The sequence below is a fragment of the Comamonas aquatica genome, from assembly GCF_018064205.1.
In the GTDB taxonomy this organism is placed as follows: Bacteria; Pseudomonadota; Gammaproteobacteria; order Burkholderiales; family Burkholderiaceae_C; genus Comamonas; species Comamonas aquatica.
Genome location: NZ_CP072916.1, coordinates 1301886 through 1530101, shown reverse-complemented (window position 1 = coordinate 1530101; position 228216 = coordinate 1301886). Strand labels below are relative to the sequence as shown.

At 62.1% G+C, this 228216-nt stretch carries 210 protein-coding genes, 5 tRNA genes and 3 pseudogenes (2 of these 218 running past the window's edge); 83 read left to right on the top strand and 135 right to left on the bottom strand.

Features of this window, described 5'->3' with window-relative positions:
- The 3 genes in view from KAQ61_RS07215 to KAQ61_RS07205 are tightly spaced (each overlapping or abutting the next) and all read right to left on the bottom strand, a layout consistent with a single transcriptional unit that may run on beyond the window.
- Positions 1-645 carry the 5' portion of a replication initiation factor domain-containing protein gene (locus KAQ61_RS07215; RefSeq protein ID WP_210931038.1) on the bottom strand. The gene continues 618 nt to the left of window position 1, outside the view, so 645 of the gene's 1263 nt are visible here — the first part of the coding sequence; the start codon lies at positions 643-645; its stop codon lies off the left edge, out of view.
- On the bottom strand, positions 642-947 hold the full coding sequence (locus KAQ61_RS07210; RefSeq protein WP_210931036.1) for a hypothetical protein: 306 nt from the start codon (positions 945-947) through the stop codon (positions 642-644). The genes KAQ61_RS07215 and KAQ61_RS07210 overlap by 4 nt, the downstream gene beginning before the upstream one ends.
- Entirely contained in the window at positions 944-1282 is a 339-nt protein-coding gene (locus KAQ61_RS07205; protein WP_210931034.1) for a hypothetical protein, read from the bottom strand. Before KAQ61_RS07205 ends, KAQ61_RS07210 begins: the two co-directional genes overlap by 4 nt.
- A gap of 118 nt (positions 1283-1400) precedes the next feature.
- Between KAQ61_RS07205 and KAQ61_RS07200 the strand changes: the two genes are divergently transcribed.
- Positions 1401-1826, top strand: a complete 426-nt coding sequence (locus KAQ61_RS07200) for a hypothetical protein (protein WP_210931058.1) — start codon at positions 1401-1403, stop codon at positions 1824-1826.
- Between the two features lie 17 nt (positions 1827-1843).
- Positions 1844-2197, top strand: coding sequence for a hypothetical protein (locus KAQ61_RS07195; RefSeq protein ID WP_210931056.1), 354 nt, complete (start codon positions 1844-1846; stop codon positions 2195-2197).
- Positions 2198-2685: 488 nt separating this feature from the next.
- On the opposite strand, the gene KAQ61_RS07190 is transcribed toward KAQ61_RS07195, so the two are convergent.
- The 12 genes from KAQ61_RS07190 to KAQ61_RS07140 all read right to left on the bottom strand — a co-directional run bounded on the left by KAQ61_RS07190 (position 2686) and on the right by KAQ61_RS07140 (position 8903).
- Positions 2686-2889: a hypothetical protein gene (locus KAQ61_RS07190; RefSeq protein ID WP_210931054.1), complete on the bottom strand. Its 204-nt coding sequence runs from the start codon at positions 2887-2889 to the stop codon at positions 2686-2688.
- 11 nt (positions 2890-2900) lie between these two features.
- Positions 2901-3767: a zonular occludens toxin domain-containing protein gene (locus tag KAQ61_RS07185; protein WP_210931052.1), complete on the bottom strand. Its 867-nt coding sequence runs from the start codon at positions 3765-3767 to the stop codon at positions 2901-2903.
- Entirely contained in the window at positions 3767-4087 is a 321-nt protein-coding gene (locus KAQ61_RS07180) for a hypothetical protein (RefSeq protein ID WP_210931050.1), read from the bottom strand. Before KAQ61_RS07180 ends, KAQ61_RS07185 begins: the two co-directional genes overlap by 1 nt.
- Positions 4088-5542, bottom strand: a complete 1455-nt coding sequence (locus KAQ61_RS07175; protein ID WP_210931048.1) for a hypothetical protein — start codon at positions 5540-5542, stop codon at positions 4088-4090.
- 51 nt (positions 5543-5593) lie between these two features.
- A complete protein-coding gene (locus KAQ61_RS07170; RefSeq protein ID WP_210931046.1) occupies positions 5594-5893 on the bottom strand; it encodes a hypothetical protein in 300 nt (99 codons plus the stop codon).
- A complete protein-coding gene (locus tag KAQ61_RS18935; protein ID WP_276514458.1) occupies positions 5883-6008 on the bottom strand; it encodes a hypothetical protein in 126 nt (41 codons plus the stop codon). The genes KAQ61_RS07170 and KAQ61_RS18935 overlap by 11 nt, the downstream gene beginning before the upstream one ends.
- A 206-nt stretch (positions 6009-6214) precedes the next feature.
- Entirely contained in the window at positions 6215-6472 is a 258-nt protein-coding gene (locus tag KAQ61_RS07165) for a hypothetical protein (protein WP_210931044.1), read from the bottom strand.
- Between the two features lie 3 nt (positions 6473-6475).
- Positions 6476-6667, bottom strand: a complete 192-nt coding sequence (locus KAQ61_RS07160; RefSeq protein WP_210931042.1) for a hypothetical protein — start codon at positions 6665-6667, stop codon at positions 6476-6478.
- 3 nt (positions 6668-6670) lie between these two features.
- Positions 6671-6982 carry a hypothetical protein gene (locus KAQ61_RS07155; RefSeq protein ID WP_210931040.1) on the bottom strand — a complete coding sequence of 104 codons (312 nt, stop codon included), beginning with the start codon at positions 6980-6982 and terminating at the stop codon, positions 6671-6673.
- 21 nt (positions 6983-7003) lie between these two features.
- The gene (locus KAQ61_RS07150; protein ID WP_210931038.1) at positions 7004-8266 is read right to left on the bottom strand and encodes a replication initiation factor domain-containing protein; all 1263 of its coding nucleotides are present in this window, start codon (positions 8264-8266) and stop codon (positions 7004-7006) included.
- A complete protein-coding gene (locus KAQ61_RS07145) occupies positions 8263-8568 on the bottom strand; it encodes a hypothetical protein (protein ID WP_210931036.1) in 306 nt (101 codons plus the stop codon). Before KAQ61_RS07145 ends, KAQ61_RS07150 begins: the two co-directional genes overlap by 4 nt.
- Positions 8565-8903 (bottom strand): hypothetical protein, encoded by a 339-nt coding sequence (locus KAQ61_RS07140; RefSeq protein ID WP_210931034.1) that lies wholly within the window; start codon positions 8901-8903, stop codon positions 8565-8567. Before KAQ61_RS07140 ends, KAQ61_RS07145 begins: the two co-directional genes overlap by 4 nt.
- A gap of 118 nt (positions 8904-9021) precedes the next feature.
- Here KAQ61_RS07140 and KAQ61_RS07135 point away from each other — a divergent pair, with 118 nt between their 5' ends.
- On the top strand, positions 9022-9369 hold the full coding sequence (locus tag KAQ61_RS07135; protein ID WP_210931032.1) for a hypothetical protein: 348 nt from the start codon (positions 9022-9024) through the stop codon (positions 9367-9369).
- A 483-nt stretch (positions 9370-9852) separates the two neighbouring features.
- On the opposite strand, the pseudogene KAQ61_RS07130 reads toward KAQ61_RS07135, so the two are convergent.
- Positions 9853-10812 (bottom strand): annotated as a pseudogene (locus KAQ61_RS07130) (IS481 family transposase); the annotation flags it as partial.
- 845 nt (positions 10813-11657) lie between these two features.
- Between KAQ61_RS07130 and KAQ61_RS07125 the strand changes: the two are divergent.
- Complete coding sequence (locus KAQ61_RS07125; protein ID WP_210931030.1) at positions 11658-11984, top strand: hypothetical protein; 327 nt, start codon at positions 11658-11660, stop codon at positions 11982-11984.
- A 1-nt stretch (position 11985) separates the two neighbouring features.
- Here KAQ61_RS07125 and KAQ61_RS07120 read toward each other — a convergent pair whose 3' ends face one another.
- From KAQ61_RS07120 to KAQ61_RS07045, 16 genes are all read right to left on the bottom strand, one after another.
- The gene (locus KAQ61_RS07120) at positions 11986-12852 is read right to left on the bottom strand and encodes a zonular occludens toxin domain-containing protein (RefSeq protein WP_210931028.1); all 867 of its coding nucleotides are present in this window, start codon (positions 12850-12852) and stop codon (positions 11986-11988) included.
- A 284-nt stretch (positions 12853-13136) separates the two neighbouring features.
- Positions 13137-13394, bottom strand: coding sequence for a hypothetical protein (locus KAQ61_RS07115; protein WP_156147739.1), 258 nt, complete (start codon positions 13392-13394; stop codon positions 13137-13139).
- Between the two features lie 3 nt (positions 13395-13397).
- Positions 13398-13589: a hypothetical protein gene (locus KAQ61_RS07110; protein WP_210931026.1), complete on the bottom strand. Its 192-nt coding sequence runs from the start codon at positions 13587-13589 to the stop codon at positions 13398-13400.
- Between the two features lie 3 nt (positions 13590-13592).
- Complete coding sequence (locus KAQ61_RS07105; protein WP_210931024.1) at positions 13593-13796, bottom strand: hypothetical protein; 204 nt, start codon at positions 13794-13796, stop codon at positions 13593-13595.
- A 285-nt stretch (positions 13797-14081) separates the two neighbouring features.
- Positions 14082-16697, bottom strand: a complete 2616-nt coding sequence (locus KAQ61_RS07100; protein WP_210931022.1) for a sensor domain-containing protein — start codon at positions 16695-16697, stop codon at positions 14082-14084.
- Between the two features lie 94 nt (positions 16698-16791).
- Positions 16792-18498, bottom strand: a complete 1707-nt coding sequence (locus KAQ61_RS07095; RefSeq protein ID WP_210931020.1) for a methyl-accepting chemotaxis protein — start codon at positions 18496-18498, stop codon at positions 16792-16794.
- A 494-nt stretch (positions 18499-18992) separates the two neighbouring features.
- On the bottom strand, positions 18993-20156 hold the full coding sequence (locus tag KAQ61_RS07090) for a GGDEF domain-containing protein (protein WP_210931018.1): 1164 nt from the start codon (positions 20154-20156) through the stop codon (positions 18993-18995).
- 176 nt (positions 20157-20332) lie between these two features.
- Positions 20333-21025 carry a glutathione S-transferase gene (locus tag KAQ61_RS07085; protein ID WP_210931016.1) on the bottom strand — a complete coding sequence of 231 codons (693 nt, stop codon included), beginning with the start codon at positions 21023-21025 and terminating at the stop codon, positions 20333-20335.
- A 17-nt stretch (positions 21026-21042) separates the two neighbouring features.
- Positions 21043-21552, bottom strand: a complete 510-nt coding sequence (locus KAQ61_RS07080; RefSeq protein ID WP_210931014.1) for a nuclear transport factor 2 family protein — start codon at positions 21550-21552, stop codon at positions 21043-21045.
- A 4-nt stretch (positions 21553-21556) separates the two neighbouring features.
- Complete coding sequence (locus KAQ61_RS07075; RefSeq protein WP_210931012.1) at positions 21557-22339, bottom strand: SDR family NAD(P)-dependent oxidoreductase; 783 nt, start codon at positions 22337-22339, stop codon at positions 21557-21559.
- 11 nt (positions 22340-22350) lie between these two features.
- Entirely contained in the window at positions 22351-22887 is a 537-nt protein-coding gene (locus KAQ61_RS07070) for a DUF3833 domain-containing protein (RefSeq protein WP_043378106.1), read from the bottom strand.
- On the bottom strand, positions 22884-24176 hold the full coding sequence (locus tag KAQ61_RS07065; RefSeq protein ID WP_210931010.1) for an MFS transporter: 1293 nt from the start codon (positions 24174-24176) through the stop codon (positions 22884-22886). The genes KAQ61_RS07070 and KAQ61_RS07065 overlap by 4 nt, the downstream gene beginning before the upstream one ends.
- Positions 24173-24739: a chalcone isomerase family protein gene (locus tag KAQ61_RS07060; protein WP_210931008.1), complete on the bottom strand. Its 567-nt coding sequence runs from the start codon at positions 24737-24739 to the stop codon at positions 24173-24175. The genes KAQ61_RS07065 and KAQ61_RS07060 overlap by 4 nt, the downstream gene beginning before the upstream one ends.
- Before the next feature lie 57 nt (positions 24740-24796).
- On the bottom strand, positions 24797-26020 hold the full coding sequence (locus KAQ61_RS07055) for an SAM-dependent methyltransferase (protein ID WP_210931006.1): 1224 nt from the start codon (positions 26018-26020) through the stop codon (positions 24797-24799).
- Between the two features lie 5 nt (positions 26021-26025).
- Complete coding sequence (locus KAQ61_RS07050) at positions 26026-26841, bottom strand: DUF1365 domain-containing protein (protein WP_210931004.1); 816 nt, start codon at positions 26839-26841, stop codon at positions 26026-26028.
- The gene (locus KAQ61_RS07045; RefSeq protein ID WP_210931002.1) at positions 26838-28145 is read right to left on the bottom strand and encodes an NAD(P)/FAD-dependent oxidoreductase; all 1308 of its coding nucleotides are present in this window, start codon (positions 28143-28145) and stop codon (positions 26838-26840) included. The genes KAQ61_RS07050 and KAQ61_RS07045 overlap by 4 nt, the downstream gene beginning before the upstream one ends.
- A gap of 228 nt (positions 28146-28373) precedes the next feature.
- Here KAQ61_RS07045 and KAQ61_RS07040 point away from each other — a divergent pair, with 228 nt between their 5' ends.
- Entirely contained in the window at positions 28374-29348 is a 975-nt protein-coding gene (locus tag KAQ61_RS07040; protein WP_210931000.1) for a MerR family transcriptional regulator, read from the top strand.
- Here the strand turns inward: KAQ61_RS07040 and KAQ61_RS07035 are convergent.
- The 3 genes from KAQ61_RS07035 to KAQ61_RS07025 form a co-directional block, all read right to left on the bottom strand.
- Positions 29340-32045: a PAS domain S-box protein gene (locus KAQ61_RS07035; protein ID WP_210930998.1), complete on the bottom strand. Its 2706-nt coding sequence runs from the start codon at positions 32043-32045 to the stop codon at positions 29340-29342. The genes KAQ61_RS07040 and KAQ61_RS07035 overlap by 9 nt on opposite strands.
- Complete coding sequence (locus KAQ61_RS07030) at positions 32042-33238, bottom strand: EAL domain-containing response regulator (RefSeq protein WP_210930996.1); 1197 nt, start codon at positions 33236-33238, stop codon at positions 32042-32044. Before KAQ61_RS07030 ends, KAQ61_RS07035 begins: the two co-directional genes overlap by 4 nt.
- A gap of 137 nt (positions 33239-33375) precedes the next feature.
- Entirely contained in the window at positions 33376-34365 is a 990-nt protein-coding gene (locus KAQ61_RS07025) for an IS481 family transposase (protein ID WP_210930994.1), read from the bottom strand.
- A gap of 172 nt (positions 34366-34537) precedes the next feature.
- Between KAQ61_RS07025 and KAQ61_RS07020 the strand changes: the two are divergent.
- Together KAQ61_RS07020 and gloA are read left to right on the top strand one after the other, a co-directional pair.
- Positions 34538-35528, top strand: a pseudogene (locus tag KAQ61_RS07020) (IS481 family transposase).
- A 44-nt stretch (positions 35529-35572) separates the two neighbouring features.
- Positions 35573-36025 (top strand): lactoylglutathione lyase, encoded by a 453-nt coding sequence (gloA, locus tag KAQ61_RS07015; RefSeq protein ID WP_045266784.1) that lies wholly within the window; start codon positions 35573-35575, stop codon positions 36023-36025.
- A gap of 162 nt (positions 36026-36187) precedes the next feature.
- On the opposite strand, the gene KAQ61_RS07010 is transcribed toward gloA, so the two are convergent.
- Together KAQ61_RS07010 and KAQ61_RS07005 are read right to left on the bottom strand one after the other, a co-directional pair.
- Positions 36188-37786 carry a phosphoethanolamine transferase gene (locus KAQ61_RS07010; protein ID WP_210930992.1) on the bottom strand — a complete coding sequence of 533 codons (1599 nt, stop codon included), beginning with the start codon at positions 37784-37786 and terminating at the stop codon, positions 36188-36190.
- Between the two features lie 418 nt (positions 37787-38204).
- Positions 38205-38720 carry an OmpA family protein gene (locus KAQ61_RS07005; RefSeq protein WP_051519271.1) on the bottom strand — a complete coding sequence of 172 codons (516 nt, stop codon included), beginning with the start codon at positions 38718-38720 and terminating at the stop codon, positions 38205-38207.
- A gap of 151 nt (positions 38721-38871) precedes the next feature.
- Between KAQ61_RS07005 and pdxH the strand changes: the two genes are divergently transcribed.
- Positions 38872-39519 carry a pyridoxamine 5'-phosphate oxidase gene (pdxH, locus tag KAQ61_RS07000; RefSeq protein WP_154162846.1) on the top strand — a complete coding sequence of 216 codons (648 nt, stop codon included), beginning with the start codon at positions 38872-38874 and terminating at the stop codon, positions 39517-39519.
- 216 nt (positions 39520-39735) lie between these two features.
- On the opposite strand, the gene KAQ61_RS06995 is transcribed toward pdxH, so the two are convergent.
- The 6 genes from KAQ61_RS06995 to msrA all read right to left on the bottom strand — a co-directional run bounded on the left by KAQ61_RS06995 (position 39736) and on the right by msrA (position 45034).
- A complete protein-coding gene (locus tag KAQ61_RS06995) occupies positions 39736-40680 on the bottom strand; it encodes an AEC family transporter (protein WP_045267890.1) in 945 nt (314 codons plus the stop codon).
- A gap of 161 nt (positions 40681-40841) precedes the next feature.
- The gene (locus KAQ61_RS06990; protein WP_210930990.1) at positions 40842-42920 is read right to left on the bottom strand and encodes a TonB-dependent receptor; all 2079 of its coding nucleotides are present in this window, start codon (positions 42918-42920) and stop codon (positions 40842-40844) included.
- A gap of 301 nt (positions 42921-43221) precedes the next feature.
- Positions 43222-43587, bottom strand: coding sequence for a hypothetical protein (locus tag KAQ61_RS06985; RefSeq protein ID WP_052662704.1), 366 nt, complete (start codon positions 43585-43587; stop codon positions 43222-43224).
- 36 nt (positions 43588-43623) lie between these two features.
- On the bottom strand, positions 43624-43929 hold the full coding sequence (locus KAQ61_RS06980) for a hypothetical protein (RefSeq protein WP_210930988.1): 306 nt from the start codon (positions 43927-43929) through the stop codon (positions 43624-43626).
- The gene (locus tag KAQ61_RS06975) at positions 43926-44426 is read right to left on the bottom strand and encodes a transcriptional repressor (RefSeq protein ID WP_244983015.1); all 501 of its coding nucleotides are present in this window, start codon (positions 44424-44426) and stop codon (positions 43926-43928) included. Before KAQ61_RS06975 ends, KAQ61_RS06980 begins: the two co-directional genes overlap by 4 nt.
- Positions 44427-44500: 74 nt before the next feature.
- Positions 44501-45034, bottom strand: coding sequence for a peptide-methionine (S)-S-oxide reductase MsrA (msrA, locus tag KAQ61_RS06970; RefSeq protein ID WP_042419740.1), 534 nt, complete (start codon positions 45032-45034; stop codon positions 44501-44503).
- Positions 45035-45188: 154 nt separating this feature from the next.
- On the opposite strand from msrA, the gene KAQ61_RS06965 reads away from it, so the two are divergent.
- The 6 genes from KAQ61_RS06965 (at position 45189) to KAQ61_RS06940 (ending at position 52903) form a co-directional block, all read left to right on the top strand.
- A complete protein-coding gene (locus KAQ61_RS06965; protein ID WP_210930986.1) occupies positions 45189-45854 on the top strand; it encodes a TetR/AcrR family transcriptional regulator in 666 nt (221 codons plus the stop codon).
- Complete coding sequence (locus tag KAQ61_RS06960; RefSeq protein ID WP_210930984.1) at positions 45847-47064, top strand: efflux RND transporter periplasmic adaptor subunit; 1218 nt, start codon at positions 45847-45849, stop codon at positions 47062-47064. The genes KAQ61_RS06965 and KAQ61_RS06960 overlap by 8 nt, the downstream gene beginning before the upstream one ends.
- Before the next feature lie 24 nt (positions 47065-47088).
- On the top strand, positions 47089-50289 hold the full coding sequence (locus KAQ61_RS06955) for an efflux RND transporter permease subunit (RefSeq protein ID WP_210930982.1): 3201 nt from the start codon (positions 47089-47091) through the stop codon (positions 50287-50289).
- 48 nt (positions 50290-50337) lie between these two features.
- Positions 50338-51045, top strand: coding sequence for a protein-L-isoaspartate O-methyltransferase family protein (locus KAQ61_RS06950; protein WP_210930980.1), 708 nt, complete (start codon positions 50338-50340; stop codon positions 51043-51045).
- A 34-nt stretch (positions 51046-51079) separates the two neighbouring features.
- Complete coding sequence (locus KAQ61_RS06945; protein WP_210930978.1) at positions 51080-51427, top strand: rhodanese-like domain-containing protein; 348 nt, start codon at positions 51080-51082, stop codon at positions 51425-51427.
- Positions 51428-51496: 69 nt separating this feature from the next.
- On the top strand, positions 51497-52903 hold the full coding sequence (locus tag KAQ61_RS06940; RefSeq protein ID WP_210930975.1) for a TolC family outer membrane protein: 1407 nt from the start codon (positions 51497-51499) through the stop codon (positions 52901-52903).
- 335 nt (positions 52904-53238) lie between these two features.
- Here the strand turns inward: KAQ61_RS06940 and KAQ61_RS06935 are convergent, their stop codons facing one another.
- Positions 53239-53847, bottom strand: coding sequence for an isochorismatase family protein (locus KAQ61_RS06935; protein ID WP_210930973.1), 609 nt, complete (start codon positions 53845-53847; stop codon positions 53239-53241).
- Between the two features lie 196 nt (positions 53848-54043).
- Between KAQ61_RS06935 and KAQ61_RS06930 the strand changes: the two genes are divergently transcribed.
- Positions 54044-54619: a C40 family peptidase gene (locus tag KAQ61_RS06930; protein WP_081889008.1), complete on the top strand. Its 576-nt coding sequence runs from the start codon at positions 54044-54046 to the stop codon at positions 54617-54619.
- Between the two features lie 72 nt (positions 54620-54691).
- Entirely contained in the window at positions 54692-54961 is a 270-nt protein-coding gene (locus tag KAQ61_RS06925; protein ID WP_210930965.1) for a hypothetical protein, read from the top strand.
- 540 nt (positions 54962-55501) lie between these two features.
- Here KAQ61_RS06925 and KAQ61_RS06920 read toward each other — a convergent pair.
- Complete coding sequence (locus KAQ61_RS06920; RefSeq protein ID WP_244983014.1) at positions 55502-55807, bottom strand: Bug family tripartite tricarboxylate transporter substrate binding protein; 306 nt, start codon at positions 55805-55807, stop codon at positions 55502-55504.
- A 60-nt stretch (positions 55808-55867) separates the two neighbouring features.
- On the opposite strand from KAQ61_RS06920, the gene KAQ61_RS06915 reads away from it, so the two are divergent.
- The gene (locus tag KAQ61_RS06915) at positions 55868-56185 is read left to right on the top strand and encodes a DUF1153 domain-containing protein (RefSeq protein ID WP_003074457.1); all 318 of its coding nucleotides are present in this window, start codon (positions 55868-55870) and stop codon (positions 56183-56185) included.
- Positions 56182-57003: an IS3 family transposase gene (locus tag KAQ61_RS06910; RefSeq protein WP_210929272.1), complete on the top strand. Its 822-nt coding sequence runs from the start codon at positions 56182-56184 to the stop codon at positions 57001-57003. Before KAQ61_RS06915 ends, KAQ61_RS06910 begins: the two co-directional genes overlap by 4 nt.
- Here the strand turns inward: KAQ61_RS06910 and KAQ61_RS06905 are convergent.
- Positions 56992-57771, bottom strand: coding sequence for a Bug family tripartite tricarboxylate transporter substrate binding protein (locus KAQ61_RS06905; protein WP_210930963.1), 780 nt, complete (start codon positions 57769-57771; stop codon positions 56992-56994). The two genes, KAQ61_RS06910 and KAQ61_RS06905, sit on opposite strands and share 12 nt — an antisense overlap.
- A gap of 32 nt (positions 57772-57803) precedes the next feature.
- Positions 57804-58328, bottom strand: coding sequence for a carboxymuconolactone decarboxylase family protein (locus KAQ61_RS06900; protein WP_210930961.1), 525 nt, complete (start codon positions 58326-58328; stop codon positions 57804-57806).
- A gap of 142 nt (positions 58329-58470) precedes the next feature.
- Between KAQ61_RS06900 and KAQ61_RS06895 the strand changes: the two genes are divergently transcribed.
- A complete protein-coding gene (locus KAQ61_RS06895; protein ID WP_210930959.1) occupies positions 58471-59421 on the top strand; it encodes a LysR family transcriptional regulator in 951 nt (316 codons plus the stop codon).
- Positions 59422-59500: 79 nt separating this feature from the next.
- Here the strand turns inward: KAQ61_RS06895 and KAQ61_RS06890 are convergent, their stop codons facing one another.
- The 11 genes from KAQ61_RS06890 to KAQ61_RS06840 form a co-directional block, all read right to left on the bottom strand.
- Positions 59501-60010: a hypothetical protein gene (locus KAQ61_RS06890; protein ID WP_210930957.1), complete on the bottom strand. Its 510-nt coding sequence runs from the start codon at positions 60008-60010 to the stop codon at positions 59501-59503.
- A complete protein-coding gene (locus KAQ61_RS06885) occupies positions 60007-60477 on the bottom strand; it encodes a lysozyme (RefSeq protein ID WP_210930955.1) in 471 nt (156 codons plus the stop codon). Before KAQ61_RS06885 ends, KAQ61_RS06890 begins: the two co-directional genes overlap by 4 nt.
- The gene (locus KAQ61_RS06880; protein WP_210930953.1) at positions 60470-60736 is read right to left on the bottom strand and encodes a holin; all 267 of its coding nucleotides are present in this window, start codon (positions 60734-60736) and stop codon (positions 60470-60472) included. The genes KAQ61_RS06885 and KAQ61_RS06880 overlap by 8 nt, the downstream gene beginning before the upstream one ends.
- A 115-nt stretch (positions 60737-60851) precedes the next feature.
- Positions 60852-62693, bottom strand: a complete 1842-nt coding sequence (locus KAQ61_RS06875; protein ID WP_244983013.1) for a hypothetical protein — start codon at positions 62691-62693, stop codon at positions 60852-60854.
- Positions 62694-62695: 2 nt separating this feature from the next.
- On the bottom strand, positions 62696-63115 hold the full coding sequence (locus KAQ61_RS06870) for a hypothetical protein (RefSeq protein WP_244983012.1): 420 nt from the start codon (positions 63113-63115) through the stop codon (positions 62696-62698).
- 21 nt (positions 63116-63136) lie between these two features.
- A complete protein-coding gene (locus tag KAQ61_RS06865) occupies positions 63137-63331 on the bottom strand; it encodes a hypothetical protein (RefSeq protein ID WP_210930949.1) in 195 nt (64 codons plus the stop codon).
- A gap of 148 nt (positions 63332-63479) precedes the next feature.
- On the bottom strand, positions 63480-64325 hold the full coding sequence (locus KAQ61_RS06860) for a hypothetical protein (protein WP_210930947.1): 846 nt from the start codon (positions 64323-64325) through the stop codon (positions 63480-63482).
- On the bottom strand, positions 64325-65500 hold the full coding sequence (locus KAQ61_RS06855; RefSeq protein WP_210930945.1) for a hypothetical protein: 1176 nt from the start codon (positions 65498-65500) through the stop codon (positions 64325-64327). Before KAQ61_RS06855 ends, KAQ61_RS06860 begins: the two co-directional genes overlap by 1 nt.
- Positions 65494-66294 (bottom strand): hypothetical protein, encoded by an 801-nt coding sequence (locus KAQ61_RS06850; RefSeq protein ID WP_210930943.1) that lies wholly within the window; start codon positions 66292-66294, stop codon positions 65494-65496. Before KAQ61_RS06850 ends, KAQ61_RS06855 begins: the two co-directional genes overlap by 7 nt.
- Before the next feature lie 67 nt (positions 66295-66361).
- Positions 66362-67534: a PQQ-binding-like beta-propeller repeat protein gene (locus KAQ61_RS06845; protein WP_210930941.1), complete on the bottom strand. Its 1173-nt coding sequence runs from the start codon at positions 67532-67534 to the stop codon at positions 66362-66364.
- Between the two features lie 12 nt (positions 67535-67546).
- The gene (locus tag KAQ61_RS06840; RefSeq protein WP_210930939.1) at positions 67547-67948 is read right to left on the bottom strand and encodes a hypothetical protein; all 402 of its coding nucleotides are present in this window, start codon (positions 67946-67948) and stop codon (positions 67547-67549) included.
- 371 nt (positions 67949-68319) lie between these two features.
- Here KAQ61_RS06840 and KAQ61_RS06835 point away from each other — a divergent pair, with 371 nt between their 5' ends.
- A complete protein-coding gene (locus KAQ61_RS06835) occupies positions 68320-68991 on the top strand; it encodes a DUF6946 family protein (RefSeq protein ID WP_210930937.1) in 672 nt (223 codons plus the stop codon).
- A gap of 373 nt (positions 68992-69364) precedes the next feature.
- Here KAQ61_RS06835 and KAQ61_RS06830 read toward each other — a convergent pair whose 3' ends face one another.
- Positions 69365-70366 carry an integron integrase gene (locus tag KAQ61_RS06830; RefSeq protein ID WP_210930935.1) on the bottom strand — a complete coding sequence of 334 codons (1002 nt, stop codon included), beginning with the start codon at positions 70364-70366 and terminating at the stop codon, positions 69365-69367.
- Positions 70367-70786: 420 nt separating this feature from the next.
- Between KAQ61_RS06830 and KAQ61_RS06825 the strand changes: the two genes are divergently transcribed.
- From KAQ61_RS06825 to KAQ61_RS06800, 6 genes are all read left to right on the top strand, one after another.
- Complete coding sequence (locus KAQ61_RS06825) at positions 70787-71215, top strand: hypothetical protein (RefSeq protein ID WP_210930932.1); 429 nt, start codon at positions 70787-70789, stop codon at positions 71213-71215.
- Positions 71216-71233: 18 nt separating this feature from the next.
- Complete coding sequence (locus tag KAQ61_RS06820; RefSeq protein ID WP_210930930.1) at positions 71234-71593, top strand: nucleotidyltransferase family protein; 360 nt, start codon at positions 71234-71236, stop codon at positions 71591-71593.
- Positions 71594-71603: 10 nt separating this feature from the next.
- The gene (locus KAQ61_RS06815) at positions 71604-72569 is read left to right on the top strand and encodes an IS5 family transposase (RefSeq protein WP_210930928.1); all 966 of its coding nucleotides are present in this window, start codon (positions 71604-71606) and stop codon (positions 72567-72569) included.
- A gap of 259 nt (positions 72570-72828) precedes the next feature.
- On the top strand, positions 72829-73308 hold the full coding sequence (locus KAQ61_RS06810; protein ID WP_210930926.1) for a hypothetical protein: 480 nt from the start codon (positions 72829-72831) through the stop codon (positions 73306-73308).
- 173 nt (positions 73309-73481) lie between these two features.
- The gene (locus KAQ61_RS06805; protein ID WP_210930924.1) at positions 73482-73862 is read left to right on the top strand and encodes a hypothetical protein; all 381 of its coding nucleotides are present in this window, start codon (positions 73482-73484) and stop codon (positions 73860-73862) included.
- Between the two features lie 201 nt (positions 73863-74063).
- Complete coding sequence (locus KAQ61_RS06800; protein WP_210930922.1) at positions 74064-74363, top strand: hypothetical protein; 300 nt, start codon at positions 74064-74066, stop codon at positions 74361-74363.
- Here the strand turns inward: KAQ61_RS06800 and KAQ61_RS06795 are convergent.
- Entirely contained in the window at positions 74356-76530 is a 2175-nt protein-coding gene (locus KAQ61_RS06795) for an LPD38 domain-containing protein (RefSeq protein ID WP_244983011.1), read from the bottom strand. The two genes, KAQ61_RS06800 and KAQ61_RS06795, sit on opposite strands and share 8 nt — an antisense overlap.
- Here KAQ61_RS06795 and KAQ61_RS06790 point away from each other — a divergent pair.
- The 3 genes from KAQ61_RS06790 (at position 76519) to KAQ61_RS06780 (ending at position 78382) form a co-directional block, all read left to right on the top strand.
- Positions 76519-76725, top strand: coding sequence for a hypothetical protein (locus tag KAQ61_RS06790; protein ID WP_210930918.1), 207 nt, complete (start codon positions 76519-76521; stop codon positions 76723-76725). The two genes, KAQ61_RS06795 and KAQ61_RS06790, sit on opposite strands and share 12 nt — an antisense overlap.
- A 101-nt stretch (positions 76726-76826) precedes the next feature.
- A complete protein-coding gene (locus KAQ61_RS06785) occupies positions 76827-77081 on the top strand; it encodes a pyocin activator PrtN family protein (protein WP_210930916.1) in 255 nt (84 codons plus the stop codon).
- Between the two features lie 74 nt (positions 77082-77155).
- Positions 77156-78382: an IS256 family transposase gene (locus tag KAQ61_RS06780; RefSeq protein ID WP_210929736.1), complete on the top strand. Its 1227-nt coding sequence runs from the start codon at positions 77156-77158 to the stop codon at positions 78380-78382.
- 35 nt (positions 78383-78417) lie between these two features.
- Here the strand turns inward: KAQ61_RS06780 and KAQ61_RS06775 are convergent, their stop codons facing one another.
- The gene (locus tag KAQ61_RS06775) at positions 78418-79467 is read right to left on the bottom strand and encodes a site-specific integrase (RefSeq protein WP_210930914.1); all 1050 of its coding nucleotides are present in this window, start codon (positions 79465-79467) and stop codon (positions 78418-78420) included.
- Positions 79468-79587: 120 nt separating this feature from the next.
- Here KAQ61_RS06775 and dusA point away from each other — a divergent pair, with 120 nt between their 5' ends.
- The 3 genes from dusA (at position 79588) to KAQ61_RS06760 (ending at position 83308) form a co-directional block, all read left to right on the top strand.
- Entirely contained in the window at positions 79588-80604 is a 1017-nt protein-coding gene (gene dusA / locus KAQ61_RS06770; RefSeq protein WP_210930912.1) for a tRNA dihydrouridine(20/20a) synthase DusA, read from the top strand.
- A gap of 635 nt (positions 80605-81239) precedes the next feature.
- Positions 81240-82655: a polyhydroxyalkanoate depolymerase gene (locus KAQ61_RS06765; RefSeq protein WP_210931764.1), complete on the top strand. Its 1416-nt coding sequence runs from the start codon at positions 81240-81242 to the stop codon at positions 82653-82655.
- 5 nt (positions 82656-82660) lie between these two features.
- Positions 82661-83308, top strand: a complete 648-nt coding sequence (locus tag KAQ61_RS06760) for an RnfABCDGE type electron transport complex subunit B (RefSeq protein ID WP_210930910.1) — start codon at positions 82661-82663, stop codon at positions 83306-83308.
- 205 nt (positions 83309-83513) lie between these two features.
- On the opposite strand, the gene KAQ61_RS06755 is transcribed toward KAQ61_RS06760, so the two are convergent.
- Positions 83514-85010: a methyl-accepting chemotaxis protein gene (locus KAQ61_RS06755; RefSeq protein WP_210930908.1), complete on the bottom strand. Its 1497-nt coding sequence runs from the start codon at positions 85008-85010 to the stop codon at positions 83514-83516.
- 202 nt (positions 85011-85212) lie between these two features.
- On the opposite strand from KAQ61_RS06755, the gene dapC reads away from it, so the two are divergent.
- From dapC to KAQ61_RS06725, 6 genes are all read left to right on the top strand, one after another.
- Positions 85213-86418, top strand: coding sequence for a succinyldiaminopimelate transaminase (gene dapC, locus KAQ61_RS06750; RefSeq protein ID WP_210930906.1), 1206 nt, complete (start codon positions 85213-85215; stop codon positions 86416-86418).
- A gap of 9 nt (positions 86419-86427) precedes the next feature.
- Positions 86428-87261, top strand: a complete 834-nt coding sequence (gene dapD / locus KAQ61_RS06745) for a 2,3,4,5-tetrahydropyridine-2,6-dicarboxylate N-succinyltransferase (protein ID WP_210930904.1) — start codon at positions 86428-86430, stop codon at positions 87259-87261.
- Positions 87262-87365: 104 nt separating this feature from the next.
- Positions 87366-88541: a PilT/PilU family type 4a pilus ATPase gene (locus KAQ61_RS06740; protein WP_210930902.1), complete on the top strand. Its 1176-nt coding sequence runs from the start codon at positions 87366-87368 to the stop codon at positions 88539-88541.
- Positions 88542-88602: 61 nt separating this feature from the next.
- Complete coding sequence (gene dapE / locus KAQ61_RS06735; protein WP_042418178.1) at positions 88603-89790, top strand: succinyl-diaminopimelate desuccinylase; 1188 nt, start codon at positions 88603-88605, stop codon at positions 89788-89790.
- Positions 89787-90716 (top strand): 50S ribosomal protein L3 N(5)-glutamine methyltransferase, encoded by a 930-nt coding sequence (gene prmB, locus KAQ61_RS06730; RefSeq protein WP_210930900.1) that lies wholly within the window; start codon positions 89787-89789, stop codon positions 90714-90716. Before dapE ends, prmB begins: the two co-directional genes overlap by 4 nt.
- Before the next feature lie 136 nt (positions 90717-90852).
- Positions 90853-92841, top strand: coding sequence for an ABC-F family ATP-binding cassette domain-containing protein (locus tag KAQ61_RS06725; RefSeq protein ID WP_210930898.1), 1989 nt, complete (start codon positions 90853-90855; stop codon positions 92839-92841).
- A gap of 205 nt (positions 92842-93046) precedes the next feature.
- Here KAQ61_RS06725 and KAQ61_RS06720 read toward each other — a convergent pair whose 3' ends face one another.
- From KAQ61_RS06720 to KAQ61_RS06705, 4 genes are all read right to left on the bottom strand, one after another.
- The gene (locus KAQ61_RS06720) at positions 93047-93703 is read right to left on the bottom strand and encodes a LysE family translocator (protein WP_210930897.1); all 657 of its coding nucleotides are present in this window, start codon (positions 93701-93703) and stop codon (positions 93047-93049) included.
- Between the two features lie 820 nt (positions 93704-94523).
- On the bottom strand, positions 94524-95261 hold the full coding sequence (gene phbB / locus KAQ61_RS06715) for an acetoacetyl-CoA reductase (RefSeq protein ID WP_042418188.1): 738 nt from the start codon (positions 95259-95261) through the stop codon (positions 94524-94526).
- 140 nt (positions 95262-95401) lie between these two features.
- Positions 95402-96580, bottom strand: a complete 1179-nt coding sequence (locus tag KAQ61_RS06710) for an acetyl-CoA C-acetyltransferase (protein WP_210930895.1) — start codon at positions 96578-96580, stop codon at positions 95402-95404.
- Between the two features lie 111 nt (positions 96581-96691).
- On the bottom strand, positions 96692-98386 hold the full coding sequence (locus tag KAQ61_RS06705; RefSeq protein ID WP_210930893.1) for a PHA/PHB synthase family protein: 1695 nt from the start codon (positions 98384-98386) through the stop codon (positions 96692-96694).
- Positions 98387-98564: 178 nt separating this feature from the next.
- Between KAQ61_RS06705 and KAQ61_RS06700 the strand changes: the two genes are divergently transcribed.
- Entirely contained in the window at positions 98565-98882 is a 318-nt protein-coding gene (locus KAQ61_RS06700; RefSeq protein WP_210931762.1) for a hypothetical protein, read from the top strand.
- On the opposite strand, the gene pgeF is transcribed toward KAQ61_RS06700, so the two are convergent.
- The gene (gene pgeF, locus KAQ61_RS06695; RefSeq protein WP_244983009.1) at positions 98799-99638 is read right to left on the bottom strand and encodes a peptidoglycan editing factor PgeF; all 840 of its coding nucleotides are present in this window, start codon (positions 99636-99638) and stop codon (positions 98799-98801) included. The genes KAQ61_RS06700 and pgeF overlap by 84 nt on opposite strands.
- Positions 99639-99715: 77 nt before the next feature.
- Between pgeF and KAQ61_RS06690 the strand changes: the two genes are divergently transcribed.
- The 3 genes from KAQ61_RS06690 to KAQ61_RS06680 all read left to right on the top strand — a co-directional run bounded on the left by KAQ61_RS06690 (position 99716) and on the right by KAQ61_RS06680 (position 103853).
- Positions 99716-100414 carry a fumarylacetoacetate hydrolase family protein gene (locus KAQ61_RS06690; RefSeq protein WP_210930889.1) on the top strand — a complete coding sequence of 233 codons (699 nt, stop codon included), beginning with the start codon at positions 99716-99718 and terminating at the stop codon, positions 100412-100414.
- Between the two features lie 8 nt (positions 100415-100422).
- Entirely contained in the window at positions 100423-100974 is a 552-nt protein-coding gene (locus tag KAQ61_RS06685) for an NUDIX hydrolase (RefSeq protein ID WP_045266760.1), read from the top strand.
- Between the two features lie 305 nt (positions 100975-101279).
- A complete protein-coding gene (locus tag KAQ61_RS06680; protein WP_210930887.1) occupies positions 101280-103853 on the top strand; it encodes a chemotaxis protein CheW in 2574 nt (857 codons plus the stop codon).
- A 6-nt stretch (positions 103854-103859) separates the two neighbouring features.
- Here the strand turns inward: KAQ61_RS06680 and KAQ61_RS06675 are convergent, their stop codons facing one another.
- Positions 103860-105290: an MFS transporter gene (locus KAQ61_RS06675; RefSeq protein WP_244983008.1), complete on the bottom strand. Its 1431-nt coding sequence runs from the start codon at positions 105288-105290 to the stop codon at positions 103860-103862.
- 102 nt (positions 105291-105392) lie between these two features.
- Entirely contained in the window at positions 105393-106652 is a 1260-nt protein-coding gene (gene icd, locus KAQ61_RS06670; protein ID WP_210930885.1) for an NADP-dependent isocitrate dehydrogenase, read from the bottom strand.
- Positions 106653-106763: 111 nt separating this feature from the next.
- Here icd and KAQ61_RS06665 point away from each other — a divergent pair, with 111 nt between their 5' ends.
- Positions 106764-107255 carry a DUF192 domain-containing protein gene (locus KAQ61_RS06665; RefSeq protein WP_081889011.1) on the top strand — a complete coding sequence of 164 codons (492 nt, stop codon included), beginning with the start codon at positions 106764-106766 and terminating at the stop codon, positions 107253-107255.
- Positions 107256-107363: 108 nt separating this feature from the next.
- Here KAQ61_RS06665 and KAQ61_RS06660 read toward each other — a convergent pair whose 3' ends face one another.
- From KAQ61_RS06660 to xseA, 3 genes are all read right to left on the bottom strand, one after another.
- Positions 107364-109598: an NADP-dependent isocitrate dehydrogenase gene (locus KAQ61_RS06660; RefSeq protein ID WP_210930883.1), complete on the bottom strand. Its 2235-nt coding sequence runs from the start codon at positions 109596-109598 to the stop codon at positions 107364-107366.
- Positions 109599-109941: 343 nt separating this feature from the next.
- Positions 109942-110526 carry a superoxide dismutase gene (locus tag KAQ61_RS06655; protein ID WP_210930881.1) on the bottom strand — a complete coding sequence of 195 codons (585 nt, stop codon included), beginning with the start codon at positions 110524-110526 and terminating at the stop codon, positions 109942-109944.
- A 261-nt stretch (positions 110527-110787) separates the two neighbouring features.
- Positions 110788-112107, bottom strand: coding sequence for an exodeoxyribonuclease VII large subunit (gene xseA / locus KAQ61_RS06650; protein WP_210930879.1), 1320 nt, complete (start codon positions 112105-112107; stop codon positions 110788-110790).
- A 170-nt stretch (positions 112108-112277) separates the two neighbouring features.
- On the opposite strand from xseA, the gene KAQ61_RS06645 reads away from it, so the two are divergent.
- The 6 genes from KAQ61_RS06645 to adk all read left to right on the top strand — a co-directional run bounded on the left by KAQ61_RS06645 (position 112278) and on the right by adk (position 116422).
- Complete coding sequence (locus KAQ61_RS06645) at positions 112278-112910, top strand: MotA/TolQ/ExbB proton channel family protein (protein WP_183301562.1); 633 nt, start codon at positions 112278-112280, stop codon at positions 112908-112910.
- Between the two features lie 19 nt (positions 112911-112929).
- Positions 112930-113352 carry an ExbD/TolR family protein gene (locus KAQ61_RS06640; RefSeq protein WP_043378141.1) on the top strand — a complete coding sequence of 141 codons (423 nt, stop codon included), beginning with the start codon at positions 112930-112932 and terminating at the stop codon, positions 113350-113352.
- A 14-nt stretch (positions 113353-113366) separates the two neighbouring features.
- Positions 113367-114404 carry a tetraacyldisaccharide 4'-kinase gene (gene lpxK / locus KAQ61_RS06635; RefSeq protein WP_210930877.1) on the top strand — a complete coding sequence of 346 codons (1038 nt, stop codon included), beginning with the start codon at positions 113367-113369 and terminating at the stop codon, positions 114402-114404.
- Positions 114405-114411: 7 nt separating this feature from the next.
- Entirely contained in the window at positions 114412-114594 is a 183-nt protein-coding gene (locus KAQ61_RS06630) for a Trm112 family protein (protein WP_042418233.1), read from the top strand.
- Positions 114595-114599: 5 nt separating this feature from the next.
- A complete protein-coding gene (gene kdsB, locus KAQ61_RS06625; RefSeq protein ID WP_210930875.1) occupies positions 114600-115361 on the top strand; it encodes a 3-deoxy-manno-octulosonate cytidylyltransferase in 762 nt (253 codons plus the stop codon).
- A gap of 404 nt (positions 115362-115765) precedes the next feature.
- Positions 115766-116422 carry an adenylate kinase gene (gene adk / locus KAQ61_RS06620; protein WP_042418237.1) on the top strand — a complete coding sequence of 219 codons (657 nt, stop codon included), beginning with the start codon at positions 115766-115768 and terminating at the stop codon, positions 116420-116422.
- A 153-nt stretch (positions 116423-116575) separates the two neighbouring features.
- On the opposite strand, the gene KAQ61_RS06615 is transcribed toward adk, so the two are convergent.
- Positions 116576-117532, bottom strand: a complete 957-nt coding sequence (locus KAQ61_RS06615; RefSeq protein WP_210930873.1) for an asparaginase — start codon at positions 117530-117532, stop codon at positions 116576-116578.
- 72 nt (positions 117533-117604) lie between these two features.
- Between KAQ61_RS06615 and lexA the strand changes: the two genes are divergently transcribed.
- The 4 genes and pseudogenes from lexA to KAQ61_RS06595 form a co-directional block, all read left to right on the top strand.
- Positions 117605-118276, top strand: a complete 672-nt coding sequence (gene lexA, locus KAQ61_RS06610) for a transcriptional repressor LexA (protein WP_043377811.1) — start codon at positions 117605-117607, stop codon at positions 118274-118276.
- A gap of 105 nt (positions 118277-118381) precedes the next feature.
- Positions 118382-118645, top strand: a complete 264-nt coding sequence (locus tag KAQ61_RS06605; protein WP_154162810.1) for a hypothetical protein — start codon at positions 118382-118384, stop codon at positions 118643-118645.
- A 155-nt stretch (positions 118646-118800) separates the two neighbouring features.
- The gene (locus KAQ61_RS06600) at positions 118801-118980 is read left to right on the top strand and encodes a hypothetical protein (RefSeq protein ID WP_210930871.1); all 180 of its coding nucleotides are present in this window, start codon (positions 118801-118803) and stop codon (positions 118978-118980) included.
- 365 nt (positions 118981-119345) lie between these two features.
- Positions 119346-119783 (top strand): annotated as a pseudogene (locus KAQ61_RS06595) (universal stress protein); the annotation flags it as partial.
- A gap of 516 nt (positions 119784-120299) precedes the next feature.
- On the opposite strand, the gene KAQ61_RS06590 reads toward KAQ61_RS06595, so the two are convergent.
- The gene (locus KAQ61_RS06590; protein WP_244983007.1) at positions 120300-121892 is read right to left on the bottom strand and encodes a sensor domain-containing diguanylate cyclase; all 1593 of its coding nucleotides are present in this window, start codon (positions 121890-121892) and stop codon (positions 120300-120302) included.
- Between the two features lie 975 nt (positions 121893-122867).
- Between KAQ61_RS06590 and KAQ61_RS06585 the strand changes: the two genes are divergently transcribed.
- Entirely contained in the window at positions 122868-123872 is a 1005-nt protein-coding gene (locus KAQ61_RS06585; RefSeq protein WP_210931758.1) for a D-2-hydroxyacid dehydrogenase family protein, read from the top strand.
- Positions 123873-123899: 27 nt separating this feature from the next.
- On the opposite strand, the gene KAQ61_RS06580 is transcribed toward KAQ61_RS06585, so the two are convergent.
- The 3 genes from KAQ61_RS06580 to KAQ61_RS06570 form a co-directional block, all read right to left on the bottom strand.
- The gene (locus KAQ61_RS06580; protein WP_244983006.1) at positions 123900-124268 is read right to left on the bottom strand and encodes a hypothetical protein; all 369 of its coding nucleotides are present in this window, start codon (positions 124266-124268) and stop codon (positions 123900-123902) included.
- A gap of 65 nt (positions 124269-124333) precedes the next feature.
- Positions 124334-124780 (bottom strand): DNA polymerase III subunit chi, encoded by a 447-nt coding sequence (locus KAQ61_RS06575; protein WP_210930863.1) that lies wholly within the window; start codon positions 124778-124780, stop codon positions 124334-124336.
- 2 nt (positions 124781-124782) lie between these two features.
- On the bottom strand, positions 124783-126303 hold the full coding sequence (locus tag KAQ61_RS06570) for a leucyl aminopeptidase (protein ID WP_210930861.1): 1521 nt from the start codon (positions 126301-126303) through the stop codon (positions 124783-124785).
- A gap of 24 nt (positions 126304-126327) precedes the next feature.
- Here KAQ61_RS06570 and lptF point away from each other — a divergent pair, with 24 nt between their 5' ends.
- From lptF to KAQ61_RS06540, 6 genes are all read left to right on the top strand, one after another.
- Entirely contained in the window at positions 126328-127422 is a 1095-nt protein-coding gene (lptF, locus tag KAQ61_RS06565; RefSeq protein WP_210930859.1) for an LPS export ABC transporter permease LptF, read from the top strand.
- Positions 127419-128546, top strand: coding sequence for an LPS export ABC transporter permease LptG (lptG, locus tag KAQ61_RS06560; RefSeq protein ID WP_210930857.1), 1128 nt, complete (start codon positions 127419-127421; stop codon positions 128544-128546). Before lptF ends, lptG begins: the two co-directional genes overlap by 4 nt.
- Positions 128543-128926 carry a sirohydrochlorin chelatase gene (locus KAQ61_RS06555; RefSeq protein WP_244983005.1) on the top strand — a complete coding sequence of 128 codons (384 nt, stop codon included), beginning with the start codon at positions 128543-128545 and terminating at the stop codon, positions 128924-128926. The genes lptG and KAQ61_RS06555 overlap by 4 nt, the downstream gene beginning before the upstream one ends.
- 61 nt (positions 128927-128987) lie before the next feature.
- Positions 128988-129929, top strand: coding sequence for a CysB family HTH-type transcriptional regulator (locus tag KAQ61_RS06550; RefSeq protein WP_042417853.1), 942 nt, complete (start codon positions 128988-128990; stop codon positions 129927-129929).
- Between the two features lie 45 nt (positions 129930-129974).
- Positions 129975-131144, top strand: a complete 1170-nt coding sequence (locus KAQ61_RS06545; RefSeq protein ID WP_210930853.1) for a pyridoxal phosphate-dependent aminotransferase — start codon at positions 129975-129977, stop codon at positions 131142-131144.
- A 49-nt stretch (positions 131145-131193) separates the two neighbouring features.
- Entirely contained in the window at positions 131194-132339 is a 1146-nt protein-coding gene (locus KAQ61_RS06540; RefSeq protein ID WP_210930850.1) for a glycerate kinase, read from the top strand.
- Between the two features lie 529 nt (positions 132340-132868).
- On the opposite strand, the gene KAQ61_RS06535 is transcribed toward KAQ61_RS06540, so the two are convergent.
- Positions 132869-134446 carry a methyl-accepting chemotaxis protein gene (locus tag KAQ61_RS06535; protein ID WP_210930849.1) on the bottom strand — a complete coding sequence of 526 codons (1578 nt, stop codon included), beginning with the start codon at positions 134444-134446 and terminating at the stop codon, positions 132869-132871.
- 1136 nt (positions 134447-135582) lie between these two features.
- Between KAQ61_RS06535 and KAQ61_RS06530 the strand changes: the two genes are divergently transcribed.
- The 7 genes from KAQ61_RS06530 to KAQ61_RS06500 are packed head-to-tail and all read left to right on the top strand — an operon-like array spanning position 135583 to position 141968.
- The gene (locus KAQ61_RS06530; RefSeq protein ID WP_210930848.1) at positions 135583-136197 is read left to right on the top strand and encodes a lipocalin family protein; all 615 of its coding nucleotides are present in this window, start codon (positions 135583-135585) and stop codon (positions 136195-136197) included.
- Entirely contained in the window at positions 136194-137258 is a 1065-nt protein-coding gene (locus KAQ61_RS06525) for an NAD(P)/FAD-dependent oxidoreductase (protein WP_210930847.1), read from the top strand. The genes KAQ61_RS06530 and KAQ61_RS06525 overlap by 4 nt, the downstream gene beginning before the upstream one ends.
- Before the next feature lie 17 nt (positions 137259-137275).
- A complete protein-coding gene (locus KAQ61_RS19065; protein ID WP_210930846.1) occupies positions 137276-137437 on the top strand; it encodes a DUF2256 domain-containing protein in 162 nt (53 codons plus the stop codon).
- Positions 137434-138741 carry a DASH family cryptochrome gene (locus KAQ61_RS06515; protein WP_210930845.1) on the top strand — a complete coding sequence of 436 codons (1308 nt, stop codon included), beginning with the start codon at positions 137434-137436 and terminating at the stop codon, positions 138739-138741. Before KAQ61_RS19065 ends, KAQ61_RS06515 begins: the two co-directional genes overlap by 4 nt.
- The gene (locus KAQ61_RS06510) at positions 138738-140309 is read left to right on the top strand and encodes a cryptochrome/photolyase family protein (protein WP_210930844.1); all 1572 of its coding nucleotides are present in this window, start codon (positions 138738-138740) and stop codon (positions 140307-140309) included. The genes KAQ61_RS06515 and KAQ61_RS06510 overlap by 4 nt, the downstream gene beginning before the upstream one ends.
- 21 nt (positions 140310-140330) lie before the next feature.
- Positions 140331-141029: an SDR family NAD(P)-dependent oxidoreductase gene (locus tag KAQ61_RS06505; protein WP_210930843.1), complete on the top strand. Its 699-nt coding sequence runs from the start codon at positions 140331-140333 to the stop codon at positions 141027-141029.
- A gap of 33 nt (positions 141030-141062) precedes the next feature.
- Positions 141063-141968: a TIGR01777 family oxidoreductase gene (locus tag KAQ61_RS06500; protein ID WP_210930842.1), complete on the top strand. Its 906-nt coding sequence runs from the start codon at positions 141063-141065 to the stop codon at positions 141966-141968.
- A 205-nt stretch (positions 141969-142173) separates the two neighbouring features.
- Here KAQ61_RS06500 and KAQ61_RS06495 read toward each other — a convergent pair whose 3' ends face one another.
- From KAQ61_RS06495 to KAQ61_RS06380, 24 genes are all read right to left on the bottom strand, one after another.
- Positions 142174-142812, bottom strand: coding sequence for a DsbA family protein (locus KAQ61_RS06495; RefSeq protein ID WP_210930841.1), 639 nt, complete (start codon positions 142810-142812; stop codon positions 142174-142176).
- 228 nt (positions 142813-143040) lie between these two features.
- A complete protein-coding gene (locus KAQ61_RS06490) occupies positions 143041-144324 on the bottom strand; it encodes a hypothetical protein (RefSeq protein ID WP_244983003.1) in 1284 nt (427 codons plus the stop codon).
- A gap of 119 nt (positions 144325-144443) precedes the next feature.
- Positions 144444-145067 carry a hypothetical protein gene (locus tag KAQ61_RS06485; RefSeq protein ID WP_210930840.1) on the bottom strand — a complete coding sequence of 208 codons (624 nt, stop codon included), beginning with the start codon at positions 145065-145067 and terminating at the stop codon, positions 144444-144446.
- Positions 145067-145414: a type I restriction endonuclease subunit M gene (locus KAQ61_RS06480; RefSeq protein ID WP_210930839.1), complete on the bottom strand. Its 348-nt coding sequence runs from the start codon at positions 145412-145414 to the stop codon at positions 145067-145069. The genes KAQ61_RS06485 and KAQ61_RS06480 overlap by 1 nt, the downstream gene beginning before the upstream one ends.
- Positions 145415-145943: 529 nt before the next feature.
- A complete protein-coding gene (locus tag KAQ61_RS06475) occupies positions 145944-146237 on the bottom strand; it encodes an H-NS histone family protein (protein WP_276514457.1) in 294 nt (97 codons plus the stop codon).
- 135 nt (positions 146238-146372) lie between these two features.
- The gene (locus tag KAQ61_RS06470; protein ID WP_210930838.1) at positions 146373-147578 is read right to left on the bottom strand and encodes a capsule biosynthesis protein; all 1206 of its coding nucleotides are present in this window, start codon (positions 147576-147578) and stop codon (positions 146373-146375) included.
- Positions 147579-147586: 8 nt separating this feature from the next.
- A complete protein-coding gene (locus tag KAQ61_RS06465; protein WP_148748408.1) occupies positions 147587-148639 on the bottom strand; it encodes an NAD-dependent epimerase/dehydratase family protein in 1053 nt (350 codons plus the stop codon).
- On the bottom strand, positions 148639-149784 hold the full coding sequence (locus KAQ61_RS06460) for a GNAT family N-acetyltransferase (RefSeq protein WP_210930837.1): 1146 nt from the start codon (positions 149782-149784) through the stop codon (positions 148639-148641). The genes KAQ61_RS06465 and KAQ61_RS06460 overlap by 1 nt, the downstream gene beginning before the upstream one ends.
- Positions 149781-150830, bottom strand: a complete 1050-nt coding sequence (locus tag KAQ61_RS06455) for a capsular polysaccharide export protein, LipB/KpsS family (RefSeq protein ID WP_244983002.1) — start codon at positions 150828-150830, stop codon at positions 149781-149783. Before KAQ61_RS06455 ends, KAQ61_RS06460 begins: the two co-directional genes overlap by 4 nt.
- Positions 150827-151984, bottom strand: coding sequence for a glycosyltransferase family 4 protein (locus KAQ61_RS06450; RefSeq protein ID WP_420839390.1), 1158 nt, complete (start codon positions 151982-151984; stop codon positions 150827-150829). Before KAQ61_RS06450 ends, KAQ61_RS06455 begins: the two co-directional genes overlap by 4 nt.
- 28 nt (positions 151985-152012) lie before the next feature.
- A complete protein-coding gene (locus KAQ61_RS06445) occupies positions 152013-153179 on the bottom strand; it encodes a polysaccharide biosynthesis/export family protein (RefSeq protein WP_210931748.1) in 1167 nt (388 codons plus the stop codon).
- Between the two features lie 128 nt (positions 153180-153307).
- Complete coding sequence (locus tag KAQ61_RS06440) at positions 153308-154438, bottom strand: glycosyltransferase family 4 protein (RefSeq protein ID WP_338026760.1); 1131 nt, start codon at positions 154436-154438, stop codon at positions 153308-153310.
- On the bottom strand, positions 154435-155337 hold the full coding sequence (locus KAQ61_RS06435; RefSeq protein ID WP_210930836.1) for a GDP-mannose 4,6-dehydratase: 903 nt from the start codon (positions 155335-155337) through the stop codon (positions 154435-154437). Before KAQ61_RS06435 ends, KAQ61_RS06440 begins: the two co-directional genes overlap by 4 nt.
- A gap of 58 nt (positions 155338-155395) precedes the next feature.
- Positions 155396-156904 (bottom strand): phosphomannomutase, encoded by a 1509-nt coding sequence (locus KAQ61_RS06430; protein WP_244983001.1) that lies wholly within the window; start codon positions 156902-156904, stop codon positions 155396-155398.
- 20 nt (positions 156905-156924) lie between these two features.
- Positions 156925-157974, bottom strand: coding sequence for a GDP-mannose 4,6-dehydratase (gmd, locus tag KAQ61_RS06425; RefSeq protein ID WP_244983000.1), 1050 nt, complete (start codon positions 157972-157974; stop codon positions 156925-156927).
- Positions 157975-158003: 29 nt separating this feature from the next.
- Positions 158004-161354: a glycosyltransferase family 4 protein gene (locus tag KAQ61_RS06420; RefSeq protein ID WP_210930835.1), complete on the bottom strand. Its 3351-nt coding sequence runs from the start codon at positions 161352-161354 to the stop codon at positions 158004-158006.
- Positions 161354-164083 (bottom strand): FkbM family methyltransferase, encoded by a 2730-nt coding sequence (locus tag KAQ61_RS06415; RefSeq protein ID WP_210930834.1) that lies wholly within the window; start codon positions 164081-164083, stop codon positions 161354-161356. The genes KAQ61_RS06420 and KAQ61_RS06415 overlap by 1 nt, the downstream gene beginning before the upstream one ends.
- Complete coding sequence (locus KAQ61_RS06410; RefSeq protein ID WP_210930833.1) at positions 164080-165348, bottom strand: glycosyltransferase family 4 protein; 1269 nt, start codon at positions 165346-165348, stop codon at positions 164080-164082. The genes KAQ61_RS06415 and KAQ61_RS06410 overlap by 4 nt, the downstream gene beginning before the upstream one ends.
- 113 nt (positions 165349-165461) lie before the next feature.
- Complete coding sequence (locus KAQ61_RS06405) at positions 165462-166118, bottom strand: ABC transporter ATP-binding protein (RefSeq protein ID WP_210930832.1); 657 nt, start codon at positions 166116-166118, stop codon at positions 165462-165464.
- Positions 166115-166921 carry an ABC transporter permease gene (locus KAQ61_RS06400; RefSeq protein ID WP_276514456.1) on the bottom strand — a complete coding sequence of 269 codons (807 nt, stop codon included), beginning with the start codon at positions 166919-166921 and terminating at the stop codon, positions 166115-166117. The genes KAQ61_RS06405 and KAQ61_RS06400 overlap by 4 nt, the downstream gene beginning before the upstream one ends.
- Positions 166922-166932: 11 nt before the next feature.
- Positions 166933-168081, bottom strand: a complete 1149-nt coding sequence (locus KAQ61_RS06395; protein ID WP_420839408.1) for a KpsE/RkpR family capsule polysaccharide export protein — start codon at positions 168079-168081, stop codon at positions 166933-166935.
- A gap of 141 nt (positions 168082-168222) precedes the next feature.
- Positions 168223-169647: a mannose-1-phosphate guanylyltransferase/mannose-6-phosphate isomerase gene (locus KAQ61_RS06390; protein ID WP_210930830.1), complete on the bottom strand. Its 1425-nt coding sequence runs from the start codon at positions 169645-169647 to the stop codon at positions 168223-168225.
- Entirely contained in the window at positions 169644-170966 is a 1323-nt protein-coding gene (locus KAQ61_RS06385) for an aminotransferase class I/II-fold pyridoxal phosphate-dependent enzyme (protein WP_210930829.1), read from the bottom strand. Before KAQ61_RS06385 ends, KAQ61_RS06390 begins: the two co-directional genes overlap by 4 nt.
- Positions 170963-178534 (bottom strand): type I polyketide synthase, encoded by a 7572-nt coding sequence (locus KAQ61_RS06380; protein WP_244982999.1) that lies wholly within the window; start codon positions 178532-178534, stop codon positions 170963-170965. Before KAQ61_RS06380 ends, KAQ61_RS06385 begins: the two co-directional genes overlap by 4 nt.
- Before the next feature lie 202 nt (positions 178535-178736).
- Here KAQ61_RS06380 and KAQ61_RS06375 point away from each other — a divergent pair.
- Positions 178737-179884, top strand: a protein-coding gene (locus KAQ61_RS06375) for an IS3 family transposase (protein WP_210929257.1) whose coding sequence is annotated in 2 segments (ribosomal slippage) — positions 178737-178998 and positions 178998-179884 — 1149 coding nt in all. Because the reading frame shifts where the segments join, the coding sequence is not laid out codon by codon here.
- On the opposite strand, the gene KAQ61_RS06370 is transcribed toward KAQ61_RS06375, so the two are convergent.
- The 8 genes from KAQ61_RS06370 to KAQ61_RS06335 form a co-directional block, all read right to left on the bottom strand.
- Positions 179780-180406, bottom strand: a complete 627-nt coding sequence (locus tag KAQ61_RS06370) for an Arm DNA-binding domain-containing protein (protein ID WP_210930828.1) — start codon at positions 180404-180406, stop codon at positions 179780-179782. The two genes, KAQ61_RS06375 and KAQ61_RS06370, sit on opposite strands and share 105 nt — an antisense overlap.
- Positions 180407-180570: 164 nt before the next feature.
- Entirely contained in the window at positions 180571-182058 is a 1488-nt protein-coding gene (gene rng, locus KAQ61_RS06365; protein WP_210930827.1) for a ribonuclease G, read from the bottom strand.
- Positions 182059-182168: 110 nt separating this feature from the next.
- Positions 182169-182783: a Maf family protein gene (locus tag KAQ61_RS06360; protein ID WP_210930826.1), complete on the bottom strand. Its 615-nt coding sequence runs from the start codon at positions 182781-182783 to the stop codon at positions 182169-182171.
- 198 nt (positions 182784-182981) lie between these two features.
- Positions 182982-183449 (bottom strand): 23S rRNA (pseudouridine(1915)-N(3))-methyltransferase RlmH, encoded by a 468-nt coding sequence (rlmH, locus tag KAQ61_RS06355; protein WP_154162790.1) that lies wholly within the window; start codon positions 183447-183449, stop codon positions 182982-182984.
- Positions 183446-184123, bottom strand: coding sequence for a ribosome silencing factor (gene rsfS, locus KAQ61_RS06350; protein ID WP_210930825.1), 678 nt, complete (start codon positions 184121-184123; stop codon positions 183446-183448). The genes rlmH and rsfS overlap by 4 nt, the downstream gene beginning before the upstream one ends.
- Positions 184124-184313: 190 nt before the next feature.
- On the bottom strand, positions 184314-185255 hold the full coding sequence (gene hemF, locus KAQ61_RS06345) for an oxygen-dependent coproporphyrinogen oxidase (protein ID WP_210930824.1): 942 nt from the start codon (positions 185253-185255) through the stop codon (positions 184314-184316).
- Between the two features lie 10 nt (positions 185256-185265).
- A complete protein-coding gene (gene purD, locus KAQ61_RS06340) occupies positions 185266-186552 on the bottom strand; it encodes a phosphoribosylamine--glycine ligase (protein WP_210930823.1) in 1287 nt (428 codons plus the stop codon).
- Positions 186549-187268: a YebC/PmpR family DNA-binding transcriptional regulator gene (locus KAQ61_RS06335; RefSeq protein WP_210930822.1), complete on the bottom strand. Its 720-nt coding sequence runs from the start codon at positions 187266-187268 to the stop codon at positions 186549-186551. Before KAQ61_RS06335 ends, purD begins: the two co-directional genes overlap by 4 nt.
- A gap of 81 nt (positions 187269-187349) precedes the next feature.
- Here KAQ61_RS06335 and KAQ61_RS06330 point away from each other — a divergent pair, with 81 nt between their 5' ends.
- The 5 genes from KAQ61_RS06330 (at position 187350) to KAQ61_RS06310 (ending at position 192570) form a co-directional block, all read left to right on the top strand.
- Positions 187350-188870: a helicase HerA-like C-terminal domain-containing protein gene (locus KAQ61_RS06330; RefSeq protein ID WP_210930821.1), complete on the top strand. Its 1521-nt coding sequence runs from the start codon at positions 187350-187352 to the stop codon at positions 188868-188870.
- Between the two features lie 67 nt (positions 188871-188937).
- On the top strand, positions 188938-189858 hold the full coding sequence (locus KAQ61_RS06325) for an enoyl-CoA hydratase-related protein (protein ID WP_210930820.1): 921 nt from the start codon (positions 188938-188940) through the stop codon (positions 189856-189858).
- A gap of 213 nt (positions 189859-190071) precedes the next feature.
- Positions 190072-190704, top strand: a complete 633-nt coding sequence (upp, locus tag KAQ61_RS06320; protein WP_042417802.1) for a uracil phosphoribosyltransferase — start codon at positions 190072-190074, stop codon at positions 190702-190704.
- A gap of 240 nt (positions 190705-190944) precedes the next feature.
- Entirely contained in the window at positions 190945-192042 is a 1098-nt protein-coding gene (locus KAQ61_RS06315; RefSeq protein ID WP_154162785.1) for a glycerol dehydrogenase, read from the top strand.
- 363 nt (positions 192043-192405) lie between these two features.
- On the top strand, positions 192406-192570 hold the full coding sequence (locus tag KAQ61_RS06310; protein ID WP_210930819.1) for a hypothetical protein: 165 nt from the start codon (positions 192406-192408) through the stop codon (positions 192568-192570).
- Between the two features lie 198 nt (positions 192571-192768).
- On the opposite strand, the gene KAQ61_RS06305 is transcribed toward KAQ61_RS06310, so the two are convergent.
- Positions 192769-193473, bottom strand: a complete 705-nt coding sequence (locus KAQ61_RS06305; protein ID WP_210930818.1) for a YebC/PmpR family DNA-binding transcriptional regulator — start codon at positions 193471-193473, stop codon at positions 192769-192771.
- 175 nt (positions 193474-193648) lie between these two features.
- Here KAQ61_RS06305 and KAQ61_RS06300 point away from each other — a divergent pair, with 175 nt between their 5' ends.
- Positions 193649-194737: a PQQ-dependent sugar dehydrogenase gene (locus KAQ61_RS06300; RefSeq protein ID WP_210930817.1), complete on the top strand. Its 1089-nt coding sequence runs from the start codon at positions 193649-193651 to the stop codon at positions 194735-194737.
- 12 nt (positions 194738-194749) lie between these two features.
- Here KAQ61_RS06300 and KAQ61_RS06295 read toward each other — a convergent pair whose 3' ends face one another.
- The 4 genes from KAQ61_RS06295 to rpiA all read right to left on the bottom strand — a co-directional run bounded on the left by KAQ61_RS06295 (position 194750) and on the right by rpiA (position 199974).
- Positions 194750-195583 carry a phosphate/phosphite/phosphonate ABC transporter substrate-binding protein gene (locus tag KAQ61_RS06295; protein WP_210930816.1) on the bottom strand — a complete coding sequence of 278 codons (834 nt, stop codon included), beginning with the start codon at positions 195581-195583 and terminating at the stop codon, positions 194750-194752.
- Positions 195580-197946, bottom strand: coding sequence for a putative bifunctional diguanylate cyclase/phosphodiesterase (locus tag KAQ61_RS06290; protein WP_244982998.1), 2367 nt, complete (start codon positions 197944-197946; stop codon positions 195580-195582). Before KAQ61_RS06290 ends, KAQ61_RS06295 begins: the two co-directional genes overlap by 4 nt.
- Positions 197947-198030: 84 nt before the next feature.
- The gene (locus KAQ61_RS06285; protein WP_210930815.1) at positions 198031-199260 is read right to left on the bottom strand and encodes a nucleoside recognition domain-containing protein; all 1230 of its coding nucleotides are present in this window, start codon (positions 199258-199260) and stop codon (positions 198031-198033) included.
- A 21-nt stretch (positions 199261-199281) separates the two neighbouring features.
- Complete coding sequence (gene rpiA, locus KAQ61_RS06280) at positions 199282-199974, bottom strand: ribose-5-phosphate isomerase RpiA (protein WP_210930814.1); 693 nt, start codon at positions 199972-199974, stop codon at positions 199282-199284.
- Positions 199975-200010: 36 nt separating this feature from the next.
- On the opposite strand from rpiA, the gene KAQ61_RS06275 reads away from it, so the two are divergent.
- Positions 200011-201057 (top strand): quinone-dependent dihydroorotate dehydrogenase, encoded by a 1047-nt coding sequence (locus tag KAQ61_RS06275; RefSeq protein ID WP_210930813.1) that lies wholly within the window; start codon positions 200011-200013, stop codon positions 201055-201057.
- Between the two features lie 152 nt (positions 201058-201209).
- On the opposite strand, the gene KAQ61_RS06270 is transcribed toward KAQ61_RS06275, so the two are convergent.
- The 4 genes from KAQ61_RS06270 to KAQ61_RS06255 all read right to left on the bottom strand — a co-directional run bounded on the left by KAQ61_RS06270 (position 201210) and on the right by KAQ61_RS06255 (position 203620).
- On the bottom strand, positions 201210-201587 hold the full coding sequence (locus KAQ61_RS06270) for a hypothetical protein (RefSeq protein ID WP_231499093.1): 378 nt from the start codon (positions 201585-201587) through the stop codon (positions 201210-201212).
- Complete coding sequence (locus tag KAQ61_RS06265) at positions 201584-201979, bottom strand: phage holin family protein (RefSeq protein ID WP_042417775.1); 396 nt, start codon at positions 201977-201979, stop codon at positions 201584-201586. Before KAQ61_RS06265 ends, KAQ61_RS06270 begins: the two co-directional genes overlap by 4 nt.
- 56 nt (positions 201980-202035) lie before the next feature.
- Positions 202036-202347 carry an ElaB/YgaM/YqjD family protein gene (locus KAQ61_RS06260; RefSeq protein WP_042417772.1) on the bottom strand — a complete coding sequence of 104 codons (312 nt, stop codon included), beginning with the start codon at positions 202345-202347 and terminating at the stop codon, positions 202036-202038.
- 163 nt (positions 202348-202510) lie between these two features.
- Positions 202511-203620, bottom strand: coding sequence for an NAD(P)/FAD-dependent oxidoreductase (locus tag KAQ61_RS06255; protein ID WP_154162779.1), 1110 nt, complete (start codon positions 203618-203620; stop codon positions 202511-202513).
- A gap of 355 nt (positions 203621-203975) precedes the next feature.
- Here KAQ61_RS06255 and dsrO point away from each other — a divergent pair, with 355 nt between their 5' ends.
- The 3 genes from dsrO (at position 203976) to KAQ61_RS06240 (ending at position 209115) form a co-directional block, all read left to right on the top strand.
- Complete coding sequence (gene dsrO / locus KAQ61_RS06250; protein WP_210930812.1) at positions 203976-204758, top strand: sulfate reduction electron transfer complex DsrMKJOP subunit DsrO; 783 nt, start codon at positions 203976-203978, stop codon at positions 204756-204758.
- Positions 204759-204769: 11 nt separating this feature from the next.
- Positions 204770-205804: an NrfD/PsrC family molybdoenzyme membrane anchor subunit gene (gene nrfD / locus KAQ61_RS06245; protein WP_210930811.1), complete on the top strand. Its 1035-nt coding sequence runs from the start codon at positions 204770-204772 to the stop codon at positions 205802-205804.
- Between the two features lie 122 nt (positions 205805-205926).
- The gene (locus KAQ61_RS06240; protein ID WP_210930810.1) at positions 205927-209115 is read left to right on the top strand and encodes a tetrathionate reductase subunit A; all 3189 of its coding nucleotides are present in this window, start codon (positions 205927-205929) and stop codon (positions 209113-209115) included.
- A 96-nt stretch (positions 209116-209211) separates the two neighbouring features.
- Here the strand turns inward: KAQ61_RS06240 and KAQ61_RS06235 are convergent, their stop codons facing one another.
- A complete protein-coding gene (locus tag KAQ61_RS06235) occupies positions 209212-211776 on the bottom strand; it encodes an EAL domain-containing protein (protein ID WP_210930809.1) in 2565 nt (854 codons plus the stop codon).
- Between the two features lie 404 nt (positions 211777-212180).
- The gene (locus KAQ61_RS06230; protein ID WP_045266715.1) at positions 212181-212573 is read right to left on the bottom strand and encodes a VOC family protein; all 393 of its coding nucleotides are present in this window, start codon (positions 212571-212573) and stop codon (positions 212181-212183) included.
- 280 nt (positions 212574-212853) lie between these two features.
- On the opposite strand from KAQ61_RS06230, the gene KAQ61_RS06225 reads away from it, so the two are divergent.
- Positions 212854-213531: a response regulator gene (locus tag KAQ61_RS06225; protein ID WP_210930808.1), complete on the top strand. Its 678-nt coding sequence runs from the start codon at positions 212854-212856 to the stop codon at positions 213529-213531.
- Complete coding sequence (locus KAQ61_RS06220) at positions 213528-215069, top strand: ATP-binding protein (RefSeq protein ID WP_244982997.1); 1542 nt, start codon at positions 213528-213530, stop codon at positions 215067-215069. The genes KAQ61_RS06225 and KAQ61_RS06220 overlap by 4 nt, the downstream gene beginning before the upstream one ends.
- A gap of 83 nt (positions 215070-215152) precedes the next feature.
- Here KAQ61_RS06220 and KAQ61_RS06215 read toward each other — a convergent pair.
- The 14 genes from KAQ61_RS06215 to uvrB form a co-directional block, all read right to left on the bottom strand.
- Positions 215153-215227: transfer RNA gene (locus KAQ61_RS06215), tRNA-Val, on the bottom strand.
- A 30-nt stretch (positions 215228-215257) separates the two neighbouring features.
- Positions 215258-215332: transfer RNA gene (locus KAQ61_RS06210), tRNA-Val, on the bottom strand.
- 30 nt (positions 215333-215362) lie between these two features.
- Positions 215363-215437 (bottom strand) — tRNA-Val (locus KAQ61_RS06205).
- A gap of 30 nt (positions 215438-215467) precedes the next feature.
- Positions 215468-215542, bottom strand: a tRNA-Val gene (locus tag KAQ61_RS06200).
- A gap of 29 nt (positions 215543-215571) precedes the next feature.
- Positions 215572-215646 (bottom strand) — tRNA-Val (locus tag KAQ61_RS06195).
- 28 nt (positions 215647-215674) lie between these two features.
- Positions 215675-216412, bottom strand: coding sequence for a DNA polymerase III subunit epsilon (gene dnaQ, locus KAQ61_RS06190; RefSeq protein WP_210930807.1), 738 nt, complete (start codon positions 216410-216412; stop codon positions 215675-215677).
- A gap of 3 nt (positions 216413-216415) precedes the next feature.
- Positions 216416-216754, bottom strand: a complete 339-nt coding sequence (fdx, locus tag KAQ61_RS06185; protein WP_042412781.1) for an ISC system 2Fe-2S type ferredoxin — start codon at positions 216752-216754, stop codon at positions 216416-216418.
- A gap of 11 nt (positions 216755-216765) precedes the next feature.
- Entirely contained in the window at positions 216766-218637 is a 1872-nt protein-coding gene (hscA, locus tag KAQ61_RS06180) for a Fe-S protein assembly chaperone HscA (protein ID WP_210930806.1), read from the bottom strand.
- An 88-nt stretch (positions 218638-218725) separates the two neighbouring features.
- Complete coding sequence (gene hscB / locus KAQ61_RS06175) at positions 218726-219244, bottom strand: Fe-S protein assembly co-chaperone HscB (protein ID WP_043377904.1); 519 nt, start codon at positions 219242-219244, stop codon at positions 218726-218728.
- Positions 219245-219318: 74 nt separating this feature from the next.
- On the bottom strand, positions 219319-219642 hold the full coding sequence (iscA, locus tag KAQ61_RS06170; RefSeq protein WP_042412779.1) for an iron-sulfur cluster assembly protein IscA: 324 nt from the start codon (positions 219640-219642) through the stop codon (positions 219319-219321).
- A gap of 2 nt (positions 219643-219644) precedes the next feature.
- Positions 219645-220046 (bottom strand): Fe-S cluster assembly scaffold IscU, encoded by a 402-nt coding sequence (iscU, locus tag KAQ61_RS06165; protein ID WP_043377907.1) that lies wholly within the window; start codon positions 220044-220046, stop codon positions 219645-219647.
- A 36-nt stretch (positions 220047-220082) separates the two neighbouring features.
- Entirely contained in the window at positions 220083-221303 is a 1221-nt protein-coding gene (locus KAQ61_RS06160; protein WP_210930805.1) for an IscS subfamily cysteine desulfurase, read from the bottom strand.
- A 95-nt stretch (positions 221304-221398) separates the two neighbouring features.
- Positions 221399-221935 (bottom strand): Fe-S cluster assembly transcriptional regulator IscR, encoded by a 537-nt coding sequence (gene iscR / locus KAQ61_RS06155; protein WP_042412774.1) that lies wholly within the window; start codon positions 221933-221935, stop codon positions 221399-221401.
- Between the two features lie 245 nt (positions 221936-222180).
- Positions 222181-224241: an excinuclease ABC subunit UvrB gene (gene uvrB / locus KAQ61_RS06150; RefSeq protein WP_210930804.1), complete on the bottom strand. Its 2061-nt coding sequence runs from the start codon at positions 224239-224241 to the stop codon at positions 222181-222183.
- A gap of 114 nt (positions 224242-224355) precedes the next feature.
- On the opposite strand from uvrB, the gene KAQ61_RS06145 reads away from it, so the two are divergent.
- The 3 genes from KAQ61_RS06145 to KAQ61_RS06135 form a co-directional block, all read left to right on the top strand.
- Positions 224356-225552: an amino acid aminotransferase gene (locus KAQ61_RS06145; protein WP_210930803.1), complete on the top strand. Its 1197-nt coding sequence runs from the start codon at positions 224356-224358 to the stop codon at positions 225550-225552.
- Between the two features lie 211 nt (positions 225553-225763).
- Complete coding sequence (locus tag KAQ61_RS06140) at positions 225764-226675, top strand: CoA transferase (protein ID WP_210930802.1); 912 nt, start codon at positions 225764-225766, stop codon at positions 226673-226675.
- A 275-nt stretch (positions 226676-226950) separates the two neighbouring features.
- Positions 226951-228216 carry the 5' portion of a putative bifunctional diguanylate cyclase/phosphodiesterase gene (locus tag KAQ61_RS06135; RefSeq protein WP_210930801.1) on the top strand. The gene runs 1167 nt beyond the window's last position, so the window shows 1266 of its 2433 coding nt (coding positions 1-1266); the start codon lies at positions 226951-226953; its stop codon lies beyond the right edge, outside the window.

Here is a 228216-nt window from a genome sequence, read left to right as displayed (position 1 = left end):
GCCCCCCGCGATACCGTCGAAGAAGTCAACGGCGAGGTCGATGCGGGTCAGCAATCCACGGTGCTGGTCGATGTAGTCGGCCAGAGTGTCGCGCCATCCGGTTTGGGCGAAGGTGCAGGCCATGCCCTCCAGGTTGACGTGCAGGGTTTGGGACTGGGCATCACCTCTAGAGCCAGCGGAGGTACTCAGGAATCCGACCCAGCCAACGGGGTGACCTTTGCGCAGAATGTCCAGGCGGTGGCGGTAAAAGTCTTTGCCCTTGCGAACTTCTGGATCAACCGTGAAATCGGCACCGAGGATGCTTGCCACATCCTTAGCCATCTCGAACGCCTGGGCTCCAGCCATCTGGTCGGAATCGGACATTTCACGCAGGGCATTTGCCAGCCGGACTTCGTGACGGCGCCCGGGCTTGCCATCGTCCATGCACATGCTCAGGCGGGCATGGTCGCTGACGTGGTAATGGCTGGAGGTGAACTCAGGCCGGGGGAAAAGCAGCTCTTCCGATGGCAAGGGTGCATTGCGACGATGGACCGTGAAGCGGACCCAATCGGTGTGCACATAGCCGCGATGCTTGATCTGCTCAGCATGGATGCGGGCCTTGACCTCATTGCCTTCCAAGACCAAGTCATTACGGTGCTTTGTCATACGCCCTGCCCCGTAGAAGTTGTCCCCGTGTTACCTACGGGGACAGAAGGTGTGCAAGCCTGCGCTATGGAACCAAAATTGATAGCAACGCCATGCATGGAAGCAATGACGGCAAGCGCCGAACGAACCGGCGCATTCAGCACGCCACCGCGTGCAAAGCGGTTGACCAGAGCGCACCTTTCTTTGTAGTCACGGGCAGCCATGACGCCACCGGAAGTGACGCAGGCAGGAGGCTTTGCAGACAGCAATGCCATGGCCACTGCGCGCAGTTCGCGCTGCTGCTGGAGAGGCATGGAGGTCATGCGCCCATCTCCCGCTTGTCTTCCCAATACACCTTGAGAGTAGTCACAAGGCAGAAGATGAGCCAAAGAAACCAGCCGTAAATGGCACCCGAGTAGTCAGAAAAGCGAGCGTCAATAAAAGCAACCAATGCACTGCCGATGACAAATACAGAGCTAAGCAGAACAGGCGCAAGAAACCCAAACACAAGAAAAATCACTAGGCATTGACGACGAAGCTTTTGAAGATCGAGAGAGGTGCCCCCCACCTGCCCCACCTCAGCGGGAGCCGCAATGCTTTCGCTGGGGCTTGTCGGGGCAGGTGGCGGACTAAAACTGGCGGGGGGGCGGTTGGACATGCTTGCGGCTCCTATTCATCACATGGCGTGATAAGGCGCAACACTACAACATGTGATAAGCCGATGACATATGATTCATCACACAACGTAGTTTCACTACAACATGTGAGGAACAGCTATGCAAACAACCCTTGAACTGCTAGACGCGGCCCTAGAAAAGAAGAACGCACGCGAATGGGCAGAGAAATTGAAGCTCAGTCCAAACGCACTGCGCACTGCGAAACACCGTGGAAATCTGAGCCCAGCAATCGCGGGTGCATTGGCTGAAGAACTGGGCGAGCCGGTGGAGAAATGGATCGTGATTGCAGCGCTAGAAAGCGAGCGTGAAAGCGCCTGCAAATCGCGCATGGTGCGCAAATTTCTGACGGGAGCAGCTATCGCAGGAACCCTGATGGGCGCTGCCGGGACCGCTACTGCTGCTGTAGCAAGTACAGCTGCCAAGGCGGCAGTCTGTATATTATGTTTAATCGCAAAAACAGGCGTTTGCACGCGCCGTAGCAGCGACAGCAACACCCCTGTTTTCGACCCACTGCGCACGGCCTGATGTGACCAGCTTTGCGCATGTTCCGAGCACCTAGACCCGCGCAACTTCCGCACCTTCATTCGCTGCTGGACAACATCGGGCGCAACGATGCAGATCTAGCCAAATTCCTCGACATTTCGCCCCGAACTTTGGGCAGCTACCGCAGCAAAGGCCAAGCGCCGCGTGTGGTTATGCTGGCCCTGTTTTGGGAGTCCACATGGGGCCAATCGGCGGCAAACTGCGATGCCGTGAACTGGGGAAGGCTCCAGTTTCAGGAAAACGCCATGCTCAAACGCCAGGTTGCCAAGCTGCAGCGCCAGATTCTTGAGCTCGAAAAAGCGCTGGCCGAGGTGGACAAGGCAGCCAACAGCCCCATTTTTGACGTTCGCTAGTCCCAATCAAACCCGCAGCGCCTGCGGCGCGAACAGCCTTGTTTATCAGCGACGAGCTGGCGGCATGCCTGGGCAGGCAACACGCCACGCGTACCCGGCCAGCCCTTATGCGAGCGCCACGACGCGACAGCTTTGATGCAAGCACCTCAGGAAGCGATTGGCAGGCGCGCCAGCCTGCTTTGTGAGCACATCACGAGGTAGGCGCGCGAGATAAGGCGAACTGCTGGCCGCAAGCCCCAAACGAGGCATGCGCGCACATGATCCTGTGATTTCTGCGGCCGCAGATTGCGCTTGCAGGTTTCTTGCAAAAAATTGCGTCGATCGTGAAATATTCCTGCGGGCACATTTTCGTGCCAAGAACACGGACAGGGTGCCTCCCGTTCACCCAGCTTCCCGCAGGTGCTATACAGCACCTGCAGAAAGACTAGGTTCTCTCCCGGCTGCGTGAAGGCAATCTCCAGGAGATTGCCTCGCCCTAGACGAAAGTCTCAGCTTTGCATCCAGCGCTTGACGAGGCCCAGGACGATGACCAGCAGGACAAGCAGACCAACCTTGCGGAAGTTGGACGCCCAGGCGCTGCGGTACTTTTTGCGCTTGTGTTCTGCTACGCCAATGCGGAAATCGGCGTTCTCTGTATAGCCATCACGCTTGTTAAAGCGCTTTTTCCAATAGTCACGGGTATCTAGTGCCATGGGCACCGATGCTAGCGCACTTGCATCTGGAGGTATCTGCGCGCCAGTCGGAGCTTTTCGTCTGGCGTGACATTGAGCGACGCAATCAGATCAAGAGCCCTACTGCGCGGCTTCGGCGCCGGCCTGGCTGGTGCACCAGGTAGCAATCGCGACCTGATGGCCTGAATGCGCTCACGAAACACATCACCGGGGAGCTTTTCAGGCTCCCAATCCCAGGGCGGCAGAACGCTGTGCGCGCCATGCGGATAGTCAGACTTGAAGACCTGGCGCGTGTCGTAGAAATCGTGCAGCTCAGTGCCGCGATACATCCATTTCTCAGCAATGATGGCGTTTTGGCCGTAGCCGGTGCGCGCCGTGACGGTGTGCATCTTCGGCAGGTAGCCCCATGATTTTTTGATGAGGCCCAGGATGTTGCCCACGAATGGGAGCTTCACCTTGGACAGATTCATGCAGCGGCACTGGTATTCAATCAGGGCTTCGCGCACTTGCTTGTCGATCATGCCCTCATCCTGCACGATGAGGTACACGTCCCAGCCGAGCTTGCGGGCGTGGATCATCCAGTCGATCACAGCCGCCCTACCCTTGTCCTGAAAACTGCGGGTGTTCAGCCAGGTGCCCAGCTCATCAAGAATCAAGACGCCGTTTTTGTCTTCGTCGTAGCTATCGGGGTTACCGTGGCCAATCGCATCCAGATCGAAAGCGGTAGGCTTGTCCGGCAGGCGCACGTAATGCCGACGCCGGTACTTGTTCATCAACCAGGGCTTGAGATCGACATTGGAGGCCACGCGGCGGCCCTCTAGCAGCGCATTGCGGGCCTGATAGACCGCAAACTTTGTCTTGCCAGTGCCGAGCTTGCCCACAACTCCGTAAACAGCCATTACTTGCCCATCGCCGCCTTTGTCAGGCTGGATACGTAGTGCACGCCGTAGACGCACACCCAGTAGGAAGACAACGAGGCAATGACAGTCCCTGAAATTGGCGGAAACAAAAGACCCAGCACCGAGCCATAAGCGGTATTAAAAATGCCTTGAAGCCAAGGGACGATCATCGTAGAAAAGTAGCTGACACAAGCAATGTAGATGCTAGCCAGCGCCAAAACGGCAGCAACACGGGCGGCATGCTGTGCACCCACCAAATAGACAATAAATCGGTAGAGGACTTGACCAATGCTTCCGAGAAATAGTGCTGCTAATGGCATTTAGGCCGCCTTTGAAAATGTAGAACGCCAGAATGTGGAAATAGCACCAAACAAGCCACCAAGCACCCAAACAACACTCATGATGTCGTGAAAAATGGGCTGAAACTGGCAAATGTCGATTTCTTGAAGCCACGGCGCGAAAGCAGGAATTGCAATCGCGGCGCAACCAGTTGGCAAAGCGAAATCCCAACGAATTTGCGGAAAGGTAGGCCAAAAGGTCTCAGGATTTACAGAAAGCCTTTTCAAATCAACCAAGGCATCATCAACGTCTTTTTTGTGCGTATCCTGCTGAGCTTCTGGCGTGCCATCTTCGTTAATTTTGCAGGCTGGAGTATTTGGCAGACCACAGGTTTCTATATCTTGCTGATCATTGGTTTTGCCGTCCTCAATTTTTGTAAGATCGGGCACTTCCTGACCGTCGATTTTTACAGTAGTAGTTGTAATTGGTTTTACCCTAACCGAACCATCCTCATTAACATTAACCTGATAGCTAGTTTGTTTAGTTGTTTCCTTTAATGAGGTAGTGCCATCTGCATTTATTATTTTTTCAGTAGTTACTGTTTTTTGAGCATTTGACGGAGTGACTACAGGGTCAGAGGATAAAGTTGTCTTTGTAACCTGAACACCAGTTGAATACGCTGGCGCACCATAGCCGGATTCATTGCCAGCTTTGTATTGAGCTTGGAGCAATGGAATTAAAACATCATTCGGAATTGGCTGAGCAGCAAGCCTATCAGCATAGGATTGCGAAAAACTTCCATAAACAAGCTGATCAGGCGTTCTAGCAGGCCCTTGCAAGACAACATCACTACCACGAATATTGTATTGGCACCGCCAACCGATAAATTCTTGAGTTATGCTTTTAAGGTAATCGCCAGATATTGATATACCAGCCAAACAAGCAGATCGCACAGAAGGATAATATTTATTGGTGGTGCTAGACAAATAAGAATAGCAACTTGAAAAACAAAGCTCAGGATTTGATAAATCAGCGACAATATTATTAGAACTTGTCGGCGAAGGATTTAGAGAGATTCCATTATTATTAAGCCACTGACCTAATGCAGCACTACCCGCTGTCATAGCTGTAGCGCACAAAAAATTCCCCATGCAACGCTGCAAACTAGCAATGACAGAAGCACCACTAATTAAGCTTGAAACATTAACAGGAATTTTCGTATTAGGACCAACTGGCAACTGAGCGCGCCCGCGAACCTCAAGCCCCTGCGGGTGTGTTGCAACTGACATTTGACCAGCATTAACCCAGCCACCACCAGGCGTAAGATTAGAAATGCGCTCAGCAGCTATCGGAGTACCGTTTGATGCCATGGAGATGGTATGCAAACCACCGCCAAGGGATTTGTGCATGAATCGGTCAAAAGACGATCTGTCAACGTCCTGCGCATGTACAAGTGACGACAGCGCAAACGCTGCCAGAATAAATATTTTTTTCATAGCAGCCCCTTGCCAAAGGCCCGCACGCGGGCCAATGGGAAGGAGCCGCGATTAGGAAGCGCGGGGAATCTTCTTCACGTACTTGATGGCAACCCAGAAGGCCACAGAAGCCGCAGCGACACCGACAAGGGCAGCGCCATAGGATGCGACCTTGGTGCCGACGTCAGCAACAGCCGTATCAAATGGGTCCGTGGACTGCGCGCGCGCGGCCAGGGCCACAGGCAGGGTACCGACCACCACGACAGCGCGAGCCGCGTTATTCAGCGCCATTTGGCGCAGAGCTTGGAGCTTTTCTTTCATATCGAACTTTCGAGAAATAACCGGAAAAACGTCCGGCACGTCAAACAACATCGCGCAGCTTTCGCACCCATGCGACCGACTGCCCGATGCCGTAACCAAGGACCCACACAGTCATGCATGAGCCGATGACTTTGGCGATGGTTGGAGCATCAATCGTTGCAATCACAGCTTGTTCCCTGAGTTGAAGCCATGCAAAAAGATGAGCATCAAACCGATGACCATCAGTACTTGCAAGATGTGGTTGGTGTTAGACCAGTCCATGTACCCACGCCTTTTGGAATTCATGCGCAGCCCGCCCTGCTTCGCGGCGCTCGACAGCGTATGAACACGCTGCGAGCAGTGCGAGGACTGCAAAGGAGAAAGCCAGAGCCTTCACGACCTGCCCCGCAACGCTTCGCCCGCCGCGCCCCGCTCACCGCGTGACGCGGCGCTCTGCGCATTGCGTGGCTGGTGGCTAGAGGCCGGCAAAAAACCGAGGACGTTCAGCTCATCCGATGCGCGATCAACGGCGGCAGCTTCACGGCCAGGAGTGCCGCGCACGAATCGCCAAAAGCTGATGGCGCTTGAGATGAACCAAATCAAGCTGCACACGAACAAGGCGAAGGAAAGGGCCAAGAGCAAGTCAAGCATTTGTCAAAGCTCCGACAAGTCAACGATCTGCGCTTTGTGGAAAGGATCGATGTGGTCTTCAATCATTTCCACTGCGGTTTCGTAATCAGGGACTGCATGCGCCTCTCGCAGCAACATGACCCAGCGCGGCTGACCGTCTTCAGGGTCAGGAGCCAGGAAAGCCCCGGTGTAAGCCGACTGGATCACGTAGGCCATGGCTTAGGCCGCCGCTTTAGGACGGATATCGACCAAGGTCAGCTTGGAACTGTTGTCAGCACCAGCAGCCACATCGAACACGGCATCGACTGCGATACCGCCAGCAGGCCACTTGCCCTTCATGTTTTTCCACTTGGCGAACTCGGTGGAGGTGCCCAGCTTGAAAGGACGGGTCACGGTGCCGATGGTTTCGCCCGTGGACTTTTCGCCGAGATCGACAGCCAGGTGGAAGGTGGTGGAATCAAAGGTGCGACCTTCGTATTCGCCCTTGGAAGACTGGATGCCAGTCAGAACAGCTTCAGCGGTAAAGCGCATGGTTTTTCCTTGGTTCGGGCATTAAGCGAATGCGGGTTCAGCACGCCCTTTACTGCTGATCCGCTTGAAAACGTGGAGGTATGCAGCCTTGACTTCGGCCATAGAGAACTTGCGAAGACGGCCAGGAATGCGGCTTTCGTCATCAACCAGGGTGAACATGGTTTTTTCGTCGAGGTACTTGATGGCCAAGCAGGCCGAGGCCCCCGCCGTGCGGAGGAACCAACGTGCATTGCGTTCAACTTCCGCTTCGATGGTCTGGATGGGCAGACGGGCCTCGCATGGCACGGGCTCAGGCAATGCCTGGGCTCCGTGTTCGCGCAGGATTGCCGTATGCCAGTCGCTGGCCCCGGCGAAGAAGTCGGCAGGACGGCGCAGCATGTCAGTGGGCAGCAGGCGCTTTTGATTGCCGTAGCGCAGCTCAAACCGGGTCCACTGGCTGGTGGATTCGGGACCGTAGAGCTGGAGCCCTTTTTCGTAGATGTTGGTCAGCTTGCCGGAGGCACGGTTGCCCAGATAGAAGCTGCGACCCTTGTTAATCGCAACGTCATCGCAGTCCCATGTTCCATCCAGGCGGTGACCAGGGCGCTGGCCCAGGTGATCCATCAGGCCGGACTTGTACTCATCACGAAAGCGTTCCATGCCCCCCGCGATACCGTCGAAGAAGTCAACGGCGAGGTCGATGCGGGTCAGCAATCCACGGTGCTGGTCGATGTAGTCGGCCAGAGTGTCGCGCCATCCGGTTTGGGCGAAGGTGCAGGCCATGCCCTCCAGGTTGACGTGCAGGGTTTGGGACTGGGCATCACCTCTAGAGCCAGCGGAGGTACTCAGGAATCCGACCCAGCCAACGGGGTGACCTTTGCGCAGAATGTCCAGGCGGTGGCGGTAAAAGTCTTTGCCCTTGCGAACTTCTGGATCAACCGTGAAATCGGCACCGAGGATGCTTGCCACATCCTTAGCCATCTCGAACGCCTGGGCTCCAGCCATCTGGTCGGAATCGGACATTTCACGCAGGGCATTTGCCAGCCGGACTTCGTGACGGCGCCCGGGCTTGCCATCGTCCATGCACATGCTCAGGCGGGCATGGTCGCTGACGTGGTAATGGCTGGAGGTGAACTCAGGCCGGGGGAAAAGCAGCTCTTCCGATGGCAAGGGTGCATTGCGACGATGGACCGTGAAGCGGACCCAATCGGTGTGCACATAGCCGCGATGCTTGATCTGCTCAGCATGGATGCGGGCCTTGACCTCATTGCCTTCCAAGACCAAGTCATTACGGTGCTTTGTCATACGCCCTGCCCCGTAGAAGTTGTCCCCGTGTTACCTACGGGGACAGAAGGTGTGCAAGCCTGCGCTATGGAACCAAAATTGATAGCAACGCCATGCATGGAAGCAATGACGGCAAGCGCCGAACGAACCGGCGCATTCAGCACGCCACCGCGTGCAAAGCGGTTGACCAGAGCGCACCTTTCTTTGTAGTCACGGGCAGCCATGACGCCACCGGAAGTGACGCAGGCAGGAGGCTTTGCAGACAGCAATGCCATGGCCACTGCGCGCAGTTCGCGCTGCTGCTGGAGAGGCATGGAGGTCATGCGCCCATCTCCCGCTTGTCTTCCCAATACACCTTGAGAGTAGTCACAAGGCAGAAGATGAGCCAAAGAAACCAGCCGTAAATGGCACCCGAGTAGTCAGAAAAGCGAGCGTCAATAAAAGCAACCAATGCACTGCCGATGACAAATACAGAGCTAAGCAGAACAGGCGCAAGAAACCCAAACACAAGAAAAATCACTAGGCATTGACGACGAAGCTTTTGAAGATCGAGAGAGGTGCCCCCCACCTGCCCCACCTCAGCGGGAGCCGCAATGCTTTCGCTGGGGCTTGTCGGGGCAGGTGGCGGACTAAAACTGGCGGGGGGGCGGTTGGACATGCTTGCGGCTCCTATTCATCACATGGCGTGATAAGGCGCAACACTACAACATGTGATAAGCCGATGACATATGATTCATCACACAACGTAGTTTCACTACAACATGTGAGGAACAGCTATGCAAACAACCCTTGAACTGCTAGACGCGGCCCTAGAAAAGAAGAACGCACGCGAATGGGCAGAGAAATTGAAGCTCAGTCCAAACGCACTGCGCACTGCGAAACACCGTGGAAATCTGAGCCCAGCAATCGCGGGTGCATTGGCTGAAGAACTGGGCGAGCCGGTGGAGAAATGGATCGTGATTGCAGCGCTAGAAAGCGAGCGTGAAAGCGCCTGCAAATCGCGCATGGTGCGCAAATTTCTGACGGGAGCAGCTATCGCAGGAACCCTGATGGGCGCTGCCGGGACCGCTACTGCTGCTGTAGCAAGTACAGCTGCCAAGGCGGCAGTCTGTATATTATGTTAAATCGCTTTTGCGTGCGTTTAAGCGTCGCTGCAGCGGTTGCTTCGGACCTCTCTTTAGCCCACTGCGCATGGCCTGATCTGACCAGCTTTGCGCATGTTCCGAGCACCTAGACCCGCGCACCTTCCGCACCTTCATTCGCTGCTGGACAACATCGGGCGCAACGATGCAGATCTGGCTAAATTCCTCGACATTTCGCCCCGAACTTTGGGCAGCTACTGCAGCAAAGGCCAAGCGCCGCGTGTGGTTATGTTGGCCCTGTTTTGGGAGTCCACATGGGGCCAATCGGCTGCAAACTGCGATGCCGTGAACTGGGGAAGGCTCCAGTTTCAGGAAAACGCGATGCTCAAACGCCAGATTGCCAAGCTGCAGCGCCAGATTCTTGAGCTCGAAAAGGCACTGGCAGAGGTGGACAAGGCAGCCAACAGCCCTATCTTTGAAATCCGCTAAAACAAGGTGCTCGCAACTTTGTAGACAAAGAAACCTGTCAGGTCCCGGATGATTACGCACGTTCTTGACGAATAAATCAGGTGCTTTCATCTTCCATTTTTTGAGTGCTTGGACTGGGGCTTCATGCCCCAGTGCCTTTTGTGGCAAGTGGTGGTTGTACAGCCAGACAAACCTGTGCAGTGTCTTCTCCAAATCCTCTGCGCTGTTGAAGTGATGCGAGCGCAGCACCTGGCTCAGGCGGCCATTGAAGCGCTCAACCATGCCGTTGGTTTGTGGCGTCTTTGGCTTGGTCAGCCGATGCTCTATCCCCAATGCTTGGCATAACTGGTCGAATTCGTGCTCGCCTGAGGGCTGACGTGTGCGGCTTCCAAACAATCGGTCTGTGAACTCTTTGCCGTTGTCGGTGAGGATGGTGTGGATCTTGAACGCTGCAGCTTTGCGTACGGCAGCCAAGAAGGCTTTGGCGGATGCTGCCGTCTTGTGCTGCTTGATATCAATGAACACCCAGCGTGTAGCTCGATCGATGGCAACAAAAACATAGCGGCGCTTGTCCTCATCGTGCATCTGGGGCAGGTACTTCACATCTACATGTACATAGCCAGGCTCATACGCCTTGAAGGGTTTGTGCTCGCCCTCAGGCTTGGGCTGTACGGGCAATCTGGAGTGGCCTCGTCTGCGCAGCAAGCGATCCAGCGCCGAGCGGCTCATGGCAGGCTCAATGAACTCTCGCACCACCGCCAATAAGTCATCCAGAGGTAGCCGCAGCTGGCTGCGCAGATAAATAACCAGCTCTTCCTGCCCTGCATTGAGAGTCGTTTGCAGGCGGTGGGCCGTGTGGCTGGCGTCATGCACCGTGGTTCTGCCCCGCCACTTACGCACGGTCCCTATGCCAATGCCGTATTGCTGCGCCAACTCTCGATCAGTACCACTGGCTTGCTGCAATGCCAAACGGGTGGCAGGTGTGGTCGTAGCGTTCTTATGAAGGCTGATCAGCATGGCAACTCCTTGGCACGGGATTGCCATGTTGCCAGAACTGCTTGCAGTACCTCTCGGCCATGCAGCATCAGCATGGCAACTCCTTGGCACGGGATTGCCATGTTGCCAGAACTGCTTGCAGTACCTCTCGGCCATGCAGCAACGGACGCTTGTTTTTAAGCAGCCAATCGTCCGGGACCCGACAAGTAAGCAGGACAAATGCTATCAAGTAGCCATCTGGAGGCCGATCAGGCGATTGCTGATACTTTTGGCTCACGGCCCTTTGCAAAGCTTCATCGGACATATCAGCAGCAGATTTCGGCCTGGTTGGCGGCACCGAACCACGGCCAGGGAAGGGCTTGATATACCCCCCTTCACCCTCTCTTCTACGCTTCCAGTCTTGCCAATAGTCACGGTCCTGAATACCCATAGTCGCCCTCCTATACGCCGTGATCATAGGGAAAGGGTGCACAAACACCAAAACCGGAAGTCAACCAACTTGAGCTGCTGCGCAGCTGGGGGCGCTCGCCGCGCGGCATCCGTCCGCCTTCGACCCTCTCGCCCTAGCACCTGCCGTGATTTCCTTCACCTACCGGAACGCTAAATCAGGGACGCGCTACGCGCTTTCAAACACTGCACCCGGTATTCATAAAGCTGCGCTTTACAAAGCTTCCGGGTTCCGTGTTTGAACCCTGATACCGCTAATCCTCACGGCTCAGGAACTCACGGCGGACGGTGCAAGGTAAGGACAGGTTCAAGGCGTACAGATCCAAATTGAACCGGCTAAGAATCTACGGCCCCGGTGCATTTCAGAAAGGCGGTGTGACATGGCGATAGCAGCAAACTTCCTCAAGTTCCCCCAGGCAATGGCATTGCAGCTGCCCCTGCGCCTGGGCAAGCCTGTATGGAACACCAAGCGCCCCACTACGCGCCGAGGCCGTGCGTTTCGCGCCCACATCGCAGCCGTGGTGAAGGCCGTGGGCCTGCGCGTCGAACCGGTAGCCAAGTCGATTCCCCAGTGGTGGAAAGACGCCCAAAGCCGGGCACGCGCCTTTCGCCAAGCCGTGCGCGCCGATCTGATCGAACTGGACTTTGCAAAGCAACTGCCAACTGAAAAGAAAGAAGGCATGAACGCATATCGCCGCATGGTCTGGCAAAACCGCGTTAACCGAGGCGAAGCGGCCTGGGCTTGATCTAACGAACTTGCATTTGAAGGTATCTGCGCGCCAGTCGGAGCTTTTCGTCTGGCGTGACCTTGAGAGAGGCAATCAGCTCAAGGGCCCTACTGCGCGGCTTCGGCGCCGGCCTGGCTGGTGCACCAGGTAGCAATCGCGACCTGATGGCCTGAATGCGCTCACGAAACACATCACCCGGGAGCTTTTCAGGCTCCCAATCCCAGGGCGGCAGAACGCTGTGCGCGCCATGCGGATAGTCGGACTTGAAGATCTGGCGCGTGTCGTAGAAATCGTGCAGCTCAGTGCCGCGATACAGCCACTTTTCCGCAATGATGGCGTTTTGACCGTAGCCGGTGCGCGCCGTGACGGTGTGCATCTTCGGCAGGTAGCCCCATGATTTTTTGATGAGGCCCAGGATGTTGCCCACGAATGGCAGCTTCACCTTTGACAAATTCATGCAGCGGCACTGGTATTCGATCAGGGCTTCGCGCACTTGCTTGTCGATCATGCCCTCATCCTGCACGATGAGGTACACATCCCAGCCGAGCTTGCGGGCGTGAATCATCCAGTCGATCACAGCCGCCCTGCCCTTGTCTTGAAAACTGCGCGTGTTCAGCCAGGTGCCCAGCTCATCAAGAATCAGGATGCCGTTTTTGTCTTCGTCGTAGCTGTCAGGGTTACCGTGGCCAATCGCATCCAGATCGAAGGCGGTGGGCTTGTCCGGCAGGCGCACGTAATGCCTGCGCCGATACTTGTTCATCAACCAGGGCTTGAGATCGACATTGGAGGCCACGCGACGGCCCTCTAGCAGCGCGTTGCGTGCCTGATAGACCGCAAACTTTGTCTTGCCAGTGCCAAGCTTGCCGACAACGCCGTAAACCGCCATTACTTATCCAAGGACCCACACAGTCATGCATGAGCCGATGACTTTGGCGATGGTTGGAGCATCAATCGTTGCAATCACAGCTTGTTCCCCGAGTTAAAGCCATGCAAAAAGATGAGCATCAAACCGATGACCATCAGTACTTGCAAGATGTGGTTGGTGTTAGACCAGTCCATGTACCCACGCCTTTTGGAATTCATGCGCAGCCCGCCCTGCTTCGCGGCGCTCGACAGCGTATGAACACGCTGCGAGCAGTGCGAGGACTGCAAAGGAGAAAGCCAGAGCCTTCACGACCTGCCCCGCAACGCTTCGCCCGCCGCGCCCCGCTCACCGCGTGACGCGGCGTTCTGCGCATTGCGTGGCTGGTGGCTTGAGGCCGGCAAAAAACCGAGGACGTTCAGCTCAGCCGATGCGAGGTCAACGGCGGCAGCTTCACGGCCAGGAGTGCCGCGCACGAATCGCCAAAAGCTGACGGCGCTTGAGATGAACCAAATCAAGCTGCACACGAACAAGGCGAAGGAAAGGGTCAAGAGCAGGTCAGGCATTTGTCAAAGCTCCGACAGGTCAACGATTTGCGCCTTGTGGAAGGGATCGATGTGGTCTTGGATCATTTCCACTGCGGTTTCGTAATCAGGGACTGCATGCGCCTCTCGCAGCAACATGACCCAGCGCGGCTGACCGTCTTCAGGGTCAGGAGCCAGGAAAGCCCCGGTGTAAGCCGACTGGATCACGTAGGCCATGGCTTAGGCCGCCGCTTTGGGACGGATATCGACCAAGGTCAGCTTGGAACTGTTGTCAGCAACCGTGAAATCGGCACCGAGGATGCTTGCCACATCCTTGGCCATCTCGAACGCCTGGGCTCCTGCCATCTGGTCGGAATCGGACATTTCGCGCAGGGCATTTGCCAGCCGGACTTCGTGACGGCGCTCAGGCTTGCCATCGTCCATGCACATGCTCAGGCGGGCACCTTAGTGGTGACTTCAGCAGCAGCAGCATCAAAAGGGTCCGTAGCCTGCGCACGCGCAGCCATCCACCGCGCGTGCAAACCCATCGTGATCGCCACCCGCCGCTCTCTTAGGCAGGTGCTGGCGGCTGGTGCCTCAATCGCGGATTCCTTCCCCGTCGGGGCAATCGCAAACCTGCGTACAGAAGTATCGCGCAGGACAGCCATAGCGATCGAAGTCCTCCAAGGCAGGACGTACTGCAGCCAAACCGTCCACTAGGCGCAGACGTCAAAGCTTGGAACTGCGGCCCACTTTCTCGACTTCGGTGGTCGTTTGGCCCTGCTGCAACAACCACTCCGTCAATTCTGAAGGCGCTAGAGGGTGAGCGAAAAGAAACCCCTGGGCGACTGGATAGCCCTGCATGCTTAGCATCGAACGCTGGGCCAGCGTTTCCACCCCTTCGGCAACCACGGTCAGGTGCAGACTTTGGCCAATCCCCAGGATGGCGTTGCTGAGCGCACGTGCGGATTCGTTGTGTTCCAGATCGGCCACGAAACTGCGATCCAGCTTGAGTTCGCTGACGGGCAGGCGGCGAAGGTAGCTGAGGCTCGAGTAGCCTGTCCCAAAATCATCCATGGACAGGCGCACGCCATGGGCATGCACCGCTTCAATGGTCTTCATCGTGCTGGGGTTGGTGTCCAGCAAAATGCTCTCGGTCAACTCCAGGGTCAGATCTTGGGGCAGCAGCGCATTGCGTTGCAACGTTTGCGCCACCATGTCCGGCAAGTCCAGGTCATGGAAGCTCGACGGGGAAAGATTGACCGACACCGACGGCACCCGCAAACCTTGGGCGCGCCACTGCGCCAGTTGGCGGCAAGCTTCGCCGAGTGCCCAGCGCCCGATGTCGGCAATCAATCCGCACTCCTCGGCCAAGGGGATGAAGCGCGCGGGCGAGATGAAACCCAGCGCGGGATGTGTCCACCGCGCCAAGGCCTCTACACCATACAGTTGGCCACTGGCCAGTTCAATCTGGGGCTGGTAGTGAAGGTGCAGCTCCTGGCTCTTCAGTGCATCGCGCAGCGCCGTCTCCAGGGTCCGTCGCTCTTGCGCTAACCGGTTCATTTCATCACTGAAGAAGCTAAACAGCCCTCGCCCAGCGTTCTTGGCCTGGTACATCGCCATGTCAGCACGCTGCAAGAGGGTGTCCATGTCCCGTCCATCTTCGGGAAACATGGCAATCCCGATGCTTGCAGACACTGCCAGGGGTTTGCCGGCGACCACCAGCGAGTTCGCGAACTGTTCCTGCAGCCGCTCTATGGTGCTGGTCGCTTGTTCCACATCGGTCTGCGACAGCACCATAACGAACTCGTCACCCGACAAGCGCCCTGCCATGTCGCTGGGTCCCAGCGCCTGCAGCAAGCACGCAGCAACATTGCACAGCAATTCGTCCCCTGCGGGGTGACCCATTGAGTCGTTCACCGGTTTGAACCGATCCAGATCAATGAACAAAACCGCCAAAGGTTGCTTGTCACGTACAGCAAGGGTGATGGCCTGGTTTGCCTGGGCTTGCAACAGGCTGCGGTTGGGCAGGCCGGTCAGTCCATCATAAAAAGCCAGTTGTCGAATGCGGCTGCGCGCATGTTCGCGCTCCAGCGCCAGTGCGCACAAATGTACGCACACATCGGCCAGTTGCTGGTGAAACTCGGTCCAGGCTTTCGAGCAGGTTTGGCGGTAATAAAAGGCCACCGTGCCTATCGCGCGGCCCTCACTGCTTTGAATGGGGGTTGACCAGCAGGCACGAAAGCCCAAGGGCAGCGCCAGGTGCTTGTAATCGGTCCACAGGGGGTCATTCGCAATATCCTCTACGAAGACAGCTTGGTTGCGCCAGGCTGCGGTGCCGCAGGAACCCGCCTGGGGGCCGATGGACAAGCCATCCAGCAATTGCGAATAAGACGCCGGCAGAGACGCACCTGCCAGCGGATGCAGCATCCCGAACGCATCGACTTCCAGGATAGAGGCCGTGATTTCAGGGGCAATCCGCTCCACCTCTTTGCAAATGGTCTCCAGCACATCGCTCAGAGGGCGTTCACGCGCCATGGCCTCCAGCCCTCGGTATTGCAATGCCTCATGCATTTTCGCGCGGGTGATGTCGGTGAGCATGGAAACCGTGAACAGCAGCTGTCCAGCATCATCCAGGATGGGGTTGCTGACAACTTTGACCCAGTAACGGCGCCCGGTCTTGGTCACCACAATTTCCTCGCGCTCGACGGGAAGGCCCCCGCGCAGTTGAGAGCGGTAAGTTTGCACAAAACCATCGTGCAGCTTGGGCGACAGCAGCGCGATGGGGTCCTGTCCCAGGATCTCTTCCGCATGCCAGCCAAACAAGCGGCTGAATCCGCCATTCACATGAACGATCCGCGAGCTGGCATCACTCATGATGACGGCCGTGTCGGTCGCATCGGCAATCAAGGAAAGGCGCTGCAGATGCGCCTTCTGTGCCTGCTCTTGCGTGCGTCGTGCGGTGATGTCGGTGGCAATCTTGAGGATTTCCACCACCTGGCCTTGCGCATCCAACACGGGGGAATAGGTGGCCTCCATCCAGCAACTGCGGCCGTCACTGCGCACACGTTCCACCACACCCGAATATGCGGTGCCTGCACAGAGTTGCGCCCAAATGTCATGGTATCTGCTCGTCGCCAGCAGCGCCGGTGTGCAGAGACTGCTGTGCAAACGTCCTTGGGCCTCTTCATATGTCATGCCCATCATGCGCAGGTAATTGGCATTCGCGTGGCACAAGGCTCCATCCACTCGGAATGACGCAATCGCCATGACCCGGTCCAGCGCATCAAAGTAGGACAATCGCTCCGTCCTTGGTGGCTGGTTATGGCGACTTCCCTCATTCATGCTGTTTCCTTTGGGACTGCCATGGTGGACATCCCTGGTATGTGTGCCGGCCCCACGCTTCCATGTGATCGACAGCCGTATCGCAGCTGCTGACTTAGAAAGACACCCAATCTTTTTGGGCGTCATCGCTGGAAGCAGCGAGGCTTTGTGACGGACTGGCACCGGGCGACTTCTGGTCTGCAGGTTTTTTGGCTGTCAAGGCGGCGGTACGTTGGGGCGCAACCAATGGCGCGTTATCAGGCTCTGGTGTGGGCTTTTCGTGGTCTGCAATCTTGAAGACCGCCACGGCAGCCACCAACGACTGGGCCTGGTTGCGCAAGCTGCTTGCCGCGGCGGACATTTCTTCGACCAGTGCGGCATTTTGCTGCGTTGTCTGGTCCATCTGCGTCACGGCCTCCCCAATTTGTGCCATCCCTGTGCTTTGCTCCTGGTTGGCGGCACTGATTTCGCCCACGATGTCTGTGACCCGGCCAATCGCAGCGACCACCTCGGACATGGTCTGCCCCGCACGGTCAGCCAGTACCGAGCCCTGTTCCACCCGTGCCACACTGGTGGTGATCAGCTGTTTGATTTCCTTGGCCGCCTCGGCGCTGCGCTGTGCCAGTGCCCGGACTTCAGCCGCTACCACGGCAAAGCCGCGTCCCTGCTCCCCTGCCCGCGCAGCTTCAACGGCGGCATTCAGAGCGAGGATGTTGGTTTGAAATGCGATGCCATCGATCACACTGATGATGTCGGAAATCCGGTGGCTGCTTTCATCGATGCTCTTCATGGTTTGGACCACTTCGGAGACAACGCTGCCTCCTTGAACCGCAACGGTCGACGCATTGATCGCCATTTGGTTGGCCTGGCGCGCGTTGTCGGCGTTCTGTTTTACGGTCGCTGCCAGTTGTTCCATGGATGCGGCGGTTTCCTCCAACGCACTGGCCTGCTCTTCGGTGCGTCCGGACAGATCACCGTTGCCCATGGCAATTTGCGCACTGGCCGCAGCTACGCCATGGGCATTGGACCTGACTGCCGAAACGGTGCTGACCAAGCTGTGCTGCATGCGCTCTAACGCGCGCAACAGCTGCCCCATCTCGTCGTGAGATTGCACCAGAATCTTCGCGCTCAGGTCGCCGCCAGCCACGCGTTCTGCCACCGTGACCGCCTGTGCAATGGGTCGTGTGATGGAACGGATGCTGCCAACCGCCAAGAAGATGGCCAGCACTACCGCCACGGCCACAGAAACGGAGACATTGCGTATCAAATCCCGGGCTGCCGTTTCTGCTTGCTCGCTGGCCGTAGCAACGCGTTGGTTTTGGTAGGCCAGCAATTCACGCACCGATGCTTGGTATTCGCGCTGCGCAGGACGCAGCTGATTTTCCAGTGCGGCCATGGCTTCATCACGCCGGTTGTCATTCATCAGGCCCAAGTACTGGTCGCCCAGCGCCAAGTATTTGGAACGTTGTTGCATTACTTGGGCCAGCATGGTCTTGGCCTGCTCGGTTTGAATCAGTCCTGGCAAACGGTCCAGGGCTGTGGCTATGTCGGCACGGGCTGTCTTAATTCTTTCGCGCGCGGATGCTTGAATGGTTTCCGAATTGAAGAGCCCGATGTTGCGAAACTGAATCGCCTGTTCGTTGGTGCCATCCAGAACGATACCCAAGGCCTGATTGATGGGCATCTGCCTTTGCGTCACCTGATTGAGGGCCTCGCTTTGTGTCGAAGACCCCAGCAGAGCCACCCCACCCAGTACAGCCATCAGCAAAACCAGCAAGGCAAATGAAACAGCAAGCCGAGTGGAAATCTTGAAGTGATTCATTGCTTCATCCCTTTACGACGTGTCATTGAATGGGCTGGCTCAAATGACCTTTGGAGTATCAACTTTTAGTAACAAATGACCGTTTTTTATATCCGTAGATACCTGAGGCCACTGCGGCAATATCTGTCAAGGCAGTGTATGGGGCGGCAGTTTGTATCTTGGTGCAGTGAAGTGCGGTGGCGTTTTTTCACAACGCAGCGCCCTGTACAGGATTTCGCATAGAAAAACCGTGCAGCATGGCCGGGGTTGACCATGATTCGCCCAGATACGGTCATGAGACGGTCTGGCAGTTCGTCGGCATTGTGGGTGATTGCAGAACTAAGCAGTTTGTAGGGCACTACTGCCCGGTTTGAATGCCGAATTGCATGATGACTGCGCGTGGCCCCCATCAGGAAGGGGTCCGCTTGTTGCTCCGCAAATCAGATCAGCTGCCCAGCCGGGCATCGCGCATTTGCCGGCAGCTTCTGGAATACCCAAGGACCGCACATCCCGTATCACGCCATCATGGCGCGATTGCGCCCGGAGGCCTTCGCCGCATACAAGGCCCGATCCGCGCGGGCCAGTAAATCCTCCAGGGAGGCGTCCCCAGGCCGCCACTCCGAGACACCAATGCTCACCGTCGTGCTCGGCAACTGGGCGTCGGCTGCAGCCTGGATATTCACGAGGCTGTTCGCAATCTGGGTGGCTTGTTCGGCGTTTTTATCAGGCATCAGCACCACGAACTCTTCCCCTCCGAGGCGTCCCAGAACGTCTTCTCGGCGCAGGCTGGTTTCGATACGGCGACAGAAAGCCTGCAGTACCTGATCCCCGATCTGATGACCAAATTGGTCATTGAGCGATTTGAAATGATCCAAATCGAGCATCATCAAGGCAAACGAGCGTGCATGCCGCTGGCTGCGCTGAAAGCAGGCATGGGCCGCGCTGACAACGGCCCGTCGGCTGTGAACGCCTGTCAGGGCATCCGTCATCGCCAGCTTTTCGAATTCACCGCGAATGCTTTCCGCAGCCAACAACTGGAAGCCGATGTTCATCATCACGATGCCAAACACATAGCTGCTGATGTACAGCATTTGCAGCAAGGTGGTATCCAGCATGCCCTGCCCGGTTTGCGGCAACGCAACCGCATGCAGCCAACGGACGCCAAAGATCAGCGTCGAGAAAGCCACCCAAAAACCGGTGAAGTAAATGCCGAGCGCGCGCGATTCACGCTGGACATGCCGGCGGCGGATTTCACGCACAAACACCTGCGTGTGCATCAGCCCGGTGGCAAACACAAATCCGGCCACGCTGATGTAGCGGCCGCGCAAGCTATCGAGCCCGTAGGTGTAGTACAGCTGCACACACCAGGCCACAACAAATAAAGCCAGCCACGGTTTGAGATGGCAGGTTTGCCCCCAGTGCTTGGCACTGCCCAGCATGAAAAAGCTGAACGCCAGCATCACCGCGGTATTTTCGACCGTGAATGTGAGCCAAACGGGCGCAATATCCCGCAGGAGAATCAGCACCCCGGCCATCGCGGCCATCAGCGAGCCTGCTGCCCAATACTGGATACCCGGGATGCGCCGGCTCGTCGCGGGCATCAACAAAAGCACACAGCCCATCAAGCCCGTCAATAAACTGGCGATCAACAGGAAAGTCTTGGGATTGTAAATGGGCATCGCGGACTGGAAACGCGGCTACGGCAGCGGAATTGCGGATTGTATAGACGGCAGTCTGTTCAACACGCACCGCAATGTGCAGGTCGATGCAATCCTGCTTGAGGCTGAGAGTGACCCCCGTTGCCTGGTTATCTCTTGCGCGCCACCAATCGTCGTGGTTAGCGGATTTCCACCCTTCAGGCGGACATCACCACGGGCCCACCTTTGTGCAAGGCCCGCTGGTAGGCAGGTCGTGCCTGCATGCGCTGGCGGTAGGCCAGCAGATGCGGCCAGGCTTGCGCATCCCCTCCCCGTGCCAGCGCGGCCTCGACCGCAAAGCTCATCTGGAAATCCGCCATTGTCATGTGCTCGCCAGCAAACCAGTGGTGCTGGGCCAAGTGACTGTCCATGAAAGCCAACGCGGTCTGCACATTCGGCATGACCAGCTTGTGCTGCACCTTGCCACACAGGGCCCGTGCAATCGATCGCACAAAAAAGGGCATGGGCTGGCGTGGAATGGTGTCGAAGACCAGCTTCATCACCAACCAGTTCATCAGAGAGCCCTCGGCGTAGTGCATCCAGAAGCGGCACTGCCGGTGTTCTGGAGTGCCACGCGCTGGCTCCAAATGCTGCAGATCACCATGGGCCTGCGCGCCATAGGTTTCGACCAGGTATTCGATGATCGCGCCGGATTCCGCGACCACGGTGTCCCCGTCGGTGATCACCGGCGATTTGCCCAGGGGGTGTACCTGCTTGAGCTCGGCCGGCGCCAGGCGCGTTACGGAGTCGCGCTGGTACAAACGCAGGTCATAAGGCAGCTCAAGCTCTTCCAGCAACCACAAAATGCGCTGCGAACGCGAAGTCTCCAGGTGGTGCAACGTCAATCCCATGTATGTCTCCCTCAGGCTTAGGCTTGTGCCTGCGGGGCCGCACCCGCGCGGCGCAGGCCCCGCATCAGCACGCCCAGCACAGGCAGTTTTTCGTACAGTTCCTCGGCAGTATCCCAGTAATCGCGGTGCTCCTGCACCAGCCCCTGCGCGTCGAAGCGCAGCAAGCTGCCGCCACGGATGCACTGCGGTTGGCCTGCGCGCCAGCGGCGCAGGCGAAAGTGGAACTCCCACGCCAGAAAGGCCTGCCGGCCCTGCACCAGTTGCTCGGTCACGGCAAAGCGTGGCGCCTCCAGCGTGGCGAACATGTGGGCAAACACCTGGCGAATGCTGTCGATCCCATGCACATCGTTGAACGGGTCTTTGAAATGCGCCTGGGCGGCGTAGCACAGGTGCAGGCTGTCCAGGTGCTGCGGCGTCAGTTGTTCGTACAGCTGCACCAAGCGCGCCACGGCAGCCAGCGTTTCTGCTGAAGCACCAGCCGCGCCAACGGAAGGCGAAGACAACGGGGGGGAAATATCAGATGTCATCCGTTCACAGTCCTGTCAGGCGGTGCACCAGGGCAAAGTACCAGCGATACGGCAGCAGCCGCAGCAGCTGCAGCCAGACCGTGAAACGCCGCGGGAAATGGGTGGCGAACGCGCCGCGCGCCCAACCGCGCAGCATGGCATCGGCCGCCTGCTGCGGGGTCAACAGGGCCGGCATTCGGAATTCATTTTGTGCGGTCAACGGGGTGTCCACAAAGCCCGGGTTGATCACACTGACGCCCACGCCCTGGGGGCGCAGATCCAAAAACAGCGTCTCCGCCAGATTGATCAAGGCCGCCTTGGTCGGGCCATAGGCCAGGCTCTGTGGTAGTCCGCGCAGGCCCGCCACACTGGCCACCAGGCTCAGATGGGGGGAGCGGCCCTCATGGGCCGCGCGCAGCAAGGCCGGCACCACGGCCGCCAGCACGTGCAGGGCACCGGTCAGATTGACCTGCTGGTGGCGCAGCAGCTCGTCCAGGTCCAGCGCGTCGGCACGCATCGGCTGGTAGTGTCCGGCGCAGTAGCACACAAAGTCCAGCGGCCCGGCGGCCAGCACCTCACGGGCCGCAGCAGCCACTGCCTGGCGTTCGGTCACATCCAGTGCCAGGGCTTGACTGCCCGGGTGCTGCTGCGCAAACGCCTGCAAAGCCGCCTGCTGGCGGGCGGAGACGATCACGCGAGCACCACGCGCATGCAAGGCCTCGGCCACTGCGCGGCCAATGCCGGATGAGGCGCCGATGATCCAGACCCGCCGGCCTTGCCAGTCGGTGATGGGCAGATTGAGTGGCATGGCCCCGCTCCTCAGGGTTTGCTGAAGGACAGCAGCACTTCGCCCAGGCGGACGCCGAACTTGCTCATGGTGGCGCGATTGAGCATGACGCGGTCGTCCATCAGAAACATCCAGTCGTCGAACTGCACCTCGTACACGCTGCCATCCACGGGCAGGCGCAGGGTATAGTTCCAGCGGAAAGCGTTGCCCGCGGTCTGCCCCGTGGCTTCGCCCACCACGTCGTCGGCGCGGCCGGTGTAGCGCCCATCGGCGTGCTTGACCAGGCGCCAGACACGCCGCTGGGTGCTGCCGTCCGAGTAGGTGAAATGCTCGTCAAGCACCCCCTGATTGCCCTCCCAGTGGCAATCCATGACCACCGTAAAGCGCCGGGCGACCTGCCCATCGCGCTTCTGGAAGATGCCATGTGCCAATACCCGGCCGTTGAAATAGCGGTCCAGCTCCAGCACCGGTTGTTCCCGGGCATAGTCCTGGGGCTGGGGGCCGGCACAGCCGGCCAGCCAGGCGGCACCACCCAGTGCCGCCAGCAACATGGTGCGACGTCGGTTCATGACAAACTCCTTGGGGTCCATGCCGGATGGGGGTCCCGGCGAATCAGCAGCACATACAGCAGCAGTGCGGCCAGCAGCTTGAGGGCACACGGCACCAGGGCATAGGCCCACGCCAGATGCTGCAAGGCCTGGGCGTCCTGGCTGCCGGGGGCGTAACCCAGCCATTGCAACAGCGGCAGCGCGGCGCCTGCCGCCAGCGCCAGGTTCAGTTTCGTGGCCAGGTTCCACCAGCCCAGATAGGCGCCGTCACGCTGTCCCTGGGCGCCCAGGCCGGCAATCAGGCGCGCCAGCAAGGCCCCGGGCAGTGCCAGGTCGGCCCCCAAGGCCACCCCCGTCAGCGCGCAGATGACGGCAAAGGCCTGGACCTGGCCACTGCCCAGGCCGGCGGTCCAGGCAAAACAGACCACGGCCAGCAGCATGCCCAGCCACCAGCTCCGGGCCAACCCCCAGCGCTGCACGGCACGCAGCCACAGTGGCATGGAAGCTGCCCCGCAGATGAAATACAGCACCAGGAACGCGGCCGTGGCGGTTTCGCTGGCCTGCAACCGGTCCTGGGCAAAGAACAGCATCAGCGCGGCCGGAATGGCGCTGGCAATGCCGTTGCACATGAACACCGCCAGCAGCCGCCGGAATGCGGGCTGGGCCAGCGGCTCCCACAAAGGCAGAGCGGCCGTCGGTGGCTGGTGCACCGGCCGGGGCGCGCGCCACCAGGTCAGCCAGCCTAGCAACAAGGCCCCGCCCAGCACCGCCAGCATGGCGGTCGGCCCCCATACCACCGACAAGGCCGAGGCCGCAATCACCCCGGCCAGCCCCAGGCCTTCGCGCCAGGCGACGATGCGCCCGCGCAGCAAGTCATCCCCCCCCAGGCGCACTCCCCAGGCCTGGTGCGCAATCACCAGCAGGCTGTGGGCCATGCAGGTGACCAGCAAACCACCCACCAGCCAGGCCCCCAGGGCCCCCTGTCCGTCGACGGCAGGGAAAAACAGTCCTGCCATGCCCAGCCATTGCACCGTGGCCGCCACCGCCCCCGCCAGCAAGACGGCGCGGGCGCTGCGAGCGAACAAGGCATCGCTTGCGCGGCCCAGCCAGGGCTCAACCACCGCGTCCACCAGACGCACCGCCATCAGCAAGACACCCACCGTGGCTAGCGGCAAGCCAAAGCTGCGCGCGTAATGGTGGGGCAGCACCACATACAGCGGCAGTGCCGCAAAGGCCAGCGGCAACCCCAACAGGCCATAGGAGAGCCCGGCCCGCCAGGGCAGCGCGTGGACGGTGGGCAAGCTGGTCATGGGGCGCTTTCTGCCACTGCAGCCAGCAAGGCGCTGCGCAGCCGGGGCTCCGACGTCTGTGGCGACAGCCAGATGCCAAAGAAATGCTGCGCCAAATCGGCATCGCTGAGCTGGCCCAACAGCTGCCCGCCCCGCCACAAGCGCATGCCCTGGCCCGGCAGGTACAGCCCCGTCAGGCGGTCACCCGGCTGCACATCGGGCAGCCATTGCGCCAGTGCAGCCGTCCAGCGCGCCGCCTGTTGTGTGTCCAATGTGCGCTGGCGCCCTATTTCCTGGACCGAGCGCTCGGCAATCGCCTGGGCGCTGAACGCCCGGTGGTAGGTGAGTTCCAGCGCCAACGGGAAAGCCCCAAAGGTCTGGGCGTCAAAGCCCGGGCCCACCCACAGCCGCGCGCCATAGATGCGCAGGCCCAGAAAGCGCATCTGCCCCTGGCCTGCAAGCCGGGGCTGGCCCACGGCCTGGGCCACGGGATCGGGCAGCTCGGCATGGGCCGGCGCCCCGCCCAGTGCGCCCAGCAACCCCGCGCAGGCCACGAGGTGACGCAGGATCTTCAGGTTGGTCATTTTGAATAAAAAGTGACGTTGAAGCATATGGCACCTGCGCTGTCAGCTATGAATTTTTCAATCCTTGACCAGGGTGAACTGCACCACATCGATGTTGCGCACGCTGAAGGCCGCCTCGCAATAGGCCAGGTAGAACTCCCAGGTGTGCAGGAAGCGCGTGTCAAAGCCCTGCATCAGCACCTGGCCACGCTGCTGCACAAACTGGTGGTGCCAGCGGCGCAGGGTCTCGGCGTAGTCCTGGCCGAACGCGAATTCCTGCTCCACACGCAGCCCGGCGCGCTGGGCTTCGGCGCGCACGCGCTCGGTGCTGGGCAGGCAGCCCCCGGGAAAGATGTACTGCTGGATGAAATCCGTGCCCTGGACATAACGGTCAAACAGGGCGTCATCAATGACGATGGCCTGGATACAGGCCTTGCCACCCGGCTTGAGCAGGCGCTGCACATGCGCAAAGTAGGTCGGCCAGTATTCGCGCCCCACGGCTTCCAGCATTTCGATGGAGCAAATGGCGTCGTAAGGGCCGTCCTGGATGTCGCGGTAGTCCTGCAGGCGCAGGTCCACCTGCCCCGCCACCCCGGCGGTCGCCATGCGCTGTTGGCCATAGGCCAGTTGCTCGGTCGACAGGGTGACGCCTACCACCTGGGCGCCATGGTCGACCGCGGCCATTTCGGCCAGCGCGCCCCAGCCACAACCGATCTCCAGCACGCGCTGGCCAGGCTGTACCCCGGCGCTGTCCAGCGCCCGGCGGACCTTGGCGTGCTGCGCCTGGGTCAGGTCGCCCTGTCGGTCCCCCTGGAACCAGGCCGAGGAGTAATTCATGCTGGGGTCCAGCCACAACTGGTAGAAGCTGTTGCCCAGGTCGTAGTGGGCATGGATGTTCTTGCGGCTGTTGGCCTTGGTGTTGCGGCGCAGCAGGTGGCGCAGCCGGTAGGCCAGGCGCCCCCACCAAGAGCCGTAGACCAGCGAGGCCAGCGCTTCGCGGTTGGCCAGCAGCAGCCGGAACAGGTCGGCCAGGTGCGGCGTGCTCCAGTCTTCGGCGATGTAGCTTTCCGCCAGGCCGATGTCGCCGGAGCGCAGCACGGCGGCAAACACGTTCCAGTTGCGCAGCCGGATGCTGGCCGCGGGCAGGCCGCCAGGGCCACAGTGCAGTTGGCGGCCATCGGGCAACTCCAGCAACAGGCTGCCATGGCGCATGCGTTGCAGCAGATGCAAGCCGGTGCGTGCCACGGCGGGCATGTCGGTGGGCAGGGACACGGCGGTGGAAGTGGGGGCAGTGGGATGCATGGTGTTTAACGGTGCAAGGTGGAACGGGTGACCGGCTGCAACGGAGGCGGCGGCTTGCGGTAGAACGGCACGCGCTTGAGCCACAGGCGCAGCGCGTGCCAATGGATGCGGGCCGTGACGGCCAGCGTCATGCAGGGATAGCGCCACAGGGCGTGGCGGCGGGCGGCGGCGGTCAGCGGCTGCAGGCGCCCGCCCACGCCGGTCAGCACCAGGGGGCCCTGGGCATCGTCGTAGTCCACACGCACGGACACCGCGTCCAGGCCCTCGACCCCGCGGCGCTGGAATTCGAAGCGGTAGCCGCCCTCCACCGGACAGAAGGGCGAGACGTGGAACACCTTGCTGGCCTGCAGCTCGCAGCCATAGGCGGGGTGGTCCAGCACATAGGCGTGGCGCTCTCCAAAGGTGTTGTTGACCTCGGCCACGATGGCGCGCAGGCTGCCATCACAGCGGTGGCAATACCAGAAGCTCACGGGCTTGAAGCTGTAGCCCAGCACACGCGGATAGCACTGCAGCCAGATCTCGCCATCGGCATCGCCCACCCCCTCGGCCTGCAGCACCGTCTCCAGCCACGCCAGCGCACCGCCCTGCGCGGGACTGCGCCCATCGCCATGGTCACTGTCCCTGAAGCCCAGCAGACCTGGCCGGTTCCAGGCCAGCACGCCGGCGGCATCGGGCTGGCGCTGCAGCGTGCGTATGGGTAGCATCAGGAAGAAGGTGGGGTAGACAAAACGGTGGCGGCGCGGCCGCAGCCGGGTATGCCGCACATGGCCAAAGCCGATCAGGGGCACCGCCCCCGTGGCAGGCGCTGGGGCGGGGCTCATGCGGCCTCCGCAGGTTGGCGCAGGCTGGCCAGCACGCCGGCAGCGGCCGCGTAGCCGGACCGCAGGCCATCCTCGTGGAAGCCATAGCCCGTCCAGGCGCCGCAAAACCAGGTGAGCTGCTGCCCTTGCAGCGCTGGCACCTGCGCCTGGGCACGGAGGGCGGCCAGATCGAACACCGGGTGGGCATAGTCGATCTCTGCCAGCACCTGGTCGGGGGCAATGCTGCGCACCGGGTTCAGCGACACCAGCACGGGCTGTGCAAAAGGCAGCGGCTGCAGCCGGTTGAGCCAGTAGTGCAAACACACCCGGGCCGATTCCTGCGTGGCCGAGGGCGCGCGTTCATAGTTCCAGGCCGCCCAGGCCGCGCGGCGCTGGGGCATCATCGACACATCGGTGTGCAGCACGGCCCGGTTCGACTGGTAGCCAATCGCCCCCAGCACGGCCTGCTCCTGCGCCGAAGGCTGGGCCAGCAGGCGCAGGGCCTGGTCGCTGTGCACAGCCAGCACCACGGCATCGAAACGCTGCACCTGCCCGTGCGTGTACACGCGCACCCCGGCCGCATCACGCTCGATGCGCTGCACCGGCGTCTGCAAACGGGCGTCCGGCAATTGCTGCACGATGCGCTGCACATACTCGCGCGAGCCACCCGCCACAGTCCACCACTGCGGGCGGTCGTTCACCTGGATCAGGCCGTGGTTGTGGCAAAAACGGATCATGGTGGCCACCGGGAAACGCAGCATCTGGTCGGTGGGGCAGCTCCAGATACAGCCCAGCATGGGCAGGAAGTACCAGTCGCGAAAGCTCGCATCAAAGCCGTGCTGCTGCAGGAAGTCGGACAACGGCTGGGCCAGCGCGCCCTCCTCGTTCGCCTGCGCAATCGCCGTGCACAAACGGTTGAAACGCAGCACCTCGCGCAGCATGCGCCAGAATTTTGGGCGCAGCAGGTTGCTGCGTTGGACAAACACGGTCGCCAGGTTGGCGCCATTCCACTCCAGCCCCTGCCCGCCCAAGCCAGCCCCAGGCACCTGCACGGAAAACGACATGTCCGAGCGTGCAGCAGGCACCCCCAACTCGTGCAGCAAGGCAATCAGACCAGGGTAGGTCCGCTCGTTGAAGACCAGAAAACCGGTGTCGACCCCGTGCCTGACCAGCTGCCCCTGTGCATTTGGCAATTCAACATCCAGCGTGTTCGAATGCCCGCCAAAATACGGGCCGGCCTCGTACAAGGTCACCTGGGCCTGTGCACGCAGGCGGTGTGCCGCGGCCAAGCCTGAAATTCCTGAACCGATGACTGCAACCTTCATGGCAAAAGCTCCGGGCACAGCCCTCGGGGGACGTTTGTGCGGTGGGGTGACGGAGGCCGGATGCGGTGGAAAGGAAGACCGCACATCCGGGAATAGTTTGATTAGACAAAATTCTATTTGTCTTAGACAATTAATGAAAATTCTCACTTTGTCCACCATGGTTTTGTCCATGTGCTTGACTGCTCACCTTTTGTCTGCTGCAGCGGCGCTGAACCTGCGGGAGCCCTCATGAATGCCTTTGCTTCGGACAGCCCGTCCACACCCGGATTGCCGATTGCGGCGGTTGAACGCGAGACGGGACTGTCCAAAGACACGCTGCGTGTCTGGGAAAAACGCTATGGTTTCCCACAACCACTGCGCGACAGTGCTGGAGATCGCCTCTACCCCTCTGACCAGGTTGAGCAACTGGTACTGATCAGTCGACTGCTGGCGTCCGGAATGCGTCCCAGCAAGGTCGTGGGCCTGGACCTCTCAGCGCTGCAAGCGCTGCTGGTCCCTGGAACGCCTGCGATGCCAGCCACGGTCATGCCGGCGCGGCCACCCCAAGGCGCAGAGACCACGGTGCCGCTGGAAGACTGGCTGGTCGCGATTGCCGCACATGACCAGGTCAGCCTGCGCCATCAACTGGCACAGGCCCAGTTGCGCATGGGACTGGCAGCGTTCGTCACGGACTTGGTGGTGCCTCTGACGATTGCCGTGGGCGAGTCTTGGGCCCAAGGACGCTTTCAAGTATTTGAAGAGCACCTGTACACGGAAACCATCTCCGTCGTGCTGCGGCAGGCGATCGCCACCCTTCCACCACCGCCACGGTCGCATGGCCCGAAGGTGCTGCTGACCACCTTGCCGCAGGAGATGCACAGCCTGGGTTTGCTGATGGTCGAGGCGATGCTGGTCCTGGAGGGCTGCCACTGCGTGTCACTGGGCACACAGACACCCTTGACGGACGTGGTACAAGCCGCCCTGGCGCATCGCGTCGATGTCGTGGGCTTGAGCTTTACCAACAACCAGCCAGGGGCAGTGGTCAAAGCCTCGCTGCGCGAGCTGCGCCAAAGATTGCCCCGCGACACGGCACTGTGGGTCGGGGGCAATAGCGCGGCACTGTACCAGTCCCCAATGGACGGGATTGTGGCCATGCCATCACTGCATGGCTTGCGGGATGCGCTGCAGAACTGGAGAAACGGCTCGCGGCCTCACTCAGGGTAAGCTGCTGTCCAAGTCAATGGTTGCTGCCGACTTGAACGCCTGCACCAGTTTATCTGCCAGCTGCGAGCGCAAATAAGGCTTGGGCAGCAGCAGGGCCCCTGCCCCCAGACCACCATGGTGGACCATGGCATGGCCGGTGTAGCCTGAAGCAAAAAGCACCGGCAAATCGGGCCGCAAAGTGCGCGCTTGATGCGCCAATTCGCTGCCGCTCATGCCACCGGGCATGACCACATCGGTGAACAGCAGCGCAATATCGGGCTCGCAAACCAATTGGTGCAAGGCTTGCTGGCTGTTTTCTGCCTCAATCACGGCATAACCCAGTGTTTCCAGCTGGCGCCGGCTGATTTGTCGCACCTGTGCGTCATCTTCAACCAAGAGCACCAGGCGCCCCTGTCCATCGTGGCGCACTTCATGCACGGCCGAAGCTGGCGTATAGCGGTCATTTTCCAGGCAACGCGGCAGATAAATTTTCACCGTGGTCCCTTGGTTGATTTCGCTGTAAATCGCGACATGACCGCGTGACTGCTTGACAAAGCCATACACCGTCGGAAGCCCCAGACCTGTGCCTTTACCCTGCTCCTTGGTTGTGAAAAAAGGCTCAAACACACGCGCCAGGTTTTCTTTTGAAATACCCTGCCCGGTATCGGAGACCGCCAGCATCACATACGGTCCGGCCTGCAAATCCATGTGCTGTGCAGCATAGTCTTCATCCAGGACAGTGTTGCTGGTCTCAATCAGCAAACGCCCTCCATTCGGCATGGCATCCCGGGCATTGATGGCCAGATTCAGCAAAGCCATTTCCAGCTGCCCTGGATCCACCAACGTGGGCCACAGCCCGTCACAGTAAATGGTTTCGACCCAGATTTGCTGACCCAGCGAACGACGCAGCAAAGGGCTCATGTCCTTGACCAGGGTATTGAGCTCCAGCACCTGGGGCTCCAGGGATTGTTTGCTCGCGAACGTCAGCAAGCGCTGGGTCATCTCAGCCCCGCGCTGTGCGGCAGCGGAAATCATCTGGGTCAGCGCCTGCTCTTGTGTCGAGGGCGCGAATTGCTCTGCCAAGATTTCCGCGTTGCCCAATATCACGGTCAAAAGATTGTTGAAATCGTGTGCAACGCCGCCGGTCAACTTCCCGAGCGCGTCGATGCGCTGGGCTTGCTGCAATTGTTCGGCCAAACGTTTTTGCGTTGTCACATCCCGAAAATAGACAATCACCCCCCCTTGATGCGGATATGCACTGACTTCGAAATGCTTTTTCAGTAGCGCATATTCCGCATCAAAGCGAACAGTGGCATGCTCTTTCACGCATCGCTCATATTCCAGTTGAAATTTGGAATCCCTGGCTTGCGGAAACTCATCCCAGATGCAACGCGACAGCAATTCTTCACGCTTACGTTCCAGAACCGTCTCGCATTGGCGGTTCATGTAAGTGAAAATCCAGTCGTGGTCCAGCACAAAGATGGCATCTGCCACGCTTTCCATGGTTTCGACCAAGCGGCTGGCAAGTTGTGAACCCGTTTCCTGGGCTTCCTTGAAGTCCTGGATGTCCATGGCGGTTCCATACCACTGTGCGCCTTGGGATGCATCCACCCGCACGGCACGCGCCAAATGCCAGCGCCATGTGCCATCGTGGCGCAGCACCCGGAATTCGGCGAGAAACGGTTGCACCGTCATCAGCGCATTTTTCCAGATTGCTTTGGCGTTGGGCTTGTCGTCAGGATGCACGTATTGCCACCAGCCTTCTTGGATCAATTGCCTGGCATTGCTTCCCATGTATCCGGCAGCAAACTGGTTCACGTAACTCATGCGTCCCAGAGAGTTCGTCGTCCAGACGATCATGGGCACCGACTCTGCAAGCAACTGCCACTCTTCGCGACTGCTTTCTATTTCTCTTTGTACAGCCTTGTGTTTGTCAATATCTTGTACAGCACCTTGCGCAGCTTCAATCTCCCCTTGATCGTTCCAAACAGCCTCTCCGACCAAACGCACCCAATGGGGCGTACCATCTGGATGAATCACCTGTATCTCAGTATCGAACGGGTGGCCATCGAAAACACATTTTTTAAATTTATCGCGAACATCGGCCTGATATTTTTCAGCGTACCACCCGATGATGGTGTCTATATCGGGAACCGTACCATGCGGGCGGCCCAATATTTTGAAAACCTCTGCGGACCAATACGATTCCATCTCTGGAAGCTTCACACGCCAGCCACCCAATCCACCAACAGTGCTCGCCACCTGTAACAAAGAGGCAGTATCTTCCAAGGCCACTTGGGAGACACGACGTTGACGTCGCAACCGCAAAAGAATCATGGCTGCCACAGCCGATGCAATAATAGTACCCCAACCTAATAATCGGTTGAGAAGAATATATTCATAGCCGACGTTGGGCAAAGTTCCGTTGCTATAAAAAATTCCCAATCCTGTCCCTAGCATCCCCAACGAACCGATCAACCAAATCGAAATCACTCTGTTCGCGAATAAGCCAAAAAAGGTTGCGGGCGCGTATAAAATTCCATGCGCAAACCCGAGGGGGGTCAGCATATCCCCACAAAAAACCAGCAACTGTGTCAGAGCACCGACCGCAGTCCAAAAAATAAAAATATGTTTATTGTCTAATTTTTTTTGATTATTGCTGCTCGGAAAAAATTTCGTATTAATCGATGCACCAAAATTTTCAAATGTTTTTATCATGATTCAGCATTTATTTTGAATGCCGCACGATACTCTTTCAGCCAAATATCAAATTGAGCCGCTGGCAGTGGACGTGAAATAAAATAGCCTTGCGCCAACGAGCAGCCCAGCGACTTCAAGGTATTCAGCACTTCTTCATTTTCAACGCCCTCTGCAACGCTGGTCAGACCCATGCCTTTGGCCATGCGGATGGTGGCATCGACAATCTTCAATGCATCCGCAGATGATTGCAGTTTCATGACAAAAGACTTGTCAATCTTGATTTCAGAAAGAGGCATACGCGCCAGCTGTGCCAAAGAAGAGTAGCCAGTTCCAAAATCATCCACACTGAGCCTGAAGCCTTTCAAGCGCAGTCTTGTCAGCGTGTCAAAACAATCGGCCGTTCGATCCATGGCGGTGGATTCTGTGACTTCCAATATCAGTTTTTGTGGCGCCACATCGAGGTTGAGACAGGCCGCCTCGATGCGGTCGGCCAAGTGGACATCCACCAGACAGCTGGTCGACAGGTTGATGGCAAAACTGCCATATGCAAAAAGCGGGCTGCTAACGAACCACTGCAGGGCTTGATCCAGTACGCAGGCGGTCAATGCCTGCATCAGACTATGCGACTCGGCCAGCGGGATAAATGTATCCGGGGGGATAATGCCCAACTCAGGATCATTCCAGCGCGACAACACTTCGGCGCAGACGATCCGCTGGCTGTGAATGTCCATTTTCGGTTGCAGCACGATCGATAGCTTCTTTTGTTCTATCGCAGTGGCCAGCAAGGCAACGGTTGGAGCTGTGGAAAAATGAACGGCGGGACGTTGCTTGGTTTGGTGCTGTGTGAGCAGTTCGCGCAGCGCCTGGGGCCTGAACGGTTTGGGCAGGACACCCACAATATTCAGTCCACGCTCAAACGCAGTAGCTTGGGCCGACTCCAGCACCTTCTGCCCCATGCCGCTGGTAAGAATCAAGCTGGCATTGCAGCCTGTCTGCGCCAATCGTCTCAGCACCTCAATCCCATCCATGCGGGGCATGATGAGATCCAGAGCAACGTGCGAAGGTTGCAGCATCAACAAAGCCTCGAAAAAAGGCTCTGGATCTTCAAAATGATGTACCGAAAAATCAAGACCTTTGGCAATAAAGCCAATCGTCTGAGCAACAGCCGCATCATCATCTAGGATTAATAGAGTGTTTTCAGCTTGGCTCATGGGGTGCACCAGTCTAGGCGCAAGTCAACTAGGGTGACACGGATGTACATAGTTTAAAAAGCTGCAGCCTACCGCAGGCGGTACCGCAGCCTATTGCTTACCCTTAGACAGATGTCAGGTCCCGGATAATTGGCTGCTTACAACCAAGCGCACGTTGCTCCATAGCTGTCAGGTCCCGGATGATTACGCACGTTCTTGACGAATAAATCAGGTGCTTTCATCTTCCATTTTTTGAGTGCTTGGACTGGGGCTTCATGCCCCAGTGCCTTTTGTGGCAAGTGGTGGTTGTACAGCCAGACAAACCTGTGCAGTGTCTTCTCCAAATCCTCTGCGCTGTTGAAGTGATGCGAGCGCAGCACCTGGCTCAGGCGGCCATTGAAGCGCTCAACCATGCCGTTGGTTTGTGGCGTCTTTGGCTTGGTCAGCCGATGCTCTATCCCCAATGCTTGGCATAACTGGTCGAATTCGTGCTCGCCTGAGGGCTGACGTGTGCGGCTTCCAAACAATCGGTCTGTGAACTCTTTGCCGTTGTCGGTGAGGATGGTGTGGATCTTGAACGCTGCAGCTTTGCGTACGGCAGCCAAGAAGGCTTTGGCGGATGCTGCCGTCTTGTGCTGCTTGATATCAATGAACACCCAGCGTGTAGCTCGATCGATGGCAACAAAAACATAGCGGCGCTTGTCCTCATCGTGCATCTGGGGCAGGTACTTCACATCTACATGTACATAGCCAGGCTCATACGCCTTGAAGGGTTTGTGCTCGCCCTCAGGCTTGGGCTGTACGGGCAATCTGGAGTGGCCTCGTCTGCGCAGCAAGCGATCCAGCGCCGAGCGGCTCATGGCAGGCTCAATGAACTCTCGCACCACCGCCAATAAGTCATCCAGAGGTAGCCGCAGCTGGCTGCGCAGATAAATAACCAGCTCTTCCTGCCCTGCATTGAGAGTCGTTTGCAGGCGGTGGGCCGTGTGGCTGGCGTCATGCACCGTGGTTCTGCCCCGCCACTTACGCACGGTCCCTATGCCAATGCCGTATTGCTGCGCCAACTCTCGATCAGTACCACTGGCTTGCTGCAATGCCAAACGGGTGGCAGGTGTGGTCGTAGCGTTCTTATGAAGGCTGATCAGCATGGCAACTCCTTGGCACGGGATTGCCATGTTGCCAGAACTGCTTGCAGTACCTCTCGGCCATGCAGCAACGGACGCTTGTTTTTAAGCAGCCAATCGTCCGGGACCCGACACATAGCAGACAAGTGCTGCAGGCTGTTGTGGCAACATGGCAATCGTCTTCCAAGGAGCCGCTATGTTGATTGCTCTACACAAGAACGCAACGACCACGCCTGCTACACGACGTGCATTGCAGCAAGCCAGTAGCACTGACCGGGAGTTGGCCCAGCAATACGGCATTGGCCTGGACACGGTGCGCAAGTGGCGTCATCGCACTACGGTGCACGATGCCAGTCATACGCCGCACCGATTGCAGACCACGCTCAATGCGGCACAGGAAGAATTGGTGGTCTATCTGCGCACCCAACTGCTGCTGCCGCTCGATGATTTGCTGGCAGTGGTGCGGGAGTTTATTGAGCCTGCCATGAGCCGTTCTGCGCTGGATCGCTTGCTGCGCAGACGAGGCCACTCCAGATTGCCCATACAGCCCAAGCCTGAGGGCGAGCACAAACCCTTCAAGGCGTATGAGCCTGGCTATGTACATGTAGATGTGAAGTACCTGCCCCAGATGCACGCTTGAGGACAAGCGCCGCTATGTTTTTGTTGCCATCGATCGAGCTACACGCTGGGTGTTCATTGATATCAAGCAGCACAAGACGGCAGCATCCGCCAAAGCCTTCTTGGCTGCCGTACGCAAAGCTGCAGCGTTCAAGATCCACACCATCCTCACCGACAACGGCAAAGAGTTCACAGACCGATTGTTTGGAAGCCGCACACGTCAGCCCTCAGGCGAGCACGAATTCGACCAGTTATGCCAAGCATTGGGGATAGAGCATCGGCTGACCAAGCCAAAGACGCCGCAAACCAACGGCATGGTTGAGCGCTTCAATGGCCGCCTGAGCCAGGTGCTGCGCTCGCATCACTTCAACAGCGCAGAGGATTTGGAGAAGACACTGCACAGGTTTGTCTGGCTGTACAACCACCACTTGCCACAAAAGGCACTGGGGCATGAAGCCCCAGTCCAAGCACTCAAAAAATGGAAGATGAAAGCACCTGATTTATTCGTCAAGAACGTGCGCAATCATCCGGGACCTGACAGACAGACATGGCCCTTTGGGGTTTTCTAAGGCATGCGCCGGATCGCTACGGTGCTTTATGCACAATAGGCAACATGAGAATCCTTCACACCATGCTGCGCGTTGGCAACCTCCAACGCTCGATTGACTTCTACACCAAGGTGCTGGGCATGCAATTGCTGCGCACGTCTGAGAACCCGGAGTACAAATACTCGCTGGCTTTCCTGGGCTACGAAGGTGGCAACCCTGGCCAGGCCGAGATTGAGCTGACGTACAACTGGGGCACGGACAGCTACGACATGGGCACGGCCTATGGCCATATTGCGCTTGGGGTGGCCGACGCCTACGCGGCCTGCGACAAGATCCGCGCCGCAGGTGGCAACATCACGCGCGAAGCCGGTCCCGTCAAAGGTGGCTCGACCGTGATTGCCTTCGTGACCGATCCAGACGGCTACAAGATCGAATTGATCCAAATGAACTCGCGGGCGCACGCGAAGGAGCACCAGCAAGACGCCGGCGCCACCTTCGACCCGCTGCGCAACGCCTGAGCAGTTGCGCGGCCCTAAGACGCCGTCAATGCATAGCAGCCCCCTCTGGCCTCAGGCCGGAGGGGGCTTTTATTTACAGCTGCCGTGCATCCGGCATCGGACTTTGAATGCCTGGCGTGCCGCAGCCGAAGCTCCATGCCAACAGGGCATGCAATGCAGGCGTCAACGTTCAAAGGAGTCGACCACGATGGGCAACTGGGGCTTGCTCCATACGTATGCCTCACTCAGCACATCGTTGGAGATGGTTTGACCGGGCCATGTCAAGCGCATCACGTTCGCCAAAGTCCAGGCGGCCCAGTCCGCGCGAAAAGGCCGGTTGCCAATGCCCTGGTCCTTTTGCCACGAAGGCTGGGTGCTCCATAGCAGCATGGGGATGCGATAGCCTGAAGCGCTGAGTGGACTGTGGCCTGCATGATTGCGGCCGTGGCCCACCTCCTGCCCATGGTCTGACATATAGACCCAGGCGGCATAGCCGTCCGCAGAGCGGATATTCCGTGTCAGCGCCAACGTCTCTGACACGACGAAGTCGTGATACAGCAATGCCGCGTCGTAATCATGGCGGAACTGTCGCACCCAGCTCGGCCGCCCCTGGGTCTGCAGTTGCTGATCCACAGCATCGCTTTCATCGTCAAACGGGTTCTGCCCCGCAGGAAAGCGCAAGCGGTAGTGCGGATGAGCCCCCAAAAGATGGACCACGATCAACTTTTGGGGCGTCGCATCGGCCAGTGCGCGTTGCAGGTTATCCAGCAGCTCGCCGTCCAAGGAGCTGCTGGTACGCCCCGGCTGTCGATTCGCGAAATCCTGAATATCGGCAACACGTGCATGCTGCTGCTCTATGCCCAGGTCATCGTGGTTGCTAATCCACCAGACCTTGTAGCCTGCCGCGCGGGCCACCGCCAGCAAGTGCTGCGCATCCTGCGCATCGGGCTGCCCAAAACCAAAGATGTTGCCCAACGCCGGCAGCGTGCTGGCATCCACCGACCACGCATTGCGCAGCATGAGCATTTCTCCGTCCAGCCCACGCAGTTGACTGGCCAGATGCGGGGTGGTCGCGCGCTTGTAGCCATAGATGGACATGTTGTCGCGGTTGATGCTGTCCGCAATCACCAGCACGACGGTGGAATGGCCGGCCACTTGCACTGTGGGCGCCAGTGCATGGGCACGTGCCAGCGCAGCCTCTCGCCTCGCTTGCTGATTGGCCAGGCCCTGTTGCAGCTGCTGGATGGAAAACATCCACTGCGTCCAGAAAGCGATCGGGTGGTGGCGTCGCCATGGCTTGCTGGCGTAGCCAACGCTGACCAGCAGCAGCGCCACGCACAAAGCCATCACCGCCGGTTTTGGCCATCTTGCGCCGCTGGCCAGTCCTGCCCACCGGACCAGCCACCACGCGGCAGCACCACTGCCGATGACGGCCAACGCCCAGACCAGCACACTGCGCCAGACGGCATGCAGGTATTCGCCCGACTCGCGTGGGTTGCTGTTGGCAATGGCGCCCAGCACCAGTGAACTGTCGGGCGCGGCACCGTACAGATCCGCCAACAGCCCTCGCACGGCCCCATCCACCAGGAAGATGAGGGTCCAAACCCAGGCCAGCGCTTGGCGCAGTCGACGCCATAGCGTGCTCCGTACAGGCCATAGCAAGCCCAGAACAGCCGGCGCAAACAGCAGCAGCACCTGCCCTATGCGTCGTCCCTCATAGCCGTGCACGGTAAAGACAGCCACCAGCGCGACAAGGCCGGCAGCACCCAAGATTTGGTGCATACGCTCATCCGTCCAACCTGAGCATGTATGCCCATCAATTTTTTGGATTCTATGTGTGCAAAAGTAAGCCCTTCTGCGCGCAAGGGTGAGACCTCAGGATCGGGCTATGGGGCTCCGTACAGGCCGAATGCTGGACCACGCATCGCCGCGGGTGCATCCAGCTCCGCGCGCCGCGACGAACAGGCCCGCCATGGCTGGCGGCGTCCAAGCACGTCCAGTGGCGGCAGCTTGGGCAGCGGCAAAAGGATGTTTTGGTGCTGTGCTGTTCAAGCCTGCTGGGATGCGGTGCACGATACGGCCCAGCGCACAGCACGATCCCTGCAACCCCCTTCAGGTCAACGCTCTGGCTGTCCACCATGCAAAAAGCCCCAGACACATGGCCTGGGGCTTTTTGCATGGTGGCAGCGCTCAGGCGGCCTCATTCGATCAAGGTCACTTCTACCCGGCGTGCCTCGGCATAGCTGCCGAGGATGACGGTGACAGCAGGCTTTTGCAGCAGGATGCTGGCGGCGGGCACGCCCAGTTCAAGCAGCTTCTTTTGGACCGCCAGGGCACGCTGCTTGGCCAGCTCGGCGTTCGAGGGCGCATCTCCCGTGGCATCGTGAAAACCTGAAATCTGCACGCGCCGGCCGGTCTGCACGGCTGCCACGATGTCTTGCAGGGCCTGGTCGGCCCCTTGCACCAGCTGGGACTTGCCCGATGCGAAGAAGAACTTCACCACGCCCTGGTCCACCCGGTAGGCCGCCACCTTGTTGAGCACCACCGCCGAAGCGGCCAGCGTGGGGGGCTCGTACGGCGCCTTGCCCGGGCCCTGCTCCACGCTGGCGGCGTCGGAAGAGCTGGCTTCAACGGCGTAGGACACGGTCAATGCCATCACGGCCGCCGAGAACACCAGGGTCAGCAGGGGGGGATGGGTGTGCGGCACGGGCGGCATGGAGGCTCCTCAACGTTGTTGTTCTCAGGGGTCAAGCAGCTGTTTTTAACATTTTCTAACGTTGACAGCATCTATTTACGCTGCGCGAAATCAAAAAAACGGGCATCGCACAGCATCGGCGGTGACAAACGGTGGGTGCACAATCGGGCCCATGAGCCAAATTTCCGCCCACATTGCCGATCTGCGCAAAAGTTACGAGCGCGCCGAACTCAACGAGGACGCGTCGCACGCGGCCCCGCTGCAGCAGTTTGACCAATGGCTGCAAGAAGCCGTGAATGCCCAGGTGAACGAGCCCAACGCCATGACCGTGGCCACGGTGGGCAGCGACCTGCGCCCCAGCACGCGCGTGGTGCTGATCAAGGGGTATGACGAGCGCGGCATCGTCTGGTACACCAACTACGGCAGCCGCAAGGGCCAGGAGCTGGGGGGCAACCCGTTTGCGGCGCTGCAGTTCCACTGGGTGGAGCTGGAGCGCGTGGTGCGCATCGAGGGCCGTGTCGAACGCGTCAGCGCCGAGGAAAGCGATGCCTACTTCCACAGCCGTCCGCTCGACTCGCGCATCGGCGCCTGGGCCAGCCCGCAAAGCCAGGTCATCAGCGGCCGCAGCGTGCTGGTAGCGAACGCCGCCAAATACGGCGCGCAATTCCTGCTGAACCCGCCCCGCCCGCCGCACTGGGGCGGCTTCCGCCTGGTGCCTGACCGCTGGGAATTCTGGCAAGGCCGCAAGAGCCGCCTGCACGATCGCTTGCGCTATGCGCTGCACGACGGCCAGTGGCTGCGCGAGCGGCTGGCGCCCTGAGCGCGCGGTCGCTTCATCCAAAACAAGAGCGGCTTGCGCAGGCCAATATTGCTTTTGAAGGATAAAACCTTCCAATAGTCACTGCTGGCGGGTGCCAGCAGCTCACTTTTATACGACCACTGCCCCATCGACACGGGGACGCAGGCCCTGAAGCGCTCGGGCTCTGCGTGCCTTGGTCACGCCCGCCGCTTGGCCGCACGGCGGGCGGTCATGCCTTCAGCGCAGCCGCTCCAGCACCAGCAGCACCACGGGCAGGGTGAAGAGCGACAAGCCGGTCGACAGCGCAATGCAGGCCGTCACCTCTTCCTGGGCCACGCCATAGCGCTGGCTGAAGATGTAGACATTGGCGCCCACCGGCAGGCCGGCCGCCAGGGCCATGGCGGCCATGGGAATGCCGCGCAGGCCCAGCAACCACGCCACGCCCAGGAACAGGATGGGGTGGACCACGGTCTTGACCACGGCAATCCGCATCGCCGGGCGGATCATGCTGCCCAGCTTGCTGTAGGCCAGGGTGATGCCCACCAGCAGCAAAGCCATCGGCCCCAGGGCGCTGCCCAGCAGCTGCAGCGGTTTGTCGACCACGCCGGGAATGCCCCAGCCGGTCTGCGCGTACAGCAGGCCGGCAATGATGGGCAGGGGAATCGGGTGGATCACGCTGTTCTTGATCGCCTGCCCCAGGGTGCGGGCCAGGCCCTGGGGCCGGCCTTCGCTGCTGAACTGCCGGGCCTGGGCCAGCTCGAACACCACGGTGCCACTGCCCAGCAGCACCAGGGCGTGCACGGAGATCAGCGTCAGCAGCGTGACCAGGCCTTCCTGGCCGTAGACCAGGCCGACCAGCGGGATGCCGATCATCACGTTGTTGCTGAAGGTGTGCGCCAGGGCGCGTGCGGCGGCCAGGGTGTTGAAGCCGAAGACCAGCATGGTGCCGACAAACACCAGGCCGACCGCCAGGAAGTAGACCAGGATGGGGCTGAAATCCAGCTCGCCCAGCTTCACGCTCGCCATGGTGCGAAACAGCAGCGCGGGCGTGAGGATGTAGAACACCAGGTTGGTCAGGTCCTTGACCGCGGCGGGCCGCACCCAGTCCAGCTTGGCGGTGATGAACCCCAGAACAATCAACAAGACCACCGGCAGCAAGGCCGTCAACGCAGGCGTATCCACAATCAATACCAATCTCGAGAAAGCGGCAGCCCGACCACGGCCCCCTGCCCGTCGCGGCTTGCAGGCACGGCGCACCCAGCTTGTGGCCGGTGCGCCGTGCGGTGCCAGGGATCATATGCGCTGCCGCGGGGCTGGCAGCGCACACCGGGGACGCCTGCGCGTCAGAACGCCATGCGCAGCCCCACGCTCAGGTTGCGCCCCTTGAGCGGCGCCGCCTGCTTGATGGCCGAGGTGTGGGCGTAGCCCAGGCGGTCGGTCAGGTTCTCGGCCTTCAGCGTCAGCTCCAGCGGGCTGCCGTTGAAGCGGTAGCTGGCCATCAGGTTCAGCATGCCGTAGCCGCCAGTCGCCGTTTCATAGGCCGTGGTGCGGTCCTGGCGGGCCACCTGCACCCACTCGGCCAGGCCTTCCCAGCCGCGCCAGCTGGCGTCCACGCGCACGCCCAGTCGGGCGGCCGGGATGCGCGGCAGAGGGCCGCCTTCGGCCAGGCGCGCGCGCACCAGGTCACCGAACACGCCCACGCCGACAAAGCGGTTGATGCGCTGGCGCACCTGGCCTTCCACGCCGGTGAAGCGGGCGTCGGCCTGGGTGTAGTGCTGCAGCTGGAAGCCGTCGTGCGCATCCACGGTGCGGCCATAGATGTAGCCCTGCACCCGGTGGTGGAAGGCGTTCGCACTCCACGTGGTGTCCCCACGGGTTTTACGCAGGCCAAAATCCCAGGCCTGGCTGGTTTCGCGGCCCAGCTGGGCGTTGCCGACTTCCCAGCTGTTGGTGGCCAGGTGCGGGCCGTTGGCAAACAGCTCTTCGGCCGTGGGCATGCGCTGCGCACGGCTGAACGAGGCGCTGGCCTGCCAGCCCGTGGCAAAGCGCCAGACCGTGCCCAGCGAGGCCGACAGGCCCTGGTGCGAGCGCTCCACCGCATCGTCCTGGGCCCGCACCGTCTGGCGGTCGTGGCGCAGCGCGGCCTGCCAGCTCCAGGCGCCGATCTGGTATTCCTCCAGCAGGAACAGGCCCAGCTTGTGCGTGCGCGTGGGCTGCACATAGGCCTCCTCGCCGTCGGCGCTGAAGCTGCGCTGGCCGTTGCTCAGCCCCACCACGCCGCGCCAGCCGGCAATCGGCGCGTGCTGCACCTCCAGCCGCAGGTCGTGGGCGCGGTTGCGGAACTGGGTGGCGGCCACGCCGTCTTCCAGCTCGTCGTGGGCATAGCGCGTGTGGCTGCCCTTGAGGCGCACGGCCTCCACCCCCGGCGCCAGGTTGCGCCATTCGCCACGCAGGTCCCAGCGGTAGCTGTGCAGGTCGACCACCGGCACCTCCTCGTGCTCATCGTGGGCATGGCCGTGTCCATGGCCGCCGCAGTGCAGGTGGTCGCCATGCGGGTGGCAATCGCTGTGCACATGGCCCGGCAGACCGTACTGCGCCGCCTGCTTGGTGTAGGCCGCGCCCAGGTAGGCATCGGTGCCCACCCAGGACAGGCCGACGGTGCCGGTGCTGCTCTGGCTGTCGCTGCCGGTCACGCGGCGCCCGCCCTCCTCATTGCGCCAGCCGTGGCCGGCGCGGTAGTCGCCGGCGTCGCGGGTGGCGGCCTCCACGCGCAGCACCAGCGGGCCGGTGCCAGCACTCAGGCCCACGGCGCCACTTTTTTCGCGCGCACTGCTGCCCCACTGCACTTCGGCACTGCCTTCCAGGCCGTTGGCCGGCAAGGCAGTGGGCACCTTGCTGTCCACCACGTTGACCACCCCGCCCACGGCACCGCCGTGCACCAGGGCAGCCGGGCCGCGCAGGATTTCCACGCGCTCGGCCAGCAGGGTTTCGGTGACCACGGCGTGGTCCGGGCTGATGGTGGAGGCATCGTGCAGCTCCATGCCATTGGCCAGCACCCCCACGCGCGGGCCATCCATGCCGCGGATGATGGGGCGGCTGGCCCCGGCGCCAAAGTGCGTGGCGTGGATGCCGGGCTCCCCCGTCAGGCTGTCGCCCAGCGTGGCGGTGCGGCGCAGTTGCCAGGCCTGGCCTTCGAGCACGCTGATGGGCGCCGCCATGTCCTGGGCGCTCAGGCCCAGGCCGGTGGCGGTCACGGTGATGCCGGGCAGCTGCGCCTCGGGCGCATCGGGGGTCTGGGCCTGGGCCAGCGACAGCGGGCCGGCGGACAGGGTGATGGCCAGGGCCACCGGGTGGTGGCGCAGGAACTGGCGGGGGGCACGCAGCGCCGAGCGGGCGGCGGGCAAAGGATTCAGAGGTTTCATGGTCGGTCACAGGCACAGACGCAGGCAGGCGCTGCCGCCCGGTCCCTCATCGGCCACCCGGCAGCACGCAGCACCCGGCCCACGGACAAGCCGCAGCTGTGCTTTTAAATAAATGGGAGTCAAATCAGCTGTCTACGCTGATGCAATCAGCGCTGGCAGCTCTGTTTTTTGAATCGACTGACGCCGTCGGACGTGCCAAGCCTGCGCGATGGGCAGCTGCCAAGCAGCGCGCGTGCGCAGCGGCGGGCACACCGGCGGTGGTCCAGGCGATTCGGTCGAAACGAAGAGAGCGGTGGCCGTGTCAGGCCAGGGGGCCGGCCGGCGGAGCGCGGGCCAGGAAGACGGTGCGCGGCGCGGGCAGCAGGTGGGCCGTGCTGGTCCAGGCCGGAGGGTGGGCGGGCAGGCTTTGGCTGGCCAGCACCAGGGGCGCGGGACTGGCGGCGCCATGTCCCAGTTGGTCCAGCACCAGACATTCGGCCTGGGTATGTTCCCCAAACCAGGCCGCCACCCCGTGGGCGTGCTGGTGGGCGTGCGGGACAGCCTGCGGCGCGTGGCGCTCAGGCAGAAGCGGTGCGTGCAGCACCTCGTGCATGCGTCCCAGGGCCGGTGCCAGCACCACGGCCAGGGCCAGCCACCACGCCATCCAGGGCGCGAGCAGGCGTTGCATGCGAAATTTCACCAACATTCGTGCGGTCGTTCGGGCTTAGTGGGCGTGGCGCATGCCGCAGTTCTTGCCCAGGGCCAGGCCCTTGCAGGCGGTCTGCAGCTGCTTTTGGCAGTCGTCGTACTTGCTGCCGCTGGCCAGGCACTGGGCGGCCTGCTCGTGCGCACGGGCCATGCCGCGGTGGCGTTCGATGTCCTCCTGGGTGTGGGCGTCCAGTTGGGGTGCTGGCGCCGTATGGCTGTGGGCCGGCGCAGGCTGGGCCTTGCCCGCAGGCGCGTGTTCGTGCGCCCAGACGGGGCTGGCCAGCAGGCAGGCTGCGGCCACGGTGGCAATCAAAGTTTTCATGGAGAGTTCCCTGAGGGTGGTGAAGAAACCGGGGGGCTGGTCTCGGCGGCGCACTGGGCGCATTCGCCCTGCACGGCCACATCCAGCGTGGGGTTGCGCACACCGCTGTGCGCCAGGGCCTGGCGCAGCGCCTGCAGCGCGGCCTGGACGGCGGCACTGCCCTCGCCCAGCTGGAACGGCTGGTGGCAGCCACTGCATTCCATGTGCGGGGCGGCATGGTCGTGCGCCACAGGGGCTGCCAGCCAATAGCGCGTGACACGCTGGCCATCGACGCTGCGCTGCAACAGGCCGGCCGCGCAAAAACGGTCCAGCGCGCGGTAGACCGTCACGCGGTTCACGGCCACGCCCTGCTGGTGCAGGGCGGCCTCCACAGCCCCTTCCGTCCAGCCCTGTGTCGGCTGGTCAGGCAGCAGCGACAGCAAAGCCTGCACGGCGCGCGTGGCGCGCAGGCCGGCCGGCAGGGTCAAGGGTGCAAGGGCGGGATGGGAAGTGGGCATGCCAGACAGTTAACGCAACTCGGTTGCATTATGCCTGCAATCCACCTCTTCAAAAACAATAGCTTTCAGCGCAATCAGCGCTTGGCGTACTGGGCAAAAGTCTGCAGAAACTTCTGTACCTTGGGGCCGACCACATAGGCGCAATAGCCCTGGTGCGGGTTGCGCGCAAAGTAATCCTGGTGGTAGGCCTCGGCCGGCCAGTAGTTGTCCAGCGGCTGCACCTCGGTGACCACGGGCACGCCGAACAGCAGGCGCTGGTTCAGCATGTCCACAAAATCGCGCGCCACCTGCAGCTGGGCCTCACTGGTGGTGTAGATGGCGCTGCGGTACTGCGTGCCCACATCGTTGCCCTGGCGATTGGGCGTGGTCGGGTCGTGCGTGCCGAAGAAAATCTCCAACAGCAGGTCCAGCCCGATCTGGGCGGGGTCAAACACCAGCTTCAGCACTTCGGCATGGCCCGTCGTGCCTTCGCACACCTGTTCGTAGCTAGGATGGGGCACATGGCCGTTGGCGTAGCCGCTTTCAACGTCCAGCACGCCGTGAACACGGTCGAACACCGCCTCCGTGCACCAGAAGCACCCGCCGCCGAAATAAATGGTTTCTTGCATGCTGCATTTTTACACCCAGTGGCCGGTCGCAGAAAACCCGGGGCCCGGTTCAGGCCTGTAGGACAGTGCAGGTCTTCACCGGGCTTGACGCTGGTGGCACGGCTTTCTATAGTCTGCTACTGACCCATGGGTCATTGACCACGAAAGTCCAACCGTGACCGACCACCCCTCCTCCAGCGCCCATTCCGCGCGCGGCCGCAGCCGCCGCAAAGAGGCACGCCCGGCCGAGCTGCTGGAGGCCGCCACGCGCCTGTTTGTCGAGAAAGGCTATGCCGCCACCAAGGTGGAGGAAGTCGCCGCGCTGGCCCAGGTGTCCAAGGGCACCCTCTTTCTGTACTACCCCAGCAAGCAGGCTCTGCTCAAGGCCGTGGTGCGCGAGAACATCGCCGGACGATTTGCCGAATGGCAGGCCGAGCTGGAGGCCTTTGCCGGGACCACCCCCGAGCTGGTGCGCTACGCCTTCCAGGTCTGGCAGGAGCGCATCGGCGACACCTATGCCGGGGGCATCTGCAAGCTGATGGCCAGCGAGTGCTGCAATTTCCCGGAGCTGGCCAGTTTCTACCTCGAAGAGGTGGTGGAACCCGGCAACGCCCTGGTGCGCCGCATCCTCGAGCGTGGCGTGGCGCGCGGCGAGCTGCGCCCCCTCGACCTGGATGCCGCTATCCACCTGATCACCACCCCCATGTTCGCTTACATCCACTGGCGCCATTCGATCGGCATGCTCTACCCGCAGTCACTGGGCGTGAGTGCCCCGCTGTATTTCCAGACACATGTCGACAACCTGCTGCGTGGCCTGTCCGCCACGGCGCCCGATGTCTGAGCCGCACACCACCGCAGCCTTCACGCGCCGCGCCCGGTGGTGGTGGCTGCTGGCCCTGTGCGCGGTGCTGGCCACCGTCTGGGGCATGTGGCGTGCCCTGGAACAACGTCAGGCGCGGCAGGCCGCTCTGCAGGCCAGCACCCGGCAAGCGCCGGCCACCCTGGCCATCCCGGCCCAGGAATGGCTGCAGGTCCAGACCCGCACGCTGACCGTGGGGGTGCCCATCACCGGCAGCCTGGCCGCCGTGGACCGCGCCGTGGTCAAGGCGCGTGTGCCGGGGGAACTGCGCGAATTGCACGTGCGCGAGGGTGATGCGGTCGTGCAAGGCCAGGTCATCGCCCGCGTGGACGCGACCGAGTCGGAGGCCCGCTTTCGCCAGGCCAAGCTGCAGGCCGATGCCGCCCAGGCCCAGGTGGCGATTGCACAGCGCCATTACGACAACAACCGCGCCCTGGTCGCGCGCGGCTTCATCTCCGATACGGCGCTGACCACCTCCCTGGCCAACCTACAGGCCGCGCAGGCCAGCCATGCGGCCGCCCGCGCCGCCCAGGACGGCGCCCGCAAGAACCTGGACGACACCGTGCTGCGCAGCCCGATCGCCGGTCAGATCGCGCAGCGCATGGCGCAGAACGGCGAGCGCGTGAATGTCGAGGCCGCCGTGGTCGAAGTGGTCAACTTGGTGGCGCTGGAGTTGCAGGCCCAGGTGGCCGCGAACGACACGGCCCAGGTGCAGGTCGGCCAGAAAGCCCGGCTGCAGCTGAGTGGCCATTCGGCGGCCATGCCCCAGCCACTGCAGGCCCAGGTGGTGCGCATCAACCCCAGTGCCGCGGCCGGCAGCCGCACGGTGCCGGTGTACCTGCGCTTGCAGCCGCGCAGCGACCTGAACCTGCGGCCCGGTATGTATGTGGAAGGTTTCATCCAGACCGGCCAGCACCAGGCCCTGGCCGTGCCCCTGGATGCCGTCCGCACCGACCAGCCCCGGCCCTATGTGCACACCGTGGCGCAGGGCCAGGTGCAGCACACGCCCGTCGTCCTGGGCGTGCAGAGTGTGGACAGCGCCCAGCCCTGGGTGGCAGTGGAAGGCCTGCCCGAGGGCACCATCGTGCTCGGCGGACGTGTGGGCGGCATCCCTGCAGGAACATCCGTGCAGTTGGAGGCCCAGCAGCCCGTGCCGCATCCCCCCACTGCCGCGGCCGCCGCCGCGCACTGACCCTCCCCAGGAAGATCCCGCACCATGTGGTTCACCAAGGTCAGTCTGCGCAACCCTGTCATGGCCACCATGGTCATGCTGGCGTTCGTGGTGCTGGGGCTGTTTTCCTACCAGCGGTTGGCCATCGACCAGTTCCCGAATGTCGATTTCCCCGTGGTGGTGGTGTCCGTGGCCTACCCCGGCGCCTCGCCCGAGGTGGTCGAGAGCGAAGTCACCAAGCCACTGGAAGAGGCCATCAATTCGATTGCTGGCATCAATGCCCTGACCTCGCGCAGCTACGAGGGCAAGGCGCTGATCATCATCGAATTCCAGTTGCACATCGATGGCCGCAAGGCCGCCGACGACGTGCGTGAGAAGGTGGCCACCGTGCGCCCGCTGCTGCGCGACGAGGTGGAGGAGCCCTGGGTGCTGCGCTTTGACCCGGCCAATGCCCCCATCTGGTCCGTCGCGGTGCTGCCACGCCCGGCCGATGGCGCCCAGCCCCTGTCGCCCATCCAGCTGACCACCTGGGCCGACCAGGTGCTGAAAAAGCGCCTGGAAAACGTGCGCGGCGTGGGCGCGGTGAACCTGGTGGGCGGCACCCCGCGTGAAGTCAACATCTACCTGGATCCTGCGGCCCTGCAGGCCTACGGCATCAGCCCAGCCCAGGTGGTGCAGGCGGTGCGCAGCGAAAACCAGGACCTGCCGGTGGGCAGCATCCGTTCGCTGCAGCAGGAACGGGTGGTACAGATCCAGGCCCGCATTGCGCGCCCCGCACAGTTTGCCGACATCGTCGTGGCACAGCGCGCCGGCGCGCCCGTGCGCCTGGGCCAACTGGCGCGCATCCAGGACGGCGCCCCCGAAGTGGAGAACCTGGCCCTGTACAACGGACAGCGCACGCTGCTGCTGTCCGTGCAGAAAGCCCAGGACGAAAACACGATCGACGTGGTCCGCGGGCTGAACCAGGCCATCCAGAGCCTGGGCGCCGAGCTGCCGACCGGCATTGCCCTGGAGCCGATTGCCGATGCCGCCCGTCCGATCCAGGTGGCCGTGGACAACGTGCGCCAGACCCTGGTCGAGGGTGCCGTACTGACCGTGCTGATCGTCTTTCTGTTCCTGAACTCCTGGCGCTCCACCATCATCACCGGCCTGACGCTGCCAATTGCGCTGATCGGCACCTTCTGGTTCATGTACATGTTCGGCTTCTCGATCAACATGGTGACCTTGATGGCGCTGTCCCTGTGCGTGGGGCTGCTGATCGACGATGCCATCGTGGTGCGCGAGAACATCGTGCGCCATGTGCAGATGGGCAAGCGTCCGTACGACGCAGCCATGGACGGCACGCAGGAAATCGGCATGGCGGTGCTGGCCACCACCTTGTCCATCGTCGCGGTGTTCCTGCCCATTGGCTTCATGGGCGGCATCATCGGCAAGTTCTTCCACGAATTCGGCATCACCATCGTGGCGGCGGTGCTGATTTCCATGTTCGTCAGCTTCACGCTGGACCCCATGCTCTCCAGCGTGTGGCACGACCCCAGCATCCATGCCCCTGGGCAACCCGCCAGCACCCGACGGCCCCTCTACGATCGCACGCTGGGACGGGTCACCCAGGCCTTCGACCACGCCAGCGCCGACATCTCGGCCCTGTACCAGCGCCTGCTGGGCTGGGCCCTGCTGCACAAGCCGGCCACCGTGCTGACCGCCGTGGGCATTTTTGTGGCCAGCGTGCTGATGCTGCCGCTGCTGGGCTCCGAATTTGTGCCCAGCGCCGACTTTTCCGAGACCCAGGTCAAGTTCAAGACCCCGCAGGGCTCGTCCATCGAGACCACGGAAGCCAAGGCCCGGCAGGTCGAAGCCCTGCTGCGCGCCATGCCCGAGGTGGACTACACCCTGACCACCATCAACACCGGCAATGCCGAAGGCAAGCACTCCGCCAGCATCTTCGTGCGCCTGGTGGACCGCAAGCACCGCACGCGCAGCCTGGAAGAGATGTCGCTGGTGCTGCGCAACGCCCTGCGCAGCGTGCCGGGCATCACCGTCACCCACGTGGGGCTGCTGGAGCCGGTCGGCGGGCAAAAACAGATCGAGTTTTCCATCATGGGTCCGGATCTGGGAGAGCTGGGCCGCCTGAACCAGCAGGTGCAGGCCCAGTTGCTGCGCATTCCGGGGCTGGTGGACCTGGACACCAGCCTGCAGGCCCCCAAGCCCGTGGTCAATGTAGAGGTGCGCCGCGACGCGGCGGCCGACCTGGGCCTGTCCGTGGCCAGTGTGGCCAGCAGCCTGCGCACCCTGGTGGCCGGTGACAAGGTGGGCAACTGGCGGGCCAGCGATGACCAGACCTACGACGTCAAGGTGCGCCTGGCGCCGGAAGCCCGCACCCAGCCGGCCGACCTGCTGCACCTGCCGTTCAGCGTGACGGGGCCGGACGGCAACCCTCGCGTAGTCCAGCTCAACCAGGTGGCCCAGGTGGTGGAAGCGCACAGTCCCAGCCAGATCAACCGCCGGGCCCTGACGCGCGAGGTCCAGTTCACGGCCAATGTGGCGCTGCGCTCGGTGGGGGAGGTCTCGGCCGACATCACCCGGGTGCTGCAACAGATGCAGCTGCCGCCTGGCTACCGCTGGGAGTTTGGCGGCTCCACCAAGAACATGAATGAATCATTCGCCTATGCCGTGTCGGCCCTGGCCCTGGCCATCATCTTCATCTACATGATCCTGGCCAGCCAGTTCAAGAGCTTCATCCAGCCGCTGGCACTGATGACCGCGCTGCCCCTGACCCTGATCGGCGTGGTGCTGGCGCTCATGATGTTCAACTCCGCCATCAGCATGTTCTCCATCATCGGCATCGTGATGCTGATGGGCCTGGTCACGAAGAACGCCATCTTGCTGGTGGACTTTGCCATCCGCGCCCAGGGCGAACACACGGACGAACACGGCCAGTTGCACCCCGGCCTGCCGCGCGAGCAGGCCCTGCTGATGGCGGCCAAGGTGCGCCTGCGCCCCATCCTGATGACCACACTGGCGATGGTGTTTGGCATGGTGCCGCTGGCCTTTGCCGTCACCGAAGGATCGGAGCAGCGCGCCCCCATGGGCCAAGCCGTGATTGGCGGCGTCATCACCTCCTCCCTGCTGACGCTGGTGGTGGTGCCGGTCGTGTACTGCTATCTGGATGATTTTCAGCAATGGCTGCGCAAGCTTTGGAAGGGGCGTGAGCCCGATCACGCTGCCAAAGCATCCCCACCCTCGTAGAATCGTGAGTTTGTTTCAGACAAGCCATCCCCAGCGGAGGAGACCACAATGAATTTGCCCCTGAACAGCCTGCTAGATCGCAACGACGCCACCGAAAACGCCCGTTACAACATGGTGCAGCAACAAGTGCGCCCCTGGAATGTGAGCGGCGAGCGCCTGCTGGAAGCGCTCTACACCGTGCGCCGTGAAGATTTCACGCCCCCCGCACACTACAGCCTGGCCTTCATGGACGTGGAAGTACCCCTGACCGACGATGCCGATGCCATCGCCCAGGGCCGGTGCATGTTCCAGCCCCGCGTGGAAGCGCGCATGATCAACGACCTGGACATCCAACCCCATGAGCGCGTGCTGGAAATCGGTACCGGCTCGGGCTACAGCGCGGCCCTGCTGTCGCGCCTGGCCAAGGACGTGCTGACCCTGGAAATCCACCCCGAGCTGGCGGAAATGGCCCGCGAGAACCTGACCGACGCTGGCTGCACCAACGTCAGCGTGCGCGTGGCCGACGGCTCCAAGGACACCCTGCCCGAAGGGCCGTTCGATGTGATCTTGCTCAGCGGCTCGGTCGAGGTCCTGCCCGCCAACCTGCTGCCCCACCTCAAGGACGGCGGCCGCCTGGGCGCCATCGTCGGCACCCAGCCCGTGATGCAATTCACCGTGGTGACCAAGCAGGGCAGCCAGACCATGACGAAGTCGCCCTGGGACATCGTGGCACCGCGCCTGCAAGGTTTTGCCACCGCCCCCCGCTTCTCGTTCTAAGCCGCATCGCGCGAGCACCGCCGGAGACTGCTGCATGTTTTACCAAGTGCGCCCCGCCCTGCTGGATGCATGGCTGGGCCAATTCAACGGCGATGCCACCAAGCCCGTGGTCCTGGATGTGCGTGAAAAGTGGGAGTGCCAGGTGGCCAGCGTGGCCCCCAGCGACCAGTTCGAGCTGCTGTGCATCCCCATGGGCGAAATCACATCACGCCTGAACGAGCTGGACCCGGACCGCCCCGTCGCCTGCCTGTGCCACCACGGCGCACGCAGCATGAGCGTGGCGGCCTATCTGGCCCGCGAAGGCTTTGAATCGGTGGCCAACATCACCGGCGGCATTGCCGCCTGGGCGGTGGAACGCGACCCCAGCGTGCCTCAGTACTGAGGCGCAATCCAGCGATTGGTGCATGGCCGGCATGTCTGCGCTGCCGGTGCGGTCTTGAAAAGGGTATCCATGGTGTCTTCCTCCGGGCTGTCTGTCGTCTCCTTTCGCCCTGCCCTGCGCTGCGTGGCCGCAGCCGTTCTGGCCAGTGGATGGCTGTCGCTGGCCCAGGCCCAAAGCCTGGTGCAACTGACCGAACAGGCCCAGACCTACGACGCGGCCTGGCAAAGCGCCCGCGCCCAGCTCGACGCCACCATCAGCAAGGGCGCGCAGGCCAAGGCCGGCCTGCTGCCCCGCATTGGCATCCAGGCCGGCAGCCAGTACAGCGAAACCCGGGTGCGCAGCGACTTCCCCGCCGCACGCCTGGATGCCCGCCAGGACTCGGCCAGCCTGCAGGCGCAACAACCGCTGTACAACCCGGCCAACCTGGTCACGTACCGTCAGGGCCAGCGCAGTGTCGATCTGGCGTATGCCCAGGTCGATGCCGCGGCACAGAACCTGCTGGTGCGGGCCGCCCAGGCCTATTTCCAGGTGCTCACCGCGCAGGACACCTTGCAGCTGGTGCAGGCCCAGAAGCGGGCCGTGTCCGAGCAACTGGCCTTTGCCCAGCGCAATTTCGAAATCGGCACGGCCACGGTGACCGATTCCCGCGAAGCCCAGGCCCGCTTCGATCTGGTCCGCGCCCAGGAAATCGCCGCCGACAACCAGCTGCGCGTCAGCCAGGCGGCCCTCGAACAATTGGTCGGCTTAGCAGGCGCCAGCCCCTGGCCCTTGGCGCAACCTGTGCGCCTGCCCACCCTGGCACCGGCCGATCTGGCCAGCTGGCTGGCACTGGCGGCTGACCACAGCCCCTTGGTGCGCCAGGCGCAGATCGCGCTGGATGTGGCTCAGCTGGAAACCGACAAGGCCCAGGCCGGTCACAAACCCACGGTGGACTTGCAGGCCAGCTATGGCACACAACGCAACCCCGACGGCACCGCGGCCATGCCCTATCGCAACAACGCCACCGTCGGCACGGTGGGCGTGGTGATGAACATTCCCCTGTTCGCCGGGTTTGCGGTGCAGAACCGGGTCAAGGAAACCCTGTCACTGGAAGAGAAAGCACGTGCCGACCTAGAAGATGCCCGCCGCCAGGTGGCCCAGGCCGTGCGCACCGCCTACTTTGGCGTGCAATCGGCCACCGGCCAGGTCCAGGCCCTGGAGGCGGCCGTGGCCTCCAGCCAGAGCGCCCTGGAAGCCAATAGGCTGGGCTACGAGGTGGGGGTGCGCATCAACATCGACGTGTTGAATGCGCAAAGCCAGCTGTATCAATCCCAAAAGGATCTGGCGCAGGCCCGCTACAACCTGCTGGTGGGACACCTGCAGCTGCGCCAGGCCGCCGGCAACTTGGACATGCAGGACGTGCACGCCATCAACCAGCTGTTGAGCCCTGCCCTGCAGACGGCCGATGCGATGCCAACATCGTCCCACGCTCGCTGAGCATTCACTGCAGCGTGTGGACTGTAGGTGTTGCGACGGCAGGGTCATCTGCGGATCATGGCCACGCACCAAGATCCTAGGCTTCATTGGAAAAGTGAGCAGGCTGCCATTGTTGTGCAAGGACTTCCATACTCCTTAGCTCGGAGGTTATGGTTCTTGCTGCGATAGCAGCTCACTTTTTAAAGTCAATTCAGCGATGGTTGAAATAATCGCAATGCTCAACCAACGTCCCAAGTATGTGAATAGACAACTTCGCATCTCAATGTAAGCTGTATTCAATAACGAAATAAAAAAGCGCTGACCTCACGATCAGCGCAGACTCGAATCTCCCTGGCTTACTTGACCAGCTCCAGCATCTGCTTGAAGGCAGGGTGCTCGCAGCTGCGGATCCATTCGAAAGCCACCATCTCGGTCGTGACCAGCTCGGCCCCAGCACCAGCCAGACGGTCGAATGCCGCATCGCGGTTGCGCTCGCTGCGCGAACTGCAGGCATCCGTCACCACCCACACTTCCATCTCCTCCTCCAGCAGTTGCAAGGCGGTCTGCAGCAGGCAGACATGGGCCTCACAGCCGGCAATGATGATGGAAGGACGCTCGGGCTCTGCCGGTGCCGCCGGCTTTTGCAGGTGCTTGGGCAGGCTGCGCGCATTGCCGCCCTGCTGCTTGCGCACGGGCGGGCGCAGCAGATCGATCAGGCCATCCTCGGCCGCGCTGAAGCTCATCTTGGGCAAGGTCTGGTCGCACAGTGCGCGCAACTCGGCCGCGTTCGGGCCCAGGCGGGAAGGGTTTTGCTCCGTGCCCCACACCGGCACCTGCATCAGGTTCGCCAACTTGGCCAGTTTGACCGCATTGCCCAGAACCTGCGGTCCTTCAAAAATCGCGGGCATCAGCTTTTCTTGGTAGTCGATCAACACCAGTTGCGAGTCATCGGCGTCCAGCAGCATGTAATTCTTCCTTCAGAGGTTCTTCAAAGCCACATTGTCGCAGTGAAGCCTGCAAGCGGGCACACAAAATGCATGTCCTGAAACTCTGTCATATATCAATTACGGCATAACCAACCCGTACAAATCGGCAATTAGATGCACTTTGTGCGCCAATTTCAGCCCACAACGTCAGACAAGCGTGATAACCTCCGTGCCCATGACTTGCAAATGGCTATTGTTTATCGCCCTCGGCTGTGGAAGCGTGCAAGCCGCTCCCACCAACAGCGAACCGTTGACCCAGGAACGTCTGGCAGACATCGTGCATGAGCGCGGCCTCGGCGCGAACCTGCAGAGCATGGGCCATTCCGTGGCCAGCAACACGTCCAGCCTGATCAACACGGCCATGGGCATGATCGGCATCCCCTACCGTTTTGGCGGTACCAGCGCTGAAACCGGCTTTGATTGCAGCGGTTTCGTGCGTGCCATCTACCAAGATACCGTCGGCCATCTGCTGCCACGCCGTGCCGACGAGCAGGCCAAGGCCACCCAGAAGATCGACAAGAAAGAACTGCGTCCCGGCGACCTGGTGTTCTTCAACACCATGCGCCGCACCTTCAGCCATGTGGGCATCTACGTGGGCGAAGGCAAGTTCATCCACTCCCCCCGCAAAGGCAAGAGCGTGCGCGTGGAAAGCATGAACGACAGCTACTGGGCCAAGCGCTTCAATGGCGCCCGCCGCGTGGATGTGGCGGATGCACAGCCCGCGTTGCTGGAAGCCTCCACCGCTCCTTGACACTGATCAACTCCCGACAAGGCCTGCTTTCATGCAGGCCTTGTCTTTTGTCACTCACCCATTGGTTTTGCCATGACCGACCAAGCCACTCCCAAACCCAAACTGGTTCGCTGGATCATCGGCCTGCCGGTGGCGATGTTTGCCATCCTCATGCTGATCAGCCAGTTGTTGTTCAACGCCTCGCCCGACAAGGAAACGCAATGGGTGGAGCGCGAAATCATCCGCCTGTGCTGGAAGGAACGCGAAAAGGGCCCGAAGGAAGGCACACCGGCGCAGTTCACCGAAGGACAGTGCGAGCAGCTGGAATTCGACTTCAAGACCCGCTGGGGCATGAACCCCTGAGCCAGCGGCGCAAAGCCTTGCGCCTGAAGCGATTGCACAGGCTGGGCACAATAGCGCCCCGGATTGGCCTGCACGCTGGCAGGCACCGTGCCTGCATTGTTTGAATGAATACTTCGCCCCCTACCTCGCCTGCCACGTTCAGCCCCTGGCGCATGTCCGTGGCCCCAATACTCGATGGGTTCGGTAAAAACTCAAGGTGTTGATCTAAAAGGAGAAAGCGGTGTCCGTTTTTTCGCTTGTAGCACTCGCGTAGCATCGAGACACGGAATCCAGTGCCGCAACTGATCAGACCAGCACCCGATCAGTAGACTGCCATGCCGTTAATAAGCGCATCACACGCCGAACTTGGTCACTTTTGGCGATGATGAATGGATGCTGAGCATTAAATTCGCAGAGAGGTTGAGCAGATAGCAGCCTTATCTCTTTGACCTTAGATCGCCTCGATACTAAGGGAAGATCTCCAATGCTTTACTTCCTGTAAAGCAAGTTGAAGCCGGTGCATCAGGAAAACCTGAATGTGCACCGGGAACGTACTCCAAATTAATCAAGTTGGATATTCAGGGCTTTTATCAAAGTCCCCATCTTTTGGGCCTCGCTGCGAATGAAGCTATCGAACTGTTCAGGCGTGCCCGACACTACTTCCGACCCCATTTCCTGCCATTTCGCCTTGAATTCAGCATCATTAAAGATGCCACGCAGCTCGGTATTCAGGCGTGCCACGACTGCTTTAGGGGTGCCGGCAGTAGTCGAAACCCCATGCCATGCGTAGTATTCAAAATCTGGGTATCCGAGCTCGCTGATTGCAGGCACATCAGGCAATAGCTCTGAACGATTTTTCGTCGTCACAGCCAGCGTGTATTGACCCAGTGAATTCCTGCTCAGGTGTTAACGTTGAAGGAAACGACGATGAGCACCCTGATGGAAGACGACATCAAGCGCTGGACAGCCAAGCGTAAGACAGCCCTTGTCCTGGACATCATCCAGGGCAAGACCACGATCTCGGAGGCCAGCCGTGCCTTCGACCTCAACCCCTCGGAGGTTGAGCAATGGGTCGATGAAGGCAAACGTGGCATGGAGAACGCCCTGCGCACCAAGCCCTTGGAAGTCAAAGAGCAGTACGAGAAGCAACTGCGCGAACTTCAGCAGGCCTATGGCGAAGCCATGTTGGAGCTGCGTGCCAGAAAAAAGCTGGCGTCCCTGCTGGGCAACGAGGACGAGAAATGATCCTCAGCCTTCAGCAGGGACTGGCCCAAGACGGATTCAAAGTCAGCCTGGTCAAGCTGTGCCATTGGTTCGAGATGCCCCGGCGCACGGTGTACTACCGCAGCACCAAGGCACCACCGAAGGTTCAGGAACACTTCGTCAAACCCATCAAGGCCATGATCGAAGAGAACCCGTCGTTCGGCTATCGCACCGTGGCGCACCTGCTTGGCTTCAACAAGAACACCGTGCAGCGGGTCTTCCAGCTCAAGGGCTGGCAGGTGCGCAAGCGCCCGGTGGGCTTCAGGCCTCGCATCCAGGCATTGCCTTCTGTGGCCAAGGCGCCAGATGAGCGCTGGGCCACCGATCTGTGCCGCGTGTGGACAGGGCGTGATGGCTGGGCTTCGCTGGCCCTGGTGATCGACTGCTACAGCCGCGAGCTGCTGGGCTGGCACCTCAGCCGAAGTGGCCGATCCAAGACCGCTGAAGCGGCGCTGGAGCAGGCGTTGATTGCCAGGTACGGCTGTCTGGGCAAGGTCCGGCACCCGTTCCTGTTGAGGTCAGACAACGGTCTGGTGTTCACCAGCCGCAGCTACACGGCCTTGGTCAAAAGCTATGGCCTGCAGCAGGAGTTCATCACCCCGTACAGCCCGGAGCAAAACGGCATGGTCGAGCGCGTGATCAGAACGCTCAAAGACCAATGCGTACACCGCCACCGTTTCGAGACACTGCAGCACGCCTGTCGTGTGATCGCAGATTGGATCGGCTTTTATAACCACCGGCGCCCTCATCAGGCGCTGGGCATGAAGACCCCCGCTGAGGCTTATGCTTTAGCAGCCTGACCTGTGCAGAAACCGCTGGGTCAATACAAGCGGACGCAGCTTGCCAGACTTGATGTGCGGCATCGAGCTACCGAGGATATCGAACATGCTCGTAATCTGCCCTCCCATCAGGTCGACGATGGCAGGACCTGCACCTTTGTATGGAATATGGGTAATCTCTACGTTAGCCTTGGCCTTGAAAAGCTCGCCGCCAAGATGCTGAGGGGTGCCGTTGCTGGCAGAACCGAATGTCACCCGGCTATCAGGCTTCTTCGCGAGGCTCAAGTAGTCCTGAAAGTTCTTGATTGGACTCTTTTCAGACACTTCCAGAACTAATGGAAACTTGGATATCTGCATGACAGGAGCGAGATCCTTGATAGGGTCATAGCTGAGCTTCCCGTATAGATACTGATTTGCCGACAAATTGCCACTGGCTGCCAAAAGAATTGTGTAGCCATCGGGCTTAGCCTTGACCACCTGTCCAGTGCCTATATTTCCGCTAGCACCTGCACGGTTTTCAACTACAACAGGCACATTCAGCCGCTTCGACAAAGGTTGAGCGATCAACCGCGCCATCAGATCGGTAGGCCCACCTGGAGGAAAAGGCACCACGAACGTGATCGGCTTACTTGGCCATACCTCCTCTGCCATGCTAACAAACGGAACCAGCAAAGCAGCCGACAGTGCCAATTTTTTCACTAATGGTGTGCTAAGAGGTAAGCGTTCGTTAATCCGGTTTAGCCGTTTGCCAAGATGCTTGGATTGCGTGTTATCGGCTTTTTTTGTCATATCTTTGTCTCCTTGCTCTAGTTGTTCAGAAATCAGCGCTTGTCGTGAGAATGGATCTGCAACGCTTCTAAAAAGCGCGAAACCATGTTGTAGGCCGCGATGGTGGCTGTAATCTCTACAAGTTGTGGTGGCGCAAACAGAGCAGAAACAGCGCCGAACACCTCGTCTGGAACCTGAATCTGGCGGGTCATAGCGTCTGTATAAGCCAGGACTGCACATTCCTGCGCATCGAACAGTTCGCAACTTCTCCAATCACTGAGAGCATCAAGCTTGTCCTGTGATACGCCCTCTTTCAGCGCGATCGGCGCATGCTGGTCGGCCTCATAGGGAGCGTTGTTCAGTAGCGCCACGCGCATGATGATCAACTCGCGCATCGCACCGGTTATGGTTGTTTTTTGTCTGATGGCCGTCAGATAGTTGAGCCACCCTTCTGCAACTGGGGTGCTGTGCATCAGCATCTGGTAGAGGTGCAAAACGCTGCCGCGTTCAGACACGATGCGCTCGGTCAATGAACGAGCCTCGTTGCAGCTGGCATCTGCATAGGGAATACGCGCCATATTTTTTGACTCCTGGTTTCTAAGGGATTCGATTTGGAGCTGCTGCACTTGTGAGCGCATCTGCTCCTGAACCTCCCAAATCCTAAAGATCTGGTATATATTTTTTAAATTCTTTGTTTCTATACATTTATGAATTAATTGAATGAATATTCCGCCACGACACCTACGAATGTTTCTAGCCCTTGCCGAGTCTCTGAACTTCAGCAAAACCGCTGAACAACTGTTCATGACGCAGCCGTCGCTGAGCAAGTCAATACAGGACTTAGAGACTACGTTGGGCCTTCCTCTGTTCGAGAGAACCACGCGCAGCGTGCATCTGACCCCTGGAGGACAGCGTCTGGTATCTATCGCTAGAACCGTGGTTGGCGAGTACGACGCTGGCCTGATGCGAATGATGTCTACTGCCCAGCGTGAAGCCTTGCAGCTATCGATCTCTGCTTGGCCGTCGCTGGCTTATGTGGTGTTGCCGCAGCTATGCGCAGAGCTAGAGCAGCGTTTCGAAGGACCTCAGATCTCTGTGCATGACTGCGCCAACAGCGCCTGTTTGCAGCGAGTACTGAACTACCAAGCAGACTTTGCGCTCGCCTCGGTCGCACAGTCGCACCCGGAACTGCAGTGCCAAGAGTTGATGCGTGACCGTTTCGTTCTCCTGGCCAGCGGCAAATGGCGCAAGCAACTTCCCGAAAGCCTTCGTCTCAAAGACCTGCTGGAGTTACCGCTGATTACACTGACAGATGCAAGCACGGCGATGCGCTACATGAGTGCAGCCTACCTGCAGCGAGGCATCGAGTACCGGCCGAAAATGCAAGTCGATCAGGTCGCAACAGTAGCGGGACTTGTAAAAAAAGAAGTCGGTGTGGCGGTTCTGCCGTACCTTGGGGTTTTACCGATTCTCGAAGCCCGCAGCATGCAAATGTCGGAAATCGTGGACGGTCCGCTCCGCTCTGTCGGCATCGTGACCCGGCGCATGGGAAAGCCCACAGCCATAGCGACAACCGCTATGGAAGAAGTGCAATCCATATGCCATGAGCTTATAGCCAGACACCAGAGCTGGGTGTTGCCTGCACCACCCCATGAGCGCCAAAAGCAATGAAACGATCTCAAAAGGCGGTTATCGAGATCTTCAAAAGCGCATTTAAAAAACACACCTGTCCGCTTAGAGCGTCATAGGCTTATTGCAGACGTTCAATCAATACTCGATCCATAGCCAACTGTTCTTTCAACAGCATTACCTGAACGTCTTGCCGTTTGACCAATCCGCCAAGCTCTCCAACCATTTCTGCGCCTTCTGCAGCAAGGGCAGCGAGTCGCTTGTGTTGATCTGCGAGATCTCGGCAGGCAGCGGCGTCACTGGCAGCCTGGGCATGCTGGGTGGCGGTGGTGCGCAGGTGGTGCTGCAGGCTTGCAATGCGGGCAGCATCAGCAGTGCGGCCAGCTTCCAGCCGCTGGATTTCTTGGGTGTATGCATGGGTGTTGTCCTGTTGCGCTGCGGCGTGCTGCAGTCGCCCTGCCGCTTTGGTTTCTGTAGCTTGCTGCGCTTGCTGAGCCTGTGCCAGCGCCTGTTTTGACTGTTGGTCGTTGCGCAGGGCGATGGCAGTACCCGCACGCAGGCTTTGCACCCACCATGCGCCACTGCCACCCAGGGCGATGCCTGCGGCCAGTGCGATGGCGACGGATTTCATACCAAGCCCCCTTCGCACAGTTGGCGCTCTGCCTTGCGGCGTTGCACCAGGCCGGGCAGCTGCTTGCCGCCGGCATAGGTCCAGCGGCTCAGCTCTGCGCACGCGCCCTGCAGGTCGCCGGCATTGGCCTTGCGCACCAGGGTGGATTGGCAAAACGCCCCCTCCCCCACGTTGAAGGCAAAGCTCAGGAACGCGGCGCGCTGGCCGTCGGTCAGCGGCTGGCGGATGCAGCCCAGGGCATTGGCATGCTGGGCCAGGTCCTGGTACAGCATGGCCTCGCACTGCTGGCGGGTGAAGGTATGGCCCATGCGCAGCTCCGGCCCGGTGTGGCCGGTACACGCGGTGATGATGCCGATGGGGTCGCGGTAGGTGCGCAGCACCGTGCCCTCGTACCTGGCCACCAGCGGCACGACCAGCGCGGTGGCGGCCGCGCCAATGGCGGCGATCAGTTTGGCTTTGCTAGACATCGCACCCTCCCTGAATGGCTTGCATGCGCGCCAGGTGCTCGGCCTCCTTGCGCGCGTCATCGCGCAAGCGCAGCTCATGCTCCTTGCGCCGAAAGTAGTAGTTCACCCCCAGGCCCAGCAGCGCGATGATCACGCCCACCCAGCCAAAGAACGCGCTGGAGGTGGCCCAGCCCACACCTGCCGTTGCAGATCCCGCCAGGGTGGTTTTGCTGCCGACGGCTGCCGCGTTGGCGGCTTCGATGGCTGTTTCAACTTTCATGGTGTTCGGGCGTAAAAAAACCGCCCGAAGGCGGCGGTTGGGGGGTGGACTGCCTTCTGGGGGGCAGTGTCTCGGCCAGGGTGGCAAACGCATAACCCTAGCCGGGGTCACACGGTCAGGATGTGCCCTCGTAGCTGTAGCTGTGGCTCTCGTTGCGGCTGGCAGAACCCGAGATCCCGGCGCTGGTGTGCATCATGTTCATGGCCGATGCCGTCAGCTGGGCAAACACCTGGGTGCCGACCTTGGCCGCGTCGGCGCGGGCGTTGTTGGCGGCAATCACGGCCTCGTTGTTCATGCGCGCGGTCTGCAGCGACACCTGGATGCCGGCCTCGTACTGGCGCATGCTGGTTTCCCACACCTTGGTTTGCAGCTCGGCCTTGGACTGGATGGCCGCATTCGCCACCCGGTAGGCGTCCAGCATGGCCGCCGACTGCTTGCCCAGCGCATCCAGGCGCAGGCCCTCGGCCGCCACCCGGGCACGGTAGCCCTCCCACTCGGAGCTTTTGGCCTGGGCCAGCGCCTGAAAGCGCGACACCAGGGCGCGCGACTTCTCGGCCTGGGCCTGCACCTGGGTGGAATACACCGCCCCGCGGGCCTTGAACACCTCCACCTTGGTGGCTTCCGCCTGCACGCCCGACTTGTAGATTTCCATCTTGGCAGTCTCGGCGTTCATCTGCGCCACATAGGCGCGCACCTGCTCGCCGGCGGCGCCGATCTTGGCTTGCTCCAGCTGCACCAGGGTCTGCGCTGCGGCCACCTGGGCGCGGTAAATCTCGACCTCGGCCATGCCGGCCTCGATCTGCACCTTGTAGCGCTCGACCAGGGAGCGGTTGATGTCCGCCTTGGACTGCTCGGCCGCCAGCTGGGCCTTGTAGACCTCGACCTTGGCCAGCTGGCTTTCAATGATGGTCTTGTAGACGCTGGCATACGATTCATAGCCCTGCAGCAGCGCCTTGAACTGCTCGAGCTGCGCGTTGTGCACCGCAATCGCGTTCTCGGCCATCAGGCGGGCGGCTTCAAACGTCTGCTGCTCGATCTTCCAGCTGTAGTCCATCAGCTGGGCCTCCAGTTGCATGCCCTGGGCAATCGCTTCGCGCAGGTTCTGCTGCTCCAGCTCGGCCTGCTTGATCGCAATGTCGCGGCTCAAGTCACTGAGCTTGCCCAGGTAGTCGCGGTTGGCCTGGCGCAGCTGCTCGGCCATCACCCCGCTGGGCAGCACAAAGCCCCGGGCCGCATGCAAGCGCAGCACCTCGGTTTCCCCGGTGCGGGCAATGGTGGCCTCGCGGTCACGGGCCCGCGCCCACAGGGCCTGCTCCACGGCCGGGGCCAGGCCGCTGCCGCCGGCGATGCGGCGGTTGAGCACCGCCTTCAGGTTGTCCAGCAGCTGCGATGCGTACTCGGGGCCCCGCTGGTAGCTGTAGGGCGTGGGCGCCAGGATTTCCAGCTGGGGGGCGTCTTGCAGCTTGTCCAGCCAGTCTTCGCGCAGGTTCACCCCGCTGAAAGCCACGGTTTTCAGCTCCAGGAACGTGGGTGCGCCCGGCATGCTGACGCTCGGGGCGGCGGGCACCGGCACATTGCCCACCGCGGGGACGGTGGGCACCACCCCGTAATTGATCGCCGGCGCGGCCGGGAAGACCAGAGGCGGCAGGGTGTCCGTGAACTCGGGAATGTCAATGTCGGGGATGGCCTCGGCCAATGGCGTCGGCGTGCCCCCCACGTTCGCCGGGTTGTAGGCGATGTTGGGCATGGCCGGCGCCGCGGGCGCTTGCTCCAGGGTGGGCGGCGCCATGGTCTGCCAGGTCACACTCAGCGTGGGCGGCGCGTAGATCGACGTTTCCAGGGCCTGGGTGAAGGTGGACAGCTTGGCCTCCGCGGCGTCGGCATAGTCCTTGGCCAGCGCAAACGTGCTGTTGACCAGCTCGGCCGCGCTTTGCAGGTCTTGGGGGTTGGTTGCCATGTTCAGATCCTCCGGTTGTTGGATGCCACGGTGGCCACCTCGACGGCATCAATCGAGAAGGCTGCGCCTTCCTTGTTGCTGAAGCCGAAGGCCAGGTAGCTTTCGCAGATGCCGCGGCCCGGCGAAGCCCGCGACACCTCCGAAGCGCGCACCGCGAAGGGATAGGCCCACTGGCCCACCTTGCCGTGCACATGCAAGTTGCCCACGCCCGCCCCGGCCATGGAGAAATAGACCGCGCTCATGGCTTTGCGCAGGCTGCTCTGCCACTGCAGCATGGGCGTCATAAAGCTGGCGTCAATCGGCCGGCCCGCATCGGTATCGCCGCCCAGCGCATACAGGCCGGTCACATCGCCGGCGTGCGTGGGGGTGATGCTTTGGAAATTCCAGTCAAACTCGGTGACTGCACCATTCAGGGTGTTCATGCAAATCGTGGTCATATCAGTTCAGCACCAAGCGGTGCCCTCCCCGGTTGAAATTTCGTCAGTAATGGGGTTCCACGAATACCAATAGCGCCCCGTGGAATCCTTGGGCAGCACATCCAGCGTTGTCAGCACCTGATCCACGGCCATAAATCGCGTGTTCTGCCCATCACCCGATCGGGCCATCCCCAGCACAATGAATGTGTTGTTGGAGCCCAAGGGCACTGTCCTGAATGAATCGGCGGTAGGCAGTACCTGGGGCTGCGTGTAATCAAGGTACTCGTGAGTGACCACCCATGGCGGGGTCGTCAGCGAAGCGGTGAAGGTGCTCTTCACCCCCCGGCGATAAGTCCGGGTTGTTTTGGCGCTAAGGGTGGATGCCGACACCAACCGCGGTATTGGTCAGCGTGTCATACATCCGATAGGTGCCATACACGATGGCCTTATTGCGCAAGCCCACGGGCGCAGTCAGCAACTGGGTAGGCGGCTTGGGCGCTGGCAGTCCGGGCAGGGCAATCAAATTGGTGTTTGGCGTCATCAGCCGCTGGCGCGTGCCGGGGATGACCACGGGCGCGGCGCCGGCTACAGAAATAGTCTGCCCCGTCGTTGTGTTGGCGCTCACCTTGCCATGCAGGTACGTGCCTAGATACACATTCCTTTTATCCACCAGTCCGGGAAGGTAGCGCCATTTGTCCTCCCCATTGTGTGACCACGCCTTAACGTGGGTGTACCCGGTGGCTTGCTCTTTCTCGATTCGCGCCAACTTCGATAGCTTCGCGTTGTTGACTGTGCCAGTGCCAACGACGACTTCCCAAGAAGACAGTACCCCGTCCAGGGACTGAACGCTGCGAACACTTCTGTCTGAGCGGCGCACCGAGCCCTGCTTTTGCACATTGCTGAAAGTAAGCAGCCGGTTGTACGGCGCAAAAAACCATACATGCTCGTCTTTATCGCCGTCCGCTGGCCACACCAGCACCTCGTCCTGCCCGCGATGCGAGCGCAGCAGCACCCGGGAGCCGTCCGGCAAGAAGCGCTCCCACTGCTGGCCGGGGGCCACCGACAGGCGCATCTGCGCGGCGAACAGGCCATACAGGTGCTGCACGCCGGCCAGCTGCGCCTTAGAGATCGGCCGCTGCAGCACGCGCAGGGCCGCCGGCGGGCGGGGCTCGGTCGGGGTGCCGTCAAGCTGGAGCCAAAACGGGTTGTTCAGCATCACTGCTCCACCGCAAGGTACTGGGGCACCTCGTTTTCCAGGCGGAACGTAGCGGCCACTTCGCGCGCCGTGGTGCGGTAGCGGCCCTGGGTGATGCGTTGCAGCTGGCCCCCGTTGAAGCCGCAGGCAATAGATCCGCCCAGGATGCACAGCATCGCGGCGCCAGAGCCTCGGCGGCCATCGCCCAGCCCCACCATGTCGCCCGGCACGCTCACGCCCGAGCCCAGCACCACGCCCTCGTTGCTGACATTGCGGTAGGCCAGCGCATCGAAGCTGTCGCCGGCCAGGAATGCCAACTCCCGCTCGGTGCCCACCCACACGCCATCGTCCACCGGCTGCACGGCGGTGATGGGGGCGGTGAACTGGTAGAAGTCGCCCAGGCCTTTGAACAGTTCGGGCTGGAAGGGCATGGAGGAGCGCAGCACGCTGCCATCGGCCACCAGCACGCGGCCGTTCCACCAGGTCATCAGGCGCCCGGGCATGGCCGGCATCAGGTGCTCGGTGCGGCAGGGCACGGTCAGGTTGTCGGCCGTGCCCAGGAAGCTGAAGGCCCCACCGGGGGTGAAGCCTGCCAGGAACAGCTGGCTGCCGTTGGGGCCGGACAGGTAGACCTGGGTGCCGTGGCCGGGCTCGACCGCCAGGCCTTGAATCAGGATGCCACCGCCCTGGGGCACCTCGACCTGGCCGCCCAGCACCGCCCCGCCCTCCAGCCCGTCGCTATCGCGCACATGGGCCAGGGCATACAGGTAGGTGCCGGCATCCAGCCCGCCGGCCACCGCCTGGGCCTGGCCCGCCTGCTGGGGCAGCGGCACGCCCCAGGGCATGCAGCTGCGCCCATCGGTGATGCCGCAAATCAGCCCATTGCTGAATCCCACCCGCCCATCGGGCAAGTCGCAGTACCAGACCCGGGCCATGCCCAGCGCCGGGTAGAGCAGCGCGCGGCTGCCGTCCGGGTGCAAGGCCGTGAGGTCGCCACCACAGGTAAAGAGCGTGAAATGCGGCGATTGCCACAGATTTTTATGGCAATCGTCATGCAGGCGCTGATAACCGCTGCGGCGGCGTACTTCATCGCTCAGGCCGATTTCCACATTGCTGGCGCTGGCCAGCTCGGTTTGGCCTTTGCGGGCCTGGGGCATCACGTTGTTGATGCCGGTGAAGTTCTTGAGTGTCAGCATCGCTGCCCCCATTGCAGTTGGTGCTGGGAAAACCGCGTGGTCGGCGGCAGGGAATGTGCAAACACGGTCGTGCGCGCCACCGCCAGCTGCCCGTACTGGGTGCCTTGGTAGCCCTCGGTGATGGCCTCGGATTTGCCCAGTGCCGTGGCACCGCCGAAGCGGACACGAGAGGGCATGCCCTGGGCCTGCGCGACCAGCTGCGCCGACAGCGGGCCCAGTTGGGCCAGCGGCCCAGCACCACGCAGGCCGGCAACGCTGCCTGCGGACAGCCCCCCCATGCTGGTCGTAGGCGCAGTCCCGGCCGCGTGCACCACCTGCACCAGCAGGGCACCGCCGAAGCGGGTTTGTGGCGCCATCCCCTGCTCACGCGCGAACACCTGGGCGGCCACGGCCCCGCCGAACTGCGCCAGCGGTTGCTGCAGGCCCAGGCCCTCGCCCTGCAGTTGCAGCGCTGCGGCGCCAAAGCGCACCAGGGCCAGGCCGCCGGCGGGCCCATACCAGGGCTGGGCCGTATGCGGGCCACCGAAGCGCGTGGCCAGCAGCCCCTGGGCGTGCACCTCTTGGGCGGGCGCTTCGGTCACGCCTGCCGTCATCTCCACCGCCCCAAGGGCGCCGTCACCGATGGCCAGTGCCCCGATGGCGCCGGCGCTGCGCAGCACCGCCTGCGCTGGCACCGGTTCGTTGGCCAATGTCAGCAGCACCTCGGCGCCCAGTGCTGCAAAGCCAATGGCGCAGGCACCAATCGCCCCAGCGTCCAACAGTGCAGCAGCTACGGGGCTTGGCGCTGGCGCCATAGCCAGCCCCAAACCACCAATTGCGTTTGTTCCGATGGCAGAGTTAGCTACAGCCATGGCCAGCGCCTTAGATCACATATCCGGCAGTGGGCAGATAGCCATCGCTATCTCCAGGCAGCGCCGCCATACCCCCCTCACCCGGCGAGCGCAGGATGCTGAAACTGGCCATGTTGAACTTCTTGCCGGTGGTTGTTCCGGTGAAATCAACAAGGGCAATCTCTGAAAAGGGGCCAAGCTCACACACTGCGGTGCCGTGGTGCGAACCAGCGGCGAACGACAAGGTGTAAACCTCCAGCTTGGCGCCCTGTTCCGTCATAAAGCGCTGGCGGCAGTCACCTACAGCAGTGCAACCCATGACGGTTACATTGCCGTCCCTGCCCGCAGTGAGCGTGGCATCTGAAACGCCATCCACAGCATCGCCCAGGGTTATGTCGTACAGCGCGGCGTTCTTCAAGTTGGCCTTGCAAAGGCGAACATTGTCAGCTTCGATCAGCTGCTTGGTGATCCCGAGTTGCAGAACGTCAAACACCACGGTCGCGGCGTCATCAGGCTCCAAGGAGATCGTGAACTCCAGCGGGTGGCTGGCGGGCTGCGGGAAGTCGTAGCAAGAGTAGGTGCCACTGCCGAACGTAATCGTCACAGTGTCGCCTTCTGGAATGTCGTAGGTATAGACCTTGGCCAAGGCCGCTTCCAGCGTTTTCAAGGCACCACCGGCTGTGTTCTCCAACCCACTGTTTGCGTCGTTGCCGTCATCGCGCACAAACAGGAACAGGCGGTAATCGGGCAGCGGCAGCAAAGACGTACCACCGCCACCGCCTGTAGGCGCGTCCACCCACTTGAGCTTACCCGTGGCGGCATCCAGCGCCAGCATCTGGCCCTCGGCCCCACCGGGCGGGATCATGGCCAGGCGCGAAGCCAGCGGCGTGATCACGACGCGCTTGTCCCCGGCCGCGAAGTCGATGGCCGCGGCCGTGCCGGCGGAGTTTTCGTGCACGGTGGTGCGTTCCAGGCGCTCCCCGCCTGCATCATCGGGGCCGTAGTAGGTGCCCACGCCCACCTCCCAGGCGCCGGTGGCCGCACCGCTGGCATCGCAGGCATACAGCAGGTATTCGGTGGTGTCGCCCGTGGCCAGCACCGCACCAAAGGCCTTGTGGGCTGCCAGCGCAGCACCAAAGGTCACGGCCGCGGTGCCCACCACGGCGCCTTGAGCCCCCACACGGGCAGCGAGTTTGTGCGTCATGTCAGTGACTCCTTACAGGGCAAACAGCTTGTTGGCGCCGTTGCTGATTCGCACCAGCAAATTGCCGCCATTGGTCTGTGCGGGGAAGCCGGTCACGTTGTCGAAGTAGCCGATCAGCGCAGAGGTTTCGGGCACGCCGGTGTTCTTGTAGATCGCCACAGCCTGGGCCACCTGGCCCGCGGGCAGGGTCAGAAACTCGGGGTCGTTGCAGTCAAAAACGCCACCGGCAGTGGACTTGCCGGACAGCTCCACCGGGTCGCCCACCGCGAACGCGGAGATGGCGGTCAGGAACTCATGCGCGGCAGACAAGACGTAGCCATCGGACAGCAGCACCGCGCAGATGGTGTCGTTGTCCATGTTGATCTGGGCGCGGAGCAGTTTTTCCTTGCCTTTGGGGTAGAGGGTGTCTGCCATGGTGGCACTCCTTCAAGTGGTTGCTGCAGGGTGCGCAGGCCACGGGGCGCGCACTGGTTGGGTCAGCAGCCACCGCCCAAAAACAGATGGCCAGGGCTACTGGAACAGGTCCAGTCTCCCCAGCCATGAAAGATCCGCCTAACCCTAGCCGGGGCACAAAGAAAAAGCCCCGACTGCAGTGGCAATCGGGGCTTTAGTGCGTGACTTTTAGTGACGGCTATCGCCAGAAGCAGTGCTTCGGACCTTGAATTTCAGCATTCATAAAAACTGAGCTCCGAGTTTTTAGGTTTGTCTAAACAAGACAACAGCGGATTTGCCTGTTGAGCTGCACACGCCATACAGTCTTAGGCGAACTAGACAGGAACATCGCTTTGAGCAAGATCTACATTCCGGCGGCAGATGCAGAGGTATGGGCACAGTTCTTGGCTGAGCCAGTCAAGCACTGGCGGCGAGGCTACTCTGCACGCACGCTTGCCTACTCATGGCAAGAAGCAAATGACTTCCCATCTGAGGTTTCGGCAGTCCTGTCGCAGCGCTTTCCATCGGCGGAGTTGTTGCTGGCCCTGCCTGAGCATCAGGTCGCACTGCCAGGGGGCTCGCGCCCATCTCAAAACGACATTTGGGTTCTGGCCAAATCTCAGGGCCAACTTATCTCCATCGCGGTAGAGGGCAAAGTCTCTGAACCTTTCGGACCAACGATTCAAGAGTGGCAGGCTGATCCAAGTTCGGGAAAGACCAAGCGACTTGCATATCTACTCTCTCTTCTTGGGCTCACGTCAGCTCCAGACACGGTTCGCTATCAGCTCCTTCACCGCACTGCGTCTGCCATCATTGAAGCGCAGCGGTTCAATGCTGCTCACGCAGTAATGCTGGTTCACTCGTTCAGCCAATCAAATGAGTGGCTTCAAGACTATGCGGTGTTTGCCAACCTCATGGGGGCCGGTACCGCCGCATGCAACACCATTGTTTCTGTTGGCAACCGCGCTGGCGTCGAGCTTCATTTGGCGTGGGTGTGCGGCAACCCTAGCTACCTTTCTAAGTGACGTGGCAGGGGACTAAAAATTCATTCAAGCCGATGCCACTTCGTGGCACGGCTTAATTCCGGTGTTGGTAATTTAGGTGTCTGCTATGGGTCGAGGCTGCGTGAAAACTCGCACGGACATGAAATTCAGGGATCTTCTCACCATTACCTCGGTCAAGAAAAACGCTTACATAGCGATCTGAGAGGTCGTTTTTTTGTTGATGCCAGTGCTTCATACGTTTTTACACAGCCTCGGCCGATTTGCGACGGTCGCAAACCGGCCAGAAGCAGACACAGGGAGCAGTTTCCGAAACCGGCCGTTCGACGCGACGCCGATGGGTTCCGGGCATGGGCAGTGAATCCGCCAAGATTGTCATGGGTCGCTCTACCTTTCGCTAGAGGGGCGGCAGTGCATCGAGAGGTGATCGGACTCCGGCACCGCCGACTTTCAGCACGTGCGTGTAGATCATCGTCGTCGAGACGTCGGAATGGCCGAGCAGATCCTGCACAGTTCGAATGTCGTAACCGCTACGGAGCAAGGCCGTTGCGAACGAGTGGCGCAGGGTATGCGGTGTAGCAGGCTTCGCGACACCTGCTTCTTCCACGGCACGTTTGAAGGCGCGCTGAAAGGTCTGGTCATACATATGATGGCGACGCACGACACCGCTCCGTGGGTCGGTCGAATGCGTGTGCTGCGCAAAGACCCAGAACCACGGCCAAGAATGCCCGGCGCGCGGATACTTCCGCTCAACGGCGTCGGGAAGCGCAACGCCGCTGCGGCCCTCGGCCTGGTCCTTCAGCCACCATGCCCGGGCACGCGCCAGCTGCTCGCGCAGGCCGGGCACCAAGCTCTCGGACAACATCAATGCCCGATCCTTGGAGTCCTTGCCCTCCCGCACGATGATCGTGCCATGATCGAAATCCAGATCCTTGACCCGCAGTTGCAAACCCTCGCTGATCCGCATGCCAGTTACATACAGAAGCTGGGCGAACAAACGATGCTCCCCTTCCAGAAAACAGAGGATGCGAACCACCTCATCCGGGGTCAGCACGACCGGCAAGCGCCGCGACGGCCGAGGTCTTCCGATCTCCTGAAGCCAAGGCAGATCCGCGCACAGCACCTTGCCGTAGAAGAACAGCAAGGCCGCCAATGCCTGCCGATGCGTGGATGCCGAAACCTTACGCTCGTTCGCCAGCCAGGACAGGAGTGCCTTGACTTCGCTGCTGCCCAAGGTTGCCGGGTGACGCACACCGTGGAAACGGATGAAGGCACGAACCCAGTGGACATACGCCTGTTCGGTTCGTAAGCTGTAATGCAAGTAGCATATACGCTCACGCAGCTGGTCCAGAACCTTGGCCGAACGCAGCTGTGGCAATGGTGCAGTGCTGGTTTCCATGGCTTGTTATGACTGTTTTTTTGTACAGTCTATGCCTTGGGCATCCATGCAGCAAGCGCTTTACGTCGCGGGTCGATGTTTGATGTTATGGAGCAGCAACGATGTTACGCAGCAGGGCAGTCTCCCTAAAACAAAGTTAGGTTTTCGGAGTAAAAATGAACATAATTTTTAGAATTCTCATTTGCTTTGTTGCTTATTTCGTTGTCTTCATCGGCAACAACGTTTATCGTGAATTGAATAATTTACAGCCAAGTACTGCCCTCAGTACCCAACTCGGTTTCGCGGCAATGTTTGCTCTTTGGTTTGTCTTGCCAAAAAAGAAGTAAATTTAAACTTCTAACAAATTTTCAATATATAAAATTTTTCGAATAAATCAATATAAAAAAAGAACTAATTTAAACTTATGACACCCCAAATATTATGACCACAAACTCTATTCACCCTCCGGCAAAACTTTTGTTTTCAATTTCAGCAATTATTGTGTTATTTTTATTAACAATTGGTCAATCATACGCATCAGCCGAAGGAATATTGAAATTATCAAATGCCGATTTTGATAATCTAGGCAAATCCATGGCCGAGGGAGTATCAAAGTCCGCGCCGCAAAAAATAGATCGAACGACCATTTTGCTTGGCGCTTTTTATTCAAATCAAACAAAAACTTTTATTTATAAATATAAATCAGATATTACAATAAATTCATCTGCGATCAGAAATCATATAATACAAAATTCTTGCGGGAATGCGACGCGACGTGCATTTTTGCAACGAGGTGGATTTTTTGAGCACGCTTATTTGACTCCAAGTGGAGAACAAAAGATAAAAATAAAATTTTCAGATTGCCAATAAAATATATTGCATTTTTAAATGAATATCTGCGAAATAAGTGAAGCCCTTCAAAACTGGGCCAAAAATGAACCCATAGTAACCAAAGTTTACATTTTTGGCAGTCGCCTCAAAGGCACGCATCGACCAGATAGCGATTTAGATATTGCCGTTGAACTTCGCAAGTTGCCTGGCGATGAAGATGTCAACGCTACATGGATTGGAGAGGCTAAACGACTCAAGCATTCAATAGCGAAATTCGTGCCATATAACGTAGATTTACAGGGGTATAACGGAAAAGAAACGCCACATGTAGATGCATATCTAAAGGATCAAAGTTTGTTAGGGATGGTGTTCAAAACTCTGCCGCTGGCGCTGTCTGAAGTACGGCGCCGCGCCTGACAATACGCTCATGAAGCAACAAGACCTCGGCCTGAATCTGAGCAAGCGACGCACGCGCAAAGCGGTATTCTTGGACGAGATGAACCTGGTGGTGCCGTGGTCTGAGTTGCTGGCATTGATTGCTCCGCGCGCACCGCGAGCCAAGACCGGCAGACCTCCGTTCGAGTTGGAGACCATGCTGCGCATTCACTTCGTCCAGCAGTGGTTCGGCCTGTCCGACCTGGCGATGGAAGAAGCCCTCTTCGAGACCGCGCTGTACCGGGAGTTTGTGGGTCTGTCCAGCGTCGAACGTATTCCCGACCGGGTCAGCATCCTGCGCTTTCGCCATCTGCTCGAAGAGCACCAGTTGGCCCAAAGAATCCTGGCTACAGTCAACGCCACGCTCACCGACAAAGGTCTGATGCTGCGCGAAGGCACGGTGGTCGATGCCACCCTGATTGCCGCGCCCAGTTCGACCAAGAACAAGGGTGGTGAACGCGACCCCGAGATGCACCAGACCAAGAAGGGGAATCAGTGGCATTTTGGGATGAAAGCCCACATCGGCGTGGATGCCGATTCCGGCCTTGTTCATACCGTGGTGGGCACGGCGGCCAACGTCAACGACGTGACTCAGGCCAGCAAGCTGGTCCATGGTGACGAAGCCGATGTGTTTGCCGATGCGGGTTACCAGGGCGTGGCCAAGCGCGAAGAGACGCAAGACATCACTGCCCAGTGGCATGTGGCCATGCGCCCTGGCAAGCGCCGTGCGCTGGACAAGAGCACGCTCCTGGGCGCCATCCTGGACAAGCTGGAGCAGGCCAAGGCACGTATCCGGGCCAAAGTGGAACACCCATTCCGCGTCATCAAACGGCAGTTCGGCTACACCAAGGTCAAGTACCGTGGCCTGGCCAAAAACACGGCCAACCTGGTAACGCTGTTTGCGCTGAGCAATCTGTGGATGGCGCGGCGCAAGCTTTTGCAGGGTCTGCATGGATGAGTGCGTCCACAAGCGACCAAAGGGCCAGCGGCAAGGGTGAAATGCCCTTATTTGCAGCCCAAAAAACGCCGAATTCGTCATAATGTGGAATATCTCGACTCAGTGGCCACCGCCACGGGTTTTTTGAACACCATCCTTAGTTTACAATTCAATAATTTAAACACGCAATTAATCATTTATCGGCTATTTCATTAGTAAATGGCCAGATCCAATTCTAGTTATTCCACTTCAAAGACGTGCAACGCCGAGTCAAAGGCATATGAAAAAATTCTTATATATATTACCATCAATTTTGCTTGCCATATCTACAAACACAAATGCAGGATGGCTTGGCGACAAACTATGCGGCAAAGAGAAGTTGCTGAAAAAGCGGGAGTTTATATTATCTCAAATAGAAATCGAGAAGCGCAATCCAGAAAACATTGCCATCTCGACATGCCGGAATTATATTGAGCGACATCTAGACTCAAGATCAATTGGGTACACATCAATTTCCGCAGAATTGCGCGGCACAACAAAACGATATATCGGCGTCGGCATTCAAGTCGCCGATAGCACCGATAGAGATAATTTCAGTGTCAATTTTTCCTGCATGGTGTCAATAGACGGAACAAGAGTTATTAAAACCGCAACTGAACCACCTTCCAGTCGCGACTCATTTCGCGTCCGCACAAACACTCGACTTCAATCTCTAGAAACAGAGCTTATTGTTGTAGAAGCACAAATTGCAGGCTGTTAAACTTACTCTCAAAATTGTACAAACGCGAAAAACAGGGACAGACCACGTTTAATATTGCCTAACATGGTGCTCCAGCCGAAGCCGGTTTCGCTCTCGCTCAACCGGCTCGGCTGAGCTTGACGTTAGGCGTAAGGCAAAAGAATCCTCAAGCAGCAAAGACAAGGACCCATTGAATGGCCAGACTCATAGGCGTGATAGGCATAGTTCTAGTCGCATTATTCTTTCTGTTCATCCTGAAACGCGTCATTTCCTTCATCTTTAGGCGACGGAAATCGACAGCCCCATTCCACGAGGACTTGGCAGACGTCGCGGAAGACATTGCCGGTGCAGGCAAGGTTGCCGCTACGTTAGCAACAGCCGCCGCATACTTCGCTGCGCCGGCCGGTCTGTTAGCGGTGGCCGCAGCCATTGGTCTAGCACCTAAGCCCTTGATAGTTGTCCTACTGCCAGTCTTGGTCGCTTTTGCTGCTGGTGCGATCGTCTTGTCAACGTTGGCGAAGTTGTATGCCAAGAGCGTGCGACGAAATAGGGGGCTCAAGAAGAATGATGCCTAACCATCCGCTTAAGCCGACCCGCATACTGCGGGCGGCTTACCTAGCCCGTTGAGCGTCAGCTTTCGTGCGGCGCGATCGTCTGCTGAGGTCAAAAGCAGAACTATCTCGTTCGGCAGCAGGCTAGATTCTGTTACGAGCACGCCGAGGCCAGCGGAGGATGGCCGGAGTGCACTGCGCGAGTGCCCGCCCACATAATCCAGCATGCCCAAGCTAACCGCCCTACCCATTGCACTGGTTCCAACTGCCGCGCTCGCAAACTGGCAAGCCGACATGGAATACGGCCAAGGGGATGGCCTGGGAATGATCCTGTTTTTCTATGCCTTCCTTGTGTACGTCATCGTCAAGGATGGCTTTAAGCAATCACGGGCCAAAGGCTGGGGCTGCCTTGGCGCATGCTTGTTTGTGGGCTGGCTGATCATCACCTTCAAGTGGGCGTTGGCGCTGGCCAGTCTGGTGTTCCTGGCCAGCTTCCTTGCCTTTTGCTGGGAAAAGCTCAAGTAACCGAGCTGCCCATCACGCGCTTGGCGATCTCGTGCCGGCGCTGCTCAATCCGCGTCAAACGCTCCCGCTTCTCGTCCGAGCTCATGTTCGTGTCAGCCTGTACCCGCTTGGCCTGGCTGTTGAGCTGCGCCAGCAGCTTGGTGGCCGTGTTCACGGCTCCACGGCTGCGGATCAGCTCTCCACTGCTGTCCATGATCTCGCTCGCCTTGGCGTGGTCGCCGGAGGCCAGCGCATCGCGGTAGGCCGCATAGGCCTGCTCCACCGACTTGGACTGCTCGTACATGGCGGAAACATAGCGGCTGCCGCCCGATGGCAGGCCCTCGGCAAAGTTGCCCACCAGGAACACGTCCTTCAGGCGCATTGCCGGGCTTTCGCCGCGATCCACCACGGTGTTGCGCAGCAACATGTCGCTGGCCACCGTGGATGCTGTGGCCATCCATGAGAAGTAGCCACGCAGCAGGTGGTCGACCTGCTTGGGGCTCAGCCCCGCATACTCGCCCTTCATCAGCAGCGCTGGATCTGGCAAACCCATCTGGCCCAGGAAACGCGCCACTTCCGAGGTGCGCTCGCTGTAGCGGTCCTGCGGGCGCAGCCGCTGATCGGCCTGGCTTTCGATGGCCCGGCCGGTGAAGCTGTCCTTGTTGGCGTAAATGTCCAGCAGCGGCTTGAAGGCCTGGGGCACCGGATCAATCGCAAAGGTCTGGCTGACCATGTGGCTGATGCGCTCCATGAATCGCTTGCTGTCCATCTCCTCGCTGAACATCGCCTCAGCCGTGCGCTCGGCCAACGTGCCGATGGCGCCCACCTCAAACGGCTTGGGGATCCGGTAGGCGATTTCACCGATCTTGAACCACCAGTAGCTGTCGCGGTCCCAGTCCTCGCGGCGCTTCCAGTCCTCGTCGTCGGCATAGGCGGCCAGCAACCCCAGCGAGGCCACCGTCACGGCCATGGCCACAGTGGCGAAGCGGCGGGGATCTTCCTTGGCTGAGCGGCCGAGCTTGTACAGACCCTGCAGGCGGGCATTGAGGAATGGCACCGATTGCGTCAGGAAGCGCACCACGGGCGCGCTGCCGCCCATGGAGAAGTCCATCAGGTCACGCGCCATGAAGCTGGCTTCGGCATGGCTGTGCCCCTTGGCGATCAGCCGGTCATACAGGGCCACGCGGTTCACGTTCTCGGTGCGATCTCCAAATTCAGCGTACACCTCGTACAGCGACTTGACCTGGCCCCATAGCTTTTGCGCGCCATTCTGGTCCAGCACCACGCCTGCCAGCTTTTCCACCTGCTTGCGCGCTCGGTCGGCGTTCTCCTGGGTGCCGAACTTGATCACCCCACCCGATGCCAGCATGGAAGCATAGATTTGGCTGTCGCTGGCTGAGAGCTTCCAGCCATTCTTGAAATTGAGCCCGACGTTGTAGCTCAAGTCGGCCATGGCAACCGATGAGACAAGATCACGCACCAGGTTGCGAATCTTGAACGTGGGGTTCACGGTCACGCCCCAGGTCAGCCACTGCTTGGCCTTGGCCAGCGGCTTCATCAGGGGGCTGGCTTGGTAGTTCAGCGCGCTGATGGCCTCCAGCAGATAAGGATCCTCCACCATCCAGTGCTCGGTCACCCCGTCGCGCATCACCTTGGCGGCGCCCTTGGTGTCGCTGGGCACCTTGTAGGCCACGGCCATTTTGTCGGCAGCGTCCATGGTGGCCAGCGCGGCGCGGTTGCGGGCCGATGCGGCGTACAGATTGCCCCAGTTGAGCAGCATGTTCTGCAGCAAGTCGGCATTGAGCTGCTCGGTTCCGCCCTTGAGCTTCTTCCAGGCCTTCTGGTTGGTCAGCCCCTTGGAGAAGCTGGGCCCCTGCAGGCCGCCCTCTTCCTCCATCAGGCGGTAGAAGGGCACATAGGGCTGGTCGCGCATCAGGTCGTAGGCGTCCTGATCAATCAGCCCGGATTCCTTGGCCATGCGCAGCACGCTCTCGTTGAAGCTGTTGAGCTGGGCCAGGGCCTTGGCATAGGCCTGCTTACGGCTGCTGCCATCGGGCATCTGGCCGTCGTTGAGTGTCTTCAGGCTGGTGATGTCCTGATCGGAGAACAGATTTTCCTTGCCCTGGGCCTTGAGGTTTTCTGCGCGCTGGGCGGCCACGTACATCAGGAAGCGGTCGTGCTCAACCACTTCAACATCGAGCGCGAGCCGGTCGGTCATTTCTACATCCAAGTGACCTGGAAAAAAGGCGGATACCTCTACGACGGCTGGTGGAACCAGTATGGGAAAACCATGCGAGAGGCCGTGATTGAAGCTGTCGAAGGCGCAGGTCTTGTGTGTGAGCGCGCCACCCAAGCAGCCAAGCAGGGAGACACACAGCCATGAGCCGCAGAGCCCGAACCCGGCGCGACCGCCGCGCCCCCATCCCGGACTTTGATGAACCACAACCCCGCCTCTAAGGTGGGGTTTTTTATAGCCTGAAGAAAATGAGCACCACACTCTTTGCACTGCTCGCCAAATTTGGCGACGTGAATATCCCGCTTGAAAAAATCAGCAAGGACTTCTTTGGCATGGAGCCCAGAAAGGCGAACGAGCGAGCCTGCCTGCAGGATCTGCCCGTGCCTACATATAAGCTGGGGGGCCAGCGCAGCCCTTGGTTTATTGATGCCAAAAAGCTGGCCGACTACATCGACAGCAAAAAGCGAGAAGCAGAGAACGACTGGCAGAAAATGCGTGCTTAACGCTCGAGGGTGTGCAGAATTTTGTGTAAACGGACAATCCACCGCCGGCGCAAGCCGGGCTGTCCGTAAACACAATGAACACCAAGAAACACGACGTACCCGAAGAACTGCTGTCTGGCCTGCTGGCCAACTACAAGAAGCCTGAAGACCTCATCGGCGAGAACGGCCTGCTCAAGCAACTGACCAAGCTGCTGGTCGAGCGAGCTTTGGACGCTGAGCTGACTGAGCACCTGGGCCATGAACGCAACGAGGCGGTGGCCAACCCCGCTGGCAACACCCGCAACGGCAAGAGCAAGAAGACCCTCAAGGGCGAGTTCGGCGAATTGCCCATCGAAGTGCCACGCGACCGCCATGGCAGCTTCGAGCCTCAGCTCATCCCCAAGCACCAGACCCGCTGGGCCGGCTTCGACGACAAAATCATCTCGCTGTACGCCCGTGGCATGACGGTGCGCGAGATACAGGCCCACCTCGAAGAGATGTACGGCACCGAGGTCTCACCCAGCCTGATTTCCTCGGTGACAGATGCCGTGGCCGACGAGGTCAAGGCCTGGCAGGCCCGGCCGCTGGAGCCGATTTACCCCATCGTCTATCTGGACTGCATCCACGTGAAGGTGCGCGAGGGCGCGGTGCGGGTCAAGGCGGTGTACCTGGCCATCGGCATCACCATGACGGGCGAGAAGGAGGTGCTGGGTCTGTGGCTGGCGCAAACCGAGGGAGCCAAGTTCTGGCTGCAGGTCGTGACCGAACTGCGCAACCGGGGCGTGCAGGACATCTTCATTGCCTGTGTCGATGGGCTCAAGGGTTTCCCTGACGCCATCGAGGCGGTGTTCCCCAAGGCGGTGGTGCAACTGTGCATCGTTCACATGGTGCGCCACAGCCTGAACTACGTCTCATGGAAGCGCCGCAAGGAAGTGGCGGCCGACCTGCGCCGCATCTACACGGCCGCCACCGCCGAGGAGGCCGAACTGATGCTCGCAGAGTTCGAGGCCCGATGGGATGCCGAGTACCTGCCCATCGGCCAGTCCTGGCGCAGGAACTGGAGCCGCTTGACCCCGTTCTTTGACTACCCGCCGGAAATCCGCAAGGTCATCTACACCACCAATGCCATCGAGTCGGTGAACATGAGCCTGAGGAAGCTGAGCAAGAACCGGGGCTCGTTCCCCAGTGACGAGGCGCTGACCAAGCTGTTCTACCTGGCGCTGCGCAACATCAGCCAGAAGTGGACCATGCCCATCCGGGATTGGAAGGCCGCACTGACCCGCTTTACCATTCAGTTCGGAGACCGCATCTCCGTCAATTGAAGTCCGACCCGTTTACACAAAAATTCGGACACCCCCTAACGCTCCGGCACGTTTTCAGGCTTCAGGTGGGTATAGCGTTTGAGGGTGGCCCAGGATTCATGCAACGTGAACTGTGCCACTTCTTGAATGCTGTACCCTTTTTCGAATAACCGACTGGTGGCCTCATGCCTCAAGTCATGGAAGCGCAACCCCGTAATCTCAAGGAAGTGGCAGGCACGTGTGAACGCAGCACCCACGCTTTTTGAGTTGTACGGGAAAACCTCGTCAGCCTTGTTTGGTTGCGACTGAATGATCTCTAAGGCCGGTTTCAATATACGAAACTCGCGCCTATTCCCCTTCTTCTGCGTTGGATGCTTCACGTCATCCAGCCAGCATGTCCCTTTTTCAAAATCAATATCGACCCATTTAATCCGGCAGATTTCCTCTTGCCGTCTTGCGGTCAACAGTGCGAATTTGAAAATGTCCAGCATCGGTATTCGCGCACGCGCATCCCGACTGCCGAAATAATCCCCCAGCTTCGCTTCTTCCTCTGCCGACAGCCTGCGCTTGCGCTGCGCTGGCTTGGCAATCACCTTCATCCGGAACAGTTCCAGCTTCGCGGCGTCAGCGGCGACGACCGGCTGCTTGATGTCGAACATGGTTGCGCCCGACAGGAACGCCTGTCGCAGCCACACGATGTCGTTGAGCACCGTGGCCGGCCCCGCCTCGTCATCGATCCGCCGGCGCTTGGCGTAATCGATGATGTCGGCAGCGGTCAACAGGCGCGCGTCTTTGGCGGCCAGGCCGCAGGTGCGCAGCCGTGCGATGTCCGCCTTCTTCGACCGACCCCATTCGGTGATGCCCTCGGACTGCTGCACATAGGCGTCCAGCAGATCACCCACCGTGATCTTGTCCTTACTGAGCCCGCCGGTGGCGCGCTGTTCTTCAAGCACCGCTTCCCGGCGCTTCATCCAGGCCTGCGCCAAAGCCTTCTTCGTGAAGGTCTGAGCTTCTGTGTGCACAATAACGCCCTGGTCTTTCAGGCGAATCTGTGCCGTGTACGCGGTCGTACCATCCGCCCGCGTTCGTGCCGATATTGTTCCCATGGTGTCCAGTGCTACAAGCCGTCTTCGTAGCACTCACTGTAGCACCGGCAGGCAGAATTCAGGGTTTTTTGGTGGTTTTCGGGGTGCTACGGATAGTGCTACAGATGGCCAAAACTGACGATGAACACCAAAGAAACACAATCAAAACAAGAACTTGCATCGCCATGGCGTATGTCCGTGGCACCGATGTTGGACTGGACGGACCGGCATTGCCGCTACCTGCACCGCCTGCTGAGCCGCCACACCCTGCTCTACACCGAGATGATCACCACCGGTGCCTTGCTGCACGGGGATGTGCCGCGCCACCTGCGCTTCAACGCCGAAGAACACCCCGTGGCCCTGCAACTGGGTGGCAGCGAACCGGGTGATCTGGCCAAGGCCGCGAGGATCGGCCAGGACTGGGGCTATGACGAGATCAACCTCAATTGCGGCTGCCCCAGCGAACGGGTGCAGCGCGGCGCCTTTGGTGCCTGCCTGATGAACGAGGCCAGTCTGGTGGCCGAGGGCGTCAAGGCCATGCGCGATGCGGTGGACATTCCCGTCACCGTCAAGCACCGCATCGGCATCGACAAGATAGAGAGCTATGACTTTGTGCGCGACTTTGTCGGCACCGTGGCCAAGGCCGGCTGCGAGGTCTTCATCGTCCATGCCCGCAACGCCTGGCTGCAAGGCCTGTCGCCCAAGGAAAACCGCGACATTCCACCGCTGCGCTACGAAATCGTGGCCCAGCTCAAGCGCGAGTTCCCGCACCTGACGATTGCCATCAACGGCGGCATCAAGACCGACGCGGTGGTGCAAGAGCAGCTGCAGCAGGTCGACGGCGTGATGGTGGGCCGCGAGGCCTACCACAACCCCTGGTGGATGGCCCGCTGGGACGAGCTGTACTTCGGCGCGCCTGCGTCCACATTGACCCACACGGACATCGAGCAGGCCATGGTCGCGTACATGGAACGCGAAGCGCGCGATCACGACACCCACTGGTACGCGATTGCCCGCCACATGCTGGGCCTGCGCCACGGCCTGCCGGGCGCGCGCCGCTGGCGCCAGGTGTGGAGTGACCACCGCCTCAAGCACCTGCCGGCCCGCGAAGTCTCGGCGATTGCCAATACCCGGCCGGAGGGCTCCCAGCCCGAATAAGCCCCTTATGGGCGACGGCGCCATGCAGGAGCGGGCGTGCGACGAGCATGTTTGCTTCTGCATGACAGATATCTGCCAGCGCCACCAGCGTGCAGGCCTTGGCATCCCCTACAGGCCCCGCACCGGTCGGTTGGAGGGAGTTCCGTTCTGCCGTCCCGCACCACAGCCCCGGGCCCAACCTCACCAAAGCTCTAGCATGCCTGCACCGTGGCCACCGCCCTGGGGTCCCATCGCAACGAACTGCAGACCGAGCGATTCTGTAGGTGCCAGCGCATTTGAACGATCTAGGTTACAGGCCCGCAGCGCGCCTGTGGCTGTGGCTGTGACTGTGGCTGTGGCTGCATGAAAATCAAAAAAACGTAGCTGCTGGCGCTTGCACAGCTTGATTTTTGAATGATTTATCCTTTAACACCCCGCTCCCACGAGCGCTGAGCGCTATGCTTTCCTGCAAGGCCCTTTCGCCGTCCAGGGCTTGTGCAAGGCTGCCGGGGAGGCCGCTTATTTCAATTATTGCAGCACGCGAACGGGCTGGCGCACGCTTGTCGCCTGCGCGACGCCATCCCCTGGATAGTGCCATTCCGCGCCGGCGCCGCATGCTGTTATATTGCAGTGCAACATAACGAGGTATGCCCGCCATGCTCTACCAGTTCTACGAAACCCAACGCGCCCTGCTGGCACCCTTTGCCGACTTTGCGCAAGCCACCTCCAAGCTGTACACCAATCCGCTGCTGCCCATGGCGCAGTGGCCATTTGCCCAACGCATCTCGGCCGGTTTTGACCTGTTCTACCGCCTGGGCAAGGGCTATGAAAAGCCCGAATTTGGCATCCAGTCCGTGCCCGTGCATGGCGTCAAGGTCACCATCCTCGAGCGTGTTGAGATCGACAAGCCATTTTGCGAGCTGCGCCGCTTCAAGCGTTTCTCGGACGATCCTGAGACGCTGGACACCCTGCTCACCCAGCCCCCAGTGCTGGTCGTCGCCCCGCTGTCGGGCCACTATGCCACCTTGCTGCGCGACACGGTCAAAAGCCTGCTGAGCGACCACAAGGTCTTCATCACCGACTGGAAGAACGCCCGCCTGGTGCCCCTGGAAGACGGCGAGTTCCACCTGGACGACTACATCAACTATGTGCAGGAATTCATCCGCTACCTGCAGCAGCAGTACGGCAACTGCCACGTCATCAGCGTCTGCCAGCCCACGGTGCCAGTGCTGGCCGCCGTGTCGCTGATGGCCAGCCGCGGCGAGACCACGCCACTGACCATGACCATGATGGGCGGCCCCATTGATGCGCGCCGCACCCCCACGGCCGTCAACAACCTGGCCGTGCAGCGCAGCTTCGAGTGGTTCGAGAACAATGTCATCTACCGCGTGCCGGACAACTACCCGGGCGCCGGCCGCCGTGTCTACCCCGGCTTCTTGCAGTACTCCGGCTTTGTGGCCATGAACCCCGACCGCCACGCCAACAGCCATTACGACTACTTCAAGAACCTGGTCAAGGGCGATGACGCGAGCGTCGAGCAGCACCGCAAGTTCTACGACGAGTACAACGCCGTGCTGGACATGGACGCCGATTACTACCTGGAAACCATCCAGACCGTGTTCCAGGACTTCAAGCTGGTCAACGGCACCTGGGACGTGCGCGCGCCGGACGGCACGCTGGAGCGCGTGAAGCCCCAGGACATCACCAGCACCGCGCTGTTCACCATCGAAGGCGAGTTGGACGACATCTCCGGCTCCGGCCAGACCCGCGCCGCGCAGGAGCTGTGCGCCAACATTCCTGCCACCATGCGCCTGCACTACGACGTCATGGGGGCCGGCCACTACGGCATCTTCAGCGGCCGCCGCTGGCGCGACATGGTCTATCCCAAGGTGCGCGGCTTCATCTACGCCCACCAACCCGCCCCGGCCGCCGACAGCGCACCGGTCCATGACGGGGAATTGGTGCACGCCGAAGACGCCGCCCCCCAAGTTGCGCCACACTCTGCCCCCTGGACACCGACCACCGCCAAGCCGGCCCCCGCGTCCAGGGCGCGCCGGCGTGGCACCCGCTAGACTGCATGCCTGAAATTCAGCCCAAGCCAGTCCTCACCGGACTGGCTTTTTCCATTGATGCCGCCCTGCCGCAAACGCAATGCACCCGTTGCGGCTACCCCGACTGTGCCCGCTATGCCCAGGCGATTGCCGAGGAAGGCGCGCCCATCAACCAGTGCCCGCCCGGGGGCACGGAAGGCATTGCGAGGCTGGCGGCCCTGACCGGCCAGCCCGTGCAGCCGCTGAACCCGCAGTTCGGCATTGAAGGGCCGCTGACACTGGCACGCATTGACGAGGACTGGTGCATCGGCTGCACCCTGTGCCTGAAAGCCTGCCCCACCGACGCCATCCTGGGCGCCAACAAGCAGATGCACACGGTGATGCCGGCGCACTGCACCGGCTGCGAGCTGTGCATCCCCGTCTGCCCGGTGGACTGTATCGAGCTGGAGGTCGTCAGCGGCGCGCGCACCGGCTGGGAGGCCTGGACGCCCGCACAGGCGCAGTACGCCAAGCAGCGCTACCACGCGCGCCAGCAGCGGCTGCAGGCCCAGGGGCTGACGGACAGCATCAACGCCAATGCCCAGGCCACTGCCCCCGTGCCCGAGGTGGTGCCCGACAAGAAAGCGGCGATTGCCGCCGCCCTGGCCAAAGCCCGCGGCCTGCGCGGGCACTGAGCCCGTCAGCCCCCTCCGATTGCCGAAGTTCCTGTATTGATAGCTGCAGGCGCCGGTTTCATCAGCGCTGCAGGCCATTTTGAGGCCCAGTGCGTCATGCCATTGGTGGCTCCACCCGTATGCCATGGCACGCGCTGCCTGCAGCAGCATGCCCACAACCCGAGCACCCCTGCCACCAGGGCCACGCCAAGGGCATCAAGAGCACTCAGCCCGCAAAGCTCTTGTAGACGCCGCAGCCCAGGTACACGCCGTCCTGCTTGCAGACATAGGACATCTTGGCCTGCACCTTGCCCGACACGGGGTTGGTGAAGTCGTACTCGACCCAGCCCGCCCCCTGCTCGGCCTGCGCAATGATGGCGCGCAGCAGGGCATCGCCATCCACCCCCTTGACGTCCTGCACCCGGGTACCGCGCTTGCCCGGGTTGCCACCGAAGGCCAGGTACTGCCCGCCGGCATCCAGCACAAACACATACATGTCGCGGTCATGGAAGGGTTGCTGCGGGTCCGTCAGCGCCTGCCAGTACTGCTGCTGCGCCATGCCCATGCGGCGCAGGGCCACGGCCCGCTCCACCAGGGCCACGGCCTCGACCGCCGTGCCCTGCTGCAGGCGAAAACGCTCCACCGCTTCCGACAGCGTGGCCGCGCGCTGCTCCAGCGCCTGCGCTTCCTGCACCACATGGCGCACCATCAGCGCGTTCTCTTGGGTGACCTGGTCGATCTGGTGCACCGCCTGGTGGATCTGCTGCAGCCCGGTGCCCTGGCTGTTGCCGGACTCCGAAATCGCCTCCACATGCCCGGCCACGCTGCGCACGCCCTGCGCCACCTGGTGCATGCCCTGGCCCGCCTGGCGGATCAGCTGCGTGCTGCTGGCCACCTGCCGCACGGAGTCCTCGATCAGCAGGCGGATCTCCTTGGAGGCCTCGGCGGAGCGCTGCGCCAGGCTGCGCACCTCGGAAGCCACCACAGCAAAGCCACGCCCCTGCTCGCCCGCGCGCGCCGCCTCGACGGCCGCATTCAGCGCCAGGATGTTGGTCTGGAACGCAATCCCGTCGATCACGGCAATGATCTCGGACATGCGCCCGGCGCTGCGCTCGATCGCCTCGACCGACTGCACGGCCTGCTCCATCACACCGCTGCCCTGCTCCACCGCCTGGCGCACCTGGGCCGTGCAGCGGTCGGCGGCCACGGCCGTCTCGGCATTGTTCTGCACCACGGCCGTGACCTGCTCCACGCTGACCACGGTCTGCGCCACGTTCGAGGCCTGCAGCTCGGTGCGCGCCGCCAGGGCCTGGTTGTCCTGGGTGAGCGTGTGCCCGGCCTGCGTAACCAGGGCTGCGTTGCTGCGGATTTCGGCCACCATGCTGGACAAGGCCACCACCATGCTGTCCAGCAGGCGGGCCATCTGCGCCAGCTCATCGGCCCCGTGGGCCGTGATGCGGTGGGCCAGATTGCCCTGGGCTGCGTGCTCCATCGCCGTCAGCAGGCGCGCCACCTCATGGGCCAGGCTGCTGTAGACGCTGTACAGCACATACAAGAACCACAGGCCCGCCACCGCCGGCAGGCCCACCTGCAGCCCAGGCGCCCAGCCCTGGCCCGCAGCCACCCATGCGGCCAGCATGGCCACTCCGCCGCTGACGCCGATCAGCGCCAGCTTTCCGCCCAGCTTGCAGTGCCTGAGCACCCAACGCATTGGCTTGTGCATGCTCCCCCTCCCTGCGTTCGCACACGATGAAATTCGTTACAAAGGGTTGTAACTCCGGGAGGCGACGCCAGCCTTGGGGGTTTTCCCAGCTAGCCTTGTTCGTTTTTCGCCGCCCCACCCCGGATGCCTGCGGTCTGCAGACCCCCGGCATCACGCATCAAGCACAAAGCGGGCGACATTCTGACCCCATAATATTTGGACCATGAATCCCCTGCTCCAACACCTCCAGCCCTATCCCTTCGAGCGGCTGCGCCAACTTTTTGCGGGGGTGACACCACCCGCCGATCTGCGCCCCATCAGCCTGGGGATTGGCGAGCCACGGCACGACACGCCGGAATTCATCAAGACCAGCCTGTGCGGCAACCTGGCGGGTCTGGCCAACTACCCTGCCACCGCCGGCGACCTGCGCCTGCGCCAGGCCTGCAGCGACTGGATGCAGCGCCGCTATGGCATCGCAGTGGACGCAGCCACCCAGATCCTGCCCGTCAACGGCTCGCGCGAAGCTCTGTTTTCCTTCGCCCAGACCATCATCGACCCCACGCAGCCCGGCGCCACGGTGCTGTGCCCCAATCCCTTCTACCAAATCTACGAAGGCGCCACGCTGCTGGCCGGCGCGCAGCCCTACTTCGTGCCCAGCGATCCCGCGCGCAACTTCGCCGTGGACTGGGACAGCGTGCCGGACGAGGTCTGGGCCCGGACCCAGCTGATCTACGTCTGCTCACCCGGCAACCCCACGGGCGCGGTCATGCCCTTGTCGGAATGGGAGAAGCTGTTCGCGCTGTCGGACCGCCACGGCTTCGTGATTGCCTCGGACGAGTGCTACAGCGAAATCTATTTCCGCGAAGAAGCGCCCCTGGGCGGCCTGGAAGCCGCCGTGCAGCTGGGCCGCAGCGACTACCGCAACCTGGTGGCCTTCACCAGCCTGTCCAAGCGCAGCAATGTGCCGGGTCTGCGCAGCGGCTTTGTGGCCGGTGACGCCAAGCTGCTCAAATCCTTCCTGCTGTACCGCACCTACCACGGTGGTGCCATGGGCCTGCCGATCCAGCACGCCAGCATCGCTGCCTGGTCGGACGAGGCCCATGTGGAGCACAACCGCCAGCTCTACCGCGACAAGTTCGCCGCCGTCATGCCCATCCTGGAGCCCGTGATGGACGTGCGCCTGCCGGATGCCGGTTTTTACCTCTGGCCCCGCATCCCCGATGCTTTGGGCATGACGGACACTGAGTTTGCACAGGCCTTGTACGCGCAAAACCATGTTACTGTCCTGCCCGGCAGCTACCTGGCCCGCGATGCGCGTGGCCACAACCCGGGGGCCCAGCGTGTGCGCCTGGCCCTGGTGGCAGAAACCTCCGAATGCGTGGAAGCCGCTCAGCGCACCGCCGATTTCATCCAAAAACATTTGAAGTAATTTGCTCCTATGACACAGCAACTCCAACAGATCATCGAAACCGCTTGGGACAACCGCGCCGAGCTGTCCGCAGCCTCTGCCCCCAAGGAAGTCGTAGAAGCCGTCGAATTCGCCCTGCAGCAGCTGGACAACGGCACGCTGCGCGTGGCCAGCCGTGAAGGCGTGGGCCAGTGGACCGTGCACCAGTGGCTGAAGAAGGCCGTGCTGCTGTCCTTCCGCCTGAACGACAACAAGCTGATGTCCGCCGGCGCCCTGAACTTCTTCGACAAGGTGCCCACCAAGTACGAAGGCCTGAGCGAAGCCGACATCGCCGCCACCGGCGTGCGCGTGGTGCCGCCTGCCGTGGCGCGCCGCGGCTCCTTCATCGCCAAGGGCGCCATCCTGATGCCTTCCTACGTGAACATCGGCGCCTACGTGGACGCCGGCACCATGGTCGACACCTGGGCTACCGTCGGCTCCTGCGCCCAAGTGGGCAAGAACGTCCACCTGTCGGGCGGCGTGGGCCTGGGCGGCGTGCTGGAACCCCTGCAGGCCAACCCCACCATCATTGAAGACAACTGCTTCATCGGCGCACGCTCCGAAGTGGTCGAAGGCGTGATCGTGGAAGAGAACTCCGTGATCTCCATGGGCGTGTACATCGGCCAGTCCACCCCCATCTTCAACCGCGAAACCGGTGAAATCACCTACGGCCGCGTGCCCGCAGGCTCCGTGGTGGTCTCGGGCAACCTGCCCAAGAAGACCAAGGACGGCAAGGACTACTCCATGTACGCTGCCATCATCGTGAAGACCGTGGACGCCAAGACCCGCTCTACCACCAGCCTGAACGACCTGTTGCGCGATTGATGCGCATCAAGCATTTAGACAAGCTCTAAATCGCAAGCTGGGGGTTTTGCTGCAGACTACAGGCCTGCAACAAAGCCCCCAGTTTTTTAATCAGAGGTTTCGGCATGAGCATGATGGAACGCATCCTGCGCCTGATGGCGGAAAAGCACGCCTCGGACGTTTACCTGTCCGCCAATTCCCCCGCGCTCATCAAGATCGACGGGGTCTGCGTGCCCATCAACAACCAGCTCCTGCCGCCAGACGCGCCGCGCGCCCTGCTGGCCGAAGTGGTGTCTCCCCACGACATGGAGGTGCTGCAGGACACGGGCGAGCTCAACATGGCCGTGCCCATCAAGGGCGTGGGCCGCTTTCGCGTCAGCGCCATGCGCCAGCGGGGTTCGGTGGCCGTCGTGGTGCGCTTCATCGCCCAGCAGATCCCCAAGCTGGAAGAGCTCAAGCTGCCGCCCATCCTGAACCAGCTGATTCTGGAAAAGCGCGGCCTGCTGCTGGTGGTCGGTGCCACCGGCTCCGGCAAGAGCACCACCCTGGCGGCCATGATCGACAGCCGCAACGAACAGCGCTCGGGCCACATTCTGACCATCGAGGACCCGATCGAATTCCAGTTCCGCAACAAGCGCTCCATCGTCAACCAGCGCGAAGTGGGTTCCGACACCCAGTCGCTGCAGGTGGCACTGAAGAACGCGCTGCGCCAGGCGCCGGACGTGATCCTGATTGGCGAGATCCGCGACCGCGAAACCATGTCCGCCGCGATCGCCTATGCGCAATCGGGCCACCTGGTACTGGCCACGCTGCACGGCAACAACAGCTACCACGCCCTGAACCGCATCCTGAGCTTCTACCCCGTGGAGGTGCGCGCCACCATGCTGGGCGACCTGTCCTCGTCGCTGAAGGCCGTGGTCACCCAGCGCCTGCTGCGCACGCCGGCGGGCAAGCGCGTGCCGGCCGTGGAAGTGCTGCTCAACACCAAGCTGGTGTCCGAGCTGATCGAAAAGGGCGACTTTTCCGGCGTGCGCGACAACATGGAGCAGTCCATGGCCGAAGGCTCGCAAACCTTCGAAGAAGACCTGGCGCGCCTCATCACCAGTGGCACAATTGACCGCAGTGAAGGCTTGGCCAATGCCGACTCGCCCACCAACTTGATGTGGCGCCTGCAAAATGCGCCCCAAAAAGCCGCTCCGGCCAGCAGTCCCCTGGAATCGCTGGCCCCTGCAGTGGAGCAGAACGTCCCGGCCCTGCCCGAGTTTGGCGACTTGTTGCTGAACACCGGTCTTAAAACATAAGCCCCCGTGCAGACTGGGGGCCAGGTTGCCCGCAAGGTGCAGCCCATTTTGGATTTCTCTCATGTCCCGCACCCTGCAACTGGCTGAGCAACTGATCAGCCGCCCCTCTATCACCCCCGAAGATGCCGGCTGCCTGGAAATGCTGGCCGACCGCCTGGCCCCCCTGGGCTTTGCCTGCGAGCGCATGGACGGCGGCCCCGACAGCTTCCGCGTGCACAACCTCTGGGCCGTGCGCCGCAGCGGCCACCCCGCGGCCAAGACACTGATCTTCGCCGGCCACACCGACGTGGTGCCCACCGGCCCGGTGGAGCAATGGGGCAGCCCGCCGTTCACCCCCTCCTACCGCGACGGCAAGCTGTTCGGCCGCGGTGCCAGCGACATGAAGACCTCCATCGCCGCCTTTGTCGTGGCCGTCGAGGAATTCCTGGCCCAGCAGACCGACACGCCCCTGGACATTGCCTTCCTGCTGACCAGCGACGAGGAAGGCCCCGGCCATGATGGCACCAAGATCGTCTGCCAGGCCCTGCACGCGCGCGGCGAGCCCATGGACTGGTGCATCGTGGGCGAGCCCACGGCCGTGCAGCAGACCGGCGACATGATCAAGAACGGCCGCCGCGGCTCGCTCAGCGGGCGCCTGACCGTGGAAGGCATCCAGGGCCACATCGCCTATCCGCAGCTGGCGCGCAACCCCATCCACCAGGCCCTGCCGGCGCTGGCCGAGCTGGCCAGCATCGAATGGGACCAGGGCAACGCCTTCTTCCCCGCCACCAGCTGGCAGATCAGCAACATGCATGGCGGCACGGGCGCATCCAACGTGATCCCCGGTGAGGTCGTGATCGACTTCAACTTCCGCTACAGCACCGAGAACACGGCCGAAAGCCTGAAGCAGCGCGTCAAGTCCGTGCTGGACCGCCACGCGCTGGAGTACGACCTGACCTGGAGCCTGTCGGGCGAACCCTTCCTGACCACGCCCGGCGATCTGGTCCACGCCACGCAGCAAGCCATCCGTGCCGAAACCGGGCTGGAGACCGAGCTGTCCACCAGCGGTGGCACCAGCGACGGCCGCTTCATCGCCAAGGTCTGCCCCCAGGTGATCGAGCTGGGCCCGCCCAACGCCACCATCCACAAGATTGATGAGCACATCGTCGTGGCCGATGTGGAACCGCTGAAGAACATCTACCGCCGCGTGCTGGAAAACCTGCATGCGCAGCTGCAGTCCGCCGCCGCCGTGCAAGGGGCCGCCGCATGAGCCACGCGTACACCCTGCCCCACGGCGCCACCGTTGGCGCCCTGATCGATTCCGGCGCGCAATGCCTGACCCAGGCCGGCGTGGGCTTTGGCCACGGCACGGCGAACGCCGAGGAAGAAGCCATCTGGCTGGTGCTGTGGCAGCTGGGCCTGCCGATTGACGCCCCATTGGGCGACGACGAAGATTCGGTGGAAAATCAGCCCGTCACGCCCGAGCAGCAAGTGCAGGTCGCTACTCTTTTCAAAGAACGCATCGCCAGCCGCAAACCCGCCGCCTACCTGACGCGCGAGGCCTGGCTGATGGGCGTGCCCTTCTACGTGGACGAGCGCGCCATCGTGCCGCGCAGCTTCATTGCCGAGCTGCTGGCCGACGGCAGCATCGACCACTTCCTCTCGGACAAGACCCGCCAGGTGCTGGACCTGTGCACCGGCAATGGCTCGCTGGCTTGCCTGGCCGCCATGGCCTGGCCCGAGGTCGCGGTGACCGGCGCCGACATCAGCACCGACGCCCTGGCCGTGGCCCGCATCAATGTCGACAAGCACGGTCTGCAGGATCGCGTGACCCTGGTCGAAACCGATGGCCTGCGCCAGGTGCCCGGCCCCTGGGACCTGATCCTGTGCAACCCGCCCTACGTCAACGCCGACAGCATGGCCAAGCTGCCCGACGAATACCTGGCCGAGCCCGAGCTGGCCCTGGCCGGTGGCACGGACGGCATGGACTTCATCCGCCAGCTGTTGGCCGATGCGCCCGCCTGCATGACCGAGGACGCCGTGCTGGTGCTGGAGATCGGCAACGAGCGCCCCTTCTTCGAGGCCGCCTTCCCCGAGCTGCTGGTCTACTGGCTGGACACCAGCGTGGGCGAAGACGCCGTGCTGCTGGTCACCCGGCAGGAACTCGTCGCCCAGGCCCAGCGCACGGCACAATAAGCGCCGTGCCACCGGGCTTGAAGTTTCAAGCCTTTTTGGCCTCTAGCGCTTATCTGGCTTACGCCAAGCGCTATTTATTTTTTCGACACCCGCACGATGGACCCCGTCTGCGGGTGCGCTTTTTTTCTCGCTGCAGATGATCACCCTGAAAAACGTCACCCTGCGCCGCGGCACCAAAGTGGTGCTCGACAGCGTCAACGCCACCATCAACCCCGGTGAACACGTGGGTCTGGTCGGCCGCAACGGTGCCGGCAAATCCTCGCTGTTCGCCCTGCTCAACGGCACGCTGCACGAAGACGGCGGCGACTTCTTCATCCCGACGCAGTGGCGCATGGGCCAGGTGGCCCAGCACATGCCCGAGACCGAGGACTCCGCCACCCAGTTTGTGCTGGACGGCGACACCCGCCTGATGGAAGTGCAGGCGCGCCTGCAGGCCGCCGAACAGGCGGGCGACGGCATGGCCATCGCCCAGGCCCATGCCGACCTGCAGGACGCCGGCGCCCACGACGCCACGGCGCGCGCCCAGGCGCTGATCCTGGGCCTGGGTTTCAAGACCGGCGAGTTGAACCAGCCCGTCAACAGTTTCTCCGGCGGCTGGCGCATGCGCCTGCAGCTGGCGCGCGCGCTGATGTGCCCCTCCGACCTGCTGCTGCTGGACGAGCCCACCAACCACTTGGACCTGGACGCCCTGGTCTGGCTGGAAGCCTGGCTCAAGCGCTATCCCGGCACCATGATCGTCATCTCGCACGACCGGGAGTTCCTGGACGCGGTGACCACCGTCACCCTGGAGCTGGCCAGCGGCCAGATCACGCGCTACGGCGGCAACTACAGCAAGTACGAAGAGCTGCGCGCCCAGCAGCTGGAGCTGCAGCAGTCGGCGTTCGAGAAGCAGCAGGACAAGATCGCCCACCTGCAGAAGTTCATCGACCGCTTCAAGGCCCAGGCCACCAAGGCCAAGCAGGCCCAAAGCCGCGTGAAGATGATCGAGCGCATGGAAAAAGTGGCGCCGGTACTGGCCGATGCGGAATTCACCTTTGAATTCAAAGCCCCGGCCAGCCTGCCCAACCCCATGCTGGCGATCACCGATGCCAGCTTCGGCTACACCGACGAGGCCGGCCAGACCACCACCATCCTGCAGGGCGTGAGCCGCTCCGTGCTGGCGGGCCAGCGCATCGGCATCCTGGGCGCCAACGGCCAGGGCAAGTCCACCCTGGTCAAGACCATCGCCCGCACCATGCAGGCCCTGGGCGGCAAGATCACCGAGGGCAAGGGGCTGAACATCGGCTACTTCGCCCAGCAGGAGCTGGACGTGCTGCGCCCGGACGAAGACCCGCTGCAGCACATGACGCGCCTGGCCAAGGACCTGGGCGCCGACGCCCCCGCCGCCAGCCGCGAGCAGGACCTGCGCAACTGGCTGGGCACCTTCAACTTTACCGGCGACATGGTCAAGCAGACCGTGGGCAGCATGAGCGGCGGCGAAAAGGCCCGCCTGGTGCTGGCCATGATCGTCTGGCAGCGCCCCAACCTGCTGCTGCTGGACGAACCCACCAACCACCTGGACCTGGCCACGCGCGAGGCCCTGGCCATGGCCATCAACGACTTCGATGGCACCGTCATGCTGGTCTCGCACGACCGCCACCTGCTGCGCGCCGTGTGCGAGGACTTCTGGATGGTGGGCCGCGGCGTGGTCGGCCCGTTCGATGGGGACCTGGACGACTACCAGCGCTACCTGCTGGACGAATCCAAGCGCCTGCGCGAAGAAGCCAAGCTGGCCGAACAGGCCACCGCCGTGCCCACCAGCAGCGCCAGCGACGCCGGTACAGCCCCACCGGTCGACCAGCGCGAAGCCCGCCGCCTGGCCGCCGCCGCGCGCCAGCAACTGGGGGAAAAGACCAAGCCGCTGAAGAAGGAGCTGGAGCAGGTCGACAAGCAGATGGCCACCCTGTCGAGCGAAAAAGCCGCGCTGGAGGACAAGCTGGCCACGCCGCTTGCGCCAGCCGACATCGCCGAAGCCGGCAAGCGCCTGAAAACCGTGGGCGACGCCCTGGATACGCTGGAAGAGCGCTGGCTGGAGCTGAGCGAACAGATCGAGCAGCTGACGCAGGAAGCCGGCCTGGCCGGCTGAACCCGGTAGCCCCGTGTGCCTGCGGCCCCGGCCCTGGGTGCACGGTGCAGAACACAAAAAATAGCTGCTCGCGCGCACCCTGCTTTGTTTTCAGAAGATTTCCACTTTGAAAACAAGGCAGGACAAGCGTCAGCAGCTATATTTTTATCCAGGCTTCTACTCAGGCAGCCCATGCATGCTGCGCGGTACCACCAGTACGCAGGTCTTAACGGTTGGTGGCCGCCAGCAGCCCGCCCGCCGCAATGAAGGCCCCGCCCGTCACGCGGTGGAACCAGCGCCCGGGGCCACTGCGACCCAGACGGGCCGCCACCTTGGCGCCGCCGACGGCATAGGCGGACATGATGCTGCCATCCAGCACCATCCAGGTCACCGCCAGGATGGCCAGCTGCCCGGCCACCGGCTCGGCCGGGTTCATGAATTGCGGAAACAGGGCGCTGAAGAACAGCAAATCCTTGGGGTTACCAATGCCCACCATGAAACCCTTGCGGTACAGCTGGCCCCAGGTGGCCGAGGGCAAGGAGGTGGCGGGCACGGCCACCTCGGCGGACTGCGTCGCTGGCGGTGCAGGGACGGCCTGGGGCCGGCTGCGCCAGGTGCTGATGCCCAGATAGACCAGGTAGGCGGCGCCGGCCCACTTGATCGCGTGGAACAGCGTGTCGGAAGCCGCAATCACCGCCCCCAGGCCCAGGGCCGACAACAGCATCAGCGTCATCGAGGCGGTAATCCCCCCCAGCACCGTGCCCAGGGTGCGGCGCACACCGTGGCTCACGCCGTGCGAGACGCACAGCAGGGCCGACGGCCCGGGCGACACGATCAGCGCCCCCGCCAGAGAGACATACAGCAACCAGAGATTCCAGGACATCGCACCCACCCGCCTTCAGACAGCAAAGCCTTCGATTCTAGGCAATCCGCACGCGCTGCGGCCCCCTGAACGCGCCGCAGACACATCGCGCAAACAGGCGGCCGAACACCCCACATTTTTTTACGTCAACGTGTCAACGCGGGCGATTCACCCCACGTTGTTGGTCATACATAAGGAGTACATCCCCCATGACCGCAACCACCATCCTGTCTGTCTGGCCCGAAGACGAACGCGACCGCAAGCGCTGCCCAGCCCGCCTGTGATGGCCGTTGCTGCCACGGCGGCCCCGGGCTGCAGACCACGGCCCACTGAGTTCTCCCTCCCCCTGTGATTGCCCCTGTCAACCCAGAACGGTTGCACAGCGTTGAATCTGCAAAGGACACCACCATGAACACCATTGCCTCGATCTGGCCCGAAGACGAACGTGACCGCAAGCGCGCTCCCCTGCGCGGTTGAAGCCTCTTGCTGCAGGCGGCCCACGCTGCCTGCCCCTACAGCCCGCTCTGCCAGCGGGCTTTGTTTTGGGCCCAGGCTTGTTACAAACTGGGACGCTTCATGCAAACGCTTGCGTCCCCACCGTCAACCCGAAAGCCCCGCAACACGTTGAACAGGTACAAAGGAGTGAAACGATGACACAACCCCAAATTCTGTCTGCCTGGCCCGAAGATGAACGCGACCGCAAGCGCGCACCAGCCCGCCTGTAAGGCCGCAGACCGTGCCAACCGGCGCAGCCGGTGACTTGGCCGATACTTCGCAAGTTTCCTGTTCTCCATGAAAAAAGCCCGCGCAATGCGGGCTTTTTGCTGGGCACCAGAAGTGCTCAGTGCATGTGCAGACCACCGTTGACCGAGAAATCGGCGCCGGTCGAGTAGCTGCCATCTTCCGAGGCCAGCCACGAGACGATGGACGCAATTTCCCGGGGCTCGCCTAGGCGCTTGACGGGGATGGTGCCCACGATCTTGTCCAGCACATCCTGGCGGATCGCCTTGACCATGTCGGTGCCAATGTAGCCCGGGCTGACGGTGTTCACCGTGACGCCCTTGCTGGCCAGCTCCTGCGCCAGGGCCATGGTGAAGCCATGCATGCCCGCCTTGGCCGCCGAGTAGTTGGTCTGTCCGGCCTGGCCCTTGGCGCCGTTGACCGAGCTGATGTTGATCACCCGGCCCCAGCCCTTTTCCACCATGTCGCCCACGACCTGCTTGGTCACGTTGAACATGGAGTTCAGGTTGGTCTCGATCACAGCCTGCCAGTCGTCCGGGGTCATCTTCAGGAACATGCGGTCCCGCGTGATGCCGGCGTTGTTCACCAGCACATCGATGCTGCCATGCTCCTGCTTGGCCTGGCCGAAGGCCTCGACGGTGGAAGCCCAATCTCCGACGTTGCCGACGGAGGCGTAGAAGGTGTAGCCCAGGGCCTTTTGCTCGTCCAGCCACTTCTGGAAGTCGCGAGTGGGGCCGCAGCCCGCAATCACTTTGAAACCATCGTCATGCAGACGCTGGCAAATGGCAGTGCCAATGCCGCCCATCCCTCCGGTGACATACGCGACTTTCTGACTCATTGCTGATCTCCTTGTACTTGCTGTACTTGCGTTGCTCAAATCCGTATCAATGACTGTAGCGGGCCCGCCTCTCCAGACGCGTTGCGGTTAACCCGCTGGCCACTGTCGTGCGGCGGCCACGCCACAGTCCTTGCACATGCTTAGCGCTCAACCGCCAGGGCCACGCCCATGCCGCCGCCGATGCACAGTGCCGCGACGCCCTTCTTGGCATCCCGGCGCTGCATTTCGTGCAGCAGGGTCACCAGCACGCGGCAGCCCGAGGCCCCGATGGGGTGGCCAATCGCGATGGCACCACCATTGACATTGACCTTGTCCGCATCAATGCCCAGCACCTTGTTCACGGCGCAGGCCTGGGCGGCGAAGGCTTCGTTCAACTCAAACAGGTCCACATCACCGACCTGCCAACCCGCGCGCTGCAGCGCCTTGCGCGTGGCGGACACCGGCCCCATGCCCATGGTGGCGGGGTTCAGGCCGCTGGTGGCATAGGCCTTGATCGTAGCCAGGGGCTTCAGGCCGAGGGCGGCCGCCTTGCTGGCCGACATCACCACCACGGCGGCCGCGCCGTCGTTGATACCCGAGGCATTGCCTGCGGTCACCGTGCCGGCCTTGTCAAAGGCCGGCTTCAGGCTGGCCAGCGCCTCGGCGTTGGTCTTGCGGTTGATGTACTCGTCCGCTTCAAACACCAGTGGGTCGCCCTTGCGCTGGGGAATGAGCACGGGCACGATTTCATCCTTGAACTTGCCCGCGTCCTGCGCCGCGGCGGCCTTGTGCTGGCTGCCGATCGCCAGCTCATCCTGCTGGCCGCGCGAAATGTCGTTTTCCTTGGCCACGTTTTCGGCGGTGATGCCCATGTGATACTGGTTGTACACGTCCCACAGGCCGTCCAAGATCATCGTGTCCTGCATCCTCCAGTCACCCATGCGCTGGCCTTCGCGCGAGCCCTGCAGCACGTGGGGCGACAGGCTCATGTTTTCCTGGCCGCCCGCCACCACGATTTCGCTGTCACCGGTCGCCACGGCCTGGGCCGCCAGCATCACAGCCTTCAGGCCCGAGCCGCACACGGCGTTGATGGTCAACGCCGGCGTTTCCTGGGCCACGCCGGCCTTCATCATGGCCTGGCGCGCAGGGTTCTGGCCAACACCGGCCGTGAGCACCTGGCCCATGATGACTTCCCCCACCTGGTCCAGCGGCACCTGGGCGCGCTGCAAGGCGGCCTTGATCACGGTGGCGCCCAGATCGACGGCCGGCACTTTGGCCAGGCCTCCCCCAAACTTGCCCACGGCAGTGCGCACGGCGGAAACGATGACGATGTCTTCCATGTGATGGGTCCCTTGTCGTTGATTGATTCTGCGCCGCGGCCCGTGTTGCTCTGCGTACAGCACACCCCCTGGGCCGGCGGCAATTCACATTGTGCAGGGGTTCTGTGTCAGTCAGGCCTTTTGCAGCACATAACGGCCGGGTGCCGGCTCGATGGCCTTGTACTGGTTGCCCTTGCCATAGCGCTTGGGGGCGGCCACCAGCTTGCCAGCATGCCCCTTGAGCCATGCGGACCAGTCCGTCCACCAGCTGCCCGGATGCTCTTGCGCTCCCTGCAGCCATTCGGCATGCGTGGCGGGCAAGGCGCCATCGGCGCGAATCCAGTGGCTGCGCTTGTTCTTGGCGGGTGGGTTGATGACGCCGGCAATATGCCCGGACGCGCCCATCACGAAACGCTTCTCGCCCGGGAACACCTGGGTGGATGCGTAGGAACCGCCAATCGGCACGATGTGGTCCTCGCGCGAACCGTAGATGTACAGGGGCACGTCCACACGGCCCAGATCCAGAGCCTGGCCACACACCGTCAGATGCCCGGGTTTGACCAGGTTGTTCTCCAGGTACATGTTGCGCAGGTACCAGGCATACCAAGGGCCGGGCAGGTTGGTGGCATCACTGTTCCAGTACAACAGGTCGAAGGGCGGCGGGGTCTCGCCCTTCAGGTAATTGCCGACCACGTAGTTCCAGACCAGGTCGTTGGGGCGCAGAAAGCTGAAGGTAGAGGCCAGCTCCTGGCCTTGCAACAACCCGCCCTTGCCCATTTGCAGCTCCCGCATCTGGACAAAGGCTTCGTCGATGAAGACATCCAGCACGCCGGTGTCGGTGAAGTCCACCAGGGTGGTCAACAAAGTGGCGCTGGCCACCGGCGCCTGCTGGCGCGCCGCCAGCACGGCCAGGGCCGCCGACAGCATGGTGCCGCCAACGCAAAAGCCCAGGACGTTGATCTGGTCGGCCCCACCGATCTCCTGCGTGACGGCAATCGCCTGGAGCACGGCATGCTCGATGTAGTCGTCCCAGGTCAGGTGGCCCAGCGATTCATCCGGGTTGCGCCAGCTGACGACAAAGGTGCGTAGGCCCTGGCTGACCGCATAGCGGATCAGCGAATTCTCCGGCTGCAGGTCCAGGATGTAGTACTTGTTGATGCACGGCGGCACCAGCAGGAAGGGCCGCTCATGCACCTTGGCCGTGAGCGGCTTGTATTCAATCAACTGGAAGATGTCGTTCTCGTAGACCACCGCACCTTCGCTGGTGGCCACGTTCTTGCCCACTTCGAACACGCTCTCGTCGGTCATCGAGACATGGCCCTGCCCCATGTCGTGCAGCAGGTTCTGGATGCCCTGGGCCAGGCTTTGGCCCTTCGTGGCAATCGCTTTTTGCTGTGCTTCGGGATTCAAGGCCAGGAAGTTGCTGGGCGACATGGCCGCCACCCATTGCTCCACGGCAAAGCGGATGCGCTCGCGCGTCTTGGCGTCGGCCTGCACGGCCTCGGCCATGCCGGTCAGGGCCTGGGCATTGAGCAGGTAGGCATTCGCCGTCCACGCGGACAAGGGGTTCTCGGCCCAGGCGGCCGCGCCGAAGCGCTTGTCCTTGAGGGCCGAAGGCTGGGCCACGCCCTGGCTCCAGAGTGCGGTGGCTTCGCGCACGTAGTGCTGTTGCAGTTCCTGCAGCTTGGCCGCATCCAACTGCACTGCGACAGGACCCGCAGCGCCAGCAGGCGCTGTCGGAAAGGCCGCCACAGCCTTGGCCCACTGGTCGGCAAAGAATTGCTGGAACTGTTGTGCGCTCTGATCCCAAGAAGCTTCCGAAGCCATGTTGTCTCCTGTGTGTGCAGGCCAGCACGGTGCGTGCTGTGCTGCTGGATTGATTGTTGCGCAGCAGCATGTGTCTGGCAATCCAGCGCCGCCCCTGCCCCAAGCAAAAACCGGGCTCATTGACGCGAATCAAGCCCACTATCTCCCAGGGACGTGCTGCGTCAGGCACATTTCAACGATGTACCTGATTGTCATTGCCTGGTTCTATGTGACGTTGATGATGGCGCTGGCCGAGGCGGCCAGCCCGCAAGGCAGCATCCTGGGAGCCGTCATCACTTTTGTGCTGTATGGGCTGCTGCCCATGTCCATCCTGGTTTACGTCCTGGGCACGCCCGCGCGCAAACGCCGCCTCAAGGCCCGGAGGGAGGCCGAGCAACGCGCCTGGGATGCAGCCCAAGCGGCCGCCGCCCCGTCAGCGAGTCTTCCAGATACAGGCGGCCATGCGCCCGGTACTGCCGAGGACGCCGGCATCGCGGCGGTGCGAAAAGAACCTTGAAGCGTCGCTGAACGTGCACCAGGCCGGCGTGCCATCGTTGCCATACAGCTGCGCCAGACCCAGTTGCGCCAACCGCCGCCGGGCCAGGCCCGACAGGTCGGCCATCCACTTGCCCGGAGCCCCGTCACGCGCCTGAAAGCATGGGCCGGCACCCGCGTCACGGCCGGTGAACGCTGCCCGAACGTCCTCCCCCACCTCGAAGGCTTGTGGGCCGATGCACGGTCCCAGCCAGACCTGGGTCTGCGCAGCCAGTGCAGCATCGGCAGGCAGGCCCAGCTGGCGAGCATAAGCCAGCCACAGGGTCTCCAGGACACCATGCCCGTCCTGGCCCGCCAGCCCGCGCCAACCGGCATGCGCCGCTGCCACGACCCGGCCCGAGCGATGGGCCATCAGCACGGGCAGGCAATCGGCCACCATGATGGTGCAGACCATGCCGACCTGGTCGGTGACACAGGCGTCGAAGGCCTGCGCCTGCGGCACGCCCTCCTCCAGCACCTGCACCCCACAGCCGTGCACCTGCTGCATGAAGACCGGCTGCACCAACCGGTCGGCGGCGTCCTGGATCACGCGGCCCAGCAACCGGCGGTTGGCCGCCACCGCCTGCGGGGCATCGCCCACATGGTCGCCCAGGTTCATCGTGTCCCATGGCGGCGCGCTCATGCCCCCCTGGCGTGTGGTGAACAAGGCCTGCACACCGGGGAGGGCAGGCCAGTCGGGCTGCAGCCATTGCTGCAAAAGATGCTTGGTATCAGTCACGCAGGCAGCATACCCTGCCCAATCGGCGCCAGAACTCATGGCACACTTTCGGCTTCCATCGCTTTGTCTGTTTTGCCATGCAGTTTGCGTTCCCCCCCGCCCCCCAGGCCTCGTTGCCGATTGTTGATAGCACCGACCGTTTCCCCGTGCACCGCATCTACTGCGTGGGCCGCAACTACGCCGAACATGCCAAGGAGATGGGCTTTACCGGCCGTGAAGCCCCCTTCTTCTTCATGAAGCCCGCCGACGCGGTCGTGGCCCCCACAGGCGATGCCCCCGTGCAGATGCCCTACCCCAGCCTGACCAGCAACCTGCACCACGAAATTGAGCTGGTGGTGGCGATTGGCAAGGGCGGCAAGAACATCCCGGCCAGCGAGGCCTTCGCACACATCTGGGGCTACGCCGTGGGCCTGGACATGACCCGCCGCGACCTGCAAAACGAGATGAAGAAGCAAGGCCGCCCCTGGTGCATTGGCAAGGCCTTCGAGTACAGCGCGCCCATCGGCCCTGTCACCCCCGCCGCCCAGGCTGGCAATATCGAACAGGCTGACATCTGGTTGCAGGTCAACGGCCAAGACCGCCAGCGTAGCCAGATCGGTCAGCTGATCTGGAACATTGCCGAAACCATCGAACACCTGTCCCAGGCCTGGGAGCTGCAACCGGGCGACCTGATCATGACCGGCACCCCCGAAGGCGTGGGTGCCGTGCAGGTGGGCGACCTGCTGGAAGGCGGCATCACCGGGCTGACCCCACTGCGCGTATCCATCACGGCTTGACGCCCGGCATGTACCAGCGCCCCGCCATCCAGTTCTGCAGCCTCTGCGGCCACGCCACGCGCCACGCCATCCCCGACGATGGCGACACGCGCGTGCGCGCCATCTGCACCGGCTGTGGCACCGTGCACTACCAGAACCCGCTGAACGTGGTGGGGGCGATTCCCGTGGCCGACGATGGCCGCATCCTGCTTTGCAAGCGCAACATCGAGCCCCGCTGGGGCAAGTGGACCTTGCCCGCCGGCTTCATGGAACTGGGCGAAACCGCCAGCCAGGGCGCCGCGCGCGAGACGGACGAGGAAGCCGGCGCCGACATCGAGATGGGCCGGCTGTTTTCCGTCATCAGCGTGCCCCGCGTCGGCCAGGTGCACCTGTTCTACTGCGCGCGCCTGCGCAGCGACATGCTCGACCCCGGGCATGAAACGATTGAAGCACGCCTGTTCCATGCCGACGACATCCCCTGGGACGAACTGGCATTTCGCACCGTCAGCGTCACCCTGCAGCGCTACCTGGAAGACCGCCAAGCCGGCCTGACCCAGGTGCACAGCATCGACCTCGACTGAGCCCACCCCTGGCGTTGCCCCCTGAGGGTCGCATGCCAGGGCCTGCTGCCCCCGACGCACTCCTCCCCCCTACGTCCTGACCGTGGGCACGGCAGGCAGGCAGGCAGCGCCCTTGCACAAGCCCTGTCACGCCGGCAGCCAGGCGTGCGTTCGGCTTCCCCTTTCAGCTTTGACCGCTGTCTGGCTGGTGACACCCAGCCCCTGTGCGCAGGGCTTGCGTGGCCCGACTTTTGCATCCGTTTCAAAAAGTAGAAGCGGGACTGACTTCATGAACGTTCCGCACATTGCACGCAAGGAGGGCTGACATGGCACGAGACAACGACATCCATATCGACACTTTCATCCCCTACATGCGGGATGTCGCACGCTGCGAACGATCCTTGCACGAGCTCAACCTGCTGTGGCGCCTGATCGAATCCTCCGCCAAGATGAACTGCGCCGAAGAAGCCCACAGCATGCTGCCCATGATGGCCGCCACGCGCGAAGGCTTCCAGCGGCTGGAGCTGGACCTGGTGCACTCCATGGTCTCCGAATCGGTCCACGAGGTCATGTCGGAGATCGCCACCTGCGCCCACCACGTCATCGACATCGTGGTGCGCAATCTGTACGAACGCACCGCCGATGTCGGCTTCCTGGCCACGGACCGCACGTTGTGCAACTACGTGGCCGGCATCACCGATGGCCGCGGCATCATGGAACGGCTGGGCGAATACCGCAGCAAGTACACGGTCTACGACGAGATCATGCTCATCAACACCGAGGGCACGGTGCTGGCGCAGATCGACGAATCCTCGCCCGTGGAAGGCAGCCTGGACCCGCTGCTGGCGCAGACGCTGGCCAGCGACGGCTACCTGGAAACCTTCCGCGCCTGTGACCTGCGCCCGCACAAGCAGCAGGCCCTGCTGTACACCCAGCGCATGCTGCACCCCAGCACGGGCGAACCCTGCGGGGTGCTGTGCCTGTCCTTCGACTTCGAGGGCGAAATGGCCGGCATCTTTGCCGGCAGCAGTGCCGCCCAGGGGCGCAGCGTCGCCCTGCTGCTGAACGCCCAGAACCGGGTCATCGCCAGCAGCGACAGCGACTGGATCGCGCTGGGGGTGAAGCTGCCCACCAACCAGGATGGTGCACCGCATCTGTATACACACTCGGGTCGCACCTACCTGGTGCAAACCGTCTCCGCCACGGATTACCAGGGCTACCCGGGGCCAGAGGGGTGGAAGGGCCAGGTCATGATCCCAATCGAGCAGGCCTTCGGCACCAAAATCATGCGCTGCATCGACAACCTGCCCCAAGATGTGGCGCAAGGCCTGCTGGGGCACGCCAAGAGCTTTTGCCCACCGCTGTACGACATCATCAAGGCGGCCGATGCCATCCGCCGCGTGGTCTGGAACGGCCAGGTCATGACGGCGGGACAGCGCGGCGGCTCCAGCCGGCTCAAGTCGGTGCTGGAGCAGATCGGGGAAACCGGGGCGCGCACGAACGTGGTGTTCACCCAGTCCATCCGCGACCTGTACGACACCGTGCTCAGCGCCGGCCTGCGCGACAGCCAGTCGCTGACCCAGCTGCTGGTCGACCTGCTGGACCGCAACCTGTACGAGCGCGCCAACGACTGCCGCTGGTGGGCACTGTCACCGGTGCTGCGCCAGCTGCTCTCGCACACCGCGGCGCAGGGTGCTCCCAGTGCGGAGCTGCTGGAGCAGGCCACGCGCGTGCTGGAGCACATCAACAGCCTCTACACCGTCTACACCCGGCTGATGGTCTATGACCGCCAGGGCCGCATCCTGTGCACCAGCCACCCCGACATGGCCAGTGGCCACAGCGTGCTGGAGCAGCACATCGACCCGGCGACGCTGGCGGCCGTGCTGCAGCTCAAGGACAGCCAGCAGTACCACGTCAGCCCCTGGAGCGATGCCCAGGCCGGCGCGGAAGGCGCCACCTACGTCTACCACGCCGCCATCCGCCAGGAGGGCGACAGCAGCGTGACCGTGGGCGGCATTGCGATTGTCTTCAACGCCATCCCGGAAATGCAGGCCATGCTGAGCAATGCCCTGGTGGGCAAGCCCAAGAACCAGGCGCTGTACGTCAACCGCCAGGGCCTGGTGCTGGCCAGCACCGACCCCGCCTCGCCACCCGGCAGCACCGTGCAGCTGCCCTCCCCGCGGCTGCTGCAGGTGCAGGCCGGCCAGAGCGAGGCCGTGATCGCGGTCCACCAGCAGCAGTACAGCATCGTGGGGGCCAGCGTGTCGCGCGGCTACCGCGAGTTCAAGACCACGGACGGCTACAGCGACGATGTGCTGGCCCTGTCCATCGAGACCTTCGGCCAAGTGGAAACCGACACCCACGGCTTGGTGCAGGCCGCGCACGCGGTGGACGGCACAGGCAGCGGCATCGGCGGTGTGGAAATGGCCACCTTCTATGTGGGTGCCCAGCTGTTTGCCCTGCGCGCCGAGTCCGTGCTGGAAGCCCTGCCCGCAGCGGCCATCAGCCCGGTCTCCGCCGGCCGCCTGCCCTATTGCCTGGGCACGCTGGCGCGCCATGCCCAGGGGCAGGTCACGGGCTACGTCTGGGTGTTCGATCTGGGCGAGCTGCTCACGGGCCAGCGCACCCGGCTGACGGAACAAAGCCAGGTCGTGGTGCTGGAACACGGCGCGCGCAAGCTGGGCGTGCTGGTCAGCGCCCTGCATGGCGTGCACCACTTCGAGCACGCCAGCATCATCGCCGCCCCCAGCATGACCGGCGGGGGCGACATGCTGGTCAGCGAATTGATCAAGGCCAACCAAGGCGCGCTGCTGGTGCAGTGCGTCAACCCGCACAGCCTGCTCAACACCCTGCAGCGCAAACCCGGCGAGGTGGCCGTCGCCACGCCGGCCGTGGAGTGACCGACCTCAGCGCGGCAGCGGCGGGGCCACCGGTGTGTGGCGCAGTCCGCTGAAGCAGGCCGCCAGCACGGCAAAACCGCCGGCCAGCCACATTGCACGCTGCTCAGCCAGCCCCTCGGTGCCGGGCCACAGCACAAAGCAGGCGGCCAGGCAGACCGCCCCCAGGCCCTGGCCGGTGTGGCGGGCCGACCCCAGCATGCCGCTGGCCGCGCCGCTGCGGTGCACCGGGGCCGAGGTCACGATGGTGTGGTTGTTCGGCGACTGGAACATGGCAAAACCGGCGCCACACAGGGCCATGCGCCAGGCCACGTCCCAGACTGCCACGCCGATGGGCAGCAGCGCCAGCGCCCACAGCCCGCTGGCAAACAGCGCCATGCCCATGGCCCCCAGGCGCCCGGCTGGAATGCGCCCAATGCGCCGCCCCACCAGCGGCGCCACCACCGCCAGCGCCACCGGCCAGGCGCTGATCAGCAGGCCCGCGCGCCCGGTGCTCAGGCCATGGGTTTCGATCAGCAGGAATGGCAGGGCCAGAAATGCCATGGTCTGCGCGCTGAAGGCGCTGATGGAGGCCCCCATCGACAAGGCAAACACGGGGATGCGCAGCAGGTCCAGCGGCAGCATGGGTTGCGCCTGCCGCTTTTGCCGGCGCACATACCAGCAACCCGCGGCCAGGCCCAACGCCAGCCACAGCCCCGCCCAGGCCAGGCTGGAGGTGCCGGGCTGGTAATGGCTGATGCGGTCCAGCGCCAGAAAGATGGCACCGAACATCAGCACGTTCAAAACCACATCCAGCCAGGACAGCCCCGCCTGTGCGGCCCGGCCCGCGTGCGGCGGGGGCAAGGCCTTGCGGCCCAGCCAGCACACCCACAGCGACAGCGGCAGGTGCAGGCTGAACAACCAGCGCCAGTCGAACTGGGTCAGCACCGCTGCGGCCAGCACCGGCCCGGTGACCGTGCTGAGCGCCACCACCATGGAATTCAGCGCCATGCCCTGGCCCAGCAGGCCGCGCGGGTAGATCTGCCGCACCAGGGCGCCGTTGACGCACAGCGCCCCGGCCATGCCCATGCCCTGCAGGGCCCGGGCCACGATCAGCCAGGGCAAGGAAGGCGCCAGCGCCGCCAGCACGCTGGCCAGCCCGAACACCAGCATGCCCCACAGGTACACGCGCTTGTAGCCCAGACGGTCGCCCAGGGCCGCCAGCGGCAGCAGCAGCACCAGGGACGCGATCTGGTTGGCATTCACCACCCACAGGGTGTAGGCCGGGTCGATCTGCCACTGGCGCGCCATCTGCGGCAGCGCCAGGTTCAGCATGGTGCTGTCCAGCACACAGAGCATCAGGCCGCACACGATCACCGCCATGGCCAGTTGGCGGGCACGCCCCTGCATGCCATCGGGCGCTTCAGGCGCGGGCGTTGCGGACACAGTAGAAAGACTCATATTGCATAGCTGTCAGGACTGATGGAATCAGCGTTTCCAGCCAATTTGGTAATAAAAAAACCCCGCACGGCTGGCGGGGTGGCAGCGGCCCCGGAAGCGGGCTCAGAGCTGCTGGATCACGACCTGGCCGAAGCCCGAGCACGAGACCTGCGTGGCGCCGTCCATCAGGCGCGCGAAGTCGTAGGTCACCTTCTTGCTCTGGATGGCCTTTTCCATGGCCTGGATGATCAGGTCCGCGGCCTCGGTCCAGCCCAGGTGGCGCAGCATCATCTCGGCGCACAGGATCATGGAGCCCGGGTTCACATAGTCCTTGCCGGCGTACTTGGGCGCCGTGCCGTGCGTGGCCTCGAACACCGCCACCGCACCCGACATGTTGGCGCCGGGGGCAATGCCGATGCCGCCCACCTGCGCAGCCACTGCGTCCGAGATGTAGTCGCCATTCAGGTTCAGGGTGGCGATCACGCTGTACTCGGCCGGGCGCAGCAGCACCTGCTGCAGGAAGGCGTCGGTGATGCTGTCCTTGATCAGGATGTGCTTGCCGGTCTTGGGGTTGGGCACCTGCACCCAGGGGCCGCCGTCGATCAGCTCACCGCCGAACTCCTGCAGCGCCAGCTCGTAGCCCCAGTCCCGGAAGCTGCCTTCCGTGAACTTCATGATGTTGCCCTTGTGCACCAGGGTGACCGAAGGCTTGTCGTGGTCGATGGCGTACTGGATGGCCTGGCGCACCAGGCGCTGCGAGCCTTCCTTGGACACGGGCTTGATGCCCAGGCCCGAGGTCTCGGGGAAACGGATCTTGTCGATGCCCAGCTCGTCGCGCAGGAAGTCGATCAGCTTGCGCGCCTTGTCGGTGCCGGCGGCAAATTCGATGCCGGCGTAGATGTCTTCCGAGTTCTCGCGGAAGATGACCATGTCGGTCTTCTCGGGCTCGCGCACGGGCGAAGGCACGCCCTTGAAGTAGCGCACCGGGCGCAGGCAGACGTACAGGTCCAGCGCCTGGCGCAGCGCCACGTTCAGCGAACGGATGCCGCCGCCCACGGGCGTGTTCAGCGGGCCCTTGATGGACACCACGTACTCGCGCACGGCATCCAGAGTCTCCTCGGGCAGCCACACGTCGGGGCCGTAGACGCGCGTGGATTTCTGGCCGGCGTAGACCTCCATCCACTGGATCTGGCGCGCGCCGCCATAGGCCTTGGCCACGGCCGCGTCCACCACCTTGCGCATCACCGGCGTGACATCCCCCCCCACGCCATCGCCTTCGATGAATGGAATGATGGGCTGCAGCGGCACGTTCAGCGACATGTCCGCATTGACCGTGATCTTCTGGCCGTGCGCAGGGATCTGGATGTGGGTGGTGGTGCTCATAAAAAGACGGTCTCCGGGCTCTGATTCCAAGGCCCATGCAGGGCTTGCATGGTGTGGCGGGTTTATTCTAGGGGAGCTTGTGCCGCGCTCCAGGCTTGCGCAGGCGCCTGCATGACACTGCACAATAGCCGCATGAACGCATTGCCCCATCGACGCATCCTTGGCTGGGCCCTGATGGCCTGGCTGTCCGCCACGCTGAGCGCCCACGCCCAGTCCTCGAACGAACCCCAGATGCACCTGCCGCGCACCGAGCTGCGCGCCGGCATGTACCGCATCGATGCCCAGGTGGCACAGCGCTTTGCCGACCGCCAGCACGGCCTGATGTTCCGCCAGAGCATGCCGGCACACGAAGGCATGCTGTTCGTGTTCGAGCAGCCCGCCGTGCAGTGCTTCTGGATGAAGAACACGCTGATCCCGCTGACCGCGGCATTCGTTGCCGACGATGGCACGATTGTCAACTTGGCAGACATGCAGCCGCACGACGAGAACTCGCACTGCTCGGCCAAGCCCGTGCGCTTCGTGCTGGAGATGAACCAGGGCTGGTTCAAATCCAAGCACATCCAGGCCGGCGCCAAACTGACCGGCGCGCCTTTCAAGCCCTGAGGCACACCGCCCCAGCATTCCACAAAAAAAGAGCTGCCAGCCCACACAGGCGCTGGCAGCTCTTTTTTTCATGGCCCGCCGAACAGCTTCAGCGGGCCTAACTCACCCTCAGGCCAACGCAGCGATTGCGGCGTTGAAGGTGGCGCTGGGGCGCATCACGGCGTCCAGCTTGGACAGGTCGGGCTGGTAGTAGCCGCCGATGTCGGCCGCCTTGCCTTGCACGGCGCCCAGTTCGGCCACGATCTTGGCTTCGTTCTCGGCCAGGGCCTGGGCCAGGGGCGCGAACTTGGCCGCCAGGCCTGCGTCTTCGGTCTGCGACGCCAGGGCCTGGGCCCAGTACAGCGACAGATAGAACTGCGAGCCGCGGTTGTCGATCTGGCCGACCTTGCGCGATGGCGACTTGTTCTCGTCCAGCAGCTTGCCGGTGGCCTGGTCCAGGGTCTTGGCCAGCAGCTTGGCCTGGGCGTTGCCGGTCTTGATGCCCAGGTCTTCCAGCGACACGGCCAGCGCCAGGAATTCACCCAGCGAGTCCCAGCGCAGGAAGTTCTCTTCCACCAGCTGCTGCACGTGCTTGGGCGCGGAGCCACCGGCACCGGTTTCGTACATGCCACCACCGGCCATCAGCGGCACGATGGACAGCATCTTGGCCGAGGTGCCCAGTTCCATGATGGGGAACAGGTCGGTCAGGTAGTCGCGCAGGATGTTGCCAGTCACCGAGATGGTGTCCAGGCCACGGGCCACGCGCTCCAGGGTGTAACGCATGGCGCGCACCTGGCTCATGATCTGGATGTCCAGACCCGTGGTGTCGTGGTCCTTCAGGTACTTCTGCACCTTCTTGATCAGCTCGGCTTCGTGCGGACGATAGGCGTCCAGCCAGAACACGGCGGGCATGCCGGAGTTGCGGGCGCGGGTCACGGCCAGCTTCACCCAGTCGCGGATCGGCGCGTCCTTGACCTGGCACATGCGCCAGATGTCGCCGGCTTCCACGTTCTGCGACAGCAGCACTTCACCGGTGGCCAGATCGACGATGTTGGCCACGCCGTCTTCCTGGATCTCGAAGGTCTTGTCGTGCGAGCCGTACTCTTCGGCCTTTTGCGCCATCAGACCCACGTTGGGCACGGTGCCCATGGTGCGGGGGTCGAAGTTGCCGTGCCACTTGCAGAAGTTGATCATCTCCTGGTAGATGCGGGCAAAGGTCGACTCGGGCATCACGGCCTTGCAGTCGTAAGGCTTGCCGTCGGCACCCCACATCTTGCCGCCCTGGCGGATCATGGCGGGCATGGAAGCGTCCACGATGATGTCGTTGGGCGAATGGAAGTTGGTGATGCCCTTGGCGGAATCCACCATGGCCAGCGCAGGACGGTGTTCCTGGCAGGCGTGCAGGTCACGGATGATCTCTTCGCGCTTGGAGGCAGGCAGCGTCTCGATCTTCTCGTACAGCGTGGACATGCCGTTGTTCACGTTGATGCCCAGCTCGTCAAACAGCTTGCCATGCTTCTCGAAGGCTTCCTTGTAGTAGATCTTCACGCAGTGGCCGAACACGATGGGGTGAGAGACCTTCATCATCGTGGCCTTGACGTGCAGCGAGAACAGGATGCCGGCTTCCTTGCAGTCGTCCAGCTGCTTTTCATAGAAGTCGCACAGCGCCTTCTTGCTCATGAACATCGAGTCGATGATCTCGCCGTCCTTGAGTGCCACTTTTTCCTTCAGCACGATGGACTGGCCGGACTTGGTCTCCAGCACCATCTTCACGTCACGGGCCTTGTCCAGGGTCATGGACTTTTCGCCGTGGTAGAAGTCGCCTTCGTGCATGTGCGAGACGTGGGTCTGCGACCACTGCTTCCACTCGGCCATCGAGTGGGGGTGCTTCTTGGCGTAGTTTTTCACGGCCGCAGGTGCGCGGCGGTCGGAGTTGCCTTCACGCAGCACGGGGTTCACGGCCGAACCCAGGCACTTGCCATAACGGGCCTTGATGGCCTTTTCTGCGTCATTGGCAGGGTTCTCGGGGTAGTCGGGGATGGCGTAACCCTTGCCTTGCAGCTCCTTGATGGCGGCTTGCAGCTGCGCCACGGAGGCCGAGATGTTGGGCAGCTTGATGATGTTGGCTTCTGGTGTCAGCGTCAGCTGGCCCAGTTCGGCCAGGGTGTTGGGCACACGCTGGTTCTCGGGCAGCAGGTCGCTGAACTCGCCCAGGATACGCGCCGCCACGGAAATGTCGCTGGTCTCGACATTCACGCCAGCAGTGGAAGCGAAAGCTTGCACGACGGGCAGGAATGCGCTGGTGGCCAGACGGGGCGCTTCATCCGTCAGGGTGTAGATGATGGTGGATTGCTGTGTTGTCATCTCTTGCTTTTGGCTCAATGGATTGCTGGGATGTGGATAGGCCTTCGTCGCCTGCTCCCGACCGGGTTGCCCACTGCGCGCAGCGGTCTTGCCTGTGCCTGAAGCCACAGTTAATTTCGCATGACTGAAGCGGACTCCCACTATGCAAAATTCTAACCGTTGATCCACAGTTTTTCGCAAGTCTTGTAGAAGAGTTAGCGAAAAAGTCTTCTATAAGACCTGATGGACGCACACAGGGTTTTGTGCTTGCCCCTGTGCAATCTACCAGGGCAGTAAAAGAAAAGCCCGCGGGCTTTCACCAGCGGGCTTGACCGACCTCACGGTCCGCGATGACAGGCTAATGTCAGGCAGCGAAGTTGGTTTCGGCAAACTTCCAGTTCACCAGGTTGTTCAGGAAGGTTTCCACGAACTTGGGACGCAGGTTGCGGTAGTCGATGTAGTACGCGTGTTCCCACACGTCCACGGTCAGCAGGGCCTTGTCGGCGGTGGTCAGGGGGGTGCCAGCAGCGCCGGTGTTGACGATGTCCACGGAACCGTCGGCCTTCTTCACCAGCCAGGTCCAGCCGGAACCGAAGTTGCCCACGGCCGACTTCACGAAGGCTTCCTTGAAGGCATCAAAGCTGCCCCACTTGGCGTTGATGGCATCGGCCAGCGCGCCGCTGGGTGCACCGCCACCGTTGGGGGCCATGCAGTTCCAGAAGAAGGTGTGGTTCCAGATCTGGGCTGCGTTGTTGTAGATGCCGCCGGAAGACTTCTTGACGATTTCTTCCAGGGTCATGGATTCAAACTCTGTGCCCTTTTGCAGGTTGTTCAGGTTCACCACGTAGGCATTGTGGTGCTTGCCGTGGTGGTACTCCAGAGTTTCCTGGCTGTAGTGGGGGGCCAGGGCATCGATCGCATAAGGCAATGGGGGCAGGGTGTGTTCCATGCTGAATCCTCGTCGTGGTTCAAATAGTTAGAAGAAAAGCTGCACTGCACATTGCGCGCAGCGTGGAGAAGGGGCGCGTGTATTTTGACGTGGCGCAAACTACCTGCGGTGTCAGCCATTGTAGGAAGAAGATCGGCGGCGTGCAGCTAAAACTTAAATCCCTTCGCTATCAAAGCCAAAGCAGCCCACAGCCTGACACCAAGCCCGGACAGCCCCTGCCGCCCGGCACACCGGCGGCACGGATCGGGCCTGCGTTGGCGCTCACAGCAGCTTGGGCTGCGTCACCGTCACGTCCAGGCTGCCGTCGGCCAGCAGGGCTTTCAGGGCCGCCCCCACCGGGGCCTGGCCGACACGCGACACCACCTGCCCGCTGGGCGTGGTCAGCACGCTGTAGCCGCGCTCCAGCACGCGCTGCGGGTTCAGCAGCTCCAGCCGCAGGCCCAGTTGTTCCAGGCGCTGGCGATGGCGCTGCAGTTGGCGCTGGGTTTTTTGAGAAAAATCAGCCTCTAGCGCTTGATAGGACTGCGCTTGCCGCTGCACTTTCATGAGCATTCCGTAGCGCATGCGCTGGCCCAGTTGCGACAGCCGCAGGCGTTGCTGTGCCATGTGCTGGCTGGGCCGCCCCAGGCGCTGGGTGGCCGCATCCAGCCGCTGCCCCTGGCGGTCGATGTGGCGCAGCACGGCATCCTGCAGGCGCTGCTGCACCAGGGCCAAGCCCTCCTGCCAGACTTGGCGCGGCTGCGCCACCAGTTCGGCCGCGGCCGTGGGCGTGGGCGCGCGCAGGTCGGCGCAGAAGTCGGCAATCGTGAAATCGGTTTCGTGCCCCACCCCGCTGATCACGGGCACCGGGCTTTGCACGATGGTGCGTGCCACGCGCTCGTCGTTGAAGGCCCACAGGTCTTCCATGGAGCCACCGCCGCGCACCAGCAGGATCACATCGATGGGCGGCACCCCGGGCTCGCCCTGGCGCTGTGCCAGACCGTACAGCTGCTGCAGGGCCCGGCTGATCGACGCGGGCGCCTCCGCCCCCTGCACCAGCGAGGGTGCCAGCAGCACCGGAATGTGCGGCACCCGCCGGTGCAGCGCCGTCACCACATCGTGCAGCGCGGCCGCGCCGGCCGAAGTCACCAGACCAATACCGCGCGGCATGACCGGCAGGTGCCGCTTGCGCGCAGCGTCGAACAGGCCCTCGGCCTCCAGCTGGGCCTTGACGCGCAGGAACTGCTCGAACAACGCGCCCTGGCCGGCACGCTGCAGGCTGTCCACGATCAATTGCAGCTCGCCGCGCTGCTCGTACACACCCAGCTTGCCGCGCACCTCCACCAGCTCGCCATCGCGCGGCAGAAAGTCCAGCGCCGAGGCGGCACGGCGAAACATGGCGCAGCGCAGCTGCCCGGCCACGTCCTTGATGCTGAAGTAGCAGTGCCCGCTGCCCGCGCGGGAAAAACCCGTGATCTCACCGCGCACGCTGACGGGGTTGAAGCGCGCCTCCAGGCTGTCGGCAATCGCGCGGCACAGCGCCCCCACCTCCCAGACACGGGATGTGGCGGTGGCAGCGGAGGGGCGGTCAAAGAGGGACATGGGCACAAACATCCGGCGGATGCAGAAAACAACAGCCCGCCGCAGCAATCCGGTGCAGACTGGGCGGCGCAGCGAATTGCACGGAATCCACCGCTGCGATCACTGCGCAGCGCAGGGGCTGCGCGATAATGCGCGGCTGCACGCACACAACATACGCACGGGAGAAAAAGTTGCTGTCGATCATACAGGCCGCTGGCTGGCCCATCTGGCCTCTTATTGCATGTTCCATCTTCGCCCTGGCCCTGGTTTTTGAGCGTTTCATATCCCTCAAGACCTCGCGCGTGGCACCGCCCCAGTTGCTGGACGAAGCCATGGCCGTGTCCAAGGATCGCCTGCCGTCCAAGGACACGGTGCAGCAACTGGCCCAGAACAGCGCCCTGGGCGAGGTGCTGGCCAGTGGCCTGCAGCAACTGCACGCCCACCCCCAGAGCACCGAGGACGAGCTGCGCGCACGCATGGAATCCAGCGGCCGCGCCGTGGCCCACCGCCTGGAAAAATACCTCAGCGCGCTGGCCACCATCGCCTCGGCCGCCCCACTGCTGGGCCTGCTCGGCACGGTGATCGGCATGATCGAGATCTTCGGTTCCCAGTCCGGCGCGGGCGCCATGGGCACGGGCAACCCCGGCCAGCTGGCACACGGCATTTCGATCGCGCTCTACAACACCGCCTTCGGCCTGATCGTGGCCATTCCCGCTCTGATTTTCTGGCGCTACTTCCGCAGCCGCGTCGATGGCTATGTGCTGCAGCTGGAGCTGTCCAGCGAGCAGTTCGTGCGCCACCTCAGCCGCCTGCGCAGCAAATAAGGCGGGGCTGGCCATGGCACTGAACTTTCGCCCCCGACGCACGGAAGAACCGGAGATCAACCTGATCCCCTTCATCGACGTGCTGCTGGTGGTGCTGATCTTCCTGATGCTGAGCACCACGTTCAGCAAGTTCACCGAAATGCAGCTGACCCTGCCCACGGCCGACGCCGAGCAGATGCGCAACCGCCCCAAGGAAGTGATCATCACCATCGCCGCCGATGGCCGCTACGCGGTCGACAAGACCGCGCTGGAAGACCGCTCGGTGGACGCCATCGCCAGTGCGCTGGCCGGCGCCGCCCCGGCGGGTGGCGAAAGCATCGTCATCATCAGCGCCGATGCGGCCGCCCCCCACCAGTCGGTGATTTCCGCCATGGAAGCCGCGCGCCGCGCGGGACTGACCCAGATCACCTTCGCCACCCAGTCCGCCGCCGCGGGCAAATAAGCCAGGCCCGCCGCATGCCCGCACCCGCCCACCAGGGCACCCGCTCGGACCGGCTGCGCGCCATCTGGCGCCACCGCGGGCTGGCCGCCTGGGCCCTGCGGCCGCTGGCCGGCCTGTACGGCACCCTGTCCGGCCTGCAGCGCGCGCTGTATGCCTGGGGCCTGCGCCGGGCCCAGCACCCCGGCGTGCCCGTGGTCGTGATCGGCAACGTGATTGCCGGCGGCGCGGGCAAGACCCCGGTCACCCTGGCCACCGTGGCCCACCTGCAGGCCCGCGGGCGGCGCCCTGGCATCATCTCGCGCGGCTATGGCCGCAGCACCCAGGATGTACGCCAAGCCACCCCCGACGCCAGCCCACAGGAGGTGGGCGATGAACCCCTGCTGATGGCCCGCGCCAGCGGCGTGCCGGTGTTTGTGGCGCGCCAGCGCATCGATGCGGCCCGCGCCCTGCTGGCCGCCTACCCCGACACCGACATCCTGGTCTGCGACGACGGCCTGCAACACCATGCCCTGGCGCGCGACCTGGAAGTGTGCGTGTTCAACAGCGACGGCGTGGGCAACGGCTGGCTGCTGCCAGCCGGCCCCTTGCGCGAGCCCTGGCCGCGCCCGGTCAGCGCCGTGCTGCACGCGGCGGCCACGCCCCCGGCTGGCACGCCTGCGGACACCCCCTGCTTTGGCTTGCAGCGCCAGTTGGCCCCGTTCGCCCTGACGCGCGACGGCCAGCGCGTGCCCTTGGCCGGCCTGCAGGGCCTGCGCCTGCACGCCCTGGCGGCGATTGCCCGCCCGGAAGACTTTTTTGCCATGCTGCGCGCACAGTCTCTGGAACTGGCGCACACCGAAGCCCTGCCCGATCACTACAATTTTGAAAGCTGGCAACGCTCGTCAGATTTAGGCTTGCAGGTGATTTGCACCGAAAAGGATGCCGTCAAGCTGTGGCCCCACGTGCCCCAGGCCCTGGCCGTGCCGCTGCACCTGCGCATCGCGCCCGGTTATTTCGACCTGCTGGACGCGCGGCTGTGCCTATCATCGACCCCATTGAACACCAACCCTTAATACGCCCATGGACCCCAAACTGCTTGAACTCCTGGTTTGCCCCGTCACCAAAGGCCCGCTGCGCTTTGACAAGGAGCGCCAGGAACTGATCTCGCACAGCGCCCGCCTGGCCTACCCCGTGCGCGACGGCATCCCGATCCTGCTGGAGAACGAGGCGCGCCCCCTGGAAGACAGCGAGCTGGAGGCCTGAGCGCCGTGAGCTTCACCGTCCTGATCCCGGCCCGCCTGGCCTCCAGCCGTCTGCCCAACAAACCCCTGGCCGACATCGCCGGCCTGCCCATGGTGGTGCGCGTGGCCCTGCAGGCCCGCCAAAGCGCCGCCCAGCGCGTGGTGGTGGCCGCCGACAGCCCGCTGATTGCCGAGGCCTGCGCCGCACATGGCATCGACGCCGTGCTGACCCGTGCCGACCACCCCAGCGGCAGCGACCGCCTGGCCGAGGCCTGCACCCTGCTGGGCCTGGATGGCAATGACCTGGTCGTCAACGTCCAGGGGGACGAACCCCTGATCGACCCGGCCCTGATCGACGCTGTGGCCCAGGTGCTGGCCGGTGCACCCAGCGCCAGCATGGGCACGGCAGCCCATCCGATTGCCAGCCGGGACGACTACCTGAACCCCAACGTGGTCAAGGTGGTGTGCAACGCCCAGGGCCTGGCCAGCTATTTCAGCCGTGCGCCCATCCCCTTCCACCGCGACCAGGCCGGCACCCAGTGGTGGGATACGCACAGCAGCTTCGCGCCGCTGCGCCACGTCGGTATATACGCATACAAGGCGGGGTTTTTGCGCAACTTCCCGCAGCTCACGCCCGCGCCCACCGAAGGCGTGGAAGCGCTGGAGCAGCTGCGGGCGCTGTGGCATGGCCACCAGATCGCCGTGCACCTGACCTTGCAGGCGCCGGGCGCCGGCGTCGACACGCCGGAAGACCTGGCGCGCGTGCGCGCCATGCTGCAACCGTCTTGAACCATCAATTTTCAGAAATTTCTGAAAATTGAACGAAAAATAAGAGCAGTTAGCGCACGGTTACCAAGGCTTTGCATGTAACTCGATTTGCAAACCGCCATCCATCGTGCGCTGACCGCTCCTGTTTTGCAGATCAGCCACATCCTGTCTTGTACAAGACATGCACGGCTTTCATAACCACCCCAGGCTTTGCACATAATCTGCAAGCATTGTCTGCCGCCGCTGTCAAGCCGCACGGCAGCCGCCACCCCGGGTCTGCACCGAGGACCGTCGTGCCCGATTTGTAAGTCATCGACAAGGGCGCGCGTGCTATCCTTGAACGGATATCAGCGGTTGCCGCCAGCCTTTTCCGGTTGCAGAAAAGCCGTTGCACCGCCAAGAATTTCTACATATCGAGGATCTCCATGAAACTGATTTTGTTGGGCGCACCCGGCGCCGGCAAAGGCACACAAGCCGCCTTCATCTGCCAGAAGTTCGGCATCCCCCAAATCTCCACCGGTGACATGCTGCGCGCCGCCGTCAAGGCCGGCACCCCCCTGGGTCTGCAAGCCAAGGCCGTGATGGACGCCGGCCAGCTGGTCAGCGACGATCTGATCATCAACCTGGTCAAGGAACGCATCGCCCAGCCCGACTGCGCCAACGGCTTCCTGTTTGACGGTTTCCCCCGCACCATTCCCCAGGCCGACGCTATGAAGGCCGCCGGCGTGAAGCTGGACTACGTGCTGGAAATCGACGTGCCCTTCGATGCCATCATCGAGCGCATGAGCGGCCGCCGCAGCCACCCCGCCTCGGGCCGCACCTACCACGTCAAGTTCAACCCGCCCAAGGTGGAAGGCAAGGACGACGTGACCGGTGAAGACCTGGTGCAGCGTGAAGACGACAAGGAAGAAACCGTCAAGAAGCGCCTGGATGTGTACAGCAGCCAGACCCGCCCCCTGGTGGACTACTACAGCAACTGGGCCAAGGCCGACGCCGCCGCCGCCCCCAAGTACCGCGCCATCAGCGGCATGGGCAGCGTGGAAGACATCACCGCCCGCGCACTGCAAGCTCTGTCTTCCTGATCAGGCCACCGCTGCGGAGCACGCTCCGCGCGCGCAAAAAATACAAGGTTGGTGGCGACACCAGCCTTTTTTGCGCCCAAAAGTCCTGGCGGCCAATCATCCCGGTTGATAGCAGTCCACGCGCACCCGCATGGCCCCACAAGCCTCCAACACCTAGGCTTGGTGCGTCTGCTGGAGCAATTCCAGCATCAGGCTGATCCGGGCCTTGAGCGGACTCAGTGGGCTGACCAGCGGATCCTCCTCGCCCTGCGCCTGCACGATCCGCCCCTGCTCACAGCGCGTGCTGCGCCAGACCCGCACCCCACGGTCCTGCGCACGCTGCAAGGCCTGCTGCAGCGCCTGGTGCACCGAGCCATTGCCCGTACAGGCCACCACCAGCCCCTGCACCCCAGCCGCCACCAGGGCATCAACCGCTGCCGGGCGCGCTCCCGCCGTGCTGGTCACAATTTCTACCCAGGGCCAGCCCTCGGCCGCCGGCCACGCCTTGCATGCAGCGGTGCACGGCAAGGCGGCCTCGCCGCCACCCGCCCAGCGCATGCGCCCTTCTTCCACCCACCCCGCAGGCCCGGCCTCGCCAGAGGTGAAAGCATGCACACGGTAGGGGTGGGCCTTGTGCACCTGCTGCGCACTGTGCACCTGCCCGGCCGCCACCGCCCACACCCCGGCCCGGCCCTGCACCATGCAAGCCAGGGCATCGCGCAGATTGGCAGGCCCATCGGCAGACAAGGCCGTGGCCGGGCGCATGGCACAGGTCAACACCACCGGCTTGGCCGGTTGCAGGACGCACTGCAGAAACCAGGCCGTCTCCTCCAAGGTGTCCGTGCCATGCGTGATCACCACACCAGCCACCTCAGGCTGCAGCAGCCAACGCTGGCAGGCCTGGGCCAGCTGCAGCCACACGGTGACATCCATGTCCTTGCTGTCCAGTTGCGCCACCTGCTCCAGCTCCAGGGACCAGCCCTGGGGCACCGCCTGATCCGCAATCGGCTGTAGCAACTGCGCAACGCCCAACTGCCCCGCCTGGTAGCCCACGCCACCGCCCTGTGCATCCCCCAGGCCAGCGATGGTGCCCCCCGTTCCCAAGATAGCGATTTTTCTGCCTTCAGACACTTGCGCCCCTCACAAAACTGGTTAAAAATACAGGTACTGGATAAAACATCAGTTATCCATACAAGGACTGGCATGGAGCACACCCCCCTCACCCCACGGCAACAGCAGATTCTGGATCTTATCCAGGACGCGATTGCCCGCACCGGCGCACCGCCCACCCGGGCTGAAATTGCGCGCACCCTGGGCTTTCGCTCCGCCAACGCGGCCGAGGAACACCTCAAGGCCCTGGCGCGCAAGGGCGTGTTGGAACTGGTCAGTGGCACCTCGCGCGGCATCCGCCTCGTCAGCGATGCTGTGCGCCACATCAATGCCGCCCGGGGCACGCACTTCGATCTGCCCATGACCGCCATGCAACCCCTGCTGCTGCCCCTCGTCGGGCGTGTGGCCGCCGGTTCTCCCATTCTGGCGCAAGAGCACATCGACCAAAGCTTCGCCGTGGAAAGCAGCATGTTCCCCACCAAGCCGGACTACCTGTTGCGGGTGCGCGGCATGTCCATGCGCGACGCAGGCATACTGGACGGCGACTTGCTGGCCGTGCAATCCACACGCGATGCACGCAACGGCCAGATCGTGGTGGCGCGCCTGGGTGACGAAGTGACCGTCAAGCGCCTGCGCAAATCGGCACACGGCATTGAGCTGCTGCCCGAAAACCCGGACTACCCCGTCATCCAGGTTGGCGAAGAAGACAACTTCGCCATTGAAGGGTTGGCGGTCGGACTGATCCGCAACAGCCTCCTGCTCTAAAACCACCCACCGCCCAGTGCTTCTTCGGATGTCTATGCTGCCTTTCGAGAGCGGCAGGGACAGCCATCGCCTGTAATTGACTGCAACCACCCCAAGGAATCGACCATGACCACGCTGCACTGTGAACTGCCTTTGCCCAGATCCACCTGCCGCCCCCGGGTGGCCAGTAACCAGGACCAGTTTCATGCGCTCACCATGCCGCTGCCGGCCAGCAGCGCCTGCCACGGCAACGTCCGCCTGATGCGCCGCCCCAAGGATACCGACAGGGCACGCTTTGCCCTGTCCGGCAAGCTGGCCGACGTCTGTGCGGCCCTGGAAGCACTGGCAGCCCAGGAGGCCCGCCACCGCTTGCGCTGCGCAGCCAACTGATGGTCATCGCCCTTGGCTGGCAATGCACGATGGAAAACGCCTGACAAGAAACATCGCCAGACCGGCCAACACAAGCCCCCACGCCCACACGAACATGTGTCATGCCTGCGCAAGCTGATGAAACTGCTGCATGACTTGCCCGGACAGGAGGACTTATGAGCCACACACCTTCTTCCACACCACGCCAACCCACGCTGCCCAGCAGCGGTGGCCTGATGGGACGCAGCTTCATTTACCGCACCGCGGAGAAAACCGACGTGCGCCTGACCTGGGCGCGCGCCAAGGCCAATCTGCCATTGCTCAGTGCACAGGTTGCCAAGCTCTCCACTCCATAGCATCTGTCGCTTGCCAGCTTTGGGGGTTAGGCCTGTTTGGCCACAGAACTTGGAATCGCCAAAGCTGGATGCACTGCAAACCTGATGCAGGTACTGCACAGTCTTGCAACACTGCTGGTCTGCCACACATGCACTGCCGTGCCACAACGGCCTCGCCGAAGGCCTGCTCGCCGCGTGCAACTTCTGAATGCCTTCCGCGCTCATCTTGCCTACGGGCGATGCGCGCCATCCCCTCCTCCGCCAAACACCACCGCCGCACTGGCAGCGCATCAATGCACCGTCCTACTGCGCCATGGATTGCTGGAACATCCGCCTTGGAATAGATTGTCTGAAACGCAGCATTCGCGGCACCCAGGAGACTGGACATGTTCAAACACCTGCTGATCCCCACCGATGGCTCCGAACTCTCCAAGGAGGCCGTTCGGGCGGGCATCCGCCTGGCGCACGAACTGGATGCAAAGGTCACCGCACTGTACGTGATGCCGGATTACAACGCGCTGATCTATGGTGCAGAAGCCCTGCTGACCATCAACGCAGCAGAATTTGATGCACATGTGCAGAAGTACGCAGACAAAGCCTTGCACTTCGTGGAACACTTAGCGCGCGAGCAAAACGTCCCCTGCGCCACGGTCCGCACGGCTAGCGCCTCCATCTACCGTGCCATTGTCAAGCAGGCCCAGGACTTGGATTGCGACCTGATCTGCATGGCCTCCCATGGACGCAAGGGAATCAGCGAACTGTTGCTGGGCAGCGAAACCCAGAAGGTGCTGACCCATTCCAGCATTCCCGTGCTGGTGCACCGTTCAGCTTTTCATGGCCGCAAAAAGCCTAGCGCAGGGCCCAATGCCCGCGTCGCCGATGGGACGGCCTCGATGGTGTCGGCAGTGGGCCTCACCATCCTGCAAAGCGCTCGCCCAAGTCCGCTTCACGGCGACTTGGCCACGCTCGCTCAATACATGCCGTACTGGTAGAGAAAGTACAGCGCCGCCAGCACGCCGATGATGGAGAGCACGGTCATTGCACGGTACATACCCATCCTTTCATTGCGACACAGACATCTTGCGCCAGTTCCCCCATGGCCTGCTCCTTGCTCAGAGACAGACAATGCTCCGTTTTCGAGAGCATGTCGCGTTGATTAGATCAGCCATCGCCCACAATTTCTACAGATTCCACGACTGCAGACACTGCACCCAACCGACGAGCCAGCCGCCGCTTCCTACCAAACACGACAGCCCACTCGACTCCCAACGCAGCGACTGGCAAAGCGTATCGCTGCGCTGGCTTAGCGTCGCTCATGGGTGCGCAGCATGCAACACGGCTCAGGCGGATGTTTCGGCATCTGGACACTCGGGCTGGAAGACTTCCACCCGATTGCGCCCATAGCGTTTGGCCTGGTACAACATCTCATCGCTGTGTTTGAACACCGCCAACACATCGCGTGCATCTTGTGGGTAGCAGGAGATGCCCACGGAGATCGTGATCTTGCCGACCACAGGAATTTCTGTCGCTTCCACGTTTTGCCGGAGTCTTTCTGCAATCTTGGCTGCGTCCACCTTCTGGGTGCCGGGCAGCAAGATAACGAACTCCTCCCCACCCACGCGGCAGGGCACATCATCCACACGGCAGATGTGCGATAGAAACTGCGCCAAATGCTGCAGCACCATGTCACCGACATCATGGCCATAGGTGTCGTTGACTGTCTTGAAATAATCAATATCGATGGAAAGCACGGAAAAATCCATCTGCAGACTTTTGAATTTCCGGAGTGCCGCATCCAGACTCCTGCGATTACCGAGCCCTGTCAGCGGATCCTTGTGCAAATCCTCTCGCAGTTTCCTGATATTTCCGTGCAACAGCCCGACCCCCAGGAGCATGGCTTTCTTGAGCTCCTGGGCTTCAAAATACCAGGACTTCACATTCTGGATATTTTTCTCGGTTCCATCGTCATTCATGCGTTGCGCGCCATCGGCCAGCATGCGCAACGGCATCGATATTTTCTTGGCAGACCACACAATCACCACAAAACACAGAATCACCGCGGGCAGCGTCTTGTAGACCACCTGCTGCATCAGATTATCCAGCGGCGCCAGCGCGGCACGCATGGGCCGCTGTGCGACCACCCCCCATCCGGTGGTGCGTGCAATCGCAAATCCGGTGAGCATTTCAACCCCTTCGCTGTTGACGATGATGGACTCGCCTTCATCCCCCTGCACCAGCCTGTCGATCAGCGGATTGTTGTCGACGGTCTTGCCCAGCCTGGCCGCATTCGGGTGGTAGATCAGGCGTCGGTTCTGGTCGACCACGTAGATATAGGAACCATCCTTGTGATAATGCTCGCCCAGTAAACGGTGCAGCGCACTCTTTTTTTTCAGATACACCGTGCCGGCGACAAATCCCAGGTAATCCCCATTCTCTGAAAAAATGGGGTGCGAAATGAAGATCAGCAAATTGCCGGCTGTCGAAACATAAGGATTGCTGATGACCGGGGCCCGTTTGCGGATCGACTCCAGCACCCCAGGGGTACTGAGTTTCAAGCCGGTGATTTGCAAGGCTTCCGGAGAAGTGGCCAGCACCTCGGTGGTCACATCCACGATCAAGACCGAATTAAAACTGTCCGTCTGCAACCTGATTCTGTCGACCTCCGAGGCAAGGGTCGGTTTGTCATGCAGTTTGCCCGACAGAACAGCGGCGGAAAACATCAGCTGCTGCTGCGCTGAGCCGAGAAAATCATCGGTCGTCTTTGCCAGCTTGTCCGCATAGACATAGTTGTTCGCCAGCGAGGCCTGAATCAGCTGCTGCCGTTGCACGCTGTAGGCTGCATAGAAAGCACTGACCACAATCACAAGCCCACTGACAATGGAGAGCATCAAAATGAGCTTGCGCAAATCCACAGAAAAATTGTTTTTATCCAAGACAGCAACCTTAAACATCTGCAGTCCCACAGCACCGCAGCAAAACATCGAACGACCCCGGCAAAGTTTACATTCGCGGCTACGGTTCACCGGCCTCAGGGCGCACGCAAAACATGCGCCGCCTCAACGAGGCTTCACCCGAACCGGCCATTTGTGCTGTGCCCCGGCGAGGCACTGCCGCGTACTTGCTGCAGGCCATGCACTGGCTGCGCACCCAACGCTGCATCCAAGCTCCCAATTCCATAGCTTTTCACGCTGGCGCAATCAGCGTCACGGCCATTTTTTGCACAAAAAGAAACCGCCCGGCATACACCGGGCGGCTGCAGAGATTGCGCCGTGCGAAACAGATGTGTCCACGGTGCGCTGTTGGTTGGGAAGACCAACCTGCCTCAGACAGCCTGGGACATGTCCCAGGGCTTAAGGCAAGGGCCTGCCGGCTTCAGCAATTGCCTTTTTTGGCCTGACCCGGTGGACAGAAACCACCATGGCCGCCGCCAGCACCGGGGTCAATCACCACGGAGCCACTGGGTGTGTACACCGCGCAGCCACCCAGCAATGCCGCCACCAAAGTCCATCCGAGCAGTTTTTTCATGATGATGATTCAGGAGTGAGAATGGCTGCCGAGTGTAGAAGCAAGCGCTGCAACAAGTCTTATTAAGGCGTAACAACATGCTGCAGCGACACTGGCAAAGTTTCTACCAATGGTTCCATCTTTTACCGACCCCGCCGGCACGCAGTGCCGGGCACAAAGCTGCTTGGATGACAATATGGGCATCAACCGGTAGAGCCGGGGCTGCAGCCACGTCACAATGCAGGCCTGCCCTTGCGAACCAACCTGGGCCGGATATTGCTTCCAAGTCTCTGATGGCCACAGGTACGCTGCCGCCACCTGAACCCCGCGTTTTGGCAAGATCGCTTAAAGGGCTTGCCGCAGACCCATTGAAGAAATCAAGCACTTAGAAAGCACGCTGAATGCTGAACATCGTCATCCTGGACGACTACCAAGACACGGTCCGCAAACTCCAATGCGCTGCCCGCCTGGACGGGTTCAACGCCAAGGTCTACACCAACACCGTCAAAGGCATGGGTCAACTGGCCGTGCGTCTGCGCGATGCGGATGTGATTGTGCTGATTCGGGAGCGCACACCGCTGTCTCGCCAGCTGATTGAGAAACTGCCCAAGCTCAAGCTGATCGCCCAGGTCGGCAAGGCCGGCCCGCACCTGGACGTGCAAGCCTGTACCGACCACGGGATTGCCGTCGCCGAAGGCGTGGGATCACCGGTGGCCCCGGCCGAGCTGACCTGGGCCCTGATCATGGCGGCCATGCGCCGACTGCCCCAGTACATCTCCAACCTCAAGCACGGTGCCTGGCAGCAATCGGGCTTCAAGGCAGCGTCCATGCCGCCCAACTTCGCCATGGGCTGTGCGCTGCGCGGCCGCACCCTGGGCATCTGGGGCTATGGCCGCATCGGGCAGCTGGTGGCGGGCTATGGCAAGGCTTTTGGCATGGCCGTGACCGTGTGGGGCAGCGAGGCATCGCGCACCAAGGCCCTGCAAGATGGCTACCAGGCCGCCACCAGCCGGGAAGAGTTCTTCGCGCACAGCGACGTGCTGTCCCTGCATTTGCGACTGCATCCGCAGACTCAGCACATCGTGCGCCGGGAAGACCTGGCGCTGATGAAGCCCACGGCACTGCTGGTGAACACCTCGCGCGCCGAATTGATCGAACCCGATGCACTGGCCAGTGCTTTGACGCAGGGCCGGCCCGGCCTGGCGGCCGTGGACGTCTTCGAGAGCGAACCAATCCTGCAAGGCCACGCACTGCTGCGCATGGAAAACTGCATCTGCACGCCACACATTGGCTATGTGGAGCAAGACAGTTACGAGCTCTACTTTGGTGCTGCCTTCGACAACATCGTGCACTTCTTCCAGGGCCAGCCTGTCAACATCCTCAATCCCGAGGTGCTGAGCCAGGTCTGAAGCCAGCCTGCCGCGACAGGCAGGCCCTCAACCCCGCGTGGCGGGTGGGTCGCGCAGGTCGGCCAGTTCCTGGGCCACGGCCTCATTCACGGCCGCGCTGACCAGCCCCTCAACCTCCTGGCGAATGGACTGGTACAGGGCCTGGGTCTGCAACTGCACCACATCGGCCAGGGCATAGCGCAAGCGCTCTTCCAGCACGCCGTCCAGGCGCTCCATCACGCGCAGCTGCAGGGTCTGCGCCAGGGCCAGTCCCTGGTCGCGCAGCGCATCCGGCGTCATCGCGGTCACGCTCACTGGCGCGGGGGGCAGCGGTGCTTCGGCGACGGGCACGGGCTGCACTGGCACCCGATCAGGCACGTCCTGCGCGGGGTCTGGCAACCGGGTAGAGGGTGCCACAGCGGGCTCCACCACCTCGGTCAAGGTCGGCACAAACCGCGGAGGCTGACGGTCACTGGGCTGCATCAATTACCTTTCAACACCAGGTCGTGGCGCTCGATCGCATGGCCCGCACCCTGGTAGGCGCGCCAGCGCACACGCGCCTGGGCACGGTCCTCATCGTCAAAGCTGGAGACCACCTCGACCACCTTGGCAAATGCCTCGAAGCCCTGGGGCATGTCCAACCCCAGGTTCAGCAGTACTTCACGGTGGGTACTGGCCTGGGCCTGTTCCACCAGCGCCACAGGCGCCAGAGCCAGCAGCTCGGCATCGTCGCCCTGCAAGGCATGCGCCAGGAACTCGTGCCCGGCGTATTTCCACAGCTTGGCGGACAGCTGGCGCAGCTGCCACATCGGCGCCACCACGGTCACCCGCGCATCATGGCGCAAGGCCTTGCGGATGAAGCGGCAGGCGTAATCCAGCTTGTCAGGCGCATTGAAGTGGAATGCGACCTGCACTGGGGACTCGGCCATACTCATCCAGCTTTCGCAGCCTTGGCCGGGGCTTTGCCAAGCGCCGACTTGGGCTTGGTCGCCGTCTTGGCAGGCTTGGCGGCTGCCGCACTGTCCAACAGGTACTGCACCAGCAAGGGCACCGGACGGCCAGTGGCACCCTTGGCGGCCCCCTCTTTCCAGGCCGTCCCGGCAATGTCCAGATGTGCCCAGCGCATGGTGCCCACGAAGCGCTGCAGGAACTTGGCTGCCGTGATCGATCCGCCAGCGCGGCCTGCCACGTTGCCGACATCGGCAAAATTGCTCTTCAGGCCTTCGGCGTAGTCGTCATCCAGCGGCATCTGCCAGCACAGGTCCTGGCTCTTCTCGCCCGCGTGCAGCAGCGCCTGACCCAGGCTGTCTTCGTTGGCATACATGCCGGAGCGCACGCCCCCCAGCGCAATCACACAAGCCCCTGTCAGGGTGGCGATGTCCACCACGGCGGCAGGCTTGAAGCGCTCGGCATAGGTCAGGGTGTCGCACAGCACCAGGCGCCCTTCGGCATCGGTGTTCAGGATTTCAATGGTCTGACCGCTCATGCTGGTCACCACATCGCCCGGTTTGATCGCGCCGCCATCGGGCATGTTTTCGCACGCAGGGATCAGGCCCACGACGTTGATCGCGGGCTTGAGCTCGACCAAGCTGCGGAAGACGCCCAGCACGCTGGCAGCACCGCACATGTCGAACTTCATCTCGTCCATGGCTGCGGCAGGCTTGAGCGAAATACCGCCGGTGTCAAACGTGATGCCCTTGCCCACCAGCACCACCGGGGCCTGCGACTTGGCGGCCCCCTGGTAGGTCAGCTCGATGAACTGCAAGGCCTCCTTGGAGCCTTGCGCCACCGCAAGGAACGCGCCCATGCCCAGCTTGGCCACTTCTTTCGGTCCATGCACCTTGCAATCGATGTCTGCATGCTTGGCCAAGTCCTTGGCCGCCTGCGCCAGCAAGGTGGGCGTGGCATGGTTGGCAGGGCGGTTGCCCCACTCCTTGGCCAGGCCCTGGCCCAAGGCCACAGCCACGGCCTGCTCGAACGCTGGGGTGGCTGCACGCTTGTCCGCGACCCCCACGGTCACCTTCTGCAAGCCCAGCGCCTTGGCCTGGGGCTTGGTCAGGGTGTAGACATAGCTGGCATCGGCCACGCTGTGCACGCTGGCGCGCACCGCAACCGGTGCATCGTCCAGGGCACTCAGGCACAGCACCGCGTGCTGCACGCCCTCGGCCTTGAGCACGGCGGACACACTGCCCAGGGCTGTGCGCAGATCGCGCTGACTGCCCGAGCCGGCGCCCACCAGGAGCACCCGACGCGCCTGCACGCCGGCAGGCTGGTAGCAGTGCAACTGCTTGCCGGCCGCATGGCTCCAGTCGCCATGGCGCACCGCAGCTTCGACCAGCGCCGACAAAGGGTCTTGCGCAGGCTCAAACGCCTGGGGCACCAACAATACAAGAAGATCACACTTTGCAACGGCTGCACTGGACAGGCTCAAAGCCTTGAGTTCAAAGTTCATAATCGGTGTTTTCCTTTTGAGCCAATGTTATTCGATTCATCCATACGCAAGGAGCTGGGACGCAGCTTCGGTGCCACCCTGGTGGTGCTCATCACCGTCGTCATGACCATGATGCTGATCCGGACCCTGGGCCAGGCGACCAAGGGCACCGTCAGCCCATCCGATGTGATGCTGGTCATGGGCTTCACCGTACTTGGCCAGATGTCCACCATCTTGACGCTAAGCCTGTTTGTGGCTGTTGTCGGCACGCTGTCGCGCATGTACCGCGACAGCGAAATGGCCATCTGGTTCGCCAGCGGCCAGGGACTGGCCAGCCAGCTGCGTCCGGTGCTGCGCTTCGCGTGGCCGATTGTGGCAGTCATTGCCGTACTGGCATTGCTGGTATGGCCATGGAGCAACCACCAGATCCAACAGCTGCGCGCCCAGTTCGAGCAGCGCAGCGACATTGACCGCATCGCGCCCGGGGAGTTCCAGGAATCTTCGGACGGCACGCGCGTGATCTTCATCGACAAGGACACGGTCACCACCGAGGCTGCCAGCAACATCTTCCTGGTCGAGCAACGCCAGGGACGTGAATATGTGACCTCGGCCAAGTCCGCCCACCTGGAAACCGTGGACGGCTTGCGCAACGCCGTGCTCGAGAACGGCCAGCGCGTGGAGACCGACCCTGCCACAGGGCAACTCAAGCTGACGCATTTTGAAGCCTACACCGTGCGCCTCGAAGACAACGCACCGGCCAAGACCAGCCTGACCGCCCGTGCGCTGTCGACCCCGGAACTGTTCCAGGCCCCCAACCCCGTCAACCTGGCCGAAGCCGGCTGGCGCGCGGGTTTGCCGCTGGCAGCCTTGAACCTGCTGGTGCTGGCACTGGCCATCACCATCGTCAACCCCCGCGCCGGGCAAAGCACCAGCCTGGTCGTGGCACTGCTGGCCTTCGTCGTCTACTACAACCTGATGAGCGTCGGCCAGAGCTGGACCGCCTCGGGCCGCATCGGGCTGACCGGCTATGTCCTGGGCGTGCATGGCAGCGTCTTCGTGCTGGCGGTATTGGGGCTGGCCATCCGCCACCATCGCTGGCACCTCAAGGACCTGTGGCAACGCCGGGGAGCCACCGCATGAAGACACTGCGCAGACTGATCTACCGCGACACCGTCAGTGCCATCGGCTTTGTGGCCCTGGCGTTTCTGGCGCTGTTCTTTTTCTTTGACCTGCTCGACGAGATGGGCGATGTGGGCCGCACCGTGGGCGAGACCACCTACACCGTCTGGCATGCCTTGCTGGCCGTGTCCCTGGGCATCCCGAACCACCTGTACGAACTGCTGCCGATTGCCGTGCTGATCGGCAGCATCTTTGTGATGGCCCGATTTGCGCAAAGCTCGGAGTTCACCATCATGCGCACCAGCGGCCTGGGGCCCTGGCTGGCGCTGCGCACCATGCTGCTGCTGGGCGCCTGCTTTGTGGTACTGACAGTGGCGGTCGGCGACTACATTGCGCCCGCCGCCGAGCGCATGGCCCTGGTGGCCAAGGCCAAGTACCTGGGCAAGACCTCGACCACCGGCTCCACCGGCGCCTGGCTCAAGGAAAAAAACAATGGCAACACGCTGGCCGTCAATGTCCGTTCCGTGCGCGCCGACGGTGCCCTGCAGGGCATCCGTGTGTTCCAGTTCGATGGCCAGGGCCGCATGGTGCTGCAAATCCATGCCGACAGTGGGCAGGTGCAAAGCACTGCCACCGCCTGGGACCTGACGAATGCCCGCATCGCGCGTTTCCGCTACACGCCTGACGCCCAGGGTGCCGAAACAGCCCAGGTCACGCGCGAGCAGGCGCCCAGCCTGGAATGGCCCACCAGCATCACCAGCGAAATGCTGGTGGCCGCCGTGCACAAGCCCGATCGCATGCCGACCCTGGAGCTTTTCCAGTTCATCCAGCACCTGAAGGCCAATGACCAGTCGGCGCAGAAGTACGAAATCGAGTTCTGGCGCAAGGTTTTCTATCCCCTGAGCTGCCTGGTCATGGTGGTGCTGGCCCTGCCCTTTGCCTACCTGCACTTCCGCTCCGGCGGCATTGCCGGCTACGTCTTCGGCGGCGTGATGGCCGGCATCAGCTTCTTCCTGCTGAACAACGTGTTCGGCTATGCCGGCAACCTGCAGAACTGGTCGCCCATGCTGACCGCTGCCGCGCCAGGGCTGATCTACTCAATATTGTCTTTGGGGGCCTTTGCATGGCTGGTGATTCGCCGATGAGCACGCCGTTGTCACAGCGCGGCATCGTCTTCTTTGCCCATGGCTCGCGCGATCCGCAGTGGCGCCTGCCGATTGAGGCGGTGGCGCAGCAACTGCTGCGGCAACACCCGCAGGCACGCTGCTGCACGGCCTACCTGGAACTGACCGAGCCCGACCTGCCCACGGCCGCGGCCGATCTGGTGGCCCAGGGCTGCACCCACATCACCGTGCTGCCGATGTTCCTGGGCACCGGCCGCCACGCGCGCCAGGACCTGCCGGTGCTGGTGGCCGGATTGCGAGACCAGCACCCCCAGGTGCAGTTCGAGGTGGCCACCGCCGTCGGCGAAGACCCGCGCCTGACGGCCTTGCTGGCCGAGATGGCACAGCAATACATCGCATAAAACAAGACACCTTTAGACATTTACTTCATAATAATGAAAGCATCGTTGCTTTCATCCTGTTATGAACCTCCACCAATTCCGTTTCGTCCAAGAAGCTGCGCGCCGCAACCTCAACCTCACCGAGGCGGCCAAGGCCCTGCACACCTCGCAGCCCGGTGTCTCCAAGGCCATTATCGAGCTGGAAGAGGAATTGGGGGTGGACATCTTTGCCCGCCACGGCAAGCGCCTCAAGCGCATCACCGAACCCGGCCAGCACGTGCTCAAGAGCATTGAGCTGATCATGCGCGAGGTGGGCAACCTCAAGCGCATCGGCGAGCAGTTCAGCGCCCAGGACAGCGGCACGCTCAGCATCGCCACCACCCACACCCAGGCGCGCTACGTGTTGCCCAAAGCCGTGGCCAAGCTGCGCGATGCCTACCCCAAGGTCACCATCAGCCTGCACCAGGCCACGCCGCACGAAGTGGCGCGCATGGTGCTAGACGAGGTGGCCGAGGTCGGCATGGCCACCGAATCCCTGGCGGATTACCCCGATCTGGTCACCCTGCCCTGCTACGAATGGCAGCACGTGCTGGTTGTGCCCAGCGGCCACCCGCTGGCCACCAAGGAACGCATCGGCCTGGACGATCTGGCCGGTGAGCCGCTGATCACCTACCACCCCTCCTTCACCGGGCGTGGCAAGGTCGATGCGGCCTTTGCGACGCGCAAGATCGAGCCGCGCATCGTGCTCGAAGCCATCGACTCCGACGTGATCAAGACCTATGTGCGCCTGGGCCTGGGCATCGGCATCGTGGCCGAAATGGCGATGCGCGAAGACCTGGGCCCCGACCTGGTGTCGCGCCCCATGGGCCACCTGTTCGGCCAGAGCGTGGCGCGTGTCGCCTTCAAGCGCGGCGCCTACCTGCGCAACTTCGTCTACAAGTTTGCCGAGACTCTCAGCGACCGCCTCTCGCGCGACCTGATCCTGCGCGCCATGAGCGGCCACGTGAACGACTACGAGCTCTGATCCCTTTCCCAGAAACAGGTGCCTCGTGGGCACCTTTTTTATGCCATGACCGTGACTTCCCCCGCCCAGACCCCAGCCTTCCCCAGCAAGCTGCCCCAGGTGGGCACCACCATTTTTTCCGTCATGTCGGCCCTGGCCCAGCAGCACCAGGCCGTCAACCTGGGCCAGGGTTTCCCGGACTTCGGTTGCGACCCAGCGCTGATCGATGCCGTCACTGCCGCCATGCAGGCCGGCCACAACCAGTACCCGCCCATGCCCGGCATGCCGCAGTTGCGCGAGGCCGTGGCCGCAAAAATTGAAGCACTGCACGGCCGCCAATACGACGCCAACGCCGAAATCACCATCACCGCCGGCGCCACCCAGGCCATTCTGACGGCCATCCTGGCCACCGTACATGCCGGCGATGAAGTCATCGTGCTAGACCCCTGCTACGACAGCTACGCACCGAACATCGCGCTGGCCGGTGGGGTGATCGTGCGCGTGCCGCTCACGCCCATCAGCTTCCGCCCGGACTTCGCCAAGATAGCCGCGGCCATCACGCCCAAAACGCGGCTGCTGATCATCAACAGCCCGCACAATCCCAGCGCCACCATCTGGACCGCCGACGAAATGCGCCAGCTGGAAGCCCTGCTGGCGCCCACCAACGTGCTGCTGATCAGCGACGAGGTGTACGAGCACATGGTCTTCGACGGCGCCCAGCACGAAAGCGCCGCGCGTTTCCCCGGACTGGCTGCGCGCGCCTTCATCGTCTCCAGCTTTGGCAAGACCTACCACGTCACGGGCTGGAAGGTGGGCACCGTGGCGGCGCCCGCCGCGCTGACGGCCGAATTCCGCAAGGTGCACCAGTTCAACGTGTTCACGGTGAACACGCCGATGCAGGTCGGCCTGGCCACCTACATGCAGAGCCCCGCGCCGTACCTGGAGCTGTCCGCCTTCTACCAGCGCAAGCGCGACCTGTTTGCCCAGGGGCTGGCACAGACGCGCCTGAAGCTGCTGCCCACCACGGGCACCTACTTCCAGTGCGTGGACATCTCCGGGGTGACGGACCTCAGCGAGTCCGACTTCTGCCAGTGGCTGGTGCAGGAAGTGGGCGTGGCCGCCATCCCGCTGTCGGCCTTCTACGGCGACGGGTTCAACCAGAAGGTGGTGCGTTTTTGCTTCGCCAAGCAGGATGCCACCTTGCTGGCCGCGCTGGAGCGCCTGCGCAAGCTCTGACACCGCCACGCCCACCTACCTGCACCCGGCCCTCGTGAAAGCGTGCCCCATGAAAATTGTGATCGCCCCCGACTCCTACAAGGAAAGCCTGTCCGCGCTGGAAGTCGCCACACAGATCGAGCTGGGCTGGCTGGAGATCTTTCCCGACGCGCACTGCCTCAAGATCCCGATGGCCGATGGCGGCGAGGGCACGGTGCAGGCCATGGTGGAAGCCACCCAGGGCCGCCGCGTGGACGTGATCGTGACCTGCCCCCTGGGCGAACCCGTCACGGGCTTTTATGGACTGTCCGGTGACGGCCACACGGCCGTGATCGAAATGGCCGCCGCCAGCGGCCTGGCCTTGGTGCCGCCCGCGCAGCGCAATCCCCTGTTGACCTCCAGCTACGGCACGGGCGAGCTGATCGCTGCGGCCCTGGATGCCGGTGCGCGCCACCTGATCCTGGGGATTGGCGGCAGCGCCACCAACGACGGCGGTGCCGGCATGCTGCAGGCCCTGGGCGTGCGGCTGCTGGATGCACAAGCGGCCGAGCTGGCACGCGGCGGCGCGGCCCTGGCCCGGCTGGACCGCATCGACACCTCGGGCCTGGACGCGCGCCTGGCCACCTGCCGCATCGACGTCGCCTGCGACGTGGACAACCCGCTGACCGGCCCGCGCGGTGCTTCGGCCATCTTCGGTCCGCAAAAAGGCGCAACGCCGGACATGGTGGCTGCCCTGGACGCAAGCCTGCAGCACTGGGCCGCCATCCTGCGCCGCGACCTGGGGGTGGACGTGGAAGGGATTGCGGGTGCCGGTGCCGCCGGTGGCATGGGCGCGGCCCTGCTGGCCGTGCTCAAGTGCCAACTGCGCCCCGGCTGCGAAATCATTGCCCAGGCCTTGGGCCTGGACGCCGCCGTGCGCGATGCCGACCTGGTCATCACCGGCGAGGGGCGCATCGACGAGCAGACCATCTTTGGCAAGACCCCGTTCGGGGTGGCGACCGTGGCCAAACGCTACGGCAAGCCCGTGATCGGCATGGCCGGCAGCCTGGGCCGCAATGCCCAGGTGGTGCACGCGCACGGCATCGATGCCATCTGCAGCGTGCTCAGCCGCCCGTGCAGTATCGAAGATGCCATCGCCGAAGCGGCCCACAACGTGCGCAGCAGTGCACGCAATGTGGCCGCGCTGCTGGCCATGGGCCAGACCTTGCGCGCCTGAACGGCCCTCTGCACAAAAAAGGGAGCTGCTTGCGCGCTCCCTGGTTGGCTTTAAGCCACTTTTTACTCATAATACCCAGGTCCTATCACCTGGCACAGGCGGTCGACAGCCGTCATGTGCAGGCTAAGGCGCAGGCGCCCACCACGTGGCCCGGCGCGATCCGGGTAGCATGCCCTGCGGTGTCGGCATTCCAGCCATGCCGTGAAGAAGCTGACGGCGCTGGCGCCATCCGGCTTGCGGGCCTGCGGTGGCCGCCGCTGCGAACGCGCAACCATCCGCGGCCAGCCATGGGTGGCGGAATCCACAGGACAGCTAGGTGAAGGGACGAATCCGGCAAGTGAGGGCAGGCGCCACAGTTTTCGTCGATTGGCTGTGACCGTGTGCGCCCCCTCAGGCCCAGGCCGCCGATGCATGGCCGTGCTGCACAAAAACGATCTACCCACCACCCACGCTATGACGATTTGCTTTGGCAACGCAAGCGTTGGGCCGCTTGAAGCCTTGGCTGCTTGCGCAGCCAAGGCCACCAGGCTTAAGCGCTCTCCAGTTGGCGATGGCCCTGGGCGGTGCGGAACAGCGAGACCGCCTCCATCAAGCTGCTGGCCTGGACCCGCAGGCTGCCCGAGGCCCCGGCCATTTCCTCCACCAGGCCGGCATTTTGCTGGGTGGCCCGGTCCAGCTCCGAGACCGACACCGTCACCTCGCCAATCCCCTGGGTCTGGGCCCGCGACGCGGCACTGATTTCAGCAATCAACGCCGCCACACTCTTGACCTCGCCCACCAGCTGCGCCATGGTCACACCGGCTTCCTGGACCTGCTCCACGCCCTGGGCCACCTGGCCCATGCTGGTATCGATGAGTTGCTTGACCTCCTTGGCGGCCTCCGCACTGCGCTGCGCCAGCATGCGCACCTCAGCGGCCACCACGGCAAATCCACGCCCCTGTTCGCCCGCACGCGCGGCCTCGACCGCAGCATTCAGGGCCAGCAGGTTGGTCTGAAAGGCGATGCCATCGATCACGCCGATGATGCTTTCGATGCGGCGGGAACCTGCGGCAATGTCCTCCATGGTCTGGACCACGCCGCCCACCACCTGGCCGCCGTGCTCGGCCGACTGGCTGGCCGTGGTTGCCAGGCTGGTGGCCTGCTGCGCATGCTCGGCGTTCTGCACCACGGTGCCATGCAGCTGCTCCATCGTGGTCGAGCTGTGCTGCAGCCGCGTAGCCTGCAGCTCCGTGCGCTGCGCCAGGTCGGTATTGCTGGAGTCGATCTGTGCCGAGCTGGCGGCAATCGTTTCGGCCGAGGTACGCACCTGCCGCACGATCTGCGCCAGCGCCGTCTGCATTTCGGCCAGCGAAGCCAGCACGCTGCTGTGGTGCACGCCCGCGTCCAGCGTCACCTCGTTCAACTCGCCAGCCGCCACGCGCTTGGCCACGGCCCGCAGCTCGGCCGGATCAGCCCCCAGCGCCCGCATCAGGCTGCGGATGATGCGCCAGGCCAGTACGCCGGCCATCGCTAGGGCCAGGGCGCAGGCCGAGAGCAAGGCGGTCTTGGTGGAGCCATAGGCCTGCGCCGCCACCTCGACGTTGGCATCGCCCCGCTCACGGATGTAGGCCACATAGGCACTGGTCTTGCGCACCAGCTCGGCCAGCAAGGGGCGGCATTCGTCCGTCAGTTTACGGATGGCCGCCTCGCGCTGGTCCTTCAGGGCCATGTCGACAATCGCCAAAGCCACGGGGCCATACTGTCCCTCGATCTGCTCGACCGCCGCAAACAGGGCCCGTTCGTCGCTGGACACATCCGGGGCCTGCACCAGGGTGCGCAAACGCCCCAGGCGCTCTTGCATGCGCTCGTGGGCCTGCATCACGGCATTTTTCTCGGCCTCGATGTCGGCCGGCGCAGTCACCAGCAGGAGATTGCGGGCCGCCACGGCGCGCGCATCGGCGGCGGCCTGCAGTTCACTCGCCAGGCCGGCACGCCGAAAGTCGTTGGACACAAAATGCTCGAAACTGCCCTGGGTCACAGCAATCCCGCGCACCGCCATGCCCGACAGGCCGAAAAGAATCAGCATCAGAAGCGCAAAAGACAAGATCAGCTTGTTTTTGATTGACATTTTTTAATCTGTTTTCCAGAAATTGAATCCGTTGCACACCGACACCATCGGTGCGTCGGCCGAGCCAGTCCACTGGCCCGGCACACGCTGGCTGCGCCCCCTGGGCACCAGCGCATTCCTACGCGGCACAGCCGATGGCAGGGCCATCAGCAGAACGTGGCGCCCTATCGAGCACCTGTCGCCGTCCGTGGCCAGCGCATACAGCGCATCTCCCTCTTCCAACCCAACCTTTCACCATGCAGCCAGCCGCACACCCTTGTGCTGCATGGATGACTGGCAGGTGCTGCGCCATGTTTCACGCATGGCTTGGGTCTTAATGTATTGGACAAAACTATTTTTGTCCTAGACAATTATGGCTATACCTTGAATTGTCTATGTCTATCCGCACCGCTTCCAGCAATCCAGCGTACCGCCGCGATGGGGGCACACCGCCACCCATGGCTGTGCAGCCATGCCCAGACACAGTGGCAGAGGGCCACGTGGGCGACGGAAATAGACGCTATGGTTTTTGTTTCACGAAAGGACCTAGGCAAGCCCATGCAAGGCTGCTGACGACCATGTCTACAGGGCGATGCCCGGTGGCTGCCAGTGCGCACTGTCTGCGAATGTGGGGGACTGGGCCAACGGTCTGGTTCGGCGTGACGGACTTCACACCGTGCCATGCCTGGCCTGAATTTGTCCAAGACAAAGAGGCACAGTTGCATCGCCCCGCATGCACCCCAACATGGCAGGGGCGGATTGTCCCGGATCGCCCCCGCACAGGGAGTCAGGCTGTCACACACCCAAGGGCACCGGTAGGTCTATCGCCTTGCCCAAGTGGATTGCGGACCTCTGTGGTGTACGCGACCGCTGGGTACGCCCAGGCCCGATGGCGCATCCAACAGGTTGGGAACACATCGCGCCAAGGTGGCACTCACCATCTGAGTGCAACAACTGCCCCCACACAGCATGCCTGTGCGCGGTGCTGCGCATATGCAGGGTGTCGGCCAATACGCTCCACAGGAAAGCCAGACAGCCGCGCGTTGGCGACACCCATGCCGGGGCTCAGCGCTTTCCGCCAGACAGGCTTTGCCGCGATCGCGTGGCCATCACGGCCCTGCCCCCAATACCTTGACCGATAGAAGCACCTCACAGACATGCAGCACCTGACACGCCCACTGCCACACCAGCCCGCCGCACCGACAGCGCACCCACGCTTGCTGCGCTGGCTGGCCTCCGCACTCCTCGGGGCCGCCCTGCTGACAGGCTGCGCCAGCACCAGCCCGCCACCGGGGCTGCAGCCCGTCACAGGCTTCGATCTTCAGCGCTACCAGGGCCGCTGGTACGAACTGGCGCGGCTGGACCACGCCTTCGAGCGCGGCATGCGCGATGTGTCAGCCACCTACACCCCGCAGGCTGACGGCAGCGTGCAGGTGATCAATCGCGGCCAGCTGGCCGCTACCGGCCAGTGGCGCGAGGCTGTCGGCAAGGCGTTGTTCACCGGTACGAGCAGCACCGCCTCCCTCAAGGTGTCCTTCTTTGGTCCCTTCTATGGCGGCTACCACATCGTGGGCCTGGACGCCGACTACCGCTGGGCGCTGGTGGTCGGCCCCGATACCGGCTATGCCTGGATTCTGGCGCGCGACACCCAATTGCCCCGTGCCACGTTGCAGCGCATCGTGGCGCAGGCCCAGTCCCTCGGCATTGACACACAGGCTTTCATTTGGGTGGACCACACCGACACGGACTCCCCCACCCCGGCACAACCATGACCAGCACCGCAACTTCCCCATCCTTGGAACACGCCACGATCGCCATCGTCGGTGCCGGCCTGGCAGGCCTGGCCTGTGCCCAGGCCCTGGCCCACGCAGGCCACAGCGTGCACGTGTTCGACAAAAGCCGTGGCCCCTCGGGCCGCATGAGCACGCGCCGCAGCAGCGATGGTGCGACGGATTGGCAGTGCGACCACGGCGCCCAGTACTTCACGGCGCGCCACGCCGATTTCCGGGCCCAGGTCGCCAGCTGGGAGCAAGCCGGCACCGCAGCCCCGTGGACCGCCCGCATCGGCACGCACGATGGGCAAGGCTTCACGCTGCAGACCAGCACGGTGCAGCGCTTTGTCGGCACCCCACGCATGACGTCCCCGGCGGCCCACCTGGTGCGCAGCCTGCAGGCCTTGGACCAGCCGGTGCGCTTTCAGTGGCAAACCACCGTCCAGCCGCTGCAGGCAAATGCCGGCGATGGCTGGCTGCTGCACAGCCCCGAACACGGCACCGAGCCCCAGCGCTACCAGACCGTGCTGCTGGCCGTGCCTGCCCCACAGGCCGCGCCCCTGCTGACGGGTGTAGCCCCGCATGCCGACGACCTGGCGCGCAGCGCCCGCATGCGCGCCTGCTGGTCGGTCATGGTGCGCTGTCCCCAGCCGGTGCCTCTGCCCGTGGATGGCTGCTTTGTCGAGCACAGCCCCCTGCGCTGGATCGCGCGCGACAGCAGCAAACCCGGGCGCAACGGCCCTGAAACCTGGCTGCTGCATGCCACCCACGCCTGGAGCGAAGCGCACGTAGAAGACGACCTTACCTCAGTCACCGCCGCTTTGCTGCAGGCCTTTGCGCAGCTGGGCGGCCCGGAGCCGGCCAGCGTGCAGGCCACCGCCCACCGCTGGCGCTATGCCGACACCGCCCCGCCACTGCATGTGGACTGCTGGTGGCAGCCGGAGGCCGGGCTGGGCCTGTGCGGCGACTGGCTGCACAGCGGCAACGTGGAAGGCGCCTGGCTCAGCGGCCTCAGCCTGGCCCAGCGGGTGCACGCCACGCTGCACGCCCACGCAGATTAAGCACCAGGCAGCACACCATGCACCGCAAACCCCATCTGCCCGCCAAGCCCTGCCAGTGCTGCGGGCGCCCGTTTGCCTGGCGCAAGAAATGGGCCCAGGTGTGGGAAGAGGTGAAGTACTGCTCCGAGCGCTGCCGCCGCCAGCGCAAGCCGCCGCCTTCGCCCGGAGCCCAGCCATGAGCACGGTGCTGGTGTGGCTGCGCCACGACCTGCGCCTGCACGACCAGCCCGTGCTGCAGGCCGCAGGCCAGCTGGGGGCGCAGCACCTGCTGCCCGTGGTGTGCCTGCCCGATGTGCAAGCCAGCACCCCCTGGGGCTTTGCCCGCATCGGTCCGCACCGCCGCGCCTGGCTGGCCAATACCCTTCAAAACCTGCTCCAGCGCTTTCAGAACCTGGGCTCTCAGCTATGGATTCTGAATCAGCCGGCAGCCACCGCCCTGCCTGCGCTGGCGCGGGCCGTGGGGGCTACCACCCTCGTCTGCGAGGACATCGCCGCCCCCGAGGAGCAGGCCGAAGTTGCCGCCCTGCGCGCTGCGGGCCTGCAGGTGCACACCGTGTGGCACAGCAGCCTGCTGCACCCCGACCAGTTGCCGTGGCCGGTGGCGCAGTTGCCTGCCGTGTTCACGCCGTTTCGCCAAGCGATTGAGCGTGCCGGGCTGCAACCCGCAGCACCCCTACCAGTACCGGCCGCACTGCCCCCCTTGCCACCTGAGTTGCCGACGGCACCCCCAGGCGCACCAGCGCAAGCCCTGGCTGAATTGGCCGGGCTGCCCCCGGCTGCCGATGCACGCAGCGCCTTCCCCTACCTGCAAGGCCGTCTGCACGGCGGGGAGTCAGCCGCGCTGGCCCACCTGCGCCAGTATCTGGAACGCGGGCTGCCCCACAGCTACCAGCGCACACGCAACGGCCTGATGGGGCTGGACTACTCCAGCAAATGGTCGCCCTGGCTGGCCACGGGGGCGCTCTCGCCGCGCCAAGCCATGGCCCAGCTGCGGCAGTTTGAAGCCACACACGGCGCCAGCGATGGCAGCTACTGGCTGTGGTTTGAGCTGCTGTGGCGCGATTACTTCCGTTTTCTGCACCTGCAGCATGGCCCGGTGCTGTACCGGGCACGGGGACTGGGCCCGGCGCAGGCCACGCCCCACGATGACCAGCACTTTGCCGCCTGGTGCGCCGGGCAGACCGGCCAGCCCCTGGTGGACGCCGCCATGCGCGAGCTGGCGGCCACCGGCTACCTCAGCAACCGCCTGCGCCAGGTGGCGGCCAGCTATCTGATCCACGACCTGGGCTGCGACTGGCGCGCTGGTGCCGCCTGGTTTGAGTCACAGCTGCTGGACTATGACGTGTACAGCAACCAGGGCAACTGGCTGTACATCGCCGGGCGGGGCACCGACCCACGCGGGGGGCGCCGCTTTGACCCCGTCAAACAGGCCGCCACCTACGCCCCCGACGGGGCCTACCTGCGCCTGTGGGGCACGGCATGAGCAACACCCGCACACCCACCCCCACCGCCCCGCACGGCGCGCACACCCTGCGCCTGGTGCTGGGCGACCAGCTCAACCCGCAGCACAGCTGGTTCCAGCAGGTGGATGCGCAGGTGGTCTATGTGTTGATGGAGGTACGCCAGGAGACCGACTACGTGCTGCACCACGCACAGAAAATCCTGGCCATCTTTGCCGCCATGCGCGATATGGCGCGCCAGATGCGCACTGCGGGCCACCGCGTGCGCTATGTGGCGCTTGACGACGCCAGCAACCGCCAGTCCATCCCCGACAACCTGACTGCATTGGCCGCGCACTACGGCGCCCACACGGTGCAATGGCAGCAGCCCGACGAATGGCGGCTGGACGCCCAGTTGCAGGACTGGGCCCGCACCACCCCATTGCACTGCAGCGTGGTGGACAGCGAACACTTTCTGACGGCGCGGAACGATCTGGCCACCCAGATGCACGGGCGCCGCCAGTGGCTGATGGAGCATTTCTACCGCAGCATGCGCCGCCGCTACCGCCTGCTGCTGGACGAGCACGACCAGCCCGCGGGCGGTCAGTGGAATTTTGACCACGACAACCGCAAGCCCTGGCCCGGCACCCCGCCCGAGCCGGCGGACTGGCGCCCCACGCACGACCACCGCGCGCTGTGGGACCTGCTGCAGCGCTGCGGCGTCCAAAGCTTGGGCGAGCCGCAGGCCGACGCCGTGCGCTGGCCGCTGAACCGTGCCGAGGCACTGGCCTGTCTGGAAGCCTTCATCACCCACGCCCTACCGCACTTTGGCGACTATGAAGACGCCATGGCCAGCCAGGCACCGCGCCTGTTCCATTCACTGCTCTCATTTTCACTGAACGTAAAGATGCTGCACCCGCTGGAAGTGCTGCAGCGCGCCGAGACAGCCTGGCGCACCGGGCACGCCCCGCTGGCCGCAGTGGAAGGCTTTGTGCGCCAGATCCTGGGCTGGCGCGAGTACGTGCGCGGCATCTACTGGGCACACATGCCGGGCTACGAGCAGCGCAATCCGCTGGACCACCAACTGCCGCTGCCGCACTGGTTCTGGAGCGGGGACACGCACATGCGCTGTCTGCAATTGTCGATTCGCCAGTCGCTGCAGACCGCCCATGCCCACCACATCCAGCGGCTGATGGTGATCGGCAACTTTGCCCTGCTGGCGGGGCTGGACCCGGCCGCGCTGCACCGCTGGTACCTGGGCATCTACATCGATGCCTTCGAATGGGTGGAGCTGCCCAACACCCTGGGCATGAGCCAGCGCGCCGATGGCGGCCTGATCGCCACCAAGCCCTATGTCAGCAGCGCGGCCTACCTGCAGCGCATGGGCGACTATTGCCAGGGCTGCGCCTACAACCCCAAGCTCAAGACCGGCCCGCGCGCCTGCCCCTTCAACGCCCTGTACTGGGACTTTTTTGCCCGCCATGCCGAGGCACTGGGCAGCAACCACCGGCTGGCACTGGTGTACCGCCAGTGGCAAAAAATGCCACCCGAGCAGCAAACCGCCCTGCGAACGCATGCACAGCAGGTGCGCCAGCAGCTCGACACCCTGTAACCACCACACCCAAGGCCTGCCATGCAATCCCTGCCCACCGGTTACCAAGCCCTCATCCTGGGTGCCACTGGCGCCATCGGCGGTGCTCTGGCCGCGCAGCTGACCGCGGACCCACGCTGCGCCCAGGTGGTCGCCCTGAGCCGCCACAGCACGCCTGCGATGGATTTTGAACAACCGCAGAGCATTGCCACTGCCGCCGAGGCGCTGCGCCCGCAAGGGCCCTGGCACCTGATCGTGGTCGCCACGGGCATGCTCAGTGGCCCCACCGGCGGTCCCGAAAAACGCCTGACCGACCTGAATGCCACGCACCTGGCAGCCAGCTTTGCCACCAACACCATCGGCCCGGCCCTGGTGCTGGCGCATTTCGCGCTGCAGCTGGCCAAGGGGGAGCGCAGCCTGCTGGCGGTGCTGTCGGCCAAGGTGGGCAGCATCGGCGACAACCGCCTGGGCGGCTGGTACAGCTATCGCGCCTCCAAGGCAGCGCTGAACATGCTGCTCGAGACCTCAGCCATCGAAGTGGCGCGCACCCACCCCCAGGCCGTGCTGGCGGCCCTCCACCCCGGCACGGTGGATTCGGCGCTGTCAGCACCGTTTCGCGGGGCGCAGATCGGCCGTGCACCTGCGGCGGCCGCGCAGGACCTGCTGGCGGTGCTGGATCGCCTGCAACCCCAAGACAGCGGCGGCTTCTGGGCCTACGATGGTCAACGCCTGCCCTGGTAAGCCCTTCGCCCACTTTGCACCAAGGAGAACCCCATGCGCATCCTGCTGACTGGCGGCACCGGCCTGATTGGACAAGCCCTCTTCCAGCACTGGCAACGCCAAGGCCACGAACTCTGGGTCTGGAGCCGCGAACCACACAAGGTGGCAGCCCTGTGCAGCGGTGCCCGCGGCATAGCCCACCTGCACGAACTGGAAGGTACATCGCTGGACGCGGTGGTGAACCTGGCCGGCGCCCCGATTGCAGACCGCCCCTGGACCGCATCGCGCCGCCAGGTGCTGTGGCGCAGCCGCGTCGATCTGACACGGACCCTGGTGGACTGGATGGCGCAGCAGCCCCAGCCGCCGCGTGTGCTGCTGTCGGGCTCGGCCGTGGGCTGGTACGGCGATGGTGGCGAAACCTGGCTGGATGAAAGCAGCCCTGCCGGGGCCTCCGATTTCGGCAGCCAGCTGTGCATCGCCTGGGAGCAGGAGGCCGAGCACGCGCGCCGCTTCGGCGTGCGCGTGGCCCTGGTGCGCACCGCACCGGTCCTGGCCCCCCGGGGCGGCATGCTGGCGCGGCTACTGCCCCCGTTCAAGCTGGGCCTCGGGGGCAGACTGGGTGATGGCCAGCAGTGGATGCCCTGGATCCACCTGGACGACCAAGTCCGGCTGATGGACCACCTGTTGCACCACGCAGACTGCAGCGGCCCCTTCAATGCCTGCGCGCCGGAAGCCGTGCGCAACGCCACCTTCACCCAGACCCTGGCCACCGCCCTGCACCGCCCGGCGTGGCTGCCGGCACCGGCCTGGGCGCTGCGCTTGGCGCTGGGCGAAATGTCCGTGCTGCTGCTGGGCGGCCAGCGCCTGCGCCCCCAACGCGCGCAGGCCGCGGGATTTGCGTGGCAGCACCCCACGCTGGCGGGCGCCTTGGACCAGTTGCTGCACCCACCGGGTGCCTGATCCGCAGCCCGCGCGCGCGGCCACTGGCAGCCCCCGACTGCGCCTGTCGGAGGTTCTCTGGGCCAGCAGCACCCGTCTGGCGCTGCCACTGGGGCTGTGATCAAGCCCCCTCGCGTATGCCTACGCACGGACTGTGCGGGCGATTGCGGCCCCTCATTTGCGCGGGGCGGTACATCACGCTGCAGCGGGGCCGCTGTGTGAGCGCTCAGGCCGCCAACAGTTGCTCGATCCAGGCCTCGGGCTGTGAAAACAACAGGTTGGAAGGTAGCAACTGCCCACGCCCATCGATTTCGAGCAAGAACGTGGGCACGCCCCGTGCGCCCAGCTGCTGCAGCCAGTGCTGGGCTTGCTGCGTGCGCGCGGCATGCGCCTGCAGCAGCTCGGCATCGGCCGCAGTCAAGCGCTGCGCCGCCTCGGCCAGCCCCAGGCCTTGCAAGATCACGGCCAGTTGGTCCGGCGACGTCACATCCTGCCCGTCGATGTAGCGCGCCTGCTGCATGGCCTTGAGCGCTGCCACCTCCTGCATGGGCGCCGTCAACGCCACCGCAGTCAGTGCCAGGCTGATGGGGCCGCTGTCAAAGCGCTGCTGGCGATCGGTCAGCACCTGGGTGCGGTAGTGCGGCGAAAAGTGCTGACCGGTCAGTTGCTCGATGCGCTGGTCGTTCGTCCAGGCGTAGGCGGCAAAGTCGTCATCCATGGCGCGCGAGCCGGCGCCCGAAAACATGCCGCAGGGCCACAATTTCAGTTGCAGCTGCGGCAGGGTGGCCACCTGGGCCACGACAGCACCAGCGCCATAGCACCAGCCGCACAGCGGATCAAAGATGTAATTCAGGGTTTTGCGCATGTTCCATTCCGGTTCGTGCGGGGCCACCGGCACTGCCGCGGCCCCACGTGGCCGCTTTACAGCAGCACGATGTCGTATTATTCTATTCTTGCAATTTAATTCATTTAATTTCAATAACTTGCAAAAGTTTTTACTCCAAAAAATCAGCCTAGCTACACATTTAGCTACACACCAGCCATACAATGGCTTTCGCCATATTTACCAACCCACTATGGAATTAGCCCAAGCTTACTCAAGGTGGGAGATGCTATACATCCCCTTGAGCATCAGCACGTATTCCATCACCTGCAGAGCAGTGTCGATGGCCCAGTCATTCACATCAGCTAAGTTCATGCAGGAAGGCTTCCACAGCCCATCGCACCAACAGCAGCTGATTTCCCACTTGGTGACACTGATGCGCTCAAACACTGGTGGCTGCAGCTGTGCCGCTTTCCAGCGTTTTGCGATGTCCAGCTGCAGCTGAGCTGGTAACACGCCTTCGCCTTGCAGCAGCAAGCGTAGCCCCAGCCCAGTCCCCCAGCCTTCTTGCCGCAGTTGCACCATGATCAAGTTGGGCCATGCGGGTGCAGCACCAAACGCACGCGGCAGCTGAATCGTCAGCATGGGTTGCCCTTGGCGCAGGTGCACGGCCAGTGACAGCGGCAAAGGCTCTTTGACTCCCTGCACTTGCAGTTTGACCGATGTAGCGTTGGTCAGTTGGGCCTGCAGAGTGCGCTTCACGCACCGCCACCACGCCAGCCGAAGTTCGGGCACATCGCCCAATGCTTGAAACAGCCGCTCATGCCAAGCAATGCGCCTGGCCAAAGCCTTGGCACTCAGGTTCATGGCTTCGGCCATTTCTTGAATAGCCAGCATGACGTGACCATGCGCAGGAGCCTGTCCCAACACCCGCCTTGCAAACATCAGCACCCATGGCACATCACAGCGCCCGCTGTCCAAGTGCCACAGCAAAGCGTGGATCATGTCTGACTCCTGATGCGGTGCATCGCGCACAACTGCTTGCGCATCTGCCGAATCCCGCCACTGCAACCAACGGGCTGCATCCGTGATGCCCTGGCTTTGCAAGAATGCGACCAGGCGGCGCAAACGCTGCACGGCCTTGAGTGCAGCTACAGGTTGGGTGATTTCACCTTGCCACAGTAATACGGCCAGCTCAGCATCTTCAGCAGGCCCGTATTGCTGCAACAGTGCCACCAGCCGTTCCAAGCTGCCCAAGCCCAACTGGGGCACCGCACACCGTGCAAATGCCTGCCATGCAGCGGTGCGCTGACTGATTGGCTCAACCGCCTGCAAAGCCGCATCAGCCAGTTCCAGCACCATGGCCGACTGCGGCTCCATGCACGGCTTGGCTGCATGTACATAGCGCCCAGCATCAGCACAGCCATTAAAGCAGCACGGCCACTGGCCGCTGAATTCATGCGGAACAGGGGTTGAGGTATCCAGCGCAGGCAATGTCATCACCGCAGCCAACAAACGCCGGTAGCGGTACCACCTCAAGTGATAAGGGTGCATGGTGAAACTTTCAAAACAGGCACGCCGCAACGGCACCTGGGTGAAGCCTCAAAAGCCAAGCACCAGGCGCACAACGTGCACAAAGGGAAATCAGAAGAAAGAGAGTGAGAAACTGAAACTCAAGCCAGCGCAATGGCCGTGCCACGGCGGCTGCGCAAACCGACTTGCACCACCTTGTCCAAGGTGGCTTTTTCTGACCAGCGGGCGTTGGTGTTGCGCAGCTTTTTACTACCCCAATGCTCCAGCAAGGCATTCCAGGGGGTGAGCGGCACACCGTCCATCAAAGGGTCGAGCACCAGCAAGGACTGTGGCTTGCCATCGGCATACATCACACCCACTGCCAGCACCCAATGGCTGTAGCTGGGCGAGGTGAAACGCACCAGGCACACATGGTCTGATTCCAGTGCGGCCACCGTGCGGGCCTCGACATTGCGGCGCAGTTGGCGGCACTGCAGTTGCTCAGAAAACGGCGCAAACTGCTCTTTGATGGCTGCGCTGCTACAGCCGCTAAAGTACAGAGCTTGGCCCATGGCGCTCACTTCCATCAGGCGTGCGTCAAGGTCGCTTTCATACAGAGCATCGCGCGACACTTGGCCCAGCAGCATCAAGGCCATCAGCACACAGTGGTGCCCACAAGCCATGTCGTTCTCGCCCTGGCGCAGCAGCAGCTTGTTTTGATAGGCCATTGCACCTGAGCGGCCCACACTCAGCTGCGAGTGCACCACAAAGTGCTGCCCCAGCATCAGTACTCCTCGGGCAACAACAGCGTGGTGCTACTGCGGTCAGCCTCCGTGATGATCCATAAGCGTTCTGTCTTGGAAATCACATACACCGACATCAGCCTGTAGCCGTACTGCAAAGCGTCAGCATTACTTTGCCTGTCTTCGGCGCAGATATCGCCCCAATCACCCGACACATGGCGCAGCACAAACGGCAGTGCTGTCAGTTGATGGGTTTCCAGAAGCTCCAATGCCCCAGGTGTGGCTAATAACTGGCCCAAGGCAAACAACGGTGTACCAGCAGCCGCCTTGTCAGGAGCAGCAGGAGAAGAATCGTTCGGGCATGCGGCGGCCTGACCTGTATCAGTCATAGAAAACTCCAAAAAGGGAGGTAGAAAGGTGAAATAACGCGCAGCGGCTTGCAGGCCATTCGCCCCAATCCCACACGCTTAAACGACAGGCATAGCTGCGCCGACCTTCAAAGGCATGCGCAGGCAAGCGGCCTGATCAATTCATACGGAGGTCGGAAACAAGGGGGAGAAACGCTCGAAAAGCTGAGCAGAGAACGCGGCATATCAGCCAATGCCAAGGCGGCATTTGACTAGTAATATGTTTAGCCATTATAGCAAATAAAACAAAAAGCTATATATATTTGATATTATATTCAAACACTGAATATAGAAATTATCTGCGAAGTGTTCAGCACACAATGCAAGACATGCAGTAAACCCAGCGCATGCATCTAGGATGCACAGCCAACGCCAGAGTCCGTAGGAAAAAATGAAGGTGAGTTGGGCGCTTTTAGCTCCAGGCCCTCCACGCAGAAAGCTTCAAAGAAGCCAGCGACCATGAGTCGATCAAGAAAAAAGGCCCTGATAGGCCACTTTTTTCTTTCAATTGCTAGATCGCAAACTGAGAGCGATCTTTATCCTTGATCCAAACAGGCGGCTTACCCCGACCAGTCCAGGTTTGACCTGTAGCTGGGTCACGATATTTGGGGGCAACAGCACTAGCCTCGCGCTTTGGCTTGGCCAGTGGAAAGACATCCTCCGGAGTCAGGCCGAACGCCTCAACTAATCCCCGAATCTTCTGCACAGCGTCAGCGACTTCTGCTTTGCGAGCAGCAGCAATCTGCTGTTCAAGCGCCTCGCGTTGAGCCAGCAGTTCTTTGTATGAAGTGATGTTTGTACTCATGTGATGGTGAATTTCTATCTAAATCTTGCTAACCAGCGATGTAAGAAGCATTCCGGTAATGACACGCACTAACGCATTATCAGTTTGCTTGCCTCAGTAAACAAAAATATTCTGACGCAAATCGGCCTACATATATCAGCATTTAGTCATCAACAGACGACTGACAAATGAGGATACTGCGGCACGCTTGCCAGCAGGATGAAAAAAAACTCCACGCAACTGAGTGCGTGCAACCAGCAACCTGATGAATGAATCTAGCAAATTCGGATCTGGGGCACTGGCACTGGACCAAAAAGCATGCAAACCACCTGCATGCGTCAGTCCGGCAATATCGAAGACAGCATCTCCCAAAACTTGCACTGGCCGTCTCAACTGCAAGGCCCTGAGCCCTGATGTACTGTTGACCGTCACAACACCAATAGCCTTCCCCAACATTTCATCCAGCACCCCAGCCTCCAGATAGTGAACCCTATCGGTGATGCCAAGACGCTTGGCACTGCTGCTAATCCATTGTTTCCAATTGATGAGTCCAGGATCCCAAGGATGCATCTTGATGACTAGCTCGCTGTTTTCTGGAGCATGCTCAGCAAACGATTTCAGCACCTCATCCACTGCATCTCTCATTCCCTTGTAAGGAGAGTAGGCTCGAATCTGAAAATCATGATCAAGCTGCAATGGAAAAAGGTAAAAAGGTTGCGGCCGTTTACCCACCTGCCGGCATTTTTCTGCAATATGCTTTTTTCGCAGACGCCGTAACAGCAGCGACAAACCCATCGCAGGAAAGTAAATCACTGGATGAGGCCGCTCAATGGATTGCTGATAAAAAGGATATAGCAACTTCAGCACCATATTGGCAAAGCTCCCCAGCAAATCGCCCAGCGACATACGCCAATCGCTGTCCTTAAAAACCGGTGCGAAATCCACTGCAGGCAATCCCCGTGCCTCTGCATAAATAACGGCAGGATTGCGCGGCATGCTGGAATCCCGGCCCATACCGTTGGCTTCCAGGGTGATCCAGTCTGGCCTGAAGTAACCAAAATCAGTCACCATCACACGAAGCCCCAGCTCATGCGCAAGGGCTACTGCCTGCTTGTGATATTTGCGCTGCTCGCCAAGCAATACGATGTCAGTCACACCACGTGCGGCGATAAAGCGTCGCAGAAAATCATCCCAGTCAGTCAACCGACCGCGAAAGCTCATGGCGCGCTGGTCATGCCAAAAAAGCCAATCGGCAAAGCACAAATTGATGCGCGAAACACCATGGCCGTTGCGCTGCAATTCGTCGCCCACAAGCCTGAAGAAATCGCAAGGCATGCCCTGCAGAAAAAGAAAATGGCGCACGACGACACTCAGATCTTTTTTGGGGTGAAACTCGGTTGTGCGGCAAGCCAGGTAAGACTTTCCCGCATGCTCGAGGCGTAATCCACACGCCCGATGGGGCCCCCATGGGCAAGCAGCTTATCAATCGAATGACCACATGTACGCCCAAAGATCTGCACGATCAGTGGATGCAGCAATGGCTCACTCTGCAAATCAAGCCAACGCCAAGGCGCAGAAAGAGCACTGGCCAGCGGCATTGCCAGCCTATAGTCCAAATCCAACATCCACCCCTTGAGGCCGCTCCCCTGACGGAAATCACGTAAATATTCGCTCCAACAGACTGCCCAGGGGTCACGCACGTTATAGACCTGCCCAGCTGCGCTGGTGCTGATGCCCGCCCACAGCAGGACATCCAACAAATTCTCTACATCCAGCAAACCGGCATGATGGCGCCCACCATCGATGCACAGCATTGGCCCCGTGCGCAATGCGCTGGCGATGCGCGAGACGAACGGGCTGCCTGGCCCGACGATGTTGCCTGCCCGCATCACCACATAAGGCAGAGCGTGCTGACGACAAAAGCTCTGCACCAGCAAATCTCCCAGGCGCTTGCTTTCCCCATAGCCATAACGCACTGGCTCCAACGGCTTATCCTCGCTGACAGCCAACCGTGGAAAACCATAGACATCAAGCGTTGATATATGAACCAGGCGCCGCAGCGTAGAGCGCTGTTTGCACAGTTCGTCAAGCAGCGCCTGCACCCCCTGAACATTGGTGCGCAAATAATTCTCGAAATGCCCCCAAGTCGCGACATCTGCCGCGCAATGAAAGACATGAACCGCGCCGGAAAGCAGCCGCGCCAGCGCCGCCCTATCCAGCAAATCCCCCTGCACCACGGTACAACGACTCACCAATTGAGGATCCAATCTGGCCGGCTCGCGAGCCAGCACTGTCACGAGCGCACCCACCTCTTGCAGCCGCCGCAACAATTGCCTGCCGACAAAGCCCGAGGCTCCCGTCAGCGCAACGGGCACACCCGCATATGCCTGCATCCATGGCTTCGCATCCTGCGATCTATCCATCAGCCCTCCTTGACCCGCGAGGACTTGAAGATCATCTTGTTCTCAAGCTTGGCCGGTTTGTTAAGCAGCGCATAGCCAAGGCCAAAAAACGGATTGAGCAAAGCCCATGGACAGCGAATCGCAAAATGAATGGACTCCAGGCGTGCCCCAACGTCTTGCTTGACGGAATAGGTGGTCAACCCCATCTCCAGACGCCGCACCTTCAAATTGATCGCCGTTTCAATCACCGCCTGTGCAACATACAGGTACAAGCTGTCGTTGACGGGCTCCGCGCGGCCAAAGTAAAGCCAGCGCAGCGTATCCCGGTCATGCAGCAACAACGCATGCCCAACAAACACATCGTCACGAAAAAAGCGTAGTACCTTGGCGGCCCCTTCCAGCCCCGACGACAACTCACGGTAAAAGGTCGGCGTCAACACCTCTCGCTGAAACTCATTGGCCCTTTCATGCACGATCAGCCATTGGCGGCACAGCTCATCGGCCAAAGGGGCAAAGTCCTCGACCAGATCATGCCGAACCTGTAATTGCACATTCTTGCGCAGGTGGTTGTTGATCTTGCTGCGATAGTAGCTTTTCAAGTCATCACGATATTCATCAATCGTGTCCCAGCGCACATCCAAATACGTATTGGGCAGACCCGGCACGATGTGGTAGCCGCAGCCGCGCAGCAAATGCAACCAGCCTGCCTCTTCCGACTCAAAATCGCGCAGCACCATCACCAGCGCACGGCTGCGACGGGCATACGCCTGCAGCGTACGGTGCCAGACCGGAATAATGTCTTGCAACGCCAGATCGGGATGCAGCACCAGTGGTGGACTATTCAGGATGATGGGCGTACCGCACTCCAGCATCTTCAGCTTCAGAAAGCTCGGGAAGACCAGGCGCACCTTTTCCAGCGTGCGGCGCAGCCACTGCGGAGCAAAAATCGCGATATCCGTGGTCACCATGTAGAACGTCGTCTGCCCCACCGTTTGACCATCCTCATCGGTGAACACCACATAGCGATACTGAAAATCATTGAGGCCCGACTCCTCGACAATAGCCCAGAACGCATGTGTAAACGTCAACGAACGCGTATCGAGCAACGCATCCCAGACCGCAGGATCTATCTCGCGAATCGACTCATAAACCTGTGCCTTGATCACGCGCTTCTCCTACGCTTGCCATCCTGCCACCACGCAAGCAACTGCAGCACAGGGCGCCACAGACGTTGCGACCACGACAGCCTTCCCCGCGAGCGATCGCGCCATGCCAGCAGTTCCTGCAGCGTCTGCTCCGGCGTGCCACACGCCGCGCCTTGGGTATCGAAATAACGCGGATAGAGAATTAATGCGCCAGCAACCAGCGCATCCAGGGACAATTCACGTCCTCGCCGGGGCATAGGCAACAGATCTTGGGTCAATCCCCAACCGGCATAAAAAGGCTGCCCGTGGCACACAACCTTGCGCCCACGCAGCAGAGCCTCAAACCCTGCCAAAGAAGTCATTACATGCACTTCGTCCACACGTTCCAACAAATAGTGCATGGGTACATGCACCAACAATTCATCACAGAAGTCCACCGCCCGTGACTCCGCCTCGCCCCGCAAACGCAGGCCAGCTACTACATCAGGGTGCGGCTTGTACAGTACATAGGCATCCGGATGAGCCACCCGCACCCTGCGCAGCAACTCCAGATTGGTGCGTACGACTGGCGAGCCATAGCGGATGGAGGCATCCGTCTCCACCTGACCCGGCACCAGGATTACCCGCTGCCCTCGCTCAGGTCTAGACCATTGGCCAACACCGACGTTGTACTTGGTCAGCCCCTCATGAACGATCATCTCCCTCAGTGCCGCCGCACGCTGCAACAACTCTGGACTCCACACTGTAGTGGCCAGAAGCGTCTCCATGTCCGATGGAGCCGTGGCATCGAAATACATGCCTCGTCGGTCCAGCACCCACGACATCGGGCGCACCCAGTCCGCCCCCAAGCCGACTGAGCGCAGAAAACCATCTTCAACTCGCACCAGCCGCACACCTGGAGCCAATAGCGGCAACGCTGGCACACCCCAAACCGCCAGCAGCGCACCCGGCGGCACCGCTTCAGGCGCATCCACGAACACCAGGCTCATCTCCGGGAAGCAGGCGCGCAAAAAAACACGCTTGCGCCACGCAAAACCCAGGGCATACAAAATGCTGTCCTGGATCACAACGAATCCGTACTCAAGCAGCGGCGCATCAGTGTGTGGACCTGATCGAAATGGGCCTTCCACGTCGGCGCTCGCCAGCCATGCATGCGTGCCAACTGCGCCCGTCTCCTTGTGCCATTCGTGTGCACATAGTCATCAATGGCACGTATCCAGCCAGGGCCATCCAGAGGATCCAGATATTCAGGCACATCACTGGCCACTTCACGAAATGCCGGCAGATCGCTGGCCAACACCGGCACGCCCGCCGCCAGCGCCTCCACCAACGGCATACCGTACCCCTCTGCGAACGATGGAAACAGCAAAGCCTGGGCATGAGCTAATAAAGTCGCCAGTTCGGTGTCATCACAGCCTTGGCGCTCCAGCACAAAGCCGCGCAACGCCTCGCAGCGATCCAGTAGATCAAGCACCTGCTCACATTCCCAGCCCCGCTGACCCACAATGACCAAACGCGGAGCGCGTTCTCCATCCCGCTGCACCAAAGCCCGCCACACATTCAGCAGCAGCAAATGGTTTTTTCGCGGCTCAATCGTTCCCAGCATGACGAAATATGGCGGCATCCATGGCCGCTCTGCCCGGGGGCGCGCCAACCGCGCCGGCGCCAACAATGCCACCGCCAGCGGTGGCACCGCACTACCCATACGCTGTGCATACCCCCGCAGTTCCTCCGCAGTGGCCGCTGAATTGGCAAGAAGGCCACAGCCTGTGGATAGCATCGTCGTCAGACGCTGCTCATGCTTGGCGGCCTCCCCGGGGCGGCAATACTCAGGGTGCGTAATAGGAATCAGATCATGCAAAAAATACAGAGGCCGTAGACCCAATCTCTGAACCCGAGTTGCATAACCGGCATCCTGTAATCCACTGTGGCCAGTATTCAGCAGCACACTGGCAGCCGCAGGCTGACGCCAATCCTGCACATAACTGCACCCAACCCACCAGCGCAGGCGAGCCCTATCCACCTTCCGGGGATTACGCAGCAGCGCATCGAACACCCTACGAGAGCGTCGTAGCGACATAAAAATCCAGCGCCCGCCAAATCGCACCAAAGCTTGAGCATCGGCACCAAAATGCCGCACATACTCCAGACTCACACGATCCACGCCAGTCGGCAGCCGCCCCTGCAAGGCACGGTCAAGCGTACGGGTGATATCAATCACGATGCATGCATTCACCAGACCGAACCCATTATTTCGTCAGATTAATAAGATTCGCAGCGGAGAAGACTGACGAAGTCACAATATTCATAAATTTCTGCAACTCCGCCGCTGGTGCATTAGCGACGTAAACCACGTCCTTATTGCGAATCGGAAAATTCTGCGCAACCAGTAAAGAAGCAGGATTTTTCAGATCAAGCCGATATACGACTGGCGCACGTCCATCAGGCGTCATAGGCCCCACGCGCAAGCGGGCATCTAACGCCTTTGGATCCTCAAAGCGGAAAACGAAGACGCCACGGGCATCCGCACGAGCATCTTGAATTCCGCCAGCACGCGCTAATGCCTGCGCCAGTGAAATACCTTGGGCTTCAAAGTTGATTTCCTCGTTCTTGCCCGTTGCACCCAGCGCCGTAAAGCTCAAAGGCTGGAAGTTGACCGTCACCACATCGCCAGGCGCCAACAGCACATTGTCCCCAGGTGCTTGAACCACACGATCCAAGGGCATGCTGGCCACTTTCGTACCACGCACCAACTGCACCGTCACTTTATTCACCGGCTGACGCACGCCACCGGCAGCGGCAATGGCATCCAGCAGGCGCTCTCCTTTGGCAGTCAGCGGCATGCGCTGACTCTGGGCGACTTCTCCAACCACAGTCACATTGGACGTAGCATTGCGGATCACGCGCACCATCACCTGCGGCTGGTTGGCTTTACCCTTCAAGCGGCGAGCGATTTCTGCCTCAATCTGCTGCGGTGATTTACCTGCAGCCGCAATGCTCCCAGCAAAGGGAACATTGATCTGCCCCTCATGGGAAATCATCTGCTCCGGCAACGCAGCCACTCGTGAGCTCATTGCTCCGGAGCGGGGGTCCAATGACGTCACACCAAACAATGCAGCAGGCGGAGCCTCCCAGATCGACACCTCCAGCACATCTCCGGGGCCTACGCGATAACCTATTGGTTGGTTGTCGGCAAAAACTTGTCCAAATCGATCACGACGATCGACTTCCGCCGCCTGACGGGCGACGCCTTCCGTCACATCAATGACAGGTATCGGAAGCGCCGCTGCCTCCTGCACCGTCACTTCTTCCGCGCTAGGTCCTGACGCAGGCAGCCACGCAGGGTAGGAGGAGCATCCGGTCAAGAAAAATGCCAGTAAGGCGGAGGCTGTGCATCCTCTACCCACTCGAGCCATTCTTCGATCGAATTTCACAGACGCAATATTGCGGGCTATCTTCACACCAGAAATCATTTCCATCTTTCACTTTTCAATGCAAATCCACTTTCAAAGCTGGAATCTACATTCATCAAAACAGCGCACTATCAGCGCATTGCCTTACGGTACACATCCATGGTTCTGTCAACGCAGCGGCTCCATGTGAACCCCTGAGCTATGGATACACCTTCCGTGCTCGCCGCTGCACGCCAGTTCTCATCACAAAGATTTTTATGAACAGCATGGGACAGTGCATCAATATCCTCAGGATCCACCAACAGCGCAGCGCCTTGCGTCACCTCAGGCAGCGAAGTGAACTTGGAGGCTACAACCGGAACACCAGAAGCCATGGCCTCCAGCACAGGTAGTCCGAATCCTTCGTAGATAGATGGGTAAATGAAAGAATGGGCTCCCGCATAAAGCGCAGGCAAGTCCCCCTCTGGTACAAACCCAAGATAACGTAGCCATCCGCGTGCCGCGAGATGTTCAATCTTCTGGTGCAACTCATCACTCAGCCAGCCACACCCCCCGATCAAAACCAATGGGTACCTCTCTCGCACGGCAAGCGGCAGGCATTCATAGGCCAGCAGCAGATTGGAAATCTTCTTGCGAGGCTCCATGGTGGAAACACACAACGCATACTTTTTGTATGCTAAATGGTATTTCTCCAAGGTTGGAGTCACTTCAGCAAAAGATGATGGAGAAAATTTTGAAGAAACACCTAACGGAACGGCTGTAATTTTGTCAGCAGGCCAAGACAGAAAATCCATGACTTCAGCCCGGGTCGCTTCGGAATCTGTAATCAAGTGACTGGCTCGCGCCATGGAATCCTTGAAGTCTCGCTCGAAATGCAGAATGCGCTCCTGAGGATGCGTCTCCGGGTATTTGAACACCGACAGATCGTGCACAGTGGCCACGCCCGCCTCCGCGCAATCAGGTAGAAAAAAATTAGGGCCGTGAAAGACACGGTCTTTGCATCTGACAGATGACTGCCAGTCGCGCAGCCAGCGCGGTTGCTTGATCCTGAAAAGTGGCTTTCTGGCTTGGGCAGGCGCAGCCACTGCGGGGGCCTGCAGCAAACGCGCAGGCTCTTCGATCCAGCGGCCATTGCAGTAAAACCACACATCCTGCATTTGCGCGTGCGCAGGCAGCCGCTGCGACAGCTCCCACGTGTAGCGGCCAATCCCTGTGAGGCAGGGGGACAAGGCTTCCACAGAAAGAACAACCTTCAACGTCACGCCTCCAGCATCCAGCGCAGGGTGTCGCGCAGCGCGATCTCGGGCACCGCCCCCACCACCGCATCCAGCCTGCCCCGGCTGCCCAGCAGCGTCTTGACCTCGTTTTGCCGCACAAAAGCCGGATTCACACGTACTTCAAAGTCTTGCCCTGAAATCTCGCGCACCATGGCCAGCACGTCGTTCAAAGACCATGCCTGGCCCGAGCACACATTGAAAGTCTGCCCCACGGCAGCCGGTGCCTCCAGCAGGCGCCGGTACAGCTGCACCACATTGCGCACGTCAGAAAAATCACGCGCCACATCGAGGTTGCCCAATTCAATCAGCGGGGCACGCCTGCGCACATGGTTAACGATCTTTGGAATCAGAAAGCTCTCTGCCTGCCCAACGCCGGTGTAGTTGAAAGGCCGCGCCATGATCAGCGGCAGGCGGCCCGCATACAAGCGCGCGGCATATTCCATCGCCAGCTTGCTCACGGCATAGTCGTTGGCTGGCGCGGGCGGGGTGTTTTCATCCAGCACGCCGCCCACTGAGTTGCCGTACACATTGGCGCTGCTGGCCAGCAAAACCGCATCGAGCGGCGCATTGCTTTGGGCCAACGCCTCCAGCAGATGGCGCGTCCCCACCAGATTGGTGCGGTAGATGGACTCTATATCGCCATGCGCCACAAAGGCAATGGCGGCAAGGTGGGCCACCTTATCGGGCTGCACCTCATTCACCACCGCAGCCAGCCTTGCGGCATCGGACAAATCGGCCACATGCAATGCCCTGACCCCGGGCACCTTGCCCAAAGCAACGGGCTTATGCACCAGGCCATGCACCTCGTAACCCGCACGCTGCAGCTCTGCCGCAAGGTAGCGGCCGGTGAAGCCGTCTGCTCCGGTAACCAAAATTTTGCTCATCAATCTACCTTGTGTGTTTCATGCGTGTGGTGAACCCGGCCTTTGGGAACCAGTGCCATCATGCGTCTTGCCAGGTGGCCAAAACGCCGAGCGCTGCCACGTTGATCTGAGCCGCGCGCTGCGCCGACAGCGCCTCGGTGTAGCAACGAAGCTCTGGCGCGTTGCCCGAGGGGCGCAGATGAATCACCTCTTCGTTGGCAAAGGTGGCGCGCAAGCCATCGGTGGCGTCAAGATGACGCACCGTGCCCGACACCACGCCAAACATATTTTCAAATGCTTGCCGCTGCTCGGCCGAGCTGCCCGTCTGCATAGATGCCAAGCGCGCCTGACTCAGCACGGTGGGGAAATTCTGAATGCGATCGCTGCAGGTGAACCGGGCTGGCAAAGCTCCCAGCAACGCTGAAACCGTGCAACCCAGGGTGCGCGCCCTGGCCAGCACCGCCAGCATGGGCAGCACCGCATCACGCGTGGGCAAAGAGGCCAGTTCCCGGCCATCGACATGCAAGGGACTCATCAGCAGAAAGCCTCCGTTGGCCTCGTAGCCGCACACCCCTTGCTGTCCCTGATCCAGCGCAGCCTGCATGGCCTCGATGACATAGGGAGAGCCAATGCGCGTGCGCGCTGTCTGAGCGAACCAGCCAGATTTTTCCAGCGCGGTATTGCTGCTCACCGGCGTGGCCACGCATTGGGCACCCAAGTAGTGGGCACACAAAATACCCAACACATCGCCGCGCAGCCACTCGCCGCGTTCATCAGCCAGCAGCGGCCTGTCGGAATCACCGTCGGTTGAAAGGATGGCGTCCAGCCCGTACTCGGCAGCCCATTGGCGCGCCAGCACCACGTCTTCAGGACGCACGGCCTCCGTGTCCACAGGAATGAAAGCGGCTGAGCGGCCAAGCACCAGGACTTCAGCGCCCAGCGCCTGCAGCAGCGTCACCAGCAAGTCACGCCCCACGGCCGAATGCTGGTACACGCCCACGCGCAGTCTAGTCAAGGCAGCAGCGCCGAAAAATCGCACATACCGCTGCACATATGCGCCGCTCACATCCACCACCGGCGGCAGCGCCTGGGGGTTCAGCAGCGCGCCCGAGGCGTCGAACATTCCCGCCGGCAATGCTACCTGCTGGGCCTTCATGCCCGCTTCGTCGGGCTTCAACACTTCACCCGCCACGCGGTTGAACTTGATGCCGTTGCGGTCGTCGGGAATATGGCTGCCCGTGACCATGAGCGACGGGATCTTCAGCGAAAACGCATGCAGCGCCAACGCCGGAGACGGCACATAGCCGCAGAAAAGCGGCACCCCGCCCTGGGCCTGAATGGCCGCTGCACACGCCGCCAGAATGCGCGGTGTGCTGGGCCGCAGGTCACCCGCCAAGGCGACCTGCGTGCCCGGGGCAAACTCGCCCACGCTGGCCATATGCTGCAAAAAAGCTGCCGTGTAGGCAAAGCACACGGCATCCGTCATGGCCGCCACGGGGCCGCGCGCACCACTGGTGCCGAACGCGACACCGCTCTGGGTCATGAGATCGCTGATATTGACAAGCGGAAGTTGCGCCATGGGCATCATGGGTGGTGCGAAGGCATCCATTAGAAAGAGAAACCGGCCTGGTTGCGGCGAATATCGGCCTCCACCATCATCTGGCACAGCTGCTCCAGCGTGGTGGCGGGCGCCCAGCCCAGCTTGGCCTTGGCGCGCTCAGGGTTGCCAATCAGCAGCTCCACCTCCGCCGGGCGGTAGAACTTGGGGTTGATGCGCATCACGGTCTTGCCGGTGGCGGTGTCCACGGCGGTTTCGCCCTCGGCCTGGCCCTTGAATTCCACCTCAATGCCCGCGCCCTTGAAGGCCATCTGCACAAAGTCGCGCACCGTCTCAGTGCGGTTAGTGGCCAGTACAAAGGTGTCGGGCTCATCGGCCTGCAGCATGCGCCACATGCCCTCCACATATTCCTTGGCAAAGCCCCAGTCACGCTTTGCGTCCAGGTTGCCGAGCTCCATGCAATCAAGCTGACCCAGCTTGATCTTGGCAACGCTATCAGTAATCTTACGGGTCACAAACTCACGGCCGCGCAGCGGGCTTTCGTGGTTGAACAAAATACCGCTGCTGCCGAAGATGCCGTAGCTTTCACGGTAATTCACCGTCATCCAGTGCGCGTAGAGCTTGGCCGCGCCATAGGGACTGCGTGGGTAGAAAGGCGTGCTTTCAATCTGCGGAATGGCCTGTACCTTACCAAACATTTCGGACGTGCTGGCCTGGTAAAACCGCACATTGGGGTTAACGATGCGAATCGCTTCGAGCAGGTTAACCGGGCCAATACCGGTAATCTCGGCAGTGGTGAGCGGCTGCTCAAACGACACGCCTACAAAACTCTGCGCGGCCAGGTTGTAAACCTCGGTGGCACCGGTGGTTTGCAGCAGGCGAATGCTGGCCGACAGGTCGGTCAGGTCATATTCAACCAAGTGCAGGTTAGGATTTTGCTCAATACCCAATTCTTCTATACGCCAGAAATTGACAGAGCTGGTGCGACGGTAAGTGCCGTAAACCTTGTAGCCCTTGTCCAATAACAATTCGGCGAGATAAGCGCCGTCCTGGCCGGTAATACCTGTGATGATTGCTGTTTTCAAAGCTAATTTCTCCATGCTAGTTGATTAAATGAAAATTAGAAGCATTAACGCTTTTTCTTGCGTCGTGCTTTGTTGGTATGTCGTACAGAAGATGTGGATTGCGATTTTTTTGATTTATCAGTGTGTATTTCCAGCATTTTTGATTCAGATATCCCAATCAAGCCCGCTTGTGACAGTTGTAGATCAGGTAACAGATTTTCATTGGCGTCAATCACTGCGATTTCTTCTGAATTGATAGTTTTATCTGCCAGAACTGGCACTGAATTATCGTTAACGATCGGCTGCCCAGCAGCATGTGCCCCCTCTGTTGCGAGCAGGGTAGCCTCGTTATTTTCTTGCCTGTGTGATGGAGCGCTAGAAGCTTGTGTCTCGGCTTGCTCCTGCATCTCTACCAATTTCACTGGCTGCTCGGCAGTGCCACTGTCTGTAGCGTACTCGGAATTAGTCAGAATCTCTTGCTGCCCACTATGCCAAGGCGCAATCTCGATCATAGAGACCTTTAAATCGCTATCACCGCTGACCCAGACCCGAACCTCCAAATCAGTGCATGGCGTATCCAGATTAATAAGCAATGTGACAAAGTTGCCTTGTTCATCTGGCACACTCAAAACAGATTCGCCTAGGATATATCTACCTTTATTGACGGCAACATCCATGTGCGCGCCGGCAAGACCGCGTGCACCAACTGCACCGCGAATCAATACCTGATATCGACCTGCATCCAAAGGAATATAAGGGCCGAATATCAGATATCCTGCTTTACTTGTGGTCTCGATATCTTGTCCACTGCGCTTGCCTACCTGTGTGCCCAATCGAGCATCTCCTCCCCAAAAACGGCGCACATCATCGGGCATCCATTGCTTGTACCACTGACCACCCAGTATTACATTCAACAGGTTTTGCGTGCTTTGCTTCCAGGTCAGCCAAGGCATAGAGCTCGATTGTGGAGCTTGTCCAGACTTGTCCAGCGCCAACCATGCTTGCACGCTGTCAGCAAGTGCATCAGGGCTAAGGCCAGAGAAATAAAAAGCATGTTCTCCCGCCACTTCACGAAATACTGGAATATCACGGGCAATAATTGGCAATTGATGCTGTGCAGCTTCAATGAGCGGCAAACCAAACCCTTCACCCTCAGACGCAGCGATCAAACAGGAAGAAGCGGCATAGACTTTTTCGAGGTATTCATCGGTAATTGCCTCCAGCCAGAACAACCGTTTATTGCGTTCCGAATGAATATGGAGCATTTCAACCAATAAGTCCACATTCCATCCGTGCTTGCCCACCATCACCAAGTTGACGTCGACACCTTGATCCCACAAATGACTAAATGCAGCCAGCGTTTGCATTTGCCCTTTGCGCGGCTCAATCGTGCCAACCATTAAAAATGTGGGACGACTGTCTAGAGTGCTCAGCACGTGATCCGCATCAGCGGGCAAACCTAGTGTAGGAACCGAGCCAGCCACATCCGCTCCTAAGTGGAACCAACCCAACTTGAACGGGCGCAAACGATCAGGTCCAAATACACCAAGCCACTCCGCCATTTCATTCGCCACAGCGCGGGTGATGCACAAAACGCCATCAGTTTGCGCCAGTGCACTCAACCATTGAGCATGTATGGAGGGCGTTCCCTCCGGAAAGAACTTCGGAAGCAAAACAGGCAACAGGTCGTACAAGACAAAGTGAACTTGTACGCCAATACGCTTCAAGTGTGCATAAAAGGCCGTCTGTTGCAAGACAGTATGATGTTGTAAATCTAGTCCAAGGAAAATATCACCACTAAATGCCTCTAATGGCACATCCTCAACTAATTGTTCCGGCTGACTCAAAAACCTCTGTTTGAACAGCCTTGCATAGCGATAACCCGGTTCATGCGGAGTAGCATAAACCGGTTCAACCCTGAAGCCTTGCGGTGGATTAGCGAGCAGCTCTGCCAGAACACTTCGGACCACACGCTGAATACCGCTTTTGGCATCGCGATGCACTAGCTCGGAGATATCGACCAGCAATTGTTTTCCAGCTGTTTGAAGGCGGTTTTGCGCGATAGCCTGTGCGGTCTGAAGCCAATCAAGATCATTTTTCGGTGGCTTGCTGAGCTTCGCAATTTTCTCAATCAACCATGATGCTGAAGTCGTGCTAAATTGACCGTTTCTAACGGCGATGTTCTCATGGTATTGCTTGGCATACCAACGTTCAAAAGCTGCGATAGCTCTTTTTGCACTATCGTCCCACGAAAAAATTTTGGCTTGTTCTAGAGCGTGCTGTGCCAGATCTTTTCGCAAAACATCATTAAGCAAAACGTCCGCCATTTTTTGGCTAATCGATTTTTCGTCGAACGGGTCGAACAAGGCGTCTGAGCGTCCAATAACCTCGGGCAGGCTGGATGTGTTGGATCCGATAACGGGCGCACCGCAGGACATCGCCTCCAGTGCAGGTAGACCAAAACCTTCATGCCATGAAGGAAAAACGAATAAGGCGCACAAGTTGTAGAACTGCACCATTTCTTCATCAGTGACACGCCCTGTAATAACGACATCGTTTGGTTTTAGTCCACATAGCTTTGCATATGCTTCAAATTTCTCTCGATGCTCACTCGGTAAACCGCCGACTATGGCGAGTTGGTAGTTTTCCCTTAAGAAGGACGGCAAAATGGAGAATGCCTTGATTAGCCGCAAGTGATTTTTGCGCTCATCAGTAGCACCCGAGTACATCAAAAAAGGTCGGTCCAATCCAAAACGCGTTTGAAGGGCATGTTTTTCGGCCTCGGAAACATGGATAGGTTTGAAATGAGCGTCAGCCGCCGCTGAAATATTCACCACTTGCTCGGTCGTAGCATCAAGGTGATCTACGGCCTCCTGCTTTGACGAGTCAGAAATGGCAAGATATAGATCGGCTTGCTTCAAATAAGCCAGCTTTTCCCTGTAAAACGCTTCGTATTTTGGATTTGGCTTGAGGTAGTAATCACTTTGCATCAACGGGATCAAGTCATACAACGTGACAGCCGTCGGTATTCTTGCGAGATGCAATCCAATACTATGGATTGCATCATCACCAAACCCTTCAAACAAACTCGTAATATGCACGATGTCTGGCTGCAAACTCGCCAAAAAGGCTTCGCGCATCAACTCAGCCGTATGCCTGCGCCAAGTGTTTGAAGGATCGAGGGGGTGGACAGGCCCCTCGGCATGCCAGACACGGATATTTTCCTGCGGCAGTAGTCCATCAAAAGCGGCGCGAATAGGCTCAATGGTCTCTGTGAAAAGACCGTTTAGCGCAATGATGACCTCATGGCTACCACGATTGCGTACCATCGCTTGCGCGATTGAAAGGCTATAGCGACCAATACCACGGGTGCGACTGTCCCCTTGAGCTCCTTGCAGGTCAATCACAATACGCATTACGCTACCTCCCCGGCATGCATTGCTGCCGCTTTTTTCAGTTGAAAATAAATATCTTTTGCACGTGACGAGAGCTGCTTAAGCCCTTCTGGCTCCGGCGGCTGAACGGATATAGTTTTTGATTTCCCCGACGCTATTAAGTCTTCGCCAGTTACTTCGGCGGTGATTACTTGGGCTTCTTGCGCTACCAGATGATGCAAGCTGGCAATAGCCGTTTCCAGCTGATTAAAGCGGCACTTACTCTCATGGCTGAATGCAAATAGCTGGTTTTCAATACTGCGCAATTTGCGTTCATTGGGGTGATTGCCTTCCAGACCATTGATCCATCTGTATAGCCAGCCAAGCAAGGGAGATTTAGATTTTTGATAACGTGCAATCGCGACATCCAGTCCCGAAAATTTGGGTGCGTAGGCTTTGCCTTCATTTGACAAGCTCAATTGCGCAAGAATTTGTATTTTTGAATAACCCGTACGCAGACGGCTGAGGTAATAGTTCAGACCTTCAGGGTCAGGCTCACGGCCTAACAGCGTCAGGTAGGCACATTGAATGAAAGATTGATCATGTTGTGCCAATAATTCGTCGAGCGTGGCAGCTGCGACTAAGGCTGGAGTAAGCGACATATTCACTGGCGCAGAAGATGGTATGAAAGAGGATTCAGTTGTCATGCTTAGGGCATTGATCGATGAGGCAGCAACCACTGGCTTGGCCGGGGTATCCGGGAGCATTTCGAAGTCTGAGGGTCTCAGATGCGCGGCAGCCGTGGCAGAAGCGATTTCAGGTTCAAGACAGGAAGTAATTGGCAAATTAATAGGTTGCTGAATTGCCCCCGCCTTCTGAGCGGGTGTGTTGGGATCATCTGTACAGGGAGATACCGCAGCAGAAGCCCGCTCAGGTGCGATGAACGCGGCCAGCATGCGCAGTGGCGCAGTCAGGCGCCAGCTAAAGGATGTATGCACCATGCCCAATTGGTGTTGCACCTCTGCCAACGACTGGCGCAGTTGCAGGCTGGCTTGTTGCTCAAGCAATACCTGGGCTTTGAGCTCAGACTCCAAAGCCGCACAAGCGGCCAGCACGCGCTGGTGCTCGCCCAGCTTGGTTTTGAGTTCTGCGTCATGCTGCTGCGCAAGCAATTGCCTGGCGTGATGAAGGGCTTGAACGTCGCGCTGCAAGGCAGCGATTTCGTGGCTAAGTGCCTTTTCGTTCTGTGCCCACTCCCGCTCCAGGCTGTGTAGCTGGCGCAAAACACTTTCCAGCTCCTGGCGCGACTGGCTGTTTTGTGCGTGCAGCAGCGTTTCACTGGCCGCACGTTCTTGCTGCAGGCGATCCAGCTGAGCTTGCAGCGCCTGTAGTTTTTGCTGCAACACCTGCTCCCGCTCAGCGCACTGCTGCTGCAGCGCCGTGGCATGTTCTGCGTGCCTGTGGGCCAGCTCTGTTTTTTCGCGCTCGGCCTGTTGCTGCGCTTGGAGCAATTGCGCGGCCACTTCCTGCTCGCGCTGCACGAGTTGGCGCAAAAGCCTTTCCAGCTCCTGGCGCGACTGGCTGTTTTGTTCATGCAGCAGCGTTTCACTGGCCGCACGTTCTTGCTGCAGGCGATCCAGCTGCGTTTGCAGCGCCTGTAGTTTTTGCTGTAGCGACTGCTCCCGCTCGGCATACTGCTGCTGCAGTGCAGTGGCATGCTCTGTGTGCCTATGGGCCAGCTCTGTTTTTTCGCGCTCGGCCTGTTGCTGCGCTTGGAGCAATTGCGCGGCCACTTCCTGCTCGCGCTGCACGAGTTGGCGCAAAAGCCTTTCCAGCTCCTGGCGCGACTGGCTGTTTTGTGCGTGCAGCAGCTTTTCACTGGCCGCACGTTCTTGCTGCAGGCGATCCAGCTGAGCTTGCAGCGCCTGTAGTTTTTGCTGCAGCGCCTGCTCCTGCTCGGCTTGATGCTCTTGCATCGTACGTTCTTGCTCGCTGTGACTGAGTACCAGTGCAGCGAGTTGCTTTTCAGCCTCGCTGATCTTTTCCTGGCAACGTGCTGCAATGAGCTGATGAAAGGGGGCGCTGGCGGTGCCATTGAGGGCAAAGCCGTCAAACACATTGGGGGGCGCAGCGAAAGCGGCTTTCAATTCTGCATGTGCCTCTGAAACGTAATACCGATTCAGGCCGTCAAAATAAACTGAGGTATAGCCGTAGCCAACCAGTATGAATTCCCAGCTTTGGTGGGTGTCGATCTGTGTGAGCGGTAGCGTGCTTTCCACCACCACAATCCAAGGCCGTGCCGTTGATGTGCCCCAACTTGACAGCACTTGTTGCTCAAAGCCTTCTACGTCTATCTTGAGCCAGTGTATTTCTTGCTCTGCACATAGTTGAAAAACGGCAGAGAGAGGAATGCAAGGCACATTGGTTTCGTGCACATCAAAGCCACGTGCGCGATGCTGCGCGGCTATGGCAGCGTCTGCCGTTGAAATGCCGGTATCCGGTATTTCAAAAAAATGCAGTACGGCTGAGTCTGATCCAACTGCAGCCTGGATGACAGTGTCACCGGGTCGCTTCTGCCTGAGAAGTGCTGCATAGTGTGGTGTGGGCTCCACATGAATGCCTTGCCAGCCGTGCTCATGGAATGCAAGACTGACAGAGTCGATGACCGGGTCCTGGGCACCTACATCAATATACAAGCCTCGCTCAATATGGCCCAGTGCTCGCCAAAGCATGACGTCTTCAAAATTTTGTGCGTACGAAGTGATATTCATGCGGCCGATTTCATAGGGCAGGAAGTGGAGATGCCTGCCTTGAAGGCGGCAGCGATGTGATGGGGCACTGGTACTTGCTGTTGCAAGCCCAAGGCATGCAGAAGCTGGGTAGCGGAAAGCTGCCACGTTGGAAAAAATGAACTTGCGTGGCTTTGTGGCGGCAAAACAGTTTCCCCCCATGCAGGCTTTAGCCAATTGCCAATCGCATTTGCAAGGTCGTTTGCCGATTCGCCATGGAAGTAGGTAATACCTGCAAGCTTGAGTTCTTGAAACACTGCAATCTCGCGTGCGAGCACTGGCTTGCCACGCTGCACAGCTTCAACAAAAGGCAGACCAAACCCTTCCCCTCTGGACGCCACCAAAACGCCGCTGCATGCGCCATAGAGCTGTGCCAGGTATTCATCGCTGACGTCTTCAAGCCAGAAAAGCCGCTGGCCTGCCTGTGGATGGCAGCGCAGTTTTTCTTGCAGTGCCTGGGTTTTCCAGCCAGGGCGGCCGACGATGACCAAGAGAGGTGCATCCTCCCCCTGCTGCCAAAGCTGCTCAAAAGCAGCCAGTGCTTGGTCGTAGCCCTTGCGCGGCTCCAGCGTTCCCACCATCAAAATAGCTGTAGTGCTGCGCAGTCGTGCCAACACGGATGAAGCCTGTGCTGGAAGACCGCCGCTGGGTGCGCTGGCCTCAATATCTGCACCCAATACGATAGTGCTGGCGGGCAAAGTGGTGGGCAGCATCCCAAAGTGGGTGTTCAGCCAGCCATACAGTTCCAGCTTGACAGTCTCGGAAATACAGATAGCGCTATCGGCATAGACGGCTAGCCACTTGATCCACCGTTTGAAATTGCGGACGGTTTTGGGCTTAAACCATTCAGGGCGCAGCAGCGGTAGCAGGTCGTACACCACCACATGGACTTTGACGCCGCGCCTTTTCCAGCGCAGTACCTGGGCCTGGTGGCGGGGCAGCAGATGGGCTGCAAGGTCCAGGCCCAAGAACAGATCACCGGACTGCACTTGTACATCCAACTGCATGTGCGATACCGCAGTACCCGTATCTTGAAATGATTCGTCAAGAAAGTGGGGGCAGGCATAGCGGTAGCCGTGCTGGCTCGTGGCAAAAATGGGGCATACGCGGTAGCCCGCTGGCGGTGCCATCAATAGCTGCAGCAGCAATGCTCGCACCACGCGCTGAATACCCGTGCGGGCATCGCTTTGGTGAATGACGGACACATCGACCAACAGCTGCCGTGCCGGCGTGTGTGCTGTTGCCATTGCCGCCGTCGTTGCCGTGGCCGCTGTTGAAGCACGCTCATTCAGGCATTGCCGGGCGTGTCGCACGGGCATAAGCGTAAGTGCCCAGGCGGGCATCTGCCAAGCAAGCGCTTTCATTCTGCGGCGTGGGTTTGATAAAACGCGAATGCATCATCCACGTGATCAAACGGGGTGAGTTTGCCTTTGACCAATACGGCCGCACGGTCACAGTGCTCACGCACATAACCTGGGTCGTGAGAGACGATGATCATGGCCCGGTCTTTGCGCTTTTCAAACAACTCAACGCGGCATTTCTCATGAAAACGGCTATCGCCCACAGCCACGATTTCGTCGATCAAGAAGCAGTCAAACTCCACCACCATGCTGATGGCAAAAGCCAGGCGGGCGCGCATGCCTGCGGAATAGGTTTTGACAGGTTCGCGCAAGTAGCGGCCGAGCTCTGAAAACTCCTGCACGTAGGCAATTCTGTCCTCGGTGCTTTTGCCATATACCCGGCAGATAAAGCGTAGATTGTCCAGCCCGGTGAGCGAGCCCTGAAAGGCACCACCAAATGCCAGCGGCCATGACACACTCATTTCACGCCGGATCAGGCCAGAGCTCGGTCGTTCCGCACCGCTGATCAGCCGGATGATGGTGGACTTGCCAGCGCCGTTACGCCCCAGAATGCCGACCTTTTCGCCGGGGCGAATAGTCAGGTTGACATCGTCCAGCACTGTGACCTCGCCGTGGCGCGTGGCATAGCGCTTAGTGACATGCTCGATATGAATCATTCTGGCATCACCGTACGGCTGATTTGACGGAGTTTTGCAAGACCCAGCAGTGTCAGCACCGCGCAGAATACCGCCATGTACCCGATGTCATAGTGCGCTTTGAAGGAGGAACCGAAATAGCCTTCGCGCAGCAACTCAACGCCATGCACCATGGGCAACAGAAGCACCAGGTCTTGCGCGGTTTTGGGCAATATGTCCACCATGAAGGCTGCGCCCGACAGCGGGAACAGCAGATATGAGGCGGGGTGCCACAGTTTGTCCACGATTTCGGATTGTTCGCTCAATGCCCCCATAAGTGTTGCCAATGCAAAACCAAACCAGGCAAGCATGAACCAGGCAAGCAACACTTTTCCAACATCTTCCGGCGGTTTGAGCCAGCCAATGGCACAGAAAAGTAAGCCGAGTATCACGAAAGAAATCGTAGCGCCTGCAACTTCCAGCAGTAGGCGTGCAGCAAAGATATCCACTACTTTCACGTGACGGTGGTACATCAGCGCCAGGTTAGGACCAACGGCGCCAATGCACCGGCTGGGCATATTTCGCCATAGCAATACGCTCGAATAGCCAGTCAGAGCAAAGGCCACAATCGGAAGGCTAGAGCCATGAGCCATGTCGGCTAGAGTCCACAACGTTGTCACCCCCAACGTAAATAGCATCGGCTCTACAAAAAGCCACAAAAAACCGATGTTATGCCGCCCAAAACGGGTGAGTACTTCGCGCATCAACAGGGCGCCAATGACCCGGCGCTGGATGGCCCAGGAGGCAGCCAAGGAAGAGTGTGAAGGACGTGGAGAGTCTGCCAACGTCTGCTCCTTCAATCCTGATGCTCACGCACGCCAGCCAGCAGCATGCTCAAAACACCCCATGCCACCAGGCCCAGCACAAAGGTTGCAAGAATGCTGCGCAGACGCCGTGGCTCCAGCGCGATATCGGGCAGGCTGGGCTGGGCGATGCGCTCGATATAGACCTGTTTGCGCTGTGCTTCGTTGCGCGCCTGCTCCAGCGATGCCAGCGCGCTGGCCAGTTGCTTATCGGCAAACTCGCGCTCCAATGCCAAGCGCTGGAATTCTGCAGCTTTGTTGGCTAACGAGCGTTCACCGCCAGCCACTTTGGTCGTTTCGACTTCCATTTCGGCCTGCAAGGTACTGGCACGTTTTTCCAAGGCCGGAATTTGCGGGTTTTCCGGTGTGAAGGTTCTCAGCTGAGCCAGCTGGGTCTTGGTGGTGATCAGCTCGTCCTGGAGCTTCGCCACTTGCTGCAATTGCACCGTAGCCTGTCTTTCCGGATCAACCACGCCTTTGGCATTGCGGTAAGCAGAAAGCGCCAGCGCCGCTGCTTTGGACTTCTTTTCAGCATCGGCAACTTCAGCCGCCGCGGAGCGGATCAGATCCTGGCGGCCACGTTCGTTGAGGCGGTTGACCAAGCCTTCGCTGAGCTCCAGCAATTTCTGGTTGATATTTTGCGCATCCTGCGCGGTATAGGCGCGCACTGTGAGCGTGGTGATGGAGGAGGCTGAATCTTGCTGGACATCGACTTTTTTCTGAAAGTAGCGATGCAGCGCCTCGAAGCTGGTGTCGAAGTCCAAGCCACCAAAGCGGCTCACTCGGTCAACCGTGGTACTTGAGAATGCCTTGCCCACGGCCAGTGCACCGTCGATTTCCTTGAGTGCGTCACGGGAAAGTACATAGTCGCGCACGGTGTAGCTGTCGTCCTGGGCACGAGAAAATCCCGCTCCTTTGAGCAGGGCGCCGAGACCGGTAGCCACCTGCTTTTCCGGACTGCGCACCACGATGCGGCTTTCCGAGATATAGACATCCGATGCCATCAGGCCGAAATAGACGGTTGCAACAACGGTGGGCACGGCGACCGTCAGCAGAAAAAGTCGGTTGATGCGGGAAAAGCGGTGCTTCAAGGACTTCCCCATGGCATTGGGTGCCCCATTTGAGGCTGGGGATGTTGGCATTTCCAAAAGATATTCCTCATTGCGCGCCCCAATCGAGGCGGCAAATTACTGTGTTTTCAATGATGCTGCAGGCATGTGGCAAGCAAGACCCATGCATTGCAGCCAGGCCTTGTGCAACTGACTGAAAATTACTCAAGACGTTTAGACGCGTCCATAAACATCTTCAAAACGCACGATGTCGTCTTCGCCAAGGTATTGGCCGCTTTGCACTTCGATCATGACCAAGTCCAGTAATCCAGGGTTTTCCAGCCGATGCTGGTGGCCCGCAGGGATATATGTGGATTCGTTGGTTCTGACAAAGAGTTCACGATCACCATTGACCACCCTGGCCATGCCGCTCACAACAATCCAGTGCTCGCTGCGATGGTGATGCATCTGCAACGACAAAGACGCACCTGGTTTCACTTCGATGCGCTTGATTTTATATTGCGGATCTTCTTCGAGAACCGTATAGGTGCCCCACGGACGGTGCACGGTCAGATGATGTTTATAAGTGTCGTGACCTTGTGCCTTGAGCTCTTTGTAAAGGACTTTGACATCCTGTGCGCGATCTCTGTCTGCAACCAATAAAGCATCGGGAGTATCGACAATCACCAGGTTGTCGATGCCGACCGCACCAATCATGCGCTGGTTGCTCTGGATGAAGCAGTTGGAAACATCATGCAAGACTGCCTCCCCTTTAATGCGATTCCCGTCCGTATCGGGCATGATGAGATCGCCAAGTGCGCCCCAAGAGCCGATATCGCTCCAACCAATGGAGCAAGGCACCACGGCGACTTGGGCAGATCGCTCCATGACTGCGTAGTCGATAGAGTCATCCGGGACCTCGGCAAATGTCGCTGCATCCAGCTCCTGCTCAATGACGCCTTCACCTTGAACTTGACGGGACTGCTCAACGCATTTCTGAGTCTTGGAGAGAATTTCGGGACAATGCGCCGCCAAGGCCTGCAGCATGGCGCCTGCTTGAAAGCAGAACATGCCGGAGTTCCACAAGAAGCGGCCAGAGTCCATGTATTCACGCGCCTTCTCCTGTGAAGGTTTTTCAACAAAGCGCAATACGTCGTGACCTTCGACTTCAAGGTAACCGTAACCTGTTTCAGGTGTATCCGGCTGAATGCCAAATGTGACTAATTTCTGTTGACGCGCCAGCACAGTCGCCTGGGAAACCGCTGAGGAAAAAGCCTGCTGGTCTGCGATCAGATGATCTGCGGCCAGCACCAGCATGATGGCTTCTTCACCATGCGTCTTTGACACATGCAGCGCCGCTGCTGCAATGGCTGCTGCGGTGTTCCTGCCAAAGGGTTCGAGGATGAACGATGTTGCCAACCCCATGGAGTTCACTTCGCGATATTCATCTTTTGTTTTGAACAACAGTTCGCGGTTGGTGACCGTCAGAATCTCTGCGACCCCTGGTAGTTGAGCACCACGCCGGAAAGCTTTTTGCAGCAGACTTTGCCCATCACCGAGCCGAATGAATGGCTTGGGATGTGCTTCACGCGACACAGGCCACAGGCGAGAGCCTGAGCCACCACACAATACAACTGGAATCAGAGTTAGAGCAGTCATGAAGTCAATTCTTGGATGGTTTGAATACTGAATTCTATTTGCGCCTGGCTGTGCTCGCTACTGAGAAAGAAGCGCAATCTGGCGGCTTTCTCTTCGACAGCTGGATGAAGAATGGGTTGGACGTTGATGCCATGCTCAAAGAGCTGGCTGGAAAGTTTTGCGGCCTTGATGGAGCTGCCGGTCATCAGCGGAATGATGGAGTGACCTTGTGACATACCAATATCCAGGCCAGCAGCTCGCGCCTGTTGCAGGAAAAAACGGGTGTTGTGTTGCAATTTCTGCACACGCTCTGGCTCTTTTTGCATGACGCGAAGCGCTGCCAGCGATGCCGCAGCCAGAGCGGGTGCAATGCCCACGCTGTAGACAAAGCCAGGGGCTGCGTACTTGAGGTGTTCCACCAGCGCGCGCTCTCCAGCGATGTAGCCGCCGCAGCCTGCCAGGGTTTTGGAGAGCGTGCCCATCCAGATGTCCACCTCGCGGCCGTCCACGCCATAGTGCTCGTGCAGGCCCTTACCGCCTTCCCCTAACACGCCGAGCGAGTGGGCCTCGTCCACCATCAGAAATGCCTGGTGTCTGCGTTTGATGTCAATCAGTGCCGGCAGATCTGGGATGTCGCCATCCATGCTGTAGTGGCCTTCAACCACGATGAGTACTCGCTCAAAGCGTCCGCGGCTCTCGGCCAGTATCTGGTCCAGCGCCGTGAGGTCGTTGTGCGCAAACGGCCGCCTTGCCGCGCCGGACAATTCAATGCCCTGCAGCACACTGTTGTGGATCAAGCTGTCGTGCAGCACCAAATCCTTGGGTCCGAACAGGTAGCCAATGGTGCTGACATTGGTGGCATGGCCGCTGACAAAGACGATACTGTCTTCAACGCCATAAACCGCAGCCAAGGCTTGTTCCAGTTCTCGTTGTATGGGGCGCTCGCCAGCGACCAGGCGGCTGGCCGATGCGGAGGTGCCGTAATGGTCAATCGCATCCTTGGCTGCCTGGTTAACCTCGGGGTGGCCTGAGAGGCCCAGGTAGTTGTAGCTGGAGAAGTTGATGAACTCGCGCCCGCCAATATGGCTGGTGGCACCTGCCATGCCCTCGTGGATGCGAAAGAATGGGTTATCCAGCCCCAGACGATCGGCCACCGCTTTCGGAACCAGCATTTTTTCGTAGCCGGGATGGCGGTCAAAGCGGGTCAAAGCGGGATCGACCGAAGAGCGTGGCGCGAGTCTTGCCCCCGCTACCGGCTGCTGAGATGCGCTGGCCTTGCGGCCGAGGATGCGATCGATCAGCTGTGTTTTGGCCTGCTGGGCTAGTGGGGTCTTGTTCATGGGATGAGTGCCGTTCCCTGTTGTGCGAGCCGTTGCGCATCCTGTGCCAGCGTTTGGAGTTGTTCGGTCGTCAGACCTTCGCCGTGTTGCTGGAGTGCAGCGGTGACAAGGGCAAGCTGGCTTTCTTGCTGCGTTGGTGGTTCGCTTTCGGAATCCCCACCCACTAATTTCTCGACAATGCGCGCAGTGACGTTGCTCACGGAGGGGGCGTCATTCAACATCATGACCGGCAGCTGGATACCAAAGCGCTGTTCCAGCCCCAAGGCAAGTTCAACCGCCATCAGCGAGTCCATTCCCAGATCGTGCAGCGATGCCTGGGGCTTGATGCCTGCCGCCGGTATGCACAGCACCTGAGCGACCTCCTGCGTCACCATGTCGCTGATGATGGCCGCTGCCTCTTGCGGCGTTTTGCCGGCCAGCAGCGCACCGATGTCTGTGGCATCGGCGCCGGAGGACGACTCCTCGCGCAGACGATTGAGCATGGCAAAACGACTGCCTGTCGAGGAGGGTAGCAAGCGTGCCAACACATTCCAGTCGAAGTCAGCGGGCATGACGATGGCTTGATCTGAGCGCAATGCCTGACCCAGCTCGGTCAGGGCATCGGCCGCACCCACCGGGGGTTTGCCCAGTCTCTGCGCCAAACCATCTTTGACAGCCTGGTTGCGCTCCAGATAGCCCGCATCCCCAATGGGGCCCCAAGCCATGCAAGTCGCCGGCAGACCCGTGCGCTGGCGCAATGCGGCAAGCGCCTCCAAGCCCGCATTGGCAGCCACGTAATTGCCCTGACCTGGATTGCCGATGGCCGTGGTGATGGATGAATACAGCACAAAATGCTTCAAGGGCATGGTTGCCGTGGCCAGGTGCAAATTCCAAGCGCCTTGCAATTTAGCCGTCAGCACGCTGCTCATGCTTTGGGTATCCAAATTGAGCAAGAGGCGGTCGTCGAAGGTCGCCGCAGCATGCAGCACACCGGTCAACGCAGGTAGATCTTCGGGCAGGGATTGCATCAGGGCGGCCAGTGCCGCTGCATCAGCCACATCACAGGCCGTAGCAAACACGCGAACGCCCTGTGCAGTCAGCGTATTCACGGCATCTTGTGAGCCCGGTGTCTGTGTGCCGCGACGGCCTACCAATACCAGGTTGCGAACCCCCTGCCCCGCCAACCAGCGTGCGGATTCAAGGCCAAAGCCTGATAAGCCTCCGGTGACGAGCCAGCAATCGTCATCATTGAACAATGCGGGTGTAGAGCGGGCGCCATCGGCCGCGCTGACCTGCGGCAGGATATCAAGGGACAGCACGATCTTTCCGATGTGACGTGCCTGTTGCATGAACCTGAAGGCATCCACCACATGATCCGCGCTGAAGCGGCGCAACGGCAGCGGCGCCAGTATCTGTTCGTGGAACAAGGCCATGACTTCTTTGAACAAACGTGCCGCAAGTTGCGGGCGGCCATTCATCAATTGGTCTGCATCGATGCCGAAATAGCTGATGTTGTTGCGGAACGGGCGCAACCCCACCGGCGTGTTCTCAAAGAAGTCGCGTTTACCCAACTCCAAAAAGCGCCCAAAAGGTTTGAGCACATCCAGGCTGCGGCGCATGGCCTCGCCGGCCAGTGAATTCAGCACTACATCCACGCCTTGGCCGCCGGTGGCTGTCATCACATCTTCGGCAAATGACAGGCTGCGCGAGTCGAAGACATGGTCTGCACCGAGCAGATGAACAAAGTCACGCTTTTCGTCACTACCGGCTGTGGCATAGATCTGCGCCCCCAAGTGGCGTGCAAGCTGGATGGCTGCGATGCCCACCCCACCTGCTGCGCCATGGATCAGAACGCGCTCACCAGGTTGTAGATCGGCCAGCTGCTTGAATGCGTAGTAGACCGTGAGAAAGACCGTAGGTACGGTGGCTGCGGCCTCGAAAGACCAGTGCGCAGGCATAGGGGCCACCGCATGAGCCGGTGTAACCACATGGCTGGCGAAACAGGAGGCGCCAAAGCCCATGACGGCATCACCCACCTGCAGATCGCGCACTTGGCTACCCACGCGGCTAACCACGCCAGAGAACTCCAGCCCCAGGCTGGCACCGGCAAAGCCGTTTTCGACGGCCTCGTCTGGCAGCAAACCCATGAGGTACATGACATCACGGAAATTCAGACCCGTGGCCTGCGTTCGCACCTCGACCTCATCATCCCGCAGCGCGCGTTCGGCCTGTGGCAGCCAGACCAGATTGCGCAATTGCCCCGGCACATGAAAATCCAGACGCACTTGCGGTGCGGACGGCGCAGAAACGGCAGACGCCGGCGCAGTCACGATGGCTTGCGAGGCATGCATGGTCAGGCAGTAGCGTGCCGTACTGCCCAACACGATCTCGCTGGCACCATCGGGGTGCAGCAGCTCGTTTTCCAACCGCAACAACGATGCTGGATGGTTTAAATCGCATGCCAGCTCAATCAGCGTGCAGCGCAGTTGCGGCACCTCGTTCATGACGACACGCCCAAACCCCCACAGCGCACCCTGAGCAGGATTGGGAAGCACGTCCTCTGGCAATGGGCAGGCCAATGCACCGCCACGGGTGATCATCCACAACTGAGGCATCTGCCCCGCCTGCTGGCGAGCCAGTGTCTGAATATCACCCAGCAGCAGCCCCAGCGTCTGCGCCGCAGCATCGGCACCATCCTGCCAGCCGACCAGGCTCACGACATGGCTCGCGCTCCTCAGTTGCGCCGCATCGGGGTGTTCGGCAATGCATACCTGCTGACCCCGTTCACTCAGGCGTGCGCCCAACTGCTGAGCACAGGTTTGGCTGGCAGCGTCAACCAGTAGCAGCCAACTCCCGAAAGCCTGAGTTGCCTCGGGTGGCGACTCCAGCTTTGATGAAGCGGGACTGCGACCCAACAGCAGATAGGCTCCTGCAGACAATCCCTGGGCTTGTGGTTCAAGGAAAAGCGTAACGTCGTCAAAGCCTGCGCCCTGCAGCAAATGCTGCCAAGTCTGCGGTGTCTGCAGCGCGGATTGCGGCTCGGCATCTTGACCTTCATGCCACCACTGCGGATCTAAACCTTCAACAAAGTCTATGCTCCAGTCGGCATGGCGCTCGGCCAGCCAGAGAGTACCGTCGATGGTCAAAAGTGTTCGCAGCCGTGCCAGAGCTGCCTGAGGGTCAATGCTGCGGTGCAGGCTATGTCGCAATACCAGCACATCAAAGCTCTGAGGAGATTGCGTCGGCAACACAACATTCAGAGCGAGCGGATCGAACCCCGTCACAGCGATGTTGGCATGCGCCTGGAACTCTGACCCTTGGCGGGCCTGCAAAACAGGGTCTGCCACAGCCAGCACGTAGTCAAACCGATCCTGAGGCAATGCATTTAGCAGGACATGGGGCAGATCGCTGGGACCGGCAGATATTTCCAGCACACGCAGTCGGCGAGAAGCCGGCCAGTCGCTGGCAGCCCGAACCAGCATGGCTTCAAGCGCCATGCGCACGCCCGCATAGGAGGGATCCGCATGGTGTATGGCTTCGGCAATCGGGGAATGGTGCAGTTCGCTGACCAAGGAGGATGCATCCACCGTTCGATCAAGCAAACCGACCAACTGGCGGCCGACACGGCCAAGCATCGACAGTTGCGGCAGGCATTCCGGGTTGTCCTGGAGTATGGCGCGCCAAAGTTCGGCCGCAGCTGGCAGACCAGGCGCTTCAGCTAAATCCAGATCGCCTTCGATGCTGGGCACAAGCAGTGCCTCCCTGCGCATGAGGCCAGCCAGCCAGCGTCCATAAGGCGTTTCAAAAAGTTGCGCCCAATCCTGTCCACGCAACCGACGCAATTGCTCACAGGCTTCATAGCCAAACGAAAGAACCAGGGCTTCGATCAACGGAAGTGTTTGCTTGAACCACCCTTGCCGCTGAGCGGCATGCGCAGCCAGCGCATCCTTGGCATGCTGCAGCAGTGCAGCGGATGGCAACAGCGGAGCCTGCACAGCATCGAGTGGATGCGGTCGCAAGCAAGGAGTGATGCTCCATTGGGCGATCTTCTCCTGTACGTGGCGCTTGAGATGGGCGGCGCGAAAACGGCAGCCACGGACGACCGCCACCAGCTGTTCATCGGCATCTAGCAACTCGAAGTCCGCCAGTACGGAACGATGACTGTTGCGCAACAACTGTGCACGCAAACGAGTCACTTTTCCGTTCGCACAGATCTCGATATAGCCCATCTTCACCGGCAGCAGGGCGATCCCCTGACCTGCTTCAATACGTTGGGCGAAGAAATCCACCAAGGTTTGGAAACAGACATCCAGCAAGGCCGGGTGCAACAGGTAATCCGACGGGCTCAGCGATGGCGGCTGCGTAATGCAAGCTTCCAGGTGCGCATTTGCAACCCATGCCTGCTGTAACCCCTGGAAGGCTGGCCCGTAGTTCAAACCCAGCGATGTTGTCAGCCGGTAGTGCGCCGCCTGATCCAGCGTGCTGCGCGATGCAGCATCAACCGCAGGGATTCTGGGAACGGGCACCTGGCCCGCAGCTTCAAGGACACGCCCTGTCGCATGCAGCGTCCAATCATCGGCGCTCAATCGCTGGCGGCTGCAGATCTGGAAACTGCCATCGCGCGGATTCAGCGTCAACCGTAGTGTTCGGCTGTGCTCGCCGTCGAACACCATGGGGGCGATGATGTCGAGCTGCTCCACCGCGCAGCGCGGCACTTGCAACCATTCACGCGCTGCAGCCAAGGCCATTTCGGCATAGGCGGCACCAGGGTAGACGATGGCGCCGCTGATCTGATGATCGGCCAGCCAAGGTTGCGTTTGCATATCCAGCGTGTTTTCCCACTCTGGATGGGTGCTTTGGAGACGCCACCCTAGTAAAGGATGCACCCTTCGATGATCGAAGGTCAACGCAGCCTCGCTGGAACGGGGATGCCAGTGCTTTTGCCGCTGCCACGGATAGGTGGGCAAAGCAATGTGCTGGAAGGTTGGGCCGAACAGATCGATAAGCGACGCAGCATCTCCCTGCAACAAGGTGCGCAACGCAGCTTCTTCCAGTCGCTGCAGGCCATCATCGCCTCGGCGCAGTGTAGGCAGCACTCTGCCCTTGAGTTTGGCGGAGGTCAGGGTATCCGAGATATAGCGCTGCAAGATGGCGTGGGGGCCTATTTCCACGAAGATCCGGCATCCCAGTTCGGCGGCCTTGTCCACGGCCTGCTGAAAGCGAACCGGCTCGCGCACATTGCGCCACCAATAACTGGCATTCAACTCATCGCCAGCCAGCACATCGCCTGTCACCGTGGACACAAAGGTTGCCGCCTGCGCCGCAGTGGACTGCAGACCTTGCAGCCACTGTCGTAGCTGCTGCTCAATAGGATCCATCTGTCGACTGTGAAACGCATAGTCGAGATCCAATAGGCGGAAGAATGTGCCATTGGGCTCCACTACACGCTGCAGGCGTTGCAGATCGTCCAGACTGCCTGAGAGCGTAATGCTTGCGGGGCTGTTGAGCCCGGCCACTTCGACATCCAGCCCCAGATCCGCGATAAGGTCTCTTGCAGCCTGGTCTGTCATACCAGCGGCGGCCATACGTCCAGTGCCACGTGTCAACGCCTGCGCCTTGCTGCGTGCACAGATGACTTCAATGGATTGATCCAAGGTCAAGGCTCCCGCCGCCCATGCTGCAGCGATCTCTCCAACGCTATGCCCTGTCGTGACACTGGGCTTCACCCCAGCCTGGGCCAAAATGCGTGTGATCGCCACCTGGATGGCGAACAGCAGCGGTTGGGCAACGCTGGTGTCATGGAAACGGGACGCCATCTCCTCTGCCTGGAGTTCCTCGATCAGCGAAAAGCCCGCCAGCGGCCGCATTGCGGCATCCAATTCCGCCAAGATCGCAGCGAACTGTGGCGATTCGGACAGCAACCGCTGGCCCATGCCCAGCCACTGCGCTCCATTGCCGGCATATACAAAGGCCACGTCACCGGACTGAGTCATGGCCTCTTCGGCATAAACACCAGCACACGAGCCATCTTGGGCATAGCGGCGTAACATGCCCGACGCCGACTGAGCGTCAGCTGGGTAAAGCGCCAGACGTTTTTCCATGAGTTCGCGACCAAGCGCCGCAGCATGAGCAATCGCTTGAAGCTCTTGCCTGGAACGGTCTTGGAGCAGATCAGCATAGCGCTGCGCCATGGCGCGCAAAGCTTCATCTGTGCGCGCTGACAACAGCAAAGGCATAAGGCCTGTCGATGGCGCAGGCACAAGCGCCGCCTCCTGCCCCTCACATGTCGGCTGGTACTCCTGCAGCAATACGTGCGCATTCGCCCCGCCAAAACCAAAGGAGTTGACGCCTGCCACCAACGGCTTGCTGCCCTGCTTTTCTATGGGCATGTACTCGCCAACGGTTTGCAAGTTGAGGCCGGCAAAGTCGATACGAGGGTTGTGTTTGTGCAAATGGAGCGCTGGTGGCAAAGCCCGATGCTTCAGAGCCAACATCGCCTTGACCAAACCTGCCATGCCCGAGGCAGATTCCAAATGCCCCAGATTGGCTTTGACCGAGCTTATGGGCAGCGGCTTGTTTCGTTTCTGCCCATAGACACGTCCGATCGCCGCCGTTTCTATGGGATCTCCCACTGCCGTGCCCGTGCCATGAGCTTCAATGAAATCCACATCCTCTGGCTTGAGGCCACTGCGCCCCAGCACCTCGGCCATGAGTTCAGCCTGACCATCGCTACTAGGAATCGTGATACCCGTCTTGCGCGCACCATCGGCGTTCACACCACTGGCCAAAATCACTGCGTGAACATTGTCACCATCTCGCAACGCGTGCTCTAGCGGCTTAAGCAAAAGTACCGCGCTGCCTTCAGAACGCACATAACCGTTACCAGCCTCGTCAAATGGTTTACAGCGCCCATCAGCAGACAGCATGGACGCCTTTGTGAAACCGACGAAGGGATAAGGATGCAGCAGCAGGTTCACCCCGCCAACCATGGCCATCGATGCTTCCCCTGCACGCAGGCTATTACAGGCATGGTGCAAAGCGACCAGAGACGACGAACATGCAGTGTCCACCGCCAGTGAAGGGCCGCGGAGATCAAAGACATAAGAAAGACGGTTAGCAGCAATGCTCAACGTATTGCCGGTCATCGAGTGCGCACTCATGCTGGCCATATCGTCCAAGCTGCGCACCCCATAATCCAGACTTGAGATGCCGACATATACAGCACAGTCGGAACCAGCCATCGTCGATGGCACTACACCGGCGTTCTCCATCGCCTCCCAAGAAAGCTCAAGTAAAAGACGCTGTTGAGGATCTAGCCACGCGGCCTCACGTGGAGAAATCCCAAAGAAACCTGCATCAAACTCATCTATGCGCGAAAGCACACCAGCGGAAAAAGTAATACTCCGCCCAGGTTCAGAACGCTTAAGGTGCTTGAGTTCACTTGTAGACCAACGATCTTCTGGAATCTGAGTAACCAGATCGCGCTTTTGTTTCAGCGCATCCCAGAACGAATCCTCAGCACAAAGATCCCCAGGAAAACGAAAGGCGAGCCCAATTATTGCGATGGAATGAGATTCGGATTTAATCAATTTATGTTCTTGTATCGCCCGCATTTATGCCCCAAACACTCATAGGTTGCTAATTACAACGACGAGTTTCTGCACATTGAATGTAGGTTTGAGTAAGCGTTTTTTCACCAAGGCTGTTGCGCCGATCGTTGCATTGTACTGTGGGCTGCTGCCGGTTTCAAAGACACCTTGTTAAGGTGGAAGATGAAACCGGAGGTGGTTCATGGAGACAAGAAGGACATTCAGCCGCGAGTTCAAGCTCGAGGCGGTCAGGTTGGTCACCGAGCGTGGCGTGGCTGTGGCCCAGGCAGCCAAGGACCTGGACGTTCACGAGAACGTGCTGCGCAAGTGGGTTCGTGAGTTGCGAGAGGAGCCCCAGGAGGCGTACCCTGGCAACGGCAAGCAGAAGGCCCAGGACGCGGAGATAGCGCGACTGCGCAAGGAGGTTGCCAAGCTCAAGATGGAGCGCGACATCCTGAAAAAAGCCGCGGCCTACTTCGCGAAGGAGTCGATGTGAAGTTCGGCTTCGTGGCGAAACACCGAGGGGCCTGGCCGGTCAATCTGATGTGCGAGGCGCTCGGTGTCTCGCGGGGTGGCTTCTACGCGTGGCTCACACGGCCCAGGAGCCAGCGCAGCCTCAGCGATGAAGTGCTGGGCGCGCAAGTCCACCAGAGCTTCGTGCGCAGCGACCGCACCTACGGCGCGCGCCGTGTGTGGCACGACGTGCTGGAGCAAGGTCAAGCCTGTGGTCTGCACCGCATCGAGCGACTCATGCGAGAGCAGGCACTACGAGCCAGGCCCCGACGACGTGGACTGCCCAAGGACCGGGGCACGCGCAGCGCGGTGGCCGACAACGTGCTGGACCGCCAGTTCCGGGCCGATGGCCCGAACCAGAAGTGGGTAGCCGACTTCACCTACATCTGGACAGCCGAGGGCTGGCTGTACGTGGCGGCGGTGCTGGACCTGTACTCGCGGCGCATCGTGGGCTGGTCGATGCAGGAGAGCATGACCTCGCAGCTCGTGGTGGATGCGCTGATGATGGCAGTGTGGCGTCGAGGCAAGACGGTGGCCTTGTTGCATCACTCGGACCAGGGCAGCCAGTACACCAGCGAGCACTTCCAGAAGCTGCTGGATGAACAAGGCATCACTTGCAGCATGAGCCGGGCTGGTGAGGTCTGGGACAACTCGGCCATGGAGAGCTTCTTCAGTTCCCTCAAGACCGAGCGCACGGCCAGGAAGGTGTACCGCACACGAGGGCAGGCCCGTTCAGATGTGTTCGACTACATCGAGTGCTTCTACAACCCGACGCGCCGGCATTCGACGCTCGGCTATCTCAGTCCCGTACAGTTCGAGAAAGCTCAAGAAGCTTAGGTCGGTGTCAACGGAACCGGCAGCAGCCCAGTTCGCCTCCACCCAGCCCAAGTCGAACCGCTCGATCAAACCAACCACATCAGCAGCTTCAACCTCTGCGACTTTCGCCGCACCCAAGCCAGTCTCTATGCGCTTCAGATTGCGGCCATAACTGACCTGCGTGCTCTTTGCCAAGGTTGGAAGCACCATTTCGCGATAGTCAGCAACCAACTCTCGAACCGTCCAATCTCTACGAGACTTGGCTTTGCGCTTCTCAGCCGCAGGATCACGCCCCTGCTGGACCTCTACCCTTTTTTCGGCAGCCATTTTTCTGGCGGCCGCAAGCGTGACATCGGGGTAGCGCCCCAACGTGAGCTCCACCTGGCGACCTTCTGACCTATAGCGCAATACCCACGAAGCAGTACCAGCTGCCGACATAGTGAAGGTCAACCCACCTCCGTCAGACTTTGCCAAAGCTCGTTTATCTTTCAACCACCTGCGCAGATCAACATCTGCCAAGACATTCATACGTGTTGCAGCCATCTATCCCTCTTATTTAGCTACTCACCTAGCTACACATGCAGCTACACATTTTGGGCTTGATGGTAGTGCATCAAAATGCACGACACTGGATGAAGAAATTTACAAGTAATTGATTTTAAATATGTTTTTTGAAAAAAATAGAACACCATTGCACGTTAAAAAACTCAAAGCAGCACAATGTCGTACTGTTCCTGGGCCAGACCGCCTTCGGCCTGCAGCGATATGGGCTTGCCGATGAAATCGCTCAGGCCCGCCAGGTGCTGGCTTTCCTCGTCCAGCAGCAGGTCGATGACATCCGGGTTGGCCACCACCCGGAACTCCTTGGGGTTGAACTGGCGCGCCTCGCGCAGGATTTCGCGCAGGATCTCGTAGGCCACGCTGCGCACCGTCTTCACGCTGCCCTTGCCCTGGCACACTGGACAGGGTTCGCACAGCATGTGGGCCAGCGATTCGCGCGTGCGCTTGCGTGTCATCTCGACCAGCCCCAGCTGCGAGAACGTGCCCGCCATGGTCTTCACCCGGTCACGACCCAGTTGCTTGCGCAGCTCGGCCAACACCTGCCCCCGGTGCTCCTCGTGCGCCATGTCGATGAAGTCGGCAATGATAATGCCGCCCAGGTTGCGCAGGCGCAGCTGGCGTGCAATCGCCTGCGCCGCCTCCAGGTTGGTCTTGAAGATGGTGTCATCGAAATTGCGGGCCCCGACATAGCCCCCGGTGTTCACGTCCACCGTGGTCAGCGCCTCGGTCTGGTCAATGATCAGGTAACCGCCCGACTTCAGTTCCACGCGCCGGCCCAGCGCCTTGGCGATTTCCTCGTCGATGGAATACAGGTCGAAGATCGGCCGCTCGCCCTTGTACAGCTCCAGCTTGGGCACGGCGCTGGGCATGAATTCCTTGCCAAAGGCCATGAGCTTGGCGAACTGCTCTTGCGAGTCGATGCGGATGCTCTGCGTGCTCTCGCCGGCCAGATCGCGCAGCACGCGCTGCAGCAGGTTCAGGTCCTGGTGCAGCACCGACATCGGCGGCAGCATGGTGGCGGCCAGCTTGATGCGCGCCCAGGTCTTGCGCAGATAGGCTATGTCCTCGGACAGCTCATCATCGCTGGCGTCCTCGCCGTTGGTGCGCAGGATGAAACCGCCACCGCCGCCTTGGTCCTTCAGGCCCACCAGCTTTTGCAGGCGCCCGCGCAGCGCATCGCGCTCCTCGGGCGTGATCTTCTGCGACACGCCAATGTGCTCGTCCTGCGGCAGATGCACCAGCAGGCGCCCGGCGATGCTGATCTGCGTGGACAGGCGCGCACCCTTGCTGCCGATCGGGTCCTTGATGACCTGCACCACGATGGACTGGCCCTCGAACACCTGGTGCTCGATGGGCTTGGGCGGCTCGTTCTTGCGCGCAATCATGGGCGCATCGCCGCTTTCGTGGCGCTGCCAGACATCGGCCACGTGCAGGAAGGCGGCGCGCTCCAGCCCGATGTCGATGAAGGCCGACTGCATGCCCGGCAGCACGCGCGACACCTTGCCCAGGTAGATGTTGCCGACCAGGCCGCGTTCCAGCGTGCGTTCGATGTGCAGCTCCTGCACAGCGCCCTGCTCCACCACGGCCACCCGGGTTTCCTGGGGCGACCAGTTGATCAAAATGTCTTGCTGCATGCGCTTGTCTTGGTTTGTTGAGAGAGCGGGTGCTGCCGGACCCGTACTGCGGTGCGTCCGAACGCCAGCTGCGCGCACATCGGCGCCAAAGCTGGCCGTCCAGGCGCTGCTTAAATCTGCCAGCCGAGTTGCCGCAGCAGCTGGGCCGTCTCGAACACGGGCAGGCCCATGATGCCGGAATAACTGCCGGCCATATGTTCAATATAGGCCGCTGCACGTCCCTGAATACCATAGGCCCCGGCCTTGCCGAAAGGTTCCCCCGAGGCCACGTAGGCGGCCATTTGCGCCTCGCTCAGCGCCATGAAGCGCACGCGGGAGACCGACAGGGCCTGCCAGCGCTGTGCGCCCTGCTGCACCGCCACCGCCGTCAGTACCGTGTGGGTCTGGCCGGACAGCTGCGCCAGCATCTGCAGCGCATGCGCGGCATCGGCCGGCTTGCCCAGGATCTGCGTGCCCAGGGCCACCGTGGTGTCCGAGGTCAGCACCGGCGCATCGGGCAGGCCGCGCCGCGCCAGGCGGGCCACGGCGGCATCCAGCTTCAATCCGGTCACGCGCTGCACGTAGGCCTGCGGGTCCTCGCCATGCCACACTTCTTCAATAGCCTCGGCATCCTCGGCCACATCCCCCGGGGCATTGGGCAGCAGCAGTTCGTGGCGCACGCCCAGCTGCTGCAGCAACTGGCTGCGGCGCGGGCTTTGGGAGGCGAGGTAGATGAAGTCGAACATGGTTTTGAATCAAAAAAGGCTTTAGCGCCCATTCAGCAAGCGCTAGAAGCTATTAAAAAAATAGTATCACGGCACCTTGGGCCATGCAATCCACGGCCACACCGCCCTGCGCCCAGGCTGACGCTGAAAAAACAAAACCCTGCACGCTGGGGGCAGGGTCTGCAGAGGCCGGGCAGCCGGCACGGAGGGGTTCGCGACTCACTCGCGGTGGTAGGGGTGGCCCGCATTCACCGACCAGGCACGGTACAGCTGCTCGATCAGCAGCACCCGCACCATGGCGTGCGGCAAGGTCAGGTCCGAGAGGCGGATTTTCTCGTGCGCGGCCTGCTTGAAGGCCGGGTCCAGGCCATCGGGGCCTCCGATGACCAGTGCCACGTCATCGCCTTCCAGCTGCCAGTGCTGCAGGCGCTGGGCCAGGGCCTTGGTGGTCAGGTTGGTGCCCCGCTCGTCCAGCACCACGATACGGGTGCCCCGGGGAATCGCCGCCTCAATGCGCTTGCGCTCGGCGGCATACAGCGTCTCGACCGTCTTGGAGCCACGCGGCTCGGTCTTGACGGCCTTGAGCTCGACCTTGAGTTCCGGGGGGAAGCGCTTGGCGTAATCGTCGTAGGCCGTCTGCGCCCAATCGGGCACATGCTGGCCCACGGCCACGATCCACAGCTTCATGCCTTCTTCGCAGCCGCCTTCTTGACGCTACCGCGTGGTGCCGTGGGCTTGACCACCACGGTCTTCACGGCGGCGGCTTTCTTCGCGGCAGGCTTCTTGGCAGCAGGCTTTTTCACGGCCGGGGCCTTGTCGGCCCTGGCGTCCACCGACTTCTCGGCGGACTTCTTGGCTGCGGCCTTCTTTACCACGGTCTTGCCATCCACCGCAGCGGCGGTCTTCTTGGCTGCAGCCTTCTTGGCAGGCTTGGCTTCGGCCGAGGCATCTTCGGAGGCGAAGATCTTGGCAGGCTTGGCGCCCGCCAGCTTCAGGCGCACGGGCTTGTCGCCCCAGATTTCTTCCAGGCGGTAGTACTGGCGGATTATGGGCTGCATGATGTGCACCACGCACTGGCCGCAGTCGACGATGATCCACTCGCCGTTCTCTTCGCCTTCATGGCGTGGCACGGCAAAACCGGCCTTCTTCACGGCATCGCGCACGCTGGAGGCCAGGGCCTTGGTCTGGCGGTTGGAAGTACCGGAAGCGACGATGACGCGCTCAAACAGCGGCGACAGGTGCTCGGTATTAAAGACCTGAATGTCTTGGGCCTTGACGTCTTCCAGGCCATCGACGATGGCACGCTGGAGTTTGGTCACGTCTTTCTTGGCTGCGGAATCCGATTGGGTGGAAGTGCTCATCAGGCGATGTCTGGTTGAAAGTTCCGGTCAATATAGCGCGGCTGCATCGCGGGCTTCAATGCCCTTGGGGATGCAGCCCCACGCTGACAGGTCTTTTATTGTTGGTCTAAATAGAAAGGCCGACCACAGGGACTGTCGTCGGCAGCTATGGAAATTATAGTTTTTCGGCCAGGGGGCTGCTTGCGCGCCCTCAAAGCCAGTCGCGGCGCACCAAGAATTGGCTCAGCAGTTGCGCCTCGGGCGTACCCGGTGCGTCCACGCGCTGGTAGCTCCAGTCCGCATGCAAGGGCATGGACAGCAGGATGGATTCGGTGCGCCCCCCGGACTGCAGGCCGAAGTGGGTGCCCCGGTCCCAGACCAGATTGAACTCCACATAGCGGCCACGGCGGTAGCGTTGGAAATCCACCTGCGCCGCACCATAGGCCATGGCCTGGCGCCGCTCGACGATCGGCAGATAGGCCTGCAGGAATGCATCGCCCACCGCGCGCAGCATGGCGAAGCCCTGGTCCTGGCCCAGCTCGCTGAAATCATCAAAGAAGATGCCGCCAATGCCGCGCTGCTCGTTGCGGTGTTTCAGGAAGAAGTACTCGTCGCACCACTGCTTGAAGCGCGGGTACAACTGCGCGCCAAACGGCTGCAGTGCATCGCGGCAGGTCTGGTGGAAGTGCACGGCATCGTCTTCGAAGCCGTAGACCGGTGTCAGGTCCATGCCACCGCCAAACCAGCACACCTGGGGCTGGCCCGGGTGGCCGGCGGCAATCATGCGCACATTCATGTGCACCGTGGGCACATAGGGGTTGCGCGGGTGGAACACCAGCGACACGCCCATGGCCTCGAACGGTGCACCCGCCAGTTCGGGCCGGTGCTGGGTGGCCGAGGGCGGCAGCTGCGCGCCCTTGACGTGCGAGAAACCACAGCCGGCACGCTCGAACACCAGTCCGTTTTCCAGGATCTTGGTGACGCCATCGCCCTGCAGGCGCTCACCCGCCCCCTTGTGCCAGGGATCGGCCAGGAACTGGGCCGCACCTTCGCCAGCGGCGGCTTCCACCGCCTCCAGCGCACGGGTGATGCTGGCTTGCAGCCCCAGCAGGTAGGCGCGCACGTTGTCGATGCTGGCGGTGGGTGCTTGCATGGCGGCCTCCTCAGCCCTTGATGGCGCGGAAGCCGATGTCGCGGCGGTACTGCATGCCATCGAAGTGGATACCGCGCGTCACATCGTAGACACGGGTCTGCGCCTGGCGCACGCTGTCGGCCAGCACGGTCACGCACAGCACGCGGCCACCGCTGGTCACGGGCACACCAGCGTCATTCAGCTGCGTGCCGGCATGGAACACCATCGCATCGTCCACTTCGGAGGGCAGGCCAGTGATGGCGTCGCCCTTGCGCGGATCTTCCGGGTAGCCGGCCGCCGCCATCACCACGCCCAGCGCGGTGCGGCGGTCCCACTCCAGCTCCACCTGGTCCAGCTTGCCGTCCACGGCCGCCTGCATGACGTCCACCAGATCGCTCTTGAGGCGCATCATGATGGGCTGGGTTTCGGGATCACCCATGCGGGTGTTGAACTCCAGCGTCTTGGGATGGCCGTTGCCATCGATCATCAGGCCGGCATACAGAAAGCCGGTGAACGGGATACCGTCCTTTTCCATGCCACGGATGGTGGGCAGGATGATCTCGCGCATGGCGCGGGCATGCACGTCGGCCGTGACCACGGGGGCGGGCGAATAGGCGCCCATGCCGCCGGTGTTGGGGCCTTCGTCGTTGTCCTTGAGGCGCTTGTGGTCCTGGCTGGTGGCCATGGCGACCACGTTCTTGCCATCGCACAGCACGATGAACGAAGCCTCCTCGCCGGCGAGGAACTCCTCGATCACCACGCGTGCACCGCCTTCGTTGTGCTGCACGCCGTACTTGTTGTCCACCAGCATGAAGTCCACGGCATCGTGGGCTTCCTGCAGCGTCATCGCCACCACCACACCCTTGCCGGCGGCCAGGCCGTCGGCCTTGATGACGATGGGCGCTCCCAGGCGTTCCACAAAGGCGTGGGCGGCCACGGGGTCGGTGAAGGTGTCGTAGTCGGCCGTGGGAATGCCGTGGCGACGCATGAAGGCCTTGGAGAAGGCCTTGGACGACTCCAGCTGCGCAGCCGCCTTGGTGGGGCCGAACACCTTCAGGCCGTGCGCGCGGAACTCGTCCACCACGCCGGCGGCCAGCGGCGCCTCGGGGCCGACCACGGCCAGCGCCACGCCTTCAGCCTGCGCCCATTCGCGCAGCTTCACCACATCGGTGATGGGCAAGTTCTGCAGCTTGCCACCGGCCAGGCCGGTGCCACCGTTGCCGGGTGCGACAAACACCTTGGTCGCCTTGGGCGACTGGGCCAATTTCCACGCCAGAGCGTGTTCGCGGCCACCGCCGCCAATCACAAGAATCTTCATAGTTCAGCGTTGTGGTAGACGTCCTGCACGTCGTCCAAATCTTCCAATACATCCAGCAGTTTTTGCATCCGCTCGGCGTCCTCGCCTTGCAGTTCGATGGTGTTTTCCGCGCGCATGGTCACTTCCGCCACGTCGGGCTTCAGGCCTGCCGCTTCCAGGGCATTCTTCACGGCTTCAAAGTCCGCAGGTGCGGTCAGCACCTCGATGGCACCGTCCTCGTCGGTGATCACATCCTCGGCACCGGCTTCCAGGGCCACATCCATGACCTGGTCTTCGCTGGTTCCGGGGGCAAACACGATCTGTCCGCAGTGCTTGAACTGGAAGGCCACCGAACCTTCGGTGCCCATGTTGCCGCCGTGCTTGTTGAAGGCGTGGCGCACTTCAGCGACCGTGCGCACACGGTTGTCGGTCATGGTGTCCACGATGATGGCCGCGCCACCGATGCCATAGCCCTCGTAGCGGATTTCCTCGTAGTTCACACCTTCCAGGTTGCCTGTGGCCTTGTCGATGTTGCGCTTGATGTTGTCGGCAGGCATGTTGGCAGCTTTGGCCTTGTCCACTGCCAGGCGCAGGCGGGGATTGGCATTCAGATCACCGCCACCTTGGCGGGCCGCCACCATGATTTCACGAATGATGCGTGTCCAGATTTTGCCGCGCTTCTCATCCTGGCGACCCTTGCGGTGCTGGATGTTGGCCCACTTACTATGTCCTGCCACAGGAAATCCTTTGGTCTTGATTTAATCTATTGGGCACGGATTCTACTTTTGACAGCGCAACTTGACAGAGGAAACACGAACATGGCCCCAGCTTTGCCTATTGCCTTGCACGGCGATACCGTTTGCTCCCTCCTGCCCGGCATGGCCAACCGCCATGGGCTGATCACCGGCGCCACCGGCACCGGCAAAACCGTGACGCTGCAGAAGATGGCCGAAAGCTTCTCGTTGGCCGGGGTTCCCGTGTTTTTGGCCGACATCAAGGGCGACCTGACCGGCATCAGCCAGGCCGGCAGCATCGGCGGCAAGCTGGCCGCCTCGCTGCAGGAGCGCGGCATCGCACTGCCTGATCCCGTGGCCTGCCCCTGCACCCTGTGGGACGTGTTTGGCGAGCAGGGCCACCCGGTGCGGGCCACCATCTCGGACATGGGGCCGCTGCTGCTGGGCCGCATGCTGGGCCTGAACGACACGCAGATGGGCGTGCTCAACCTGGTCTTCAAGATTGCCGACGACAACGGCATGCTGCTGCTGGACCTCAAGGACCTGCGCGCCATGCTGCAGCATGTGGGTGACAACGCCAAGCAGTTCACCACCGAGTACGGCAACATCTCGGCCGCCAGCGTGGGCGCGATCCAGCGCGGCCTGCTGCAGATCGAGTCGCAAGGGGGCGGGCAGTTCTTTGGCGAGCCCATGCTCAACATCGAGGACCTGATGCAGACCGATGCCCAGGGGCGCGGCGTGATCAACATCCTGGCGGCCGACAAGCTCATGCAGTCGCCGCGCCTGTACTCCACCTTCCTGCTGTGGATGCTGTCCGAGCTGTTCGAGCGGCTGCCGGAAATCGGCGACCCCGACCAGCCCAAGCTGGTCTTTTTCTTCGATGAAGCCCACCTGCTGTTCACCGATGCCCCCAAGGTGCTGATCGAGCGCATCGAACTGGTGGTGCGCCTGGTGCGCTCCAAGGGCGTGGGCGTGTATTTCGTCACGCAAAACCCCATGGACATTCCCGACAGTGTGCTGGCCCAGCTGGGCAACCGCGTGCAGCATGCGCTGCGCGCCTTCACCCCCAAGGACCAGAAGGCGGTGAAAGCCACAGCCCAGACCATGCGCCCCAACCCCCAGGTGGACATCGAATCGGCCATCACCGAGCTGGCCGTGGGCGAGGCCCTGATCAGCTTTCTCGACGAAAAGGGCCGCCCCGGCATCACCCAGCGCGTCTACGTCGTGCCCCCGGGCAGCCATATCGGCCCCATCCAGGGGCCACAGCGCCAGGCACTGCTGGCCCATTCCCTGGTCGCCGGGGTCTATGAAAAGTCGGTCGACCGGGAGTCGGCCTACGAAGTACTGCAAAGCCGCGCCAGCCAGGAGCCGGCGGCCACCGGAGGGGCCCCGGGTACCACCACCGGCGCAGGCGCTGCGACCGACAGCGGCCTGATGAATGGCTTGAACGAATTCCTCTTCGGCTCCACCGGCCCACGCGGCGGCAAGCGCGATGGCCTGGTGCAAAGCGTGGTCAAGTCCACGGCCCGCAGCATGACCAACCAGCTGGGCCGCCAGTTGCTGCGTGGCGTACTGGGCAGTTTGACGGGCAGCAAGAAACGCTGATCGCAGACCGCACATCAGGGAATGTGCGAGTTCTGCGGGGCGGGTGCGCTGCCTACAGTCACCAGCCATGCCTACCACGACCCTGCCCTCCCTGGCGGTCATGCACCTGCAGGTGCAAGACCACATCGCCCACCTGCAGCTGAACCAGCCCGAGCGCCTGAACACCATGCACCCTGCCTTCTGGAGGGACCTGGGTGCGGCGCTGGAGTACCTGCAGCGCAGCACCGACGTGCGCGTGCTGGTCCTCAGTAGCACCGGCAAGCACTTCAGCGCCGGCATGGCGCTGGAGACCTTTGCCAACCCAGACTTCATCCCCCAGGACCGCTCACCCGAAGGGCGCGCCGCCCTGTCCGAATTCCTGTGGGACATGCAGCAGGCCTTCACGCGACTGGACAACCTGCGCATCCCCGTGATTGCCGCCATCCAGGGCGGCTGCATCGGCGGCGCGCTGGACCTGGTCTGCTGCGCCTGCCTGCGCTATGCCACGCAGGATGCCTTCTTCTGCGTGCAAGAAATCAACATCGGCATGGTGGCCGACCTGGGCAGCCTGCAGCGCCTGCCCAAGCTGCTGCCCATGGGCCTGGTCAAGGAGCTGGCCTACACCGGCCGCCGCTGGCCGGCCGAAGCAGCCCTGGCCCAGGGCTTTGTGAATGGTGTCCACGCCACCCAGGACGCCATGCTGGACGCCGCCATGGCCTGTGCCCGCGAGATCGCGGCCAAACCCCCGATTGCCATTTGGGGCAGCAAGCAGGCACTGCAGTTTGCCCGCGACCACAGCGTGGACGACAGCCTGCGCCAGATGGGCTGGCTGCAGGCCGGCATCTGGAGCAACCGCCATGTGATGGAATCCGTACAGGCCACACAGCAAAAACGTGCGGGCACCTTTGCCCCCCTGGAGCCGGTGCGCCACTTTGCACAACTGGATGCCGAGCCCGGCCCGGGTAGTGCCCCGGGTGCCCACAGCCCTGCCGAGCGGATCACCAGCTAGCGCCAAAGCCCCAGCGCATGTGCGCGAGTTCAAGGAAAACACCCTTGCGCGCACAGAAAAGCGCGCGTTTTTTCACCAATGGGGCCAGAAAAAAGGACAATGCGGGGCATCGCAATCGGCGCTGGCACGCCATCTGCTGGGGCACAACGACAGCAACATCTCACTCAGCACCCGGCCTGCACGGCGCTTTTTCTCTTCACAGACACCCCGACCATGAGCAACGTCCACCTCATCGACCACCCCCTCGTCCAGCACAAGCTGACCCTGATGCGCCGCAAGGAAGCCAGCACCAACAGCTTCCGCCGCATGCTGGGCGAGCTGTCCACGCTGATGGCCTACGAACTGACCCGCGATTTCCCACTGCAGGACATCGAGATTGAAACCCCGATGGAAAAGATGACCGGCAAGGTCATCGACGGCAAGAAGCTGGCGCTGGTGTCCATACTGCGCGCCGGCAACGGCTTCCTGGACGGCATGCTGAACGTGGTGCCCGGCGCGCGCATCGGCCACATCGGCCTGTACCGCGACCCCGAGACCCTGCAGCCCGTCGAGTACTACTACAAGATGCCCGAGAACATGGGCGAGCGTGACGTGATCGTGGTCGACCCCATGCTGGCCACCGGCAACTCCGCCGCAGCCGCGGTGCAACAGCTCAAGGAAAAGAGCGCGCCCAAGTCAATCAAGTTCATGTGCCTGCTGGCCGCGCCTGAAGGCATCAAGACCATGCAGGCCGCCCACCCCGACGTGGACATCTACACGGCCGCCATCGACCGCGAGCTGGACAGCCACGGCTACATCCTCCCCGGCCTGGGCGATGCCGGCGACCGCATCTTCGGCACCAAGTAAGCCCCAGCGCGCGCAGCCCAGGGCTGTGCGCCGCACCCGATGCCAGGCTTCCCCAGGGAAGCCTTTTTTGTACCCGCCCGCTGGCCGTGGGCGGCGCCAGCCCGGCCGAGGCCCCCAGACGCCCGCAACTTCCGGCTTGCGATTGACATGCATCAAGCGACGGGCGCGCACTGCCCAATCGACCGCCTGTCGGCAGGCATCATGGAAAACCCTAGTATTTGATGACACAAAGGTATATCCATGACCCCACGTTCCGTCTCCTCCCCCAAGAAGTTCCTGATCGGCGCCGGCCTGTTCGATCAGGTGGGCGACTACCTGGCAGAGCACGGTGACCATGTCTTCATCATTGGCGACCGCTTCTTCCTGCCGCGCATCACCGAGCGCACCGTACCCCAACTGCAGGCACAAGGGCTGCGTGCGCACGTGGAAACCTTTGCCGGCGAATGCACCACCGACGAGATCGAGCGCCTGACCGCCGCGCTGCAGACCGCAGGCTGCAACGTCATCCTGGCCGTGGGCGGCGGCAAGGCGCTGGATGTGGCCAAGGCCGTCTCGCACCACTGCAAGCTACCGCAGGTGCTGGTGCCCACGATTGCCTCCACCGACGCGCCCTGCACCGCGCTGGCCGTGATCTACAAGCCCAATGGCGAGTTCGACCACTATCTGTTCATGCCGCACAACCCCGACACCGTGCTGGCCGACACCGCCATCATCGCCCAGGCCCCGGCCCGCTTCTTCGCGGCCGGCGTGGGCGACGCGCTGGCCACCTACTTCGAGGCCCGTGCCACCTGGCGCTGCAACGGCACCAACCTGATCCTCAAGCGCCCCTCGCGCACCGGCCTGGGCCTGGGCGAGATGTGCTACCAGATCCTGCGCCGCAACATCGACGCCGCCATGGACGCCGTGCGCAACCATGCCGTGACCCCGGCGCTGGAGGAAACCATCGAGGCCACCATCTACCTCAGCGGCGTGGGTGCCGAAGCCGCCGGCGTGGCCGCGGCGCATGCGGTGAACAACGGCATGGCCGTGGTCCCTGCGCTGCACGGGGCCCAGCACGGCGAGAAGGTGGCCTTTGGCCTGTTGACCCAACTGGTGCTGGAAAACGCCCCGCTGGACGAGGTGGAGGAAGTCATCCGCATCATCAAGGCCGCGGGCCTGCCCCTGTCGCTGCGCGACTTCGGCCTGACCGAATGGGTGGAGGCCGAATGGCGCCAGGTGGCCAAGCTGGCCTGCGACAAGAACGACACCATGGGCAACATGGGCCGCCCCATCAGCGAGCAGGAGGTCTACGACGCCATGCGCGCCGCCAACAGCCTGGCCGAGCGCTACCACGACTGAGTGGGGTAGCATTCCTGCAGTCTGCGGAATGCATAGCATGCCTGCGCTGACTGGACAAGGCTTGCGCGGTGTTGGCATGCCGCAACGTCGCCAGCGACGCAGACTGCGGGCCACCGCACCCATCACCGCCAGCCCCCACGGGCTGGTTTTTCGTGAGCACCACCAGTACGGGCAAACCTTGCGCGCGTCGCCGCCCCTTTCAGGCATGGGTAAACCAGCGGCCTGCGTGGCGTGATACCGATTGCCCCTTCAGCGCCAACACATCCTGCAGGATGCGGGCCCTGCCGGCTCCGCAGCCCCCCCAAGGCGCAACCACCGCGGAGTCAGCGCGCGCAGCAGATGCCTGCGCTGGTGGTCCAGGGCATGAACCACCGCAAAATCACCGCGTGCCTGGTGCTGTCGCGCAACATGGTCGCCAGCCCCCCCGCAGAGCTTCGGACAGATGGACGAGCCCTCGCACGCCCAGCCATGCACCTGGCACGCCAGCACGGTCAGACCGGTCTGACCGGTCTGACCGACTACGCCTAGGCCACCTCAAAAAGCAGAGCTGCCTGCGCTCGTCACGCCTGCATTTCAGGTAGAAAATCCTTTAAAACCATTTGCTGACGCGCGTTAATCGCTCTGATACTGAGAGTAGGCACAAAAAAAGACTGCCATCGGCAGTCTTTTTGGTCCCCGTCCCAGGGCCTGGGCGGGGCGGCGCCATGCCTGTGGATCAGGCGGCACTCAGTCCACCAGACCCACGAAGACGTGCTGCACGTCGTCGTCATTGTCCAGGCCGGCCAGGAAGGCTTGCACTTCTTCCTGCTGCTCGGCCGACAGGCTGGACATGCTGACGGGGTTCTTGGCCTTGTAGCCCAGCTTGGCCGACAGCACCTTGATGCCCTGCTCCGGCAGCGCCTTGCTGACCACATCCAGGTCGGTCGGCTCGGTGATGAACAGAGTCACGCCCTCATCGTCGGCGGGCTCGAAATCCTGCGCGCCGGCCTCGATGGCGGCCAGTTCGACGTCGGCGCCGTTCTCGGCTTCGCCTTCGATCATGCCCACATGGTCAAAATCCCAGGCCACGGCCGTCAGCTGGCCCTTGCGGAAGCACACGCGCAGATTGGGGGCCGTGCGGTTGGGGTTGTCGGTCAGGCATTCGACCATCACCGGCACGCGGTGCGGACCGTAGCCTTCGAAAATCACGCTGGAGTAGTTCACGGCATCGGCGCCCACGCCCGAGCCCTTCTTGATGGCGCGGTCCAGGGTGTCCTTGGACATGGAGGCCTTGCGCGCCGCTTCGATCGCCATGCGCAGGCGGGCATTGCTGCCGGGGTCACCGCCGCCCAGACGGGCCGCCACCGTGATTTCCTTGACCAACTTGCCAAACAGCTTGCCCTTGGCATCTGCGACCAGGGCCTTGCCCTTGGCTTTCCATTGCGCTCCCATACGGCGCCTTTCCTGAAAAAGAACAAAAAAATGCCGCGCTCCAGGGCCGGCATAGAATGAATCAGCGTGTTTTATACACCTGCCACAGTGGCCTCAGCGCCAGCGATGCCAACTTTTTTCGTGCCTTCCGCCTTCGAGCTTGCGTTGCCGCAACCCAATTCCGAGGAGACACCCGATGCCCACCTTCCCCCGCAGCGCTGCACGGCGCACCACCATGGCCCTGGCCCTGGGCGCCCTGTTGGGCCACGCCCAGGCCCTGGAGATCACCCCCGAGGTCGTGGCCCAGGGCCTGCAGAACCCCTGGGCCGTGGCCTTTTTGCCGGACGGCCAGTTCCTGGTGACCGAGCGCCCCGGCCGCCTGCGCGTGGTCACCGCCCAGGGCCAACTGGGCGAGCCCGTGCAAGGCCTGCTGGACGTGGCGCTGGACAGCGGCTTTGCCCAGAACCGCACGCTGTACTTCTGCTACAGCGAAGCCGCACCCAACGGCACCAACAGCACGGCGCTGGCCAAGGCCCGGCTGTCGAGCGACCAGCGCGCGCTGCAGGACGTGCAGGTGCTCTTCAGCCAGCAGCCCAAGGTGGCCAGCCAGCTGCACTTTGGCTGCCGCATCGTGGAGCGGCGCGACGGCACGCTGCTGCTGACGCTGGGCGAGCGGTCGCACTACAAGGAAGAGGCGCAGAACCTGCAGAACCACCTGGGCAAGATCGTGCGCCTGCACAAGGACGGCAGCGTGCCCCAGGACAACCCGTTTGTCGGCCACAGCGGCGCGCGGCCCGAAATCTGGAGCTATGGCCACCGCAGCCCGCAAGGGGCGGCCCTGGCCCCCGACGGCACGTTCTGGATGAACGAGCACGGCCCGCAAGGCGGTGACGAGATCAACCGCCCCGTGCCCGGCAAGAACTACGGCTGGCCCGTCATCACCTATGGCGAAAACTATGGCGGCGGCAAGATCGGCGCCGGCATCACCCACCAGGCCGGGATGGAGCAGCCCGCCCACCAGTGGACGCCGTCGATCGCCGTCTCGGGCATGGCCTTCATCACCTCCGACCGCTATCCGGGCTGGCAGGGGCAGATGGTGGTGGGCGCCCTCAAGGCGCAGCGCCTGGAACGCATCACCCTGGCGGGGGACAAGGTGGTCCGGGTCGAACCGCTGCTGCCCCAGTTGGGCCAGCGTGTGCGCGATGTGCGCCAGGGCCCGGACGGCTGGCTCTACGTGCTGACCGACCGCAGCAACGGCCAGTTGCTGCGCCTGCGCACCCGCTGAAAAGCCGGCGCCTCAGGGCGCGCCGGCCAGCAGGGACTGGATGCCGGCGTAATCCTGTGCCGTGACCGGCACCACCTGGCGGTAGTTCTTGATGCGCAGCCACGGCTGCAACTGCGCCTGCTTGGCCAGAAAGGCCTGGCGCACGGCCTGCTGCAGCGCCGGGCACAGGGTGGCGTCCAGCAGAAACGGGCTGCCCACCAGGGCGGGCGAGCGCCACAGCACGCGCCAAGTGGGGTCATTTTCATCGAGCTGGCTGCTGGCCACGAACGCAGCCTGGGCCTTGCCGTCGCGCACGGCGGCCAGGGCCTTGTCGTGCGAGCCCATGAACACCACGCGGGCGAAAAAATGCCCCAGCTTGTAGCCCGTCAGCTGCGGCACGGCCAGCTCCGGCACGACGGCCCCCGAGGTGCTGGACGGATCGGTCAGCGCCAGGGTGCGCCCGCGCAGCCCCTGGATGTCACGGATGCCGCTATCGCCACGCACCACCAGCAGCGAGTGATAGCGGCCCACCTCATTGCTGTTGGACAAGGTGGCAAACGGCACAAAACGCGTGGACCGCTTGGCCAGCAAGGCATAGCCGGCCGGCCCCAGCTCGGCCACCTGGGCCTGGCCGGTGAGCAGGCTTTCGATCACCGCCGCGTACGAGGCCACGGGCAGCATCTGCACCGGTTTGCCCGTGCTCTCGTGCAGGGCCTGCAACAGCGGGGCCTGGGCCTGTTCCTGCACGCTCTGCGCGTTCTTGGGGATCAGGGCCACATGCAACACCTCGGGATTCAGGCAGGCCGCCTGGGCCAGCCCTGCCCCCCACACCAGCCAGCCCATGGCCATCCAGCGACGTCGCATCATGCGGGCTCCAGAATGCCCTGCTTGAGCAGCGCCTCGATCTGCGCCAGCGGCACAGGGCGGCTCAGGAAGTAGCCCTGCGCCACATCGCAGCCGGCCGTCTTGAGGTAGACCAGCTGGTCCATCAGTTCCACGCCTTCGGCCACCACCTGCATCTTCAGGTTGTGCGCCAGCGTGATGATGGAGGTCACCAGCACCCCCGCCTCTTTGCTGCTGCGCAGCTCGTTGACGAAGGACTTGTCCAGCTTAATGGTGTTGATGGGCAGCGCCCGGATCTGGCTCAGGCTGGAGAAGCCGGTGCCGAAATCGTCCAGCCCGATGGACACCCCCATCTGCTGCAGCTGGTGCAGCACCCGCGCGGCCAGGCCCACGGGTTCGACCAGGCAGCTTTCGGTGATCTCCACCTGGATATCGCTGGCCCGCACGCCGTAGTGCTTGAGGTAGGTGGCCATGCGGCTGGGGAAGGCGCTGTCCTTGAGTTGCAGCGGCGACACATTGAAGGCGATCGGCACCGTCTCCACCCCCTGCATGCGCCAGGCCGCAATCTGGCGGCAGCAGGCCTGCATCACCCAGTCGCCCAGGGCCTCGATGTGGCCGTGCTCTTCCGCCAGCGCGATGAAATCCCCGGGGTAGATCAGGCCGTACTGGGGGTGCTGCCAGCGCACCAGGGCTTCCAGGCCCACGATGCGGCAGTCTTCCAGCCGCACCTTGGGCTGGAAATGCAGCACCAGCTGCTCCTGCGTGATCGCCGACGGCAGCTGGCGCGCCAGCTGGTAGTAGCGGTCGCTGTCCAGCTTGGGTATGCCGTCGTAGTAGGTGTAGCGGTTGCGCCCGGCCTTTTTCGAGGCATACATGGCCGCATCGGCATGGCGGCACAGCACCTCGACATCGTGGCCGTCGCGCGGGAAAAAGGCGATGCCGATGCTGGGCGAGGTGTGCAGCGTCTCCGGCGCCAGGCCCTCATAGGGCGCCCCCAGCCCGGTCAGCAGCTTCTGGGCCAGGGTCTCGACATCGCTCGGGTCTTCCATGGCCGTGATCAGCACGGCGAATTCATCGCCGCCCATGCGCGCAATGATGTCCGAGCTGCGCAGCATGGTGCGCAGGCGCTGCGCCACGGCCTGCAGCAGGGCGTCGCCCACATGGTGGCCCAGGGTGTCGTTGATGTGCTTGAAGCGGTCCAGGTCCAAATACAGCAAGGCGTAGTGCTTGCGGCTGCGCCGCGCCAGGGCCAGGTGGCTGGACACCAGCTCGTGGAACATGCGCCGGTTGTGCAGGCCGGTCAGGTGGTCGCTGGCGGCCAGCTCCAGCGCCCGCTGCTTCTCGCTCTCCAGTTGGGCGATCAGTTGCTGCTTGTCCTGGTCGGCCTTCTCCAGCGCATTGAACAGGTGCTGGCGCCGCTGCATGGTGCGCCACAGCAGCAGCGAGCCCACCAGGGCCAGTGCCGTGATTGCGCCCAGCACCGCCCAGGTGCGCTGGGCATTTTGTGCATGGGCCGCGCGGATTTCGTTCCAGTCGCGGCTCACCACCACCGTCAGCGGCATGTAGCGGGCGCGGTGGAAGTTGGCCAGCCGCGTGCTGCCCTGTGGCCCCGGCAGTTCCATCTCGCCCGGCCCTTCGGGCACCTTGCTGAAGCTGGCCATGCGCTGCGTTGGTTGCTGGGCCAGCAGGCCGCCGCCCGCCATGGCGGCAATCACGCTGCCATCGGGGGACAGCAGGTGCAAGCTGCCGCTGCCGCCCAGGTCCACGTCTTGGTACAGCCCGAGGAAATAGCCCATGTCCATGTAGAGCAGCAGGTAGCCCAGCGAGACGCCCTGGGCATCGGCCATGCACAGCAGCAGGGGCACCTGCCAGGCCTGGTCCTGCGACTGCGCCTGCTGGTGCAGCACAAAGGCCCCCCGCCCGGCCGCGCAGGAGCCCTGCTGGTACGGCAGCAGGCTGTGCAGCAACTCGGCCTGCTGGGCGTCGCCGGCCAGCAGTTGCAGCTGCTTGTCCAGCACCGCCATGCGCAGGAAGACGCGATCGCGCTCCAGCATGTGTGCCAGCTGGGCCTGCCAGGGGCCGCCATCGTGGTGCATGCCCTGCAGCGCGACCACGCTCATCAACTGGGCCTTTTCCAGCACCTGGCTCAAATTCTCGGAAACAATCGCCGCCAGCCCCGACTGCTGCAGTCGGGCGGCCTGCTCAGCCTGGGCCAGCTGGGCCCGCAGGTGCTTGCCCGTCAGCCACCAGGAGACCGCCAGCACCAGCACCACGATCGCCACCAGGGCCAGGTGCACCGGCTGCCAGCTGTTGGCCCAGCCGATGCACCGGCGCTTGAGCGCGGAAAAACTCGCAGTCGGGCTGGGCGGCAAGGCAGACAAAGGCATGGGATTGAATCTTCTCCACGCCGGATTGTGCGAACGCTGCGTGACAGCTTGATGACTGTCACATTCGCCCCCCCAATCAGGCCGCTAGGCGAAGAACCAGTAGCACACCAGGATGGCGGCCACCACACCGGCCAGCTCGGCCAGCAGGGCGCAAGGCACGGCATGGCGCGCCTTCTGTATGCCGACCGCGCCAAAGTACACGGCCAGCACATAGAACGTGGTTTCGGTGCTGCCCTGGATGGTGGCGGCAACCAGGGCCGCAAAGCTGTCGACCCCCTGGGTTTGCATGGTTTCGATCAGCATGGCGCGCGCCGCGCTGCCGGAGAACGGTTTGACCAGTGCCGTGGGCAAGGCGTCGACAAAGCGGCTATCCAGGCCCAGCACCTGCACACCCCAGCGGATGCCGTCCAGCGCATAGTCCAGCGCACCCGAGGCGCGGAACACCCCGACCGCACACAGCATGGCCACCAGGTACGGCAACAGGCCCTTGGCCACGTCGAACCCTTCCTTGGCCCCGGCGATGAAGCTGTCGTACACCGGCACTTGCTTCCAGGCGCCCAGGCTGACGAACAGCACCACCAGGGCAAACAGCGTCAGGTTGCCCAGCAGGGCCGACAGGGAAGCCAGGGCCGCGGCGCTCAGCGTCATCAGCAGCGCCATGAACCCGGCCAGCCCCAGGGCCACGGGCAGCAGATAGGCCAGCACCACCGGGCGCCACAGTGGCAGTCGCTGGACCAGCGCCACCGATAGCAGCCCCACCAGGGTCGAGGCCGAGGTGGCCAGCAGGATGGGCAGGAAGACCAGCGTCGGGTCCGGCGCGCCCTGCTGCATGCGGTACATGAAGATGGTCACCGGCAACAGCGTCAGCGAGGACGCGTTGAGCACCAGAAACAGGATTTGCGCATTGGTGGCGGTGTCGGGCCGGGGGTTCAGCTCCTGCAGCGCACGCATGGCCTTCAGACCCATGGGCGTGGCCGCGTTGTCCAGCCCCAGGCCGTTGGCGGCAAAGTTCAGCGTGATCAGGCCCAGCGCCGGGTGGCCGCGCGGCACCTCGGGCATCAGCTTGGCAAACAGCGGGCCCAGCACCCGGGCCAGCCATTGCACCACCCCGGCCTCCTCGGCGATGCGCAGAAAGCCCAGCCACAGCGTCAGCGTGCCGAACAGCAGCACCATGACCTCGACCGACAGCTTGGCCATGGCAAACAGCGCCTGGACCATGGCCGCAAACACTTGTGGCTGCCCGCCCACCAGCCACTGGGCCAGTGCCGCGATGGCAGCCACCATAAAAAAGCCCAACCAGAGCATGTTGAGCATAGGCGTGGATCCGCTCAGGAATTAATAGGTGATGGTGCGCACACCTTCGGCGCAGCCCAGCAAGCATACCTGGGCTTTCTGGTGGGCGAAGACTCCCACGGTGACCACGCCGGGCCACTGGTTGACTTCGCTCTCGAACGCCAGCGGCGCGCTGATCTGCAGGCCACGCACGTCCAGGATGTGCTGGCCGTTGTCGGTCACCAGGGGCTGGCCGTCCTTCAGGCGCAGGGTGGCGGTGCCCCCCATGGCTTCGAACTTGCGGGCGATCTGGCCAGCGGCCATCGGAATGACTTCCACAGGCAGCGGGAAATTACCCAAGGCAGGCACCAGCTTGGATTCGTCGGCAATGCAAACAAATTGCTGGGCCAGCGCGGCCACGATCTTCTCACGCGTCAGCGCCGCGCCGCCGCCCTTGACCATGTAGCCCTGGCCGTCGATCTCGTCGGCACCGTCGATGTAGACCGACAGGCTGGTGACGGCATTCGCATCGAACACGGGGATGCCCAGCGCCTGCAGGCGCTCGGTGCTGGCCACTGAGCTGGACACGGCGCCCTTGATCTTGTCCTTCATGCTGGCCAGGGCGTCGATGAACTTGTTGACGGTCGAACCGGTCCCCACCCCCACGATCTCGCCGGGCACCACGTAGCGCAGCGCCGCTTGGCCGACCAAAGTTTTCAATTCATCCTGGGAAAGGGGGGCAATAGATGTCGTCATGGGGGAAAATCCGGTTAATCCATCGAATTATTCCCTATGTCGCTTATCCCTTACGCCCTCGTTCGCCCCTTCTTGTTTGGTATGGACCCCGAAGCGGCCCACGACTTCACCATGAACACCCTGGCCAAGGGCCAGGGCACGCCGCTGCAGCTGGCGTGGTCGGCACCGATGGTGCACGACCCCATCACGCTGGCCGGCCTGCCGTTCCCCAACCGCGTCGGCATGGCCGCCGGGCTGGACAAGAATGCGCGCTGCATCGACGCGCTGGCCGCCATGGGCTTTGGGTTTGTCGAAGTGGGCACCGTCACGCCCAAGGGCCAGCCCGGCAACCCCAAGCCGCGCATGTTCCGCCTGCCGGCGGCCCAGGGCCTGATCAACCGCCTGGGCTTCAACAACGACGGTCTGGAGGCCTTCATCGCCAACGTCAAGAAGTCCACCGTGCGCGCCCAGGGCAAGCCCCTGCTGCTGGGCCTGAACATCGGCAAGAACGCCGCCACGCCGATCGAGGATGCCACCAACGACTATCTGATCTGCCTGGAAGGCGTCTACCCGCATGCCGACTACGTGACGGTCAACATCAGCTCGCCCAACACCAAGAACCTGCGCGCCCTGCAAAGCGACGAGGCGCTGGACGCCCTGCTGGGCGCGATTGCCGCCAAGCGCGAAACCTTGGCCGCCGCCCAGGGCCGTCGAGTGCCCATCTTCGTGAAGATCGCGCCCGATCTGGATGAAGCCCAGGTCCAGGTGATCGCCGCCACGCTGCAGCGCCACGGCATGGACGGCGTGATCGCCACCAACACCACCCTCAGCCGCGAGGCCGTCCAGGGCCTGCCCCACGCCGAGGAGGCCGGCGGCCTCAGCGGCGCCCCGGCGTTCGAGGCCAGCAACCAGGTGATCCGCCAGCTGCGCGCTGCGCTGGGCCCCGGCTATCCCATCATCGGCGTGGGTGGCATCATGAGCGGCGAAGACGCCGCCGCCAAGATCCGCGCCGGCGCCGACGTGGTGCAGATCTACAGCGGCCTGATCTACGCCGGCCCCGGCCTGGTCCGCGACGCGGCCAAGGCCATCCGCGCCTTGCGCTAAAAGGTGAGCAGACTGCGCACGTTATTCAACAACTTCACGTTGTTTTCATACGCAAGTGCTGTGATAGCGCGCGCCAACAGCTCCCAAAAACAAAGCCCGGTCATGCCGGGCTTTGTCGTTCCAGGGGCGCCAGTCGCGCACCATCGGTGGCGTCAGCGCCGCAGCTTGTTGATCCACGGCAGGGCCAGGGCCCCGTAACGCCACAGCTTGCGTGGCCCCAGCAGCAGCGCCAGACCGGCCACGCCGGCCGTCGCCACGGGGTGCAGCCGGGCAAACACCATCAGGCGTTCGGCCAGCGGCGCATCGACCGGCACGCTGGTGCGGGCCGCGCGCTGCGCCAGCGCCTGTTCGCGGGCCTGCCGAGCCGCCGCCCAGCGGTCGCGCTGCAGGGCAATGCGTTTCAGCACTTCACGCTGCTGGGGCGTGGCCGTGGCCCAGCGCGCTTCGCGTTGCAGGGCCTCCAGGGCCGTCAAGGGCGCGGAGGCCTCGGACGTTGCCGAGGCCGCGCCGGTCATGGCAGAGGTATTCACAGCTTCTCCTTGATCACGGCCCAGTCGCGTGCCAGTTCGGCCCGGGTGAGCGCAAACGGCTGGCTGGACTTGCGCAGGAACGACAGCAGCAACGCCAGCGCCCCCGCCCAGGCCAGCAACCACACCCCGGCAATCACCCAGGCGACGACAGAGCGTTCGGGCGAATCCCAGAACTGGATCAGCACCGCCAGCGACAGCAGCACCAGGGCCACGATGGTCAGACCGCCCAGCACCACGCCCAGCACAAAGATGGCTTGCAGGCGTTGCTTCTGGGCGCTCCACTCCAGGCGCGCCAGCGCAATACGGTCTTCCGCCGCCATGGCGCCCTCATTCAGATTGGCCCGCAAGCGGGCTGACAGACTCTCCAATCCAATCGCAGACATCCAATTCACGGCAGACTTCCTTTACACAGACCAGGGTTTGACAGGCAGGGTGTCGGGCGCACCGCTCAGCGGCGTGCCAGCAAGAAGCCGATCAAAGCACCCACGGCCAGCGCCGCACCGGCCACGCGCCAGGGTTCGTCGTGCGCATAGCGGTCTGCGGCATAGGCCGCTTCCTTGGCCTGGCGTGCCGCTTCCTGGGCGGCATGCACTGCGGATTCGCGCGCGTGGTAGACGCCGTCGTCCAGCTTCTGGCGCAGCACGTTGATTTGGGGGATGGAGTCCAGGTCCTTGCTGGCCAGCAGGCCGCGCACATCGGTGACCAGCTTTTCCAGATCAGCCTGGGCAGAAGAAACAGTGTCGGAAACAGAAAACGCCATGGTGCACGCCTTTCTTATGGTGGTGGGACAAAGGGAAACGAAGCGGCACGGTGCAGGCCCGCAGGCTGCTGCCGCTCCATGGAAAGCATCTTAGCGAATGCAACGCCCCCCACCAAGCAACGCGGCGCTTGCCGCAGCGCTGGGCCATGCGGGGGCGGCGGCATCAGGGCTGCGACGGCAGGTGTGGCAGCACCGCCTCGGCCACTGCCAGGCAGCTGGTCAGCCCCGGGGATTCGATGCCGAACAGGTTGACCAATCCCGGCACGCCGTGCGTGGCCGGCCCCTGGATGCAGAAGTCGGCCGCGGCCTCGTGCGGGCCGGAAATCTTGGGGCGGATGCCCGCATAGCCGGGCGCCAGGCTGCCATCCTGCAGCGCGGGCCAGTACTTGCGCACCTCGGCATAGAAGCCGTCGCCACGCTGCGGGTCCACCTGCAGGTGGCTGGGGTCGTCCACCCATTGCACGTCCGGGCCGAACTTGGCCTGCCCACCCAGGTCCAGCGTCAGGTGAACGCCCAGACCGGCGGCCTCGGGCACGGGATAGATCAGGTGGCTGAACGGCGCGCGCCCGCTGAGCGTGAAATAGCTGCCCTTGGCGTAATAGGCCGTGGGCACATGGGCGGCGTCCAGCCCCTGGATGCGGGCCGCCACGCCCGGCGCCCACAGGCCCGCGGCGTTCACCACCTCCTGCGCCAGCAGCTCGGTGCCGTCCTCGGTGCGCAGCAGGATGCCGCCGTCTTGCACCTGGGCCGACGCCAGCGGGGACAGCAACGCCACGGCGCCGCCCGCATGTTCCAAATCGCCCTGCAGCGCCAGCATCAGGCCATGGCTGTCGACGATGCCGGTGCTGGGCGACAGCAGCGCGGCGTGGCAGGCCAACGCCGGCTCCAGCGCCTGGGCCTGCTCACGGGTCAGCATCTGAAGATCGTCCACGCCGTTGGCGGCGGCCTTCTGGCGGATCCCCTCCAGCTGGGCCACCTGCTCGGCGCTGGTCGCCACGATCAGCTTGCCACAGCGGCGGAACTCCACCCCGCGCTCGGCGCAGTAGGTGTACAGCAGTTCCTTGCCCCGCACGCACAGCCGGGCCTTGAGCGAGCCGGCCGGGTAATAGATGCCGGCATGGATCACCTCACTGTTGCGCGAGCTGGTGCCCGTGCCAATGGCGTCGGCCGCCTCCAGCACCACCACTTCACGCCCTGTCTGCGCCAGGGCGCGGGCCACGGCCAGCCCCACCACGCCCGCGCCAATGACCACGGTTTGCACCTGATCGACCATGTTCTGTCTCTCCCTTTATTGGTATGGATGCACACGGCCCACCCGCCTGATTCAGGCCGCCGGTGGCGCCGCTGCCGCTTGGCGCCCTTGCGGCGCCAGGGCCCATTCTCCCACCACTGCGGGACCATTTCGGCCAGCTTCAGGCCGTCGCGGCATGGCACCCGAAACGTGTCGCACAGCCCGGTCAGACAGGTTATCGCCGCTTTTAATACTTTCTTAATTCTTACAATAAAAAATAGGAAGTTTTTTGTGAAATTTCAATTAAATCAATAACTTACATTGATTGATACAAGTCAAACCAGCACCCTGGCAAGGCGTCCAACAATGCCATCACCCAACGATGGATGTGAAAACGATGGCAGATCCCAACCCCTCCCCCCTGACGCAGAACCAGGGCACCAGCAAACGCACTTTTCTGCAAGAACTGGTGGCCCTGGCCACCACCTTCGGTCTGGCCGGAACCGCCCAGGCGGCCCTGCCGGGTGACCCCGGCTTTCAGCCCGCACGCCGCCCGGGCATGCCGGGCAAGCGCTTTGGCATGCTGGTGGACATGCGCAAGTGCATCGGCTGCCAGGCCTGTACGGTGAGCTGCTCGGTCGAGAACCAACCGCCGATTGGCCAGTTCCGTACCACCGTGCTGCAGTACGAGGTGGAACAACCCGGCGGCAGCGCCCCCGCCATGGTCAGCCTGCCCCGGCTGTGCAACCACTGTGACGAGCCGCCCTGCGTGCCCGTGTGCCCCGTGCAGGCCACCTTCCAGCGCACCGACGGCATCGTGCTGGTGGACAACGAGCGCTGCGTGGGCTGCGGTTACTGCGTGCAGGCCTGCCCCTACGACGCGCGCTTCATCAACCACGAGACGCAGACCGCCGACAAGTGCACCTTCTGCGAGCACCGGCTGGAGGTCGGGCTGCTGCCCGCCTGCGTGGAAAGCTGCGTGGGCGGGGCCCGCGTGATCGGCGACCTGAACGACCCGCACAGCGCCATCAACCAGCGCATGGCCGAGCACCAGGACGAGCTCAAGGTGCTCAAGCCCGAAATGAACACCGCCCCGCGCGTGTTCTACATCGGTCTGCCCGAGGCCTTTGTCTACGGCATCGACGGCCAGGCCAGCGTGCGCCTGGTGGCTGAACATTGAAGGAGCCCACGATGCAGATCATTGAACTCCTGACCCCCGCCTACGAAGCCGCCTGGCTCCCCTGGGCCGTGCAGTATTTCTTTCTGGTGGGGGTGGCCACGGGCGCAGCCCTGCTGGCATGCGCCTGTGTGTTTGGTGCGCCCGGCAGCCCCAGCCAGCGCGTGCTGCCCGCCCTGCTGCTGACCCTGGCGGTCAGCGTGGTCGCCGCCCCCGTGTCGCTGCTGGCCGACCTGCACCAGCCGGCCCGCTTCTGGCACTTCTACGCGCACTTCACGCCCTGGTCGTGGATGTCCGTGGGGGCGCTGCTGCTGCCGGTGTTCGTCACCCTCAGCGTGGCCCTGCTGGCCAGCTGGTGGCTGGGCAGCCCGGGCTGGATGCGCGCCATCGCGCCGCTGCTGGTGCTGTCGGCAATGAGCATCACGGTCTACACCGGCGCGGAAATGATGGTGATCCGCTCGCGGCCGCTGTGGAATACGCTGTGGGTGCCCGTCAACCTGGCCCTGACCGGCTGGCTGGCCACCGTCGGCTGCACCCTGGTACTGGAACGCTTTCTGCCAACCCCACTGCGCGCCGGCCACGCCGGCCTGCAACTGCTGCGCACCCTGGCGCTGGCCCTGGCAGCACTGCTGGTGCTGGTGGCGCTGGCCTGGGCCCTCAGCGGCCTGTTGGGCCACAACGCCTCGTTCAACGCGGCCTTGCGCCTGTGGCAGGACTTCCCGGTCTGGCGCCTGACCCTGCTGGGCTCGGCCGTGTTCGGTGCCCTGGTGCTGGGGGCGCTGCTGCGCGGCCAGCACCGCCTGCATGCCCGCGGCTACACGCTGGTGCTGGGCCTGGGGCTGGCGGCCAGTGCCTGGGCGTTCCGCTGGGCGCTGTTCATGGGCGTGCAGGGCGTGCCCAAGTTCGGCGCGGGCCTGTACCTGTACCACATGCCCCTGGGCGGCGACGGCCTGCTGGGCATGGTGGGCGTGGCGGGGCTGTGCGTGGCCCTGGTGGCCCTGACCACCTGGGCGCTGGAGCTGTTCCCGGCCCGCCGCACCGCCGCCTGAGGGCGCCTCGCCCATTTACATCCAATTGGCATTTCACCCAGTATTGACGGGCGCCAGCAGCTATCAAAACAGATAACGCTATTCGCTGGCGCCTGCCTTCTCTGCAGCTGCAAGGGCAGACCATGACCGACAAACAACATCCCCCCACACACCCCGAAGAAACCGATGCCGCCCGCCGCCGCCTGCTGCTGCGTGGCGGGGCCGTGGCCGGTGGCCTGGCCGCGTTTGCCGCCGGCTATGGCGAAACACTGGCCCGCGGCGCCAAGGGCCTGGTGGCCGGCACCTCCGGTACCAGCACGGCAAGCGCCACGCGCGGCAACTCGCTGACCCCGGAATTCCGCATCGACCCCACCACCGGCCAGCTGAGCACCCAGCCCGGCCAAGTGGTCAGCCCCTCGTCCTGCCTGGGCTGCTGGACCCAGTGCGGCGTGCGCCTGCGCGTGGACAGCGCCAGCAACCAGATCCTGCGCATTGCGGGCAACCCCTACCACCCGCTAGCCACCACCAACCCCGCGCCCATGGAGACCCCGGTGCGCGAGGTCTATGCCATGCTGGGCGGCGACAACGGCCTGGAAGGGCGCGCCACCAGCTGCGCCCGCGGCTCGGCCATGCTGGCGCACCAGACCGCGCCGCACCGCGTGCTGACCCCGCTCAAGCGCGTCGGCCCGCGCGGCGCCGGCCAGTGGCAGAGCATTTCACTGGAACAGCTGGTGAAGGAAATCAGCGAAGGCGGCGACCTGTTCGGCGAAGGCCATGTGGAGGGCCTGGCGGCCATCCGCGACACGCGCACGCTGATCGATCCCGAGAACCCCGAATACGGCCCCAAGGCCAACCAGCTGCTGGTGACCGACGCCTCCAACGAAGGCCGCACCCCGCTGATCAACCGCTTTGCACGCCAGGCCTTTGGCACGGTGAACGTGGCCAACCACGGCGCGTACTGCGGCCAAAGCTACCGGGTGGGCACGGCGGCGGCGCTGGGCGACATCCCCGGCATGCCCCACGGCAAGCCGGACTGGAAGCACTCGCGCTTTGGCCTGTTCATCGGCACGGCGCCGGCCCAGGCGGGCAACCCCTTCCAGCGCCAGGGCCGCGAGCTGGCCGAGGCCCGCTCACGCAAGGAGCAGACCTACCGCTACGTGGTGGTGTCCCCCGTGCTGCCCACCTCCTCCAGCCTGGCCGCCGGCGACAACAACCGCTGGCTGCCCATCAAGCCGGCCACCGACCTGGCACTGGCCATGGCGCTGATCCGCTGGATCATCGACCATGAGCGCTACGACGCCCAGTTCCTCACGCAACCCGGCCCGGCCGCCATGGCCGCCGCGGGCGAGGCCAGCTGGAGCAACGCCACCCACCTGCTGATCAACGACCCCCAACACCCGCGCTATGGCCAGTTCCTGCGCGGGGCCGACCTGGGCCTGCCCATGCCCGAGCCGGTGGACGAAAAGACCCCGGCCGAAGACGTCTATGTGGTGCAGGTGGCCGATGGCAATGGCGGCTTCAAGCTGGTGCCCCACACCGTGGCCCAGCCGGCGGAGCTGGTGGTGGAGCGCGCATTCACCCCGCTGCAGGCAGCCGACGCGACCGAAGCACCCGTGCCCATCGCCGTGTGCACCGCCTTCGTCAAGCTGCGCGAGGAAGCGCGCCGCAAGACGCTGCTGGAATATGCCGAGCTGTGCGGCGTACCGGTGCAGGACATCGAAGAACTGGCGCGCGAATTCACCAGCCACGGCAAGCAGGCCGTGGCCAACTCCCACGGTGGCACCATGAGCGGGGCGGGCTTTTACACCGCCTACGCCATCGCCATGCTGAACAACCTGATCGGCAACCTCAACGTCAAGGGCGGCTGGGTGATGGATGCCGGGCCTTTCGGCCCCTTCGGCCCCGGACCGCGCTACAACTTCGCGCAGTTCCCGGGCGCGGTCAAACCCACCGGCGTGACCTTGTCGCGCACCCGCTTCCCGTACGAGAAGACCAGCGAGTTCCAGCGTAAGAAGGCCGCGGGCGAGAACCCCTACCCCGCCAAGGCCCCGTGGTACCCGGCGCCAGGCGGCCTGTCCAGCGAGATGCTGGCCGCCGGCCTGCTGGGCTACCCCTACCCGGTCAAGGCCTGGATCAACCACATGAGCAATCCCATGTACGCGATCGCCGGCTTCGAGAACACGCTGGCCGAGGCCATCAAAGACCCGAAGAAGCTGCCGCTGTTCGTGTCCATCGACCCCTTCATCAACGAGACCTCGGCCCTGGCCGACTACATCGTCCCCGACACCGTCACCTACGAAAGCTGGGGCATCGGCGCGCCCTGGGCCGATGTGATCGCCAAGAGCAGCACCGTGCGCTGGCCCACCGTGGAGGCAGCCACCGCCAAGACGGCCAACGGCCGCCCTGTCAGCTTCGAGAGCTTCGTGTTTGCCCTGGCCCGGCAACTGCAGCTGCCCGGTTTTGGCACACACGCCATGTCCACCAAGGACGGTCAGCCGCTGGACCTGGACAACGCGGAAGACTTCTACCTGCGCGGCATGTGCAACATCGCCTACCAGGCGGGCCGGCCCGTGCCCGAAGCCAGCGACGATGACATCGCCCTGACCGGACTGGGCCGCTGGATGCCCGCGCTAGAACAGCGCCTCCAGCCCGAGGAGGTGCGCCGCGTGGCCATGGTGATGAGCCGGGGCGGCCGCTTCGACAAGGTGGACGATGCCTGGAAGGGCGACCAGCTCAAGCAGGCCGCCAAGTTCCCCGTGCAGTTGTGGCACGAGGGGCTGGCCAAGATGCGCCACTCCATGACCGGCGAGCGCTATGTGGGCTGCCCCACCTGGTACCCCACCCGCTTCGCCGACGGCAGCAGCATGCGCGAACACTTCCCCACGCAGGAATGGCCGCTGAGCATGAGCAGCTACAAGTCCAACCTGATGAGCAGCATGTCGATCGCCGCGCCGCGCCTGCGCCAGGTGCACCCGCACAACCCCATCAGCCTGCACAAGGCCGATGCGGCCAAGCTGGGGATTGCCAATGACGACAGGATCGAGGTGCGCACGCCCGGTGCCCGGCTGGAGGGAGTGGCCCTGGTGCGCGAGGGCATTGCCCAGGGCGCAATTGCCATCGAATACGGCTATGGCCACAAGCAGCTGGGGGCCGTGGCCCACACCGTGGATGGCCAGCCCACCGACGCCAACCCGCAGCACGCCAACGGCGTGAACCTGAACCACCTGGGCTTTGCCGACCCCACGCGTCCGGCCAAGGACAACGTGTGGATCGACTGGGTCTCGGGCGCCGTGGTGCGGCAGGGGCTGCCGGTGCGGGTGCGCAAGCTCTGACAGGGCTCGGCGGCAGGCCGTGCCACAACGCCCGCCCACCGGCCAAGCTGGTGGGTTTTTTGCGTGGTGGCCGGCCCTGGGGGCCCGCCCCGGCGCTCACTCCTGCACGGCGGAGTTCAGGCTGCGGTAATGCGCCTCCAGCATTGCCTGGAATTCGTGGGCGGGAATCGGCCGGGAATACAGGTAGCCCTGGGCGTAATCGCAGCCCATCTCTTTGAGCAGATCGCGCTGCTGCTCCGTCTCCACACCCTCGGCAATCACCTTCAGCCCGACCTTGTGGGCCATCATGATGATGGCCTCGCACAAGGCCTGGGTCTCGTTGCCCGGAGCCAGGTTGCTGGTGAAGGACTTGTCGATCTTCAGGTAATCGATGTCGAACTTGGTCAGGTAGGACAGCGAGGAATACCCGGTGCCGAAATCATCGATGGCCACCTGGATGCCGGCGTCGCGGAAAGCCAGCAGCTTCTCCTCTATGAACGGCTCCTGCCGCAGCAGCAGGCCCTCGGTGATTTCCGCGACGATGTGCTTGCCAGGCAGCTCCAGGGTCTCCAGCAGCCGGACCCAGTCGAGGTGCTCGGGACTGCGGTCGCGGAACTGCACCGGCGACTTGTTGATGCTGATGGCCAGGTCGTCGCCGACGATGGACAGCCATTTCTTGGCGTTCTGCGCCGCCCGCATGAAAATCCAACCGCCAATCTCCACAATCGCCCCGATGTCCTCGGCGATCGGAATGAACACGGCGGGGCTGATGAAGCCGCGCGTCGGGTGCCGCCAGCGCAACAGCGCCTCGGCCTTGTGGATCCGGCCGGTGGCCAGCTCCACGATCGGCTGATAGTAATCCTTGAACTGGTTGAGCGCCATCGCCTGGCGCAGATCGCGCACCAGCTGCATGCGCTGCAGCGCAGACTCCTGCATCGACGCGGTGAAAAAGCGAAAGCAGTGGCGCCCCTCGTTCTTGGCCGCGTACATGGCCTGGTCGGAGTGGCGCAGCATCTCGATGGCATCGCCGGCATCGTCGGGATAAATGCTGATCCCCAGGCTGGCGGTGCTGTAGACGTGCTCGTCCCCGAGGGCATAGGGGCACGCCAGCTGGTCCAGGACCTTCTGCGCCAGCTCGGTCAGGTGGGTCAGGTGGGTCACATCGGCCAGATCGGCGATCAGGATGCAGAACTCATCGCCCCCCAGGCGGGCCACGGTGTCCGACTCGCGCACGCTGCGCCGGATGCGGGCACCGGCCTGGATGATCAGTTGGTCGCCCACCGGGTGGCCCAGGGTGTCGTTGACTTCCTTGAAATGGTCCAGGTCGATGAAGATCAGTGCCACCTTGTTCTGGCTGCGCTCGGCGCGCTTGAGCACATCCGTCAAGCGGTCGTTGAGCAACAGCCGGTTGGGCAACTGGGTCAGGCTGTCGTAGTTGGCCTGCTGCCAGATGGCATCGTTGGCGATCTTGCTTTCGGTGATGTCGATGTGCGTGCCATTCATCACCAGGGGCAGGCCCTCGGGGGTTCTGGAGATCAGCCGGCCACGGTCGGACACCCACACCCAGTGCCCGTCCTTGTGCCGCATGCGCATCTCGCTCTCGTAATACTGGGTCTTGCGCGCAAAGTGCAGCTCCAGCCGCTCCATCGTCAGCGCCATGTCGTCCGGGTGGGTGAGCCGGGTCCAGGTGTCCACCGTCCAGGGCCGGATCTCCTCCAGGGTGTAGCCCAGCATCTGCGCCCAGCGTTCGTTGAAGACGCACGCACCGGTCTGCACATTCCACTCCCAGGTGCCGGCCCGTGTGGCATCCAGGATTTCCTGCAAGCGGCTGCGCTCCAGCCCCAGCTGGCTGGCCTGGGCCTGGATTTCCGTGGTCTTCTTCTTCACCGCCACCCGCAGCAACCAGATCCACAGCGCCAGGATCCCCCCCAGCGCCGCAATCGCCAGCAAGCCGTATTGCACCAACTGTGAATACGACAGCCGGTGGACCGGGCGCCCCTTCCACTTTTTTTCCAGGGCCTCTCGCGCCTCCAGCGGAATGGCTGCCATGCCACGCTCCACCAACTCCAGGGTGGCCAGGTCGTTCTTTCGGACAGCACGTCGAAAATCATCAAAATAAAAAGAAAATGCCTTGCGAATGTGTTTATCGGCATCCATCAGGTACAGGTAATAATCCGCCGGATATTCATCCATGCAAAATATTTTTATTTTTTGCGCCAGCGTATCGCTGATCATCTGGCGATACCCATCGTAGGTCTGCAAACCGCCAACCCCAGCCGCATTCAGCTTGGCGATGCACGCATCCCCTTTTTGCACGCCGACCACAAAACCGGACAGCTCGCGCGGTGACGAAATGCCGACGATGCCATCCAGGGTGTAGATATTGGCATTCACCCGTTCATAAGGCTGGGAAAAGCTGTAGGCGTCTTCGCGCTCCGGCGTGCGGAAGATCATTTCGATCACATCCGCCTGGCCATTCAATAGCTGCTGCTGGGCATCGCCCCAGGATGTGGCCACCAGGTTCACGCGCACGCCGGTTTGCTGCTCCCACAGCGCCCAAAGGTCTGCGATATAGCCCACCGTGTTGCCGCTGGCATCCTTGAACAGGTAGGGTGGGTAATTGTCATCCCCCACCACCGTGATGGTGCGCGCCTGCAGATTGCCAAGCAGGCACAGGGCCATGAAAAGACCCCTGCAAATGGAAAACCAGCATTTACTTTTTTTCATTTATAGACCGATGCAATATCTTTCCACAAGCCATTGATTGGATGGTGCGACTCGGCAGTCCGAGGCTCGCGCCATGGCATCTAAAAATAAAATGAAATCGGTTTTTCCGCCCTCTCTGTATCCCTGTATTGGCCGCAGCGCGGCTGAGTCCAGCAGCCCGCACCGCAAGCTGCGTGCCCGGTCCGGGGCAGGCCCTTCCCCTGGGACTGCAGCGACATGGGGTGGGTGCCACTTGGCCGCACCGTTTCAATTTGGCACGCCAGGCTTTGTCTGGCAAGGCCGCCACGGCGCAAGGGATGGCCTGGATCAGGGCCATGCCCTTGACTTTCCCACGTCCCCCGCCGTGCCCCCAGCACGCGCTAGCCGCCGATCGGCGTGCACAGCTCGATCAGCGTGCCGTCGGGGCTGCGCACATAGGCCACGACCTGACCCCAGGGTTTGCGCGTCGGCGCGGACAGCTGCACGGCCCCGGCCTGCAAAGCCCGGGTGTACGCCTGCTCCACATCCTCGGTGACCAGCCCGATCTCCATGCCCAGGGGCTGGACAGACTCCGAAGCCGCCACATGCCCGCCAGGGAAATTGCCCTCGCCCAAGGCATGCGCGGCAAAGGCCAGGGTGGTGGCCCCGGTGTCCAGCTCGCCGTAGGTGCCGGATTCGTGCAAGAACTTCACAGCAAAACCGAATGCGTCGGAAAAAAACTGCAGAGAGGCCGCCACCTCCGGTACATAGACGATGGTGTATCCCAGTTTCATGGTGCTGTACTTTCTTGTTGACATGTGCGGGTGATGTCCCAAGGGTAACCCGGTGGCCGGTGCCTGCCCAGGCGGGCCGCCCGATGGCCACCGAAGTGCCCGATCTTCAGGGCCGGCACCGAGCTTGATGCGCATCAATTTATAGCCAAATCAGGCCCTGACGCACATCCAGCCAGCGCAAACAGCTATCAAACCTGATGAACGGTGACCCGCACGGCGCCACTGCGTTAATGGCTCCCGCCTACACTCGCCCACTACCTGCGCCAGACCGAATTTGCCCATGCACATCCTGATCGTCGAAGACAACCCCCTGGTGGCCAGCGGCCTCAAGAGCGGCTTGGAACTGCATGGTTTCACCTGCGACGTGGCCGCCACGCAAGCACAGGCTGGCAGCCACCTGGCCGCCAGCCACTTCGATGCCTGCGTGCTGGACCTGGGCCTGCCCGACGGGAACGGTCTGGACCTGCTGCGTGCCTGGCGCGGCCGTGGCAAGGACCTGCCCGTGCTGATCCTGACGGCACGCAGCAGCCTGGAAGACAAGGTGGCCGGCTTCCAGACCGGCACCGACGACTACCTGACCAAGCCCTTCGACCTGCAGGAGCTGGCCCTGCGGCTGCAGGCCCTGCTGCGCCGCGCGGCGGGCCGGGCCAGCGATGCGCTGACGCTGGGCGATTGCCAGATCAACCCCGCCACCTGCGAAGCCTGGCGCGACGGCCAGGCCATCGAGCTGTCGCGCCGTGAATGGGCCTTGCTGACCGCCCTGCTGCAGGCCCGGGGCCGGATTCTCAGCCCCGCGCAACTGCACGACAGCCTGTATGGCTTCGACCTGGACGTGGGCAGCAACACCGTCAACGTGCACGTGCACCACCTGCGCAAAAAGCTGGGCAATGACACCATTGAAACAGTGCGTGGCCTGGGGTTTCGACTGGGCACGCGTTACTGCGCGCACGCTGCATGAGCACGCACCGCCATTCCGACCCGGGCCAGCCTGTGGCCGCACTGCAGACCGCGCCCAAGAGCCTGCGCCTGCGGCTGGTCGTCGCACTGAGCCTGACCCTGTGCATGCTGTGGGGCAGCGTGGCGGCCTGGATGTTCCCCACCATGCAGCGCGAGCTGCGCCTGGTGCTGGACAACCGGCTGATTGCCTCGGCCAAGATGGTCGCTGGGCTGGCACACCAGTTCCAGCAGCAGGACACGCCGCTGGGCGCCCAGCACACCGCCCTGCAATCCGTCATCGGCCGCGACGGCGTGGCCTGCGAAGTCAGCCTGGTGCGCAGCGAGGTCGACATCGTGCCGCTGGCGCGCACCGACAACAGTCCCGGTTTCAGCCCCGCCCCCAGCGGTTTTGGCCAGATCGAAAAAGGCGGCAAGCTGTGGCGCACCTACGTGCTCGAGGACCACGGCATCCGCATCGCCACCGCCGACCGGCTGGATGTGCGCGATCAGCTGGTGACCGCATTCGCCCGCACCCTGGTGCTGCCCTTTGTGCTGTCGCTGGCGGGCGTGGTGGTGCTGAGCTGGTGGATCACAGGCTGGGGCCTGCAGCCCCTGCGACAGCTGGGGCAGGTGCTGGCACAACGCCCACCGCAGGACCCCAGCCCTGTTCAGATCGGGCTGGACACGGTGGAGCTGGCGCCGCTCACCCGCAATCTGAACCAGTTGCTGGCGCGCATGGATGCAGCCCTGGAACACGAACGCCGCTGGACCGCCGATGCGGCCCACGAACTGCGCACGCCGCTGACCGCCATCAAGACCCACACGCAAATCGCCCAACTGGTGCTGGAACGCCAGGCTGCGACCGAGTGCACGCAGGCCCAGCAGGCCCTGGCGCAGGCGCACGCGGGCATCGAGCACATGCACGCCACACTGGAACAATTGCTGCAGTTGGCCCAACTGGAAAACACCTGCAACGCCACCGCGCCCGCCAGTTGTGCCAGCGGCCCGCACATCGTGGCCGCACTGCGCCAGGCGACCAACCAATCCCTGGAACGCGCGCGCAGGCTGGCCGCCCAGGGGCAGCAGCCCGTGCCCCAGTTGCACACCGTGGTCGACGTCACCCTGGAAAGTGCCGAAGCCTGGCAGTTGCACCTGCCCCCGGCGTTGCTGACCTGCGCCATCACCAACCTGCTGGACAATGCGCTGCGCCACCACCGTGGCCCCCTGCCCGTGACCGTGCGCATGCAATTGCACACCGCCAGCACACCGGGCGCGCCAGGCTCACTGGTGGTGAGCGTCGAGGACCACGGCGCCGGTCTGAACACCGAGGAACGCAGCCAGGCCCTGCAGCGCTTTTGGCGCAAGGCAGCCAACTCCCCCGGCAGCGGACTGGGACTGACCATCGTGCAGCGCATTGCCCACAGCGCCGGTGGGCGCTTGGAGTTGCAAGCACATGCCGACGGCACACCTGGCCTGTGTGCCCAGCTGCATCTGCCGGCACAGCCACCCACCATTGCTACCTGCGCGCCTGCCGTGGCGACACCCCTCTCCCATGCATGAAAAAACCTGCGTGGACTTGCCCCTCCAGGCGCGCAAGCCAACAAAAAACCCTCTTGAATCTCCGATTCAAGAGGGTTGTCAGATGGTGCGTGATACATGGATCGAACATGTGACCCCTGCCGTGTGAAGGCAGTGCTCTACCGCTGAGCTAATCACGCAATGCCAGCATTGCTGCTGGCTTTAAATTGTGGTGCGTGATACATGGATCGAACATGTGACCCCTGCCGTGTGAAGGCAGTGCTCTACCGCTGAGCTAATCACGCAGTGCCGGCATTGCTGCTGGCTTTAAATTGTGGTGCGTGATACATGGATCGAACATGTGACCCCTGCCGTGTGAAGGCAGTGCTCTACCGCTGAGCTAATCACGCAGTGCCGGCATTGCTGCTGGCTTTAAATTGTGGTGCGTGATACATGGATCGAACATGTGACCCCTGCCGTGTGAAGGCAGTGCTCTACCGCTGAGCTAATCACGCAGAACCAGCATCGCTGCTGACTCAAAATTTGGTGGGTGATACATGGATCGAACATGTGACCCCTGCCGTGTGAAGGCAGTGCTCTACCGCTGAGCTAATCACCCGTTTGTCAGTGTTCCGACAAGACTTAGATTATGTCACAGCTTGCGCCGCGTCTTTTCCAATTCGCCAAATAGTTTTACCGCCGGACGATTTGTCCAGATCGGCCAGCACGGCATCGTGCGCAGCCAACTCCTGCGCGTTGGCCTTGAGCACGGGCAGCACCATGGCACGCAGATCCAGCACGGGCAGCGCATCGCTGGCCTCTTGCTCCTGCGGGGACTCGTCATCTTCCGGCATGACCAGGGCGTTCTGCCCGCGCGTCATGTTGATGTAGACGTCGGCCAGCAATTCCGCATCCAGCAACGCCCCGTGCAGGGCCCGACCGCTGTTGTCCACATCCAGCCGCGAGCACAGCGCATCCAGGGAATTGCGCTTGCCAGGGAACATCTCCTTGGCCATGGCCAAGGAGTCGGTGATCCCCTCCACATAGTGGGTCAGCGGCTGCAGACCCAGCAACGAGAATTCCTTGTTCAGGAAACCCACGTCGAACGGCGCATTGTGGATGATCAGCTCCGCCCCTTGCAGGTAGGCCAGGATGTCCTGGACCATGGCCTCAAACTTGGGCTTGTCGCTCAGAAACTCGGTGGTCAGGCCGTGGACGCGCAGGGCATCGGGGTGGCTGTCGCGCCCGGGGTTGAAATACAGGTGCAGGTTGTTGCCCGTGAGCTTGCGGTTGACCAGCTCCACGCAGCCCAGCTCAATGATGCGATCCCCGCCCTCTGCGGACAGGCCCGTGGTTTCGGTATCCAGAACAACGAGGCGCGACATAGGTCAGTGGTTTTCCTTGGCGTGGTTGATGGAGTACTTGGGGATCTCCACCACCAGATCCTTCTGTGCCACGATGGCCTGACAGCTCAGGCGCGACTGGGGCTCCAGCCCCCACGCGCGATCCAACAGGTCCTCTTCCTCTTCTTCGGCGTCGTTCAGCGAGTTGAAGCCTTCGCGCACGATCACATGGCAGGTGGTGCAGGCGCAGCTCATGTCGCACGCATGCTCGATCTTGATGTTGTGGTCCAGCAAGGCTTCACAGATCGAGGTACCTGCGGGCGCTTCGATCTCAGCGCCAGCCGGGCAGTATTCGGGGTGGGGAAGAATTTTGATTACAGCCATGTTCTTATGAATCAAGTAAGAGATTGGACGTTCTTGCCAGCCAGCGCATCACGAATGCCGCGGTTCATGCGCTCTGCCGCAAAAGCTTCCGTGCCTTTGGCCAGGGCCTGCGTGGCCGCTTCGATCACCGCCGCATCGGCCGCGGTCACCGTGGCACGCAGCGCATCCATCAAAGCCGTGATTTCACCACGCTGTGCCAGCGACAGCAGATCACCATCGGCATCCAGCGCACTCTGGGTCGCCAGCAGCATGCGATCGGCATCCACGCGCGCCTCGACCAGGGCCCGGGTCTGCATGTCTTCCTGGGCGGTGCTGAAGCCTTCCTGCAGCATGCGTGCCACCTGGTCATCCGACAGGCCATAGGATGGCTTGACGGCCACCTGGGCTTCCACGCCGCTGACCTGCTCCTTGGCATGCACGGACAGCAGGCCGTCGGCATCCACCGTGAAGCTCACACGGATGCGTGCAGCACCCGCCGCCATCGGCGGGATGCCGCGCAGCTCGAAACGCGCCAGGCTGCGGCAGTCCTGCACCAGATCGCGCTCGCCCTGCACCACGTGGATGGCCATGGCCGTCTGGCCGTCCTTGTAGGTCGTGAAGTCCTGGGCGCGGGCCGTGGGAATGGTTTCATTGCGGGCAATGATGCGCTCGACCAGCCCCCCCATGGTTTCCACACCCAGCGACAGCGGGATCACATCCAGCAGCAGCAATTCACCAGCGGCATTGTTGCCCGCCAGTTGGTTGGCCTGGATGGCAGCCCCCAAGGCCACCACCTCATCCGGATTCAGGTTGGTCAGGGGCTGCTTGCCAAACAGCTGGGCCACGGCCTCCTGCACCTGCGGCATGCGGGTCGAACCACCCACCATGACCACGCCCTGCACGTCCTCCACCGTCAGCTCGGCATCGCGCAGTGCCCGGCGCACCGCCTGCAGCGAGCGCTTGGTCAGGTGCTCGGTCGCCTGCGCGAAATCCGAGCGCGCCACCGCCTGCTGCAGGGCCGCGCCACTGGGCAACTGCACAGCGAATTCGGTGTGCTCGACATCCGTCAGGCGCTCCTTGCAGGCCTTGGCCGCCACCCGCAGGGCCGCCCAGTCCTCCGCCGACTGCGCCTGCACCCCGGTCTGGGCCAGCACCCACTGGGTCAGGGCAGCGTCGTAGTCATCACCGCCCAGGGCCGAGTCGCCCCCGGTGGAGATCACCTCGAACACCCCCTGGGTCAGGCGCAGCACGGAAATATCAAAGGTGCCGCCGCCCAGGTCGTACACGGCGTAGGTGCCTTCGCTGGCATTGTCCAGGCCGTAGGCAATCGCTGCCGCCGTGGGTTCGTTGATCAGGCGCAGCAGGTTCAGGCCCGCCAGCTTGGCCGCATCCTTGGTGGCCTGGCGTTGCGCATCGTCGAAGTACGCTGGCACGGTGATGACCGCACCGTAGAGGTCATCGTTGAACGTGTCTTCCGCGCGGTAACGCAGCGTGGCCAGGATTTCGGCACTGATTTCCACGGGACTCTTGGTGCCAGCGCGGGTCTGCAGGCTGACCATGCCCTGCTCGGCCTGCGGCTCGAAGGTGTAGGGCAGTTGCTGCACCTGCGCCCCCAGGTCGGACAGGCTACGGCCCATGAAGCGCTTCACCGACACGATGGTGTTGGGCGCGTCCTCCACTTCGTGTCCACGCGCCTCGTAGCCAATCTGGCGCTTGCCTTCGGGGGCATAGCGCACCACGGACGGCAACAACACCCGCCCTTGGTCATCCGGCAGGCACTCGGCCACGCCGTTGCGCACCGAGGCCACCAGGGAATGGGTCGTACCCAGGTCAATCCCCACCGCGATGCGGCGCTGGTGGGGGTTGGGCGATTGACCGGGTTCGGAGATTTGCAATAAAGCCATGTTCATCAGTCTCTGTGTGAACGGAATGCTCCGCTCAGGACGCCCGCACCGGGGTGTGCTGGACGCGACGTTGCATGCAACGACTGGGTTATTGTTCCAGTTGCTCGCGGCGGCGTTCGATGTCTTGCGCAAAGCGCTCAACAAACATGAGGGATCTCACCACCTGTACGGCCTGCGTCGCCCCCTCCTGCGACGCCAGCAGGCGCTCGCAATTTTGAAGCATCTGACGCTTGACCAGCATGACTTCGTCGGCCAAAGCATCCACATCCGCTTCGGAGTCGGCTTCTTCCAGCGCCTCGCGCCATTCCATCTGCTGCATCAGGAATGCCGCAGGCATCGCCGTGTTGTCCTCGGCACGCACAGGCACGCCAAACAATTCACACAGGTAGGCCGCGCGCTTGAGCGGGTGTTTCAGCCGCTGGTAGGCCTCGTTGATGCGCACCGACCATTGCATGGCCACCCGCTGCGCCACACCGCCTTCACCGGCAAAGCGGTCGGGGTGGGTCTGCTTTTGCAGCTCTTTCCAGCGCTCGTCCAGCACCGCGCGGTCCAGCGCAAACTGCCGGGGCAAGCCCATCAATTCGAAATCGTCAGACTGAAGGTTCATCTCAATAAAAAACCGCCAGCACTGCTGCAATGGCGGTTTGAAAAATCAGGGGCAGCACAACCGCCCTTCAGCAATTAGATCCGGAAGCTTTCTCCACAGCCACAGCGATCACGCTCATTGGGGTTGTGGAACTTGAAGCCCTCGTTCAAACCTTCGCGCACGAAGTCCAGCTCCGTGCCGTCGATGTACGCCAGGCTCTTGGGATCGATCATCACCTTGATGCCATGGCTTTCGAACACCACATCTTCAGGTTCGGGCGCGTCCACGTACTCCAGCTTGTAAGCCAGACCGGAGCAGCCGGTGGTCTTGACCCCCAGACGCACCCCGATCCCCTTGCCACGCTTGGTGAGGTAACGCCCCACGTGGCGTGCAGCAGCATCCGTCAGCGTGACAGCCATGGTTATGCAGCCGAGGCAGTTTCGCTGTGCTTGGCGCGGTAGTCGTCGACCGCGGCCTTGATGGCATCTTCCGCCAGGATCGAGCAGTGCACCTTCACGGGGGGCAATGCCAGCTCCTCGGCGATCATGCTGTTCTTCAGCGCAGCCGCTTCGTCCAGCGTCTTGCCCTTCACCCACTCTGTCACCAGGGAGGATGAGGCAATCGCCGAGCCGCAACCATAGGTCTTGAAGCGCGCATCTTCGATCACGCCCGTTTCAGGGTTGACCTTGATCTGCAGCTTCATCACGTCACCGCAGGCGGGTGCACCCACCATGCCGGTACCCACGCTGTCATCGCCTTTTTCAAACGAGCCAACGTTGCGGGGATTTTCGTAGTGGTCAATGACCTTGTCGGAGTAAGCCATGATGTCTACCTCTTCAAATTCAATCTATGTGACGGCTCAGTGCGCAGCCCACTGGATGGTGCTCAGGTCCACACCGTCCTTGTACATTTCCCACAGCGGGCTCAATTCACGCAGCTTTTCCACGTTCTTGCGGATGGTCGCAATCGCGTAATCGATCTCTTCCTCGGTGGTGAAGCGGCCGATGGTCATGCGCAGCGAGCTGTGTGCCAGCTCATCGCTGCGACCCAGGGCGCGCAGGACATAGCTGGGCTCCAAGCTGGCCGAGGTGCATGCCGAACCCGAGGAAACGGCCAGGCCCTTGATACCCATGATCAGGGACTCACCTTCGACGTAGTTGAAGCTGATGTTCAGGTTGTGGGGGACGCGGTGCTCCATATCCCCGTTCACGAACACCTGCTCAATGTCCTTCAGGCCTTCCAGCAGGCGCTGCTGCAGGCGCTTGGCGTGGTCGAAGTCCTGCTGCATTTCTTCCTTGGCGATGCGGAAGGCTTCACCCATGCCCACGATCTGGTGCGTGGGCAGGGTGCCCGAACGCATGCCGCGCTCATGGCCGCCACCGTGCATCTGGGCCTCCAGGCGCACACGGGGCTTGCGGCGCACGTACAGCGCGCCAATGCCCTTGGGTCCATAAGACTTGTGCGAAGCCAGGCTCATCAGGTCGATGGGCATGGTCTGCATGTCCAGCGGCATCTTGCCCGTGGCCTGTGCAGCATCCACGTGGAAAATGATGCCCTTCTCACGGCACAAATTGCCGATCGTGTTCATGTCCTGGATCACGCCGATCTCGTTGTTCACGGCCATCACGCTCACCAGGATGGTGTCGGGGCGGATGGCTGCCTTGAACACCTCCAGATCCAGCAGGCCGTTTTCCTGCACGTCGAGGTAGGTCACCTCGAAGCCCTGACGCTCCAGCTCACGCATGGTGTCCAGCACGGCCTTGTGCTCGGTCTTCACGGTGATCAGGTGCTTGCCCTTGCCTTGGTAGAAGTGCGCGGCACCCTTGATCGCCAGGTTGTCAGATTCGGTGGCACCACTGGTCCACACGATTTCACGGGGGTCGGCATTGATCAGCTCCGCCACCTGGGTGCGGGCCTTTTCAATCGCTTCCTCCGCTTCCCAACCCCAGGCATGGCTGCGCGATGCAGCATTGCCAAAGTGCTCACGCAGCCATGGGATCATGGCGTCCACCACGCGCGGATCGCAAGGTGTGGTCGCACCGTAGTCAAGGTAGATGGGGAAATGTGGGGTCATGTCCATGGCTGGCTCTACTGATATCTGTCTGGCAACGCCGGGGTTGCCGATTGAAAACTTGTCCTTGCCTGCCGAGCGCACCCGGCGGGCCGATCACACCATCAAGATTTGGCGAATACGTTGCCCAGTGCGAACACCGAGTTGGGGGCATTCACGCGGATCGGCTTGACCACGGGTGCGGTCGAGATGGCGCGACGCACCACGGGCTTGTCCTCGATCTGGATGCCCTTGGCCAACTGTTCATCAACCAGCTTCTGCAGCGTCACGGAGTCCAGAAACTCCACCATGCGCTGGTTCAGCGCGGACCACAGCTCGTGGGTCATGCAGCGACCGGCCTCACCCATACAGTTTTCTTTGCCACCACATTGGGTGGCATCGATGGGTTCGTCTACCGACACGATGATGTCAGCCACCGTGATTTCTGCAGCCTTGCGAGCCAGGGTGTAGCCACCACCAGGGCCACGGGTGGATTCCACCAGCTCATGACGACGCAGCTTGCCGAACAGCTGCTCCAGGTACGACAGGGAAATTTGCTGGCGCTGACTGATGGCAGCCAGCGTGACAGGACCATTGTTCTGGCGCAGTGCCAGATCGATCATGGCGGTGACCGCAAAGCGGCCTTTTGTTGTGAGACGCATCGTGAGCTCCTTCAGTCAGGCTGTTAGTTACAGAAACATCAATCGCGGTCAATCGGACTGATACCGTCTCCGCCCTTACTCCAGCGCCCTGCCCGTAACCAGCAGGCGCAGAGCCCTTCTCCTAAGAAGTCTTTTGTTGTTGTTGAGTGATAACCCGAAGTATACCAGAAACCCCATCAATTTTGTCGGATACCGCCAATCAACGTCATCAACGCAAGCTATCAAGGAGAAAAAAGTGTTGAAAATCAAGCCCCAAACAGTTTCTGCTTGAGCACGGCCAGCTGGTCCCGCAGACGGGCTGCGGCCTCGAACTCCAGGTTCTTGGCATGCGCCAGCATGTCCTTTTCCAGCTTCTTGATGGCCTTGGCCAGGTCGGCCTCCGACATCACGACCTCGGCTTCGTGGCGCACCTGGGCCCGCGCCTGGTCATCGGCCGCCCGGCCGCTTTTTTCGCTGTAGACCCCATCAATCAGGTCTTTCACCCGCTTGACAATCGCCTGCGGCTGAATGCCGTGCGCTTCGTTGTACGCGATCTGCTTGGCGCGGCGGCGCTCGGTTTCACCGATGGCCTTGCGCATGGAGTCGGTGATGCGGTCGGCGTACAGGATGGCCTTGCCATGCAGGTTGCGCGCCGCACGGCCAATCGTCTGGATCAGGCTGCGCTCGGCCCGCAGGAAGCCTTCCTTGTCGGCATCCAAAATGGCCACCAGCGACACCTCGGGAATGTCCAGCCCCTCGCGCAGCAGGTTGATGCCGACCAGCACGTCAAACACCCCCAGGCGCAGGTCGCGAATGATCTCCACACGCTCCACGGTGTCGATGTCCGAGTGCAGGTAACGCACCCGCACGCCGTTTTCGGTCAGATAGTCGGTCAACTGCTCGGCCATGCGCTTGGTCAGCGTGGTGATCAGCACCCGGTCCCCGCGCTGCTCGCGCAGTCGGATTTCCTGCAGCACATCGTCCACCTGGTAGGTGGCGGGCCGCACCTCGATCTCGGGATCCACCAGTCCCGTTGGGCGCACAACCTGGTCAACCACCTGCCCGGCATGGGTCTTTTCGTAATCCGCGGGCGTGGCCGACACAAAGATCACCTGGCGCATGCGCTGTTCAAACTCCTCGAACTTGAGCGGCCGGTTGTCCAGCGCCGACGGCAGGCGAAAGCCATACTCCACCAGCGTGGTCTTGCGCTGCTTGTCGCCGTTGTACATGGCGTTGAGCTGGCCGATCATCTGGTGGCTCTCGTCCAGGAACATCAGCGCGTCCTTGGGCAAGTAGTCGGTCAACGTGCTCGGCGGCTCGCCGGGTGCCGCCCCGGACAGGTGGCGCGTGTAGTTCTCAATGCCCTTGCAGTGCCCCACCTCGCTCAGCATCTCCAGGTCAAAGCGGGTGCGCTGCTCCAGGCGCTGCGCCTCCACCAGCTTGCCCATGTCCACCAGTTGCTTGCTGCGCTGGCGCAGCTCTTCCTTGATGGTTTCGACGGCCGCCAATACCTTGTCGCGCGGCGTGACGTAGTGGCTGCTGGGGTAGACCGTGAAGCGCGGGATGCTCTGGCGGATGCGCCCGGTCAGTGGGTCGAACAATTGCAGGCTGTCGACCTCATCGTCAAACAGCTCGATGCGCAGCGCCAGCTCGGAGTTTTCCGCCGGAAACACGTCGATGGTGTCGCCACGCACGCGGAACGTGCCGCGCGAGAAATCCTGGTCGTTGCGCTGGTACTGCATGCGGATCAGCTGGGCGATGACATCGCGCTGGTTCATTCGGTCGCCAGTGCGCACCGTCATGATCATCTGGTGGTAGCTCTCGGGCTCGCCAATGCCGTAGATGGCCGACACCGTGGCGACGATGACCACGTCGCGCCGCTCCATCAGGCTCTTGGTGCACGACAGCCGCATCTGCTCGATGTGCTCGTTGATGGCGCTGTCCTTCTCAATGAACAGGTCGCGCTGCGGCACATAGGCCTCGGGCTGGTAGTAGTCGTAGTAGCTGACGAAGTACTCCACCGCGTTCTTGGGAAAGAACTCGCGGAATTCGCTGTACAGCTGCGCCGCTAGGGTCTTGTTGGGCGCAAAGATGATGGCGGGCCGCCCCAGGCGCGCGATCACATTGGCCATGGTGAAGGTCTTGCCCGAGCCCGTCACACCCAGGAGGGTCTGGAAGGCCTCGCCATCCTGCACCCCCTCCACCAGCTTGGCGATCGCCGACGGCTGGTCGCCCGCCGGCGGATACGGCTGAAACAACTCGAACGGCGAGCCGTCAAAGTGGGCAAAAGTGCCTTCTGGCGCAGCGGTGCTGGTGGATTCTTGCATAGCGTTATGTGCGGCGCGCATGGCGCACCCGGGAGTAAAATGCCGAGTTAACCCTCGAGCCTAACCCATCAGGTGGGGGCCTTTAGCGTTATATCTACCCCTCAAGGACGATTCATGTCTCTGTTTACCGCCGTCGAAATGGCCCCCCGCGACCCCATCCTGGGTCTGAACGATCAATTTGCCGCCGACACCAACCCCAACAAGGTCAATCTGGGCGTGGGCGTGTACTTCGACGACAACGGCAAGCTGCCCCTACTGCAATGCGTACAGGCCGCGGAAAAGGCCATGATGGACAAGCCTGCCGCGCGCGGCTACCTGCCCATCGACGGTATTGCGGCCTACGACAACGCCGTCAAGGGCCTGGTGTTCGGTGCCGACTCCGACGTGGTCACCTCCGGCCGTGTCTCCACCGTGCAAGCGATTGGCGGCACGGGCGGCCTGAAGATCGGCGCCGACTTCCTGAAGAAGATCAGCCCCAACGCCAAGGTGCTGATCTCCAACCCCAGCTGGGAAAACCACAAGGCCATCTTCACCAACGCGGGCTTTGAAGTCGGCACCTATGCCTACTACGACGCCGCCACCCGCTCGGTCGACTTCGCCGGCATGCTGGCCGACCTGAACGCCGCCGCCGCCGGCACCATCGTGGTGCTGCACGCCTGCTGCCACAACCCCACCGGCTACGACATCACCGCCGCCCAGTGGGATCAAGTGATCGCCGTCGTCCAGGCCAAGGGCCTGGTCGCCTTCCTGGACATGGCCTACCAAGGCTTTGGCCACGGCATCGCCGAAGACGGCGCCGTGATCGGCAAGTTCGTGGCCGCCGGCCTGAACATCTTCGTGTCGACCTCCTTCTCCAAGAGCTTCAGCCTGTACGGCGAGCGCGTGGGCGCCCTGTCCGTGGTCGCCAACGACAAGGAAGAAGCCGCGCGCGTGCTGTCGCAGCTGAAGATCGTCATCCGCACCAACTACTCCAACCCACCCACCCACGGTGGTGCGGTCGTGGCAGCCGTGCTGAACAACCCCGAGCTGCGCGCCCTGTGGGAAAAGGAACTGGGCGAGATGCGCGTGCGCATCAAGGAAATGCGCCAAAAGCTGGTGGACGGCCTGAAGGCCGCCGGCGTGACCCAGGACATGTCCTTCATCACCACCCAGATCGGCATGTTCTCGTACTCCGGCCTGTCCAAGGACCAGATGGTGCGCCTGCGCTCCGAATTTGGCGTCTACGGCACCGACACCGGCCGCATGTGCGTGGCCGCGCTGAACAGCAAGAACATCGAACACGTCTGCAAGTCGATTGCCGCCGTGATCTAAAGGACCGCGCTGTCCAAGCAAAAAGCCACCCGCAGGTGGCTTTTTTTATGGCCGGTGTATTCAAAATACCTAGCTGGTTGCGCACATCAGACAAGGGATTTCTTATGTTTAGCGTCTGAAACTTTGTTTTGATCAGCGCCAGCAGCTATCAAAACCACGAATCGACGCCCAGGCGTCAACCCTGAACGCTGCGCTGGTTTACAAAACCGGCATGCACACCACACCGCCCCTGCAGCCGCTCAGCGGCACCCACATCCTGAGCCTGGCGCTGAACCTGCCCGGCCCTGCCGCCCTCATGCGCTGCCGCGACATGGGTGCGCACTGCACCAAGCTGGAGCCCCCCACCACACCGCCCCAGCCCAGCGCCGACCCCATGCACAGCTACAGCACCGCGGCCTACGACCAGTTGCATGCCGGCATGCAGGTCCTGCACGCGGACCTGAAAAGCACCGCCGGCCAAGCCACGCTGCACCAGGCGCTGGCGCAGACCGACGTGCTGCTCACCTCCTTCCGCCCCGCTGCCCTGGACAAGCTGGGACTGTCCTGGGAAAGCCTGCACGCCCGCCATCCACGACTGTGCATGGTGCGCATCTTCGGCAGCACCGACCCCGACGAAGCCAACCACGCCGGGCACGACCTGACCTACCAGGCCCAGGCCGGCCTGACCGATGACGGCCACCTGCCCGCCAGCCTGTTCGCCGACATGGCCGGCGCCGTCATGGGCAGCGAGGCCGTGCTGCAAACCCTGCTGCAGCGCTGCCGCAGCGGCCACGGCCACTGTCTGGATGTCGGCCTGGCGCAGGCCGCGCAATGGCTGGCACTGCCGCGCCACTGGGGCATGACCACGCCGGGCGGTGATGTCGGCGGTGCCCACGCCGGCTACCGCATGTACCCTTGTGCCGACGGCTGGGTCGCCCTGGCGGCGTTGGAGCCGCACTTTGCCCAGCGCATCGCCCAGGTGGCCGGGCTGGTGCAGCGCGACGGCAGCCTGTCCAGCATGCACCACCGCAGTTCTCACGCCGCGCTGGAGCATTTTTTTGCGCCCCTCCACTGTGAACAGCTGGCAGCGATGGCAGCACAAAGCGATATCCCCCTACATGTGATTCCCACACAGGACAAATAATCTTTGTCAAGCAGGAGGCATTGATTTGAAACTATGACCTGAGCCTTTGCGCAAGCAACGAACTATCTCCATCGCCCTGTGGCCTGACCCGCATTGGGATCACCGATCCCCGAGACGGCCCCCACCCTGGAGTTTCCAGTGCCGAGCAATGACCATCGCACGATCCACCATGGCAGGTTTCTGCCTGGAGGCCATGCACCAAGCCTTCACCTGCCGGCCCAAGCTGGCAGCCGGCGGCGTGCGTCCCTGGCCTTCCACTGCGAGGAGTACGCTTGATGCCAAGCCAGACCTCTGCCAGCAAAGCCTACACCCGGCGACGCTGGCTCTTCATCACCGCTGTTGGCGTCCAATTGCTGGTGGCCTGCATCAGCATCGTGCTGATGACCTCGGTGCGCGTCGTGGTGGGTGGAGAGAGCCTGTGGAGCAAAGGATTCAACGCGGCAGCCTTGCACCTCAACCAGTACGCAGAAACTGGCAATACCCAGGATTTTCTGGATTTCCAGGATGCGCTGACGACACCGCTGGGCGTCGGCCAGGCGCGTGAAGCACTGGACGAAGGCGACCGCCACAGCACGCGCATCCGCACCGGCTTGCTGCAGGGAGAAAACCACCCGGACGACGTCGACACACTCTTGTATGCCCTGCCCTGGGTGTGGACCCTGGACGTGCTGGCACCCACGCTGACAATCTGGCGCAGCGGCGATGCCCATGTGCAAGCCCTCAACCAGTTGGGCAAGGACATCTACAACCACCGCAACTCAGGGCGCCCGGTGACAGACCAGACGATTGCGTCCTGGCACGAAGAAATCAACAACATCAGCACCACCGTGGTCCCGCTGGCCAAGAAATTCAACGCAACGCTGGCCAGCAATGCCCGCGATCTGGAATGGCTGCTGATCTTTGTGAACATCTTCACCGCCGCCTTGCTGTGCACCATGCACTGGCTCGCCATCCAGAAAGCGATTGTCGAAAACCGCAAAACCAGCAGCAAGCTGGAGACCGAGCGCCAGCGCAGCAGCACCACCCTGGCCGCCTTGGGCGACGGCGTGCTGAATTTGGATGAGCAGCACCGCATCCGCTACGCCAACCCCTCCGCATCGCGGCTGCTGGACCTGTCGCAAGGCCATCTGCTGGGCCAGGACATCCAGACCGTCCTGCCGTTTGCCACCGAGGTGCTGGTCAAACACCTGGCAGGCCCCAAACAGCCGGGAATGGCCCCACGCCGCGACGACAGCGTGCACTGGATCCGCCGCACATCGGGCGACAACGTGGCCGTCCACGTCAGCGCCACCACGCTAGATGGTGAAAATTCCGGCACCGTGGTGGTGCTGCACGATGTCTCGCAGGAGCAGAACTACATGCGCATGCTGCAATGGCAGCAAAGCCACGACCTGCTGACCGGCCTGGACAACCGCGCCACCTTCGAGAAATACCTGCAGCAGGTGCTGGGCAAGCACCAGGCCAGCCTGCTTCACCTGAACCTGGACCACTTCAAGATGATCAACGCCAGCTACGGCCACGCAGCGGGCGACGAGATCCTG

Bases quoted from the DNA above. Each gene is read 5' to 3' on its own strand.
- KAQ61_RS06420 (WP_210930835.1), bottom strand. From the start codon at position 161,354: ATGCGTATTGTGATTGACCTGCAAGGAGCTCAAGGGGACAGTCGCACC.
- KAQ61_RS06630 (WP_042418233.1), top strand. From the start codon at position 114,412: ATGGACCCCAAACTGCTTGAACTCCTGGTTTGCCCCGTCACCAAAGGC.
- rng (WP_210930827.1), bottom strand. From the start codon at position 182,058: ATGCAGCAAGACATTTTGATCAACTGGTCGCCCCAGGAAACCCGGGTG.
- KAQ61_RS06285 (WP_210930815.1), bottom strand. From the start codon at position 199,260: ATGCTCAACATGCTCTGGTTGGGCTTTTTTATGGTGGCTGCCATCGCG.
- pdxH (WP_154162846.1), top strand. From the start codon at position 38,872: ATGAGCCAAATTTCCGCCCACATTGCCGATCTGCGCAAAAGTTACGAG.
- KAQ61_RS07100 (WP_210931022.1), bottom strand. From the start codon at position 16,697: ATGAATGAGGGAAGTCGCCATAACCAGCCACCAAGGACGGAGCGATTG.
- KAQ61_RS06295 (WP_210930816.1), bottom strand. From the start codon at position 195,583: ATGATGCGACGTCGCTGGATGGCCATGGGCTGGCTGGTGTGGGGGGCA.
- KAQ61_RS06495 (WP_210930841.1), bottom strand. From the start codon at position 142,812: ATGCGCAAAACCCTGAATTACATCTTTGATCCGCTGTGCGGCTGGTGC.
- KAQ61_RS07090 (WP_210931018.1), bottom strand. From the start codon at position 20,156: ATGCCCATTTACAATCCCAAGACTTTCCTGTTGATCGCCAGTTTATTG.
- gloA (WP_045266784.1), top strand. From the start codon at position 35,573: ATGAGAATCCTTCACACCATGCTGCGCGTTGGCAACCTCCAACGCTCG.
- KAQ61_RS06415 (WP_210930834.1), bottom strand. From the start codon at position 164,083: ATGAATATCACTTCGTACGCACAAAATTTTGAAGACGTCATGCTTTGG.
- KAQ61_RS06140 (WP_210930802.1), top strand. From the start codon at position 225,764: ATGCACACCACACCGCCCCTGCAGCCGCTCAGCGGCACCCACATCCTG.
- KAQ61_RS06535 (WP_210930849.1), bottom strand. From the start codon at position 134,446: ATGTCAATCAAAAACAAGCTGATCTTGTCTTTTGCGCTTCTGATGCTG.
- KAQ61_RS07010 (WP_210930992.1), bottom strand. From the start codon at position 37,786: ATGCACCAAATCTTGGGTGCTGCCGGCCTTGTCGCGCTGGTGGCTGTC.
- lpxK (WP_210930877.1), top strand. From the start codon at position 113,367: ATGCCCGCACCCGCCCACCAGGGCACCCGCTCGGACCGGCTGCGCGCC.
- KAQ61_RS06600 (WP_210930871.1), top strand. From the start codon at position 118,801: ATGAGCCACACACCTTCTTCCACACCACGCCAACCCACGCTGCCCAGC.
- KAQ61_RS06855 (WP_210930945.1), bottom strand. From the start codon at position 65,500: ATGCTGACACTCAAGAACTTCACCGGCATCAACAACGTGATGCCCCAG.
- KAQ61_RS06850 (WP_210930943.1), bottom strand. From the start codon at position 66,294: ATGGCGCCAGCGCCAAGCCCCGTAGCTGCTGCACTGTTGGACGCTGGG.
- adk (WP_042418237.1), top strand. From the start codon at position 115,766: ATGAAACTGATTTTGTTGGGCGCACCCGGCGCCGGCAAAGGCACACAA.
- KAQ61_RS06160 (WP_210930805.1), bottom strand. From the start codon at position 221,303: ATGGACATGACCCCACATTTCCCCATCTACCTTGACTACGGTGCGACC.
- KAQ61_RS06945 (WP_210930978.1), top strand. From the start codon at position 51,080: ATGTTTTACCAAGTGCGCCCCGCCCTGCTGGATGCATGGCTGGGCCAA.
- msrA (WP_042419740.1), bottom strand. From the start codon at position 45,034: ATGCAAGAAACCATTTATTTCGGCGGCGGGTGCTTCTGGTGCACGGAG.
- KAQ61_RS06220 (WP_244982997.1), top strand. From the start codon at position 213,528: ATGAGCACGCACCGCCATTCCGACCCGGGCCAGCCTGTGGCCGCACTG.
- KAQ61_RS06510 (WP_210930844.1), top strand. From the start codon at position 138,738: ATGAGCAACACCCGCACACCCACCCCCACCGCCCCGCACGGCGCGCAC.
- KAQ61_RS07210 (WP_210931036.1), bottom strand. From the start codon at position 947: ATGACCTCCATGCCTCTCCAGCAGCAGCGCGAACTGCGCGCAGTGGCC.
- KAQ61_RS06390 (WP_210930830.1), bottom strand. From the start codon at position 169,647: ATGACTGCTCTAACTCTGATTCCAGTTGTATTGTGTGGTGGCTCAGGC.
- KAQ61_RS06325 (WP_210930820.1), top strand. From the start codon at position 188,938: ATGCCTACCACGACCCTGCCCTCCCTGGCGGTCATGCACCTGCAGGTG.
- KAQ61_RS06545 (WP_210930853.1), top strand. From the start codon at position 129,975: ATGACCGTGACTTCCCCCGCCCAGACCCCAGCCTTCCCCAGCAAGCTG.
- KAQ61_RS06720 (WP_210930897.1), bottom strand. From the start codon at position 93,703: ATGTCCTGGAATCTCTGGTTGCTGTATGTCTCTCTGGCGGGGGCGCTG.
- dusA (WP_210930912.1), top strand. From the start codon at position 79,588: ATGAACACCAAAGAAACACAATCAAAACAAGAACTTGCATCGCCATGG.
- dapC (WP_210930906.1), top strand. From the start codon at position 85,213: ATGAATCCCCTGCTCCAACACCTCCAGCCCTATCCCTTCGAGCGGCTG.
- gmd (WP_244983000.1), bottom strand. From the start codon at position 157,974: ATGGAGAAATTAGCTTTGAAAACAGCAATCATCACAGGTATTACCGGC.
- KAQ61_RS06485 (WP_210930840.1), bottom strand. From the start codon at position 145,067: ATGCTGGGGCAGCACTTTGTGGTGCACTCGCAGCTGAGTGTGGGCCGC.
- KAQ61_RS07085 (WP_210931016.1), bottom strand. From the start codon at position 21,025: ATGGGATTGACGTTGCACCACCTGGAGACTTCGCGTTCGCAGCGCATT.
- KAQ61_RS07105 (WP_210931024.1), bottom strand. From the start codon at position 13,796: ATGGACGATGGCAAGCCTGAGCGCCGTCACGAAGTCCGGCTGGCAAAT.
- KAQ61_RS06305 (WP_210930818.1), bottom strand. From the start codon at position 193,473: ATGGGAGCGCAATGGAAAGCCAAGGGCAAGGCCCTGGTCGCAGATGCC.
- KAQ61_RS06700 (WP_210931762.1), top strand. From the start codon at position 98,565: ATGTACCTGATTGTCATTGCCTGGTTCTATGTGACGTTGATGATGGCG.
- KAQ61_RS06530 (WP_210930848.1), top strand. From the start codon at position 135,583: ATGCAGCACCTGACACGCCCACTGCCACACCAGCCCGCCGCACCGACA.
- KAQ61_RS06475 (WP_276514457.1), bottom strand. From the start codon at position 146,237: ATGAGTACAAACATCACTTCATACAAAGAACTGCTGGCTCAACGCGAG.
- hscB (WP_043377904.1), bottom strand. From the start codon at position 219,244: ATGAACCTTCAGTCTGACGATTTCGAATTGATGGGCTTGCCCCGGCAG.
- KAQ61_RS06845 (WP_210930941.1), bottom strand. From the start codon at position 67,534: ATGACGCACAAACTCGCTGCCCGTGTGGGGGCTCAAGGCGCCGTGGTG.
- KAQ61_RS06930 (WP_081889008.1), top strand. From the start codon at position 54,044: ATGACTTGCAAATGGCTATTGTTTATCGCCCTCGGCTGTGGAAGCGTG.
- KAQ61_RS07120 (WP_210931028.1), bottom strand. From the start codon at position 12,852: ATGGCGGTTTACGGCGTTGTCGGCAAGCTTGGCACTGGCAAGACAAAG.
- KAQ61_RS07075 (WP_210931012.1), bottom strand. From the start codon at position 22,339: ATGCCACTCAATCTGCCCATCACCGACTGGCAAGGCCGGCGGGTCTGG.
- KAQ61_RS07050 (WP_210931004.1), bottom strand. From the start codon at position 26,841: ATGAGCCCCGCCCCAGCGCCTGCCACGGGGGCGGTGCCCCTGATCGGC.
- KAQ61_RS06675 (WP_244983008.1), bottom strand. From the start codon at position 105,290: ATGAGTCTTTCTACTGTGTCCGCAACGCCCGCGCCTGAAGCGCCCGAT.
- KAQ61_RS06385 (WP_210930829.1), bottom strand. From the start codon at position 170,966: ATGAACAAGACCCCACTAGCCCAGCAGGCCAAAACACAGCTGATCGAT.
- KAQ61_RS06490 (WP_244983003.1), bottom strand. From the start codon at position 144,324: ATGCACCCTTATCACTTGAGGTGGTACCGCTACCGGCGTTTGTTGGCT.
- iscR (WP_042412774.1), bottom strand. From the start codon at position 221,935: ATGCGTCTCACAACAAAAGGCCGCTTTGCGGTCACCGCCATGATCGAT.
- KAQ61_RS07070 (WP_043378106.1), bottom strand. From the start codon at position 22,887: ATGAACCGACGTCGCACCATGTTGCTGGCGGCACTGGGTGGTGCCGCC.
- KAQ61_RS07035 (WP_210930998.1), bottom strand. From the start codon at position 32,045: ATGATAAAAACATTTGAAAATTTTGGTGCATCGATTAATACGAAATTT.
- KAQ61_RS07175 (WP_210931048.1), bottom strand. From the start codon at position 5,542: ATGAAAAAAATATTTATTCTGGCAGCGTTTGCGCTGTCGTCACTTGTA.
- KAQ61_RS07155 (WP_210931040.1), bottom strand. From the start codon at position 6,982: ATGCGCTTTACCGCTGAAGCTGTTCTGACTGGCATCCAGTCTTCCAAG.
- KAQ61_RS06255 (WP_154162779.1), bottom strand. From the start codon at position 203,620: ATGGTCGATCAGGTGCAAACCGTGGTCATTGGCGCGGGCGTGGTGGGG.
- KAQ61_RS06860 (WP_210930947.1), bottom strand. From the start codon at position 64,325: ATGCTGAACAACCCGTTTTGGCTCCAGCTTGACGGCACCCCGACCGAG.
- KAQ61_RS07030 (WP_210930996.1), bottom strand. From the start codon at position 33,238: ATGAGCCAAGCTGAAAACACTCTATTAATCCTAGATGATGATGCGGCT.
- KAQ61_RS06330 (WP_210930821.1), top strand. From the start codon at position 187,350: ATGGCCCCAGCTTTGCCTATTGCCTTGCACGGCGATACCGTTTGCTCC.
- KAQ61_RS07110 (WP_210931026.1), bottom strand. From the start codon at position 13,589: ATGGCCTACGTGATCCAGTCGGCTTACACCGGGGCTTTCCTGGCTCCT.
- KAQ61_RS06890 (WP_210930957.1), bottom strand. From the start codon at position 60,010: ATGAAATCCGTCGCCATCGCACTGGCCGCAGGCATCGCCCTGGGTGGC.
- hscA (WP_210930806.1), bottom strand. From the start codon at position 218,637: ATGGCTTTATTGCAAATCTCCGAACCCGGTCAATCGCCCAACCCCCAC.
- KAQ61_RS06230 (WP_045266715.1), bottom strand. From the start codon at position 212,573: ATGAAACTGGGATACACCATCGTCTATGTACCGGAGGTGGCGGCCTCT.
- KAQ61_RS06240 (WP_210930810.1), top strand. From the start codon at position 205,927: ATGACCGACAAACAACATCCCCCCACACACCCCGAAGAAACCGATGCC.
- KAQ61_RS06990 (WP_210930990.1), bottom strand. From the start codon at position 42,920: ATGAAACCTCTGAATCCTTTGCCCGCCGCCCGCTCGGCGCTGCGTGCC.
- dapE (WP_042418178.1), top strand. From the start codon at position 88,603: ATGTCCCGCACCCTGCAACTGGCTGAGCAACTGATCAGCCGCCCCTCT.
- KAQ61_RS06925 (WP_210930965.1), top strand. From the start codon at position 54,692: ATGACCGACCAAGCCACTCCCAAACCCAAACTGGTTCGCTGGATCATC.
- KAQ61_RS06975 (WP_244983015.1), bottom strand. From the start codon at position 44,426: ATGCCCACTTCCCATCCCGCCCTTGCACCCTTGACCCTGCCGGCCGGC.
- purD (WP_210930823.1), bottom strand. From the start codon at position 186,552: ATGAAGATTCTTGTGATTGGCGGCGGTGGCCGCGAACACGCTCTGGCG.
- KAQ61_RS06935 (WP_210930973.1), bottom strand. From the start codon at position 53,847: ATGCTGCTGGACGCCGATGACTCGCAACTGGTGTTGATCGACTACCAA.
- KAQ61_RS07145 (WP_210931036.1), bottom strand. From the start codon at position 8,568: ATGACCTCCATGCCTCTCCAGCAGCAGCGCGAACTGCGCGCAGTGGCC.
- KAQ61_RS07190 (WP_210931054.1), bottom strand. From the start codon at position 2,889: ATGGCACTAGATACCCGTGACTATTGGAAAAAGCGCTTTAACAAGCGT.
- KAQ61_RS07180 (WP_210931050.1), bottom strand. From the start codon at position 4,087: ATGCCATTAGCAGCACTATTTCTCGGAAGCATTGGTCAAGTCCTCTAC.
- xseA (WP_210930879.1), bottom strand. From the start codon at position 112,107: ATGTCCCTCTTTGACCGCCCCTCCGCTGCCACCGCCACATCCCGTGTC.
- KAQ61_RS06875 (WP_244983013.1), bottom strand. From the start codon at position 62,693: ATGGCAACCAACCCCCAAGACCTGCAAAGCGCGGCCGAGCTGGTCAAC.
- lptF (WP_210930859.1), top strand. From the start codon at position 126,328: ATGTTATTCGATTCATCCATACGCAAGGAGCTGGGACGCAGCTTCGGT.
- dsrO (WP_210930812.1), top strand. From the start codon at position 203,976: ATGGCAGATCCCAACCCCTCCCCCCTGACGCAGAACCAGGGCACCAGC.
- KAQ61_RS06445 (WP_210931748.1), bottom strand. From the start codon at position 153,179: ATGGCTCGAGTGGGTAGAGGATGCACAGCCTCCGCCTTACTGGCATTT.
- KAQ61_RS07125 (WP_210931030.1), top strand. From the start codon at position 11,658: ATGGCATTGCAGCTGCCCCTGCGCCTGGGCAAGCCTGTATGGAACACC.
- uvrB (WP_210930804.1), bottom strand. From the start codon at position 224,241: ATGCAAGAATCCACCAGCACCGCTGCGCCAGAAGGCACTTTTGCCCAC.
- KAQ61_RS06300 (WP_210930817.1), top strand. From the start codon at position 193,649: ATGCCCACCTTCCCCCGCAGCGCTGCACGGCGCACCACCATGGCCCTG.
- KAQ61_RS07185 (WP_210931052.1), bottom strand. From the start codon at position 3,767: ATGGCTGTTTACGGAGTTGTGGGCAAGCTCGGCACTGGCAAGACAAAG.
- KAQ61_RS06690 (WP_210930889.1), top strand. From the start codon at position 99,716: ATGCAGTTTGCGTTCCCCCCCGCCCCCCAGGCCTCGTTGCCGATTGTT.
- KAQ61_RS07055 (WP_210931006.1), bottom strand. From the start codon at position 26,020: ATGCATCCCACTGCCCCCACTTCCACCGCCGTGTCCCTGCCCACCGAC.
- KAQ61_RS06805 (WP_210930924.1), top strand. From the start codon at position 73,482: ATGGCCAGACTCATAGGCGTGATAGGCATAGTTCTAGTCGCATTATTC.
- KAQ61_RS06830 (WP_210930935.1), bottom strand. From the start codon at position 70,366: ATGGAAACCAGCACTGCACCATTGCCACAGCTGCGTTCGGCCAAGGTT.
- KAQ61_RS06900 (WP_210930961.1), bottom strand. From the start codon at position 58,328: ATGGCGCGTATTCCCTATGCAGATGCCAGCTGCAACGAGGCTCGTTCA.
- KAQ61_RS07200 (WP_210931058.1), top strand. From the start codon at position 1,401: ATGCAAACAACCCTTGAACTGCTAGACGCGGCCCTAGAAAAGAAGAAC.
- prmB (WP_210930900.1), top strand. From the start codon at position 89,787: ATGAGCCACGCGTACACCCTGCCCCACGGCGCCACCGTTGGCGCCCTG.
- KAQ61_RS06665 (WP_081889011.1), top strand. From the start codon at position 106,764: ATGACACTGCACAATAGCCGCATGAACGCATTGCCCCATCGACGCATC.
- KAQ61_RS07140 (WP_210931034.1), bottom strand. From the start codon at position 8,903: ATGTCCAACCGCCCCCCCGCCAGTTTTAGTCCGCCACCTGCCCCGACA.
- KAQ61_RS06405 (WP_210930832.1), bottom strand. From the start codon at position 166,118: ATGATTCATATCGAGCATGTCACTAAGCGCTATGCCACGCGCCACGGC.
- KAQ61_RS06410 (WP_210930833.1), bottom strand. From the start codon at position 165,348: ATGGCAACAGCACACACGCCGGCACGGCAGCTGTTGGTCGATGTGTCC.
- KAQ61_RS06655 (WP_210930881.1), bottom strand. From the start codon at position 110,526: ATGGAACACACCCTGCCCCCATTGCCTTATGCGATCGATGCCCTGGCC.
- KAQ61_RS06885 (WP_210930955.1), bottom strand. From the start codon at position 60,477: ATGTCTAGCAAAGCCAAACTGATCGCCGCCATTGGCGCGGCCGCCACC.
- KAQ61_RS07095 (WP_210931020.1), bottom strand. From the start codon at position 18,498: ATGAATCACTTCAAGATTTCCACTCGGCTTGCTGTTTCATTTGCCTTG.
- fdx (WP_042412781.1), bottom strand. From the start codon at position 216,754: ATGGCTGTAATCAAAATTCTTCCCCACCCCGAATACTGCCCGGCTGGC.
- KAQ61_RS06740 (WP_210930902.1), top strand. From the start codon at position 87,366: ATGAGCATGATGGAACGCATCCTGCGCCTGATGGCGGAAAAGCACGCC.
- KAQ61_RS06525 (WP_210930847.1), top strand. From the start codon at position 136,194: ATGACCAGCACCGCAACTTCCCCATCCTTGGAACACGCCACGATCGCC.
- KAQ61_RS07115 (WP_156147739.1), bottom strand. From the start codon at position 13,394: ATGCCTGACCTGCTCTTGACCCTTTCCTTCGCCTTGTTCGTGTGCAGC.
- KAQ61_RS06260 (WP_042417772.1), bottom strand. From the start codon at position 202,347: ATGGCGTTTTCTGTTTCCGACACTGTTTCTTCTGCCCAGGCTGATCTG.
- KAQ61_RS06775 (WP_210930914.1), bottom strand. From the start codon at position 79,467: ATGGGAACAATATCGGCACGAACGCGGGCGGATGGTACGACCGCGTAC.
- KAQ61_RS07005 (WP_051519271.1), bottom strand. From the start codon at position 38,720: ATGCCGCCCGTGCCGCACACCCATCCCCCCCTGCTGACCCTGGTGTTC.
- KAQ61_RS06660 (WP_210930883.1), bottom strand. From the start codon at position 109,598: ATGACAACACAGCAATCCACCATCATCTACACCCTGACGGATGAAGCG.
- KAQ61_RS06275 (WP_210930813.1), top strand. From the start codon at position 200,011: ATGTCGCTTATCCCTTACGCCCTCGTTCGCCCCTTCTTGTTTGGTATG.
- KAQ61_RS06905 (WP_210930963.1), bottom strand. From the start codon at position 57,771: ATGACAAAAAAAGCCGATAACACGCAATCCAAGCATCTTGGCAAACGG.
- KAQ61_RS06870 (WP_244983012.1), bottom strand. From the start codon at position 63,115: ATGAACACCCTGAATGGTGCAGTCACCGAGTTTGACTGGAATTTCCAA.
- KAQ61_RS06880 (WP_210930953.1), bottom strand. From the start codon at position 60,736: ATGAAAGTTGAAACAGCCATCGAAGCCGCCAACGCGGCAGCCGTCGGC.
- KAQ61_RS06430 (WP_244983001.1), bottom strand. From the start codon at position 156,904: ATGATGCCCATGGCGCAACTTCCGCTTGTCAATATCAGCGATCTCATG.
- KAQ61_RS06760 (WP_210930910.1), top strand. From the start codon at position 82,661: ATGCCTGAAATTCAGCCCAAGCCAGTCCTCACCGGACTGGCTTTTTCC.
- KAQ61_RS06765 (WP_210931764.1), top strand. From the start codon at position 81,240: ATGCTCTACCAGTTCTACGAAACCCAACGCGCCCTGCTGGCACCCTTT.
- KAQ61_RS06910 (WP_210929272.1), top strand. From the start codon at position 56,182: ATGATCCTCAGCCTTCAGCAGGGACTGGCCCAAGACGGATTCAAAGTC.
- KAQ61_RS07150 (WP_210931038.1), bottom strand. From the start codon at position 8,266: ATGACAAAGCACCGTAATGACTTGGTCTTGGAAGGCAATGAGGTCAAG.
- KAQ61_RS06465 (WP_148748408.1), bottom strand. From the start codon at position 148,639: ATGGATAGATCGCAGGATGCGAAGCCATGGATGCAGGCATATGCGGGT.
- KAQ61_RS06435 (WP_210930836.1), bottom strand. From the start codon at position 155,337: ATGAGCAAAATTTTGGTTACCGGAGCAGACGGCTTCACCGGCCGCTAC.
- KAQ61_RS06310 (WP_210930819.1), top strand. From the start codon at position 192,406: ATGAACCACCGCAAAATCACCGCGTGCCTGGTGCTGTCGCGCAACATG.
- KAQ61_RS07065 (WP_210931010.1), bottom strand. From the start codon at position 24,176: ATGACCAGCTTGCCCACCGTCCACGCGCTGCCCTGGCGGGCCGGGCTC.
- iscA (WP_042412779.1), bottom strand. From the start codon at position 219,642: ATGGCTGTCACGCTGACGGATGCTGCTGCACGCCACGTGGGGCGTTAC.
- phbB (WP_042418188.1), bottom strand. From the start codon at position 95,261: ATGAGTCAGAAAGTCGCGTATGTCACCGGAGGGATGGGCGGCATTGGC.
- KAQ61_RS06950 (WP_210930980.1), top strand. From the start codon at position 50,338: ATGAATTTGCCCCTGAACAGCCTGCTAGATCGCAACGACGCCACCGAA.
- KAQ61_RS06800 (WP_210930922.1), top strand. From the start codon at position 74,064: ATGCCCAAGCTAACCGCCCTACCCATTGCACTGGTTCCAACTGCCGCG.
- nrfD (WP_210930811.1), top strand. From the start codon at position 204,770: ATGCAGATCATTGAACTCCTGACCCCCGCCTACGAAGCCGCCTGGCTC.
- KAQ61_RS06780 (WP_210929736.1), top strand. From the start codon at position 77,156: ATGAACACCAAGAAACACGACGTACCCGAAGAACTGCTGTCTGGCCTG.
- KAQ61_RS07170 (WP_210931046.1), bottom strand. From the start codon at position 5,893: ATGTTGTTTGACGTGCCGGACGTTTTTCCGGTTATTTCTCGAAAGTTC.
- KAQ61_RS06315 (WP_154162785.1), top strand. From the start codon at position 190,945: ATGACCCCACGTTCCGTCTCCTCCCCCAAGAAGTTCCTGATCGGCGCC.
- dapD (WP_210930904.1), top strand. From the start codon at position 86,428: ATGACACAGCAACTCCAACAGATCATCGAAACCGCTTGGGACAACCGC.
- KAQ61_RS06820 (WP_210930930.1), top strand. From the start codon at position 71,234: ATGAATATCTGCGAAATAAGTGAAGCCCTTCAAAACTGGGCCAAAAAT.
- icd (WP_210930885.1), bottom strand. From the start codon at position 106,652: ATGAGCACCACCACCCACATCCAGATCCCTGCGCACGGCCAGAAGATC.
- KAQ61_RS06895 (WP_210930959.1), top strand. From the start codon at position 58,471: ATGAATATTCCGCCACGACACCTACGAATGTTTCTAGCCCTTGCCGAG.
- KAQ61_RS07135 (WP_210931032.1), top strand. From the start codon at position 9,022: ATGCAAACAACCCTTGAACTGCTAGACGCGGCCCTAGAAAAGAAGAAC.
- KAQ61_RS06370 (WP_210930828.1), bottom strand. From the start codon at position 180,406: ATGGCTGCAACACGTATGAATGTCTTGGCAGATGTTGATCTGCGCAGG.
- KAQ61_RS06705 (WP_210930893.1), bottom strand. From the start codon at position 98,386: ATGGCTTCGGAAGCTTCTTGGGATCAGAGCGCACAACAGTTCCAGCAA.
- KAQ61_RS06755 (WP_210930908.1), bottom strand. From the start codon at position 85,010: ATGCACAAGCCAATGCGTTGGGTGCTCAGGCACTGCAAGCTGGGCGGA.
- KAQ61_RS06710 (WP_210930895.1), bottom strand. From the start codon at position 96,580: ATGGAAGACATCGTCATCGTTTCCGCCGTGCGCACTGCCGTGGGCAAG.
- KAQ61_RS07160 (WP_210931042.1), bottom strand. From the start codon at position 6,667: ATGGCCTACGTGATCCAGTCGGCTTACACCGGGGCTTTCCTGGCTCCT.
- KAQ61_RS06225 (WP_210930808.1), top strand. From the start codon at position 212,854: ATGCACATCCTGATCGTCGAAGACAACCCCCTGGTGGCCAGCGGCCTC.
- lexA (WP_043377811.1), top strand. From the start codon at position 117,605: ATGGAGCACACCCCCCTCACCCCACGGCAACAGCAGATTCTGGATCTT.
- KAQ61_RS19065 (WP_210930846.1), top strand. From the start codon at position 137,276: ATGCACCGCAAACCCCATCTGCCCGCCAAGCCCTGCCAGTGCTGCGGG.
- KAQ61_RS07045 (WP_210931002.1), bottom strand. From the start codon at position 28,145: ATGAAGGTTGCAGTCATCGGTTCAGGAATTTCAGGCTTGGCCGCGGCA.
- KAQ61_RS06505 (WP_210930843.1), top strand. From the start codon at position 140,331: ATGCAATCCCTGCCCACCGGTTACCAAGCCCTCATCCTGGGTGCCACT.
- rsfS (WP_210930825.1), bottom strand. From the start codon at position 184,123: ATGAGCACTTCCACCCAATCGGATTCCGCAGCCAAGAAAGACGTGACC.
- KAQ61_RS06685 (WP_045266760.1), top strand. From the start codon at position 100,423: ATGTACCAGCGCCCCGCCATCCAGTTCTGCAGCCTCTGCGGCCACGCC.
- KAQ61_RS07060 (WP_210931008.1), bottom strand. From the start codon at position 24,739: ATGACCAACCTGAAGATCCTGCGTCACCTCGTGGCCTGCGCGGGGTTG.
- KAQ61_RS06605 (WP_154162810.1), top strand. From the start codon at position 118,382: ATGACCACGCTGCACTGTGAACTGCCTTTGCCCAGATCCACCTGCCGC.
- KAQ61_RS06395 (WP_420839408.1), bottom strand. From the start codon at position 168,081: ATGCCAACATCCCCAGCCTCAAATGGGGCACCCAATGCCATGGGGAAG.
- rlmH (WP_154162790.1), bottom strand. From the start codon at position 183,449: ATGAAGCTGTGGATCGTGGCCGTGGGCCAGCATGTGCCCGATTGGGCG.
- KAQ61_RS06235 (WP_210930809.1), bottom strand. From the start codon at position 211,776: ATGGCCCTGTGCCTGCTTGGCAATCTGCAGGCGCGCACCATCACGGTG.
- dnaQ (WP_210930807.1), bottom strand. From the start codon at position 216,412: ATGTCGCGCCTCGTTGTTCTGGATACCGAAACCACGGGCCTGTCCGCA.
- iscU (WP_043377907.1), bottom strand. From the start codon at position 220,046: ATGGCTTACTCCGACAAGGTCATTGACCACTACGAAAATCCCCGCAAC.
- KAQ61_RS06915 (WP_003074457.1), top strand. From the start codon at position 55,868: ATGAGCACCCTGATGGAAGACGACATCAAGCGCTGGACAGCCAAGCGT.
- KAQ61_RS06480 (WP_210930839.1), bottom strand. From the start codon at position 145,414: ATGACTGATACAGGTCAGGCCGCCGCATGCCCGAACGATTCTTCTCCT.
- KAQ61_RS06575 (WP_210930863.1), bottom strand. From the start codon at position 124,780: ATGGCCGAGTCCCCAGTGCAGGTCGCATTCCACTTCAATGCGCCTGAC.
- KAQ61_RS06955 (WP_210930982.1), top strand. From the start codon at position 47,089: ATGTGGTTCACCAAGGTCAGTCTGCGCAACCCTGTCATGGCCACCATG.
- KAQ61_RS06980 (WP_210930988.1), bottom strand. From the start codon at position 43,929: ATGAAAACTTTGATTGCCACCGTGGCCGCAGCCTGCCTGCTGGCCAGC.
- KAQ61_RS06555 (WP_244983005.1), top strand. From the start codon at position 128,543: ATGAGCACGCCGTTGTCACAGCGCGGCATCGTCTTCTTTGCCCATGGC.
- KAQ61_RS06360 (WP_210930826.1), bottom strand. From the start codon at position 182,783: ATGTTCGACTTCATCTACCTCGCCTCCCAAAGCCCGCGCCGCAGCCAG.
- KAQ61_RS06725 (WP_210930898.1), top strand. From the start codon at position 90,853: ATGATCACCCTGAAAAACGTCACCCTGCGCCGCGGCACCAAAGTGGTG.
- KAQ61_RS06550 (WP_042417853.1), top strand. From the start codon at position 128,988: ATGAACCTCCACCAATTCCGTTTCGTCCAAGAAGCTGCGCGCCGCAAC.
- KAQ61_RS07040 (WP_210931000.1), top strand. From the start codon at position 28,374: ATGAATGCCTTTGCTTCGGACAGCCCGTCCACACCCGGATTGCCGATT.
- upp (WP_042417802.1), top strand. From the start codon at position 190,072: ATGAGCAACGTCCACCTCATCGACCACCCCCTCGTCCAGCACAAGCTG.
- KAQ61_RS06785 (WP_210930916.1), top strand. From the start codon at position 76,827: ATGAGCACCACACTCTTTGCACTGCTCGCCAAATTTGGCGACGTGAAT.
- KAQ61_RS06840 (WP_210930939.1), bottom strand. From the start codon at position 67,948: ATGGCAGACACCCTCTACCCCAAAGGCAAGGAAAAACTGCTCCGCGCC.
- KAQ61_RS07025 (WP_210930994.1), bottom strand. From the start codon at position 34,365: ATGCTGATCAGCCTTCATAAGAACGCTACGACCACACCTGCCACCCGT.
- KAQ61_RS06825 (WP_210930932.1), top strand. From the start codon at position 70,787: ATGACCACAAACTCTATTCACCCTCCGGCAAAACTTTTGTTTTCAATT.
- KAQ61_RS06810 (WP_210930926.1), top strand. From the start codon at position 72,829: ATGAAAAAATTCTTATATATATTACCATCAATTTTGCTTGCCATATCT.
- KAQ61_RS07195 (WP_210931056.1), top strand. From the start codon at position 1,844: ATGTTCCGAGCACCTAGACCCGCGCAACTTCCGCACCTTCATTCGCTG.
- KAQ61_RS06540 (WP_210930850.1), top strand. From the start codon at position 131,194: ATGAAAATTGTGATCGCCCCCGACTCCTACAAGGAAAGCCTGTCCGCG.
- KAQ61_RS06290 (WP_244982998.1), bottom strand. From the start codon at position 197,946: ATGCCTTTGTCTGCCTTGCCGCCCAGCCCGACTGCGAGTTTTTCCGCG.
- KAQ61_RS06985 (WP_052662704.1), bottom strand. From the start codon at position 43,587: ATGCAACGCCTGCTCGCGCCCTGGATGGCGTGGTGGCTGGCCCTGGCC.
- KAQ61_RS06570 (WP_210930861.1), bottom strand. From the start codon at position 126,303: ATGAACTTTGAACTCAAGGCTTTGAGCCTGTCCAGTGCAGCCGTTGCA.
- KAQ61_RS06500 (WP_210930842.1), top strand. From the start codon at position 141,063: ATGCGCATCCTGCTGACTGGCGGCACCGGCCTGATTGGACAAGCCCTC.
- KAQ61_RS07165 (WP_210931044.1), bottom strand. From the start codon at position 6,472: ATGCTTGACTTGCTCTTGGCCCTTTCCTTCGCCTTGTTCGTGTGCAGC.
- KAQ61_RS06960 (WP_210930984.1), top strand. From the start codon at position 45,847: ATGTCTGAGCCGCACACCACCGCAGCCTTCACGCGCCGCGCCCGGTGG.
- KAQ61_RS06680 (WP_210930887.1), top strand. From the start codon at position 101,280: ATGGCACGAGACAACGACATCCATATCGACACTTTCATCCCCTACATG.
- KAQ61_RS06940 (WP_210930975.1), top strand. From the start codon at position 51,497: ATGGTGTCTTCCTCCGGGCTGTCTGTCGTCTCCTTTCGCCCTGCCCTG.
- hemF (WP_210930824.1), bottom strand. From the start codon at position 185,255: ATGCAAGCACCCACCGCCAGCATCGACAACGTGCGCGCCTACCTGCTG.
- KAQ61_RS06145 (WP_210930803.1), top strand. From the start codon at position 224,356: ATGTCTCTGTTTACCGCCGTCGAAATGGCCCCCCGCGACCCCATCCTG.
- KAQ61_RS07205 (WP_210931034.1), bottom strand. From the start codon at position 1,282: ATGTCCAACCGCCCCCCCGCCAGTTTTAGTCCGCCACCTGCCCCGACA.
- KAQ61_RS07080 (WP_210931014.1), bottom strand. From the start codon at position 21,552: ATGACATCTGATATTTCCCCCCCGTTGTCTTCGCCTTCCGTTGGCGCG.
- rpiA (WP_210930814.1), bottom strand. From the start codon at position 199,974: ATGACGACATCTATTGCCCCCCTTTCCCAGGATGAATTGAAAACTTTG.
- lptG (WP_210930857.1), top strand. From the start codon at position 127,419: ATGAAGACACTGCGCAGACTGATCTACCGCGACACCGTCAGTGCCATC.
- KAQ61_RS06515 (WP_210930845.1), top strand. From the start codon at position 137,434: ATGAGCACGGTGCTGGTGTGGCTGCGCCACGACCTGCGCCTGCACGAC.
- KAQ61_RS06815 (WP_210930928.1), top strand. From the start codon at position 71,604: ATGAAGCAACAAGACCTCGGCCTGAATCTGAGCAAGCGACGCACGCGC.